At 71.2% G+C, this 230686-nt stretch carries 204 protein-coding genes and 4 tRNA genes (1 of these 208 cut by a window edge); 120 read left to right on the top strand and 88 right to left on the bottom strand.

Annotated elements, in window-relative coordinates; genetic code table 11:
* The 9 genes in view from cofE to H577_RS0103905 are tightly spaced (at most 54 nt apart) and all read right to left on the bottom strand, a layout consistent with a single transcriptional unit that may run on beyond the window.
* On the bottom strand, positions 1-576 hold the 5' portion of the coding sequence (gene cofE / locus H577_RS15030) for a coenzyme F420-0:L-glutamate ligase (RefSeq protein WP_051191708.1). 204 nt of this gene lie to the left of the window's left edge; only the first 576 of its 780 coding nucleotides appear in the window; its start codon is at positions 574-576; its stop codon lies beyond the left edge, outside the window.
* A gap of 2 nt (positions 577-578) precedes the next feature.
* Complete coding sequence (locus H577_RS0103940; RefSeq protein WP_029144850.1) at positions 579-1085, bottom strand: GNAT family N-acetyltransferase; 507 nt, start codon at positions 1083-1085, stop codon at positions 579-581.
* A 54-nt stretch (positions 1086-1139) separates the two neighbouring features.
* Positions 1140-2438: a S8 family serine peptidase gene (locus tag H577_RS15025; protein ID WP_051191706.1), complete on the bottom strand. Its 1299-nt coding sequence runs from the start codon at positions 2436-2438 to the stop codon at positions 1140-1142.
* Positions 2435-3751 (bottom strand): type VII secretion protein EccB, encoded by a 1317-nt coding sequence (gene eccB, locus H577_RS16880; RefSeq protein WP_029144849.1) that lies wholly within the window; start codon positions 3749-3751, stop codon positions 2435-2437. Before eccB ends, H577_RS15025 begins: the two co-directional genes overlap by 4 nt.
* A gap of 2 nt (positions 3752-3753) precedes the next feature.
* Entirely contained in the window at positions 3754-5094 is a 1341-nt protein-coding gene (locus tag H577_RS0103925; RefSeq protein ID WP_029144848.1) for an EsaB/YukD family protein, read from the bottom strand.
* 10 nt (positions 5095-5104) lie between these two features.
* Entirely contained in the window at positions 5105-5587 is a 483-nt protein-coding gene (locus H577_RS0103920) for a hypothetical protein (protein ID WP_029144847.1), read from the bottom strand.
* Positions 5584-6285, bottom strand: coding sequence for a hypothetical protein (locus H577_RS0103915; protein WP_029144846.1), 702 nt, complete (start codon positions 6283-6285; stop codon positions 5584-5586). The genes H577_RS0103920 and H577_RS0103915 overlap by 4 nt, the downstream gene beginning before the upstream one ends.
* Positions 6286-6303: 18 nt before the next feature.
* Positions 6304-6615: a hypothetical protein gene (locus H577_RS0103910; protein WP_029144845.1), complete on the bottom strand. Its 312-nt coding sequence runs from the start codon at positions 6613-6615 to the stop codon at positions 6304-6306.
* Positions 6616-6618: 3 nt separating this feature from the next.
* The gene (locus H577_RS0103905; RefSeq protein ID WP_029144844.1) at positions 6619-7362 is read right to left on the bottom strand and encodes a hypothetical protein; all 744 of its coding nucleotides are present in this window, start codon (positions 7360-7362) and stop codon (positions 6619-6621) included.
* Positions 7363-7542: 180 nt separating this feature from the next.
* On the opposite strand from H577_RS0103905, the gene H577_RS0103900 reads away from it, so the two are divergent.
* The 9 genes from H577_RS0103900 (at position 7543) to H577_RS0103860 (ending at position 18220) form a co-directional block, all read left to right on the top strand.
* Positions 7543-7851 carry a WXG100 family type VII secretion target gene (locus H577_RS0103900; protein WP_036283651.1) on the top strand — a complete coding sequence of 103 codons (309 nt, stop codon included), beginning with the start codon at positions 7543-7545 and terminating at the stop codon, positions 7849-7851.
* A gap of 37 nt (positions 7852-7888) precedes the next feature.
* Positions 7889-8176, top strand: a complete 288-nt coding sequence (locus tag H577_RS0103895) for a WXG100 family type VII secretion target (RefSeq protein ID WP_036283648.1) — start codon at positions 7889-7891, stop codon at positions 8174-8176.
* Positions 8177-8238: 62 nt separating this feature from the next.
* Positions 8239-8700, top strand: coding sequence for a hypothetical protein (locus H577_RS0103890; RefSeq protein ID WP_029144841.1), 462 nt, complete (start codon positions 8239-8241; stop codon positions 8698-8700).
* Positions 8697-10016 (top strand): S8 family peptidase, encoded by a 1320-nt coding sequence (locus H577_RS0103885; protein WP_029144840.1) that lies wholly within the window; start codon positions 8697-8699, stop codon positions 10014-10016. The genes H577_RS0103890 and H577_RS0103885 overlap by 4 nt, the downstream gene beginning before the upstream one ends.
* A complete protein-coding gene (locus H577_RS17550; RefSeq protein ID WP_029144839.1) occupies positions 10013-11326 on the top strand; it encodes a hypothetical protein in 1314 nt (437 codons plus the stop codon). The genes H577_RS0103885 and H577_RS17550 overlap by 4 nt, the downstream gene beginning before the upstream one ends.
* Before the next feature lie 20 nt (positions 11327-11346).
* The gene (locus tag H577_RS0103875) at positions 11347-12717 is read left to right on the top strand and encodes a hypothetical protein (RefSeq protein ID WP_029144838.1); all 1371 of its coding nucleotides are present in this window, start codon (positions 11347-11349) and stop codon (positions 12715-12717) included.
* Entirely contained in the window at positions 12714-13679 is a 966-nt protein-coding gene (locus H577_RS17545; protein WP_029144837.1) for an FHA domain-containing protein, read from the top strand. The genes H577_RS0103875 and H577_RS17545 overlap by 4 nt, the downstream gene beginning before the upstream one ends.
* Positions 13676-17638, top strand: a complete 3963-nt coding sequence (locus H577_RS0103865) for a type VII secretion protein EccC (protein WP_029144836.1) — start codon at positions 13676-13678, stop codon at positions 17636-17638. The genes H577_RS17545 and H577_RS0103865 overlap by 4 nt, the downstream gene beginning before the upstream one ends.
* Positions 17639-17659: 21 nt before the next feature.
* A complete protein-coding gene (locus tag H577_RS0103860; RefSeq protein WP_029144835.1) occupies positions 17660-18220 on the top strand; it encodes an acyl-CoA thioesterase in 561 nt (186 codons plus the stop codon).
* Positions 18221-18237: 17 nt separating this feature from the next.
* On the opposite strand, the gene H577_RS0103855 is transcribed toward H577_RS0103860, so the two are convergent.
* Positions 18238-19119 carry a LysR family transcriptional regulator gene (locus tag H577_RS0103855; RefSeq protein ID WP_029144834.1) on the bottom strand — a complete coding sequence of 294 codons (882 nt, stop codon included), beginning with the start codon at positions 19117-19119 and terminating at the stop codon, positions 18238-18240.
* Between the two features lie 116 nt (positions 19120-19235).
* On the opposite strand from H577_RS0103855, the gene H577_RS0103850 reads away from it, so the two are divergent.
* On the top strand, positions 19236-22958 hold the full coding sequence (locus H577_RS0103850; protein WP_029144833.1) for a proline dehydrogenase family protein: 3723 nt from the start codon (positions 19236-19238) through the stop codon (positions 22956-22958).
* 125 nt (positions 22959-23083) lie between these two features.
* Here H577_RS0103850 and H577_RS16870 read toward each other — a convergent pair whose 3' ends face one another.
* Positions 23084-24841, bottom strand: a complete 1758-nt coding sequence (locus H577_RS16870; RefSeq protein ID WP_051191705.1) for a DUF222 domain-containing protein — start codon at positions 24839-24841, stop codon at positions 23084-23086.
* A gap of 521 nt (positions 24842-25362) precedes the next feature.
* On the opposite strand from H577_RS16870, the gene ddaH reads away from it, so the two are divergent.
* Both ddaH and rocD read left to right on the top strand, forming a co-directional pair.
* Complete coding sequence (gene ddaH / locus H577_RS15005) at positions 25363-26316, top strand: dimethylargininase (protein WP_084515779.1); 954 nt, start codon at positions 25363-25365, stop codon at positions 26314-26316.
* Positions 26313-27536, top strand: coding sequence for an ornithine--oxo-acid transaminase (rocD, locus tag H577_RS0103835; protein ID WP_029144832.1), 1224 nt, complete (start codon positions 26313-26315; stop codon positions 27534-27536). Before ddaH ends, rocD begins: the two co-directional genes overlap by 4 nt.
* 14 nt (positions 27537-27550) lie before the next feature.
* Here rocD and H577_RS0103830 read toward each other — a convergent pair whose 3' ends face one another.
* The gene (locus tag H577_RS0103830; RefSeq protein WP_211217886.1) at positions 27551-29110 is read right to left on the bottom strand and encodes a molybdopterin-dependent oxidoreductase; all 1560 of its coding nucleotides are present in this window, start codon (positions 29108-29110) and stop codon (positions 27551-27553) included.
* Between the two features lie 107 nt (positions 29111-29217).
* Positions 29218-29943 (bottom strand): helix-turn-helix transcriptional regulator, encoded by a 726-nt coding sequence (locus tag H577_RS16865; protein WP_051191703.1) that lies wholly within the window; start codon positions 29941-29943, stop codon positions 29218-29220.
* 99 nt (positions 29944-30042) lie between these two features.
* Here H577_RS16865 and fepB point away from each other — a divergent pair, with 99 nt between their 5' ends.
* The 10 genes from fepB to H577_RS0103775 all read left to right on the top strand — a co-directional run bounded on the left by fepB (position 30043) and on the right by H577_RS0103775 (position 39235).
* Positions 30043-31047 (top strand): Fe2+-enterobactin ABC transporter substrate-binding protein, encoded by a 1005-nt coding sequence (gene fepB / locus H577_RS0103820; protein ID WP_029144830.1) that lies wholly within the window; start codon positions 30043-30045, stop codon positions 31045-31047.
* The gene (locus H577_RS0103815) at positions 31044-32084 is read left to right on the top strand and encodes a FecCD family ABC transporter permease (protein WP_051191701.1); all 1041 of its coding nucleotides are present in this window, start codon (positions 31044-31046) and stop codon (positions 32082-32084) included. Before fepB ends, H577_RS0103815 begins: the two co-directional genes overlap by 4 nt.
* Positions 32084-33124 carry a FecCD family ABC transporter permease gene (locus H577_RS0103810; protein ID WP_036283643.1) on the top strand — a complete coding sequence of 347 codons (1041 nt, stop codon included), beginning with the start codon at positions 32084-32086 and terminating at the stop codon, positions 33122-33124. The genes H577_RS0103815 and H577_RS0103810 overlap by 1 nt, the downstream gene beginning before the upstream one ends.
* Positions 33125-33173: 49 nt before the next feature.
* A complete protein-coding gene (locus H577_RS14995; protein WP_084515777.1) occupies positions 33174-34040 on the top strand; it encodes an ABC transporter ATP-binding protein in 867 nt (288 codons plus the stop codon).
* The gene (locus H577_RS0103800; protein WP_029144827.1) at positions 34037-35227 is read left to right on the top strand and encodes an enterochelin esterase domain-containing protein; all 1191 of its coding nucleotides are present in this window, start codon (positions 34037-34039) and stop codon (positions 35225-35227) included. The genes H577_RS14995 and H577_RS0103800 overlap by 4 nt, the downstream gene beginning before the upstream one ends.
* 75 nt (positions 35228-35302) lie before the next feature.
* Complete coding sequence (locus H577_RS14990) at positions 35303-35596, top strand: hypothetical protein (protein WP_084515776.1); 294 nt, start codon at positions 35303-35305, stop codon at positions 35594-35596.
* Complete coding sequence (locus tag H577_RS14985; RefSeq protein ID WP_211217885.1) at positions 35571-37052, top strand: sensor histidine kinase; 1482 nt, start codon at positions 35571-35573, stop codon at positions 37050-37052. The genes H577_RS14990 and H577_RS14985 overlap by 26 nt, the downstream gene beginning before the upstream one ends.
* Positions 37049-37714, top strand: coding sequence for a response regulator transcription factor (locus tag H577_RS0103785; protein ID WP_029144826.1), 666 nt, complete (start codon positions 37049-37051; stop codon positions 37712-37714). The genes H577_RS14985 and H577_RS0103785 overlap by 4 nt, the downstream gene beginning before the upstream one ends.
* A 76-nt stretch (positions 37715-37790) precedes the next feature.
* Positions 37791-38441, top strand: a complete 651-nt coding sequence (locus tag H577_RS0103780) for a DUF4956 domain-containing protein (RefSeq protein ID WP_029144825.1) — start codon at positions 37791-37793, stop codon at positions 38439-38441.
* Positions 38438-39235, top strand: a complete 798-nt coding sequence (locus H577_RS0103775) for a polyphosphate polymerase domain-containing protein (RefSeq protein ID WP_029144824.1) — start codon at positions 38438-38440, stop codon at positions 39233-39235. Before H577_RS0103780 ends, H577_RS0103775 begins: the two co-directional genes overlap by 4 nt.
* Positions 39236-39407: 172 nt before the next feature.
* On the opposite strand, the gene H577_RS0103770 is transcribed toward H577_RS0103775, so the two are convergent.
* From H577_RS0103770 to H577_RS0103735, 8 genes are read right to left on the bottom strand one after another with little or no spacing between them, the layout of a single operon-like run.
* Positions 39408-40835, bottom strand: a complete 1428-nt coding sequence (locus H577_RS0103770; RefSeq protein WP_029144823.1) for a rhamnulokinase — start codon at positions 40833-40835, stop codon at positions 39408-39410.
* Positions 40832-42868 carry a bifunctional rhamnulose-1-phosphate aldolase/short-chain dehydrogenase gene (locus H577_RS0103765; protein ID WP_029144822.1) on the bottom strand — a complete coding sequence of 679 codons (2037 nt, stop codon included), beginning with the start codon at positions 42866-42868 and terminating at the stop codon, positions 40832-40834. Before H577_RS0103765 ends, H577_RS0103770 begins: the two co-directional genes overlap by 4 nt.
* Before the next feature lie 5 nt (positions 42869-42873).
* On the bottom strand, positions 42874-44040 hold the full coding sequence (gene rhaI / locus H577_RS0103760) for an L-rhamnose isomerase (protein ID WP_029144821.1): 1167 nt from the start codon (positions 44038-44040) through the stop codon (positions 42874-42876).
* On the bottom strand, positions 44037-44387 hold the full coding sequence (locus tag H577_RS0103755) for an L-rhamnose mutarotase (RefSeq protein WP_029144820.1): 351 nt from the start codon (positions 44385-44387) through the stop codon (positions 44037-44039). Before H577_RS0103755 ends, rhaI begins: the two co-directional genes overlap by 4 nt.
* A 57-nt stretch (positions 44388-44444) precedes the next feature.
* Positions 44445-45485, bottom strand: a complete 1041-nt coding sequence (rhaS, locus tag H577_RS0103750; RefSeq protein ID WP_029144819.1) for a rhamnose ABC transporter substrate-binding protein — start codon at positions 45483-45485, stop codon at positions 44445-44447.
* Between the two features lie 58 nt (positions 45486-45543).
* Positions 45544-46578 (bottom strand): ABC transporter permease, encoded by a 1035-nt coding sequence (locus H577_RS0103745; protein ID WP_029144818.1) that lies wholly within the window; start codon positions 46576-46578, stop codon positions 45544-45546.
* Entirely contained in the window at positions 46575-47597 is a 1023-nt protein-coding gene (locus H577_RS0103740) for an ABC transporter permease (protein ID WP_029144817.1), read from the bottom strand. The genes H577_RS0103745 and H577_RS0103740 overlap by 4 nt, the downstream gene beginning before the upstream one ends.
* Positions 47594-49099, bottom strand: coding sequence for a sugar ABC transporter ATP-binding protein (locus tag H577_RS0103735; RefSeq protein WP_029144816.1), 1506 nt, complete (start codon positions 49097-49099; stop codon positions 47594-47596). The genes H577_RS0103740 and H577_RS0103735 overlap by 4 nt, the downstream gene beginning before the upstream one ends.
* A gap of 147 nt (positions 49100-49246) precedes the next feature.
* Here H577_RS0103735 and H577_RS0103730 point away from each other — a divergent pair, with 147 nt between their 5' ends.
* Entirely contained in the window at positions 49247-50257 is a 1011-nt protein-coding gene (locus H577_RS0103730; RefSeq protein ID WP_029144815.1) for a LacI family DNA-binding transcriptional regulator, read from the top strand.
* Complete coding sequence (locus H577_RS17540) at positions 50254-50403, top strand: hypothetical protein (protein ID WP_156876542.1); 150 nt, start codon at positions 50254-50256, stop codon at positions 50401-50403. The genes H577_RS0103730 and H577_RS17540 overlap by 4 nt, the downstream gene beginning before the upstream one ends.
* On the opposite strand, the gene H577_RS14980 is transcribed toward H577_RS17540, so the two are convergent.
* The 3 genes from H577_RS14980 to H577_RS0103710 are packed head-to-tail and all read right to left on the bottom strand — an operon-like array spanning position 50396 to position 53159.
* Positions 50396-51331 carry an alpha/beta hydrolase fold domain-containing protein gene (locus tag H577_RS14980; protein ID WP_051191699.1) on the bottom strand — a complete coding sequence of 312 codons (936 nt, stop codon included), beginning with the start codon at positions 51329-51331 and terminating at the stop codon, positions 50396-50398. The genes H577_RS17540 and H577_RS14980 overlap by 8 nt on opposite strands.
* Positions 51331-52701, bottom strand: coding sequence for an MFS transporter (locus tag H577_RS14975; RefSeq protein WP_084515839.1), 1371 nt, complete (start codon positions 52699-52701; stop codon positions 51331-51333). The genes H577_RS14980 and H577_RS14975 overlap by 1 nt, the downstream gene beginning before the upstream one ends.
* Positions 52702-52706: 5 nt before the next feature.
* Positions 52707-53159, bottom strand: a complete 453-nt coding sequence (locus tag H577_RS0103710) for a MarR family winged helix-turn-helix transcriptional regulator (RefSeq protein WP_029144814.1) — start codon at positions 53157-53159, stop codon at positions 52707-52709.
* Between the two features lie 331 nt (positions 53160-53490).
* Here H577_RS0103710 and H577_RS0103705 point away from each other — a divergent pair, with 331 nt between their 5' ends.
* Positions 53491-54339: an alpha/beta fold hydrolase gene (locus H577_RS0103705; RefSeq protein WP_029144813.1), complete on the top strand. Its 849-nt coding sequence runs from the start codon at positions 53491-53493 to the stop codon at positions 54337-54339.
* Between the two features lie 129 nt (positions 54340-54468).
* Here H577_RS0103705 and H577_RS0103700 read toward each other — a convergent pair whose 3' ends face one another.
* Entirely contained in the window at positions 54469-56127 is a 1659-nt protein-coding gene (locus H577_RS0103700; RefSeq protein ID WP_029144812.1) for a DEAD/DEAH box helicase, read from the bottom strand.
* A gap of 373 nt (positions 56128-56500) precedes the next feature.
* On the opposite strand from H577_RS0103700, the gene lplAB reads away from it, so the two are divergent.
* From lplAB to H577_RS0103685, 3 genes are all read left to right on the top strand, one after another.
* On the top strand, positions 56501-57550 hold the full coding sequence (gene lplAB / locus H577_RS0103695; protein WP_029144811.1) for a lipoate-protein ligase LplAB: 1050 nt from the start codon (positions 56501-56503) through the stop codon (positions 57548-57550).
* Positions 57551-57624: 74 nt separating this feature from the next.
* The gene (locus tag H577_RS0103690; protein ID WP_156876559.1) at positions 57625-58536 is read left to right on the top strand and encodes a DNA-methyltransferase; all 912 of its coding nucleotides are present in this window, start codon (positions 57625-57627) and stop codon (positions 58534-58536) included.
* A 9-nt stretch (positions 58537-58545) separates the two neighbouring features.
* Positions 58546-59532 (top strand): LLM class F420-dependent oxidoreductase, encoded by a 987-nt coding sequence (locus H577_RS0103685; RefSeq protein ID WP_029144809.1) that lies wholly within the window; start codon positions 58546-58548, stop codon positions 59530-59532.
* On the opposite strand, the gene H577_RS0103680 is transcribed toward H577_RS0103685, so the two are convergent.
* From H577_RS0103680 to galT, 4 genes are all read right to left on the bottom strand, one after another.
* Entirely contained in the window at positions 59513-61012 is a 1500-nt protein-coding gene (locus H577_RS0103680) for a carboxylesterase/lipase family protein (protein WP_029144808.1), read from the bottom strand. The two genes, H577_RS0103685 and H577_RS0103680, sit on opposite strands and share 20 nt — an antisense overlap.
* A complete protein-coding gene (locus tag H577_RS14970) occupies positions 61009-61749 on the bottom strand; it encodes a TetR/AcrR family transcriptional regulator (RefSeq protein ID WP_084515775.1) in 741 nt (246 codons plus the stop codon). The genes H577_RS0103680 and H577_RS14970 overlap by 4 nt, the downstream gene beginning before the upstream one ends.
* A 288-nt stretch (positions 61750-62037) precedes the next feature.
* Positions 62038-63237: a galactokinase gene (galK, locus tag H577_RS0103670; RefSeq protein WP_084515774.1), complete on the bottom strand. Its 1200-nt coding sequence runs from the start codon at positions 63235-63237 to the stop codon at positions 62038-62040.
* Positions 63234-64418, bottom strand: coding sequence for a galactose-1-phosphate uridylyltransferase (gene galT / locus H577_RS0103665; protein WP_029144806.1), 1185 nt, complete (start codon positions 64416-64418; stop codon positions 63234-63236). The genes galK and galT overlap by 4 nt, the downstream gene beginning before the upstream one ends.
* A 504-nt stretch (positions 64419-64922) precedes the next feature.
* Here galT and H577_RS0103660 point away from each other — a divergent pair.
* On the top strand, positions 64923-65897 hold the full coding sequence (locus tag H577_RS0103660) for a LacI family DNA-binding transcriptional regulator (protein WP_029144805.1): 975 nt from the start codon (positions 64923-64925) through the stop codon (positions 65895-65897).
* 266 nt (positions 65898-66163) lie between these two features.
* Here the strand turns inward: H577_RS0103660 and galE are convergent, their stop codons facing one another.
* Together galE and pgm are read right to left on the bottom strand one after the other, a co-directional pair.
* A complete protein-coding gene (gene galE / locus H577_RS0103655; protein WP_029144804.1) occupies positions 66164-67144 on the bottom strand; it encodes a UDP-glucose 4-epimerase GalE in 981 nt (326 codons plus the stop codon).
* Between the two features lie 347 nt (positions 67145-67491).
* Positions 67492-69132, bottom strand: coding sequence for a phosphoglucomutase (alpha-D-glucose-1,6-bisphosphate-dependent) (gene pgm, locus H577_RS0103650; protein ID WP_029144803.1), 1641 nt, complete (start codon positions 69130-69132; stop codon positions 67492-67494).
* Between the two features lie 85 nt (positions 69133-69217).
* On the opposite strand from pgm, the gene pheA reads away from it, so the two are divergent.
* Positions 69218-70180, top strand: a complete 963-nt coding sequence (gene pheA / locus H577_RS0103645; protein ID WP_029144802.1) for a prephenate dehydratase — start codon at positions 69218-69220, stop codon at positions 70178-70180.
* A gap of 43 nt (positions 70181-70223) precedes the next feature.
* On the opposite strand, the gene H577_RS0103640 is transcribed toward pheA, so the two are convergent.
* Together H577_RS0103640 and H577_RS0103635 are read right to left on the bottom strand one after the other, a co-directional pair.
* Positions 70224-71306, bottom strand: coding sequence for an LLM class flavin-dependent oxidoreductase (locus H577_RS0103640; RefSeq protein ID WP_051191773.1), 1083 nt, complete (start codon positions 71304-71306; stop codon positions 70224-70226).
* 50 nt (positions 71307-71356) lie between these two features.
* Complete coding sequence (locus H577_RS0103635) at positions 71357-72343, bottom strand: diacylglycerol/lipid kinase family protein (RefSeq protein ID WP_029144800.1); 987 nt, start codon at positions 72341-72343, stop codon at positions 71357-71359.
* Positions 72344-72397: 54 nt separating this feature from the next.
* On the opposite strand from H577_RS0103635, the gene serS reads away from it, so the two are divergent.
* The 3 genes from serS (at position 72398) to H577_RS0103620 (ending at position 74778) form a co-directional block, all read left to right on the top strand.
* Positions 72398-73663 carry a serine--tRNA ligase gene (gene serS, locus H577_RS0103630; RefSeq protein ID WP_029144799.1) on the top strand — a complete coding sequence of 422 codons (1266 nt, stop codon included), beginning with the start codon at positions 72398-72400 and terminating at the stop codon, positions 73661-73663.
* A complete protein-coding gene (locus tag H577_RS0103625) occupies positions 73660-74568 on the top strand; it encodes an HAD family hydrolase (RefSeq protein ID WP_029144798.1) in 909 nt (302 codons plus the stop codon). Before serS ends, H577_RS0103625 begins: the two co-directional genes overlap by 4 nt.
* A gap of 122 nt (positions 74569-74690) precedes the next feature.
* Positions 74691-74778 (top strand) — tRNA-Ser (locus H577_RS0103620).
* 23 nt (positions 74779-74801) lie between these two features.
* Here the strand turns inward: H577_RS0103620 and H577_RS0103615 are convergent.
* Complete coding sequence (locus H577_RS0103615) at positions 74802-75704, bottom strand: LysR family transcriptional regulator (RefSeq protein WP_029144797.1); 903 nt, start codon at positions 75702-75704, stop codon at positions 74802-74804.
* Between the two features lie 84 nt (positions 75705-75788).
* Between H577_RS0103615 and H577_RS0103610 the strand changes: the two genes are divergently transcribed.
* Together H577_RS0103610 and H577_RS14965 are read left to right on the top strand one after the other, a co-directional pair.
* Positions 75789-76742 carry an amidohydrolase family protein gene (locus H577_RS0103610; protein WP_029144796.1) on the top strand — a complete coding sequence of 318 codons (954 nt, stop codon included), beginning with the start codon at positions 75789-75791 and terminating at the stop codon, positions 76740-76742.
* Positions 76743-76778: 36 nt separating this feature from the next.
* Positions 76779-78260 carry an aldehyde dehydrogenase family protein gene (locus tag H577_RS14965; protein WP_036283633.1) on the top strand — a complete coding sequence of 494 codons (1482 nt, stop codon included), beginning with the start codon at positions 76779-76781 and terminating at the stop codon, positions 78258-78260.
* Here the strand turns inward: H577_RS14965 and H577_RS16860 are convergent.
* The 6 genes from H577_RS16860 to H577_RS0103575 all read right to left on the bottom strand — a co-directional run bounded on the left by H577_RS16860 (position 78229) and on the right by H577_RS0103575 (position 83166).
* The gene (locus H577_RS16860) at positions 78229-79113 is read right to left on the bottom strand and encodes an SDR family oxidoreductase (protein ID WP_029144795.1); all 885 of its coding nucleotides are present in this window, start codon (positions 79111-79113) and stop codon (positions 78229-78231) included. The genes H577_RS14965 and H577_RS16860 overlap by 32 nt on opposite strands.
* Positions 79110-80192: an amidohydrolase family protein gene (locus H577_RS0103595; RefSeq protein WP_211217884.1), complete on the bottom strand. Its 1083-nt coding sequence runs from the start codon at positions 80190-80192 to the stop codon at positions 79110-79112. The genes H577_RS16860 and H577_RS0103595 overlap by 4 nt, the downstream gene beginning before the upstream one ends.
* Before the next feature lie 2 nt (positions 80193-80194).
* The gene (locus tag H577_RS14955) at positions 80195-81067 is read right to left on the bottom strand and encodes an alpha/beta fold hydrolase (protein ID WP_051191695.1); all 873 of its coding nucleotides are present in this window, start codon (positions 81065-81067) and stop codon (positions 80195-80197) included.
* Positions 81068-81095: 28 nt separating this feature from the next.
* Positions 81096-81524, bottom strand: a complete 429-nt coding sequence (locus tag H577_RS0103585; RefSeq protein WP_029144793.1) for an HIT family protein — start codon at positions 81522-81524, stop codon at positions 81096-81098.
* A complete protein-coding gene (locus tag H577_RS0103580) occupies positions 81521-82393 on the bottom strand; it encodes an NmrA family NAD(P)-binding protein (protein ID WP_029144792.1) in 873 nt (290 codons plus the stop codon). Before H577_RS0103580 ends, H577_RS0103585 begins: the two co-directional genes overlap by 4 nt.
* Positions 82394-82479: 86 nt before the next feature.
* Positions 82480-83166: a GntR family transcriptional regulator gene (locus H577_RS0103575; RefSeq protein WP_029144791.1), complete on the bottom strand. Its 687-nt coding sequence runs from the start codon at positions 83164-83166 to the stop codon at positions 82480-82482.
* Positions 83167-83287: 121 nt separating this feature from the next.
* Between H577_RS0103575 and H577_RS14950 the strand changes: the two genes are divergently transcribed.
* Genes H577_RS14950 through H577_RS0103555 form a run of 4 tightly spaced genes read left to right on the top strand, consistent with a single transcriptional unit; the run spans position 83288 to position 88749 of the window.
* On the top strand, positions 83288-85630 hold the full coding sequence (locus tag H577_RS14950) for a transketolase-like TK C-terminal-containing protein (RefSeq protein WP_051191693.1): 2343 nt from the start codon (positions 83288-83290) through the stop codon (positions 85628-85630).
* Between the two features lie 35 nt (positions 85631-85665).
* A complete protein-coding gene (locus H577_RS14945; protein ID WP_051191692.1) occupies positions 85666-86277 on the top strand; it encodes a VOC family protein in 612 nt (203 codons plus the stop codon).
* Entirely contained in the window at positions 86274-87869 is a 1596-nt protein-coding gene (locus tag H577_RS0103560) for an FAD-dependent monooxygenase (protein WP_029144790.1), read from the top strand. Before H577_RS14945 ends, H577_RS0103560 begins: the two co-directional genes overlap by 4 nt.
* Before the next feature lie 19 nt (positions 87870-87888).
* Positions 87889-88749, top strand: a complete 861-nt coding sequence (locus H577_RS0103555) for a fumarylacetoacetate hydrolase family protein (protein WP_029144789.1) — start codon at positions 87889-87891, stop codon at positions 88747-88749.
* A 14-nt stretch (positions 88750-88763) separates the two neighbouring features.
* On the opposite strand, the gene H577_RS0103550 is transcribed toward H577_RS0103555, so the two are convergent.
* Positions 88764-91652, bottom strand: coding sequence for a helix-turn-helix transcriptional regulator (locus tag H577_RS0103550; protein WP_029144788.1), 2889 nt, complete (start codon positions 91650-91652; stop codon positions 88764-88766).
* A 47-nt stretch (positions 91653-91699) separates the two neighbouring features.
* On the bottom strand, positions 91700-91912 hold the full coding sequence (locus tag H577_RS17535) for a hypothetical protein (protein ID WP_029144787.1): 213 nt from the start codon (positions 91910-91912) through the stop codon (positions 91700-91702).
* Between the two features lie 191 nt (positions 91913-92103).
* Here H577_RS17535 and H577_RS0103540 point away from each other — a divergent pair.
* The 3 genes from H577_RS0103540 (at position 92104) to H577_RS0103530 (ending at position 92914) form a co-directional block, all read left to right on the top strand.
* Positions 92104-92192, top strand: a tRNA-Ser gene (locus H577_RS0103540).
* 222 nt (positions 92193-92414) lie between these two features.
* A complete protein-coding gene (locus H577_RS0103535) occupies positions 92415-92678 on the top strand; it encodes a ribbon-helix-helix protein, CopG family (protein ID WP_029144786.1) in 264 nt (87 codons plus the stop codon).
* Positions 92675-92914 (top strand): uracil-DNA glycosylase family protein, encoded by a 240-nt coding sequence (locus H577_RS0103530; RefSeq protein ID WP_029144785.1) that lies wholly within the window; start codon positions 92675-92677, stop codon positions 92912-92914. Before H577_RS0103535 ends, H577_RS0103530 begins: the two co-directional genes overlap by 4 nt.
* 255 nt (positions 92915-93169) lie before the next feature.
* Here the strand turns inward: H577_RS0103530 and H577_RS0103525 are convergent, their stop codons facing one another.
* Together H577_RS0103525 and H577_RS0103520 are read right to left on the bottom strand one after the other, a co-directional pair.
* Positions 93170-93613 (bottom strand): hypothetical protein, encoded by a 444-nt coding sequence (locus H577_RS0103525; protein ID WP_029144784.1) that lies wholly within the window; start codon positions 93611-93613, stop codon positions 93170-93172.
* Between the two features lie 96 nt (positions 93614-93709).
* Positions 93710-94672 (bottom strand): DUF2971 domain-containing protein, encoded by a 963-nt coding sequence (locus H577_RS0103520; protein WP_029144783.1) that lies wholly within the window; start codon positions 94670-94672, stop codon positions 93710-93712.
* Positions 94673-95068: 396 nt separating this feature from the next.
* Between H577_RS0103520 and H577_RS14940 the strand changes: the two genes are divergently transcribed.
* The 5 genes from H577_RS14940 (at position 95069) to H577_RS0103495 (ending at position 101098) form a co-directional block, all read left to right on the top strand.
* Positions 95069-96766 (top strand): DUF726 domain-containing protein, encoded by a 1698-nt coding sequence (locus H577_RS14940; RefSeq protein ID WP_084515770.1) that lies wholly within the window; start codon positions 95069-95071, stop codon positions 96764-96766.
* A 186-nt stretch (positions 96767-96952) separates the two neighbouring features.
* On the top strand, positions 96953-97204 hold the full coding sequence (locus tag H577_RS0103510) for an addiction module protein (protein ID WP_029144782.1): 252 nt from the start codon (positions 96953-96955) through the stop codon (positions 97202-97204).
* Positions 97201-97518, top strand: a complete 318-nt coding sequence (locus tag H577_RS0103505) for a type II toxin-antitoxin system RelE/ParE family toxin (protein WP_029144781.1) — start codon at positions 97201-97203, stop codon at positions 97516-97518. Before H577_RS0103510 ends, H577_RS0103505 begins: the two co-directional genes overlap by 4 nt.
* 273 nt (positions 97519-97791) lie before the next feature.
* The gene (helR, locus tag H577_RS0103500; protein ID WP_029144780.1) at positions 97792-99972 is read left to right on the top strand and encodes an RNA polymerase recycling motor ATPase HelR; all 2181 of its coding nucleotides are present in this window, start codon (positions 97792-97794) and stop codon (positions 99970-99972) included.
* An 85-nt stretch (positions 99973-100057) separates the two neighbouring features.
* Positions 100058-101098 carry an NAD(P)H-dependent flavin oxidoreductase gene (locus tag H577_RS0103495; protein WP_029144779.1) on the top strand — a complete coding sequence of 347 codons (1041 nt, stop codon included), beginning with the start codon at positions 100058-100060 and terminating at the stop codon, positions 101096-101098.
* 36 nt (positions 101099-101134) lie between these two features.
* Here the strand turns inward: H577_RS0103495 and H577_RS0103490 are convergent, their stop codons facing one another.
* Complete coding sequence (locus tag H577_RS0103490; protein ID WP_029144778.1) at positions 101135-101710, bottom strand: DnaJ family domain-containing protein; 576 nt, start codon at positions 101708-101710, stop codon at positions 101135-101137.
* Between the two features lie 230 nt (positions 101711-101940).
* Here H577_RS0103490 and H577_RS0103485 point away from each other — a divergent pair, with 230 nt between their 5' ends.
* The 5 genes from H577_RS0103485 (at position 101941) to H577_RS14930 (ending at position 110130) form a co-directional block, all read left to right on the top strand.
* Positions 101941-102876 (top strand): aldose 1-epimerase family protein, encoded by a 936-nt coding sequence (locus H577_RS0103485; RefSeq protein WP_029144777.1) that lies wholly within the window; start codon positions 101941-101943, stop codon positions 102874-102876.
* Positions 102876-103265 (top strand): DUF5684 domain-containing protein, encoded by a 390-nt coding sequence (locus tag H577_RS14935; protein ID WP_051191690.1) that lies wholly within the window; start codon positions 102876-102878, stop codon positions 103263-103265. Before H577_RS0103485 ends, H577_RS14935 begins: the two co-directional genes overlap by 1 nt.
* Before the next feature lie 74 nt (positions 103266-103339).
* Positions 103340-104026: an asparagine synthase gene (locus H577_RS0103475; protein ID WP_245570322.1), complete on the top strand. Its 687-nt coding sequence runs from the start codon at positions 103340-103342 to the stop codon at positions 104024-104026.
* 75 nt (positions 104027-104101) lie between these two features.
* A tRNA-Arg gene (locus tag H577_RS0103470) sits at positions 104102-104174 on the top strand.
* A gap of 163 nt (positions 104175-104337) precedes the next feature.
* Complete coding sequence (locus H577_RS14930) at positions 104338-110130, top strand: DUF7507 domain-containing protein (RefSeq protein WP_051191688.1); 5793 nt, start codon at positions 104338-104340, stop codon at positions 110128-110130.
* Between the two features lie 77 nt (positions 110131-110207).
* Here H577_RS14930 and H577_RS14925 read toward each other — a convergent pair whose 3' ends face one another.
* Positions 110208-112262, bottom strand: a complete 2055-nt coding sequence (locus H577_RS14925) for a prolyl oligopeptidase family serine peptidase (RefSeq protein ID WP_036283625.1) — start codon at positions 112260-112262, stop codon at positions 110208-110210.
* Between the two features lie 291 nt (positions 112263-112553).
* Between H577_RS14925 and H577_RS0103450 the strand changes: the two genes are divergently transcribed.
* From H577_RS0103450 to H577_RS0103430, 5 genes are all read left to right on the top strand, one after another.
* Positions 112554-113006, top strand: coding sequence for an Hsp20/alpha crystallin family protein (locus H577_RS0103450; RefSeq protein WP_029144775.1), 453 nt, complete (start codon positions 112554-112556; stop codon positions 113004-113006).
* A 225-nt stretch (positions 113007-113231) separates the two neighbouring features.
* Positions 113232-114731: an L-serine ammonia-lyase, iron-sulfur-dependent, subunit alpha gene (locus H577_RS0103445; RefSeq protein WP_029144774.1), complete on the top strand. Its 1500-nt coding sequence runs from the start codon at positions 113232-113234 to the stop codon at positions 114729-114731.
* 53 nt (positions 114732-114784) lie between these two features.
* Complete coding sequence (locus H577_RS0103440) at positions 114785-116092, top strand: MFS transporter (RefSeq protein ID WP_051191771.1); 1308 nt, start codon at positions 114785-114787, stop codon at positions 116090-116092.
* Positions 116089-118152: a glycoside hydrolase family 2 protein gene (locus H577_RS0103435; RefSeq protein WP_029144772.1), complete on the top strand. Its 2064-nt coding sequence runs from the start codon at positions 116089-116091 to the stop codon at positions 118150-118152. The genes H577_RS0103440 and H577_RS0103435 overlap by 4 nt, the downstream gene beginning before the upstream one ends.
* On the top strand, positions 118149-119177 hold the full coding sequence (locus H577_RS0103430; protein ID WP_029144771.1) for a DUF2804 domain-containing protein: 1029 nt from the start codon (positions 118149-118151) through the stop codon (positions 119175-119177). Before H577_RS0103435 ends, H577_RS0103430 begins: the two co-directional genes overlap by 4 nt.
* Before the next feature lie 9 nt (positions 119178-119186).
* Here the strand turns inward: H577_RS0103430 and H577_RS0103425 are convergent, their stop codons facing one another.
* Positions 119187-119618 carry a MarR family winged helix-turn-helix transcriptional regulator gene (locus H577_RS0103425; RefSeq protein ID WP_029144770.1) on the bottom strand — a complete coding sequence of 144 codons (432 nt, stop codon included), beginning with the start codon at positions 119616-119618 and terminating at the stop codon, positions 119187-119189.
* 35 nt (positions 119619-119653) lie between these two features.
* Between H577_RS0103425 and H577_RS0103420 the strand changes: the two genes are divergently transcribed.
* Positions 119654-121480, top strand: a complete 1827-nt coding sequence (locus H577_RS0103420; protein ID WP_036283621.1) for a DUF2207 domain-containing protein — start codon at positions 119654-119656, stop codon at positions 121478-121480.
* A 300-nt stretch (positions 121481-121780) separates the two neighbouring features.
* Here H577_RS0103420 and H577_RS0103415 read toward each other — a convergent pair whose 3' ends face one another.
* Entirely contained in the window at positions 121781-123142 is a 1362-nt protein-coding gene (locus tag H577_RS0103415) for a D-alanyl-D-alanine carboxypeptidase family protein (RefSeq protein ID WP_029144768.1), read from the bottom strand.
* Positions 123143-123303: 161 nt separating this feature from the next.
* On the bottom strand, positions 123304-123504 hold the full coding sequence (locus H577_RS0103410) for a hypothetical protein (RefSeq protein WP_029144767.1): 201 nt from the start codon (positions 123502-123504) through the stop codon (positions 123304-123306).
* Between the two features lie 365 nt (positions 123505-123869).
* On the opposite strand from H577_RS0103410, the gene H577_RS0103405 reads away from it, so the two are divergent.
* From H577_RS0103405 to H577_RS0103370, 8 genes are all read left to right on the top strand, one after another.
* Complete coding sequence (locus tag H577_RS0103405) at positions 123870-125111, top strand: extracellular solute-binding protein (protein WP_029144766.1); 1242 nt, start codon at positions 123870-123872, stop codon at positions 125109-125111.
* Between the two features lie 10 nt (positions 125112-125121).
* On the top strand, positions 125122-126087 hold the full coding sequence (locus tag H577_RS0103400) for a carbohydrate ABC transporter permease (protein WP_029144765.1): 966 nt from the start codon (positions 125122-125124) through the stop codon (positions 126085-126087).
* Positions 126084-126980, top strand: coding sequence for a carbohydrate ABC transporter permease (locus H577_RS0103395; RefSeq protein ID WP_029144764.1), 897 nt, complete (start codon positions 126084-126086; stop codon positions 126978-126980). The genes H577_RS0103400 and H577_RS0103395 overlap by 4 nt, the downstream gene beginning before the upstream one ends.
* Before the next feature lie 41 nt (positions 126981-127021).
* The gene (locus H577_RS0103390; protein ID WP_029144763.1) at positions 127022-127339 is read left to right on the top strand and encodes a cupin domain-containing protein; all 318 of its coding nucleotides are present in this window, start codon (positions 127022-127024) and stop codon (positions 127337-127339) included.
* Between the two features lie 52 nt (positions 127340-127391).
* Complete coding sequence (locus H577_RS0103385) at positions 127392-128423, top strand: Dyp-type peroxidase (RefSeq protein ID WP_029144762.1); 1032 nt, start codon at positions 127392-127394, stop codon at positions 128421-128423.
* A 1-nt stretch (position 128424) separates the two neighbouring features.
* Positions 128425-129216 carry a family 1 encapsulin nanocompartment shell protein gene (locus H577_RS0103380; RefSeq protein ID WP_029144761.1) on the top strand — a complete coding sequence of 264 codons (792 nt, stop codon included), beginning with the start codon at positions 128425-128427 and terminating at the stop codon, positions 129214-129216.
* Between the two features lie 101 nt (positions 129217-129317).
* Positions 129318-129563 carry a type II toxin-antitoxin system Phd/YefM family antitoxin gene (locus H577_RS0103375; RefSeq protein ID WP_029144760.1) on the top strand — a complete coding sequence of 82 codons (246 nt, stop codon included), beginning with the start codon at positions 129318-129320 and terminating at the stop codon, positions 129561-129563.
* Positions 129560-129952, top strand: coding sequence for a type II toxin-antitoxin system VapC family toxin (locus tag H577_RS0103370; RefSeq protein ID WP_029144759.1), 393 nt, complete (start codon positions 129560-129562; stop codon positions 129950-129952). Before H577_RS0103375 ends, H577_RS0103370 begins: the two co-directional genes overlap by 4 nt.
* A gap of 11 nt (positions 129953-129963) precedes the next feature.
* Here H577_RS0103370 and pgi read toward each other — a convergent pair whose 3' ends face one another.
* Both pgi and H577_RS0103360 read right to left on the bottom strand, forming a co-directional pair.
* A complete protein-coding gene (gene pgi, locus H577_RS0103365) occupies positions 129964-131643 on the bottom strand; it encodes a glucose-6-phosphate isomerase (protein ID WP_029144758.1) in 1680 nt (559 codons plus the stop codon).
* A 31-nt stretch (positions 131644-131674) separates the two neighbouring features.
* Complete coding sequence (locus H577_RS0103360) at positions 131675-132352, bottom strand: NADPH-dependent F420 reductase (RefSeq protein ID WP_281166846.1); 678 nt, start codon at positions 132350-132352, stop codon at positions 131675-131677.
* A gap of 64 nt (positions 132353-132416) precedes the next feature.
* On the opposite strand from H577_RS0103360, the gene H577_RS0103355 reads away from it, so the two are divergent.
* The 3 genes from H577_RS0103355 to H577_RS0103345 are packed head-to-tail and all read left to right on the top strand — an operon-like array spanning position 132417 to position 135751.
* Positions 132417-133250, top strand: coding sequence for an aldo/keto reductase (locus tag H577_RS0103355; RefSeq protein ID WP_029144756.1), 834 nt, complete (start codon positions 132417-132419; stop codon positions 133248-133250).
* A gap of 24 nt (positions 133251-133274) precedes the next feature.
* Positions 133275-133637 carry a hypothetical protein gene (locus H577_RS0103350; protein WP_029144755.1) on the top strand — a complete coding sequence of 121 codons (363 nt, stop codon included), beginning with the start codon at positions 133275-133277 and terminating at the stop codon, positions 133635-133637.
* A gap of 23 nt (positions 133638-133660) precedes the next feature.
* Positions 133661-135751 carry a S9 family peptidase gene (locus H577_RS0103345; RefSeq protein ID WP_029144754.1) on the top strand — a complete coding sequence of 697 codons (2091 nt, stop codon included), beginning with the start codon at positions 133661-133663 and terminating at the stop codon, positions 135749-135751.
* Between the two features lie 75 nt (positions 135752-135826).
* Here H577_RS0103345 and H577_RS0103340 read toward each other — a convergent pair whose 3' ends face one another.
* Complete coding sequence (locus H577_RS0103340) at positions 135827-136051, bottom strand: hypothetical protein (protein ID WP_029144753.1); 225 nt, start codon at positions 136049-136051, stop codon at positions 135827-135829.
* A gap of 92 nt (positions 136052-136143) precedes the next feature.
* Between H577_RS0103340 and H577_RS0103335 the strand changes: the two genes are divergently transcribed.
* Positions 136144-136968 carry a siderophore-interacting protein gene (locus H577_RS0103335; protein ID WP_029144752.1) on the top strand — a complete coding sequence of 275 codons (825 nt, stop codon included), beginning with the start codon at positions 136144-136146 and terminating at the stop codon, positions 136966-136968.
* Between the two features lie 69 nt (positions 136969-137037).
* Here H577_RS0103335 and H577_RS0103330 read toward each other — a convergent pair whose 3' ends face one another.
* Both H577_RS0103330 and H577_RS0103325 read right to left on the bottom strand, forming a co-directional pair.
* Entirely contained in the window at positions 137038-138051 is a 1014-nt protein-coding gene (locus tag H577_RS0103330; protein WP_084515767.1) for a DNA-3-methyladenine glycosylase family protein, read from the bottom strand.
* A gap of 70 nt (positions 138052-138121) precedes the next feature.
* Positions 138122-138856 (bottom strand): winged helix-turn-helix domain-containing protein, encoded by a 735-nt coding sequence (locus H577_RS0103325; protein WP_029144750.1) that lies wholly within the window; start codon positions 138854-138856, stop codon positions 138122-138124.
* A 500-nt stretch (positions 138857-139356) separates the two neighbouring features.
* Between H577_RS0103325 and H577_RS0103320 the strand changes: the two genes are divergently transcribed.
* Positions 139357-139668: a GNAT family N-acetyltransferase gene (locus H577_RS0103320; protein WP_029144749.1), complete on the top strand. Its 312-nt coding sequence runs from the start codon at positions 139357-139359 to the stop codon at positions 139666-139668.
* Here H577_RS0103320 and H577_RS0103315 read toward each other — a convergent pair.
* The gene (locus tag H577_RS0103315) at positions 139663-140418 is read right to left on the bottom strand and encodes an alpha/beta fold hydrolase (RefSeq protein WP_051191685.1); all 756 of its coding nucleotides are present in this window, start codon (positions 140416-140418) and stop codon (positions 139663-139665) included. The genes H577_RS0103320 and H577_RS0103315 overlap by 6 nt on opposite strands.
* A gap of 63 nt (positions 140419-140481) precedes the next feature.
* On the opposite strand from H577_RS0103315, the gene H577_RS0103310 reads away from it, so the two are divergent.
* Both H577_RS0103310 and H577_RS0103305 read left to right on the top strand, forming a co-directional pair.
* The gene (locus H577_RS0103310) at positions 140482-141633 is read left to right on the top strand and encodes an exonuclease SbcCD subunit D (RefSeq protein ID WP_029144747.1); all 1152 of its coding nucleotides are present in this window, start codon (positions 140482-140484) and stop codon (positions 141631-141633) included.
* Positions 141630-144833, top strand: coding sequence for an AAA family ATPase (locus tag H577_RS0103305; protein ID WP_029144746.1), 3204 nt, complete (start codon positions 141630-141632; stop codon positions 144831-144833). The genes H577_RS0103310 and H577_RS0103305 overlap by 4 nt, the downstream gene beginning before the upstream one ends.
* Positions 144834-144835: 2 nt before the next feature.
* Here the strand turns inward: H577_RS0103305 and H577_RS16855 are convergent, their stop codons facing one another.
* From H577_RS16855 to H577_RS0103285, 3 genes are all read right to left on the bottom strand, one after another.
* Positions 144836-145753, bottom strand: a complete 918-nt coding sequence (locus H577_RS16855) for a DUF4190 domain-containing protein (RefSeq protein WP_029144745.1) — start codon at positions 145751-145753, stop codon at positions 144836-144838.
* A gap of 65 nt (positions 145754-145818) precedes the next feature.
* A complete protein-coding gene (locus tag H577_RS0103290) occupies positions 145819-147279 on the bottom strand; it encodes a lipase maturation factor family protein (protein WP_029144744.1) in 1461 nt (486 codons plus the stop codon).
* A gap of 4 nt (positions 147280-147283) precedes the next feature.
* Complete coding sequence (locus H577_RS0103285; protein ID WP_029144743.1) at positions 147284-148744, bottom strand: phytoene desaturase family protein; 1461 nt, start codon at positions 148742-148744, stop codon at positions 147284-147286.
* A gap of 54 nt (positions 148745-148798) precedes the next feature.
* On the opposite strand from H577_RS0103285, the gene H577_RS0103280 reads away from it, so the two are divergent.
* Positions 148799-149416, top strand: coding sequence for a hypothetical protein (locus H577_RS0103280; RefSeq protein WP_156876540.1), 618 nt, complete (start codon positions 148799-148801; stop codon positions 149414-149416).
* Positions 149417-149496: 80 nt separating this feature from the next.
* On the opposite strand, the gene H577_RS0103275 is transcribed toward H577_RS0103280, so the two are convergent.
* Positions 149497-151554, bottom strand: coding sequence for an NAD(+) synthase (locus H577_RS0103275; protein WP_029144741.1), 2058 nt, complete (start codon positions 151552-151554; stop codon positions 149497-149499).
* Between the two features lie 68 nt (positions 151555-151622).
* Here H577_RS0103275 and H577_RS0103270 point away from each other — a divergent pair, with 68 nt between their 5' ends.
* From H577_RS0103270 to corA, 3 genes are all read left to right on the top strand, one after another.
* Positions 151623-155144 carry a TM0106 family RecB-like putative nuclease gene (locus H577_RS0103270; protein ID WP_029144740.1) on the top strand — a complete coding sequence of 1174 codons (3522 nt, stop codon included), beginning with the start codon at positions 151623-151625 and terminating at the stop codon, positions 155142-155144.
* Positions 155145-155441: 297 nt separating this feature from the next.
* A complete protein-coding gene (locus tag H577_RS0103265) occupies positions 155442-155744 on the top strand; it encodes a DUF3467 domain-containing protein (protein ID WP_029144739.1) in 303 nt (100 codons plus the stop codon).
* Between the two features lie 238 nt (positions 155745-155982).
* The gene (gene corA, locus H577_RS0103260) at positions 155983-156981 is read left to right on the top strand and encodes a magnesium/cobalt transporter CorA (RefSeq protein WP_029144738.1); all 999 of its coding nucleotides are present in this window, start codon (positions 155983-155985) and stop codon (positions 156979-156981) included.
* 29 nt (positions 156982-157010) lie between these two features.
* On the opposite strand, the gene upp is transcribed toward corA, so the two are convergent.
* Positions 157011-157643, bottom strand: coding sequence for a uracil phosphoribosyltransferase (gene upp / locus H577_RS0103255; protein WP_029144737.1), 633 nt, complete (start codon positions 157641-157643; stop codon positions 157011-157013).
* Between the two features lie 31 nt (positions 157644-157674).
* Between upp and tadA the strand changes: the two genes are divergently transcribed.
* On the top strand, positions 157675-158124 hold the full coding sequence (gene tadA / locus H577_RS0103250) for a tRNA adenosine(34) deaminase TadA (RefSeq protein WP_029144736.1): 450 nt from the start codon (positions 157675-157677) through the stop codon (positions 158122-158124).
* 21 nt (positions 158125-158145) lie between these two features.
* On the opposite strand, the gene H577_RS0103245 is transcribed toward tadA, so the two are convergent.
* Positions 158146-159111, bottom strand: a complete 966-nt coding sequence (locus H577_RS0103245) for a cation diffusion facilitator family transporter (RefSeq protein WP_029144735.1) — start codon at positions 159109-159111, stop codon at positions 158146-158148.
* 27 nt (positions 159112-159138) lie between these two features.
* Positions 159139-160251 carry an alpha/beta fold hydrolase gene (locus H577_RS0103240; protein ID WP_029144734.1) on the bottom strand — a complete coding sequence of 371 codons (1113 nt, stop codon included), beginning with the start codon at positions 160249-160251 and terminating at the stop codon, positions 159139-159141.
* A gap of 56 nt (positions 160252-160307) precedes the next feature.
* Here H577_RS0103240 and proC point away from each other — a divergent pair, with 56 nt between their 5' ends.
* The gene (gene proC / locus H577_RS0103235) at positions 160308-161138 is read left to right on the top strand and encodes a pyrroline-5-carboxylate reductase (protein WP_029144733.1); all 831 of its coding nucleotides are present in this window, start codon (positions 160308-160310) and stop codon (positions 161136-161138) included.
* A 17-nt stretch (positions 161139-161155) separates the two neighbouring features.
* On the opposite strand, the gene H577_RS0103230 is transcribed toward proC, so the two are convergent.
* The gene (locus tag H577_RS0103230; RefSeq protein ID WP_029144732.1) at positions 161156-161827 is read right to left on the bottom strand and encodes a potassium channel family protein; all 672 of its coding nucleotides are present in this window, start codon (positions 161825-161827) and stop codon (positions 161156-161158) included.
* Positions 161820-163223: a TrkH family potassium uptake protein gene (locus H577_RS0103225; protein ID WP_051191768.1), complete on the bottom strand. Its 1404-nt coding sequence runs from the start codon at positions 163221-163223 to the stop codon at positions 161820-161822. The genes H577_RS0103230 and H577_RS0103225 overlap by 8 nt, the downstream gene beginning before the upstream one ends.
* Before the next feature lie 94 nt (positions 163224-163317).
* Here H577_RS0103225 and H577_RS0103220 point away from each other — a divergent pair, with 94 nt between their 5' ends.
* From H577_RS0103220 to H577_RS0103190, 7 genes are all read left to right on the top strand, one after another.
* Positions 163318-163710: an ArsR/SmtB family transcription factor gene (locus H577_RS0103220; RefSeq protein ID WP_029144730.1), complete on the top strand. Its 393-nt coding sequence runs from the start codon at positions 163318-163320 to the stop codon at positions 163708-163710.
* Positions 163711-163716: 6 nt separating this feature from the next.
* Entirely contained in the window at positions 163717-164898 is a 1182-nt protein-coding gene (locus H577_RS14915; protein WP_084515765.1) for a glycosyltransferase family 4 protein, read from the top strand.
* A gap of 140 nt (positions 164899-165038) precedes the next feature.
* Positions 165039-165230 (top strand): helix-turn-helix domain-containing protein, encoded by a 192-nt coding sequence (locus H577_RS0103210; protein ID WP_029144729.1) that lies wholly within the window; start codon positions 165039-165041, stop codon positions 165228-165230.
* 83 nt (positions 165231-165313) lie between these two features.
* Positions 165314-165412, top strand: coding sequence for a 30S ribosomal protein bS22 (locus H577_RS17255; protein WP_003792170.1), 99 nt, complete (start codon positions 165314-165316; stop codon positions 165410-165412).
* Positions 165413-165536: 124 nt separating this feature from the next.
* Positions 165537-165830, top strand: a complete 294-nt coding sequence (locus H577_RS0103200) for a rhodanese-like domain-containing protein (protein WP_029144728.1) — start codon at positions 165537-165539, stop codon at positions 165828-165830.
* 45 nt (positions 165831-165875) lie between these two features.
* A complete protein-coding gene (locus tag H577_RS0103195) occupies positions 165876-166148 on the top strand; it encodes a glutaredoxin family protein (RefSeq protein ID WP_029144727.1) in 273 nt (90 codons plus the stop codon).
* Complete coding sequence (locus H577_RS0103190) at positions 166145-166441, top strand: Dabb family protein (RefSeq protein ID WP_029144726.1); 297 nt, start codon at positions 166145-166147, stop codon at positions 166439-166441. Before H577_RS0103195 ends, H577_RS0103190 begins: the two co-directional genes overlap by 4 nt.
* A 1-nt stretch (position 166442) precedes the next feature.
* Here H577_RS0103190 and H577_RS0103185 read toward each other — a convergent pair whose 3' ends face one another.
* From H577_RS0103185 to mgtA, 3 genes are all read right to left on the bottom strand, one after another.
* Positions 166443-166661 (bottom strand): YegP family protein, encoded by a 219-nt coding sequence (locus H577_RS0103185; RefSeq protein WP_245570321.1) that lies wholly within the window; start codon positions 166659-166661, stop codon positions 166443-166445.
* A 90-nt stretch (positions 166662-166751) separates the two neighbouring features.
* Positions 166752-168092, bottom strand: coding sequence for an aspartate--tRNA(Asn) ligase (gene aspS / locus H577_RS0103180; RefSeq protein ID WP_029144724.1), 1341 nt, complete (start codon positions 168090-168092; stop codon positions 166752-166754).
* Between the two features lie 264 nt (positions 168093-168356).
* Positions 168357-170942, bottom strand: coding sequence for a magnesium-translocating P-type ATPase (mgtA, locus tag H577_RS14910; RefSeq protein ID WP_211217883.1), 2586 nt, complete (start codon positions 170940-170942; stop codon positions 168357-168359).
* Between the two features lie 82 nt (positions 170943-171024).
* On the opposite strand from mgtA, the gene H577_RS0103170 reads away from it, so the two are divergent.
* From H577_RS0103170 to ccsB, 6 genes are read left to right on the top strand one after another with little or no spacing between them, the layout of a single operon-like run.
* Entirely contained in the window at positions 171025-172524 is a 1500-nt protein-coding gene (locus tag H577_RS0103170) for a pyridoxal phosphate-dependent decarboxylase family protein (RefSeq protein ID WP_029144723.1), read from the top strand.
* 10 nt (positions 172525-172534) lie between these two features.
* Positions 172535-173164, top strand: a complete 630-nt coding sequence (locus H577_RS0103165) for a histidine phosphatase family protein (RefSeq protein WP_029144722.1) — start codon at positions 172535-172537, stop codon at positions 173162-173164.
* Entirely contained in the window at positions 173161-173787 is a 627-nt protein-coding gene (locus H577_RS0103160) for a TlpA family protein disulfide reductase (RefSeq protein ID WP_029144721.1), read from the top strand. The genes H577_RS0103165 and H577_RS0103160 overlap by 4 nt, the downstream gene beginning before the upstream one ends.
* Entirely contained in the window at positions 173784-174521 is a 738-nt protein-coding gene (locus H577_RS0103155) for a cytochrome c biogenesis CcdA family protein (RefSeq protein ID WP_029144720.1), read from the top strand. Before H577_RS0103160 ends, H577_RS0103155 begins: the two co-directional genes overlap by 4 nt.
* Positions 174502-176241, top strand: a complete 1740-nt coding sequence (gene resB / locus H577_RS14905) for a cytochrome c biogenesis protein ResB (RefSeq protein WP_036283612.1) — start codon at positions 174502-174504, stop codon at positions 176239-176241. The genes H577_RS0103155 and resB overlap by 20 nt, the downstream gene beginning before the upstream one ends.
* 10 nt (positions 176242-176251) lie before the next feature.
* Positions 176252-177250, top strand: coding sequence for a c-type cytochrome biogenesis protein CcsB (ccsB, locus tag H577_RS0103145; RefSeq protein ID WP_029144719.1), 999 nt, complete (start codon positions 176252-176254; stop codon positions 177248-177250).
* Positions 177251-177266: 16 nt separating this feature from the next.
* Here the strand turns inward: ccsB and H577_RS0103140 are convergent, their stop codons facing one another.
* From H577_RS0103140 to H577_RS0103130, 3 genes are all read right to left on the bottom strand, one after another.
* On the bottom strand, positions 177267-177656 hold the full coding sequence (locus H577_RS0103140) for a type II toxin-antitoxin system VapC family toxin (protein WP_029144718.1): 390 nt from the start codon (positions 177654-177656) through the stop codon (positions 177267-177269).
* Positions 177653-177895 carry a FitA-like ribbon-helix-helix domain-containing protein gene (locus tag H577_RS0103135; protein WP_029144717.1) on the bottom strand — a complete coding sequence of 81 codons (243 nt, stop codon included), beginning with the start codon at positions 177893-177895 and terminating at the stop codon, positions 177653-177655. Before H577_RS0103135 ends, H577_RS0103140 begins: the two co-directional genes overlap by 4 nt.
* Positions 177896-178009: 114 nt before the next feature.
* Entirely contained in the window at positions 178010-179113 is a 1104-nt protein-coding gene (locus H577_RS0103130; protein ID WP_029144716.1) for a DUF4232 domain-containing protein, read from the bottom strand.
* A gap of 132 nt (positions 179114-179245) precedes the next feature.
* On the opposite strand from H577_RS0103130, the gene H577_RS17525 reads away from it, so the two are divergent.
* From H577_RS17525 to H577_RS14900, 4 genes are all read left to right on the top strand, one after another.
* Positions 179246-179473 (top strand): hypothetical protein, encoded by a 228-nt coding sequence (locus tag H577_RS17525; RefSeq protein ID WP_156876539.1) that lies wholly within the window; start codon positions 179246-179248, stop codon positions 179471-179473.
* Between the two features lie 5 nt (positions 179474-179478).
* On the top strand, positions 179479-180744 hold the full coding sequence (locus H577_RS0103120) for an MFS transporter (RefSeq protein WP_084515762.1): 1266 nt from the start codon (positions 179479-179481) through the stop codon (positions 180742-180744).
* A gap of 174 nt (positions 180745-180918) precedes the next feature.
* Positions 180919-183465, top strand: a complete 2547-nt coding sequence (locus tag H577_RS0103115) for a hypothetical protein (protein ID WP_029144714.1) — start codon at positions 180919-180921, stop codon at positions 183463-183465.
* Positions 183462-184103 (top strand): ABC transporter ATP-binding protein, encoded by a 642-nt coding sequence (locus tag H577_RS14900; RefSeq protein WP_051191683.1) that lies wholly within the window; start codon positions 183462-183464, stop codon positions 184101-184103. Before H577_RS0103115 ends, H577_RS14900 begins: the two co-directional genes overlap by 4 nt.
* Before the next feature lie 80 nt (positions 184104-184183).
* On the opposite strand, the gene H577_RS0103105 is transcribed toward H577_RS14900, so the two are convergent.
* Entirely contained in the window at positions 184184-185038 is an 855-nt protein-coding gene (locus H577_RS0103105; protein ID WP_156876538.1) for a hypothetical protein, read from the bottom strand.
* Positions 185039-185292: 254 nt separating this feature from the next.
* On the opposite strand from H577_RS0103105, the gene H577_RS14895 reads away from it, so the two are divergent.
* On the top strand, positions 185293-185790 hold the full coding sequence (locus H577_RS14895) for a sigma-70 family RNA polymerase sigma factor (RefSeq protein ID WP_084515761.1): 498 nt from the start codon (positions 185293-185295) through the stop codon (positions 185788-185790).
* Positions 185783-186799 (top strand): hypothetical protein, encoded by a 1017-nt coding sequence (locus tag H577_RS17520; protein ID WP_156876537.1) that lies wholly within the window; start codon positions 185783-185785, stop codon positions 186797-186799. Before H577_RS14895 ends, H577_RS17520 begins: the two co-directional genes overlap by 8 nt.
* A gap of 122 nt (positions 186800-186921) precedes the next feature.
* Here the strand turns inward: H577_RS17520 and H577_RS0103090 are convergent, their stop codons facing one another.
* Both H577_RS0103090 and H577_RS0103085 read right to left on the bottom strand, forming a co-directional pair.
* Positions 186922-189036: a YhgE/Pip family protein gene (locus H577_RS0103090; RefSeq protein ID WP_029144711.1), complete on the bottom strand. Its 2115-nt coding sequence runs from the start codon at positions 189034-189036 to the stop codon at positions 186922-186924.
* Positions 189033-192020 carry an MMPL family transporter gene (locus tag H577_RS0103085; RefSeq protein ID WP_029144710.1) on the bottom strand — a complete coding sequence of 996 codons (2988 nt, stop codon included), beginning with the start codon at positions 192018-192020 and terminating at the stop codon, positions 189033-189035. Before H577_RS0103085 ends, H577_RS0103090 begins: the two co-directional genes overlap by 4 nt.
* A 124-nt stretch (positions 192021-192144) precedes the next feature.
* On the opposite strand from H577_RS0103085, the gene H577_RS14890 reads away from it, so the two are divergent.
* A complete protein-coding gene (locus tag H577_RS14890) occupies positions 192145-192786 on the top strand; it encodes a TetR/AcrR family transcriptional regulator (RefSeq protein WP_084515760.1) in 642 nt (213 codons plus the stop codon).
* Here H577_RS14890 and H577_RS0103075 read toward each other — a convergent pair.
* The gene (locus H577_RS0103075; RefSeq protein WP_036283608.1) at positions 192783-193760 is read right to left on the bottom strand and encodes an o-succinylbenzoate synthase; all 978 of its coding nucleotides are present in this window, start codon (positions 193758-193760) and stop codon (positions 192783-192785) included. The two genes, H577_RS14890 and H577_RS0103075, sit on opposite strands and share 4 nt — an antisense overlap.
* Before the next feature lie 90 nt (positions 193761-193850).
* Between H577_RS0103075 and H577_RS0103070 the strand changes: the two genes are divergently transcribed.
* Both H577_RS0103070 and H577_RS0103065 read left to right on the top strand, forming a co-directional pair.
* Positions 193851-194186: a PadR family transcriptional regulator gene (locus H577_RS0103070; protein ID WP_029144708.1), complete on the top strand. Its 336-nt coding sequence runs from the start codon at positions 193851-193853 to the stop codon at positions 194184-194186.
* Between the two features lies 1 nt (position 194187).
* A complete protein-coding gene (locus H577_RS0103065; RefSeq protein WP_029144707.1) occupies positions 194188-195135 on the top strand; it encodes a permease prefix domain 1-containing protein in 948 nt (315 codons plus the stop codon).
* A 138-nt stretch (positions 195136-195273) separates the two neighbouring features.
* On the opposite strand, the gene H577_RS0103055 is transcribed toward H577_RS0103065, so the two are convergent.
* Entirely contained in the window at positions 195274-195675 is a 402-nt protein-coding gene (locus H577_RS0103055) for a hypothetical protein (protein WP_029144706.1), read from the bottom strand.
* Between the two features lie 215 nt (positions 195676-195890).
* Between H577_RS0103055 and H577_RS0103050 the strand changes: the two genes are divergently transcribed.
* Together H577_RS0103050 and H577_RS0103045 are read left to right on the top strand one after the other, a co-directional pair.
* The gene (locus tag H577_RS0103050) at positions 195891-196814 is read left to right on the top strand and encodes a 1,4-dihydroxy-2-naphthoyl-CoA synthase (protein WP_036283605.1); all 924 of its coding nucleotides are present in this window, start codon (positions 195891-195893) and stop codon (positions 196812-196814) included.
* 244 nt (positions 196815-197058) lie between these two features.
* Positions 197059-198216, top strand: coding sequence for an AMP-binding protein (locus H577_RS0103045; protein WP_029144704.1), 1158 nt, complete (start codon positions 197059-197061; stop codon positions 198214-198216).
* 54 nt (positions 198217-198270) lie between these two features.
* Here H577_RS0103045 and H577_RS0103040 read toward each other — a convergent pair whose 3' ends face one another.
* From H577_RS0103040 to H577_RS17250, 5 genes are read right to left on the bottom strand one after another with little or no spacing between them, the layout of a single operon-like run.
* Entirely contained in the window at positions 198271-199254 is a 984-nt protein-coding gene (locus H577_RS0103040; protein WP_029144703.1) for a hypothetical protein, read from the bottom strand.
* Positions 199230-199748 (bottom strand): RNA polymerase sigma factor, encoded by a 519-nt coding sequence (locus H577_RS14885; protein ID WP_051191679.1) that lies wholly within the window; start codon positions 199746-199748, stop codon positions 199230-199232. The genes H577_RS0103040 and H577_RS14885 overlap by 25 nt, the downstream gene beginning before the upstream one ends.
* 45 nt (positions 199749-199793) lie before the next feature.
* Positions 199794-202160 (bottom strand): MFS transporter, encoded by a 2367-nt coding sequence (locus tag H577_RS0103030; protein WP_156876535.1) that lies wholly within the window; start codon positions 202158-202160, stop codon positions 199794-199796.
* Positions 202157-202846, bottom strand: a complete 690-nt coding sequence (locus H577_RS0103025; protein WP_051191678.1) for an ABC transporter ATP-binding protein — start codon at positions 202844-202846, stop codon at positions 202157-202159. Before H577_RS0103025 ends, H577_RS0103030 begins: the two co-directional genes overlap by 4 nt.
* Before the next feature lie 7 nt (positions 202847-202853).
* Positions 202854-203219, bottom strand: a complete 366-nt coding sequence (locus H577_RS17250; RefSeq protein ID WP_084515758.1) for a peptidase inhibitor family I36 protein — start codon at positions 203217-203219, stop codon at positions 202854-202856.
* Positions 203220-203481: 262 nt separating this feature from the next.
* On the opposite strand from H577_RS17250, the gene H577_RS0103015 reads away from it, so the two are divergent.
* Positions 203482-204426, top strand: a complete 945-nt coding sequence (locus tag H577_RS0103015; RefSeq protein ID WP_029144700.1) for a 1,4-dihydroxy-2-naphthoate polyprenyltransferase — start codon at positions 203482-203484, stop codon at positions 204424-204426.
* 19 nt (positions 204427-204445) lie between these two features.
* Here H577_RS0103015 and H577_RS0103010 read toward each other — a convergent pair whose 3' ends face one another.
* Both H577_RS0103010 and H577_RS17245 read right to left on the bottom strand, forming a co-directional pair.
* A complete protein-coding gene (locus tag H577_RS0103010; RefSeq protein ID WP_029144699.1) occupies positions 204446-205042 on the bottom strand; it encodes a hypothetical protein in 597 nt (198 codons plus the stop codon).
* Positions 205043-205191: 149 nt separating this feature from the next.
* Positions 205192-205767 (bottom strand): RNA polymerase sigma factor, encoded by a 576-nt coding sequence (locus tag H577_RS17245; RefSeq protein WP_084515757.1) that lies wholly within the window; start codon positions 205765-205767, stop codon positions 205192-205194.
* 527 nt (positions 205768-206294) lie between these two features.
* Between H577_RS17245 and H577_RS0103005 the strand changes: the two genes are divergently transcribed.
* The gene (locus tag H577_RS0103005; protein WP_156876534.1) at positions 206295-206702 is read left to right on the top strand and encodes a hypothetical protein; all 408 of its coding nucleotides are present in this window, start codon (positions 206295-206297) and stop codon (positions 206700-206702) included.
* A gap of 67 nt (positions 206703-206769) precedes the next feature.
* On the opposite strand, the gene H577_RS0103000 is transcribed toward H577_RS0103005, so the two are convergent.
* On the bottom strand, positions 206770-207090 hold the full coding sequence (locus H577_RS0103000; protein WP_029144697.1) for a DUF4229 domain-containing protein: 321 nt from the start codon (positions 207088-207090) through the stop codon (positions 206770-206772).
* A 60-nt stretch (positions 207091-207150) separates the two neighbouring features.
* Here H577_RS0103000 and H577_RS0102995 point away from each other — a divergent pair, with 60 nt between their 5' ends.
* The 3 genes from H577_RS0102995 to H577_RS0102985 are packed head-to-tail and all read left to right on the top strand — an operon-like array spanning position 207151 to position 210259.
* Positions 207151-207531, top strand: coding sequence for a PLDc N-terminal domain-containing protein (locus H577_RS0102995; protein ID WP_029144696.1), 381 nt, complete (start codon positions 207151-207153; stop codon positions 207529-207531).
* A complete protein-coding gene (gene menD / locus H577_RS0102990; RefSeq protein WP_029144695.1) occupies positions 207521-209371 on the top strand; it encodes a 2-succinyl-5-enolpyruvyl-6-hydroxy-3-cyclohexene-1-carboxylate synthase in 1851 nt (616 codons plus the stop codon). The genes H577_RS0102995 and menD overlap by 11 nt, the downstream gene beginning before the upstream one ends.
* A gap of 24 nt (positions 209372-209395) precedes the next feature.
* Positions 209396-210259 (top strand): PPK2 family polyphosphate kinase, encoded by an 864-nt coding sequence (locus H577_RS0102985; protein ID WP_029144694.1) that lies wholly within the window; start codon positions 209396-209398, stop codon positions 210257-210259.
* Positions 210260-210503: 244 nt separating this feature from the next.
* On the opposite strand, the gene H577_RS0102980 is transcribed toward H577_RS0102985, so the two are convergent.
* Entirely contained in the window at positions 210504-211763 is a 1260-nt protein-coding gene (locus tag H577_RS0102980) for an isochorismate synthase (protein ID WP_029144693.1), read from the bottom strand.
* 357 nt (positions 211764-212120) lie between these two features.
* On the opposite strand from H577_RS0102980, the gene H577_RS0102975 reads away from it, so the two are divergent.
* From H577_RS0102975 to H577_RS0102950, 6 genes are all read left to right on the top strand, one after another.
* On the top strand, positions 212121-212678 hold the full coding sequence (locus H577_RS0102975; RefSeq protein WP_029144692.1) for a DUF402 domain-containing protein: 558 nt from the start codon (positions 212121-212123) through the stop codon (positions 212676-212678).
* 12 nt (positions 212679-212690) lie between these two features.
* Positions 212691-213425, top strand: a complete 735-nt coding sequence (locus H577_RS0102970) for a demethylmenaquinone methyltransferase (RefSeq protein ID WP_029144691.1) — start codon at positions 212691-212693, stop codon at positions 213423-213425.
* Positions 213426-213868: 443 nt separating this feature from the next.
* Positions 213869-214930: a polyprenyl synthetase family protein gene (locus H577_RS0102965; protein ID WP_029144690.1), complete on the top strand. Its 1062-nt coding sequence runs from the start codon at positions 213869-213871 to the stop codon at positions 214928-214930.
* A 56-nt stretch (positions 214931-214986) separates the two neighbouring features.
* Complete coding sequence (locus tag H577_RS0102960; RefSeq protein WP_029144689.1) at positions 214987-216360, top strand: FAD-dependent oxidoreductase; 1374 nt, start codon at positions 214987-214989, stop codon at positions 216358-216360.
* Between the two features lie 21 nt (positions 216361-216381).
* Positions 216382-217566, top strand: a complete 1185-nt coding sequence (locus H577_RS0102955; protein ID WP_036283601.1) for a multidrug effflux MFS transporter — start codon at positions 216382-216384, stop codon at positions 217564-217566.
* Positions 217567-217744: 178 nt separating this feature from the next.
* Complete coding sequence (locus tag H577_RS0102950; RefSeq protein ID WP_029144687.1) at positions 217745-218725, top strand: alpha/beta hydrolase; 981 nt, start codon at positions 217745-217747, stop codon at positions 218723-218725.
* Between the two features lie 552 nt (positions 218726-219277).
* Here H577_RS0102950 and H577_RS0102945 read toward each other — a convergent pair.
* Positions 219278-219766 carry a YajQ family cyclic di-GMP-binding protein gene (locus tag H577_RS0102945; protein ID WP_029144686.1) on the bottom strand — a complete coding sequence of 163 codons (489 nt, stop codon included), beginning with the start codon at positions 219764-219766 and terminating at the stop codon, positions 219278-219280.
* A 447-nt stretch (positions 219767-220213) separates the two neighbouring features.
* Here H577_RS0102945 and H577_RS0102940 point away from each other — a divergent pair, with 447 nt between their 5' ends.
* The 3 genes from H577_RS0102940 (at position 220214) to H577_RS0102930 (ending at position 224067) form a co-directional block, all read left to right on the top strand.
* On the top strand, positions 220214-221446 hold the full coding sequence (locus H577_RS0102940; RefSeq protein ID WP_036283599.1) for a sugar ABC transporter substrate-binding protein: 1233 nt from the start codon (positions 220214-220216) through the stop codon (positions 221444-221446).
* A gap of 73 nt (positions 221447-221519) precedes the next feature.
* Positions 221520-223130 (top strand): ABC transporter permease subunit, encoded by a 1611-nt coding sequence (locus H577_RS0102935; protein ID WP_029144684.1) that lies wholly within the window; start codon positions 221520-221522, stop codon positions 223128-223130.
* Between the two features lies 1 nt (position 223131).
* Positions 223132-224067, top strand: a complete 936-nt coding sequence (locus tag H577_RS0102930) for a sugar ABC transporter permease (RefSeq protein WP_029144683.1) — start codon at positions 223132-223134, stop codon at positions 224065-224067.
* Between the two features lie 146 nt (positions 224068-224213).
* Here the strand turns inward: H577_RS0102930 and H577_RS0102925 are convergent, their stop codons facing one another.
* Genes H577_RS0102925 through sfnG form a run of 3 tightly spaced genes read right to left on the bottom strand, consistent with a single transcriptional unit; the run spans position 224214 to position 227274 of the window.
* A complete protein-coding gene (locus H577_RS0102925; protein WP_029144682.1) occupies positions 224214-224732 on the bottom strand; it encodes a CoA-binding protein in 519 nt (172 codons plus the stop codon).
* Complete coding sequence (locus tag H577_RS0102920) at positions 224729-226099, bottom strand: O-acetylhomoserine aminocarboxypropyltransferase/cysteine synthase family protein (RefSeq protein WP_029144681.1); 1371 nt, start codon at positions 226097-226099, stop codon at positions 224729-224731. The genes H577_RS0102925 and H577_RS0102920 overlap by 4 nt, the downstream gene beginning before the upstream one ends.
* The gene (gene sfnG, locus H577_RS14875; RefSeq protein ID WP_036283731.1) at positions 226099-227274 is read right to left on the bottom strand and encodes a dimethylsulfone monooxygenase SfnG; all 1176 of its coding nucleotides are present in this window, start codon (positions 227272-227274) and stop codon (positions 226099-226101) included. The genes H577_RS0102920 and sfnG overlap by 1 nt, the downstream gene beginning before the upstream one ends.
* Positions 227275-227440: 166 nt before the next feature.
* Between sfnG and H577_RS14870 the strand changes: the two genes are divergently transcribed.
* The 3 genes from H577_RS14870 to H577_RS0102900 all read left to right on the top strand — a co-directional run bounded on the left by H577_RS14870 (position 227441) and on the right by H577_RS0102900 (position 230685).
* The gene (locus H577_RS14870) at positions 227441-229336 is read left to right on the top strand and encodes a glycoside hydrolase family 13 protein (protein WP_051191676.1); all 1896 of its coding nucleotides are present in this window, start codon (positions 227441-227443) and stop codon (positions 229334-229336) included.
* Positions 229333-230505, top strand: a complete 1173-nt coding sequence (locus tag H577_RS0102905; RefSeq protein WP_084515755.1) for a PfkB family carbohydrate kinase — start codon at positions 229333-229335, stop codon at positions 230503-230505. The genes H577_RS14870 and H577_RS0102905 overlap by 4 nt, the downstream gene beginning before the upstream one ends.
* 95 nt (positions 230506-230600) lie before the next feature.
* A tRNA-Tyr gene (locus tag H577_RS0102900) sits at positions 230601-230685 on the top strand.
* Position 230686 lies beyond the last annotated feature (1 nt).

Raw genomic sequence — 230686 nt, 5'->3', positions numbered from 1 at the left:
CAGATCGGCGGCGGCGGCCAGCTCGTCGGCCACGCACGGCAGCGTGACCGTCAGCGGCCGGCCCTCGGCATCCGTCGTCCCGCGCAGGTCGTCGAACACCTCGACGCCGCCCGCGCCGATGGCCGCATCAGTCTGGCCCTCGCGCCAGGCGCGGCCGAGCGTGTCCGAGACGATCACGCCCACCTGCACCCCGAGCAGTTCACGCAGACCCGTCGCCAGCGCGCGGGCCGAGGCATCCGGGTCTTGCGGCAGCAGCAACACGGTGCCCGGCGGCGTGTTCGACGCGTCGACACCCGCCGCGGCCGCGACGATGCCCAGCCGGTTCTCGACGATGCGTGTCGTGCGGCCGGTCTCAGAGGTGCGGGATGCCACCACCCGCACCGTCTCGGCGGTGATCGCCTCGTCGCGGTCGGCCGCCGGCACCGTGCGGCCCTCAGCCTTCGAGACGATCTTCGAGGTCACCACGAGGATGTCGCCGTCGACCAGTGCGCCGTCGGCGGCGTCGGCGATGATCTGCACGAGGTCGGCGCCGGCCGTGATCTCGGGGATGCCCGCCAGGGCCCAGATCTGCAGCACGGTCAGCGGACGAACCGCACCTCGGTGAGCTGCTCGCCCAAGAACGGCTCGGTGTGCCGGGCGCCGTCGAGGGCGAAGCCGTTGCGCTCGTAGAAGCGATGCGCGCGCGGGTTGTCTTCGGCGACCCACAGGTAGAGGGGCTCGCCCTCGTCGACGGCGGCGTCGAACAGCTGCTTGCCGATGCCGGTGCCGTGGTACTTCGCGAGCAGGTAGATGAAGTACAGCTCGCGGTTGCGGGGGGCGTCCTTGTCGCGGGCCGGACCCGACCCGACGAACCCGACGATCTCGCCGTCGACCAGTGCGGCGCTCATTCTGAACTCGGGGCCCTGCACGGCCCAGTGGGTCCACAGCTCGGCCAGCCGCTTCGGCGAGATGCGCTCGAGGGCGGCCTTGCTGATCAGGTGGTCGTAGGTCTCGTGCCAGCAGGTGGCGTGCACGCGACCGAGGGCTTCGGCGTCGACGTCGCGAACCGGACGGACGACGATGTCTGTCTGCAGCTGGGCGTTCATGGCCAGACTCTACGCGGCCCGGCCCGCCAGACGAAATCGGCCGGTCACGGTGTGCTACAGCGGGGTCTTCTCGTCGCCGTACAGGCCCTGGCCCTCGAGCGCGGGCGCCGTGGCGGCGTCGCCGCGGCGGCGCAGCACGCCGAGGCTCGCGGCCACACCGAGGGCGGCCGGCAGCAGCACGGCGAGAAGGGATGCCACGCCCCACGCCGGCGCGTTCGCGGCCGGGCGCTCGCCGACCACCACCGGTGCCGCACCGACCGCGGGTGAGGGGTTGCCGGCGTCAACGAACGGACTGCGGGGCCCGCGCACCCCCGGCCCGGGCACCAGCACCATCGCACTGTACGGCTGCACGACGCCCCACCCGGACGCATCGTCGCGGGCGTCCGGGTTCGCGCGCCGCGCGGTCGCCTCGAGCCGGTACGCCCACTGCGCCGGCGTCTCGTGCGGGTGGGCGGCGGCGACCAGTGCCGCCGCCGCCGACACGTACGCCGCCGCGTAGCTGGTGGCCGGCGCATCCGCCGCGAAGATGCAGTCGCCGCCGGACGGTACCACCGAGAGCACGTTCTGGCCGGGCGCGGCGAGGGTCACGTGCGGGCCGTGGATGCTGTCGTCGGTGACGACGCCGGCCGTCCCGGTCGCCGCCACCCCGACCGCCCCGGCGTCGCCGGCCGGGTACCGGGTGCCGTCGTGGTCGCCGGCGGCCACCGACTGGCTGCGGTCGCGGTTGCCGGCGCTGGCGACCACGAGGCTGCCGTGGCCCGTGGCGAACGCGACCGCCGCACGCAGGCGGGGGTCGGATGCCTCGGTGCTCAGCGACACGTTGATGATCTGTGCGCCGTGCGCGGCCGCATACCGGATGCCGGCGGCCAGCCGCCCGACGTCGGGGCCGTGCCCGGCCTTCACCGCCTGATCGTCGACGTTCGCGTACACCCGTACCGGCAGGATCTTCACACCCGGCGCCAGGCCCACCAGCCCCGACCCCGATGCCGGCCGGGCGGCGATCACCCCGGCGATCGCGGTGCCGTGCCCGTACGCGTCGGACCGGCCCGAGGCATCCGCGTGGTCGGGCACCAGGTTCGTGCCGGTCAGTACCGCACCCGACAGGTGCGCTCCGGTGGCAGAGACCCCCGAGTCCACGACCGCGACCGTCACGCCCGACCCGGTGGTGCGGGCCCACGCCTGCTCGGTCTGCAGCACCTGGAACGCCGGCGGCGCATCCGCGATCCGCGTCGAGGCCGTGCACTGCCCGGACTGTGCCGCGGCGGCCCCGGTCGCCGGCGCCGCCGTCAGTGCGAGCGCCAGACCCGCCACGGCGGCCATGCTCCGGGCGCGCAGCCGGGTGGACCGGCTCATCCGCCCACGGTCTTTCCGGCCGCTTCGGTCGACAGGGCAGGGCCGGCCGGCAGCAGGTCGATCCATCCCGCCTCGATCGTCCGCACGTCGTCGGAGCCGTACCCCAGCCGCGCCACGGTCTCGGCGTCGGCACCGGGCAGGGCGAACGCGGTGCCGGTGGCGTCGATCAGCGTGAGCATGCGGCTGCTGCCCGCACCCGCGCCCGCCTCGACGAGAGCGCCCGACCCGCCTTTCACCTGCACGCCGGCAGCTGCCTCCGCCGACGTCGGCTGTGCGGCCAGCACCGTCTGCGGTGCCTGACCGTCGTGGGTCAGCAGCGCACAGGCGCGCTGGTCGCCGGCCAGCGCGGTGAACCCCTGCTTCGGCCAGTCCGCCCCGCCGGCCGGTGTGCGCGCCGTGGGCAGGCCGCTGACCTGCGCCGCGCTCACCTCGGTGGGCGCGTGCACGCTCGGCCCGTCGCCGAGCTGGTACAGCTGCCACGCGAGCGGGCTCAGCGCCGCCAGTTCACCGGCGTCGGTGATCAGGAACCGCTCGTTCTCGGCGGTCTGGGCGATGTGCACCACCTCGCCGGAGGCGAGCCCCGACGTGCCCACCGGATGCCCGGTGCCGACGGTGATCGGCGCCAGCTCGGTGCCCGGGTCGAACAGGTTGATCCAGGATGCCGGAACGTTCCGCGGTGTCGACGAGGTGATGCCCGCCGCCCGCAGCACCGCATCGATGTGCGTGCCGTGCACCGGGTAGCGGGTGTGTCCGGCGACCACGAACAGGTCGTCGCCGGTGCGCACCAGCACGGCGGCGTCGGTGGCGGCGGCCGCGCCGGTCCCACCGATCCGGGTGGAGACGGCCGCGGCATCGGTCACGCACGCCGTCCAGCCGTCGCCGACCAGGGCCGACGCCGCCGGCAGTGCGTCCGGGGCGCCGACGATGCCCAGTGTCGACCCCAGCGGCACGCCGTCAAGCTGGGACTGGTCGGTCGAGATGACGGTGAAGTCCTTCGCGGGGATGAGCAGCCGTGCGCTCGCGGTGTTGACCACCGGGTGCAGGGTGCCGTCGACGGTGACGTACCGGGCGCCGGTGTCTTTGGCCAGCACGAGACGCCCGTTCTGCCACCCCTGGGGCAGACCCGGCTGGATGAAGCCCCAGAACGCGCCCACCGCGATCAGGGCGATCGACAGGGCGATCGCGGCGATGACCGCGCGCAGCGGCTTGGCCGGTTCGAGCTCTTTGCCGCCGGGCGCGCCGCTGACGAACGCGGTCAGCAGCCGGCGCTGCGAAAAGCTCTGCGCCTGGATCAGGTCGGCCTTGGTCGCCATCCCTAGACGAGCCCCGCCGCGATGACCCCGACCGGAAGCAGCGCCGCGAGGATGAGCAGGTCGACGGTGTCGGCGAGCCGGCTGAGCCGCATCCGCGCACCCGGGGCGATGAGCGTTGTGGCCACGATGCACACGGTGGCGGCGGCGGCCACCACCAGCGCCACCGGCTGCAGCGCCGGCTGTGCGACGGCGGTGACCACACCGCTCAGGCCCAGGCCCACGGTGGCCAGCACCATGATCGCCATGACATGGCTGCGCGCGTACACCGCGCGTGCCGGGAACATCGTGCCCACGAACGCCAGCGCGCACAGGGCGCTGCCGGCCGGTGACGACGCCGCCAGCAGGGGGGTGGCCACCAGCATGCCCACACCCAGCGCCAGGCGCGACACCAGCAAGGCCCGCGCAGCGGTCGCGGTGCGGGCCGCGACCTCGTCGCCGTCGATCGGCGGCGGGTCGGCGAACACCTCGGCGTCGCTGTGCGGCGAGATCACCCGGATGCGCGTGGAGCTGAGTGCGAGCCAGGGCAGGGCGTGCGAGGCGGTGGCGGCGACGGCCGTCATGAGGGCGTAGACCGCCACGGCGTGTGCGGGCACCAGCACGGTGATGCCGCCGGCCGCGCCGACCACCGCCCCGGCGATCAGCGGGCCGAGGGCCAGTTCGCGCCGGTCGGCCCAGACCCCCGCCAGCACGCCGCCGGCCACGAACGCGGCGGCACCGGTCGCCGCAACCGGCAGGCCCCACACCAGAGCGTTCGGCGCGGTGGCCAAGAACCCGGCGACGGCGGCGAAGACGGCCGCCGCGATGCCGAGAGCGTGCCCGGCCAACGACTGGCCGAGACGCCCGACGACGGCCGAGACCGCGATCAGCATGACCGCGCCGATGCCGGCGATCAGCGCACTCATGGGAGTGGACGGGCCGGCCGCGAGCAGCACGACGGCGCAGACGGTCAACAGGGTCAGACTCGCCGCGAGCGCCGTGCGCACCCCGTCCTGCGGGGTCCAGGGTCGGTGCTGTGCTTCGGTGGCGTCGATCACCGCCTCGACGAGGTCGTCGTACACGCGGGGCTGGGCGACCAGGCCGCCGCGGGCGAGCGTGAGCACCTCGCCGTCCTGCACCCCCTGCGCGACGGCGCCGGCACTGGCATCCAGCACCCGCCCGTCGGCACGGCGCAACTCATACCCGGTGTGCGTCATGGTGGGATCGAGCAGTCCCAGGTTGCGCGCGAACCCGGGCATCAGCTCGATGAGCGGAATCTGCGTGGGGATGCCGACGTCCAGACGGCGCCCCTCGCCGAGCACGGTGATGCGCATCAGTGCGCGGGTCGTGCTCACCGTCTGACTCACGGGTGTCAGTCTAACCAGCCGCCGTGCGGCCGCCGGGGGCGGGCGGAACCGGGACGACGAGCCGGTACAGCAGCGCCGAGATGAACAGCTGCAGCAGGCCGATCGCGAACACCGGAACGGCCAGGAACAGCCCCAGGGCGGTCGCGGTGGCGATGCAGACGATGACCACCACGAGTGCCCCCGCAGCGCCGACCGCCACCGCCACGAAGCCGAACAATCGCAGCGGCCCGCTCAGCTTCAGCGTGTCGGGGTAGTGCCGGCCGGCCTGGAACGCCAGCACCGCCAGCAGGGCGGCCAGCACCGTCAGCACTGACAGGGTCAGCGGGGATGCCAGCGTGCCCGGCGCCGTCGCGGCCCAGGAGTAGCCCACCGCCGCGAGCACCGCACACACCACGGCCAGCACCAGCAGCAGCACCCCGATCACCCGGGCGCGCCGGCGCACCGACTCGGGGGTGAACCGCGGTGCGTCCGGCGTCGACGCGGGCCCGCTCATTGCGTCGCGATCTTCGGCCAGACGCTGATGCCGGCCGAGGTGGCCGCCAGCGTCGTGCGGCAGGTGCCGGCCTGCGTGAGCAGCACCCCGACGCCGCTGCCGGCCGCGACCAGGAATGCCACGATGCCGATCCCGATCAGCACCGGGGCCGCGGGCAGGCCGACGATGGTGCCGGTCGCGACGGCGGCGCCGGCGATCGCGCCGATCAGCGTGATCAGCGCGACCGCGATGCCTGCCCAGAACGCCGCGATGCCGGTCGACAGTGAACTGAGCGCATTGGCGACGTTCGCGGCATAGTCCGACATGATCGACGTGTTCGCACGGCGCTGCGGTTCGAGCGATTGCTCGTACTGGTCGGCCGCGCGGCCCTTCCAACGGTCGTCGACCGACAGCGCCTGGTCGGTGATGGTGTCGTTGATGCGCGCCACCGACGCGCCGACGGTGTTCCAGCTCTTGCCGGTGTCGTTGAGCAGGAACGGGTTGCCGACATAGCTGAGCTTGTCGGTGAACCAGTCCCAGAACTCCTTGAGTCTGGAAAGCATCGCATCCCACGCCTCGTGGACCTTGTCGGCCACCCAGGACAGGAAGAACGGGATCTTGCTGAGTACGGAGTTGACCAGGCGGGTGATCTCGTCGATCTTGCTCTGGATCTTGTCCAGCAGGTCCCGGATCTTCTCGGCGATCTGTGTCGGATTCATCGCTCGTCCTTTCGCGTCCTATTCCGGCTGCCACATGTCGTACAGGTCACACCGGGTGATGTCCTCGTACTTCTCGAAGTCGGTGCGCACCGCGCGCAGCGCCGTGGCGCCTGCGCGGGTCTCGGTGGCACCGTGCCCCAGCAGGTCGATCACCTGCTGATGCAGCTGCGCGTACAGGTCGGCCACGTCCATCGCGGCGAACGAGAACGCGCCCCGGTAGACCTGGGTGTTGCGCAGGTCGGTCTGGGCCTGAGCCAGCGTGTCGCCGGCGGCATCCCAGATCGCGGCATCCTTGCTGAGCGCCTCGAACGATGCGGCGATGTCGGTCATCGGTCAGTCCTTTCCGGTCAGGAAGCGCAAGAACGCCTCCGGGTCGTCGGCGAACTCCTGATAGCGGGCCAGCGGGGTGCCGGCCAGCGCAGAAGCGGTGGATGATCCGGCCTGGGCGTGCGCGTCGGCCAGCTGCAGGTTCACCTCGCGGGTGATGGTCGCCGCGCTCGCGGTGCGCAGCCAGTCCTCGTCGAAGACGACCGAGGCCGGGTCGCCGTTCGCCGTGACCTGCACCTCGACCTCGCGCGTGCCGTGCACCGGGCCACCGGCGCTGCCGCGGGCGAACAGGGTCGAGAAGGTCTCGTCGATGTTCTCGGCGAGGTCGTCGAACACGTCGAGCACGTTCTGCAGCACCTGCGTCATCGCCACACCCTGATCGGGGTCGGCTTCGATCTGCTGCTGCAACCGGGCGGCGAAGCTGTCGTGCAGCGGCGGCGTCGGAGAGGGCCGGTACGTGCTCTCGCCGGCCGCATCCACGTGCTGCCCCCATTCCGCGGCCCGCGCGACGGCGAGGTCCTGGAAGGCCCGGACCACCGCCTGGCCCAGCACATCCGGATCGTACGCCGACCGCCAGGCATCCGTGATCTGCACGTGCGGCGGCCGTTCACCGTCCAGCTCGACGGTGATCGATCCCGACGCATCGGTGTGTGCGGTCGGCATCGGTCCTTCGGCGGCGCGTCGGAACAGCTGCGTCTGGACGTCGACTTCGTCGCGCAGCCGGTAGATCTGTTCGGTGTCCTCGGCCATCGGTGCACCCCTCCCTTGCTTACCTGCCCCACCGTACACAGCGACGCCGACCGGGCCACATGGGGAAATAGCCCCATGGCCGACGGTGGCGCCCGGTTGCGGCCGTGTGTTTACATGAGGGAGTCGTCCGGGCCAGACCGGTCCGGACGTTTCGAAGGATCACAGTCGAGGGGTGTGAGAATGACGATTTCCGCCGAAGAGGGGGCTCTGCTCAAGGGCGCCAAGGCCGTGGGCGACGCCAAGCAGGGCATCGACCGCCATGTCAAGACCGTGCGCGGTGAGATCGAGCAGGTGTCGGGGTACTGGACCGGCGCCGCCGCCGCTGCGTACACGCAGCTCATGGGCCGCTGGGACGAAGAGACCCGCAAGCTCAACAACGTGCTGATCACGCTCGAGGACGCGCTGAAGGGCACCCACCAGGACCAGAGCAACACCGAAGAGGAACACGGGCGCACCATCAGCGGCCTGACCTCGATGATGCAGCAGTAGTCCGGGCGCGAGACAGAGTCGTAAGAAAGGTATTCAGATGTCGTTTTCGGTGAACCCCGAGCAGGTCGTCACGCTGGCCGGCAACATCCGCAACGGAGCGCAGGGCATCGGGCAGGAGCTGGAGCAGCTCGACCGGGCCGTCGCCACCCTGCGCGGGTCGTGGGACGGTGCCGCACAGGAGGCTTACGGCGAGGCGCAGCGCAAGTGGCGCCAGTCGCTGTCGTCGATGAACCAGTTGCTGGAGCAGATCGCCCACAAGACCGAGGAGATGTCGCACGGCTACGTGCACAGCGACAAGAAGTCCTCGGGTCGTTTCCTGCAGTGAGCTGAACGCGGATGTCGTGGCCCGGACCCCGGGTCACGACTTCCGCATGCGAGGGGGTGCAGATGGGGATCCAGGCGCAGATCAGTGTGGACGGCGAGATCGTCGCCGTGCACACGACACAGATGTCCAAGCACGGTGACGCGATCCCGTCCGGCGAGGTGGCCAGTCGTGTGCTCGGCGACGACAGCGAGCACGCGACCGCGGCGTTCCTGCGTCGGCTGAGCACGGGGGCGACCGCGGTCGGCCAGCACGCCGACGTGGTGCGCGCCACGGTCAAGCAGAACGCACAGGCGCTGCGCAAGATCGTCGACGAGGCCGCCGAGCAGGAGGACCACTCGGTGGCCTGGGTGCGCCAGCACACCGGGCTGATCGATCAGACGGCGAAGACCACGACCGCCGCCGACGTGAACGCCAGCCGGCGCTTTCTTCAGCAGCAGCAGGAGCAGCAGCAGGCCGCGGCGGGCGCGGTGCCGCCGGCATCGACGCAGAGCGGGCCGGACGTCTCGTCGTCCGGAGACCTGTGAGCAGCCCGTCCCGCCGCAGCAGGGGCTGGGCGGCCGCCGCCGGGGTGGTGGCCGCGGTGCTGGCGTGCACGGGGGCGGCGCTTCCGGCGCAGGCCGCGCAGGGGCCGGGGTCGAGCTGGTGGTACGACGCGTTCGGCGTGCCCGAGGTACAGGCGCAGGGCTGGACGGGCGCCGGCGTGAAGGTCGCGGTGATCGACGGGCAGATCAATCCCGAGCTGCCGGTGCTGACCGGTGCGCACCTGACGGTCGACCCGAAGCCGCTGTGCACGGGCGGAACGGTCACCACGACCGCACCCGACCCGAGCAACGACGTCGCGCACGGCTCGGACATGGCCGCGCTGATCGTCGGCAACGGCAGCGGCCCGGCGCACGTGCGCGGCATCGCACCCGAAGCCGATCTGCTCTTCTACGGCTTCGGGTACGTTCCCAGCTCGGACGCCGGGCGGGACTGCATCGACAGCCCCGAGGACGGGATGTCGGTGTTCGGCCACGGCATCCAGCGCGCCATCGACGACGGTGCACGGGTGATCTCGATCTCGCAGGGCGCGGGGGTGATGACACAGAAGGATGCGCAGGTGGTCGCCGAGGCGATCGCCCACGGCGTCGTGATCGTCGCCGCGACCCCCAACAGCGTCGCCGACACCGGCCAGTGGCCGTGGATGTACAACGGTGTGGTCGCGGTGAACGCGTTCGACAAGCGCGGTTATCTGCAGGAGGATGCCCAGACCCCCGGAAAGAAGGCCGCCTGGCGCGAGACCACCGTGGTGGCGCCGGGCGTCGGCTTCCCCTCGGTGACGTGGGGGACGCCGGTCTCGGTCAGCGGGTCGAGCCTGGCCACCCCGCTGACCGCGGGCGTGCTGGCGCTGACGGCGCAGAAGTATCCGCACGCCACCGGCGACCAGCTGCTTCAGTCACTGATCCGCAACACCACGCCCGATGACCATGGGCTGGCGCATTCGGACGACGGCACCGGGTACGGGCCGGTCTCGCTGCGGCACATGCTGCGGGTCGACCCGACCTCGTACCCCGACGTCAACCCGCTGATGGACAAGTCGTCGAACGTGCCGAGCGCGCAGCTGGTGGCGCAGGTCGCCGGCGGCGCATCACCGACACCGACGGGCGTCGCCCCCACCGTCATCGTCGGCGACACCGCGACGCCGGCCGCCGGCCAGGCCGACTCGGCCACCCCGGCCGTGCCGGCCGTGCTCATGGTCGGTGGGGGCGTGGTGGTGGTCGCTGCGATCGTGGTGATCGTGGCCGTCACCGTGCGACGCAGGAAGGGCAACGGCCCACCGAACACAGGAGGTGCATCATGACCGGGGTGTGGGAACAGAGACTGCACAACATCGCCTTCGGCCAGGCGTTCGCCGTGCCTGCGGCGACCAGTGTCGCCGATTCGATGGATGAGCTCAAGCCGGTGCTCGACAAAGCGGCGAAGGACCCGGGTGTGTCGGGGGCGTCGGGGCTGGCGGCATCCGACAGCCTGGACGTCACCGCGCGCCGCGCTGCGGCCGTGTCGACCACGGCGCGGCAACTGCACACCGCCGCCGGGCAGGCCAACGCCGTGCGGCAACAGGCGCAGCGCGACCTCGAGGGCCTGGGGGCGGGCGCGCTCAGCCCGGCGGAGGAGCTCATGGTGCGCACGGCGGCCGCAGGGGCGACGATCACCTTCCCCGAGTTCTCGGTGATCGCCGGCGAGGGGGCCGTGCAGCTGGTCAACATGTTCCTCGGCTCGCGGCGTGAGGACGCGGCGAAGGCCGCCGTGAAACGGGCCAGCGATGCGTTGGACGCCATCGTCGTTCCGACGACGGTCAGCGTGACCGACCCCACCTCGCGCTCGCACACCGACCCCACGTCGCCGGCCGGACCCGCCTCCGGCCCGCCCAGCTTCGGCAACTACCCCGGCGCCGGTGCGCCGCCGGTCGCTCCGCCGCCCGGCGTGCACGTGCATCCGACCCCGCTTCCCGGTACCTCACCCGTTCCGGGTGGGCATCCGGGTGGTCCGATCGTGATTCCCCCGGGGCAGACACCGCCCTGGCAGGTCGGCGACGGCGGTCCGGGCTACCCGGGCTACCCGGGCTACCCGGGCGGCGGGCTGACCCCGAACGGGCCGAGCGACGGCGGCACCTCCTGGGGTGGCGTCGGCGGCACCGGCGGCACCGGCGGCCCCGGCTCGGTGCCCGGCGCCGGCGGCACCGGCGCGGGTGGCGGGGGCGGGATGCTCGGAACCGGGCTCGCCGGCGGCACCGTCGCCGCCGGTGGGGCGGCCGCGATCGGTGGTGCCCGGATGATGCGGGCCTCCGGCGTCGGCGGCGCTTCGGGCGTCGGCGGCATGGTGGGCGCCGGTGGCGCGGCTCCGGCCGGCGGTGTCGGTGCGCCACGGTCGGGCGGGCTGCTCGGCGGCACGCGCGCAGGTCGGGGCGCGGGCTCGTCCGCGTCGGCCGTGGGCGCCGGAGCGGGCGGGCGGCCGGGGATGACCGGTGCCGGCGGGGCGCCGCGCGCGGGCGGCCGTGACCGTGACAAGCAGAACGCCCAGGGCACGGACGGCCCGATCGCCCCGCACCTCGAGGACGACGAAGAGCTCGGTCCCCGGTCGGCGGCAGCCGGCGCGGGCGGACGCGACTGACGTTCCGGCAGGATGGGCTGGTGGACTCGGTCGAACAGGCAGCGCGCCGCCGCATCGTGATCTGCGACGGAGCGACCCGGTACGACATCGCCGCGCCCGTCGACCTGACGGTGGCCGCCGTGCTCGGCCGGATCGGCGTCGCCGACGGCGCGCGCACCCTCACCGTGCGCGACGGTGAGGGTCGCGAGGTGGACCGCGGACGTGCCCTGCGCGACTGTGCGGACGGCGACATCCTCGCCGTCGTCGACACCTCCGTGTCGCCCGTCGGGCCCCGGCGCTCCTCTCGCGATCCGGGCGCAGCGGCCGGTTCGGACGCGGCCGTGTGGACGGCGACCGGAGCGGTCGCGCTCGGCGCGCTCGCACTGGCGGCGGTGGCCACCGGGCTGACGGCGCCGTTGACCACGATCGTCGCAGCGGTCTTCGCCGCCACCGCGGTCGCGGGCGGTGTGGTCTGGGCCCGACGCGCGGGCACCGACCCGGCCTCAGGCATCGCCGGGGCCTTCGCCCCGCTCGCCCTCGCGTTCGCCGCCGGAGTGCTCGCCGCCCCGTCACTGCCGTGGGGCGGTGCGCACATCGCCGTGCTCTGCGCAGGAGCCGCCGTGGCGGTGCTGGCCGCGGCGCTCGCTGTCATCACCGCCGACCGGACCGCGGCCGCCGCGCTCGGCGCGGTCGCCGTGCTGACGGCGGGCGTCGTCGCGCTCTGGGCGCTCACCGTCGTGTTCGCCCTGCCCGCCGCCGCGGCGTGCGCCGTGACGCTCGGCGCGGCACCGGTGGTGCTGCGCGCGCTGCCGGCGACCGCGGTGAGCGCCCGACCGGGGATGTTCATCGACTTCGTGCGGTTCCAGACACTGCGCTGGACCGTGCGCGAGCCCGAGCCCGACCCCGCGCACGTGGTCACCGCCGACGCCGCCCGTGACGTGGTCACCCGGTCGATGGCGCTGTGGCGGGCGGGAGCCGCGGTCGTGGGCATCGCGGTCATGATCAGCGCGCCGGCGGCGCTGATCCCCTTGGCCGCCGCGCCGCTCGTCCGCGCCGGGCAGATCGCCCTCGCGGTCTGCGTGCTGGTCGCGCTGACGCTGCAGAGCCGGCGCGCGTCGGACGGGCTGCTGCGATGGATGCCGCGGGCCGCGGCGTTCGTCGTGGCGCTCGCACTGGCCGGCGCGGCGACCCGGGCCGTGGCCGCGACCGTGGTGCCGGTCACCGCCGGGGCGGTGCTCGCGGCGGCGGTCGCCGCGGCCGTGCTCATCGTTCCGGTCGCCCGCGGTGCGCGCTCGTTGCGCTGGTCGCGGCTGGGAGACGTGCTCGAGGCACTGGCCGTGGCGCTGGCGTTGCCCGCCGGCCTATTGGCGGCGGGGGTCGTCGATCTCGTGCGTGGAATGATGGCCTCATGACCGCCGGCCCCGCCACCGACGGCCGCACGACGGCCGTGCAGATCGCCCCCGCCGGCATCGCCGCGCGGCTGGCGGCACTGACCGTCGACCTCGCGGCCGTCGCGATCGTGGCATCCGTCGTGCTGCTGGCCACCCGATCACCGGTCTTCGCGGTCGTGGCCGTGGCCGAGGCGGTGCTGGCACTGTGGATCCTGCAGGCGCGCACCGGTGCGGGCCTGGGCGGCCTGCTCATGCGGCTGCGCACCGCACGCATGGACGCGCCCGCCTCGCCCGGCGGCGCCCGCACACTGGTGCGGGGCCTGTTCACCATGGCCGGCCTCGCGGTGTTCGGCGTCGGCGCCTGGCTGCTGGAGCTCACCGGTGTGCGCGAGCACAGCGGATGGCGCCGGTCGTGGGCCGATCGCGCCACCGGCACCGTCGTGGTGGCGCTACCTCACGCAACAGCCCAGCCTGCACCCGTCGCCCAGCCTGCCCCTGTCCCGCAACCTGTGCCCGTCCCGCAGCCCGTGCCTGTCCCGCAGCCTGTGCCTGTCGCGCAGCCCGTGCCCGAGGCATCCACGCCCCCCGCCGACGCGCCGCTGCGACGACGCACCCGCACCGCGGCACCGGAGGCGGCCGGCAGTGTGCTGCTGCTGCTGGACACGGGCCAGCGCGTGCAGGTGCCGGTGCCGGCGGCGGTGGTGCTCGGGCGCAACCCGGCCGCCGTGCAGCCCGGAGACCTCGTGGTCGAGGTCGACGACCCGGCCCGTACCGTGTCGAAGTCGCACAGTCGCCTCGAGCTGACCGCCGAGGGCACCTGGGTGATCGATCTGGACTCGATGAACGGCACCGACCTGCTGTTCGAAGACGGGGCCGCCCGCACCCTCCCCGCCGGGGTGCGCACGCTCGTCGAGGACGGCATGCGCGTGCGCATCGGCGACCGCACCATCACCCTGACCAGACTGGCCGGAGCACAAGCATGAGCGGCGGATCACGCCTCGCGCCCCCACGCAAGCCCGTCGACCGGATCGTCGTGCAGCCGCCGCCCGAACTGGTGCCCAGCGAGGGCGGGTCCGGCATCCTCACCTCGCTGCTGCCCCTGGTCGGCAGCCTGGGCGCCATCATCATGGTCACGATGACCAACGCCGGCCCCACCGGGTACCTCACCGGCGGCATGTTCCTGCTCTCGTCGCTCGGCTTCGTCGCGGTCAACGGCTGGCGGCAGCGCTCGCAGCACACCGCGCAGGTGCTGGCCAACCGTCGCGACTACCTGGCCTACCTCGCCCAGTTGCGCGAGAGCGTGCGCGTCGCCGCCCGACAGCAGCGTCGGCACGACAACTGGGATAACCCCGCCCCGGCCACACTGCCGTTCCTCGTCGAGGAGCGCACCCGGGTCTGGGAGCGGCGTCCGGCGGACGAACGATTCCTGCACGTGCGGGTGGGGGTGTCGGACCAGCCGCTCTCGCTCACCCTGGCCGCTCCCGAACTCCCCCCGCTGGCGCAGCTGGACCCGGTCGCCGCGTCGGCCGCGCACCGGCTCATGCTCACCCACGAGATGCAGCACGCGCTGCCGGTCGCGGTGGACGTGCGCGGGTACGCGCGCGTGGAGATCACCGGGCTGGATGCCGGCCGGGTGCGCTCGCTCGCCCGCTCGATGCTCGTGGGCATCGCCGCCCTGCACGACCCCGAAGACGTCGTGATCGCGGTGCTGTCGGCCGACGCCCACCTCGCCGAATGGGAATGGGTGAAATGGCTGCCGCACGCGCACTCGCAGCGCGTGCAGGACCGCCTGGGCGCCGCGCGCATGATCAGCGGGTCGCTGGACGCGCTCAAAGACATGCTGCCGTCGGGCCTGGCCGAACGCGGCCGGTTCCAGCGCGACGGCGTGCGCCCGTCGCCGCACGTGGTGCTGGTCGCCGACGGCGTCTCACTGCCGGTCGGCGACCCGCTGGTGGGCATCGAGGGCGTGCAGGGCGTCACCGTCATCGACCTGCCCGAACGGTGGGGCGAGCTCGAAGACCCGGCGATCTGCCGGCTGGCCGTGCCCGGCGACGACGGACAGGGCGAGATCCTCGACGTCACCGAGGCCACGCGCCCGTTCACCCCGGATGCCACCACCGTGGTGGAGGCCGAAGCCACGGCCCGTCGGCTCATGGCCCTGCGCCCGGTGCCGGTCGCCTCGGGCGGCGACGCGGCCACGACCACCGTCGGCCAGCGCGAACTGGTCGACCTGCTGGGCCTGCCCGACGTGCGCGACCTCGACCTGGACCGCACCTGGGCGCCGCGACTGGAACGCGACCGGCTGCGCGTGCCGATCGGCCAGGACACCACCGGCGCCCCACTCGTGCTCGACCTGAAAGAGGCGGCCCAGCAGGGCATGGGCCCGCACGGCGTGCTGATCGGTGCGACCGGGTCGGGCAAGTCCGAGGTGCTGCGCACCCTGGTGCTGGCCCTCGCACTGACCCATTCGCCCGAGCAGCTGAACTTCGTGCTCGTGGACTTCAAGGGCGGCGCCACGTTCGCCGGCATGGCCGGGATGCCCCACGTGTCGGCCGTGATCACGAACCTGGGCAGCGAGCTGGCGCTGGTCGACCGGTTCCAGGACGCGCTGCAGGGCGAGATCGTGCGGCGGCAGGAGCTGCTGCGGGCCGCCGGCAACTTCGCCAACGTCACCGACTATGAGAAGGCGCGCCGCGGCGGCCGCACCGACCTGGAGCCGCTGCCGGCGCTGCTGATCGTGGCCGACGAGTTCTCGGAGCTGCTGGCCGCCAAGCCGGAGTTCGTGGACAGCTTCATCAACATCGGCCGGGTCGGCCGGTCGCTGGCCGTCCACCTGCTGCTGGCGTCGCAGCGCCTCGAAGAGGGCAAGCTGCGGGGCCTGGACACCTACCTGTCGTACCGCGTCGGTCTGCGCACGTTCTCTGCCGCCGAATCGCGCACCGTGCTGGGCGTGCCCGACGCGTACACCCTGCCGCAGGAGCCGGGCGTCGGCTACCTCAAGTCGGGCACCGACGAGCTCGTGCAGTTCCGGGCCGCGTACGTCTCGGGGCCGCCCAAGGGCCGGCGCAGCGCAGCGGCCGGTGGCGGCGACGTGCGCGCCGACGCGGCCGAGATCGATGTGTTCACGGCCGCGAACCAGGCGTTGGACGTCGAGGTCGAGGCATCCGCCCCGCCCGTGCGCGAGCCGGTCGCGCGCGAGTCGCGGTCGACGTTCGAGCTGGCCGTCGACCGGATGGCCGGCCGCGGCCCGGCGGCGCACCAGGTGTGGCTGCCGCCGCTCGCCGAGCCGGCGACCCTCGACCAGCTCATGCCCGATCTCGCGCCCGATCCCGAGCTGGGGCTGGTGTCGCGGGCGTGGCGGGATGCCGGGGCCCTGACGGTGCCGCTGGGGATCGTCGACGTGCCGCTCGAGCAGCGCCGTGAGCAGCTCACGGTCTCGCTCGGCGGCGCGGCCGGGCATGTCGCGATCGTGGGCGGACCGCTCAGCGGAAAGTCGACCCTCGCGCGCACCCTGGTGTCGGCGCTGGCGCTGACCACCACGCCGCAGGAAGCACAGTTCTACGTGCTCGACTTCGGTGGCGGGGCGTTCGCGGGCATGCAGCAGCACCCGCACATCGCCGGCATCGCCACGCGCACCGACGAGGAATCGGTGCGACGCACGGTCGCCGAGATCGAGGGCATCCTCGACGCGCGTGAGGTGTACTTCCGCGAGCACGGCATCGACTCGATCGACACCTACCGGCAGCGGCGTGCGGCCGGCATCGTCGACGACGGCTACGGCGACGTGTTCTGCGTGATCGACGGGTGGGCGACGCTGCGCAGCGAGTACGAGATGCTCGAACCGCGGGTGCAGACCATCGCCGCCCGGGGCCTGGGCTTCGGCATCCACGTCGTGGTCACCGCCAACCGGTGGTTGGAGATCCGTGCCAGTCTGAAGGACCTCATCCAGACCCGACTCGAGCTGCGGCTGGGAGATCCCACCGACTCCGAGATCGACCGCAAACAGGCGGCGAACGTGCCCAGCGGCATGCCCGGACGCGGGCTCAGCCGGGCGCGGCTGCAGATGCTGGGGGCCCTGCCCCGCGTCGACGGCGATCAGGACCCGGGGCGCCTGGCGGACGGCGTGGACGACATGATCGCCCGGATGCGCCAGGCGTGGCACGGCCCTGCCGGGCCCAAACTGAGGCTGCTGCCGCGGATGCTCACCCTCGACGAGGCGCGCGCGCAGGCCGGCGACGGCTTCGGGCAGCTGCTGCTGGGCGTCGAAGAGGCGCACCTGCGCCCGTTCGGCATCGACCCGCTCAACGAGGCGCACGCGTACCTGTACGGCGACGCGGGCATGGGCAAGACGGCGTTCCTGCGCGGCATCGTGCGCGAGATCACCCGCCGCTACGGCCCCACCCAGGTGAAGATCTTCCTCGTGGACTACCGTCGGTCGCTGCTGGGCGAGGTGCCGGCGGACTACCTGGGGGCGTATCTGACCTCGCACGACATGGCGATGGCGGGCATGCAGGAGCTGGCCGAGTTCTTCAGCGGGCGCATCCCGGGGCCCGACGTGACCGCCGAACAGTTGCGCAACCGCAGCTGGTGGAGCGGGGCCGAAGGCTACATCCTCGTCGACGACTACGACCTGGTGGCCACCAGTCAGGGCAACCCGCTCGCGGTGCTGCAGCCGCTGCTCGCGCAGGCCTCGGACCTCGGCCTGCACGTCATCCTCACCCGGCGCACCGGCGGTGCCGGGCGCGCGGCCTACGACCCGATCATCCAGCGGTTCACCGACCTCGGCGTCACCGGCATCCTGCTGGGCGGCAACCCCGAAGAAGGCGCGCTGATCGGTCGCCTCAAGCCCGTGCCGTCGGCACCGGGCCGTGCCCAGGTGGTCAGCCGCAGCATGGGCACGTTCTCGGCACAGCTGGTGTTCGCCCCGCCCACTGCCGAGTGAGGCCGGGTAGCATCGGCGCTCGTGAACGTGATCTGGCGGACCCTCCTCATCCACCTGCAGGCCCGACGTCGGATGCGGCGCGGGCAGACCCTTCCGATGACCGGTGTCGGCACGATCCGGCTGACCACGCTGCCCAGCGACATCGACATCCTGCGCCACATGAACAACGGACGCTACCTGTCGCTGTTCGACCTCGGGCGGTGGGACCTGCTCGTGCGCACCGGGCTGTGGGACGCGATGCGCCGCAACGGCTGGTACGCGGTCGTGGCCGCCGAGACCATCACGTTCCGCAAGTCCCTGCAGCTCTGGCAGCGCTTCGACGTCGAATCCCGCTTTCTCGGTCATGACGACCGGGCCGTCTACATGGAACACCGCGCGGTCGTGGACGGCGAGATCTACGCCCGGGCCATCATCCGCGCCCGGATGATGCGCCGCTCGGGCGGCACCCTGCCGCACGAGGAACTGTTCGCCGCCACCGGCCGGCCGCAGCAGGTGCCCGACGTCGAGCCGTGGGTGCACGACTGGGCCGAGGCATCCCGACTGCCGTCGACCGGTCGGGCAGCTCCCAGCGTCTGGCGGTAGCGCTCGGCGGGCCGGGCTCAGCGCGCGGCGAACGCGTCGTGCAGCGCCGTGCGCACGGCCAGGATGCCACTGCGCCCGGCGGTCGCGCGGCGTGCGGCTGTGAACAGCTCACGCGAGGGCGCCTGCGGCAGCTCGACCAGGCGCGCGGTCGGCGCCGTCCCGCTCCACACCAGGTCGGGCAGCAGCCCCACCGCGTGACCTGCGGTGATCAACCGCACCTGCGCGGTCAGGTCGGCGATCTCGAACCGCACGTCGGGCTCGAACCCGGCCGCCCGGCACTGCTCGGCGGCCCACCGCCTCGCCGCCGTGCCGCGCGGCTCCATCACCCACGCCCGATCGCGCAGCGCCGCCAGCTCGCCCGCGGGATCCTGTGGCGGCAGCGCCAGCCGGATCGGATCGCGCCCGAGCGAGACCCGGTCCAGGTCGGGCCGGTGCTCGCGTGACGAGCCCGGGTACTGCTCGGCGATCACCAGGTCGAACCGGCGGGCCGACAGCTCGAACAGCCCCTCTTCGGGCGGCACGTCGGCCACCTCGACCCGCAGGTCGGGCTCGCGCTGCGCGAGCAGGGTCAGCGCCGGGGCGAGGATCGCCTGCGCCGCCGTCTGCATCACCGCCACCCGCACCGGCGCCGCGCCCGGCCGCAGCCGCTCCAGCTCGCCCCGCGCCTGCTCGTCCAGCTGCAGCATCCGTTCCGCGTGCGCGGCCAGCAGCCGGCCGTGGTCGGTCAGCCGCACCCCGCGCCCGTCCGGTTCGAGCAGCGTCACGCCGGCATCGCGCTCGAGCAGCGCCAACTGCTGCGAGATCGTCGACGGGCTGTACGACAGGGCCTCGGCCACCGCCGCCAGGGTGCCGCGCAGCGCGAGTTCGTGCAGCATCCGCAACCTGCGCAGCTCGAACACCGCACCTCCCGGGATCATCCCAGCAATCATTGGGAAAATCGAAGTCAATCGATCATAGATCATCGCTTTTCATGATGAGTGGGATGCCGCATCCTGGAAGCGTGGAGGACAAGCAGATGGCCCAGACCGACGACGCCCTGACGACGCCGCAGCTCGCCGACGATGCGGTCGCGCTCGCCCGGCGGTGGGTGGACGAGTCCGCGAAGGCGGTCGTCGATCCGGCCGCGCAGCGACTGGCCGGCGTGCTGCAGGACGAGAACGGCCTGCCGTTCACCATCGGCTTCGTCGACGGGGTGATGCGTCCCGAGTCGCTGTCGGCGGCGGCATCCAATCTGCACCGCGTGGCCCCGCTGGTGCCGCGCTTTCTGCCGTGGTACCTGCGCACCGCGGTGCGCATCGGCGGCGCCGTCGCGCCGGTGCTGCCCTACCCGGTGGTGCCCATCGCCCGACGCGTGCTGCGCGGCATGGTCGGTCATCTCATCGTCGATGCGCGGCCCGAGAAGCTCGGCGCCGCCATCGAGAAGCTGCGTGGCACCGGCCACCGGCTGAACCTCAACCTGCTCGGCGAGGCGGTGCTCGGCGAGGCCGAGGCGAAACGCCGACTCGACGGCATCCACGACCTCATCCGCCGCCCCGACGTCGACTACGTCTCGGTGAAGGTGTCGGCGATCGTCAGCCACCTGTCGATGTGGGCATTCGAGCAGGTCGTCGACACGGTCGTCGAGCGGCTGAAGCCGCTGTATGTCACCGCCGCTGGCAACGGCACCTTCATCAACCTCGACATGGAGGAGTACCGCGACCTCGACCTGACCATCGCGGTGTTCACCCGGATCCTCGCCGACCCGCGGCTGAAGGACCTCGAGGCCGGTATCGTGCTGCAGGCGTATCTGCCCGACGCGCTACCGGCGCTCGACCGGCTCACCGACTGGGCCGGTCAGCGGGTCGACGCCGGTGGTGCCCGCATCAAGGTGCGTCTGGTCAAGGGCGCCAACCTTGCCATGGAGCATGTGGATGCGGTCATGCACGGCTGGCCGCAGGCGCCGTACCGCAGCAAGGTCGACAGCGACGCGAACTACCTGCGCTGCCTCGACGCCGCGTTCGACCCCGCCCGCACCCGGGCTGTGCGCATGGGCGTGGCCGGCCACAACCTGTTCGACATCGCCTATGCGTGGCTGCTGGCCGGGCAGCGTGGCGTGCGCGACGACATCGAGTTCGAGATGCTGCTGGGCATGGCCCAGGGGCAGGTCGAGGCGGTCTCGCGCGAGGTCGGCGCGGTGCTGCTGTATGTGCCGGTCGTCAAGCCCAGCGAGTTCGACGTCGCCATCAGCTACCTGGTGCGGCGACTGGAAGAGAACGCGTCGACCGAGAACTTCCTGTCGGCCGCGTTCGAGCTGCACGAGGACGCGTCGCTGTTCGACCGCGAGCGCGGTCGGTTCGTCGCCTCGATCGAGCGCGCCGCCGACCCCGCGTTGCACACCGGCCCGTTCCGCACCCAGGACCGTGCCGCCGAGGTTCCGGTCGTCGACGAGGGCCGCATCCGCCGCGATGCGCCGGCCGGCGACGAACAGGGGCTCACCCAGGCCGTGCTCGGCGCCGAAGAAGTGCTCTTCGGCGGCGAAGGATTCGTCGAGACCGCGGTCTTCTCGCCGCGCGAGTCGGGCACCCGTGCGGTGGGCGCTCCCGGGTTCCGCAACACGCCCGACTCCGACCCGGCGCTGCCGGCGAACCGGGTGTGGGCCGACGAGATCATCGCCCGCATCGAGACCTCGACCGCGGGCGACGACACCCTGGCCGGCGCCCGGGTGACCGATGCGAACGCGCTCGTGGGCATCGTCGCGCAGGTGAAGGATGCCGCAGCCGCCTGGGGCGGGATGCCGGCGGCCGAGCGCTCGGCGGTGCTGCAGGCCGCCGCGAGGGCGCTCGAGGCGCGACGCGGGGAACTCATCGAGGTCGCGGCATCCGAGACCGGAAAGGTGTTCAGCGAGGGCGATGTCGAGGTCAGTGAGGCCGTCGACTTCGCGAACTACTATGCGGCGACGGCGCGCGAGCTCGACGGGGTCGCCGGCGCGGTGTTCGTGCCGGCGCAGGTGACCGTGGTGACCCCGCCCTGGAACTTTCCGGTGGCGATCCCGACCGGTGGCGTGCTGGCGGCGCTGGCCGCCGGCTCGGGCGTGGTGTTCAAGCCCGCGCCGCAGGCCCGCCGCTGCGCGGCCGTCATCAGTGAGGCGCTGTGGGAGGCCGGTGTGCCGCGCGAACTGCTCGCGCTGGTGGACATCGACGAGGGCGACCTCGGCCGGCAGCTGATCACCCACCCGGACGTGGACCGGGTGATCCTCACCGGGTCGTGGGAGACGGCGGCACTGTTCCGGTCGTGGCGGCCCGACCTGCCGCTGCTGGCCGAGACCAGCGGCAAGAACGCCATGATCGTGATGCCGTCCGCCGACCTCGACCTGGCGGCATCCGATCTGGTCAAGAGCGCCTTCGGGCACGCCGGGCAGAAGTGCTCGGCGGCGTCGCTGGCGATCCTCGTCGGCCCGGTCGGGCGCAGCGAGAGGTTCCGCCGGCAGCTCATCGACTCGGTGCGGTCGCTGCGGGTCGGGCCGCCCAGCGACGCGACCAGCGAGGTCGGCCCGGTGATCGAGAAGCCGCACGGCAAGCTGGAATGGGCGCTGACCACGCTCGAGGCGGGCGAGCAGTGGCTGGTCAAGCCCGAGCCGCTGGACGTCGGGCCCGAGACCGCCGGCCGGTTCTGGACGCCGGGCGTGCGCGTGGGCGTCGTGCCGGGGTCGCGGTTCCACCGTGAGGAGTTCTTCGGGCCGGTCATGGGCGTGATGCACGCCGCCACCCTGGCCGAGGCCATCGAGATCCAGAACGGCGTGGCCTATGGGTTGACCGCGGGGCTGTACACACAGAACCCCGACGACCTGGCGGTCTGGCTCGACCGGGTCGAGGCGGGGAACCTGTACGTGAACCGCGGCATCACCGGTGCGATCGTGCAGCGGCAGCCGTTCGGCGGGTGGAAGCGCTCGTCGGTGGGCGCCGGCACGAAGGCGGGCGGCCCGAACTACCTGATCGGGCTGGGCTCGTGGCGTGCGACGGCGGGGTCGGGGGCATCCACCACCCTGCATCTGCGCGGTCTGGATACGCGCATCACCGATGTGATCGAGGCGGCGCAGCCGGCGCTGGACTATCCGGCGTTCGAGTGGCTGCGCCGGGGTGCGCTGTCGGACGCGATCGCGTGGGAGCGCGAGTTCGGGCAGGTGCGCGACGTGTCGCACCTGGGTGTCGAGCGCAACCTGTTCCGGTACCGGCCGCTGCCGGTGGCGGTGCGGGCGCTGCCCGACGCGTCGCTGCAGGAGGTGCTGCGCGTGGCGATCGCGGGCGTGCGCGCCGGCGCGACGTTCACACTGTCGCTGTCGACCGGGGTGCCGGCGCAGGTGCGGCGGGTGCTGGCCGACCAGCAGGTCGCGGTGTTCGTCGAGAACGACGCACAGTTCCTGGAGCGGATCGGCGCCGGCCCCGGGTCGGTCGATGCGATGACGGATGCCGCCGGCCCCGGCGTCGGCCCTGGCTTGGGCGGTGCGGGCTCGGACGGTGCGGGTTCAGGTGGTGCGGGGCGGCCGCCGCGGGTGCGGCTGATCGGCCGGCCCGAGACGGTGGCGGCGGCGCATCGCGCGCTCGCCGAGGCCGTGGGCGGCGACCCCGACCTGGCGGTCTACGACAACGAGGTGACCACGGCGGGGCGGCTCGAGCTGCTGCCGTTCCTGCACGAGCAGGCGATCGCGATCACCGCGCACCGCTTCGGCAACCCGGATGACTGGTCGGAGAACGTGATCTGACGCGGTCGCGGCGTGTGAACACCCCCGCGTGACCGCGGGGCGGGTTCGCCGTCCATGCCCGGCATGGCGGACCGCACGAGGGCCGCGTGCGCGGCGGCGTGGACCGCACCAGGAGGGCGGCGAGATCAGAACGGCGCGGGGTCATCCGCGGGGTCGTAAGCCGGCCACGCGTGCATCTGCGCGTCTGGATGTGCGTGCGGATGCGGGTCGGGATCCAGCCACGGCGCGGGCACGAATCTGACGGAGCCGGGTGGTCTTGTCACGTGGTGCCGTCCGGTCGGCGCGACCCAGATCAGCACCCCGCCGGGGAGCTGCTGGACCGTCCAGTCGGTGTTGTGCTTGAGCGTGTGGTGGCGCTTGCACAGGTGTTCCAGGTTGCACAGGCAGGTCGGTCCACCTTCGGCGTACGCGACGGTGTGGTCGATGTCGCACTTCTGGGCGGGGCGCCGGCATCCCGGGAACCGGCATCGTTCATCGCGCACCCGCAGAAACCGGCGTTGTGCCGCGGTCGGATCGTGCTTGTCGATGCAGATCGGTACGCCCGTGTCGGGATCGACGAACACGCGCATCCAGTGCGGGGCGATCGCGGCGTAGTGTGCGGCGGTCGCCGTCTCGATCGGACCGACCCCGTCGACCGCGGCGCCGCCGACGGTCTGCCCGGTCAGGGCGGTGGCGGGGATCGTGATCTGGACGGTCGGAGTGATCCCGTTGAGCGTGTCTTTGCGATCATCGGTCGTGCCGTGCCCGTGGCTGGCCGTGGTCAACACGAGGTCACAGAGCACGTCGGTCATGAGCTGATCCCGGGTCCGCTCGTCGAACACCGGCTCCTCATCGTCCGCCACCGCGGGCGCGCCGTCGGGCACTGCTGCACCGGTGGAGCCACGTCCACAGCCCGCCGCGGGACCACCGACCGGCCCTGTCGCATCGATCGGCACTGTCGTGTCCACCGGGTCCGCCGGGTCCGTCGCATCGCCCGGCGCCGTCGCATCGCCCGGCGCCGTCGCATCGACCGGACCTGCTGCGTCGGCCGGCTCCGTCGCATGGGCCGGCGCTGGCGCATCGGCCGGCGTCGCGTCGCCGGGTCCGGTCGCCTCGGTGCTGGTCGTCTCGCTCGCGCCGGGCCCAACGACCTGTGCGGAGCCGTGGCCGGGTGCGGCGGTGTCACCGGGCTCGCCGGACGCGCCGTTCGCACGGCGGAATTGCCACTCGGACTTGTCGGCCGCGTTCTGTGCGAGCAGCTCACCGGCCATGTCGCTCGCCCGGTTGTACATGCCGACGAGCTGGTCGGTGGGTCCGTCGATCGTCAACCGGGACAGTCCCGCCCGCAGGTGCCGCAGCGTGACCTTGCGGGCCGTCGCCGCTTCTTTCACGCGTCGCTCGGTGCCCTCGGGGTCGAGCCGCTGCACCAGCCCCGCCACCGCGTGCTTCAATTGTGCCGGGGTCATCTCCCGGGCCATGTCGCGGGCAACATCCTGGAACTCGGCCTGCACGATCGGGTCGTCGATTTCGGCGCCGGCGTCGGCGATGATCGAGCCGTGCGCGGGGGAGAGTGACCCGTCGCTGACGTCGCACAGAGTGTCGAAGAACTCGTTCACGAGCAGGCGTGCCTGACCGGCTTTACGCGCAACCTGCCATTCGCTCATATGCAGCGTCGCCGCGATCTCGGCATACACCTCACGCTGGGCCAACTGCGGGTCGCGGGATGCGGTGCCCAGGCTGCGGCGGTGGGCGCGCTCCATTTCGCGACGCTGCACCAGCGTCTCGACCTTGTCGAAGGCGACCATCTGCGCCGCGAATGCACGGCACTCCGCCGCCCGTGATTGCGTGAGGCTGTCGAGCAGTTCATCCAGCTCGGCGACCGACGGCGACATCGCGATGGTCATATCGGTCACCTCCAAGGATGTTCGAATGCTTGATGATTCAACTCTAGCAGAGATGTTCGATTCCGCAACCCCTAATCTCAGAAGATGGATTTCTTCGGTCTCGGCCCATGCGAGGCGCGGGCCGGCCCAGCTCACGCACGAGCTCGGCCAGATCGTCACACCTCGGCGCATGCGACCCGGGCGCGACAGCGTCGGCGGATGTCTCTCAGTACGTGCGCTCGGACATGTCTATGCATATGCGGACCGGTGAGCGTCAGCGCAGACTTCCGTCACGGCGACGTCGGAGCCCAGAGTCATCGCCTGATCTCGCGCCGACCGACCACCGACCACCGACGACCGGCGACAGACGACCACCCGACGGCACCGCCGCGGGCCCAGCTGAGCGCGGCCTGGCCGCGGCGGCTGCGGCGCGGTGAGAGAATGGACCCGGCGTGCCCGTGTCGCATCTTCCCCACCGTGCTGGGTCGAACTTCCGCCGGGCCTGAGGACGGCGTCCGCCATCACGTTCAGTGAGGAGCAGAATGTCCCTTTCCGAGACGGCCACCAGCCAGGCTGTGGCATCCGATCGCATCGCGCAGCACCGTCGCTACCTGATGTGCAAGCCGACCTATTTCACGGTCAGCTACGAGATCAACCCGTGGATGCACAAGGCCGTGCCCACCGACACCGCCAAGGCCGTGCGACAGTGGCAGACGCTGTACGACACGTACCTGTCGCTCGGCCACGAGGTCGAGCTGATCGACCCGGTCGAGGGCCTGCCCGACATGGTCTACACCGCCAACGGCGGCTTCATCATCGACGGCAAGGCCCTCGGCGTGCGCTTCAACGTGGGCGAGCGCCGCGGCGAGGAGCGCCCGTTCATGGACTGGTTCGCCGCCCACGGCTACGAGGTCGTCGAACCGGTCGCCGTGCAGGAAGGGGAGGGCGACATCCTGCTCGTCGGCGACACCATCCTCGCCGGCCACGGATTCCGCTCGTCGATCGACTCGCACGCCGAGATCGCCCGCGTGTTCGACCGCGAGGTCGTCTCGCTGCGCCTGGTGAACCCCAGCTTCTACCACCTCGACACCGCCATCACCGTGCTCGACCCGGTGCAGGGTCCGGGCGGCGTCGAGCACGCCAACATCGCCTACCTGCCCAGCGCCTTCGACGACGACAGCCGCCGCGTGCTCGAGCAGCGCTACCCCGACGCCATCCGCGTGCCCGAGGCCGACGGCCAGGCGTTCGGCCTGAACGCGGCCAGCGACGGCCGCAACGTCTTCATCTCGCCGCGCGCCACCGGCTACGACGCGCTGCTGCGCGATCGCGGCTACAACCCGGTGCATGTCGACCTGTCCGAGCTGCTGCTCGGCGGCGGCGGCATCAAGTGCTGCACGCTCGAGCTGCGCCCGGCACCCGGCGCAGCATCCGACTCGACGGCCGGATCGACGGCCGGCTCGGCACCCGACTCTGCACCCGACGGAGGAACCCGATGAGCACCGCCCCCACCCTCGACACCAAGGCCGTCCGCATCATCCGCGGCGAAGACGAGCACCTCGCCCACAACTACCACCCCTTGCCGGTGGTCGTGGCCACCGGCGAGGGCGTCTGGGTCACCGACGTCGAAGGCAAGCGCTACCTCGACCTGCTCTCGGCCTACTCCGCGCTGAACTTCGGGCACCGGCATCCGGCCCTCGTCGCCGCCGCCACCGAGCAGCTCGGCCGGCTCACCCTCACCAGCCGCGCGTTCCACAACGACCGGCTCGGTGCATTCGCCACGGCCCTGGCCGAGTTGTGCGGCAAAGACCTCGTGCTGCCGATGAACACCGGCGCCGAGGCGGTCGAGACCGGCATCAAGGTCGCGCGGGCGTGGGCGTACCGGGTCAAGGGCGTGGCGCCGGATGCCGCGACCGTCGTGGTCGCGAACGGAAACTTCCACGGCCGCACCACGACCATCGTCGGGTTCAGCGACGACGAGACCGCCCGCGACGGGTTCGGGCCGTTCACGCCCGGTTTCGTGCAGGTGCCGTACGGGGATGCCTCGGCCATCGACGCCGCGATCGACGAGAACACCGCCGCCGTGCTGATCGAGCCGATCCAGGGCGAGGCCGGCGTCATCATCCCGCCGGAGGGGTATCTGCGCGAGGTGCGCGAGATCTGCACGCGCCGCAACGTGCTGTTCATCGCCGACGAGATCCAGTCCGGCCTCGGCCGCGTCGGCACCACCTTCGCCTGCGACCGTGAGGACGTCGTGCCCGACGTCTACCTGCTCGGCAAGGCGCTGGGCGGCGGCATCGTGCCGGTCTCGGCGGTCGTCGCCGACCGCGACGTGCTCGGCGTCATCCGCCCCGGCGAGCACGGCTCGACGTTCGGCGGCAACCCGCTGGCCGCCGCCGTCGGCCTGCAGGTGGTCGAGATGCTCGCCTCGGGCGAGTTCCAGCAGCGCGCCGCCGCACTCGGCGAGCACCTCGCGGCAGGGCTCGGCGAGCTGATCGGCCACGGCGTCACCGCGGTGCGCGTCGCCGGGCTGTGGGCCGGGGTCGACATCGACCCGGCCGTCGGCACCGGCCGCGAGGTCGCCGAACGGCTGCTGTCGCGCGGCGTGCTCGTCAAAGACACCCACGGCCAGACCGTCCGCATCGCGCCGCCGCTGGTGATCCGCGCCACCGAGCTGGACTGGGCCATCGAGCAGCTCACGGTCGTGCTCGCCGGCTGAGACCCGGGTCGGGATCAGGTCACGTGCACCGTGACCTGATCCCACCCGGTCGCTCCGTCCGGTGCGGGCGGCGCCTGCTGCGCGGTCTGCACCTGACCGGTGCGACTGATCGCCCGGCACCGGATGTCGTGGTCGCCCGGGGCGGCGCGCCACGGCAGGTGCCACTGCACCCAGGTGTCGGCCGAGATCGCGGGCGCCAGCTGCGCGCGCTGCCAGGGTGCGCCATCCACCGACACCTCCACCGCCGACACCCCGACATGCTGCTGCCAGGCGACCCCGGCGATCACGGTGTCGCCGGCCGGCACGCTCGACCCGCGCCGGGGCACGTCGATGCGCGATGCGAGCTTGATCGGACCGCGCGGCGCCCAGCCCTGCGTCGTCCAGAACGCCGTCGCCGCATCGAACCGGGTGACCTCGAGGTCGACCACCCACTTCGTCGCCGACACGTAGCCGTACAGCCCCGGCACCACCATCCGCACCGGAAAGCCGTGCGCCATCGGCAGCGGCTCACCGTTCATGCCGATCGCCAGGATCGCGTCGCGGTCGTCGGTGAGCGCGTCCAGCGGGGTGGATGCGGTGAACCCGTCGACCGATCGGGACAGCACCATGTCGGCGTCGGCGTGCGGCCGGGCGCGGGCGAGCAGCTCGCGGATCGGGTGCCCGAGCCACTTCGCGTTGCCGATCAGGTCGCCGCCCACCTCGTTCGACACGCACGTGAGCGTCGCGTAGCTTTCCCGCATCGGCAGCTTCAGCAGCTCGTCCCAGCTGAGGGTGAACGGATGCTCGACCATGCCGTGCACGCGCAGTGACCATTTGGCGGGGTCGATCTGCGGCACCAGCAGTGCGGTGTCGATGCGGTAGAACCGGTCGTTCGGGGTGACCAGCGGGGCGAGCCCGGCGATGCGCAGCTCGGCGCCGTCGGGGATGGCGGGCGCCGGAGCCACCGGGGCCGGCAGGCGCAGCGCCGAGCGGACGGCGCCGGCCGCACGCGACCCGGCCTGCAGCAGCGTGCCGCCGACCGCGGCGGCCACGCCCACCAGGGCGGCGGCACCGGTCCACGCGAAGAACCGGCGCCTGTCGGGGTCGCGCGGTGCGTCGGTCCGGCCGGGGCCGATGGGGTCCGGCGCGGGTTCCGGCGCGAGCGACTTCGCGCGACGGACCAGGGAACCGATCGCGAGCGCAGCAGCCAGACCGGCGACGATCGACGGAGCGGGCGCGAGACCCCCGGCATCCGGCCGCGTCACCGCGGCCACCACGCCGATCACACCCAGTGCGCCGCACAGCAGCGCGCCGACGCGGCGGAACCGGGCCTCGAGCACGCCCAGAACGGCCGCGACCACGAGCAGCACGACGGCGATGGCGACCAGCAGGGCGGTCTTGTCGGCGGTGCCGAACAGGCTGATCGCGGACTCTTTCGCCCAGCCCGGTGCGATGTCGATGAGCACGGCGCCGATCGCGGCGAACGGGCTCGACGCCGGAGCGAACGCCGCGGCCGTCAGCTCGCCGAGCCCCGCGCCGAGCACGACCGCGGCGACTCCGGCCGCGGCGGCGCGCAGCGTGGTGGAGGCGTTCACGGGGCGAGCCTACGTCGGGCGCGGCGGGTGCGGGTCGTGAGGCGGTGACGATTCGGAGACAGCGCGTCGAAGGTGCATCCCGCGCGTGTTCGACGTGCGCCTCGCGCTCAGGGGGGCGGGGCAAGGGTTCCGGGCGTCACGCCGTGCCGGCGGCGGAACGCGGCGACGAACGCGCTCGTGCTGAGGTACCCGGCCGCGCGGGCGGCGGCGGCCACGGAGTGACCGGCCTGAAGCAGCCGCCGCGCGTGCGCCAGCCGCACCTCGGCGCGCCAGGCGCCGAAGCTCAGCCCGGTGTCGCGACGGAAGTGCCGCTGCACGGTGCGGCCGCTCATGTGAGCGCGACGAGCCAGCTCATCCAGCGGCGCCGGGTGCGCGGGGGCGTCGACGATCGCCTGCGCCAGCGCGCGCACCCGGGCGTCCCGGGGCAGCGGCACCGCGCTCGCGTCGTCGCTGCGCAGCAGGCGGGATGCCGCATCCCGTGCGCACGCGACCGCCTGCGGCGTCGCGAGCCCGGGCTGCAGCAGCACGCGGGCACAGGCCTCGAGTGCGGGCGTCCGTGCGACCAGCTGCGCGTTCGCCCCGCCGCCGAGCCCGGCGGGGAACAGCAGCGGGAACACGATCGAGTCCGGTCGCGGCACCACACGGTGCTGCAGTCCGGCCGGGATCCGCAGCGTCGTGGCGGTGTCGATGCGCCAGCGACGACCGGACGCCTCGATCGTGCAGGCGCCCGCCACCACCCAGGTCAGCTCGTCGGCGTCGTGCACATGGGTGACGGCATCGACCAGCCGCACGTCCGACAGCGGCACGTGCGCGGGGTGGGGGGCTGAGGTCATCTCGGTGTCCGGTTCGCGATATCGACTGTCCGATTCTAGCGATGAGTTGAGGATAGGCATACCTAACCTGGAAGGGACGTCCCCACAGCAAGGAGTCCCATGCATACGCGTCTGAGAACCCTCGTCGCCGCGAGCGCCGCCGCGCTCGCCCTGGTCCTGGGCGGCTGCGCCGCCGCATCCGCGCCCGCCACGACCGACCCGGCCTCCACCGGCTCGGGCACCGCTGACGCGGGGTGGCCGCGCACCATCGCGCACGAGGCCGGAACCACCGAGATCCCGGCGAAGCCTGCGAACATCGTGTCGACCTCGATCACGCTGACCGGAACGCTGCTGGCCATCGACGCGCCGGTGACCGCCACCGCCACGACCACGCCGAGCGACATCACCGACACGCAGGGCTTCTTCAGCCAGTGGGCCGACGTCGCCCACGACCGCGGCGTGACCTCGCTCTACCCCAACCTCGAGTTCGACGAAGAGGCGATCATCGCCGCCGCGCCCGACCTGATCGTCGTCTCGTCCACCGGGGCGGATGCGACCGCCGATCAGTACGAGAAGCTGTCGAAGATCGCCCCCACCATCGTGCTGAACTACGGCGACGAGAGCTGGCAGCAGCTGGCCGAGACCCTGGGCGAGGCGACCGGGCACGAGCAGGATGCCGCAGACCTCGTCGCCGGCTTCGACAAGCGCGTCGCCGACGTGGCCGCGAAGATCACCGTGCCCGGCGGCACCGCCAACGCCGTGGTGTGGAACGGCACCTCGGGTCAGACCGCGTTCGCCAAGCCCGGCGGTGCGCACGCCGAACTGCTGACGGCCCTCGGCTTCGACATCGTCGGTGCTCCCGACGGCGCCGACCTCAGTGAGAAGAAGCGCGACGACTTCGCGTTCCTGTCGATCGAGAACGCCACCACCGCCCTGACCGGATCGGTCGTGTTCGTCATCAGCGGCGACGAGAAGACCGCGGCCGACCTGGCGAAGACCCCCGTGCTGGCCAATGCGCCCGCGGTGAAGGCCGGGCAGATCCACCCGCTCGGACCGACCTCGTTCCGCATCGACTACTACAGCGCCTCGCAGATCGTCGACACCGTCGAGTCCGACTTCACGTGATCTCGATCGCCGCCGCCGGGCCGGTCGCCCGCAGCACCGCGCGCGGCCGGGTGCTCATCGCGATCACGGGGCTCGCGCTGCTGGCCGCGTGCGCGGTGCTCAGCCTGCTGGTCGGGTCCCGTGACATCCCGCCGGCTCTCGTGTGGCAGGCGCTGGTGGCACCGGATGCCACCGACACCGCGCACCTGGTCGTCACCGAGCTGCGCGTGCCGCGCACCGTGCTGGCCGTCACAGTCGGCGCCGCGCTCGGGGTGGCCGGGTGCATCATGCAGGCCCTCACCCGCAACCCGCTCGCCGAGCCGGGCATCCTGGGCGTGAACGCCGGTGCCGCCGCCGCGGCCGCCACCGGCATCGCCGCCACCGGCGGGCTGTGGGGCACCACCGGCTCGTTCCTGTTCTCGTTCGGGGGCGCGGCCGCGGCATCCGTCATCGTCGCCGCCCTCGGCGGCGTCTTCGGCCGCGGCGCCGACCCGGTCCGCCTCACCCTGGCCGGCGCCGCGTTGGCGGTCACGCTCGGCGCGTACACCAACGCGCTGCTGCTGAACTATCCCGGCGTGTTCGACACGTTCCGGCACTGGGCCGTCGGCTCGGTGCAGGGACGTGGACCCGACCTGATCGCCCCCGCGCTGGCCCTGACCGTGCCGGCGATCCTGGTGGCGGTCGCCCTCGGGCGCTCGTTCAACGCGGTCGCCCTCGGCCGCGACACCGCGACGGCGCTCGGGGCGGCCCCGCAGCGCGTGCTGGTGGCCGGGGCGGTGCTGGTGGTGCTGCTGGCCGGCACGGCCACCGCGGTGGCGGGGCCGATCGGTTTCGTCGGCCTGGTCGCGCCGCTGGGCGTGCGGCTGCTGGTCGGCCCCGACTACCGCCGCATCCTGCCGCTGTCGGCCCTGGCCGCCGCGATCCTCGTGCTCGGCGCCGACGTGATCGGCCGTGTGCTGCTGCCGCCCGACGAGCTCGAGACCTCGATCGTGACCGCCCTGATCGGGGCGCCGGTGTTCATCCTGCTCGCCCGCCGACGCCGGCTGATGAGGCTGTGATGGCGACCGTCGAGCACGATGCGCACGTGTGGCGCAGCCGCGGCGGCCGGGTGTCGCTGCGCTGGCGGCGGCGCCCGGCGATCACCTGCGGCATCCTGACCCTGCTGCTGGTGCCGCTGGGGATCGCCGTGCTGCTGACCGGCACGTTCGACATCGCCCCGGCCGATCTGTGGGCGGCGGCCACCGGGCACGCCGAGCCCGCCGTCGAACGGGTGATCGGCATGATCCGGATGCCACGGCTCGTCGCCGGTGTCGCCGTCGGAGCGGCGCTCGGGGTCAGCGGAGCGGTGTTCCAGTCCGTCACACGCAATCCGCTCGGCTCGCCTGATGTCATCGGCTTCATCACCGGGGCGGCCACCGGTGCCATCGTCGCGATCCTCGTGTTCGACGCACCGCCTCTCGCGGTGGCGCTGGCCGCAGTCGCCGGCGGTGCGCTCACCGCCGTCACCGTCGGGATGCTGAGTCTGCGCGGCGGCGTCGGTGGCGGCTACCGCATCGTGCTGGTGGGCATCGGCACCGGCGCGCTGCTGGCGGCGGTCAACGACCTGCTCATGACGCACAGCCAGCGCGACGAGGCGATCGCCGCGCAGATCTGGCTGGTCGGCACGCTCAACGCCCGCGGCTGGCCCGAGGTTCTGCCCACGGTGCTCGCCGTCGTGGTGCTGGTTCCGGTGTTGCTGGTTGCCCGGCGTGCGCTGGCGGTGCTCGAGCTCGGTGACGACCAGGCCCGGCAGGTGGGGGTGCAGGTCGGGGCGCTGCGGCTGACGACCCTGTCGGTCGCGGTCGCGCTGGCCGCGTTCGCGACCGCCACCGCCGGGCCGATCGCGTTCGTCGCGCTGGCCGCCCCCCAGCTGGTCACCCGCATCGGCCGGTCCACGTCGGTGGCGATCGCCGGGTCGGCCGCGATGGGCGCGGTGCTGCTGGTGGCCGCCGACCTGATCTCACAACACCTGCCGTTGGACCTGTCGGCACCGGTGGGACTGGTCACCGGTGTGCTCGGCGGGGTGTACCTGTTGTGGCTGCTCGGGCGCGGGCGCTGAGGGGGAAGGGGACGACGTGACCGACCGGACCGGGGGAGAGAAGACGGCGATGGACGGAACGGACGCACGACTGAGTGCGCACGGGGTCCGGCTGGCGTACGACGGGCGGACCGTGGTGCCCGACCTGGATCTGGCGATCCCCGACGGCGGATTCACCGTGATCGCGGGACCCAACGCCTGCGGCAAGTCGACCCTGCTGCGGGCGCTGGCACGTCTGCTGACACCGCAGGCCGGGCAGGTGCGGCTCGACGGCACACCGATCGGTGACCTGCGCAGCCGTGAGGTGGCCCGGCGGCTGGCGCTGCTGCCGCAGCAGGTGGCCACGCCCGACGGCATCGCAGTCACCGACCTGGTCGCCCGCGGGCGCTTTCCGCACCAGCGGCTGCTGCGGCAGTGGACGAGTGCCGACGCCGACGCCGTCGACGAGGCGTTGCGGGTCACCGGCGTGGCAGACCTCGCCGGCCGGCACGTCGACGAGCTGTCGGGCGGGCAGCGGCAGCGCGTGCTGCTGGCGATGACGCTCGCGCAGGGCACCGGCATCCTGTTGCTGGACGAACCCACCACGTTCCTCGACATGGCCCACCAGGTCGAGGTGCTCGAGCTGTGCCGGCGTCTGCACGCGGCCGGGCGCACCATCGTCGCGGTGCTGCACGACATCAACCAGGCGTGCCGCTACGCCACGCACCTGGTCGCGATGCGCGAGGGGGCGATCGTCGCGCAGGGCGATCCGGCCGGTCTCGTCGACGCGGCGCTGATCGAGCGGGTCTTCGGGCTGCGCGCCCGGGTGCTGCCCGATCCGGTGACCGGCACCCCGATGGTCGTGCCGCTGGCCGGGTGGGCGGTGTCCGACACGGCGACCGAGGCGGTCGACCCGGATGCCGCGTGGCCGGGCCCGATCGCGGACGGTGCGGCATGAGCGTCGCCGAAGCCGACCCGGTGCGGGGCGTGCCGCGCGCGGACGGCGGGGGACCGGTGCGTGCGGACAGTGACGCGCACCGGCGGCTGCGCCGCGGCATCCGCCCCGAACAGATCAGCGCGACCTGGCCGGTGATCGGCGATGCGGTCGTGCACGACGGGCGTATGCTGCACCCGGTCACGTTCGCGGCCGACGCCGAGCCGGGGCACGAGGTCATGGTGCACCTGAACGGGGTCACCGACGGGCACCGCGACGACATCCGGCCCGCGCTGCTCGAACCGGTCGGCGGCGGCGTGCATGCGCTGACCTACCTGCTGCCGCCGGAGCTGTGCGTGAGCTACCGGTTCGCCGCCGCCGTGCACCTGCCGCGCGACGCCGGACGCACCCGCGACGGGTGGCTGCGGATCCATTCACTCGGCCGGCCCGATCCGCGCAACCCCGACACGCTGCCCAACCCGCTGGGCACCACCTCGTCGGTGCTGACGATGCCGAAAGCCCCGCAGCATCCGGCGTTCGCACCGGACCCGGTCGACCCGCCGCCGGTCACGACGGTGTGCGCCGGCGAGGTGCCGCTGACCGTCGTGCACGGTGACCTGCCCGAGGTGCTCGTGCTGTTCGACGGGCAGTGGTGGGAGCAGCTGGGCATCGCCGCGGCGCTCGCCCGGCGGCGACGGTGGCCGACGACGGTGCTCGTGCCGGCGGGATCGCGCGAGCGCCGGTCGCGGCTGCTGCCGCATCCGGACCGGCTGCTGCCGTACCTGCGCGAGAAGATCGTCCCCGCCGTCGGCGAGGTGATCGGCCGGTGGGATGCCGCGGCCACCGTCGTGGCCGGGCAGAGCTACGGCGGGCTCGCGGCCGCGCTGGCCGTGTGCCTGGCGCCCGAGATCGCACAGACCGCGATCGTGCAGTCCGGATCGTTCCACTTCCGCGCCGACGACGTGCGGACCCGGCCCGACGCCGCACAGACCGGCGACCTGGTCGCGGCGCTCGCGTCGGCGCGGGTGGGCGGCCGGTTCGTGGTGCAGGCCGGCACCGAAGAGCACGGCATGATCGCCGGCGCTGAGGCGTTCGCCGCCGCTGCGACCTCGGCCGGCGCCGAGGTCGACACCCGGTGGTACACCGGCGGCCACGACTACGCCTGGTGGCGCACCGGCCTGTTCGACGCGCTCGACGCGCTCGGGTTGTAGGGGCGGTCGCGGACCGGTGTGAGACTTTCCTTACTCTGTGCGGCCGCGGCGAGCCGCTCGGGCAGACTGGAGCGCATGGCGCGGTGGGCGTGGGCGGCGGTCCCGGCGGCCGTGGCGGTGGCCGCGGGCGCCTGGGCGGTGGTCGATCTCGCCCTGTCGACGGCCCCGCCGCGACTCGGGCCGGAGGTCGTCGTGACGCTCGCACCCGCACCCACATCGACGCACACACCGACGCCGCAGCCCCCGGCATCCCCGTCGCCCACGCCCGGTGCGGGGCCGTCCGGCGGCGCCGTCGTCGTGCCCCCGGCCCCGCCGCCGCCGGCCGGGGACGACGATGACGATGATGACGACGACGATGATGACGACTGAACGCCGCGGGATCAGCGCGCGCACGCGCATCCTCGGCTGGATCCTGCTTCTGGTCGCCGTCGCCGTGGCGGTCATCGTGCTGGCCACCGGGCGCGCGCTGTTCGCGCGCATCGACGCCGCCGCATCCGCCGAGCTCGGCCATGAGGCCGACAAGTTCCGGGCGTTCGCACTCGGAACCGACCCCGCCACCTCACGCCCGTTCGCCTCGGTCGACGAGCTGCTCGCGGGCTATCTCGCGCACAGCGTGCCCGAGCAGGCCGAGACGTTCTTCAGCGTCGTCGACGCGCGGGCACACTTGCGCAGCCGCGAGGACCCGCCGGCCCGGCTCGACCGCGACGCGGCGTTCGTGGCGATGGCCGCGCGTGTCGTCGCGCCCACCGCGGGGCGCATCGACACCACGGCCGGGCCCGCCGAGTACGCCGTCATCCCGGTGGCCGCCGCCGGCGCAGCGACCCCGGCCGGCAGGCTCGTGGTGGTCGAGTTCCTCGCGCCGGCCTACGACGAGGCCTGGTCGACGATCCGGACCATGGTCGTGATCTCGGCCAGCGCCCTGGCCGTCGCCGCCGTCGCCGGATGGATCGTCGCCGGGCGGGTGCTCGCCCCGATCCGGGCGGTGCGCGAGACGGCCGCCCGCATCGGCGAGACCGACCTCGGCCGGCGCATCGCGGTGTCGGGCACCGACGACGTCGCGCAGCTGGCGGCCACGTTCAACCGCATGCTCGACCGGCTCGAGGCGGCGTTCGACGGGCAGCGCCGCTTTCTCGACGACGCCGGGCACGAGCTGCGCACGCCGATCACCATCATCCGGGGCCATCTCGACACCATGGGCGACGACCCCGACGAGCGGGCGCAGACGCTGCACCTGGTGGGCGACGAATTGGAACGGATGTCGCGGCTGGTCGACGACCTGATCATGCTCGCCCGCAGTGAGCGGCCCGGGTTCCTGCTGCGGGAGCCCACCGACCTGGCCGACCTGGTCGTCGAAACCCTCGCGAAGGCCACCGCGCTCGGCGACCGCCGCTGGTCGATCGACGCCGTGCCCATCGGTCCCGACGCGATCGCACTCGTGGACGGGCAGCGGCTCACCCAGGCGCTCGTGCAGTTGGCCGCCAACGCCGTCGCCCACACCGACCCCGGCGACGCGATCGCGCTCGGCGGCGCGGTGGCCGACGGGCGCATCCGGCTGTGGGTGAACGACACCGGATGCGGCATCCCGCCCGACGAGCAGCAGCACATCTTCGAGCGGTTCCATCGGGGTCCGGACACCGGCCACGGCCACGGCAGCGGGCTCGGCCTGGCGATCGTCGCCCGCATCGCCGAGGCCCACGGCGGCACCGTGCAGGTGCGGTCCGCACCCGGGGAGGGCGCCGCCTTCACGATCGACCTGCCGTACCGTGCACCCGTCCGAACACCCGCCCCGGCGCCCGCCCTGACACGTGCCCAGGAGGAGACGTGAACAGCATCCTCATCGCCGAAGACGAGCAGCGCATCGCCGCGTTCATCGGCAAGGGGCTCGCGGCCGAGGGATTCCGCACCGAGGTCGTCGCCGACGGACGGTCGGCCGTCGAGTACGCCCGCAGCGGGCAGTTCGACCTGCTCGTGCTCGACATCGGGCTGCCGAAGCTCGACGGGTTCAGCGTGCTGCGGGTGCTGCGCACCGAGCGCATCGAGATCCCGGTGATCATCCTCACCGCCCGCGACGCCATCGAAGACACCGTCGCCGGGCTCAAGGGCGGCGCCGACGACTACATGCGCAAGCCGTTCGCGATCGAAGAGCTGATCGCCCGCATCCGGCTGCGGCTGCGCAGCGAGGCCTCGGGCGAGGCGAGCGTGCTGCGGGTGGGCGAGCTGACGCTGGACGTGCGCACCCGGCGCGCATCGCGCGGCGAGACCGCCGTCGAGCTGACCGCGCGGGAGTTCACGCTGCTCGAGACGTTCATGCGGCATCCCGACGAGGTGCTGACCCGGCAGCAGCTGCTCAGCCGGGTGTGGGGGTTCGACTTCGATCCCGGCTCGAACGTCGTCGACGTGTACGTCGGGTACCTGCGCACCAAGCTCGGCGGCGAGCAGATCGAGACCGTGCGGGGCGCCGGCTACCGGCTGCGCGCGAAGGTATGAACCCTCTCATGTGCGGCTCATGATCGCCTTACCGTGACCGGGGAGTGTGGCAGACAGCATCCCGAACGGAGTGAACATGTCTGTCGACCTTCTCATCACCCTGGCCACCGACCTCGTCGCGATCACCGTGCTCGCGTACGGCCTGTACTTCCGCCGGCACCAGCGTCGTGACCTGCTGCTGGCCTACATCGCCCTGAACGTCGGGGTGCTGGCGGTCACGCTGGCGCTGGCGTCGGTGCAGGTGGGCATCGGGCTCGGCATGGGACTGTTCGGCATCCTGTCGATCATCCGGTTGCGCAGCGACCAGATCACGCAGCAGGAGATCGCGTACTACTTCACCTCGCTCGCCCTGGGCCTTTTGGCCGGGCTGCGACCGGCGCCGGTGTGGATCGTGCCGGCGCTGTCGGGACTGCTGCTGGTGGTGATGCTCGTGGTCGACAGTCCGCTGCTCGCGCCGCGCACCCACCGCCACACGCTCACACTCGACCGGGCGATCACCGATCCTGCGGCGCTGCGGGCCGCGCTGTCGGACGTGCTGGCCGCCGTGGTGACCCGCGTGGAGGTGCTCGACGTCGACCTGGTGCGCGACGTCACGGTGGTGGACGTGCGATACCGGAGGCCGCGGGCCCGGGCCGTGGCATCCGTACCGGCGAAGCGGATGCCGCAGCCCGCACGGACGCCCGCGCCGGCCGACCTGCCGCCGGCGCGCGAGCGGGTGTCGGCATGAGCGCCCCGGACGCACGGTTCGCGCGGCTGCCGGCGATCTCGCTAGACGAGCTGAACGCCTCGGCGCGGCTGATGACCCGGGTCGACCGCAAGTACTTCGTGCCGCGGGCGGTGCTGGCACAGGTGCTGGCCGGGGAGGACGGGTACCGGGCGCTCGAGATCGACGGCGTGCGGGCGTTCCGGTACCGCACGGTGTACTTCGACTCGCCGCGGTTCGCGTTCTACCGGCAGCACGTGCAGGGGCGCCGGCATCGGTACAAGGTGCGCACCCGCACCTACTGCGACTCGGGCGACTGCCTGCTCGAGGTGAAGGCGAAGGGCTACCGCGGGCAGACCGTCAAGCAGCGCATCGCGCACGACCCGCGGCATCCCGCCGCGCTCGATGCGGAGGCCCGGGCGTACATCGCCGGGATCGTCGGGACGGATGCCGCAGCGCGGCCGGTCGGCGCGGACTCGGCCCAGCGGCCGCTGCGGGCGGAGGCGGCCCAGCTGCGCCCCGTGCTCGAGACCGTCTATCACCGCACCACGCTCGTGCACGACGAGAGCAGGGTGACGCTGGACGTCGACCTCGAGGCCGTCGCCGGCTCGGCGCGGGTGCAGGGGCCCGGCGACGTGCTCGTCGAGACGAAGTCTGCCGGCGGCGCCGGACCGCTCGATCGTGCGCTGCTGCGGGCCGGGGTGCGGCCGCACACGGTGAGCAAGTACTGCTGCGCCGCTGCGCTGCTCTACCCGCACCTGCCGCACAACCCGTGGACGCGCACGCTGCGCCGCTACTTCACGGTCGCGTGCCAGTGAGGTGCAACTCGCGTGCGGCGCGGCGCGGATGGCCGGACCGTGTCCCACAAGGTGCGGGCTGGTGCCGCGGCATCCCGCATCTTCTGCGACAGACGCCCGAGCCGTGTCCCACAACGTGCGACCCCGGATCGCGGCATCCCGCGTGTTGTGAGACACGCCTTCGGGGCCTGTCTCACAACGGGCGACGGGGTTCGTAGCGGACGAGCCGCTCGGACCGGGCGACCACGGCGCGCAGGGCGTCGAGGCCGCCGGAGAGGATGCCGAGGGTGCGCGCCTGTACGAGCAGATTGCCGATCGCGGTCGCCTCGACGGGCCCGGCCACGACGGGACGGCCGGAGCGGTCCGCGGTGGACTGGCACAGCATCCGGTTCTGACTGCCGCCGCCCACCAGGTGGATGACCGCGACCTCGTGGTCGGCGACCTCGCAGGCGCGCTGCACGGTGTCGGCGAACGCCTGCGCGAGGCTCTCGACGATGCTGCGCACGGTCTCGGCGCGTCCCGCCGGCGCGGTCTCGCCGTGCTCGGCGCACCACGCGCGGATGCGACCGGGGATGTCTCCCGGCGGCAGGAACCGCTCATCGTCGACATCGAAGATCGCCACCGTGGCCGGATCGACGGCGGCTGCGGCATCCAGCAGTTCCGGCAGCAGCGCCGAGCGCTGCTCGGCGGTCGCCGCGGGCTCCCAGTGACGCAGGCTCTCGGACAGCAGCCACAGCCCCATCACGTTGTGCAGGAACCGGATGCGACCGTCGACGCCGCCCTCGTTCGTGAAGCCGGCGAGCCGGGCTTGCTCGGTGATGATCGGCCGCTCCAGTTCGAGGCCCACGAGCCCCCACGTGCCGCAGGAGATGTAGGCGGTGTCGGGTCGCGTGCTGGGCACGCCGACGACCGCCGAGGCGGTGTCGTGCGATCCGACCGCGATCAGCTCCAGCGGGCGGCCGACGACCTCGGCGGCGGGCCCGGTCACCGGGCCCAGCCGGGTGCCCGGATCGACGAGGGGAGGAAGGATGCGGTCGGGCACGCCCACGATCGCCGCGAGCTCGTGGTCCCACTCGCGGGTGCGCGCGTCGAGCAGACCCGTGGTCGAGGCGTTGGTCCGCTCGGCCACGGCGGTGCCGGTGAGCCAGTATCCGAGCAGGTCCGGGATCAGCAGCATCCGGTCGGCGATCTCGAGAAGGTCGCGGTCGGCGGCGAGCTGGAACACCGTGTTGAACGGCAGATGCTGCACCCCGTTGCGGGCGTAGAGCTCTGCGGCGCCGATTCGGGCGTGCACGGATGCCACACCGTGCGCCGTGCGTTCGTCGCGGTAGTGATACGGGGTCCCGAGCAGGCGATCGCGACGCAGCAGCCCGTAGTCGACGGCCCAGGAGTCGATGCCGACACCGGCGATCTCGCCCGGGGCCTGCCGCTGGGCCGCAGCGAGACCCTCGATGACGGCGCGGTACAGCTCCAGGACGTTCCAGTGAAGGCCGTCGGGCGTGCGCACCGGCTCGTTGGGGAACCGGGCGATGTGGCGGGTGTGCAGCACGCCGTCGGCGAATCGGCCGACGATCACGCGCCCGCTCGTGGCGCCGAGGTCGACCGCGGCGACGGCGCTCATCGCAGGAATGCGGCCGCGACGCCGGAGTCGACGGGCACGTGCAGGCCTGTGGTGCGCGAGAGCTCGGGCCCAGTGAGCACGTACACGGCGTCGGCGACGTTCTCGGGCACGACCTCGCGCCCGAGGATCGTGCGGTTCGCGTAGAACTGGCCCAGGTCCTCCTCCTTGATCCCGTAGGTCGCGGCGCGCTGTGCGCCCCATCCGCCGGCGAAGATGCCCGAGCCGCGTACGACGCCGTCGGGGTTGATGCCGTTCACGCGCACGCCGTGCTCGCCGAGTTCGACCGCCAGCAGCCGCACCTGGTGTGCCTGGTCGGCCTTGGTCGCCGAGTAGGCGATGTTGTTCGGGCCGGCGAACACGCTGTTCTTCGACGAGATGTAGATGATGTCGCCGCCCATGCCCTGCTCGATGAGCGGCTTCGCCGCCGCGCGCGATACGAGGAACGAGCCTTTCGCCATGACATCGTGCTGCAGGTCCCAGTCCTTCTCAGTGGTCTGAAGCAGCGGCTTCGACAGCGAGAGGCCGGCGTTGTTGACGACCAGGTCGATGCCGCCGAAGGCGAGCAGCGCGGCATCGATCGCCGCCTGCACCGCGTCGGCGTCGGCGACGTTCGCGGCGACGCCGATCGCGACATCCGTCGATCCCAGCTCGGCCGCGGTCGCCTGCGCCTTGGCGAGATCGAGGTCGGCGACCACCACGCATGCGCCCTCGGCCGCCAACCGCGCAGCTGTCGCCTTGCCGATGCCCGACGCGGCGCCGGTGACGAACGCGATGCGTCCCTGGTGGCTCTTCGGCTTCGGCATCCGCTGCAGCTTGGCCTCTTCGAGCGCCCAGTACTCGATGCGGAACTTCTCCGACTCCGGGATCGGGCTGTAGCTCGACAGGGCTTCGGCGCCGCGCATCACGTTGATGGCGTTCACGTAGAACTCGCCCGCGACCCGCGCGGTCTGCTTGTTCGCGCCGTACGAGAACATGCCGACGCCCGGCACCAGCACGATCAGCGGATCGGCGCCACGCATGGCCGGCGACGAGGCGTCGGCGTGGCGCTGGTAGTAGGCGGCGTAGTCGGCGCGGTACTGCTCGTGCAGTTCCTTGAGACGGGCGATGGATGCCTCGACCGACGCGTCGGCCGGCAGGTCGAGCAGCATCGGGGTGACCTTGGTCCGCAGGAAGTGGTCGGGGCAGCTCGTTCCGAGCTCGGCCAGTGCCGGCGCCTTCTCTGATGCCAGGAAGTCCAGCACCGCCGGCGCGTCGGTGTAGTGGCCGACCATCGGTTTGTCGGTCGAGGCGAGCCCGCGGATCGTGGCGGCAAGAGCGGCGGCCTTCGCGTGCCGCTCGGTCTCGGGCAGCGCCTCGAAGCCCGGGCGGATCGGGCCGAAGGGCGCAGCATCGCCGTGCTCGTCGATGTAGGCCTGCGCGGTGGCGATGATCCAGAGCGAGTTGTGCTCGGCCTCCTCGGAGGTGTCACCCCATGCGGTGATGCCGTGCCCGCCGAGGATGCAGCCGACCGCGGCGGGGTTCGCCCGCTTGATCGCGGCGATGTCCAGGCCCAGCTGGAAGCCCGGGCGCCGCCACGGCACCCACACCACCTTGTCGCCGAAGATCTTTGTGGTGAGCTCTTCGCCGTCGGCGGCCGTGGCGATCGCGATGCCGGAATCGGGATGCAGGTGGTCCACGTGTGCGGCATCCACCAGCCCGTGCATGGCGGTGTCGATCGACGGTGCCGCCCCGCCCTTGCCATGCAGGCAGTAGTCGAAGGCTGCGACCATCTCATCCTCGCGGTCGACGCCGGGGTAGACGTCGACGAGCGCGCGGAGGCGATCGAGGCGCAGGACGGCGAGACCCTCGGGCTTCAGGGTGCCCAGGTCGCCGCCCGATCCCTTCACCCAGAGCAGTTCGACCTGCTCGCCGGTGACGGGGTCGGTCTCGGTGCCCTTGGCCGAGGTGTTGCCCCCGGCGTAGTTCGTGTTGGCCGGGTCGGCGCCCAGCCGGTTGCTGCGCGCGATCAGGTCGGCGACGGTCGGGTTGGTCATCGTCGTCACGCTCCCCACCCGGCCTGCACGCCGCCGACGCGGTCGGCCTCGATCTGCTCCTGGTAGCCGGATGCCGCGTATGCGGCCATCGGGTCGGCGGGGAGCCCGCGGGACTCGCGCCAGGTTGCGAGGGCGGGGCGCACGTCGGTGTAGAACGCGTCCATGTAGATCTGGTTCGCGGTCAGCACGTCGTTCGCCGCCTGCGCCGCGGCCAGCGCCTGCCGGTCGATGAGCAGGGCACGGGCGGTCATCTCCTGCACGTTGAGCACGGAGCGGATCTGCCCGGGGATCTTCTTCTCGATGTTGTGGCACTGGTCGAGCATGAACGCCACGTCGGGGTTGTTCAGCCCGCCACCGCGGATCACCTGGTCGAGGATGCGGAACAGCTGGAACGGGTCGGCGGCGCCCACGATCAGGTCGTCATCGGCGTAGAAGCGCGAGTTGAAGTCGAACGAGCCGAGCTTGCCCAGGCGCAGCAGCTGCATGACGATGAACTCGATGTTGGTGCCGGGGGCGTGGTGCCCGGTGTCGAGGCACACCATCGCCTTGTCGCCCAGGGCGCTGACCTGCGCGTACGACGTTCCCCAGTCGGGAACATCGGTGTGGTAGAACGCCGGCTCGAAGAACTTGTACTCGAGCACGAGGCGCTGGTCGTCACCCAGGCGCGCGTAGATCTCGGCCAGGGATTCGTGCAGCCGGTCCTGACGGGCCCGCATGTCGTCCTGCCCCGGATAGTTCGTGCCGTCGGCCAGCCAGATCTTCAGGTCACGGCTGCCGGTGGCATCCATCACGTCGATGCACGCGAGGTGGTGATCGATGGCCTTGCGGCGCACCGCGTCGTCGGCCGAGGTGAGCGAGCCGAACTTGTAGTCGTCGTCCTGGAAGGCGTTGGAGTTGATGGTGCCCAGGCGCACGCCGAGGTCTTCGGCGTGCCGGCGCAACAGGCCGAAGTCGTCGACGAGGTCCCATGGAATGTGCAGCGCGACGGTGGGTGCCAGCCCGGTGAGGGCGTGGACCTGAGCGGCATCCGCCACCTTCTCGAACGGGTCGCGCGGCGTGCCGGGCGTCGTGAAGACCTTGAACCGGGTGCCGGAGTTGCCGAACGCCCAGCTGGGCAGTTCGATCGCCTGCTTCTCGAGCGTGGCGAGGATCTCGGAAGAGAGAGTGGTCATGATGTGCCTTCGTTCGTGGCGGTGAGTTGGTCGTGCAGGTTGAAGACCTCGGTCAGACAAATCGCGTTCTGGTCGGGGCGTCCCTGCAGGCCCTCGAAGAAGCGGGCCATGTCGGCCTCCCACCGCGTGGCGACGGGGGATGCCGCGAGGTACGCCTGCGCGGCCGCATCGTCGTCGACCTCGTAGTAGCCGACGAGGCGTCCGCCATCGGCGAGGAAGAGGGAGTAGTTGCGCCGGCCCGCCGCCGCGATCTCGGCCAGCATCTCGGGCCAGACGGCGCGGTGCCGGGCCAGGTATTCGTCGAGCAGCTCGGGTTTGATGCGCAGCTCGAAGCAGACGCGGGTCATGGCGAGGGCCTTTCCGGTGACGTGCCCGGCCGGCCGGAACCGGCCGGGCACCGTCGGCTAGAAGTCGAACTTGTCGATGTTGTCCTTGTCGAAGACGAACGGGTCACCCAGCAGCACGGTGCCGTTCGCGCCGACCGTGTACTTGCCGAGCTTTCCGGCGGTGAAGGTGTCGCCTTCCTTGCCGGTGATCTCGCCGGTGATCAGTGCCTTCGCCGCGAACGCCGAGAGGTATCCGAGGTCTTCGGGGTTCCACAGCGCGAACGCGGTGACGGTGCCGTCCTTGACGTACTCGCGCATCTGGTTCGGTGTTCCCAGGCCGGTGAGTGCGACCTTGCCCTTGTACGACGAGGTCGACAGGTAGCGCGCGGCCGCGGCGATGCCGACGGTGGTCGGCGAGATGATGCCCTTGAGCTTCGGGTGCGACTGCAGCAGCGCGGCGGTCTTGTCGAACGATGTCTGGTCGTCATCGTTGCCGTAGACGACGTCGACGAGAGAGATGTTCGGGTGATCCGACTTCAGAAGCGCCTTCATCTTGTCGATCCAGGCGTTCTGGTTCGTCGCATTGGCGGCGGCCGACAGGATCGCGATCTCGCCCGAGTCGCCGATCTGATCGGCGATCAGGTCGACCTGTGCCTTCGCGATGCCGTCGGCGCTGGCCTGGTTGACGAAGAGGTCACGGCACGACGCATCCGTGTCCGAGTCGAAGGTGACGACCTTGACCCCGTTGTCACGCGCCTGGTTCAGGGCATCACAGATGGCCTTCGGGTCGTTCGCCGAGACGACGAGCGCGCCGACGCCCTGCTGCGTCGCGGTATTGATATAGCTGACCTGTGCGTCAGGGGATGCCTGTGCGGGGCCGACCTGGTTGAACGTGCCCTTGAACTCTTCGACCGCGGCCTTGCCGCCCTTGGCGGAGGTGTCGAAGTAGGGGTTTCCGAGGTTCTTCGGCAGGAACGTGACGGCGAGGTTGTCCGAGCCGCCTCCGGCGCCTCCCGTGGGGGCCGAAGCCGGGCCGGTGTCGGCGCAGCCGGTGAGCGCCAGCGCGGCGGTCACCGCGATCGCGGCGAGGGCCGCGACACGCTTGCGTGCAAACGTCATTGTTCATTTCCTTTCATCGGGATGCCGCGACGCTCGTCGTCGGCGGTGGGACGGCCTGTCATGCTGCTGTGGATGCCGTCACGTGGGGGCGCCGTCGCTTCTTCTGTGCCCATGCCAGCACGCTCGCAGCGACGACGGAGACCACCAGCAGGATGCCGGTGATGATGTTGATGACGTCGGAGGTGACGTTGGCCAGACGCAGGGCGCTCGACAACGCACCGATGAGCAGGACCGCCGCGACGACGCCGTAGAGCTTGCCGCGCCCGCCGAAGACCGACACACCGCCCAGAACGACGGCGGCGATGACCTGCAGTTCGAGTCCGGTGGCGTTGTCACCGCGGGCACTGCCGAAGCGCAGTGTGTAGAAGATCCCGGCGAAGGCCGAGACGACGCCGGTCAAGATGAACAGGATGAGCTTCGTGCGCTCGACGTTCACCCCTGAGAAGCGTGCCGCGTCCTTGGAGAGGCCGACGGCGTAGATGCCACGGCCGAACGGTGTGAAGTGCAACAGCACCGCGAAGACGACGAGCAGGATCAAGAATGGGATCATCACATACGGAATGGTGGTGCCCGAGATCCGTGCCTGGGCAAGCGCGGTCCACTGATCGGGGAAGTCGGTGACGGCGGTCGTGCCCAATGTGCCCACGGCGACGCCGCGGAACAGCGCCAGTGTGCCGATCGTGACCGCCAGCGACGGCAGCCCCACGACCGTCACGAGGAGGCCGTTGACGGCTCCGCCGAGAACGCCGACCAGCAGGGCCATGATCGCGGCGATGCCGAACGGCCAGTGTGCCTGTACGAGCGCGCCGGTGACCACGCTGGACAGGCCGACCATGCTGCCGACCGACAGATCGATCTCGCCCGTGATCATGACGAGGGTCATCGGCAGGGCGATCAGGAGGATGGGCGTGACGTCCAGCAACAGGTAGGTCAGCGTGATCGGCTGGCTGAAGCCGCGCACGGTGACCGAAGCCACCACCGCGACGATGACGAGCAGGGCGACGATCGCGGACTCGCGGGTGGCGACCACTCGACGCCACAGCGGATGCGTGAAGTCGCGGACGGCGCGCAACGGTGCGGTCGTGGTGGTCATGAGTCGTCCCTTGCTTCGATGAGGCGGCGTTTCTGCCGCACGGCCAACACACGGTCCAGCACGATGGCGCCGATGATGAGCACGCCGACCACGGCGCCCTGCCAGAAGTCGGGGATGCCGAGCACCGGCAAGGCGCGGTTGATGGTCATCAGCAGGACGGCGCCCAACGCCGCGCCCCACACCGTGCCGACCCCGCCCATGATCGCGACGCCGCCGATGACGGCAGCTCCCACCGCCTGCAACTCCCACCCGCTTCCGGCCTGGGAATCGACGGTGCCGTAGCGAGCGGCGTAGAAGACACCGGCCAGACCCGCGAGAGCGCCGGACAGGACGAAGGCGAACAGGACGCGGCGGGTGACGCGCAGGCCGTACAGGTGAGCGGCGGCCGGATCGGAGCCGATCGCATAGTGTTCGCGCCCGCTGCGGGCGTTGCGCATGTACCAGCCGGCGGCGATGAGAACGACGACCGCCACGATCGTCAAGATCGGAATCGACAGCAGCTGCCCGGTCCCCAGCGAGAGGAACGAAGACGGCAGATCGGACGCGTTGACGCGATTGCTGCCGGCCCAGACCACGTCGATGCCGCGGAAGGCATAGAGGGTGCCCAGGGTGATCACCATCGAGGGGACGTTCGCGAACGCGACCAGAGCGCCGTTGATCAGACCCAGCACCGCGCCGAGTGCGACGGCCGCGACGACCACCAGAACGATGGGGATGCCGTGGACGTCGCTGAAGAGCCGGCCGGTGAGGTAGGCGGTCAGCCCGACCACCGAGCCGACCGACAGGTCGACGTTGCGGGTGATGATCACGATGGCCTGGCCGACGGCGACCAACAGCAGAATGGACGGGGTCAGCAGAAGGTCACGCCAGCCGTCGTGACTGAACAAGAAGGCCTGGTTCTTCACGGTGGCAGCGATGACCACGAGAACGACCGCGAGAAGAATGCCGAGTTCTCGGGCGCGGCCGAGTGCGCTGAGCGTCTTGGTCACAGAAGAGGTGCGGATCGCAATCGTGGTCACTTCTGCTGCTCCGTAGCGTGAGTGGCGGCGTACATGACGTTTTCCGACGTGGCCTGTTCGCGGGGGATGTCGGCGGTGATGCGGCCTTCACGCATGACCAGGATGCGGTCGGCCATTCCGAGGACCTCGGGAAGTTCCGACGAGATCATCAGCACGGCCATGCCTTGGCCGGCAAGCTGCGACAGCAGCCTGTGCACCTCCGACTTCGTCCCGACGTCGATGCCGCGGGTGGGCTCGTCGATGATGAGGACGCGGGGCCCCGTGGCGAGCCACTTGGCGAGGACGACCTTCTGCTGATTGCCGCCGGAGAGTGTTGCGGCCACAGTGTCGAGTGCATGCGTCTTCACCTCCAGCCGGCTGGCCCATTCCTTCGCCGCGCGATTCTCCATGGCAGCGGTGATGATCCCGAACCGGGCCAGTCGACGTCGAATCGCGAGGGTGATGTTGTGCGCGACGCTGGACTCGGTGACCAGCCCCTGCTTTCGGCGGTCTTCGGGTACAAGCGCGATTCCCGCCCGCATCGCTGCCGCCGGATCGCCGGCGGGGACGTTCTTTCCCGAGACTCGGACCATGCCCTCGTCGTAGGGGTCGACACCGAACACAGCGCGGACGACCTCGCTGCGGCCTGCGCCGACCAGGCCCGACAAGCCGACGATCTCACCGGATCGAACGGTGAAGCCGATGTCGTGGAACACGCCGGCGCGGCTGAGTCCGTCGACTTCGAGCAGGGCCTCTCCGATGCGTGCGGGCTGCTTGGGGAACAGCTCGGTGATCGTTCGCCCCACCATCTGGCGTACGAGCTCATCGGGTTCGGTGTCGGCGATCGCACTTGTGCCGACGTAGGCGCCGTCGCGCATCACGGTGACGGTGTCGCAGAGTGAGAACACCTCGTCGAATCGGTGCGAGATGAAGATGAGGGCCCGTCCCTCATCGCGCAGACTGCGCGCGATCGCGAACAGCCGATCCACTTCCTTGCCGGACAGTGCGGCCGTCGGCTCGTCCATGATCAACAGCGACGCGTCCAGCGACACGGCCTTGGCGATCTCGATGACCTGTTGGTCGGCGATCGAGAGGCCTTCAGCAGGTCGGTCCGGGTCGATGACCACATCAAGGCGGGTGAACAGTCGCTCGACCTCACGCCGCATGGCCTTCCGGTCGATGCGCCCGAACCGATTCACGGGCTGGCGGCCCATGAAGATGTTCTCCGTGACCGAGAGATCCGGAAAGAGCGTCGGCTCTTGGTAGATGACCGCGACCCCGGCGGCCTTGGACTGCGCCGTCGAGGTGAAGTCGACGTCCTCGCCCTGGAACCGGAAGGTGCCGCCGTCACGCTGGTACAGGCCGGCGACGATCTTCACGAGCGTCGACTTGCCTGCACCGTTCTCGCCGACGAGCGCGTGGATGGATCCGCCGTTCACGCTGATCGTTCCTGCGCGCAGCGCCACCACGGCGCCGAACGACTTCTGCACGTCGTGCAGTTCCAGCACCGGCGTCGTGCCCATACCTGCCCCCCCCTCGTCGAGAAATGAATCGATTCATATTGACCGCTCGCCAGCGTATGGGCTCCATCGAGTGCCTGTCAAGCGGGAGGGCAGAGTCGTGATTGATCCGTTTCATAGCTCCGCGATAAGGTCGTCACGGGAGGCGACGTGGCAGTGAGTGTGCGTGATGTGGCGGAGGCGGCAGGCGTGTCGGTGGGCACCGTGTCGAACGTGCTGAACCGCCCCGACAAGGTCTCTGCACCGACGGTCGAACGGGTGCAGCGTGCTATCGAACGGCTGGGCTTCGTGCGCAATGACGCGGCGCGTCAGCTGCGCGTCGGCCGCAGTCGAGCACTCGGCCTCGTCGTACTCGACATCCGCAACCCGTTCTTCACCGATGTCATCCGGGGCGCCGAAGACCGTGCCGCCGAGCATGACCTCTCGGTCTTCGTCGCGAACAGCGATGAGAAGATCGAACGGGAGCGGTCAGCCCTCGACCTCTTCGAACAGCAGCGTGTCTCGGGGGTGCTGATCACACCGATCGCCGAGGATCTGCCGCGGCTGCGTCGAATACGGGATCGCGGTACCCCGATCGTGCTCGTCGACCGCGAGTCGCATGAGCACGGCTTTCCCTCGGTCGCCGTCGACGACGTCGAGGGCGGACGCGTCGCCGCCGACCACCTGCTCGCTCTCGGGCGTCGACACCTCGCGCTGGTGGGTGGACCGACGTCGCTGCGCCAGGTCGCCGACCGCCTCGATGGTGCGCAGCAGTCCGTGGCCGCTGTGCCCGACGCCGCACTGGAGTTCATCGGCACCCGCGGGCTCACGGTCGAAGAGGGCCGGCGCGCCGGCGAGCGGATCGCCCTCCGGAAGCGGTCAGCGCGTCCCGACGCGGTGTTCGCCGCGAACGATCTGATCGCCCTCGGGCTGCTGCAGGGTTTGGTCATGACCGGTGACATCCGCGTTCCGGACGACATCGCCCTCATCGGTTACGACGACATCGACTTCGCCGCGGCGGCGGTCGTGCCCCTCAGTTCCGTTCGTCAACCGGCCGAGCTGATCGGGTCGACCGCGGTCGACCTGCTGCTCTCGGCGGCCGCCGGCGAAGACCTCGACACGCATGTGCTCTTCCGCCCTGAGCTTGTCGTGCGGGCTTCGACGGGCAGCCGGCCGGCATGACCTCCGGCCTGCTCGCACGCGACAGCTTCACGGGCTCGATGACACGACGTGCCCGCGAACGGGCGGGGAACGAGGAGGCCACCCCCGCCGACCCGATCCGCCGGCGGCGTGAGGCGGGACGCCACCTGGCGCAGCGCCTCAGCTGAACCCGTCGATCCACTCCCGGATGCGCGTCAGGCTGCGCCGTGCCGACGCCGCCTCGGGGTGGTTGAGGTGGCCGTGGGTCGCGCTGCGCTCGGCGAACAGCTCGACGCGCACGCCGGCGCTGCGCAGCTGCTGCGCGAACCGGTCGCCGCTTGAGCGCAGGTCGTCGATCATCGCGACCAGGATGTAGGTCGGCGGCAGTCCGTGCAGGTCGGTCGCCACCCCGGCGAACGCGTACGGGTCGCGCAGCCCGCGCCGTCCGGCGTAGTGCTTCGCGAGCGCGTGCACCAGCCCGGGGCGGAACCGCAGCCGCGCCGGCATCTTCGCCATCAGCTTCAGGGTCTCGGGCGTGTTCGGCGGCAGGTCGGGGTGCAGCATCGGGTAGGCGAGCACGAGGGATGCCGGGAGCCGGGCGCCCTCGTCGCGCAGCCGCAGCGCCAGCCCGGCCACGATGGCCCCGCCGGCGCTCGCCCCGCCCAGGTGCATGGCCGCGGCATCCGTCCCGAACAGCTCCCGCGCGTGCGAGGTGGCGTGGTCCCACGCGGCGCGCACATCGTCGCCCGGCACCGGATACCGCACACCCCGCAGCGCCTTGCGGTAATCGACCGCCAGGGTCGGAATCCCGGCAGCCGCGAACTCGAGGCCCACCCAGTTCGACTCGGGCATGTCGAGTGTGCCGCCCACGAACGCCCCGCCGTGCACCCAGACGAACGCGGCGGTGGCCGTGGCATCCGGCACCCGGTACAGCCGCGCCGGCACCGGGCCGTGCGGGCCGGTCACCGCGACATCTTCGACCTGCACAGCCGCCAGGTGCGGGAACCGCCGCTGCAGCGACGCGGTGTCGACATCGGGCCGCGGGTCGGCCGGTTCGCCCGAGCGTGCGAACCGCCACGCCAGCACCCCGACGATCAGGTCGGACAGTGTCGGCATCAGCCGGCAGACCCGTCCGCCCGCGGCGCCACGCCCCGGGTGTCGAGCTCGTCGGAAGGCAGCTTGATCGGCGTGGTCTGGGCCAGTGGGTCGCTGAACTCCTCGGGGATCTTCGGCTGCACCACCTGGATCGGCCGGGTCTCGTCGATCGACAGCGCGAACCGGTGCGTCTCGCTGCGATGCAGCCGGCCCGAGGTGATGATCCAGGTCGCGCCGATCGCGCAGGCGATGAGCCCCGCCGCCGCACCCAGCTGGATCGCGGTACGCGGACCGAACGCCGTCGCCACCCATCCCACGATCGGCGCGCCGACCGGCGTGGAGCCCATGATCACCGCCATGTACAGCGCCAGCACCCGGCCGCGCAACTGCGCGTCGGTCGTCGTCTGCACGTACCCGTTCGCCGTCGTCAGCATCGACACCGTGCTGAACCCGACGAAGATCACCACCACCCCGTACATCCAGTACACCGGCATCAGCGACGAGACCAGCGACGCGATGCCGAAGCCGCCCGTGGCGAAGATCACCACCCGCATCCGCGCCCGGTCGCGCCGCGCCGCCATCAGGGCGCCGGCCAGCGACCCGATCGCCAGCAGCGAGCTGAGCGCCCCGTACCCGTCGGCCTTCATGCCGAACTCCAGCGCCATGGTCGACGCGAAGATCGGAAAGTTCATGCCGAATGCGCCGATCAGGAACACCATCACGAACAGCACCAGCAGGTCTTTGCGGCGCGCCACATACCGGAACCCGTCGGCCAGGCGCGTGGCATCCGTCGCCTTCACGCGCGGCTCGAGCTCGTTCAGCCGCATGATCGACAGGGCCACGAGCATCGCGAGGAATGTGGCCGCGTTGATCAGGAACATCCATCCCGAACCGACCAGCACGATCATGACACCGCCGACGGCGGGGCCGATCAGGCGGGCGGTGTTGAAGGATGCCGAGTTCAGCGCGACCGCGTTGGCGGCGTTCTCGCGTGAGACGACGTCCGAGACGAACGCCTGACGGGCGGGGGAGTCGAAGGCGTTGGCGACGCCGAACAGGCCCGCGAACAGCCACATCATCGGCAGTGTCATGACGTGGGTGAGCAGCAGGATGCCGACCGTGATGGCGAGCAGTCCGAGCGCCGACTGCGTGCACATCAGCAGCTTGCGCCGGTCGAAGTGGTCGGCGACCCATCCGGTGACGCTGACCAGCACCAGCGGCGGGCCGAACTGCAGCGCCATCGTGACACCCATCGCGGTGGCGTCGTTGTGGGTCAGCTCGGTGAGCACCACCCAGTCCTGGGCGGTGGACTGCATCCAGCCGCCGATGTTCGAGATCAGGGCGCCGATGAACCAGACCCGGTAGTTGAACAGGCCGAGGGAGCGGAACATCGCCTTCATCGCGCCGCCACCTCGCTCATGATCGCGGCGGCCTTCGCCAGGGTGCGGCGCTGCGCGGGTGCCAGCCCGGCGACCACGTGCGCCAGCCACAGGTCGCGCCGGCGCACCGTCTCGGCGACGAGCGCACGGCCCGCGTCGGTGATCTCGATGTTGACCTTGCGCCGGTCGACCTCGTCGGGGGTGCGGGTGACCCAGCCGAGCTCTTCGAGGCAGTTGACGGTGCGGTTCATCGACGGCGCGGTGACCCGCTCACGTTCGGCGAGCTCGCCGAGGGTGTGCGGCCCGTGGGATCTGAGGGTCGCCAGCACGGCGAACTGCGCGTCGGTCATCGTGTCGAGGGCGCGCTCGGAGCGCAGCCGCCGGCTGAGGCGGAACGTGGCCATCCTCAGATCGCGGGCGGTTTCGGCATCCTCTTCGGGGATCTCGTCGGTCTCACGCGCATCACTCATACGGATGTTTAGCTTAGCTTATTAGTCTTGCTAAGTAAATTTGGGGTTCGTCCGGCGGGCTGATGTCGGGCTGTGTCGGCGGCCGTCGGCGGTGTCGGGGGGGTCTCGGGCGGTGCCGGGCGGTGCCGGCCGGTGTGCACAACTGCGGGGATTTTCGGCGACACGCCGGGTGGGATGCCGCGGGGCCCGGCGTGTCGGTCAGAATCCCCGCCGTTGTGTACGGCCGGGGACGGTTGCGCACGACCGGGGCCGGCTCGGCCGGCGGGGCACGGCGTGGTCGGCCCGGCATCCTCGACCCGTGGCCGGGGCGGGCGGCCGATAGGCTCGGACCATGGCCGAGTTCACCGACGCACACGGCATCGCGATCGTCTACGACGTGCATCCGGCGAAGACCACGCCGCGGGCGGTCGTCCAGCTGCTGCACGGTGTCGGCGAGCACGCCGGCCGCTACGGCGCCCTGATCGACGCGCTCACCGCCGACGGGTACACGGTGTACGCCGACGACCACCGCGGGCACGGCCGCACCGGCATGCGCCAGCACGGCGACCCGGCCCGACTGGGGCACCTCGGCCCGGGCGGACACCGGGCGGCGGTCGACGCGTGCTGGATGTTCACGCAGCTGATCCGCGACGAGAACCCCGACCTGCCGCTGGTCGCCCTCGGCCACTCGTGGGGGTCGTTCCTCACCCAGATCCTCGTGAACGAGCACCCCGACGCGTTCGACGCGGTCATCCTGTCGGGCTCGGCCCTGCGCGTGCCCGGAGCGCTGAACGCGGGTGATCTGAACGCGAACTGGAAGACGAAGGATGCCACCGGCCTGGAGTGGCTGTCGACCGATCCGCGGGTGGCCCAGGAGTTCCTGGACGACCCGCTCACCACGTCGGTGCCGCTGCTGCGGCTGTTCGGGCCGCTCGACGCCGCGCGCCTGTTCGGCCGCCCGCGCAAGGACCTCGGCCGCGACATCCCGCTGCTGCTCATCGTCGGGCGCGACGACCCGGTCGGTGGGCCGCGCAGCGTGCACCGGCTCGCCGACGCCTACCGCACCCGGTCGGGCCTGACCGATGTGACGACGCTCGTCTACCCCGACGCCCGGCACGAGCTGTTCAACGAGCTCGTGCAGGCCGAGGTGCGCGCCGACGTGCTCGCCTGGCTCGACAACCGCTTCCCGGTGCGCGAGTAGCCCGCGCGAGGAGCCGGCTGTGCGCTCAGCGGCCGACGGGGTGTGACGCGCGACGCGAGCCGTGACGGATGCTGCCGATGGTCGCCCCGATCGTGGGGACGCCCGACGCCGTCCGTCCCGGCGGTGCGCTCAGCGGCCGCCGGGGTGTGACGCGCGACGCGAGCCGTGACGGATGCTGCCGACGGTCGCCCCGATCGTGGGGGCACCCGACGCCGTCCGTCCCTGCTGTGCGCCGGTCGCCCGCGCGGTGGTACGGCCACCCGAGCCGTGCCCGGTGCGTGCCGCACCGCCGCGCTCGCCGGCACCCGTGCCGCGGCCGGCGGTAGAACGCCCGCCCGCGTCACGACCTGCGCCGGATCGGCCGGTGCCGCGGGCCGCCGCCTCGCGGGCCGCCGACTCGCCGGAGCCGGAGCCGGAGCCGGAGCCGCGCCGGCGGCGGCGCCCCGACCCGGACTCGGTGGTCGAGGACTGCTCGGCCGCGGGGCGCCGCGGGGCACCGCCGCGCGCGGAACCGCGCGACGATCCGCCGCTGCGCGACGAGCCGCGGGACGAGCCGCGTCCTGCGCCCTGGGCCGACCCCTGCGCCGCAGCGGCAGCGGTCGGGGCGACATGCGCGGCGGGCTCGCCGACAAGCGCAGAGACGGTGGCATCCTGCGCCGTCACCTGTTCGAAGGGCGCCTTCAACTTCGCGGCGCGCAGCAGATCGACCACGTCCCGGCGCTGCTCGGCCAGGGCCACCGTCACCACGACGCCTTCCGCCCCGGCCCGGGCGGTGCGGCCCGACCGGTGCAGGTACGCCTTGTGCTCGACGGGCGGGTCCACGTGCACCACGAGCTCGACGTCGTCGACGTGCACACCGCGGGCTGCGACATCCGTCGCCACCAGCACCCGCACCCCGCCGGCGGCGGGGTCGGCGCCGAACGCGGCCAGGTTGCGCTCGCGTGCGTTCTGCGACAGGTTGCCGTGCAGGTCGACAGCGGGGATGCCCGACGCCGTCAGCTGCTTGGCCAGGCGCTTGGCCTGGTGCTTGGTGCGGGTGAACAGGATGCGGCGACCGCGCCCCGACGCCAGGTGGCGCACCAGCGCCGTCTTGGCGTCGCCGTCGGGCACGGTGAACACCCGGTGGGTCATGACGCCCTGCGGCACCGACGCGTCGTCGACCGAGTGCGACACCGCGTCGTGCAGGAACCGCGCGACGAGCTTGTCGACGCCGCGGTCGAGGGTCGCGCTGAACAGCAGCCGCTGCCCATCGGCCGGCGTCGCGGCGAGGATCCGCGTCACGCCCGGCAGAAAGCCCAGGTCGGCCATGTGGTCGGCCTCGTCGAGCACGGTGATCTCCACGGCACCGAGGTCGACGACGCCCTGCTTCTTCAGGTCTTCGAGGCGCCCGGGGCAGGCCACGACGATGTCGACGCCGCGGCCCAGCGCCTGCTCCTGCGGCTTCTGGCTGACGCCGCCGAACACGGTCGTGACGGTCAGGCCCACGGCATCCGCCAACGGCCGCACCGTCGCGGCGATCTGGGTGGCCAGCTCGCGGGTCGGGGCCAGCACCAGCCCACGCGGCCGGCGGGAGCGGGTGACGGTGCCCGATGAGGCGAGCCGGGCCACCAGCGGCAGCGCGAACGCGATCGTCTTGCCGCTGCCTGTGCGGCCGCGGCCGAGCACGTCACGGCCGGCGAGCGAGTCGGGCAGCGTGTCTCGCTGGATCGGGAAGGCCTCGGTCTTGCCGTCTGCGGACAGGACGTCGGCGAGGGTCTCGGGCACGCCGAGGGAAAGGAAGGAAGGCATGTGTGCTTTCGGGAAGGCGCACGCGGGCGAGGATGCCGAACGGGCGCGGGTGGCGACGACGCGGATTCGCGTATCGGTTCGCCGTTCGAGAAAGAGCGCACACGCTCGGCCCGGGCTCGAGTCTCGAGGGTGGGGAGGTGTGCAAGCGTAATCGACGACGCAACGGCGAGAAGACGCCGTGGGCACAGTCTATCGGTGCGCACTGGGTGTACGCCGAATCGGGGCCTCCGCCGAATCGGGCGGTGCCGAATCGAGGCACAAGCCGAATCGGGGCACAAGCCGAATCGGGGCACACGCCGAATCGGGCGGGTGCCGAATCGGACGGGTCGGCGCCCCGGCGCCCGGTCTCGTCGTCGAAAGATAGCCTGGACGCATGCACGGTGAGTACAAGGTTCCCGGTGGCAAGCTCGTCGTCGTCGACCTCGAGGTGCGCGACGGGCGCATCGCCGATTTCCACCTCGCGGGCGATTTCTTCCTCGAACCCGACGACGCGCTGGCCGACATCGACGCCGCCGTCAACGGGCTGCCCGACACCGCCGACGCCGCGACGATCGCCGGCGCCGTGCGCGCCGCGCTTCCCGCCGGCGCGGTGCTGCTCGGGTTCACGCCCGAGGCGGTGGGCACCGCCGTGCGCCGGGCCCTGGTCGTCGCACCCGGGTGGACCGACTTCGACTGGGAGGTCGTGCACGATGGCCCGGTCTCGCCGCGCATGAACCTCGCGCTCGACGAGGTGCTCACCATGCGCGTGGGCGACGGGCGTCGCAACCCGACGCTGCGGATGTGGGAGTGGAACGAGTCGGCCGTGGTCATCGGCTCGTTCCAGTCGTTGCGCAACGAGGTCGATCCCGAGGGCGCGCGCCGGCACGGGTACGACGTCGTGCGGCGCATCTCGGGCGGCGGCGCGATGATGATGGGCGCGAACTCGATCGTGACGTACTCGCTGTACGTGCCGGCATCCCTCGTCGCCGGCATGACCTTCGCCGATTCGTACGCGTTCCTCGACGACTGGGTGCTGCACGCGCTGCGCTCGCTCGGCATCGATGCGGTCTACCAGCCGCTGAACGACATCGCGGGCCCGAGCGGCAAGATCGGCGGCGCCGCCCAGAAGCGGCTCGCCGGCGGCGGCGTGCTGCACCACGCCACGCTCAGCTACGACATGGACGGTCAGGTGATGACCGAGGTGCTGCGCATCGGCCGCGAGAAGCTCAGCGACAAGGGCACCGTCTCGGCCGCCAAGCGCGTCGACCCGTTGCGCAGCCAGACCGGGCTGCCGCGCGAGGCCATCATCGAGCGGTTCATCGACACCTTCTCGACCCTGTACGGCGCGAGCACCGGGCACATCACCGACGAGGAGTACGCCGAGGCCGAAGACCTGGTGCGCACGAAGTTCGCCACCGACGCCTGGCTGCACCGGGTGCCGTGACCGATGTGGATGCCGCGGGCCCGGCCCCCGCGGCCGGCACCGTCGAGATCCACCACGGCGACAACCTGACCGTGATGCGGCAGATGCCCGACGGGGCGTTCACCCTCGTCTACCTGGATCCGCCGTTCAACACCGGCCGCGTGCGGCATCGGGCGGTCGCCACCGCGCGAGCCGTGGCGCCGGCGTGCACAACTCCTCCAGAATCGACGCCCGACGCCGCGACAGGCCCCGAAACGGACGCATCCGCACCGGATCGGAGGAGTTCTGCACGCCACCCCGCCGAGCCGGCCCGGCATCGCGGCTTCCACGGCCGCGAGTACGAGCGGCTGCGCGGCGACCTGCGCGCCTACGACGACCGGTTCGACGACTACTGGGGGTTCCTCGAGCCGCGGCTGCGCGAGGCCTGGCGGCTGCTGGCCGACGACGGCACGCTGTACCTGCACCTCGACTTCCGCGAGGCGCACTACGCCAAGGTGCTGCTGGACGCGCTGTTCGGCCGCGACCGGTTCCTCAACGAGATCGTGTGGGCCTACGACTACGGCGCCAAGACCCGACGTCGCTGGCCCACCAAGCACGACACGATCCTCGTGTACGTCAAGGACCCTGCGCGGTACTGGTTCGACTCCGACGCCGTCGACCGCGAGCCCTACATGGCGCCGGGCCTGGTCACGCCCGAAAAGGCCGCGCGCGGCAAACTGCCCACCGACGTGTGGTGGCACACCATCGTGCCCACGACCGGCCGTGAGAAGACCGGCTATCCGACGCAGAAGCCCGAGGGGGTGCTGCGCCGCATCGTGGCCGCGTCGAGCCGGGCCGGCGACCGCGTGCTCGACCCGTTCGCCGGCAGCGGCACCACCGGCGCGGTCGCGGCATCCCTCGGCCGGCACGCCGTGCTCATCGACGACAATCCCGACGCGATCGCCGTGATGCGGGGGCGGATGCCGCAGGCCTCGGTGCGCGAGCCGGCCGGACCGGTGGGGTCGTAGGCTGACCCCATGCGATTCGGAACCTTCCTTCCTCAGGGCTGGCGCTTCGATTTGGTCGACATCGACCCGGCAGAGCACTGGAGCACCATGCGCGGCCTCGCACAGCAGGCCGATGCCGGGCCGTGGGAGTCGCTGTGGGTGTACGACCACTTCCACACCACGCCGGTGCCGAGCGAGGAGGCCACGCACGAGGCGTGGACGCTGATGGCGGGGTTCGCGGCATCCACCTCCCGCATCCGGCTCGGCCAGATGTGCACGTGCATGGGATACCGCAACCCGGCGTACCTGGCGAAGGTCGCCGCGACCGTCGACCACATCTCGGGCGGCCGCGTCGAGATGGGCATCGGCGGCGGCTGGTACGAGCACGAGTGGCGGGCGTACGGCTACGGGTTCCCCGAGGTGCCGCAGCGGCTGCGCAAGCTGCGCGAGGGCGTCGAGATCATGCGCCAGGCGTGGACGACCGGCACCGCGACGCTCGATGGGCGCGAGTACCAGGTCGACGGCGCGATCGTGCGCCCGCTGCCGGTGCAACCCGGTGGCATCCCGATGTGGGTCGCCGGCGGCGGCGAGAAGGTCACGCTGAAGATCGCCGCGCAGTACGCCTCGTACACGAACTTCGCCGGCACGCTCGAAGAGTTCGGCCGCAAGGATGCCGCGCTGCGCGGCCACTGCGCGGCGCTCGGCCGCGATCAGACCGAGATCGTGCGGTCGACCAACTTCAACACGATCGTCGCGCCGACCGAGGCCGAGGCGCGCGATCGCCTGGCCGCCGTGAAGGCCCGGCTGCTGCCGCACGTCGGCCCGGAGCGCGCCGATGCGATCGAGCGCGACTATCTGGCCTCGGATGCGTTCGGCACCCCCGAGCAGGTCGTCGAGAACCTCTCGCGCCGCATCGAGCACGGGCTGGGCTACAGCATCCACTACTTCCCGGAGCTGGCGTACGAGACCAGCGGCTGGGAGCTGTTCGCCCGCGAGGTCATCCCCGCGCTGGCCTGATGCCGGCCTGGACCAGTGCGGCGACCGACGCGTAGCCGTCGCGGTCCATGTCGGCGTCCGACGGCGCGACGCCGAAGAGGCGGGTGGCGCCGGGATGCCGCGACCACGGCGTCCACCCCGGATCGTGCTCGCGCACGAACCCGACGGCGGTGCCGTGCACGATGTCGGCGAGCGCCTGCGGCGGGCGCGGGCCGCACAGGTGCGCGATGCCGTCGGGGCTGTCCAGGCAGTCCCACCAGAACGGCACGTCGACGCAGTGGCACGCCCAGCCGATCGACGGCGACACCCACGTGAACCGGTACGCCCAGGTGGGTGCCTGCGCCCGCGCCGTCGCCACCCGCACGATCGGGGCGCGGAACATCGTGTCGGTCACGTACCGGCCGACCGCAGCGGCGGTGCCGCGGCGTCGCCGCGCGCGGTTCGCGGCCAGGTAGGTCCGCATCGCCGGGCCGCGCAGGCCCAGCCGGCGCAGCGCCATCCCGGCCGGGACGAACCGCAGTTTCGCGCGCAGCGGGTCGGTGGCCATCGTGAACTCGTCGTCGGTCGCGCCGAGCACCAGGGGCTTGTCCGCTCCGATGCCGTGCCCGATCGCCTCGAGGGTGGGCTCGGTCAGCAGGTCGCCGTCGAGCATCGGTCCCAGCGGCAGCCCGGCGCCGAGCAGGTCGGTGATGCCCGCGAGGGCGTCATCCGACTCGGGTGCGGCCGCCTGCTCTTGCAGGCGGTGCAGCGTCGCCTCGTCCAGCGACGCGAACCCCTCGCGGGTGGCGGGCACGCCGCCGAGCCGGGCGAGCTTGGCCGACACGGTCGCGGCACGCTCGAGTGAGACGTTCGCCACGGCCGGTGACATCGCCCAGACCGCGTGGAACAGGTGCTGGGCCTGTGGCATCCCGAGCAGTGTCAGCACCGCGCCGCCCCCGGCCGACTGCCCGGCGATGGTGACACGCGCCGGGTCGCCGCCGAATGCGGCGATGTTGCGCTGCACCCATTCCAGCGCGGCGAGCCAGTCGCGCACCCCGCGGTTCGCGGGCGCGCCCGGGATGTGTCCGAACCCGTCGAAGCCGAGCCGGTACGAGACGGTGACGGTCACGACGCCGTCACGGGTGAACGCGCGACCGTCGTACCACGGGCTCGCCGGCGATCCTGCGGTGAACCCGCCACCGTGGATCCACACCAGCACCGGCAGGCCGGCGGCGCCCGGGTCGGGGGTGAACACGTTCACGTTCAGCGTGCTCGCGCCCGGCACGCTCGGCTCGGGGATCAGGGTGATGCCCGGCTCACCGCGCTGCGGCGTGGCACCGTACTCCACCGCGTCGCGCACACCGTCCCACGGCTCGGCCGGCACCGGTGCCGCGAACCGCCGCTCGCCGACCGGCGGCTGGGCGAACGGGATGCCCAGGAACGCCGCCGAGCCGCTGCGCCACACGCCGCGCACCCGGCCCGTGTCGGTCGTGACGATCGGGGCGCCACTGTCGCCGGTCATGCCTGCGCCTGTGCCTGCGCCTGCGCCTGTGCCGGGGCGGCCGGCTGTGCCGGCGTCTGCGCCTGCGTCTGCGCTTGCGTCTGCGTGTGCGTCGGGGCGGCCTGCGGGGCGGCCGGCTGTGTCGACAGCGCGTCGAACAGGGCGTCGACCACGGCGGCCATGTCGACGTCGGACTCGTGCATCCACTGCACCTGCAGCCCGTCGGCGACCGCCTGGAACACCCGGGCGAACACGGCCGGGTCGATGTCGTCGCGCAGCGTGCCGTCTGCCTGCGCTGCGGCGAGGGCATGCTCGAAGCTCGAGCGCAGTCCGCGGCCGCGATCGATGAAGAAGTCGTGGGCGGGATGCTCGGGGTCGGCCGCATCGACGGCCAGTCGTGAGAACAACTGCACCAGCCCGGGCACCTCGCTGTTGTGCCGGATGACGCCGAGGTACCCCTTCCGCAGCTCGTCGAAGGTCATCGGCCGTTCGCCCAGCGACGCCGGGCCCGGGGTGTCGAACTCGGCCACGTCGACCTCGTCGCGCTTGCGCAGGATCGCGGTGAACAGCTCTTCCTTCGAATCGAAGTAGTGCAGCAGGCCGGCCTGGCTGAGTCCCACTGCCGCGGCGAGTTGCTTCACCGACGCGCCAGCGACCCCCTCGCGGGCGATCACGTCGAGCGCGCGGGTGAGGATCTGTTCCCGCTTGGCGATCCCCTTCGCGTAGGAACCGCGGCGACGGTCTTCGGTGACAGGCATACCCACACGATAAACCGACGATGCGGGAGATCTCCCGGCCCTTCGGCACCGGCCGGGCCTCTCCCGCCCGGTTTGGGGTGGGCTCACCCGGATGGCGCCCACTCTCCCACCCGGTTCGGCTCGGGCCCACCCGGATGGCGCCCACTCTCCCACCCGGCTCGGCTCGGGCCCACCGGCCGGGCCCGGTGGCACCGGCCGGCCCTCCCACCCGGTTTGGGGCGGATTTGTGCGTTTGGGGCGGATCTGTGCAGGCGAATCCGCACAGATCCGCCCCAAACCCGGTGCGCGCTACTCGTCGCGGCGGGCGCCGTCGGACGGGACGACGGTGAACACGTGCGCCGGCGCGAATCCGGCCTCGTCGAAGGTGGATGCCACGGCCAGCTCGACCTCGTCGACCCGGTCCCGCGGGGTCAGCGCGATGGCCGCCCCGCCGAATCCGCCGCCGGTCATGCGGGCGCCGATCGCGCCGGCCGCGCGCGCGGCCTCGACGGCCATGTCGAGCTCGGGCGTCGAGATCTCGAAGTCGTCGCGCATCGAGGCGTGCGAGGCGTCCAGCAGCGGGCCGATCGCGGTCGGCCCCTGTTCGCGCAGCGTGCGCACCGTGTCGAGCACCCGCTGGTCCTCGGTGACGATGTGCCGCACACGGCGGAAGGTCGTGGCATCCATCGCCCGCTCGGCTCTGGCCAGATCATCGACGGTCAGATCGCGCAGCGCCGCGACGCCCATGGCGGCCGCGCCGCGCTCGCAGGCCTCGCGCCGGTCGCGGTAGCCGCCGGTGGCGTGCGCGTGCGACACCCGGGTGTCGATCACGACGAGCACAAGGTCCGCGGCGTCCAGGCCCAGGTCGACGACCTCGGTGTGCAGCGACCGGCAGTCGATCAGGATCGCGGCGTCCGGGCGGCCGAGCATCGACGCCATCTGGTCCATGATCCCGGTCGGCGCGCCGACCGCCTCGTTTTCGGCGCGTCGCCCGATGCGCGCCAGGGCGACGGGGTCGAGCCCCCGTCCCCACACGTCGTTGAGGGCGGATGCCACGGCCCCCTCGATCGCGGCGGACGACGACAGGCCCGCCCCGACCGGCACGTCCGAGGCGATTGCGATGTCGACGCCCGTTGCCGGTGTGGTCCGGCCCCCGGCGGTCGCGGCCTGGCGCAGGGCCCACGCCACGCCGAGCGGGTACGCGGCCCACTGCGCCACGACCGGCGAGCCGACGCTCGGGAACAGCCGGTCGAGCACGTCCAGCGGCACGTCGACCGGGGCCTCGGCGAGGGTGGATGCCACCCGGATACGGTCGTCGTCGCGTATTCCGACCACGGCATACGTCCGGTGATCGATCGCGAACGGCAGCACGAAGCCGTCGTTGTAGTCGGTGTGCTCGCCGATGAGGTTTACCCGACCCGGCGCCGACCACAGCCCGGCAGGCGGATGATCAGAGAGGGCCGTGAACAGCGCGCGGGCGGCGGCTGCGGCATCCGTCGCCTGCGTCACAGGATCACCCCGGCGATCGCCTCTCGCAGCCGTTCGGCGGCGGTCTCGGGCGGGATGTCGGCGATCCACGCACCCATCGCGGCTTCGGAGCCGGCGAGGTACTTGAGTTTGTCGGCGGCGCGGCGCGGACTGGTCAGCTCGAGGTGCAGTCGCACGGTGTCGCGCCCGACGTGCACCGGCGCCTGATGCCAGGCGGCGATGTACGGGGTCGGGGTGTCGTAGAGCGCGTCGACGCCACGCAGCAGCCGCAGGTAGAGCGGGGCGAGTTCGTCACGCTCGGCGGCGCTGGTCTCGGCGAAGTCGGCGACGTGCCGGTGGGGGAGCAGGTGCACTTCGAGCGGCCAGCGCGCGGCGAACGGCACGAACGCCGTCCAGTGCTCGCCCGCGAGCACGACCCGCTCGTCGGCGCGCTCGAACTCGAGGATGCGCCCGAACAGATCGGGTGCGGTGTGGTCGACGGCGTCGAGGGTGCGCTGCGTGCGCGGGGTGACGTAGGGGTAGGCGTAGATCTGGCCGTGCGGGTGGCCGAGGGTAACACCGATGGCCTCGCCGCGGTTCTCGAACGGGAAGACCTGCTCGACGCCGGGCAGTGCGCCCAGGGCCGCGGTGCGGTCGGCCCAGGCCTCGATGACGGTGCGGGCGCGCGTGACGGACTGGGTGCCGAACGAGCCCTGCGTGTCGGGGCTGAAGCACACCACCTCGCAGCGGCCGACGCCGGTGCGCACCCGGCCGACGCCGAGCGCGGCGAGGTCGTCGAGCCCGCGCGGCGGGTTGGATGCGGCCGGAGCGCCGTCCTGGGCGTCGCCGGACGGTTCGGCCAGCGCGGGCCCGAACGACGGCGAACGGTTCTCGAACACCGCGACGTCATAGCGGTCCGGGATCTCGCTCGGGTTCGCCGGCGTCTGCGGCGCGAGCGGGTCGAGTTCGGCCGGCGGCAGGAACGCGCGGTTCTGCCGTGCCGCGGCGACCGAGATCCAGTCGCCGGTGAGCACGTCCTGGCGCATCTGCGCCGTCTCGGGGCGCGGGTCGAGCATCCGGGTGTCGACGGCGCGGTCGGGGCCGAGCGTGGTGTCGGGGTCGTCGTAGTAGATGAGCTCGCGGCCGTCTGCCAGCCGGGTGGTGCGCTTCACCACGCCCGCGCCGAGGGGCACGGCAGCCACTGCCGTGCCGTTGACATGCATGTTCACGTCAACACGGTACCAACGCCGCCGTGTTATCGTCAACATGCCGGCGTTTGGCGGAGGTGCACACTCGGGCCGGCTCGGGACTCGGGCTGGCTCGGACTTGAGCCGGGGCGGGACTCGGGTCGGCACGGGACTCGGGTCGGATCGGGACTCGGGCCGGCTCGGGACTCGGGCCGGCGCGGGACCCTAGCCGGCACGGGACTCGAGCCGACGTGGGACTCGGGCCGGCTCGGGACTCAAGCCGGAGCGGGACTCGGACCCGCGCCGGAGTCGGAGTGGAACCCAGGGCGGCACCGGATGCAGGCCGGGACAGCGAACCGGCGGCCCCGCAAGCCGGCCCGCACGACAGGCAGGCCGGTACGGACATCGGAGGTGGGCATGGTCGACCGCGATATCGCCGCGCTGCTGCGGCTGGAGCAGGAGCACGCCGCGCGGGAAGACGCCGCCGCGGGGCAGGATCCCGTCGTGCGGTCGCAGTCGGCCGCGGGGCACCGGGTGTCGATGGCGGATGTCGCGGCCCGCGCGGGCGTGTCGGGGCAGACGGTGTCGCGGGTGCTCAACGGCAGTCCGCGGGTCGATCCCGGCACCCGGGCCCGGGTCGAGGCGGCCATGGCGGAGCTCGGCTACCGGCCGCACCGCGCTGCGCGGGCGCTGCGCACCGGCCGCACCCAGACGATCGGACTGGTGGCGGCGACCCTGGCCACTGTGGGCAATTCGCGGATGCTGCAGGCCGTGGCCGACGCGGCGGCCACGCGCGGGTACGCCGTGACCGTGGTGACCCTGGGCGGCTCGGGCGACATCGCCGGGGCGTTCGCCCGGCTGCGCGAACAGGGCGTGGACGGTGCGATCGTGCTCAACGAGGCCACCGATCTGGCCCGCCAGGCCGCGCCGCCGCCGGAGCTGCGACTCGTGGTGGTCGATTCGCCCGTCGATCCGCGGTTCGGCATCGTGCAGGTCGACCACGCGGCCGGTGCCCGCGCCGCCGTGGCGCACCTGCTCGCGCTCGGCCACCGCACCGTGCACCACGTCGCCGGCCCCGTCGGGTCGTTCGCCGCGGCCGAGCGGGAACGCGGCTGGCGCGAGGTGCTGGGCCAGGCGGGTGCCGCGGTGCCCGAGCCGCAGCGCGGCGACTGGTCCGCGGCATCCGGACACGCCGCCGGGCTGCGTCTGGCGACCGATACCGACGTCACCGCGGTGTTCGCGGCCAACGACCAGATGGCGCTCGGCGTGCTGCGGGCGCTGGCCGAAGCGGGGCGCGATGTGCCGGGTGCGGTGAGCGTTGTCGGGTTCGACGACGTGACGGATGCCGCGGACTATCGCCCGCCGCTGACCACGGTGCGACAGGACTTCGACGCTCTCGGCGCCCGCGCCGTCGCGCTGCTCGTGGCGGGCATCGAGTCCGGCACCGCGGTCGCGGCCGAGACGATCCCCGCCGAGCTGGTCGTTCGGGCCAGCACCGGGCCCGCACCGCGCTGAGTCGCCGGCCGGCTGAACACGCGACCATCCCGGCCGGGCCCGCGTACACAACGGCGGAGATTCTGCGAGACACGCCGGTCGCACCGCCTGGCTGACGGCGTGTCGCCGAAGATCCCCGCAGTTGTGCACGGATGCCGGTGCACGGATGCGGGTGCACAGTTGCCGCGGCCACCGCCGCGGGCCTCAGTCGCCGGCCGCACGGCGAAACGGGTGCCGCGGCTCCTGCGGTCCCGGGTGAACGGATACCGTGCGCCGCCGCCCGGGTCTCAGCCCTCGGCAGCCCTCCGGGCCTCCCACCCCGAGCGGACCATCTCGTCGACGGTGTACCGGTTCGCCCAGTCCAGGTCGCGGGCGGCGAGCTCGCCGGTGGCGACGATCCGGTCGGGGTCGCCGGGCCGGCGCGGCGCGATCTCGGGGGTGAAGTCGACACCGGTGACGCGCGCCATGGCGTCCATGATCTGCCGCACGCTCAACCCGTTCTGCGAGCCGAGGTTGTACGCCGGCTCCAGCGGCTCGCCCGCGGCCAGCCGCTGCGCGGCCACGACGTGCGCCGCGGCGATGTCGGCCACATGCACGTAGTCGCGCACGTTCGTGCCGTCCTCGGTGGCGTAGTCGTCGCCGAAGATCTTCGGCGTGCGCCCGGCCAGCAGCGCCTCGAACACCAGCGGGAACAGGTTGTGCGGGCTGGTGTCGTAGACGCGGGGGTCGCCCGACCCGACGACGTTGAAGTACCGCAGCGAGGTGTGGCGCAGCGGATGCGGCGACCCCGCGGTCGCGACGCCCTGGTCGGCGATCAGCCACTCGCCGATGAGCTTCGACTCGCCGTAGGGCGAGGTCGGCCGCTTCGGGGTGTCTTCGACCACGAGCGGCACATCGGGCATGCCGTACACCGCCGCCGACGACGAGAACACGAGGTTCGTCGCACCCGCGGCATCCATCGCCTCGAGCACCACCCGGGTGCCCTCGACGTTCTGCGCGTAGGTGTGCAGCGGCCGCTGCACCGACACGCCCGCGTACTTGAAGCCGGCGACGTGGATGACGCCGGTGACGGCATGCTCGCGCAGCGTGCGTTCGACCAGCTCGCGGTCGAGGATCGACCCCCGCACGAACGGCACCCCCTCGGGCACGAACGAGGCGTGCCCGCTGGAGAGGTCGTCGAGCACCACCGGCTGAAGGCCCGCGGCGGCCAGCGCCCGGACGATGTGCGCGCCGATGTACCCGGCTCCGCCGGTCACAAGCCAGGTCATGTCACTCCTCGGTGGGTCACAGCGGCGGGCGTCGGCGCGAAGCGCACGCGGTCGGGCAGCAGCTGCTCGGTTCGATCACGGTCACTTCATTCTGCCCGGTGCGGACGACCGGCGCGGGCGCGCAGGGCATGCGCGGGTGCGGAGCTCGCGAGGGCCTGCGCGCCGGCGTGGCTCAGTCCGCGCGCCGGCGTGTCTCAGAAGGTGTGGGTTGTCGTGTCCGAGTGTCGCAGGTTCTGGGACATGCCTCGCGGGCGTGTCTCAGAAGGTGCGGGCTGGAGGCGTCACATGTCGCATCTTCTGGGACACACCCGCCGTCGTGCGCCCAACCCGCGGCCGGGCTGCGCGGATCACCCGCCGAGCGCGGCGGCCACGACGGCGCGGGCTTCGTCTTGCACCTGCCGCAGGTGCTCGGGCCCGCGCAGCGATTCGGCGTAGAGCTTGTAGACGTCTTCGGTGCCCGACGGGCGGGCGGCGAACCAGGCGTGCTCGGTCTGCACCTTCAGCCCGCCGATCGCGGCGCCGTTGCCGGGCGCGTGCGACAGCTTGGCGGTGATCGGCTCGCCCGCCAGCTCGGTCGCGGTCACGTCCTCGGGGGCAAGTCGAGCCAGCGCGGCCTTCTGCTCGGGCGTGGCCGCGGCATCCACCCGCTGATACGCCGACGCGCCGAACTCGGCCTCGAGTTCCGCATACCGCTGCGACGGCGTTTTGCCGGTGACGGCGAGAATCTCGGATGCCAGCAGGCACAGCAGGATGCCGTCCTTGTCGGTCGTCCACACGGTGCCGTCGGTGCGCAGGAACGACGCGCCGGCCGACTCCTCGCCGCCGAACGCGACCGAGCCGTCCAGCAGTCCCGGCACGAACCACTTGAACCCGACCGGCACCTCCAGCAGCCGCCGATCGAGCGACGCGGCCACCTTGTCGATGATCATCGACGACACCAGGGTCTTGCCGACCGCCGCATCCTTCGGCCACTGGGGGCGATGCGAGAACAGGTAGTCGATCGCCACCGCGAGGTAGTGGTTCGGGTTCATCAGGCCGGCATCGGGGGTGACGATGCCGTGCCGGTCGGCGTCGGCGTCGTTGCCGGTGAGGATGTCGAACTCCGAGCGCCGGGCCACCAGCGCCGCCATCGCCGACGGCGAGGACGGGTCCATCCGGATCTTCTCGTCCCAGTCCAGCGTCATGAACCGCCAGGTCGGGTCGACGTCGGGGTTGACCACGGTCAGGTCGAGCTCGTACATCTCGGCGATCAGCGCCCAGTAGTCCACCGACGCACCGCCCAGCGGATCAGCGCCGATGCGCACTCCGGCGCTCCGGATGGCGTCGACGTCGATGATGTTCCGCAGATCCTCGACGTAGTGCTGCCGGAAGTCGTACCGCGCCAGCGTGCCCGCGTCGATGTCGGCGAACCGGGTGCGGCGCACCTCCTCGAGCCCGCCGGCGATCAGCGCGTTCGCGCGCTCGGCGATCCAGCCGGTCGCGTCGGTGTCGGCCGGCCCGCCCGAGGGCGGGTTGTACTTGAAGCCGCCGTCGGCGGGCGGGTTGTGGCTGGGGGTCACGACGATGCCGTCCGCGCGGGCGGGGTCTGCGGCATCCCGCCCCCGGTTGAAGGTGAGGATGGCGTGGCTGAGCGCCGGGGTCGGCACCCACGAGTCGCGCGAGTCGATGCGCACGTCCACGCCGTTCGCGACGAGCACCTCGATCGCGGATCTCTCGGCCGGGCGCGACAGTCCGTGCGTGTCGCGGCCGAGGAACAGGGGGCCGGCGATGCCCTGCGCGGTGCGGTAGTCGACGATCGCCTGGGTGGTGGCGAGGATGTGGTCCTCGTTGAAGCTGCGCGACAGGCTCGAGCCGCGGTGGCCGCTGGTGCCGAACACCACCCGCTGGCCGGGCTGCGCGACGTCCGGCCGCAGGTCGTAGTAGGCGTTGATGACCTCGTCGATGTCGATCAGGTCGGATTCGGCGGCGGGGGTTCCTGCACGGCTCATCACCCCAGTCTGCCTTCTTCGGCTCACGGATGGGACTGTGAGATCCGTTCGGTTTCGGTGTGCGTCACTGATCTAGGCTGAGCGGGTGACCGAGTCCGCTCCCGCACCGCCCGAACGCCGCACGTACAGCTATCTGGGACCGGCCGGCACCTTCACCGAGGCGGCCTTGGCGCAGGTGCCCGAGGCACGCGGGCAGATCTGGCGCCCGGTGCGCAACGTGCCCGAGGCGCTCGCCGACGTGGTCGAGGGGCGGGCGGATGCCGCGATGATCGCGATCGAGAACTCGGTCGACGGCGGGGTCAGCACCACGCAGGACGCGCTGGCCACGATCCCGGGGCTGCGCATCGTCGGCGAATACCTGGTGCCCGTGCGGTTCGTGCTGGTGGGCCGGCCCGGCGTCCGGCTCGAGGACGTGTCGCTGGTGGCCGCGCACCCGGTCGCGTACGGGCAATGCCTGCAGTGGCTCGGTGCGAACCTTCCCGCGCACGCGCACCTGCCGGCATCCAGCAATGTGGCCGCGGCCGTCGAGATGCTCGACGGCACCACCGCCGCCGACGCGGCGATCGCCCCGCCGGCGATCCTCGACCACCATGACCTGCAGCTGCTCGCCGAAGACATCGGTGACAATCCGAACGCGGTGACCCGGTTCGTGCTGGTCGCACGCACGGTCGCGCCGCCGCCGCCGACCGGGGCCGACAAGACCTCGCTCATCGTCGAGCTGCCCGACGACCACCCCGGCGCCCTGCTCGACATGCTCGAGCAGTTCGCGACCCGCGGCATCAACCTGTCGCTGCTGGCGTCGCGGCCGATCGGCGACGAGCTGGGCCGGTACCGGTTCGTGGTCGACGCCGACGGGCACGTGTTCGACGAGCGGATGGCCGACGCGCTGCTCGGGCTGCGCCGGTTCAGCCCGAAGGTCGTGTTCCTGGGCTCGTACCCGCGGGCCGACCGCGCCATCGTGCACTACCCCGACCGCTATGCCGACGAGGTGTTCGTCGAGGCGCGCGACTGGCTGCGCGGCCTCATCTCGGGCGAACCCGGGGAGTAAGGCGCACTCCTACGACCTGCGGGGGCAGCCGACGCTTCGGCCCCTATCCCAGGGCTCCGGCCAGCAGCTCGAGGGTCTGCACCCGGCCGGGTGAGGCATCCATCGGCTCGCCCTCGTACGCGCCGGCGATCGGCGAGATCATCACCTCGTCGACGCCCCACGTCGCGGCGAAATCGCGCAGCGACGCCGCGACCTCGTCGCCGGTGCCGACGAACCACTTCGCACGCATCGACTGCATGATCGAGTCGGCCATCGCGTCCATCGGCGCGGCCTGCGCCTGCTCGACGGTCTCGAGCGGCTGCAGCGGCTTGTTCGTGCGCAGCCGGGCCATGCTGCGCAGCTGCGGCAGCGCCCGCGCCTCGGCCTCGTCACGCGCCGGCGCGGCGACGGCGTTCGCGGTGAGGAACGTACGGGGTTCGGGATGCCGCGGGCTCGGCCGGTACTGGTCGCGGTAGAGCGCCAGCGCCCGCTCGAGCCCGGTGCCCGAGAAGTGGTTCGCGAACACGTAGGGCAGGCCCTGGGCTGCCGCCAGCTGTGCGGAGTAGTCGCTCGAACCGAGCAGCCAGATCTCGGGAGCCGTGGTCGCCGCCGGCGTCGCGTGGATGTCGTAGGTGCCGCCGCTGGTGAACTGCACCGTGGCCCCTTCGGGGTCGACCAGCCGGGCGATGTCGCGCACATGGTCGGGGAAGCGCTCCACATCGCTCGTGGTCCCCGACATGCGCAGCAGCTGGGTGATGACCGGATCGCTTCCCGGCGCCCGCCCGATGCCGAGGTCGATGCGGCCGGGTGCGAGCGCCTCGAGCGCGGCGAACTGCTCGGCGACGACGAGCGGCGAGTGGTTGGGCAGCATCACGCCGCCCGAACCCACCCGGATGCGCGACGTGCGTGCCGCGGCCGCGGCGGCCAGCACCGGCGGCGTGGTCGATGCCACCGCCGGCATGTTGTGGTGCTCGGCGAACCAGTACCGGCGCAGGCCCAGCACGTCGGCGCGGGCGACGAGGTCGAGGGATGCCGCGACCGCCTGCGCACTGGTCTGCCCGGTGCGCACCGGCACGAGGTCGAGGACCGACAGGGCGGGGCCGGACAGGGTGGGGCCGGACAGGGTGGGGCCGGATGCAATGCTCATCGTCAGGAGCAACCCGCCGGGCCGCTGCGCCATTCCCTGGGCGTGCCCCCTCACCCCCGATGCCCGCGCGGCACCGCGACCAGCAGCGCCCCGGGCAGCACCCGGCACCGGATGCGGGAGGCCTCGCCGAACTCGTCGCCGTCCAGCTCCACCGGCTGCGGCACCTCGACGCCCGCCTCGAGCGCCGGCCCCTGCAGGTAGCGCACCGAGGTGTCTCGCCGCCGCTGCACGATCCGACGCCCGGCGCGGGTGCGGCGCAGCACGGAGTTGTCCCACCACACCTTGCGCCACACGCCCAGCCAGCCGAACCAGCCGTTCGGCTGGATCAGCGCGACATCCAGCAGTCCGTCCGCCACGGAGGCATCCGGAACCAGCTCGATACCCGCCGGCAGTGCCCCGCAGTTGGCGAACAGCATGCTGTGTACGCGCGTGGTGTGCAGCCGATGCCCTTCCAGCTCGTACACGACTCGGAACGGGCGCGCCCCCGGCAGCGAGCGGGCGGCGCCGTCGACGTAGGCGACCCAGCCCACCGACCGCTTCAGTTGCGAGCGGGTGTTCGCGATCATGGCGGCATCCAGCCCGATGCCGGCCATCACGACGAACGCGTGCTCGGCGGTCGTGCCGTCGGCGCGGGTGAGCCGCGCCATGCCGATGTCGATCTCCCGCACCTCACCGTCGAACGCCGCCCGGATCGCCGCCTCGGGGTCGGTCAGCGGTAGTTCCAGGTTGCGGGCGAGCAGGTTTCCGGTACCGCTCGGCACGATCGTCAGCGGCACCCGGCTGTCGACGAGCGCCTCGGCGACCGCACGTACGGTGCCGTCGCCGCCGGCCACGAGCACGGCGTCGACCCCTTCGCGCAGAGCGCGGGCCGTGACATCCTGCCCCAGATCTTCGGGGGTCGTCTCGTAGAACAGGGGATGCCGCCACCCCGACCGCTTCGAGGCCTTCTCGACCCGCTGCCGAAGCCGGCGCCGGTCGACCTTCGTGGGGTTGTAGACGAGCGCGGCCCGGCGCGCCGAGCCGTCCTCGTCCGTCATGGCCCCACGATACCGGCCGAGAGAGTGCCGGATGCCGCTGGCTAGACTTGTCGGATGATCGATCCCGTTCTGCTGCGCGAGAATCCCGAGCTGGTCAAGCAGTCTCAGACCAAGCGCGGCGAGCCGGTCGAGGTGGTCGACGAGGCGTTGGCGGCGGATGCTGCGCGCCGTGCCGCGATCACGACGTTCGAGCAGCTGCGCGCCGAGCAGAACGCGCACGGCAAGAAGGTCGCCGCCGCCCCCAAGGACGAGAAGGCGGCCCTGGTCGCCCAGGCGAAGGACCTGAGCGAACGGGTGAAGCAGGCCCAACTGGCGGTGGCCGAGGCCGAGCAGCACGCGCATGAGGTGCTGTCGCGCATCGAGAACATCGTGATCGACGAGGTGCCCGCCGGGGGTGAAGAGAACTTCGTCACGCTGCGCACCCACGGCGAGGTGCCCACGTTCGATTTCGCGCCGCGTGACCATCTCGAACTGGGTGAACTGCTCGACGCGATCGACATGGACCGGGGCACCAAGGTGTCGGGCAGCCGGTTCTACTTCCTCAAGGGCGTCGGCGCGCGGCTGGAGTACGCGCTGATGTCGCTGGCTCTGAACCGGGCGATCGAGGCCGGCTTCACGCCGATGATCCCGCCGACGCTGGTGCGGCCCGAGGTGATGGCCGGCACCGGGTTCCTGGGGCAGCACTCCGACGAGGTGTACCGGCTCGAGAAGCAGGACCTGTACCTGGTGGGCACCAGCGAGGTGCCGCTCGCCGGATACCACATGGGCGAGATCCTCGACCTTGCCGGCGGGCCGATGCGGTACGCGGGCTGGTCGACCTGTTACCGCAGCGAGGCCGGGTCGTACGGCAAGGACACCCGCGGCATCATTCGGGTGCACCAGTTCAACAAGCTCGAGATGTTCGTGTACACCACGCCCGACGACGCCGAGGCCGAGCACCTGCGCCTGGTGGGCATGCAGGAGCGGATGCTGCAGGACCTCGGTCTGACCTACCGCGTGATCGATGTCGCCGCGGGCGACCTCGGCTCGTCGGCGGCGCGCAAATACGACATCGAGGCGTGGGTGCCCACGCAGGGCACGTACCGCGAGCTCACGTCGACCTCGAACTGTACGACGTTCCAGGCGCGGCGGCTCGATGTCCGGTACCGCCCCGACGGCAAGAAGACGCAGCACGTGGCGACCTTGAACGGCACGCTGGCGACCACCCGGTGGCTGGTCGCGCTGCTCGAGACGCATCAGCGCGCGGACGGGTCGGTGACCGTGCCCGAGGTGCTGCGCCCGTACCTGGGCGGGCTCGCCGTGCTGGAGCCTGTGGCGTGAACCCGGCGCGACTGCCCGAGACTGGGAGCATCGAGGTCGACGACGCCGCCGAGACGGCGCTGCTGGTCGAGCAGGCGGCGCGGGATGCTGAGAACCCCGCGGTCGTCTCGGCCCGGCTGCTGATCGCGCTCGACATCGACGGCACGGTGATCCTCGAGGACGAGTCGCTGAGCCCGGGAGTAGTGGATGCCGTGGCCCACGCGCAGCGCGCGGGGCACGAGGTGATGCTCGCGACCGGGCGCAGCTGGGAGGGCACCCGCGGCATCCTGCGCGTGCTGGGGCTCGCCCCGGAGTACGTGGTGTGCTCGAACGGTGCGGTGATCATGCGCCGGGTGGATGCCGACGAGTTGCGGTACGAACGGTTCCACACCGAGACCTTCGACCCGAGCGAGGTGCTGCGTCTGATCCACGACAACGTGACCGAGGCGCACTACATGGTGGAGCTGGCCGACGGCACCCGGCTGTACACCGAGCCGATGGACGACTGGAACCTGGTGAACGCGCGGCGGGTGCCATTCGCCGAGCTCGCCGCCCAGCCGGTGTCGCGTGTGGTGGTCGTCTCGCCCGGCCAGACCGAGCAGGACTTCGTCGACCTCGTGCACCGGATCGGTTTGAACCAGGTGTCGTACGCGATCGGATGGACCGCCTGGCTCGACATCGCGCCGATGGGGGTCGACAAGGCCAGTGCGCTCGAGCACGTGCGCGGCTGGCTCGGCATCGACCCGGCCCATGTGCTGGTGATCGGCGACGGGCGCAACGACGTGGGCATGTTCCGGTGGGCGCTCGAGCACGGCGGCCGTGCGGTCGCGATGGCGCAGGGCCCGCAAGAGGTGCGGGATGCCGCGGGCGAGACCACCCTGTCGGTGACAGACGGCGGCGTCGCCGCGATCCTCCGGGGCCTGTAGCCCCGGGCGCGACCCGGTCGCCGCGGGCCCCAGTCGGTCGCCGCGTGAGCGCAGCGGGCGCCCGGCCGGAGGCATCCCGTCGTTCCGAATGGATAGACTCGAGCACTGACGGTTCGCCGTCGGGAGGGTTGTCCGAGCGGCCGAAGGATCTGGTCTTGAAAACCAGTGGGCAGCAATGCCCCGTGGGTTCGAATCCCACACCCTCCGCCACCCGCTTCCGATGCAGACGCCCACTACTCGCCCGTGGCGGCTGCGGCGACCCGGGCGATCAGGGCCCGCATCCAGCGGTGTGCGGGGTCGTCTTCCAGACGCGGATGCCACAGCATCCCGTAGGCGATGCCGGTGATCGCCGATGGCAGCTCGACGATGCGCAGCGCCGCGTCGAGGTGTCGTTCGGCGAACCGGCGGGGCAGCACCGCGATGAGCTCGGTGCCGCGGACGGCCGCGACGGCCGCGGTGAAGTACGGCACTCGCACCTCGGCGGTCGCGTGGATGCCGAGCCGCTCGAGCTGGTCCATGACGATCGTCTGCTGCGGGAACATGCCCGCCACGGTCGCGTGTGGATAACGGCCGAGATCGTCGACCGTGAGCCGGGGGCCCGACAACGGATGCGAACTCGCCAGCACGCCGACGAAGTCCTCGGCGAACAACGGCTGACGACGCAGATTCGGGGGAGCCGCCAGCGGTGTGAGCACGAGGTCGAGGCGCCCCTGATCGAGATCGGTGAAGGTCGTGGGCGTCATCGGGGTGACGATCAGCGACATCTGCGGCGCCTCCCGCGTGAATGCGGGGAACAGGTCGTCGCCGAGGATCGCCAGGGGGTAGTCCGACGCTGCGACGCGCATCACATCGTTCGCCGTCGCAGGATCGAACGACGTCCCTTCGAACAGCGTGCGGATCGCGGGGAGCAGGGTCGCAAGCTCGTCCTGCAGCATCCTGGCCCGCGGCGTCAGTTCGTAACCGCCCGGCGTGCGCACGAGCAGTTCGTCGTCGCAGGCGACGCGCAGCCGGGCGAGGGCGCGGCTCATCGCGGACTGCGTGAGGTTCGCACGCGCGGCGGCGCGCGAGACGTGCCGCTCGCGCAGCAGCAGTTCCAGCGGCCTGAGCAGATTCAGATCGACGTTGTCGATATGCATGGCACTCATAGTAGGGCCGCACCTGAATGCATTGGACACCTACGCGCACTGCTGCGAGTCTGGCACCACCGACCAGGGGGAGTCATGAAGATCATCGCGCTCGAAGAGCACATGTTCCCGCGAGACATCCTGCACGCCGAAGGCCTGTCGTTCAGCCCCCGGGCACGCGCGAAACTGCCCGACCTCGATGAGGTGGGCGACGCCCGTCTGCGGATCATGGATGCCGCGGGGATCGACGTCCAGGTGCTCTCTGCGCTCGGCTGGATCGTGCAAGAGCTCGAGCCGGCGAGGTCGGTCGCGATCAGTTGCGCGCTCAACGACCGCCTGGCGGACGCCGTCGCGGCGCATCCCGACCGCTTTCGGGCGTTCGCGTCGCTGCCGATGACCGACCCGGCACGGGCCGCCGACGAGCTGACCCGTTGTGTGAAGGAGCGGGGCTTCGTCGGCGCGATGATCCACGGGCAGACCAACGGGGTGTTCCTCGACGACCCGTCGGTGCGGCCGGTGCTGACCACTGCGGCCCGCCTCGGCGTGCCGATCTACCTGCATCCCGCCCCGCCGCCGCCCGCGCTGCGGCAGATCTACTATTCGGGGCTCGAGCCGGCCGCCGCCGAGTGCCTCTCCACCTCGGGATGGGGATGGCATTCCGAGACCGGAATGCATGTGCTGCGCATGGTCGTCGCCGGTGTCTTCGAGGAGCTTCCCGACCTGACGATCATCGTCGGGCACATGGGCGAGGGCCTGCCGTTCCACATCGACCGCATCGAGGACATGCTCGGCCCGGTGGTGCGGGGCCACGCGCTCACGGTCGCCGAGACGCTGCGTCGCAACGTCGCCCTGACCACCTCGGGCTACGTGTCCGATGCGCCCCTGCGGTGCGCGATCGAGACCTTCGGGGTGGATCGCCTGATGTTCTCGGTCGACCACCCGTTCGCCGACAGTGCGCGGGCGACGGCCCACCTGCGGTCGGCGCCGGTCTCGGACGAGGATAGGCAGAAGATCGCGCACCGCAACGCCGAGGCCCTGCTCGGCCTGTGAACCCCGCGGCACACGCTCGCGCGAGATGGAGGAGAGATGTCGATCATCGCACCGGCGGAAACCGCGACCGAGACGTCGCATTTCATCGACGGATGCTGGACCGCTCGCGGCGGGCCGACCTTCGCGGTGCGCAATCCGCTCGACGACTCGCTCGTCGCCGAAGCGGCAGCGGGCGGTCGGGCGGATGCCGAGGCGGCGGTGGCCGCGGCCGCCGCCGCATTCCCTGCCTGGGCAGCCATGCCCCCGGGCGAGCGTCAGCGGCTGTTCCTGAAGGCGGCCGACATCGTGGACGCCCGTGAGGACGAGATCGTGCGGCTCATGGCGCGGGAGGGCGGGTCGAGCCGCGCGTTCGCCGCGTTCCAGATCCGGCTGTCCGCGGCGATGCTGCGACAGGCGGCCGGCTGGGGCTACCTGCCCGCCGGTGATGTGCTGCGCAGCGACGTCGCCGGCCGCACCGCCACGGTGACGCGCAAACCGCTGGGCGTGGTCGCCGGCTTCACCCCGTGGAACGGCGCCTTCTACCTCGCTTGGCGCACGTTCCTGCTCCCGATGGCGTTCGGCAACACCACGGTGATCAAGCCGTCGGAAGAGGCGCCGCTGTCGGCGGGGCTGATCCACGCCGAGATCCTGGAGCAGGCGGGCTTTCCGGCGGGGTCGTTCAATGTCGTCACCCACGCGCCGGGCGCGGCGGCCGAGATCGCCGATGTGTTCTTCGCGAGCCCGGCCGTGCGATGCATCGACTTCACCGGCTCGGATCGCACGGCGCGCATCCTCGGTGAGCGTGCCGGCCGGGCACTGAAGCGCATGGTGCTCGAGCTGGGCGGGTTCAACCCGGTGCTCGTGCTCGACGAGGCCGACATCGAGGAGGCGGTGAAGGCCGTCACCTTCGGCGCGTTCCTGCACCAGGGGCAGGTCTGCATGAACAGCCGCAAGGTGTACATCGCGCGGGATCGCCACGACGAGTTCGTGGCCGGCCTTCGCGCCCGGGTCGAGGCACTGAAGGTCGGCGACCCGACCGATCCCGAGGTGATCATCGGGCCGCTCATCAACGATCGGGCCGTCGCGCAGATCGACGAGCGGGTGCGCGATGCCGTGGACCGCGGGGCGACGCTCGTCACCGGCGGCACGCACGAGGGGCGGCTGTACCGGCCGACGATCCTCACCCACGTGCCGCCGGAGGCGATCTGCACGACCGGCTGCGACGAGACGTTCGGGCCGTTGCTGGTGATCGAGGCGTTCGACGACGTCGAGACCGCCATCGCCGACGCGCAGTCCACGCCGTACGGGCTCAGCGCGGCGATCATGACCGGCGACCGCGGGCGGGGGCTCGACATCGCCGAGCGCTTCGACGCCGGCATCGTGCACGTCAACGCACCCACGATGGCCAGCGAGGCCGCCCTGCCGGTGGGCGGCGTCAAGGACAGCGGATGGGGACGCTCCGGGCACTACGCGATCGAGGACTTCACCGAGGTGCGCCTCACGACCGTCAGTCGCGATCCCGGCCGCTACCCGTTCTGAGCCATTCCCGCCGCACGAACTGCGCGAACGAGGTGGGCTCGCGGCCGAGCAGCCAGGTCAGCACGTTCGGATTGCCGACGAAGTCGTGCGCGCTGTATCGGGCGCTGATCGAGCGCAGCACCGCCAGTTCGTGCGTCGCGGTCGCCGGGTCGCGGTCGCCGAGCCAGGCGGTCGCATACGTGTCGGCGTCGATCTCGCGCACCGCGATCGGACGGCCCAGCACCTGCGCGATGACCTCGCCCAGCTCGTGGGCGGTGAACCGTCCCGGCGCGACCAGCTCGTACGTGGCGGCCGCGTGACGCGCACTGTCGACCAGCGCCATGACCGCGACATCCGTCACGTCGTCGAGGTCGACCAGCGACTGCCGGCGCGTGAGCGACCACGACAGTTCGAACGCGCCGCGCTCGAACGCCGGCTGCAGCTTGAGCGGCAGCATGTAGTTCGACGGCTGCAGGATGGTGAACTCCAGGTCGGATGCGAGCAGATGCTCCTCGATGTCGCGTTTGATCTCGTGCTGCACCAGGTCGGTGACGATGGAGTGCAGCACCGAGCTGAACACGAAGTGCTCGACGCCGGCCTCGACCGCCGCGTCGATCAGGCCGAGTCCCATGGCGCGCTCGCCGGGGCTCAGTGTGGCGCCCACGTGGTACACCTTCGACACGCCCCGCACCGCTGCGCGCTGCACCCCGGGCTCGGCCAGGTCGCCGACGAGCACGTCGGTCACCCCCCGTGCGCGCAGAAAGGCGGCGGATGCCTCGGATCGCACCACGGCGCGCACCGGCAGCCCGGCGCTCAGCAGCTTGGGAATCAGCAGCCGGCCCTGGTTGCCGTTCGCGGCCGTGACGAGTATCACGGTGCCCCCGAGACGCGCTCGCCGGCGATCCAGACGCCCCGGATGCGCCGGGTCGCCGCGATGTCGGCGGTCGGGTCCTCCTGCAGCAGCACCAGGTCGGCGCGCAGTCCGGGGGCGATCCGGCCGCGGTCGGCGAGCCCGAAGTGCGCCGCCGCCGTGCTCGTCGCCGCGCGCAGCACCTCGACGGTGCTCAGCCCGGCGTCCACCAGCAGTGCCAGCTCGTCGTGCAGGCTTGCACCGAAGGGCGGGGATGCCGGGGCCGCCGGCGTCTGGTTGGCATCGGTGCCCGCAAGCACCGGCACGCCGGCCTCGTGCAGCGCCCGCACCGAGTCGCGGGCCGGCTCGTAGCGCGGGCCCGGACCCGCTCCGGCGAGCCGATCGACGATGCCGCGCATCATCGTCAGCGTGGGCACGACGATCGTTCCGGCGGCGGCGAGTTCCGCAGCCCGGGCGGTGCCGATGGGGCGGTCGAGGGGAGCGTGGGTGAGCACGTCGACGCCGGCCCGCTGCGCCATGTCGACGGCGTCCGACCGCGACGCGTGTGCGACGACGGCCTTCCCCCGCGCGTGCGCGGCCGCGACGATGGCGTCGACCGTCTGCTGGTCGAAGCCGGGCAGGTCGATGACGACCTTGAGGTAGTCGGCGCCCTGCGCGATGCGGCGAGCCACGGCGGCCTCGACCTCGTCGGGGCCGGCGACGAGGGACTCCCGCGCGGCCGGGACGTCCTTCAACCGCTGGGCGTGGGCGCTGGCCGGCGAGCTCATCGCCATCATGGCGCTGCGGATGTCGGTGGTGCCGGGCAGCCCGCGCAGCGCCGCCACGAGGTCGGGCGGCGAGCTCATGTCGAGCGCCGTCGTCACGCCGTGCCGCGCCAGCGCGGCGAGCGTCTCGGGGCCGTACAGGTGCACGTGGCAGTCGATCAGGCCTGGGATCAGGTATCCCCCGTCGACGACCTCGGTGCCGGATGCTGCGGAGGCCGAGGCATCCGGTGCGATCAGCCCGCCCTCGACGGCGACGTCGGTCGGGTCGCCGAAACCGTCGCCGTCGAAGACGCGCACCCCGCGCAGCAGCACGGCCACGATCACACCCGGGCGGCCGCGACCGCCATCGCGAAGTCGAGCTCCGCCTGCTGGAACCGTTCGGCGGGCACATGGAAGTCGATGCAGTGGCCGCTCCCCGGCTCGAGCGCGGAATCGACCGACGCCGCCGAGCCGAACCCGGCGCGGAACTCGTCGATCTCGTTCTGATCGGTCACCCACAGGTGGTCGAACTCGCCCTGCCGGTGGAACACCGGCACCGTCACCCGACCGCACACCTCGGCGCGGCGCGCGATCCAGCCGCCGGTGATGTCGAGCAGCTCGGCCTTCGGCACCAGTGTGTTCGACGGGTGGCTGGCGGCGGGCATGTCGTCGGTGAAGGTGCCCTCGGGCCCGAACATCACCTGGTCCTTCATGGGCACCGGCAGCTCGATCATCGGGATCGGCGGCAGCGACTCCCAGGCGGCACGGGACTCCTGCGGCACCCGCACGAGGCATCCCGAGATCGCCAGCCCCCGCAGCGGCCACGACGGCTGCGTCGCGGCGATCGCCGTCGCGACGGCGGCGCCGATGGAGTGGGCGATGAGCACGATGCCCGCGGTGCCGTCGCCGTACTGCTCCCAGATCTCGCCGATCGCGTCCGAGAGGACGTCGGCGTTGGCGAGGATGATCGAGTCCTCCGCCTCCAGCGGCGAGGAGTCGACGTAGTTGGGCCGGTCGAGAGCGATGATCGGGATGCCTCGCGCCGCGGCGCGATCAAGCAGCGAATACCCCGGGATGTCGAAGTACTCGGAGGTGTAGGTGCCGCCGTGCAGCGCGATGACGAGCGGGGCGCCGTCGGCGGCCTCGCCGAGGGCGGCGCTGCGGCCGCTGTAGACGCGGCCGTCGGAGGTGGTGAAGCGGAACGGAGTGGACATCGTCGTCCTTTCGGGTCGGGTGGCGGATTCAGGCAGGAGCGGGGGCGGCCAGGGCGCGGCGCACGTCGGCGGCCACCGCGAGCGAGGCGGCGCGGTCGCGGTGATCGGCGCGCAGGGCGAGGATGCCGGCGCTGCGGTGCTCGGTGGCGAGGTCGGCCGGGCGCGCGGTGACGAGGAAGTGGAAGTGCGGGTAGTTCTCGCCGAAGCTCATGAAGTACGCGCCGGTGGCGTCGGTGCCGGCGACGATCGCGGCGACGAGCCGCTGTGACACCCGGCCGAACCCCGCGAGCTCGTCGGCGGTCAGGGCCTCCCAGCCCTCGGCGTGCCGGCGCAGCCGCAGGATGAACCAGCCGGGCACGTCGTAGCCGTCGGCGACCTCGCACGACCAGACGTCGTCGCGATACACGACCGCCTCGTCGTCGGCGGCCTCGAGGTCGCAGGGCAGGCAGGCGCTCATGAGGCGGCCTCCGCCGGGGCGAGCACCTCGTCGAGGAACGCCTCGATGGTCCGCGGAGCCCGCCCGGTGACCTGCTCGACGGTGTCGGTGACGAACGCGGATTCGCCGGCGCGGAACAGCGCGTACATCTCCTCGAAGTGCTCGGCCTCCCACTCCTCGGTGCCGCGGGCGACGAGCGAGGCACGCACGTCGGCGGGCGTGACCTGGGCGAGTCCGGCCGGCCGTCCGGTGCGCGCGGCGACCAGGTCGGCGATCTCGGCGTACGTGACGGCGCGGGGTCCCGTCAACACCAGCGTCTGCCCGTCCCAGTCGTGGCGCAGGATCGTCGCCGCGGCGACGGCGCCGACATCGCGGGCGTCGATCAGGCTGATGCCGGCGTCGCCGAGCGGGTTCATGATCGTGCCGGTGGCGTTCAGGCCGGGCAGCATGAGGCGTTCCACGAGCACCTGTAGGAACGAGTTGGGGCGCAGGATGACGAAGGGCTGCCCGCTTTCCTGCAGGATGCGCTCCACCTCCCAGTGCTGGCGGCAGGCGTGCGGCCCGTCGGGGGTGATCGCCGAGCTGGTGCCCGACAGCTTCACGATGCGGATGCCGGTGCGACGCAGCGCGCGGATCACGCCGAGCTGGGCGTCGCCCATCGAGAACCCGTGCGGCGAGAGCAGGAACACGGTGTCGACGCCGTCCGCGGCGGCTGCGAGGGCGGCCGGGTCGGTCATGTCGCCGGCGTGCACGTCGACGTCGTCGCCGAGCAGTGCGTGGGCCCGGTCGGCGTCGCGGACCATGACGCGCGGATGCTCGCCCTGCACCTGCAGTTCACGCACCACGTGCGGGCCCACGTTGCCGGTGGCGCCCAGAATCAATGCGGGCATCGACGTCCTCTCGCTATTCGCTACGATATATCCTGCATGCTAGGCGTGCCGCGGAGCGAGCGCAAGAGGCATCCCCTGAAGGCCCGTCAGCGATGCTCGAGCGCCGCGATGTGCGACAGGATGCGCTCCTCGTTCGCCCGCAGGTGCTGCCGCAGCGCCTGCGCCATGCCGTCGGGGTCTTCGACCAGGGCGGCCTCGCGCAGCACCCGGTGCGTCTCGTAGCGGCGGGCGCGTTCGGCCTCGGTGATCTGGGTGGGGTCGAAGACGAGGTGCGTGTACCGTTCGGCTGCCATCCAAAGCGTCTCGAGCACCCGCTCGTCCCAGTCGTTGGCGGCCGGATGCACGAGCGCGGCGTGGAAGTCGTAGTGCGCCTGCCAGGCGATGTCGGGGTCGGGGTGGCGGCTGCCCTCGAGCAGTTCGTCCAGCCGCGCGATCTGGGCGGGCGTCCGCCTTCCCGCCGAGGCGCCGGCCAACGGCAACTCGACGACGTAGCGCAGCCGGTAGATCGCCTGCAGGTCGGCGCTCGTCAGGGGCGCGACGCTGGCGCTGCGGGCCTGACGCAGGATGATGAGTCCCTGCGACTCGAGCCGGCGCAGCGCCTCGCGGATCGGGATGTGGCTGACGCCGAGTTGCGCGGCAAGGTCACGGATCGAGAAGTTCGCGCCGGGCGCGAGCGCACCGGTGAGCACGGCGCGCCGGATCTCGGCCGTCACCAGGTCGACGGCGGAGGCGTTCGCGGCCGCGACCGACCGCACCTGACCGTCCACCGTCATCCTGGCCCCCTCGCTCGTGTCCGCAGAACATCGTCCCACGGGCCGGGCTCGACTCTTGCACATCGCCCCGGTGCGCCGCTAGCGTATATGGTATATCCTCGTGGGGACGAAGGAGTCGGAAATGGATGCCGTGGCGAGCCGCACGCCGATCTCGGCCGAGCAGCGCACGCTCGAGGCCATCGAGCGCAAGGTGCTGTGGCTGTCCACCGCGATCATCGATGCCGCCAACGGCCCACTGCGCAAGGACCCGGACGGGCTCAAGGTCGGCGGCCACCAGGCGTCCAGCGCCTCGATCGCCACCATCATGACCGCGCTCTGGTTCACCACCCTCACCGCCGACGACCGGGTCTCGGTCAAGCCGCACGCCTCGCCCGTGCTGCACGCGATCTCCCACCTGCTCGGCGAGTTGACGCCGGATCAGCTCGGCACGCTGCGCGCGTTCCACGGCCTGCAGAGCTATCCGAGCCGCTCGAAGGACCCCGACACCGTCGACTACTCCACCGGATCGGTCGGCATCGGCGCCACCGCCCCGGTGTGGGGCGCCATCGCGCGCCGGTACGCCGCCGACACCGCCGGCGCCCCCCGCAGCCGCGGCCGGCAGTACAGCCTGGTCGGCGATGCCGAGCTCGACGAGGGCGCCGTGTGGGAGGCCGTGCTCGACCAGACCGTGAGCGACCTCGGCGAGATCGTGTGGATCGTCGACTTCAACCGCCAGTCGCTCGACCGGGTCGTGCCCAACATCTCGGCCACCCGGCTGCAGGGGATGTTCGCCGCCGCCGGATGGCAGGTCATCACGCTCAAGTACGGGCACCTGCTCAACGAGCTGTTCCGACGTCCCGGGGGCGAGCACCTCAAGGCTCGCATCGACGGGATGTCGAACCCGGAATACCAGCGGCTGCTGCGCTGCTCGGCCGCCGAGCTGCGCGACCGACTCCCGGGCGCCGACGAGAGCGCCGCGGCGATCCGGTCGCTGCTGGACGACCTCGACGACACCACCGTGACCCGCGTCATCCGGGGCCTTGCCGGGCACGACATCCCGAGCCTGGTCGACGCGTTCGGGCAGATCGACGACACCCGGCCCACCGTGATCTTCGCCTACACCATCAAGGGCAACGGGCTGCCCAACGCCGGCCACCCGCAGAACCACTCCAATCTGCTCACCCCCGCGCAGCTGGCCGAGGTCGCCGCCGCGCTCGGCGAGAGCGTCGACGACCCCTGGCGACCCTTCCCGGCCGGCTCCGACGAGGCCCGGCTGTGCGCGCTGACGGCCGCCCGGCTGCGGCGCGACCCGGTGCCGGATGCCGCGCCTCCGGCGGTGCCGGCGGACTTCGGCCGCGAGGTCAAGGGCCACAGCTCCACCCAGCAGGCGCTGGGGCGACTGCTGCTGGATCTCACCCGGCTCGCGCCCGACGCCGCCCGGCGGGTCGTGACCGTCGCGCCGGACGTGGCATCCTCCACCAATCTCGGCGGCTGGGTCAACAAGGTCGGCGTCTGGTCGTCGGCCGAGCGGCGGGACTGGTTCGCCGACGACGCCGAGACCATCCTGCACTGGAGCGAGGGCCCGAACGGGCAGCACATCGAACTCGGCATCGCCGAGGTGAACCTGGTGTCGCTGCTCGGCGAGCTCGGCGCCACCTGGAGCCGGTGGGGCGAGCCGCTGCTGCCGATCGGCACGCTCTACGACCCGTTCGTCACCCGGGCGCTCGAGCCCTGGTCGTTCGGGGTCTACGCGGGAGGCCAGTCGATCCTCATCGGCACGCCGTCGGGCGTCACCCTCGCCGCCGAGGGCGGTGCGCACCAGTCGATCATCACGCCGTCGATCGGCATCGAGCAGCCGGGCGTCGTGGGGTTCGAGCCCGCGTTCGTGCAGGACTTCGAGTGGTGCATGCTCGACGCGCTGTCGCGCCTGGGCCGGCCTGACGGATCGTCCAGCTACTTGCGCCTCACGTCCCGGGTCATCGACCAGACCCTTGCGGCGGTGCCCGCCGATCCGGCGGCCCGTGAGCGCCGGCGTCGGCAGGTCGTCGCCGGCGGCTATGTGCTGCGCCGCGTCGCAGAGCCGCAGGTGACGCTGGTCGGCATGGGCGCGCTGATGCCCGAGGTGCTCGCCGCGGCCGACCGGCTCGCCGGACTCGGCGTCGCCGCCGACGTGGTCTGCGTCACCAGCGCCGACCGGCTGTACCGGGCCGTGCGCGCCCGCGGCGGGCACGGCGACGGCGACCCGTGGATCCTCGACCAGCTGCTCCCCGCCGAACGGGCGAGGCCGTTGATCACCGTGCTCGACGGACACCCGCACACGCTCGCATTCCTCGCCGCCGTGCGCGGTGTGCGCAGCGTCAACCTCGGGGTCACCGAGTTCGGGCAGACCGGTACGCTCCAGGAGCTGTACCGGCTGCACGGCATCGGCCCCGACGCCCAGGTCGCGGCGGCGCTCGACCTCGTCGACGCGTCACCCGCACACTGAGAACCCATCCCACCGAGTCTCGAAGGAGAGAGAACATGCCCGACAACCAGGCGACGCATTGGCCGGCGAACCCGCCGAAGCTGCACCACACCACGTTCACGACGCTGCGGATGAAGCAGATGGTGGAGTGGTACGGATTGGTGTGCGGACTGCGGCCGGTGTTCCAGAGCGATGAGGCGTCGTGGCTGACCAACGACGAGGCCAACCACCGGATCGCGCTGCTGTCCCCTCCCGGTCTGAAGCACCCGACCGACAAGGGACACGAGACCGGCATCCACCACACCGCGTTCGAGTTCGGCACGTTCGACATGTGGCTGAACAACTACATCCGGCTGCGCAACCACGACATCCTGCCGTGGCTGACCTTGGATCATGGGATCACGATGTCGGTGTACTACCAGGACCCGGACGGGAACGGTGTGGAGATCCAGGTGGACGGGTTCGGCGACTGGGCCGATTCGAGCGAGTGGATCGCGAACTCGCTGGATTTCGCCCGCAACCCGATCGGCACGTATTTCGATCCCGAGAAGCTGGTCGCCGCACGTGAGGCGGGGTTGTCGTTCCAGGAGATCCACGAGCGCGCCCGGGCGGGGGAGTACCTGCCCGAGCACATCCCCGAAGACATCTTCCTGCCCGAGGTGTGGTGACCGGCCCCGACGTCCCGGTCGTCGTGGTGGGCGGCGGCCCGGTCGGACTGACCACCGCGCTCGAGCTCGCCCACCACGGCGTCGCGTCGCTGATCGTCGAACCGCGTGAGAGCGTCGAACACTCCCGGCCGCGTGCGAAGACGACCTCGGCGCGCACCATGGAGCTGTTCCGACGCATCGGCGCGGCCGACGAGATCCGCCGCCGCGCCCCGCTGCCGGTCTCGTGGTCGCAGGACGTGCGGTTCTGCACCACCGCCGCCGGCACCGAGATCACCCGGTTCACCGGGGTGCTCGGGCTCGAGCTGGTCGGCTCCGACCTCACCGCCGAGGCGGCGCAGCAGGTGACCCAGCCCGTCGTCGAAGAGGCGCTGCGTGCGCTGATCGGGCGGCAGCCGCTGGTGACGACCCGCTTCGGCAGCCGCGTCACCGCCGTGGACCTGTCGGGCCCGCGCCCCCGGGTGACGACGACGGATGCTGCGGGTGAGGCATCCGTCGTCACCGCCGACTACGTGGTGGGCGCCGACGGATCGCACAGCGTGGTGCGCGCCGCGCTCGGCGCCCGCTACGTCGGTGCCGCCGGAGGGCGCCCGAACGTCAACATCACGTTCCGCTCGCGCCGGCTCGCCGAACTGGTGCCGCCCGCGATCCACCACTGGGTGCTGAACCCGGCCGCTCCCGGCGTGGTCGGGCCGCTCGATCTCGACGGCACCTGGTGGGCCATCGCCACCGGCACCGAGTCGATCGCCGACGAGGCCGAGGCGGCCGCCCTGGTGCGGGGACTGGTCGGCGCCGACGTCGACGTCGAGGTGCTCGCCACCGACCCGTGGCAGGCGCGGCTGCTGCTGGCCGACTCGTACGGGTCGGGCCGCGCGTACCTGGTCGGCGACGCCGCGCACCAGAACCCGCCGTGGGGCGGGCACGGCTTCAACACCGGGGTCGGTGATGCCGTCAACCTCGCGTTCAAGCTCGCCGCCGTGCTGCACGGCTGGGCGCCCGCCGCTCTGCTCGACAGCTACGAGGACGAGCGCCGGCCGATCGCGCAGCAGACCATCGATCTGGCGGCGACGAACATGCGCAACCTCTCCATCGACCTCACCTCGCCCGCGCTGATGGCCGACGGTCCCGAGGGAGAGGCGGCCCGCGCGGCCGCCGCGCAGACGATCCAGGCCACCAAGCGCGACGAGTTCCACGCACTCGGCCTGGTGCTCGGCTACGGGTACGGGCCGGATGCCGCGGCCCAGGCCCCCAGCACCCGCGAGTACGTGCCGATCGCCGCGCCCGGCAACCGCCTGCCGCACGATCGCAACGCCGCCGGCGACTCGCTGTTCGACCTGCTCGGACCCGAGTTCACGGTGCTTGGCCCCGCGGGGCCCGAGTGGGCGCAGGCGGCGCAGGCCCGCGGCATCCCGTTGCGTGTCGTCGACCCGGTCGTGCACGGCTTCGCGCCCGTCGCGGGGGATCGCCTCGTGCTGGTGCGCCCCGATCAGCACATCGCGTGGATCGGCGGCGCCGCCGACGACGCGGGCACTGCCCTGGATGCCGCGGTCCGCGGCTTCCCTTCCATTCCGTCACGCGCCGCCGCGGCGTCGTGACCCCTCAGAAAGGACGATCATGCGCATCGGGAATCTCGCCGGACGCCTCGTACTGGTGGCCGAGGACCGGGCTCTGGACGTGGCCGGCGCCAGCGCCGGACGGTTCGACCCGGACCCGGCGGCCGTCTACGGCGTCTGGGACGACTTCGCCGCCTGGGCGGCCACGGTCGACGTGGCCGGGCACCCGGAGGCCGTCGCGTTCGCACCCGCCGACCTGGGCGCCCCGTCGCCGCGGCCGCCGCAGGTGATCGGCGTCGGGCTGAACTACGCCGACCACGCCGCCGAGTCGGGGCTGCCGCTGCCCGAGGTGCCGGTCGTGTTCACCAAGTTCCCGTCGTCGGTGGCCGGTCCCGACGTCGACGTGCTGCTGCCCGGCGACACCGTCGACTGGGAGGCCGAACTGGTGGTCGTGATCGGCCGGGGCGGCCGCGACATCCCGCGCGCCGAGGTGCGCTCGCGGATCGCCGGGTACACCGTCGGGCAGGATCTCTCCGAGCGCACCGTGCAGTGGCAGGGCACGCCGGCGCAGTTCAGCATGGGCAAGTCGTACCAGAACTTCGCCCCCACCGGGCCCGTGCTCGTCACCCTCGACGAGTTCGCCGACCCCGATCGACTGGCGGTCTCGACGACCATCACCGCGGCCGACGGCACCCGCACCCGGGTGCAGGACGGGTCGACCGACCAGCTGATCTTCGACGTCACCGACCTGGTGGCGCGGCTGTCGCAGACGCTCGAGCTGCTGCCCGGCGACCTGGTGTTCACCGGCACCCCGCCCGGAGTCGGCATGGGGATGGATCCGAAGCGCTACCTGCGGGACGGCGAGACGCTGACCACCGAGATCGAGGGGATCGGCACGATCGTGCAGCGCTTCCACGCCTGACGGCCGCGGCGGCGTCACCCCTTTCGGGCGGCGAGCACGGCGGCTTCGGTGCGGCTGGCAACGCCGAGCTTGCGCAGGATGGCGGAGACGTGCACGCTCGCCGTCTTGACGCTGATGAACAGGCGCTGGGCGATCTGACCGTTGCTCAGCCCCTCGGCGAGCAGCTCGAGCACCTGTCGTTCGCGTGCGGTGAGCTCTGCCAATGCGGTGCAGCGATCGTCGTCGTCCTCGGCGAGCCCGGACGCCGCTCCGAACTGTGCGACGTCGCGTCGCAGCGGCTCGTGCGCGAGGGCGTCGGCGTGTGCGCGGGCCTGCGCGAGCACGGATGCCGCTTCGGCTCGCCGTCCCGCGACCACCAGGCTGCGTGCGTGCTCGAGCCGGGTGGTCACCCGGAAGGTCGCCGGCATGTCGGGGTCATCGGCGCTCTCGACCGCGCGGGCGAGCGCATCCGGATCCGGGGCGAGGAAGGCGGCGAGAACGCGCTGCCAGGTGGCTGGGCGCAGAGCATCCGGGATCGCGTTCCAGGCCTCGTCCACGCGGGAGACAAGGTCTCGGACGTCGTCGCCGCGGGCGCGCAGCGTGGCGACCACCGGTCCGGCGTCCAGCAGCAGGCGACTGATGTGCGCGGTGCGTTCCCCGTCGTCGTCGATCGCCTCACCGAGCACCGCGCGCGCGGCATCCAGGTCCCCCGACGCCTGCGCGATCGCCAGCCGCGCGTGGACACCGTAGAACCAGACCTGCCGCTCGACGGTGGCCGCCTCGGCGATCGCGGACTGCTGCTGCCGCAGCAGTGCCGCCGCCGCCTCGGGCCTCCCGTGCCAGCAGAGGGCACGGGCGCGGGAGGTCGTGGTGTACATGCGGAACATCGGGAAGGTGCGCAGCTCGAGGTCGCGCGCGAGCAGCTCGTCGACGCGGGCGATCTCGCCGAGCTCGAGCAGCGGCTGCACCATGTTCTGGGTCAGCAGCGACCCCGTCGTGCGCGCCTGCCCGACTGCGCGGGCGCGCGCGAGTCCTTCTTCTGCCACGGCCAAGGCCTCGTGGTAGCGGCCGAGCACGGTGAGCAGGTCGGAGTAGTTGACGTCGTAGCGCAACTGCGCCTGGGACTCGTGCGCGTGCTGCCGCGCCGCAGCGTAGTCTTCGAGGCCGCCGGCGACGTCGCCTGCGTGCGTGCGGGACGCGCCGCGCACGTTGAGCGACACCGAAACCTGCAGGCTCGAACCCGCACGCTCGGCGAACTCCCGCGCCCGGGTGGCCATGTCGATCGCTTCGGCGGCGCGACCGGCGACCATGTGCCGGGCGGCGAGCTGGCTCATCACGCCGGCGCTGAGGTTCGGGTCGTCGACGTGCCCGGTGTCGATGACGGCGAGCGCGTCGACCAGCAGTTCGGTGGCGCCGGAACGCCCGACGTTGATCAGGTACACGGCCTTGTCGCGCAGCAGCCGCGCGTGCAGCGCGGGGTCGACCTCGGTGTGCGCCGCCTCGGCGAGGGCGCGGTCGACCACTCCCAGGGCGCGTTCGCTCTCGCCGGCGTTGCGCAGGATCGACGCGATGCGCAGCATGAGGGTGATCCGGTCCAGGCCGGCGGCGGCCTCGGCGTCGTCGACCTGGTCCCACAGCTCGAGCACCATGCGGCCGAAGCGGGCGGCCGTCGAGAACGCGTAGCGGTCCTTCGCCGAGAACATGGCGGCCAGGGCGGCGACCAGGGCGCGCCGCCGTTCGTGCGCGTGCCGCCAGTGGTGCGCGAGGGCGGCGTGCAGGTCGCGGCGGGGATCTGCGTCCATGAGCGACTGCAGGTGCTCGGCGTAGGCGCGATGGAGCGCCGCGTGCTCGCCCGGCAGCAGTTCGGCGTGCACGGCCTCGCGCAGCAGCGCGTGCCGGAACGTGTAGCGGTCGTCGTCGACGATGAGGATGCCGGTGCCCACCGCCTCGCGGATGGCCGCGTTGAGCCGGTCGTCGTCGAACCCGGTCAGGGCCGCGAGCGTGTCGTGCTCGAGGGGTGCGTCGGACGCGGAGATGACGCGGACCGCGGTCGCGGCATCCTCCCACAACTGCCCGTAGCGTGCCAGCAGCACGTCACGCAGGGTGTCGGGCAGCGGACCGTCGGCGCAGCAGGCGAGCTCCTCGACGAAGAAGGGGATGCCTTCGGCCCGTTCGTCGAGCCGATCGACGGCCTCGATGTCGTCGGCGCCACCCAGCTGGGCGACGAGCGCACGCACCGCGGCTCGGTCGAGCCGGTGGAGTGTGATGCGCTCGAGCAGGTGGGCGCGCTCGGCCTCGCCGATGAACAGCCGCACCGGATCGGCGCGTCGGCCCTCGTCGCTGCGCCAGCCGAGCACGACGAGCAGCCGCCCGCGGATCACCACGCGCAGCAGGAACGACAGCAGGGTGAGCGTGCCCTCGTCGGCCCAGTGCAGGTCTTCGATCACGAGCACGAGCGGGCGATGCTCGGCGAGCGACTCGACCGCCGTGACGAACGCCTCGCGCAGGAGCTCGGGGGTCGGCCGCGCGTCCGGCGGGGGAGGGGAGGCGGCGATCTCGGGCGATTCGGCGAGCTCGGGCATCAGCAGCAGCAGCGCGGGGCGGCCCGGGCCGGCGGCGCGCCAGAGCTCTTCGGTGCCGCGCTGGGCCGCGATGGCGCGCAGCAGCCCGAGCACCGCGCCGTAGGGCGCCGGCGTGCCGCCGAGGTCGACGGCGCGGCCGGCGGCGACATCGGCGCGGTCGGCGACGGATGCGGTGAACTCGCGGATGAGGCGCGACTTGCCCATTCCGGCCTCGCCGGCGACCACCACGGCCGTCGGTTGGCCGCCCCGGGCGCGCTCGAACAGCGCGTCGAGGCGCGCGAGCTCTTCGTCACGCCCGACCATGCGGGCGGCCGTGGCCGACGATGTCGCGGTGAAGGCCATGCCTTCATGGTGCCGGCCACCTCCGACATCGAGGCTCGGCGCCCGCATCACCGGGCGCGGGCGGCCACCGGATGCTGCTGCCGCACGTCGCGGTGCGCGGGGCGGACGAGGCGGTCGAACCACCGGATCCATCGCGGACGCGGAAGGCGGATGACCTGGTCGGGGTGCTCCCGCACGAAGCGGGCGCGTTCGGCGTTGCGGGCGCGCTCTTCGAGCTCCTGGGTGATGGTGTCGTAGCCGAGCGAGGGGTGCAGGGTCATGATCTTCTCCTTCGATGCACCACATACGCTCCGCTCTAAGGCACCCGGGGCACATCGGGCGGATGCCCTATCTTCGGTGTGCTCCGGGTAGGGCATCGGGTCGATCCCGGAGCGGATCTGCACGGTCACCGGCGCTTGTGGGACCGGTTATCATGGACAGACGCATGCGCGCCCACGGGTGCCGCACGCAAGGAGACGTCGCATAGTCAGGCCTAGTGCACCACCCTGCTAAGGTGGAGTCCCCTCACGGGGACCGAGGGTTCAAATCCCTCCGTCTCCGCCGAAAACCCCTGATCAGTGTCAAATCGGGTCGTCAGATGGCTGAATCGTATAGAATCCGCGCAAGATTCGTTCCGCCGTTCGCCCCAGATTCGCTCATTGACACCTACCCGAGCCGCTTGCCCTCGCGGCGGCCCGCGGCCGCGGCCACGGCGCGGACCGAGTCACCTACTCACCGCGCCAGGGTCTAGGGCGAGTCCCATTTTCGTATTACGATGCGGTCATGAGCAACGGCGAGACGATCAACGGTGTACCGGTCACCGATGAGCAGATTACGGCATGGGCAAACGAGGCCGAGGCCGGCTACGACATCGACGCTCTCAAGCGCCGCGGGCGCGGACGGCCGGGGCGGGGCGCCGAGCCGGCCCAGGTCGTGGCGCTCCGTCTGACCGTCGACGAGCTCGCCGCCTTGGACGCGCGTGCCGCCCGAGAACACAAGTCGCGATCAGAGCTGATCCGCGAGGCGATCGCCGCGTACGCCGCGTGAACATCCACGACGCCGCACTCAAACACGGCATCGCGCCCGACGACATCCGGCAGGCGGCATCCTGGCCCGTCTGGATTGAAGACCTCGACGACGACTCCCCGGCCCGCCAACTGCGACTCGGCTTCGACACCCAAGGACGCCTCCTCGAGACCGTGGTCCTTGTCTTCGACAGTGGCAACGAGCTCGTGATCCACGCCATGAAGGCGCGCCCGAAGATGATTGACCTCCTACCCTGACGTCCGCACGCGACGACATCGCACCGCCTCCCACGGGGCGGGTGGAACGCCACGGTCCCTCAACCGCGCAGTGCCCGAGTGGAGATTCTCTTGCGCGTATGGAACGCTCGCCGGACGCTCGCGTGCATCTCGAACGGGTCGGGTGTGCGGCGGGCGAAGATCGCACCGTGTGGTCGCGGCTTCACTGTGGTCACCCGGATGAGCGTGGCGGCCACGCTGGGCGCCGACCCACGAGGGTGAGCCGGCGCCAGCGTGTCAGGCGGCTTCTGCGTCCTCCACAGGAGTGGTGAACTTCGAGTCGAGGAACGCCTTGAAGACCGCAAGCAAGTCCTCGTGCGCCTCGAAGGCACGGAGGGTGGCCTCAATAATGGTCTGCCGACTCCGCTCGAGTCCCGATTCCTTGCGCAGGTCGAGCTTGCGCGTCTTGATCAGCCCGCCGTCGACGCTACGGACCGCGCGCTCCATCTGCGCGAAACTCAGCACCGCGGTGTCGTAGAAGCGACCGGACGACATCAGCAGCGTGGACCGAGCCCAGCCGGCGGGGACCAGGACGAGCACTTTGCCGTTCGCGACCGGAAGGGTGAACTCTTCCGCGTCCCACTCGCACGTGTCCGCGTTCCAGACCTGGCGCTTCACCGTCTGCGGCCTCTGGCCGTTCGAAAAGCCGATGAACCGCTGGAATCCCTCCGTCTCCACCATTGTCCTGAGTCGCGAGCCGGATTCACTCGCCGCGGACTGTCGGCTGGTGTGGCCTCCGCGCGGGGAGGCCACACCGGTGCTGCACGCGTCTGCTTGTCACGCGCGCAGGTATCGGATTGTCGATCCGTTCACGGCTGCGTCCAACCCGTTCGCGCGCAGCAATGAAGTGACGCCTACGATTCTTTGGCGCTCACTCTCGCCGTCGGGTGGACCGACGCGCACCTCGTTGATCGGGAGGGCCGCGTTCGAATCGGTGAGCCCTCCGAGACCCATCAGGTCCCAGCTGAAGTTCGGGTAGTGATTGATCTCGAGGTACGGGACAACGCCCCGAGCGGAGCCGCGGTGTCTTGGATCTGCACCTTCAGGTAGGTAGGAGATCAGACGCACTTCCTTCTCCTCCGCATATGCCGAGTCCTTCATCGATGCCGCTAGAGCCGCGAGCAGACCACGGATCAGTAAGTTCGCGGCCGCTGCATTCGGTGAGTCCAGCACGGGTTGGATCTGGCCTCCGGTGATGTTGGAGAGGACCCGGCGGATCCGCTCGTCTTGCTCGGCCGGTTCGTATGCAACAGTCACCCATTGCGGCAGAAACATGAACCCTGCCATCGGCGGCGGACTTGCTGGAATCAGCTCAGCGTGCGGGTCGATGCTCACTGCGACTCCCGAGGTGGCGCCGTAGTTCCGCCATTGGTTCAGCACACGGTAGTCGGTGGAAGCGCAAACGACGTAGGCAGGGCTCGCCAGGATCGTGCTAACGAAGTCGTCGTTGAGAATCTCGGTGAGCTGCAGGTGTAGCTGAAGGTGCTTCGGAAGCTCGTCGCCGAATCGCTCGTACCACTGGATGATCCGACTGGCGCCGATGATCAGCTCCTCGGGGTCGTTGAGCATCGTGGCTGCCGTCGCCCACAGCTGCTTCTTCTCGATCATGCTGACAAGCGCCCACGAGTCTGTGAAGTGCCAGATCGGTCCGTGATAGTGCTCGCTGAAGGGCAGCGGACCGAAGGCACCACGATGGATCGGCGCGGGCTCATCTTTCGCATCGAGCGGATCGGCCGTCATGGGTTCAGGTTAGGCGAGAACGAAGCTCTCGGGGTATTGCCGACCGATCGGGCTAAGCACGCACGACCCGACCATCACCCGGCGAGCCTCACCCCCACCGGATGTCCGAAGAGCCAGTGAACCTGAACGACTCCGAACCGCGTTGAACGTCATCCGACGCGACCTCGAACCGCGCCGATTCAACGTGAACCCGTAGGACGCACTCGGGCGTGCACCCACATCCGGAGTTCACATCCCTACGTCTCCGCCGAGCTTCTTCCGCGAGATTCCGCGTAGTGTCGACGGCCTCGGGCGCCCTCCAGCACCCGAATCGGGCCGATCTGGACGACTTCGCGTCGCCGCACCCGGGTTCTGGACCGGTCGGGACACGGCTACTGGATATGGGACGATCTATCCATGTCGGGTTCACTCCACGTCCACGTCGTTGAAGAAGCGCGTCTGAGGGTCGAGGTCGTCTCTGATCAAGGCGTGGCTCTTTCCCTCGTCGGTGAGTTCGAGGCGCTGGAGCCGGTGGTCGAGGTGGGTAGCGTTCTGGAGGCCAATCCCGCGCTGCGGAGCAACATGTGGTCATACGCCAAGACCTGGTATGTCGCGAACACGCTGTCGAGTGCGGATGCATTGAGGATTCAGGACCCCGCAGCGCAGAAGGCTTCATTGAAGCTCGTAGACGAGACCCGCCGACTCGCGCAGAAGCGCGCAGAGGGTTACGCGAAGACTGCGCAGTGGATCGCGGACGTGGCAGACGATGTGTCGCACGTCGAGGTCGAGACGGCGTGGTGCTCGTCCTGCTTCTTCAAGACAGAGCACCGGAAATCGAACCGTCCGGCCGGACAGCTTCCCGTGTACGTCTGCCAGGGATGCGGATCACCCACCTTGCCGTGCGTGGCAGTCGGATGCGAACACATGGCAGTTCGCCACCGTGGCGCGATCCGAGTCCCGCAGTTCTGTGCCGAGCACCGACACGCCATTTCGGGCTTCGAGAAGGCGCAGGGCACGTTCGGCGGGCTCTACGACTACGAGGAATACCTCCGGTACGAGAAACCAGACCTGGACAAGGTTGCCAAGATCACTGTAGGAAGCGCAGTTGCTGTCGGTCTGGCCGTGCCCCTCGCGCTGCTTGCTGCACCTGCGATCGGGGGAGCGATCGGGTCGCTTGGAATGTTCGGAGGTCTGTCCGGCGCCGCTGCCACATCGCACGGACTCGCCCTGCTCGGCGGCGGAAGCCTTGCCATGGGTGGCCTCGGGATGGCAGGCGGCACAGCCGTCGTCACAGCGGTCGGTGCGGCCGTCGGTGGCGCGCTTGGCGCATCCGTCGCTAATGCCTACCTCAGGGAAGACAAGTCCTTCAGGATTGAGCTTCTCCGCCCTGGGAACGGTGGTGTGCCCGTCCTGGTCGCCAATGGATTCCTCAGCGACGCCGCGGGTGAGAAGTGGGGCGGCTGGAAGACGATCGTCAACGACCGCTTCCCCGACTCGCCGGTTTACCGTGTGTTCTGGGGCGCCAAGGAACTTCGCGACTTCGGCGTTCTGGGGGCAGGGGCGATCGGCAAGGCCGGCGCCACCGCTGGAGCGAAGGTCGCAGCAGCGACTGCCACGAAGGCGGGAGCGAAGGTCCTCGGGAACATCATCGGCCCAGCGATGATCGCCACTGATCTGGCGAAGAACCCGTGGCACGTGGCGAAGAGCCGTGCAGACAAGACAGGCGTCCTTCTTGGGGACCTGTTGGCGCGTACCGAGGCCGATTCGTATGTGCTCATCGGCCATAGCCTGGGCGCACGAGTGATGGTGGTCGCCGCCCAGGCGCTGGGAAGTAAGCAGGATGGTCCAAGGCTCCAGTCTGTCCACCTGCTCGGTGCGGCGATCGGTGCGAAGAGCAACTGGGACGGCCTCACCGCCGCCGTTGAGGATATGGTCTACTGCTATCACTCGACCACCGACAACGTGCTCAAGTACGTCTACAAAACCGCGCAGGCAGGCGAGACCGCAGCGGGGCTCGCTGGATTCACGCCGACCTCAACCAAACTGCAGAACGTAGACGTCACGGCTCACGTGCAGACTCACTTCGACTATCAGGACAACGTGCAGCTCCTATAGCGGGCCCGGTGCAGGAGACTTCCGCGCTAGCCGCTACCCTGACGCAGTCTGGCACGTTGTCCGCTACTGGCTCCCCGGCCGGGTGTCGGGTGGCACCGGCTGGGCACCGCCACCGGCCACGCGCTCAAAGAAGCTGAGGCACGTCGATCGGTGGCCGATGTCATCCCGCCGTCTTACACTCAAGACATGGCACTCAAAGCTGACGAGGTGTATCAGGCGGGTCTGGAACTCGACCTGGATGAGCGCACGGTGGTCGCGCACCGCCTCCTCGCCAGCCTGCACCCGGCAGGTGACGCGTCACAATCGGAGATCGACGATGCCTGGCACGACGAGATCGGATCTCGTGTCGACGAGATCCTGAACGGCCGCGTCGAACTGAGCACCTTCGAGCAGACGCGCGCCAAGGCCCGCATGCTCTTGGACGACCTGCGGAAGTGATCCTTCGGCCGCAGGTCCATCCAGAGGCGGAGGCAGAGTTCCTCGACGCCGCCCGCTACTACGAGACAACTCAGGCCGGTCTCGGCGATGAGTTCGACACCGAGGTCACCAAGGCCGTCGATTATATCCAGTGGAATCCCGAAGCCTGGCCTACGTTCCCGGGGTGGGATCGACTCCCGGTCGTTCGGAGTCGTAAGGTCGATGTGTTTCCCTACCGGGTTGTCTACTTCGTCCGCGACGATGTGCTCCTCATCGTCGCGTTCGCGCATCAGAGCCGCCATCCCGGCTATTGGAAGAACCGCGTCGACCCCTGATCGCTGCCGAGGCAGTCCCCTGCGGGATCCGCGAGCGCCGGTGCAACGACGAACTGCCGTTCATGGTGTGTGCCGGCTGCATCGAGAACGTTCAACTCGATCGTCCTACCGCCACCTGGTCCAGCGGTACGAGAAACCGACCCGCATCATCCCGGCTTCCGGTGACCGTCTGCCCCTTCCAGTGTAGTGACAGGGGAGGGGCTTGCCGCAAGGCCCCCGTGCGGGTGCAGAATCGACCTCTGCCCGCCACCCGCCCACCGGTTCTGGAGCCTCATGCCCGCGACATCCGTCGACGTCTTCGCCCTGCCCGCACGCCTGTCGGCGAGAGCCGACCCCGCCCTCATCGACGGCGACCGCCGCCGGTTCGCCGCCATCGCCGCACGCCTGGGCGACGAGATCACCGAGGTGCAGCGGCGCCTGGCCGACCGCCTCGCCGCGCCCGCCGGTCGCGGCGGACAGTACGCGATCGAACGCGACGCCGAGGTGCGCCGGTTGCAGTCGCGGCTGCGGCTGCTGCGCCGCTTTCACCTCGACATCTGCCTGGGCCGTATGGACCCGGATGCCGCCGGCCCGGTCTACATCGGACGCATCGGTCTGGCCGATGCCTCCGGCGACCGCTTGCTCGTCGACTGGCGCGCCCCCGCCGCGGCGCCGTTCTTCGCCGCCACCGCCGCCGACCCGATGGGCCTGGTCAGTCGGCGCCGGTACCGCTGGACCGCCGGGCGTATCACCGACTATTGGGACGAGGTGTTCGACCCCGACACCGCCGCGAGCCTCGGCCGCACCGCCGCGTTCGACGACCAGTCGGCGTTCATCGCGAGCCTCGGGTCGAGCCGCACCGAGCGCATGCGCGACGTGCTCGCCACGATCCAGTCCGACCAGGATGCGATCATCCGCGCCGACTCGCGCGGCGCACTCGTGGTCGACGGCGGCCCGGGCACAGGAAAGACCGTCGTCGCCCTGCACCGGGCGGCGTACCTGCTCTACTCCGACGCGCGCCTGTCGGGCTCGGGCGGCGGCGTCCTCTTCGTCGGCCCCCACCAGCCGTACCTCGCCTACGTCTCGGACGTGCTGCCGAGCCTGGGCGAAGACGGCGTGCAGCTGTGCACCCTCACCGACCTGGTGCGCGAGGGGGCGGATGCCGTACCCGAGACCGATCCGAAGGTCGCGGCGTTGAAGGCCGATGCACGCTGGGTCGAGGCCGTCGAACGCGCAGTGCGGTTCTACGAGGAGCCCCCGACCGCCGCGTTGAAGGTCGACACCCCGTGGGGTGAACTGTCGGTGAGCGTCCAGGACTGGGCCGATGCGTTCGACGCCCCCGAGCCGGGGCTCAGCCACAACGACGCCCGCGATCAGGTGTGGCAGACGCTCGTGGCGGGCCTGTACGACCGGCTCGGCGACCCCGAGGTCCCGGGCCGGCAGTTCCTGCAGGCGCTACGGCAGTGTGAGCCGCTCGCGGCGGCCTTCCAACGCGGATGGCCGCTGGTAGAGGCATCCGTCGTCGTCACCGACCTGTTCACGGTGCCGGCGTTCCTGCGCCGCTGTGCGCCGTGGCTGACCGCCGAGGAGGCGGCGTTGCTGCAGCGGCCCGCCGACGCGCCGTTCACGCTCGACGACCTGCCGCTGCTGGATGCCGCGCGCCTGCGGCTCGGCGACCCGCGGGCCAGTCGCGTGCGGCGGCGCCGCGAGGCCGAGCTGGCCGCGCAGCGCGCATACCGCGACGACGTCGCCGAGTACCTCATCTCGTCGGCCGACGACGGCGAAGACCTCGTGTCGATGCTGCGCGGGGGCGACCTGCAGACCTCGCTCGAGGACGAGTCGGGGCTGGCGCGCCTCGACCCCGACCTGCTCGCGGGACCGTTCGCGCACATCGTCGTCGACGAGGCGCAAGAGCTCACCGACGCCCAGTGGCAGATGCTGCTGCGGCGGTGCCCGTCGCGCTCGTTCACGGTCGTCGGCGACCGCGCGCAGGCCCGGCGCGGCTTCGCCGAGACGTGGACCGCGCGGCTGCAGCGGGTGGGTCTGCGCGAGGTGCGGCAGATGTCGCTGACGGTCAACTACCGCACCCCCCACGAGGTGATGGATGCCGCGGCCCCGGTCATCCGCGCGGTGCTGCCCGACGCGAACGTGCCGACGTCGGTGCGGTCCACCGGCATCCCGGTGCGGCACGCCACCGCATCCGAACGCGACGCGATCCTCGCCGAGTGGCTCGACACGCACGCCGAAGGCATCGCGTGCGTCGTGGGCGGTTCCGGCTTCGCCGATGCGGAGGGCGTCGGCTTCGCCGGGTCGGACCGGGTGCGTTCGCTCAGCCCCGAGCACGTGAAGGGGCTGGAGTTCGACCTCGTGCTCATCCATGAGCCGGGCGCCTTCGGTGAGGGCGTCACCGGTGCCGTCGACCGCTATGTGGCGATGACCCGAGCCACCGGGCAGCTGATCGTGCTGACCGACTGACCGGTCGCGCTGACCGACTGACCGGTCGCCCTGGCCGACTGACCGGTCGTGCGGACCGACGGGGCGACGGGGGTAGCGTCGGGGCATGGCTCTTCGTGACGTGCTCGGCATCCGGCATCCGATCGTGCTCGGGCCGTTCGGCGGACTCTCGTCGGTGGCGCTGACCGCCGCGGTGAGCGAGGCGGGCGGGCTCGGCTCCTATGGCCTGTACGGGTACGCGCCAGGCCGCATCCGCGACACCGTCGCCGAGCTGCGGGCCGCGACGGACCGGCCGTTCGCGGTGAATTTGTGGCTGCCCACCGGCGACGAGGTCACGCCCGACGAGGTCGACCTGACTGCCGCGATCGCCGCCGTCGCGCCGATCTTCGCCGAGCTCGGCCTCGAGGTCCCCGCGATACCGGACCGGTTCCTGCCGCCGTTCGACGACCAGCTCGAGGCGGTGCTCGACGCCGCGCCGGCGGTGCTGAGCCTCGTCTACGGCGCGCCGTCGCGGGAGCTCGTCGACGCCGCACACGGCCGCGGCATCCGTGTCATCGGCACCGCGACGACGGTCGCCGAGGCGCAGGCGTTGGATGCCTCGGGCGTCGACGCGATCGTCGCCAGCGGCGCCGAGGCGGCCGGGCACCGGGTGTCGTTCCTGGCACCCGCGGAACGGTCGTTGGTCGGCACCTTCGCGCTGGTGCCGCAGGTGGTGGACGCGGTCTCGGTGCCGGTGATCGCCGCCGGCGGCATCGCCGACCGGCGGGGTGTGGCGGCCGCGTCGGCGCTCGGCGCGTCCGGCGTGCAGGTGGGCACGGCGTTCCTGCGCACCACCCAGTCCGCGGCGCCCGCGTCGCACCGGCAGGCGATCGCCGATGCGGCGGACACGAGCACCGTGCTCACGCGGGCGATGAGCGGACGGCTCAGCCGTGGCATCCCGAACCGCGCCGTGCGCGAGATCGAGCAGGCCGGCGCGATCGCCCCGTTCCCGGCGCAGAACTGGCTGACCGGCCGGTTCCGGGCCGCGGCGGGTCCCCTCGACCGCGGTGAGTTCCTGTCGCTGTGGGCCGGGCAGGCCGCGGCGCTGTGCACCCGCACCGACGCCGCCGAGGTGTTCGCCGAGCTGGTCGCCGGTCTCCCGGGCTGAGGGCGGTCCACCTCCCGCACGACGCAGCGGGGCCGCTCAGCGCCGGCGGAACATCCCGCGCCGCCGCGGCTGCCCGGGGGACTCGCGCGCCGGGTCGCGCACCGCATCCTCCCGCGCCTGGCGGCGCCGCCGCCACGCGGCCACCTCGGCCTCGACGTCGCGGGTCGGCGTGACCACTGGCGGACCGCCGAGCAGCTGCCGCCGCGCCTCGATGACCCGGCGGTTGAAGTCCTCGAGGTGCTCGCGCACGTCCTCCTCGCGCCGCAGCGCGTCGAGCGTGGCGGCCATCTGCTCGTGCTCGACCCGCAGCATGAGCGCGGGCGGCCCGAGTCCGGTGAGCCGTTCGGTCTCGATCTTGCGCCGGATCCACCAGTCCGGGTCGTGCGCGGCGCCCAGGCCCTCCAGCGGCTTGCCGGCCCCGGGCAGATCGTCGAACTCGCCGCGCCGGATCGCCTGCTGGATCGCGGTCTCGACGTACGCCCATCGCTCGGTCTCGGTCATCGGGCGAGGGGCGGATGCCTCGGCCGGTTCGTCGCCGTAGAGTTCCGGATGCTCGCGCCGCTCACGTTCGTACCGGTAGCGCGCGGCGGCCTCGCGCGGATCGTCGGTCATGCGGCACCTCCCGGATCCCCACGGTCGCTGTGTCGTCTGCGTACGACCGGGACCGACTTCGAGCCTACGTCGTGCCGCGCCTACCGCACCCGACCCAGACCACCCGGGCAGACCACCCCGACGCAGACCGCCCGGCGCAGACCACCCGGGCCCCGACCGCACCCACGGGTAGAATCACCGCTCGTGGCCGCTCGGCCTGGCGCATCCCGACACCCTCACGAAGGCACTCCATGGCACGCACCCCTCAGTCCGGAACCCAGCACGCCCTGCGGGCGGGAGACTACGAGGCGGTGATCGCGAGCGTCGGCGCGACGCTGCGCAGCCTGACCTTCGGCGGCCGCGACCTGATCCTGCCGTTCGACGCCGACCAGGTGCGTCCGCACCACCGCGGGGCGACCCTCGCGCCCTGGCCGAACCGCATCGTCGACGGCCGCTACACGTTCGCCGGCACGCACCACCAGTTGCCGCTGACCGAGCCCGCCCGCGGCCATGCGATGCACGGCCTGGTGTCGTGGCTCGAGTTCGTGCCCGTCGACAAGGGCGCCAGCCACGTCACCCTCGAGGGCGTGATCGAACCGCAGACCGGCTACCCGTGGCGCGTGACCGTGCGTACCACGTTCGCGCTCACGTCGCTGGGCATCACCCAGTCGGTGACGGCGGTGAACGACTCTGCCGAGCCGGCTCCGTGGGGCGCTGCGGCCCACCCGTACCTGCTGGCCGGATCGGGCCGGCTCGACGACTGGACGCTCGAGGTGCCCGCCGCGCAGGTGCTGCAGGTGACCGACGACCGGCTCGTGCCCGCCGGCCTTGCGCCGGTCGACACCGACCCGACGCGCTTCGACTTCCGCATCGCGCGCCCGATCGGCCACGCCCGCATCGACCACGCCTTCACGGCGCTGACCGCCGACGACGACGGCGCCGTGATCGCACGGCTCACGGATGCCACCGGCTCGGGCGTCGAGATGCAGTGGGACGCCGCGTGCGGGTGGGTGCAGGTGTACACCTTCGACCAGCCGGGCGGCGGCCGCGACGCGGTGGCGGTGGAGCCGATGACCTGCGCGCCGGATGCGTTCAACGTCGACCGCTACCCCTACGATACGGGGATGATCACATTGCACCCCGGCGAGTCCTCGACCGCCCACTGGCGCATCGGAGCGCTCGCATGATGCCCGCCGCCCTCACCGACGACACCGCGAACCAGTTCTGGGCCCAGCTGTTCGGGCCCGGCACCTCGATCGTGGGGATCGTGCTGTACGTGCTCGCCGTCGTGGCCCTGTGGCGGGTGTTCACCAAGGCCGGGTGGCCCGGCATCCTCGCGATCATCCCGATCGTGAACGTGTTCATCCTCGTGAAGATCGCCGGCTTCTCGGCCTGGATGACGTTGCTGCTGATCATCCCGATCGTCAACATCGTCTTCTCGATCATCGTGGCCATCCGAGTCGGCCGCGGCTTCGGCAAGGGCGGGGTCTTCTCGTTCTTCCTGCTGTGGCTGCTGTCGATCATCGGCCTGTACATCATCGGATTCGGCAGCGCCCGCTACACCAAACCGGCCTGAGCACGGCGACTCCCGCGCGGGCCGGGCGACGGTTATCTTTGAACCAGAAGCCCGGCCCGAGCGCAGGAGAACCAGTGGCAGCCACGACACGTGACGGCGCGCGTCGTCGCGTCGTGTTCTGGCGGCGCCCCGGCCGTACCCGCGTGGCCGACATGGTGGCCGAGGGCGTCTACGTCGCCTCGGCCGCGACCCGGCTCGCGCTGAAGAACCGCATCCTGGTCGAGACGATCGCCGGCGGCGAGGACTTCGACGTCGACAGGTTCGTGCCCGAGGCGCGCGACACGCTGCTGAACCTGGCCGACGAGGCCGAGCAGGACGCCCGCCGCATGGAGGCCGCCAAGCGCCGCGCGAGCCGTCGGTACAGCGACTCGTACGGCACGCACGATTACCGCAGCCGTGACGTGCGCAATCTGCGCAAGCGACAGCGGCAGTCCGAACGGGTCGCGAAAGAGCTGCGCGAGCGCGCCGAGAACCCCGAAGAGCTGCGCGCGCTCGTCGAAGCCGCCCGCGAGGCCGCATGGTCGGATGTCGAGCGCAACATCCAGAGCACCCTGAGCATCGAGGCCGCCCGGCCCGACCTCGAGCCCGACTACGCAAAGCTGCGCGAGGCGCGCATGCAGTCGCTGCGCCTGGTCGACCTGCCGCGCCTGGCCGCGCATCGCCGCCGCAACGTGCAGGGGGCGGCGGGCGACCTGCACGACGTGACGGCGACGGATGCCGCGCCCCGAGCCGGCGACGTCGACCTCTCCGAGCTGGAGTAGCGGCCGACGAAGCCCGATTCGCGGTCACGTCATCCGTCGGATAAGATGGATCCCTGTGCGCAGCGATGTGCACGAGCGCTCGTAGCTCAATGGATAGAGCATCTGACTACGGATCAGAAGGTTGGGGGTTCGAGTCCCTTCGAGCGCGCACTGTGTTGAGACAGTAGAAGCCCCGGTCAGCCTCGGAGAACGAGGCGGCCGGGGCTTCGTCGTCGGTACAGAGGACTTTGCCAGGACTCTCCCAGCCGATATCGTCGTTGGGGAGCGCGCCCGAGTCTGCCTTCAGGCGCGCCCTGACGCCGGGGGGAACCATGCAGACCGACACCTTGCACGCCGATCGCACCGCACGCCGGTCGTGGCGAACGTGGGCTGCGGGTCTGGTCGTCGCCGCGCTCGCGGTCATCGGGCTGAGCGTCCCCACCGCTGCGCAGGCAGCGACGGATGCGACCTGTGACTTCGCCGACCCCGGCACCGGCACCTACGCCTCGACGCTGTGCTGGTTCGACATGTCGGGCTACGACCCGGCTCAGGCCGGTTCCGCCGGCGGGCAGCAGATGAGCGTGACGCTCCCCGGGGGCTACACGCTCACCTATACGCTCAAAGTCACCGGCATCGCCGTCGCACCTGTCGCGTTTCCGACCTGGACGGGGTCGTATCTGGGCAACCGTGGCCACTACACCGGCGTCGCAGGAAAGCCCGCGCTGTACCACACCGTCGGAGGCGGTGTCACGACCGCCTCGCTCAGTGACCTCACGATGCACACGGCGGACGGGGGGATCGTCACCGGCTACGCGCTCGTCGGTGCCGACGCCGAGGCCACCGATCGCGGCGAATACCTCGACTGGTCGTCGAACAAACCCCTCGAACTGATCAGCACGCTCGGGAACGCGTGCGGCGGCGGGCTCGGCCCGTTGCCGTCGACCAACGCGAGGTGCACCGGGTCGAACACGGGCTCGTCTCCCAAGACCGGCACGGCCCTCCTCGCCGCCGACAACCCGTCCACCTTCACCCTGTCGATGACCGGCAATGGAAAGGAAGGCATCGCCTTCGGCGTGCTCATCTCGAAGATCACGCTGAACAAGACCGTGGTGAACGGGTACCCCGGCGACGCGTTCGGGATCGCGGTCACCGACTCGGCCGACAACCACATCGGCAGCGCCACCACCGACGGCAGCGGGCACGCGAGCACCGGGGCGCTCACGGTCCTCACCGGTGCGAACGGCGAGGACTACACGCTGTCCGAGTCGATCACGTCGGGATCGGCCGACAACTACGTGCCCAGTTGGGAGTGCACGCGCAACGGCACACCGGACGGCACGATCGCCCGCGCCGCGGGCACCTCCGCCACCACGAGCGTCGGCATCGGCGACGACCTGGTCTGCACCATCACGAACACCGCCAAGCCGTCATCGCTCGGCCTGGTGAAGAAGGCCGGCACCCCCACCGACGTCAACGGCAACGGCATCACCGACGCGGGCGACACCATCGCGTACACGTTCACCGTGACCAACACCGGCCAGGTGCCCGTGCACGGCGTCGCGGTGGCAGACCCGAAGGTCGGCACGGTCACCTGCCCGACGACGACGCTCGCCCCCGGGGCATCCACCACCTGCACCGCCCCCGCCTACACGGTGACCGACGACGACGTCACCGCCGCGTCGGTGAAGAACACCGCCACGGCCACCGCGACGCCCGACGGCACCACCGCGACGGTCACCTCGCCGCCCTCGAGCACCGAGACCCCGGTCGAGAAGGCGAACCCGGCGATCACCATCGTGAAGTCGGCGGACGTGACGGCACTCGTCGTCGGCGCCAACGTGCAGTACACGTTCGTCGTGACCAACACCGGGAACGTGCCGCTGACGGATGTCTTTGTCGCCGACGACTTCCACGGCACCGGGTCTCCCACACCCGACGTGTCGGCCTGTCACTGGGATGAGTTGCAGCCCGGCCAGCAGCAGACCTGCCGCGCCGCCGACACGTACACGATCACGCAGGACGACGTCAACGCCGGCAAGATCGACAACACCGCGACCGCGACCGGCACGCCCCCGAACTCCGACCCCATCACCTCTGATCCGTCGTCGGTGAGGGTTCCGTTCCAGCAAGACCCGAAGCTCGCACTCGAGAAGACGGTCTCTCCGGCTGTCGCCGACGAGGCCGGCGACGAGCTGACCTACACGTTCACCCTGACCAACACCGGCAACGTCACTCTGCACTCTCCGGCTGTGAACGAGACCGAGTTCACAGGCGCCGGCACCGCGCCGCAGGTCGACTGCTCGCAGGCTGCGGCATCCCTCGCCCCCGGACAGAAGACCACCTGCACCGCGGTGTACCGGGTCACCCAGGCCGACATCGACAAGGGCGACGCCGTCACCAACACGGCGACGGCCACGGCCCTCGGCCCCGATGACCAGACGGTGACCTCCGATCCCGACGACGCCTCGTTCACCGTCACGCAGACCGCGGGCATCGCCCTCGGGAAGACGGCGGACCCGACCACCGTGACTGCCGCCGACCAGCACGTGACCTACACGTTCCGCGTGCACAACACCGGCAACGTGACCCTTCACGACATCACCATCGACGAGACATCCTTCACCGGAACCGGAACCGCACCCGTCGCGACCTGCCCGGCCGTGCCCGACGGGCTGGCACCCGGTTCCACCCTCGACTGCACGGCCACCTACACCGTGACCCAGGTCGACGTCGACCGCGGCTCGATCCTGAACACCGCGACCGCCACCGGTACTCCGCCGGCCGGGAATGCGGTCACCTCCGAGCCCGCGCAGGCGACGGTGACGGCCACGGCGCACCCCGCGCTCACACTCACCAAGACGCCCGACACCCACACCGTCGCCTACGTCGGTGACGTCGTCACCTACACCCTCACCGCGCGCAACACCGGCAACGTCACGCTCGCCGGTGTGCACATCGACGAGGGTGCGTTCACCGGCGCCGGCGATCTGTCGGCCCTGGTCTGCGACGCCGAGCAGCCGGTCACCCTCGCGCCCGGCGAGGCGCAGGCCTGCACCGCCACCTACACCGTGCAGCAGGCAGACCTGGATGCCGCCGGCTTCGACAACGACGCGACCGCGAGCGGCACCGCCCCCGGCGGCGGCACCGTCGACGCCCCCAAGGCGACCGCGCACGTGACCGCCGAGACCACCGCGGAGCTGAGCCTGACCAAGTCGGCCGCCCCCTCGGGCACCGCCGATTTCCGGGTGGGGCAGCAGGTCACCTATTCGTTCCTGGTCAGCAACACCGGCACCGCCACCGTCCACGGCATCTCGATCCGCGACGACAGCTTCACCGGGCACGGCACCTTGCCCGCGGCATCCTGCCCCCAGACCACGCTGGCCCCCGGTGACGACGTCACCTGCACGTCGGTGTACACCATCACCCAGGACGACGTCGACGCCGGCGGCATCGTCAACACGGCGACCGCACACGGCACCGACCCGCGTGACGGCGATGTCGTCTCGAACGAGTCCACGGTGACCCTCAGCGGCGAGCGCAGCCCCGCGCTCTCGCTGGTCAAGTCGGCCTCGCCGACGACCGTCGACGCCGCCGGCGACACGGTGACCTACACGTTCCGCGTGCTCAACACCGGCAACGTCACGCTCACCGACGCCGCCGTCTCGGAGGTCTCGTTCACCGGCAGCGGGCAGCTGTCCCAGATCGCCTGCCCGTCCGGCATCGCCCGGCTGGCGCCGGGGGCCGGGGTCGACTGCACCGCCACCTACACGGTGACCCAGGCCGACATCGACGCCGGCGAGGTGCGCAACACCGCGACCGCGACCGCGACCGACCCGGCCGGTGACGATGTCGACGCCGAGCCTGCCAGCGCCCGCGTGGGCGTGAACCAGGCCCCCGCGCTCACCCTCGTCAAGTCGGCGTCGCCGTCCGATGCCGCGAACTTCACCGTCGGCCAGGTCGTGACCTATTCGTTCGCCGTGCACAACACCGGCAACGTCACACTGCACGGCGTGACCGTGGATGACACGGACTTCACCGGCAGCGGAACCCTGGCAGCACCGACCTGTCCGCAGACCACGTTGGCGCCGGGCGCGTCGACGACCTGCACCTCGTCGTACACGATCACCCAGGACGACGTGGACGCCGGGCGGATCGTGAACGAGGCCGTCGCGAACGCGGTCGACCCGGCCGACGGCCCTGTGCACTCCGACCCGTCATCGGTCACCCTGTCCGGCACACAGGCGCCGGCGCTGTCGCTGGTGAAGACCGCCGGCCCGGCGACCGTGGGCGCGGCCGGTGACACCGTCACCTACACGTTCCACGTGACCAACACCGGCAACGTCACCGTGCGTTCGGTCGGCATCGGCGAGGTGTCGTTCACCGGCAGCGGCGCCGTCTCGGCGGTCGACTGCCCGGCCGCGGCCGCACGGCTGGCGCCCGGCGACGCGGTGGACTGCACGGCGACCTATACCGTGTCGCAGGCCGACATCGACCGGGGTGACGTGCAGAACTCGGCCGAGGCATCCGGTCTCGCCCCCGACGGCACGACCGTGACCTCACCGGTGGCGCAGGCGCGGGTGACCGCCACGCAGGCGCCGGCGCTGTCGCTGGTCAAGTCGGCCGATCCGTCCGATGCCGCCCACTTCACCGTGGGGCAGAAGATCACGTACTCGTTCGTGGTCACCAACACCGGCAACGTGACGATGCGCGAGATCACCGTCGACGACACCGACTTCTCGGGCAGCGGCACCCCCACCGCGATCGAGTGCCCGTCCACCGAGCTCGCCCCGGGAGCGCAGACGACCTGCACCTCGGAGTACACGCTGACCCAGGACGACCTCGACGCGGGGCACGTGTCGAACTCGGCCACCGCGACCGGCCAGCCGCCCAGCGGTGACCGCGTGCCCTCGCCGCCGTCGCAGGTGGTGGTCCCGGCGGCGCAGCAGCCGGCGATCGGCCTGGTCAAGACCGCGTCGCGCGCCACCGTGGATGCCGCGGGCGATACCGTCGCGTACACGTTCCGCGTGACCAACACCGGCAACGTGACGGTGCGCTCGGTCGCCATCGACGAGACCGCGTTCACCGGCACCGGGTCGCTGTCGGCGATCGACTGCCCGGCGGGCGCCGCGCACCTGGTCCCGGGCGCGTTCGTGGACTGCACGGCCACCTACCGGGTGACCCAGGCCGACATCGACCGAGGCGACGTGCAGAACACCGCCGCGGCATCCGCCCTGGCCCCCGACGGTGCGACGGTCACCTCGCCCGAGGCGAGCGCCCGGGTCACGGCCACATCGGCGCCGGCGCTGACCGTGGTCAAGTCGGCCGACCCGGCGGATGCCGCCCACTTCACCGTGAGACAGAAGATCACGTACTCGTTCGTGGTCACCAACACCGGCAACGTCACGCTGCACGATGTCGCGATCGACGACATGGAGTTCAGCGGCAGCGGCGCGCCCAGCGCGATCGTGTGCCCGCAGACCGAGCTGGCACCGGGCGCGCAGACGACCTGCACGGCCGAGTACACGCTCACCCAGGCCGATGTCGACGCCGGGCTGCTGAGCAACACGGCGACCGCGTCGGGCACGCCGCCGACCGGTGACCGGGTGGTCTCGCCGCCGTCGCGCGTGGTCATCCCGAGCGACCCGCAGCCCGCGCTGAGCCTGGTGAAGACCGCGGACGCCCATGCGGCCCACGCCGCCGGCGACCGTGTCGTGTACACGTTCGAGGTGACCAACACCGGCACCGTGACCGTGCACGATGTCACCATCGACGAGGTGGCGTTCAGCGGCACCGGGTCGCTGTCGCAGATCGACTGCCCCGACGAGGCGGCGAGCCTCGCCCCGGGGGCGCGGATCAGCTGCACGGCCACCTACACGGTGACCGCCGCCGACCTGGCCACGAGTGCGCTGACCAACACCGCGACCGCGACCGGCACCGACCCGTCCGGTGACACCGTGACCTCGCCGCAGGCGCACGCGAGCGTGACGATGGCGCCGCCGGCCGAGCCCGACCTGCCACGCACCGGCGGCGACCTGTGGCCGTCGCTGCTGATCGCCGCCGGCGGCCTGCTGTTGCTGCTCATCGGCGGCGGGATCGTGCTGATCACCCGCGGCCGCCGGGCCTGACCGGCCACCGGGCCTGACCGGCCACCGGCCCGCCGACACCTCACGTCGGCGGACCGGTGGGGGACGCGCCCGCCGGGTCAGACGCCGGCTGGCCGGCGCACCAGCACGTCGTGCAGGAACGCGTGGATCGTCGCCTGCAGCGCGGCCTTGGCGGCGTTGTCGATGGATGCCGCGTGCCCGCCCTCGTCCTGCTCGAGGTAGTGGACCTCGGCGTCGGTCTCGTCGGCCAGGCGCGCGGCCATCTTGCGCGCCTGCACCGGTCCGACCCGGTCGTCGCTGGTGGCCGCGTAGATCAGGCTCGGCGGGCAGGCGCGGGCCGGGTCGATCAGGTGGTACGGCGAGAACGTGCGGATGAACTCCCAGTCCGCCGGGTCGTCGGGGTCGCCGTACTCGGCGATCCAGCTCGCCCCGGCTGACAGCCGGGTGTACCGCCGCATGTCCAAAAGCGGCACCCCGCACACCACGGCCCCGAAATCGTCCGGGTGCTGCGTGAGCATGTTGCCGACCAGCAATCCGCCGTTGCTGCCGCCGTGGCATCCGATGCGCTCGGGCGTCGTCACGCCGCGGGCGACGAGGTCGCGCGCCACCGCGACGAAGTCCTGGTAGGCGCGGTGACGGTTCTCGCGCAGCGCCGCCAGGTGCCAGGCCGGCCCGAACTCGCCGCCGCCGCGGATGTTCGCCACCACGTAGACGTTCCCCGGCTCGAGCCACGCCGGGCCGACCAGCGTCGCATACTCGGGCAGCCGCGACACCTCGAAGCCGCCGTACCCGCTCAGGGTCACCGCGCGTACGCCGTAGGATTCGACCGGTCCCACCTGGAAGTACGGGATGCGGGTGCCGTCCGCTGATGTCGCCCAGTGCTGCGTGGTGGCCAGGCCCGTCGCGTCGAACACCTCGGGCGCGCGGTCGACGACGCGCGGCGCCGGGGCGGCGGCATCCGTCACCAGCAGCGTCTGCGGCGTGAGGAACCCGCGCGCGAGCAGCCACAGCTCGTCGTCCTCGTCGGCGTCGGCGGTGGCGACGTCGACGGCGAGGATGTCGGAGGTGTCGATGCCGGTGTGAAGCTCGGTCGCCGCCCACGAGGCCGGATCGAGCGACAGGATGCGGCTGCGCACGTTCTCGAGCACGGTCAGCACCAGACGCGTGCGCGTCCACGTCCACTCCTCGAGCACCGCGGTCGCGGTCGGGGTGAACACCGGCACGAGCTCGTCGCCGTCGCCGTCGAGCACGGTGCGCAGCGGGCCGACCAGCAGGGTGCCGCCCGGGTGCGTCGCTCCGGCGACGGTCCACTCGGTGGTGGTGCGCACCGCGATCAGGTCGCCGTGCACGTTCGTGTACGCGTCCTGCGGCACCCGAAGCCGCGCCGGCGCGGGGGCGGCCGCCGAGTGCGGCCACACGAGGTGCTCCTCGTGGAAGAAGTCGTGCGCGATCGCGGCCAGCGCGGTGTGGTGCCCGTCGGTGTGGTCGGCGCCCACGAAGACGGCGACGTCGGATGCCGCGGCCTCGGCCACCACGGGGGCGTCGGCCAGCGGCGTGCCCCGCCGCCAGACCCGCGCGCTGCGGGGATACCCCGACTCGGTGCGTGCACCGCCGGCGAGCGCGGATGCCACCAGCAGCGTGTCGGCGTCGAGCCACGCGCTGTGCGACTTGTCGGCGTCGATTGCGAACGGGTCGGCGTCGACGAACCGGGCGGCGGCCAGGTCGAACTCGCGCACGACGTGGGCGTCGCCGCCGTCGGGGCTCAGCTGCACCAGCGCGCGGTCGAGGCCGCGCGGGGCGTGCACGGCACCCGCGAACGCCCACGGCGTGCCCTCGTCGCGCCCGAGCGCGTCGATGTCCAGCAGCACCTGCCACTGCGGGTCACCCGCCGTGAACGAGGCGTGCGAGGCGCGGCGCCACAGCCCGCGCGGGTTGGTGGCATCCCGCCACAGGTCGTACATCCAGTCGCCGCGCCGGGTGGGGACCACCAGCCGGTCGGGATCGTCGAGGATCGAGCGCAGCCGCTCGGCGAGTGCCGGGGCGGCGAACGCGGCCTCGGTCTCGGCGGTGCGCTCGCGCGCCCAGGCGAGCGCCTTCGGGTCGCGGATGTGCTCCAGCCACAGGTACGGGTCGTCGTCGATCGGATCTGTCACCCGCCCAGCCTGCCACGTCGATGCGCTCGCGGCGGCGCGGGCGTGAGGCGATCCTGCCTCCCGGGTGGACGACCTCGGTTCGCAGATGTCGTGGCGCGGGTGCGGGGCGGCGCCCATTCGCGCACGCGTTCGGCCGGTGTTGCTCATCTGCCGGCGTTGCTCAAAGGATGCTGAGACCATTAGCACTCTCACATCGAGAGTGCTAGTCTGATCGTAGTTGAGTCGGGTTGACTCAAGTCGGGATGTGGGTCGGATGAGGTTCCGACCGCGCATGAGGAAGAAGGAGAAGGTATGGCCACGTACGACCCGCTCCGTGACCTGGAGCGCTTCGCGAACACGTTCTTCGAGACCGGCCGCCGCGGCCCGCGGCAGATGCCGATGGATCTGTACAAGGACGGCGACCACTACGTGCTGACCGCCGACCTGCCCGGCATCGACCCCGGTTCGGTCGACGTCGATGTCGACGGGCAGCTGCTCACGATCCGCGCCGAGCGCACGCTGACCGCCGGTGAGGGCGTCAAGTGGATCACGCGCGAGCGTGAGGCCGGCTCGTTCCTGCGCCAGCTGAGCCTCGGGCAGGGCATCGACACCGAGCGCATCGCCGCGACCTACCGCAACGGTGTGCTGAGCGTGACGATCCCGGTCAGCGAGAAGGCCAAGCCGCGCAAGGTCGAGATCTCGACCGAGACGGACTCGCCGGTGATCCAGGCGCACGAGACCGAGAAGCACGCCGTCGAGAGCTGAGCAGGCTCGGCCGGGCCGCGCGCGTCCGGATCCGCGACTTTGCGGCTCCGGCCGCGCGGCACCGGCGCGGTTTCGCGCGTCCGGGCTTCCGCTGTGCGCGGCACCGCTCCGGTTCCGAACGTTCGGGCTGTGCGCGACACCGGCCCGGCCCGCGTGTCCGCGGCTCCGACCGCGGCCGTCGTGCCGCGCGACCCCCTGCCCCTTGCCAGGCCGTAGCCTGGAGGGGTGAGCGCATATGTTTCGGCGTTCGAGCTGTTCTCCATCGGCGTGGGCCCCTCGAGCTCCCATACGGTCGGCCCCATGCGCGCCGCCCGCGACTTCGCCACCCGTCTGACCGCGACGGGCGTCCTGCCGCGCGTCGCGCGGGTGACCTGCATCCTGTTCGGCTCGCTGGGTGCGACCGGGCTCGGCCACGGCACCCCCGACGCGGTCGTCGCGGGCCTGCGCGGCGACGAGCCCGACACGGTCGACCCCGCCCGGGTGCGTGCCGCGTGGGTGGACTGGCCCGACGGCGGCACCCTGCTGATCGACGGCACCCACCCGGTGCCGTTCGCGAAGGACGACATCTCGTTCGCGCCCCGCACCCGGCTGCCCGCGCATCCCAACGCGATGACCCTGACCGCGTACGACGCCGACGCGACCCCGCTCTCCGAAGAGACCTACTACTCCATCGGCGGCGGGTTCATCCGCCGCGAGGGCGAACCCACCGCCGTGTCGAAGCATCCTTTCCCCCTGGCCTTCGACACGGCGGCCGAACTGCTCGCCCTGTGCGACGAGCGCGGGCTGACGATCGCCGAGGCCGCCCGGCTGAACGAAGAGAGCCTGCGCGACGAGGCAGAGGTCGCGGCCGGTCTCGACGCGATCTGGGACGCCATGGCCGGTTGTGTCGACGCCGGACTGCAGGCCGACGGCATCCTCCCCGGCGTGCTCAAGGTCAAGCGCCGTGCCGGCGCCATCCGTGAGCAGCTGGAACGCACCGAGGCCGAGAACGGCCGCGAGATCCCGGGCGAATGGCTCGGCGCGTTCGCGCTCGCCGTCAACGAAGAGAACGCCGCGGGCGGCCGCGTGGTCACCGCCCCCACCAACGGCGCCGCGGGCATCGTCCCCGCCGTCGCCATGTACTGGTGGCGGTTCCTCGCCGATTCCGGGCTCGGCATCGGCAACGCCGTCACCCCGCACGGCGAACTGGTCGGCAGCGCCCTGCTCGGCTTCGGGGCGCAGCGACCGGATGCCACGGCCTCCGCGGCCGCTGCCGACGACGCCGACGTGGCCGAGGCGAACCGCCGCCGCGGCATCCGTCGCTATCTGCTCACCGCCACCGCGTTGGGGTCGCTGTTCAAGGCGAATGCGTCGATCTCGGGTGCCGAGGGCGGGTGTCAGGCCGAGGTCGGATCGGCCTGCGCCATGGCCGCCGGCGGCCTGACCGCGGTGATGGGCGGCACCAACCGGCAGATCGAGAACGCCGCCGAGATCGCCATGGAGCACCACCTGGGACTCACCTGCGACCCGGTGGCCGGGCTCGTGCAGATCCCGTGCATCGAGCGCAACGCGATCGCCGCCTCGACCGCCGTCACCGCCGCGCGCCTCGCGCTGCGCGGCGACGGCTCGCACTACGTGCCGCTGGACACCGTCGTCGAGACCATGCGCCAGACCGGCATCGACATGTCGACGAAGTACAAGGAGACCAGCGAAGGCGGACTTGCCGTCAACGTCATCGAGTGCTGAGGGCTAGGATCGGCACAAAGCCGAACACCGGTCACGTTTCAGCAAGGATGCCGATGCCCCCCGACACCGTGACGCGCCCGCGCGTGCCCGTTCCCGCTCGCACCTGGTGGGTGGTGGTCGTCGTCGGACTGGTGGGCCAGCTTGCCTGGACCGTCGAGAACATGTACCTGAACGTGTTCGTGTACGACACCATCTCGACCGACCCCACCGTGATCGCGGTGCTCGTGGCATCCTCTGCCGTCGCCGCCACGCTCGCGACGATGCTCATCGGTGCGGCCTCCGACCGGGTGCGTCGACGCAAGCCGTTCATCGCGGTCGGATACGTGCTCTGGGGTGCCACCACCGCGATGTTCGGGCTGGTGCAGCCCGCCGGTGGGGCGGATGCCGCGCAGGCCGTCGGTCTCGCCGTGGTGGCCATCGTCGTGCTCGACTGCGTGATGTCGTTCTTCGGCTCGGGCGCCAACGACGCCGCGTTCAACGCGTGGGTCACCGAGTCGACCGTGCCCGCCAACCGTGGCCGGGTCGACGGAGTGCTCGCGATCATGCCGCTGATGGGCATGCTCATCGTCTTCGGCGCGCTCGACCCGCTCACCCGCGACGGGCAGTGGCCGTTGTTCTTCGGCATCGTCGGCGCCGTCACCGCCGTGGTCGGCGTGGTCGCGTTCTTTCTGGTGCGCGAGCCCGCACAGACGCGCACCCCGCCCGACGGGTATCTCGCGGCCGTGCTGAACGGGCTGCGGCCGAGCACGATGCGCGCGAACCCGCGCCTGTACATCCTGCTGATCGCGTGGGCGGTCGTCGGCACGAGCACGCAGGTGTTCATCCCGTACCTGATCATCTACATCCAGCGGTATCTGCGCATCGAGGGGTACGCCATCGTGCTGGCGAGCGTGCTGATCCTCGCCGCCGTCATGAGCGTGCTCGGCGGGCGCGTCATCGACCGGATCGGCAAGACCCGCGCCATCCTGCCGGCCGTGGCGATCATGGTCGTGGGGCTGGTCGGCATGTTCTTCGTACGTGGCATGGGCGAGGTCATCGTGTTCGGCACGGTGATGATGGGCGGGTTCATGCTCTCGGTCGCCGCCCTGTCGGCGAGCGTGCGCGACGTCACCCCGGTCGACCGGGTGGGCATGGTGCAGGGGCTGCGGATGATCGCGATGGTGCTCGTGCCGATGGTCGCCGGGCCGTTCATCGGCGCCTCGGTGATCGTGGGCGCGGACGAGACCTACACCGACCTGGGCGTGGTCAAGCAGGTGCCGACGCCGTGGATCTTCTTGGCTGCGGCGGTGGTGGCGGTGCTCGTCGTGATCCCCGTGCTGGCGCTGCGCCGCGCGCCCGAACCCGAGGTCGTGACGGCGTGAGCCTGGTCACGCCGTGGGGCGAGGCGATGGATGCCACGGCCCCGCTGCCCGAGTATCCCCGGCCGCAGCTGGTGCGGAACAGATGGCAGAACCTCAACGGTGTCTGGGACTACGCCATCACGCCGTTCGATGCGGGCGCACTCGGTCATGATGACCGGCCGGCCGGCGACGATCCGTTCGCAGCGGCTGCGGATCCGCTCGGGACCGGCGATGATCCGCTCGCGGCCGGCGATGATCCGCTCGCGGTGGCCGACCCGACCCACCCCCCGCACACGTGGGACGGCGAGATCGTCGTGCCGTTCTCGCCCGAGACGGCGCTGTCGGGGGTCGGGCGTACGCTCCAGAGCCATGAGACGCTGTGGTATCGCCGCTCGTTCACCGCCGACCCGGGTGAAGGCGAGCGCGTCATCCTGCATCTGGGTGCCGTCGATCAGTCGTGCCGGATCGCCGTCGACGGCGTCGAGGTGGCCTCCCACACCGGCGGCTACCTGCCCGTCGTCGTCGACATCACGGCGGCGCTCGCCGGGCGTGCCGGGGATGGTGAGCACACCGGGAACGAGCGTGTCGAGCAGGCCGAACAGGAGCAGGCCGAGCAGGAGCGTGCGACGCAGGCCGAGCACAAGCGTACCGGGCAGGCCGAACAGGAGCGGGCCGAGCAGGCCGAGCGCGGCCGCACCGAGCCCGCCGACCGAGGTGCGCATGAGATCGTCGTGGCGGTGCGCGATGTGACGGATGCCTCGTGGCCGGCCCGTGGCAAACAGTCCACGCGCCGCGGGGGCATCTGGTACACGCCGCAGTCCGGCATCTGGCAGACGGTGTGGCTCGAGATCCTGCCCCGTGTCGCGGTCGACCGGCTCTCGCTCACCCCGTATCTCGGACAGAGCGAGAGCCAGGGCGAGATCGAGATCGAGATCGAGATCGGCAGCGACCACGCCGAGCCCGGCACCGAGGCATCCGTCGTCGTCCGGGCCGAGGGGCAGGTCGTGGCATCGGTCGCCGTGCCGGTCGGCACCCCCGCGCGGGTGGCCCTCGGAGCCGATGTCCGGCCGTGGTCGCCCGAAGACCCGTTCCTGTACGACGTCGAGGTGGCCCTGGGTGACGACGTGGTCACCTCGTACGTCGGCATGCGTTCGCTGGGCGTCGGGCGCGACGGGCGGGGGGTGCCGCGGCTGCTGCTGAACGGACGGCCCTATCTGCCGGTGGGTCTGCTCGACCAGGGGTACTGGCCCGATGGCGGATACACCGCGCCGTCGGACGCGGCCCTGGAATACGACATCCGACTCGCCAAGCGCCTGGGCTACACGATGCTGCGCAAGCACATCAAGGTGGAGCCGCTGCGCTGGTACCACCACTGCGACCGGCTCGGCATGCTCGTCTGGCAAGACGCCGTCAACGGCGGCGAGAGGTACCGGCCGTGGGTGATCACCGCCCCGGCGTTCGGTGCGCCCGCGCTCGACGACGCCCGCCATGCCGCGTTCGGCCGGTCCGATCCGCGCGGCCGCGCCCGGTTCGAACGGGAACTGGCCGAGCTCGTCGGCCACCTGCGCTCGGTGCCGAGCGTTGCGCTGTGGGTGCCGTTCAACGAGGGGTGGGGACAGTTCGACGCGGCACGCATCGCCCACCTGGTGCGGCGCCTGGACCCGACCCGTCCGGTCGACCACGCCAGCGGCTGGCACGACCAGGGCGCCGGCGACCTGCGCAGCCTGCACGTCTACTTCCGGCCGGTGCGCGCGCCGCGCCGCCGCGACGACCGTGTGCTGGCGATCACCGAGTACGGCGGCTACAGCCTTGCCGTGCCCGCACACACCTGGGGCTCGCGCACGTTCGGGTACCGCCGCTACCGCAGCCGGCGGCGCCTGCAAGACGCGATCGTGCGGCTGCACGAGCGTGAGATCGCCCCGGCGGTGCGCCGCGGTGTGGCCGCGCTGGTGTACACCCAGCTGTCGGACGTCGAAGACGAGGTGAACGGACTGGTCACCTACGACCGGCGCTTCGTCAAGGTCGACGTCGACGTGATCCGTGCGATGAACGATCGGCTGCGCGAGGAGGCGAACGCATGACCGCCCGTGAACTGACCGACCCGGTGTCTCTGGTCACACCCGACGGCCGGCCCAACCCCGACGCGGTGGGGTGGGCGCGGCATCCGCTCGTCGACACCTCCGGCATCGGCCGCAGGCCCCGGCGACGGTGGGGGCGCACCAAGCGGTGGGAGTACTGGAACGTGCTCACGCCCACGCACATCCTCGCGCTGACCGTCTCGTCGATCGACTACGCCGCGGTGCACGAGGTCTGGGTGTTCGAGCGGGCGACACGGCGGGAACGGCACGCCAACGCGACGGTGCTGCCGGCGCGCGGCGTGCAACTGCCGCCGCGGTTGGACGCCGGCCGCGCCCGGGCCCGGGCGAAGGGCCTTGAGATCGACATCGAGCCGATCGGGGCGCTGCAGGATGCCGCGGCCCGCCGCGTGCGGTTGCGTGCGGCGATCGCGGGGGCGGCCTTCGACGTGACGGTCACCCGCCCGGCCGGGCACGAATGCCTGGCCGTCGTCGTGCCGTTCGGCCCCACCCGGTTCCAGTACACGGTGAAGGACGTGGCCCTGCCCGCCGCCGGCACGCTCACGCTCGACGGCGTCACCTGCGAGGTGCCGGCCGGCTCGAGCTGGGCGGTGCTCGACCATGGCCGCGGGTGGTGGCCGTACGACGTGCGGTGGAACTGGGGTGCCGGTTCGGGCGTGTGCGACGGGCGCACGATCGGCGTGCAGGTGGGCGGTCGGTGGACGGACGGCACCGGGCAGACCGAGAACGGCCTGGTCGTGGACGGACGGCTGCACAAGATCCACGACGACCTGCGGTGGGAGTACGACCGCACCGACTGGCTGCGGCCGTGGCGCGTCAGCGGCGGCGGGTTGGAGGCATCCTTCACCCCCTTCTACGACAAACGGTCGGCGACGAACCTGGGCGTGATCTCATCGCGCACCGACCAGTGCTTCGGCACCTGGGCGGGCACGTGGCGCACCGCCGACGGCGAGCAGATCGCATTCGAGGGCATCGAGGGCTGGGCCGAAGACGTGCACAACCGCTGGTGAGCCCGCCGATCAGTCGCGGCCGCGCAGCTTCTCGGTGAGCTGTATGAGCCGGGCCAGTTCGTCGTCGTCCAGTCGCGACATCTGCTCGGCGATCGAGCGGGCATGCGCGGCGGCGAGCGCGCGGAACCGGGCGGCGCCCTCGTCGGTGGCGCGCACCAGCGCACCGCGGCCGTCGTGCGGGTCGGGGCATTTGGCGAGCAGACCGTCGGCGACCATCCGGTCGACCAGGCGTGACACGCTCGGCTGACTGATGAGCATGTTCGCGGTGACGTCGCGCAGTCGGGCGGTCGCGTCGGGGGCGCGGGTGACGGTGAGCAGCACGTCGTACTCCGCCTGGCTGAGCGGCGAGCAGACGAAGTCGCCGCCGATCTTCTCGAAGATCTCGTGCTGAGCGCGGAACAGGCTCTCCCAGGCGGCCACGGCGAGGCGGCGGTCGGTCATCGCTCCAGCGTATCCGGCCGCATAGGCTGGCGGGCATGAGCAGGATCGTGCGTACCCTCGTGCTCGCGGCCGTGGCCGTGGCATCCGTGCTGACGGCGGTGCCCGCCGCCGCCGCCGTCGAGACCGCGCCGGTGCGGCACGCGGTCGGTGTGGTCGGTGCGGGCGTGGACGACTTCTCGTTCCGCAGCATGCACGCCGACTACACGATCGGGCGCGAGAAAGACGGCACCAGCACGCTGCGGGTGGTCGAGACCTTCGTCGCGGTGTTTCCCGGCAGCGATCAGAACCACGGCATGCGGCGCAGCATCCCGGATTCGTACAACGGGCAGCCGCTGGACCCCCACCTGGTCTCGGTGACCGACGGGCAGGGGCACCCGCGTGCGGCGGAGGTGGACGACGATGACGGGGCGTTCACGATCACATCGCGCGCGGACGGGTTCGTGCACGGCGAACAGACGTACGTGTTCACCTACACGCTGCGGCATGTGACGTGGACCTTCGGTGACACCGACGCCGACGAGTTCTACTGGGACGTGAACGGGGTGGACTGGGCTCAGCGCTTCGACGACGTGAGCGCGACGCTGCACGTGCCGGCCGAGTTGGCGGCTTCGATGACGGGCGGTCAGGCGTGCTATGCGGGCCGGCAGGGGGTGGCCGTGCGCTGCGAGATCTCGACACAGCCCGGTGCCGACGGCGCGGTGAGGGTCGAGGCGTCGGCGGGGGCGTTGTCGCCGGGTGAGACCATGACGATCGCGGTGGGGTTCAGGCAGGGCACGTTCGTGCCGTTCGACGCGTCGTTCCTGGCGTCGCCGTGGGGGTGGTCGCAGGGCGTCGCCGGGCTGGGGGTGCTCGGGGCGATCGTGTGGGCGGTGGTGGTGCGGGTGCGGCGGTTGCGCGATGTGCCGGGGCGGCCGACGATCGTCGCCGAGTACACGCCACCGGCCGAACTCGACGCACTGCGGGCGGCGGTGCTGCTCGGCAAGGTCGACAAGGCGATTCCGGCCGAGGTGCTCGAGCAGGCGGTGGCCGGCAGCATCCGCATCGTCGAGGGCAAGCGGCGCCGGTTCGGCGGCGTGCAGCTGATCGCGAAGCTGGTGGACCCGGAACGGGCCGACGAAGACGGGCGGATGCTGCTGCGCGGACTGTTCGGCAAGAAACTGACACCGGGCACGCGTTTCGAGTTCGGGCGCGACAGCACGCGGTTCGCGAAGGAGGGGCAGCGGATCCTGCGGTGGGCGAAGGCGAGCCTGAACAAGATCGGCGTGTACCGGCGTGTGCCGAAGCGGGTGCGGCGGGTTCCGATCTGGCTGTCGTTCGGGTTCTTCGCGCTCACCGTGGCGTTCGGATGCGTCGCCCTGGCCGCGAACGTGCACCCCGCGGTGCCGGCCGTGCTGATGGCGGTCGGCGCCGCCGGGTGCGTCGTGACGCTGATGCTGTGCGTGCGCCGGCCGCTCACCGGGCGGGGCGCGGAGCTGCGCGACCATCTGAAGGGGCTGGAGCTGTTCATCGACTGGGCCGAGGCGGACCGGATCCGGATGCTGCAGTCGCCCTCCGGCGCGGAACGGGTGCCGGTGGACACGGGGAACCACGAGCAGATGCTGAAGCTGTACGAGGCGCTGCTGCCGTATGCGGTGGTGTTCGGGCAGGAGAAGAAGTGGGCGGCGCAGCTCGCCTCGATGTACCCGGAGGGGACGACCCCGTACTGGTACAGCGGCACACACGGGTTCAGCGCCGCGGCGTTCGCGGCCGGGATCGGGTCGTTGTCGGCTGCGGCGGTGAGTTCGTCGTCGACGTCGGGTGGCTCCAGTGGCGGCGGGTTCGCCGGCGGTGGCGGTGGCGGTGGCGGAGGCGGCGGGGTCTGAGCCCGGCCCGATGCGCGCAGGTCCGACGCGGGTGCGGCACCGGCCCGGCCCCGGCACCAGTCCGGCCCGGCCACGCCACGGGCCACGCCCGGCGCGGCCGGCCACGGCCGCGGGCAAGAGTAAGGCCCGGTCAGAGAGGCTTACTGACCGGGCCCTTTCCCTTGCACCAAGAGTGTCCTGCAATCACATGCCGGCAGCTGCCACAGCAAAACAACCACCGTGCGTCGAGTATATAACGACGAGGTAACGACCGCCACCGTTCGGCGTTATCTTTCTGTGATTCTCACCGGATCCATCGCCTCAGGCGAAAGGCGCGAGTTCGAACGGATGCGTCAGGCGCCACCAGGCGGTCGGCTGCGCGATCGTCCCGGCGATCCGGATCGGGGCCGTGGCGGTCTGCGGACCGGCGGTCACGGTCAGCGTGCCGATCACCTCACCGTCGGCATACCGGGCCGGCGTCGTCGTCGTCGTCATCGACACGCTCACCGGCGTGTCCGACCAGGTCAGCACCGAGGCATCCTCGCCCACCACCGCCTGCGCACTGCCACCCCACGGCGTCGTGAACGTGCCCAGCACGTCGCCGGCGTGGGCCGCGTCGACCGTGTGGAACCCGGCCTGGATGCCCTCCAGCGTCTCGAGCGTGTCGGAGTCGACTTCGCCGCGGGAGTCACCGCCGAGGATCACCCCGGTCACGGCCACCGGTTCGTCCACGCCGACCTCGAGCGACGCCGTGTACAGCAGCGCATAGGTGCCCCCGCCGAGGTTGCCGGTCTTCAACCCGGTGACCCCGTCGCGACCGAGCAGTCCGTTCGTGTTGTACACCGCCCCGGCTCCCGGCAGCGTGGCGGCGGGTGTGGCGGCGATGGCGGCGATCGCCGGATTCGCCGCCGCGACCCCGCCGAGCGTGAGCAGGTCGTGCGGCGTGCTCGTGTTGCGGTGGCTGACGCCGGTCGGTTCGACGATCGTCGTGTCGGTCATCCCGTGTGCCGACAGCCAGCGCCGTGCAGCGACCAGGAACGCGCCCTGCGACCCGTATGCCCACCGTGCCATCGCCTCGGCGTAGTTGCACGCCGACGGGATCAGCATCGCCGACAGTGCGTCGCGCTCAGACATCGACACCCCCGTGGGCATCGGTGCGATGGTGGCATTCATCACGTAGTACTTGTCGTACAGGTCGTGGTCGGCCTTGCTGAACGTGATCCGTGGGCCGGCGTCATCCGGCCCCTTCAGCGGCCGGGCCTCGAGCACCACGAGCGCGGTGATCAGCTTGGTGATGCTGCCGATCACGCGTGCCCCGCCCGACCCGCGCGTTGTGGCCAGCGGGGTGGATGCCGCGGCGAAATACCCATCGGCACCCGTGAGACCGATCGCGGCCGTGCCCGACGTGGCCAGCGGCACCTCGGCGACCGGTGAGACCGGTGCCGCGGGGGTGCGCAGCGCCGCCGACGGGGCGGCCACCGAGGCGGTCAACGCCCAGGCGGTGTAGCCGCCGCCCGCGGCCAGCAGCACCGCGACCACGACCAGCGCGACGATCCGACGCCGCCGCCGCGCCCGTCGCGTGCGCGGATCGTCCCCGGCACCGCCGTCCGGCTCGCCGCGGCCGGCGCGCAACAGTTCGGCGAAGTCGGCGAACTCGTCGTCGTCGGCGCGGTCGGTCACCATGTCGTCCGTCGACGGTCTGCCGTCACCGGCGAGTGCAGGCGCATCGTTCCCCTTCGAAAAGCCCCTGACAGATGTATATCAGGCATCGCCGACACGCACCCGTCGCACGGCAGAGGGGCCGGGTCGCGGCATCCCGCAGACCCGGCCCCTCGACCGCGGCGTCACTCGTCGTCGCGCAGCTTCTCTTTCATGTCGTTCTTCGCGTGCACGGCGTCGCGCTCGGCCTCGGCCCGCTTCACGTCGGCGTCGGCCTTGACCTCGTCGACCTTGTCGCCGACCCGGTCCTTCGCGTCTTCCCACGCGCCCTTCGCCTTGCGGCCGAGCGTTTCGGCCGCGTCCTTCGCGTCGTCTGCGATACCCATGGGCATCTCCCTTCGTCGGCCGCACACGTTACGGCAGCCCGGCGCGGGTGTCCCGGGGGTTGCCACCGCCGCCCCGATCCGCTAGCGGCGCATCCCGGATCGGGTGTGGGGTTGCGGATCCGCCCGCGGTCCCCTAGTTTGTGAGGCGTCCTTCCAAAACACGGAGCACGAACCGCGGCATCCGTCGATCACCGCTCGGTAACGATCGGATGTCGCGGGCTTGACGGGGAGGGGGACTCCCGGTCATGATTCATCTGATGACTTTTGACGATCTTTACGTCCCTGTTTAGATCAGGATTAGTCATCCAGGACAGAGCCGTCCCGACACGCGGAGGCGGCGGAACCCTTCGGAAATGAGGATCTCGATGAAGAAGTCTCTGCGGTGGGTCGCCGTTGCCGCGACGGCAGCGGCCGCGACCGCCACGCTCGCCGGCTGCGGTTTCGGCGGCAACAAGACCGATGCCGGTGGCGACAGCCAGACGCTCGAGCTCATGGTCGCCAGCTACTCCGACAACACCAAGGCGGAGTGGCAGCAGATCATCAAGGACTTCGAGGCCCAGAACAAGGGCATCACGGTCAACCTCGATGTCGAGAGCTGGAACGACATCAACAACGTCATCAAGACGCGCATCCAGGCCGGCAAGCAGCCCGACATCCTGAACATCGATGCGTTCGCCGGGTTCGCCTCGGACGACCTGCTCTACCCGGCCAAGGACGTCGTCTCGGCCAAGACGCTCGACGACTTCCAGCCGTCGTTCGTGCAGAACGCGTCGATCGACGGCACCCAGTGGGGTCTGCCGTTCATCGCCTCGGCCCGCGCGCTGTTCTACAACAAGGACCTGTTCGAGAAGGCCGGCGTCACCGAGCCGCCCAAGACCTGGGCCGACATGGAGGCCGCCGCCGCCAAGCTGAAGGCGGCCGGGGTCACCCCGTACGGCATGCCGCTGGGCGCCGAAGAGGCGCAGGCCGAGACCGCCATCTGGTTCTACGGCGGGGGCGGCGGCTACGGCGACGCGCAGAAGCTGACGATCGACAGCCCTGAGAACGTCGCGGCCGCCACCGAGATGCAGAAGTTCATCAAGGAAGGCTGGACCGAGGCCAACCCCGGTTCGACCGACCGCACGCCGCTGCTGAACGTGTTCATCCAGGGCAAGATCGGCATGCAGGTGGGCCTGCCGCCGATCGTCGGCCAGATCAAGGACAAGAACCCCGACCTGAACTACGCGATCGCGCCGATCGCCACCAAGGACGGGTCGCCGTTCACGCTCGGTGTCGCCGACCACCTGATGGCGTTCAAGAACAAGGTCGACAAGAAGGAGTCCATCAAGAAGTTCCTGGACTACTTCTACTCGCCCGAGGTCTACACGAAGTGGGTCGGTGCCGAGGGCTTCTTGCCCACCACCAAGTCGGGCGCCGAGGCGATGGCATCGGACGAGACCATCAAGCCGTTCCTCGACCTGCTGCCCAGCGCCAAGTTCTACCCGTCGACGAACCCGAACTGGTCGGCCGCACAGGGTGCCATCCAGGCGCAGATCGGTCAGCTCGGCCAGGGTGCGAACCCCGCCGATCTGCTGAAGTCGATCCAGGCCAAGGCCGAGGGTCAGTGATCCGACCCCGATGAGTCAGCTCACCACCACCGCCACGGCGGGTCCGGCCACCGGCCGGGCCCGCCGTGGCGGCACCCCTGGTCCCCGCACCGCATCCGGCGGTGCCGCCGACCTGTGGCACGCGGTGCCGTGGACGGCGCCGGCGCTGATCCTGATCTTCGGGATCGTGCTGTTCCCCGCCGGATACATGGTCTACAACTCGACGCGCAAGATCTCGGTCGCCGGCGTCGACCACGGATCGGTCGGGTTCGCCAACTACCTCGCGGTGCTGGCGCGGCCCGAACTGCCCGGCATCCTGCTGAACTCGCTGGTATGGGTCGCCGCGGTGGTGGTGCTGACCGTGGTGATCTCGCTGGCGCTGGCCCAGTTCCTGAACAAGAACTTCCCGGGCCGGCGCTGGGTGCGCATGGCCATCATCATCCCGTGGGCCTCCAGCGTGGTGATGACGACCACGGTGTTCGTGTACGGGCTCGATCCGTACTACGGCATCATCAACCGCTTCCTCGTCGACGTGCACATCCTCGCCCAGCCGTTCGGCTTCACCAAGGAGCCGCTGCCGGCGTTCATCTCGTCCATCGCGATCGCGGTGTTCGTGTCGCTGCCGTTCACCACCTACACCCTGCTGGCCGGCCACGCCGGCATCCCCGGCGACATGCTCGAGGCCGCCAAGATGGACGGCGCGGGCGCTGCCCGCACCTATTTCGGCGTCATCCTGCCGAACCTGCGCAACGCGATCGCGCTGGCGAGCCTGATCAACATCATCAACGTGTTCAACTCGCTGCCGATCCTGAAGCTGATGACCGGCTCGATCCCCGGCTACAAAGCCGACACCACCACGACCTACATGTTCAAGCTGCTGCAGAACGAACAGCGCATCGACCTGTCCAGCGCGTTGGGTGTGATCAACTTCCTGATCGTGCTGATCGTGGTCGCCCTGTACCTGTGGATCGTCAAGCCGATGAAGGACGTGTCATGACCGATTCGGCCACCGCAGCCCTCATCACCACGCCGCGCACCCGCCGCCGCGCGCGGGGCGTGGATGCCTCACCCGCCCGCCTCGCCGGACGCACGATCGCCGGCGTGGTGATCGCGGTCGTCTTCCTGATCCCGTACCTGATCATGCTCATCGGCTCGTTCAAGAGCCGCAACAACATCCTCGCCGTCCCGCCGACGTACCTGCCGACCTCGTGGCATCCCGAGAACTACATCACCATGTGGTCGACGCCCGAGACGCCGCTGCCCGAGAACATGATCTCGACGATCGTGATCTCGGTGTTCGCCACGGTGCTCGTGCTGCTGGTGTGCGTGCCCGCCGCGTACTACACCGCACGGTTCCGGTTCCCCGGGCGCGGGGTGTTCCTGTTCCTGGTGATCGTCACGCAGATGCTGCAGCCGACGGTGCTGGCCACCGGTCTGTTCAAAGAGATGGTGGCCCTGGGCATCAACGACACCTGGACCGCGATGATCCTGGTCAACGCCGCCTTCAACCTGGCGTTCGCGATCTGGATCATGCACAACTTCTTCGCGAGCGTGCCCAAAGAGGTCGACGAGGCCGCCCAGCTGGACGGTGCCGGCAAATGGACGGTGCTGTTCCGGGTGCAGTTGCCGCTGGTCTGGCCGGGCATCGTCACCGCGATCGTCTACACGTTCGTCGCATCGTGGAACGAGTTCGCGGCATCCCTGGTCATCCTCTCCACCGACGCGAACCAGCCGCTGTCGGTGGCGTTGACCAAGTTCGTGGGCCAGTACGACGCCGCCTGGCAGTACGTGTTCGGCGTGTCGATCGTGGCCATCGTGCCCGTGGTCATCCTGTTCATGGTCATCGAGAAGCGTCTGGTCGGGGGTCTGACCGCCGGTTCGGTCAAGTGACCGGCGGCCCCGACCGGGCGTCGGCGGGCCAGGATGGTCGTATGGGAATGACGACGATCGACAACGTGGACGCCCTGGTCGCGGTCGAGCCGGGCCGGCGCACCTCACAGGTGGCGCTGTCGGGTGAGGGGGCTCGGGTGGTGGTGTTCGCGTTCGACGCGGGCGCCGAGCTGACCGAGCACACCGCGCCCGGTCCGATCGTGGTGCAGGCGCTGAGCGGATGCCTCGCCTTCAGCGCCGAGGGACGCACGCACGAACTGCGACCGGGGTCGCTGCTGCACCTGGACGCACGGATCCCGCACTCGGTGCGCGCACTGGAGCCGTCGAAGATGCTGCTGACCCTGATCCGCACCCAGTGACCGGCCGGCGACGGGATTGCCCGATGTCGGCTCGGCGTGATGGGATCAAGACATGGTGACGCAACAGGTGGTGGCGCCTCCGGCGCGGGCCGCCGTGTTCCTCGTGCTCACCGTCGCCCCCGGCGGTGAAGGCACGGTGCGCGATGCGCTCACCGAGGTGTCGGGCCTGGTGCGCGCGGTGTCGTTCCGTCGCCCCGAAGACGAGCTCAACTGCGTCATCGGCATCGGGGCGGATGCCTGGGACCGGCTGTTCCAGCTGCCGAAACCCGCCGGCCTGCACCCGTTCGTGCCGCTGCAGGGTGCCCGCCATGCGGCGCCTGCCACGCCGGGCGACCTGCTCGTGCACCTGCGCGCCCGCGCGCTCGATCTGTGCTTCGAGTTCGCGCGGCTGCTGACGGACCGGCTCGGCGACGCGGTGCGGGTGGTCGACGAGGTGCACGGCTTCCGCTATTTCGACGAGCGCGACCTGCTCGGGTTCGTGGACGGCACCGAGAACCCCGAGGGGGCGGATGCCACCGCCGCCGTGCTGATCGGCGACGAGGACCCCGCCTATGCCGGCGGCAGCTACGTCATCGTGCAGAAGTACCTGCACGACCTCGACACCTGGAACGCGCTGCCGGTCGAAGAGCAGGAGCGCGTCATCGGGCGCCACAAGCTCGACGACGTCGAGCTGCCCGACGCGGTCAAGCCGGCGAACTCGCACGTCGCGCTGAACACCATCGAAGACCCCGACGGCACCGAGCGCGACATCCTGCGCGACAACATGGCGTTCGGCAGCATCGCCGCAGGGGAGTTCGGCACCTACTTCATCGGCTACGCCGGCGACGTCGGGGTGACCGAGCAGATGCTGCGCAACATGTTCCTCGGCACGGCCGAGGCATCCCACGACCGCATCCTGGACTTCTCGACCGCGGTCACCGGCGGACTGTTCTTCGTGCCGACCGTGGCGTTCCTCGACGACCCGCCGGTCGCCGACCCCGCGAGCGTGAGCGCACCGGCGACGGCCGCACCCGCCGCATCCGCCCCCGCCGATGGCAGTCTGGGTATCGGCGGACTGAAGACCCGGCTCACGGAAGGGGCCTGACATGGACAATCTGCATCGCGAACTCGCACCGATCTCGGCTGCGGCCTGGGACCAGATCGCCGAAGAGGCCGGCCGCACGTTCCGCGTGCGCATCGCGGGGCGACGCGTGGTCGACGTGCCGGATGCCGCCGGCACGGGGCTGTCGGCGGTCGGCACCGGTCACGTGGTGGCCGTGGATTCGCCGGCATCGGGGGTGAACGCCAGACGCCGCCAGGTGCAGCCGCTGGTGGAGCTGCGGGCGCCGTTCACCGTCACCCGGGCCGCGATCGACGACGTGGAGCGCGGCGCCGAGGACTCGGACTGGCAGCCGGTGAAGGACGCCGCCGAACAGCTGGCCACCGCCGAGGATCGCATCGTGTTCGCCGGCGCCGCGGGCATGACCGGTATCGCTCCGGCCAGCTCCAACCCCGCGGTGCCGCTGCCCGACGATGTGCGCGAGCTGCCGACATCCGTCGCCCGCGCGCTGACGGCGCTGCGCATGGCCGGAGTGGAAGGCCCGTACGCGCTGCTGCTGTCGAGCGAGCTGTACACGGCCGCGGCCGAATCGGTCGACCAGGGCTATCCGGTGATCAGCCACATCGAGCGGATCATGGGCGACGGGCAGATCGTGTTCGCCCCGGCGCTGGACGGCGCACTGCTGGTCACGCTGCGGGGCGGCGACTACACCCTGCAGTTGGGCCAGGACGTGTCGATCGGCTACCTCTCGCACGACGCCGACACCGTCACGCTGTACCTGCAGGAATCGCTGGCGTTCCTGGTCAACACCTCCGAGGCGAGCGTCGTCATCCGCTGAGGCGCGGCGGTGGGATACCACCGTCGCAGGCCATGCCCGTCGCCGGCTGATCTTTTCGGCTGGGCCGCCGGTCTGTGCTACAGGCGTGCTACGGTGTTCGCATGCGAACGATCAGCCAACGTGAACTGCGCAACAACTCGGGTGAGATCATGCGTCAGGTGCGCGGGGGTGTCTCGTTCCGCGTCACCAGCAACGGCGAAGAGATCGCGGTGCTCTCGCCGGCCGAGCGCAGTGTGCTCGACGAGATGACGATTCGGCGGGGGACCCAGAACATGGAGTTCCCGGCCGGCATCACCGTATCGGAGTCGACAGAGGATGTCTTGCGAGAGTTGCGGGGTGACCGGTGATCGTCGTCGACACGTCCGCGCTCGCGAAACTGCTTGTCGCTGAGGAGTACTCGTCTGACCTGCGCGTGGCGTTGTCGTCGGCGTCTTCGGCGGGTCAGGAGTGCGTGGTGTCGACGATTGCGACCGTTGAGCTGCGGCGGGTTGCGATCCGTCTTGAGGCAGATCCGCGGCGCGCCGAGCCGATTCTCAGCGCGTTCCGTACCGTTCGCCTGACCGAGGCGGTGCTGCAGCTCGCCGGTCGCTTCCCGTACCGGCACCTCGCAACGCTCGATGCCCTGCACCTGGCGACCGCCCTTGTGGTCGAGGCGCAGACCATCATGACCTACGATGACCGGCTCGCCGATGCGGCTCGCAGCGAAGGTTTCGAGGTGCTCAGCCCGGGTCGCTGAGAGGGATGCCGCTACCGCCGGTGCGCCCGGTAGTACTCCAGCAGGCCCCGGGTCGACGCGTCCTGCGCGGCGACGGCATCCGCATCGCCCTCGATGGCCGGCGCGATCTGCAGGGCGAGCTGCTTGCCCAACTCGACGCCCCACTGGTCGAACGAGTTGATGCCCCACACCGTGCCCTCCGTGAACGTGATGTGCTCGTACAGGGCGATGAGCTGGCCGAGCACGGCCGGTGTGAGCGCCGGGGCGAAGATCGACGTCGTGGGCCGGTTGCCGGTGAACGTGCGTGCCGCCACGAGCCGGCCGGTGGTGCCCTCGGCCTCGACCTCGGCGGCGGTCTTGCCGAACGCGAGCGCCTTGGTCTGGGCGAGGAAGTTCGCCAGGAACAGCCCGTGCACGTCGCGGTCGCCGTCGGCCAGCGGATAGGCGGGGTTCGCGAACGCGATGAAATCGGCGGGGATCAGCCGGGTGCCCTGGTGGATCAGCTGGTAGAACGCGTGCTGCCCGTTCGTGCCCGGCTCGCCCCAGAACACCTCGCCGGTGTCGGTCGTCACCGGGCTACCGTCCCACCGCACGCCCTTGCCGTTGGACTCCATCGTCAGCTGCTGCAGGTACGCGGGAAACCGGTGCAGCAGCTGCGCGTACGGCAGCACCGCATGGGTCTGGGCGTCGAGGAAGTTCGTGTACCAGACGTTCAGCAGCCCCATCAGCACCGGCACATTGCGATGCAGCGGGGTGGATGCCGCGTGCACGTCGCTCGCGTGGAACCCGGCCAGCAGCTCCTCGAACACGTCGGGCCCGAGCGCCAGCTCGAGCGACAGGCCGATGGCAGAGTCGACGGAGTAGCGGCCGCCGACCCAGTCCCAGAACCCGAACGCGTTGTCGGGATCGATGCCGAACTCGGCGACCTTGTCGAGGGCGGTCGACACCGCCACGAAGTGGTGGGCGACGGCATCCTTTCGCGCCTGGCCGCTGTCGTCGATGGCGCCGGCGTCCTGCAGCCGGCGCCACAGCCAGTCGCGGGCGAGACGGGCGTTGGTGAGCGTCTCGAGGGTGGTGAAGGTCTTGGATGCCACGATGAACAGCGTCGTGGCCGGGTCGAGGTCGGCGGTGCTCTGGGCCAGGTCGGTCGGGTCGATGTTCGAGATGAATCGGGCCTCGATGCCGGCGTCCGCATAGGGCCGCAGTGCCTCGTAGACCATGACCGGGCCGAGGTCGGAGCCGCCGATGCCGATGTTGACGACGTGCGTGACCTTCTTGCCGGTGACGCCGCGCCAGTCGCCCGAACGCACCCGGCGCGCGAACGCGGCCATGCGGTCGAGCACGTGCTGCACGTCGCGGTCGACCTGCTGCCCGTCGACCACGAGCGGCGGCTGCGCACCGGCGGGGCGGCGCAGCGCGGTGTGGAGGACCGCGCGATCCTCGGTGGTGTTGATGTGCACACCCGCGAGCATGTCGGCGAACCGCTCTGCGACGTGCGTCTGTTCGGCCAGGCGCACCAGCGAGGCGAGGATCTCGTCGGTGACGAGGTTCTTCGACAGGTCGACGTGCAGGTCGGCGGCGTCGAGGGTCATGCGCTCGGCACGGTCGGGGTCGGCGGCGAACCAGCCGCGCAGGTCGGGATCGAACCCGGCCTTGTGCTGGAGCAGCTCGGCCCAGGCGGAGGTGGTCGTGGGATCGATGGGAGCACTCACGGTGCCACCGTAGCGCGTCGCAGCGCGCGCGTCAGCGGGTGGCGCGGGCGAGGTTGGCGCGCAGCTCGTCGGCGTTCTGGCGGACCACGTACGCGGGCTGGTCGCGCTCGACGCGCCAGCTCTCGCCGAGCGGTCCGACATCGACGGTGTCGTAGCCGAAGTCGTCGTACAGCGCGGTGACGAACGCGGTCGCCTCGGGGTGGTCGCTCGCGGTGGCCAGCGCCCGGCGGTCCGGCGTGCCGGCAGGGGAGCCGTCGGTGACGATCTGCTCGGCCACGATGTGGTTGAACGCCTTGGCGACCTTCGAGTCGGGCAGGTGCTCCTGCATCAGTTGCGAGGTGGTGGCACGCTTCTCGTCGAGGGCCGCGATGCGACCGTCGCGCTGCGGATAGTAGTTGCAGGTGTCGAGCACGATCTTTCCGGCCAGCGGGGCGGCGGGGATGTCGGGCAGCGCCTTCAGCGGAACGGTGACGATCGCCCAGTCCGCGGCATCCGCCGCCTCTGACGCCGTCGCGGCGCGCGCCTTGCCGTCCAGCGACGCGATCAGATCGGTCAGCGTCTCGGGCCCGCGCGAGTTGGCGATCACGACGTCGTACCCGCGGGCGACGAGCCCGTGTGCGAGGGCCGTGCCGATGTGCCCGGCTCCGATGATTCCGACAGTGCTCATACGAGGGTCAACGCCGGATGCGGCGGGGCATTCCCGCGACACGCTCCCATGGCGCGATCGGGCCGGCGCGCCTCAGACGCAGACCATATCGGTGCAGGATGGAGACATGACATCGATTCCGACAGTCACCCTGAACGACGGCACCTCTTTTCCGCAACTGGGGCTGGGCACCTACGAACTGCGCGGCGCAGCGGGGGTGGACGCCGTCGTCGGCGCGATCGCGTTGGGGTATCGCCTGATCGACACGGCGGTCAACTACGAGAACGAGACCGAGATCGGTGAGGCGGTGCGCCGCAGCGGCGTCGACCGCGACGAGCTGACCATCGCGACCAAGCTCCCCGGCCGCGACCACGGCTTCGACGAGACGCTGGCGAGCGCCCGCGGATCGCTCGACCGGCTCGGGCTCGACCGCATCGACCTGTACCTGATCCACTGGCCCAACCCGAGCGTCGACAAGTCCCTGGACAGCTGGCGTGCGATGATCCGGCTGCGCGAGGAGGGACTGGTCCGCTCGATCGGCGTCTCGAACTTCACCGAGCAGATGCTCTCCCGGCTGATCGACGAGACCGGTGTGACACCGGCGGTCAACCAGGTCGAGTTGCACCCCTACTTCCCGCAGTCCGCGCTGCGCGCGTTCCACACCGCACACGGCATCCGCACCGAGAGCTGGAGCCCGCTGGCCAAGCGCAGCGAGCTGCTCGCCGAGCAGACGGTGACCGATGTCGCCGCCGCGCACGGCGTCACCGAATCGCAGGCGGTGCTGCGCTGGCACGTGCAGCTGGGCTCGACGCCGATCCCGAAGTCGGCCCACACCGGTCGGCAGCGCGAGAACGCCGACGTGTTCGGGTTCGCGCTGACCGACGACGAGGTCGCCGCGATCTCGGCCCTCGAGCGCGGCCGGCTGTGGGACGGCGACCCGAACACCCACGAGGAGATGTAGACCGGCGGCCGGTAGGGTCACAGGATGGCTGCACCCACGGAGTGGATCGAGCATCGTCGGCACGACGGCGAGCGGGTGGGATGGATCCGGCCGGCGGATGACGGCTTCGTCGTGATCGACCTGCCCGGGCGCGAGCGCACCGGGCCGGTCGACTGGCTGCACGCCGAGGAGGTGCTCGACGAGCTCGGCATCGGATACCTGGCCGATCCATACGAGCTGCTGCTCGACGACGGCCGCTGGCTGCGTGTGCGCATCACCGAGGCATCCCCCGAGCGGATTCGCGTCAAGCGCGACGATTGGGGTGCGATCGACGTGCCGTTGATCGAGTACGTGCTGCCGTTCCCGATGCCCTCCCGGCTGCGCCGCATCGGGTCCACCACCGGGTGACCCGCCCGGCGTAGCGTGGAGCAATGCGCACAACGCCGTTCCATTCCCTCGACGACTACGTCGCCCTGCCCCGCACCGAATCCCTCGCCCTCTCGCCCGACGGTCGCCGCGCCGTGGTGGTCGTCGCGACGCTGAACCAGGACGGCACCGGCCACGACCGGGCCCTGTGGGAAGTGCCCGCCGACGGCGGCGAAGGGCGCGTGCGGCGGCTGACCCGCTCCGCCAAGGGAGAGTCGGCGCCGGTGTACACGAAGGACGGCGACCTGCTGTTCCTGTCGGCGCGGCCCGACGGCACGGCAGCCGACGACGACCCGGCCCAGCTCTGGCTGCTGCCGGCCGGCGGCGGAGACGCCCGCCCGGTCACTCGGCTGGCGGGCGGTGTCTCGTCGATCGAGGCGGTGGCCGAGGCATCCGACGTCGTCATCATCTCGGCGCCGCTGCTGCCGTCCGCCGACACGATCGACGACGACGCGCGCCTGCGCGCCGACCGCAAAGAGCACAGGGTCGCCGCGATCCTGCACGAGCGCTACCCGGTGCGGTACTGGGACCACGATCTCGGCCCGGACGAGCCGCACCTGTTCGCGCTGCGCCTCGGCGAGCTGACCGAGCCTGTCGGCGCGCCTCGCGACGACCAGACGGACGCGGACGCGAAGGATGCCGCGCCCGCCCCGTACCCGGCATTCCTGCCGCGCCCCGTCGACCTCACGCCCCACCCTGGTACCTCGGCCGCCACGGTCGGCGTCGCGATCACCCCCGACGGGTCCACCGTCGTCGCAGCGATGCAGGAGCGCGAGGGCCGCGACGAGCGGGCCCGGCTGGTCGCGATCGACGTCGCCACCGGCGCGCACACGGTGCTGCGCGACGAACCCGGCGTCGACAACGAGTTCCCCGTGATCGGGCACGACGGCGTCTGGATGGCATGGCTGCGGGCGGTCAAGAGCACCGCCGCGGCCCCGACCGATCAGGAGCTGTGGCTCGGCCGCCTCGACGGCGCTGCGATCACCGAGGAGCGGCGCCTCGCGAGCGACTGGGACCGCTGGCCGACCGGCATCGCCTTCACCCCCGGCGACGACGCCCTCATCGTCACCGCCGACCAGGACGGGCGCGGTCCGGTGTTCCGGATCGGGCGCGATGACACCGTGAGCCAGCTGACCGGCGACGACTTCACCTATTCGGGCATCGCGGTCGACCGCACCACCGGCGACGTCGTCGCCCTGCGCGCGAACTGGATGACCCCGCCGCACCCGGTGCGGATCGCCGGCGACGAGGTCGCCGTGCTGCCGGCCCCGGCTCCGCTGCCCGACGTGCCGGCGACGATGACCGAGGTGGATGCCGTGGCTGAGGACGGCGCGCGGGTGCGGGGCTGGCTGCTGCTACCCGAGGACGCCTCGGCGCAGAACCCGGCGCCGCTGCTGCTGTGGATCCATGGTGGGCCGCTGAACAGCTGGAACGCCTGGAGTTGGCGGTGGAACCCGCAGTTGGCCGTCGCCCGCGGCTACGCCGTGCTGCTGCCCGACCCGGCGCTGTCGACCGGATACGGCCTCGAGTTCATCGCCCGCGGCTGGAACAGCTGGGGCGGCAAGCCGTACACCGACCTGATGGCGATCACCGACGCCGTCGTGGCGCGCGACGACATCGACCAGACCCGCACCGCCGCGATGGGCGGATCGTTCGGCGGGTACATGGCGAACTGGGTCGCCGGGCACACCGACCGGTTCCGCGCCATCGTCACGCACGCGAGCCTCTGGGCGCTCGACCAGTTCGCCGGCACCACCGACCACTCCGGGTACTGGCAGCGCATCTTCACGCCCGAGGCGATGGTGGGCAACTCGCCGCATCGGTTCGTGCGCGACATCCGCACGCCGATGCTCGTGGTGCACGGCGACCGCGACTACCGGGTGCCCATCGGCGAAGGCCTGCGGCTGTGGTCGGATCTCAACGAGCATTTCGCCGCGGAAGACGGCACGTCACCGCACAAGTTCCTGTACTTCCCCGACGAGAACCACTGGGTGCTGAAGCCCCAGCACGCCGTCGTCTGGTATCAGACCGTGTTCGCGTTCCTCGACCAGCACGTTCGGGGCGGGGAGTGGGTCCGGCCCGACCGAGTGGGGTGAGGTCACACCGCACGGGTAAGGGCGGTTCGGCCGTCTGAGGCGGGTCGCACCGCGCGTACGAAACCGGACGTCGCGCTACAGCCGGGCGCCGTCGTCGTCCTCGTCGTGCAGGTGCGGGGTCTTGCCGCGCCAGGACTCGTACGCCATGATCCACCCGATCGACACGAGCGCCGCCAGCAGCAGGCCGAGCCAGACGCTGCCGAGCACCATGCCGACCAGCGCGCCCAGGATCAGCAGCACGACCGTGCCGACCATCCAGCCCACGCGGCCGCGCGGCCACCCCGAACCCGTCGATGTCATGGCTCCAGGGTAGCGCCGGGTCTCCCTGGACCGAGGGTACTCGTGTCGGTTAGGCTAACCTAAGTCATCCACCCGGCCGGAAGGGAGCGCCGATGGTGCGCACGAACATGACCGCCACGCGCGTGAAGCCCACGACGCCGCATCTGCTCACTCTGCACGTGCTGGGCAGCGAGCAGCTCTCGCCCGGTTTCATGCGGGTGAGAGTCGGGTCCGGTGACATCGCCGACTTCGTGCCGATGGGGTACGACCAGTGGTTCCGCATGTTCCTGCCCACCGGTGGCGACGGGTCGCTGGCGAAGCTGCCGAACAAGCTCGACACCGTCGCCTACCTGCGCTACCTGACGATCGCCAAGACCGAGCGGCCGGTGATGCGCAACTACACCGTCGCCGGCTACCGTGACGACGGCGCCGACGGGCCCGAACTCGACATCGACTTCGTGCTGCACGGCGACGCCGGCCACGCCGGACCCGCCGCTGACTGGGCCCGCACCTGCCGCGCGGGCGACGCGGTCGCCCTGATCGACGAAGGCATCTCGTACCACCCGCCCGCCGACTGCGGGCAGCGCACGGTGGTCGTCGCCGACGAGAGCGGGCTGCCCGCGGCCGCATCGGTGCTCGCTTCGCTGCCGCGCACGGCCACCGGGTACGCCGTGCTCGAGGTGCCGGATGCCGCCGACCGTCGCCCGATCGACGCCCCCGACGACGTCCAGGTGTGCTGGGTCACCCGCACCGACCCGCAGGCGGTACCGGGTGCCGCCGCGCTGGCCGCGGCATCCGACCTCGCGCATCCCGACGCGCCGTTCTACGCCTGGGTCGTCGGCGAGCAGGCGCTGGCCACCGGGCTGCGCCGGCACTGGGTGCAGTCGGGTGTGCCGAAGGGCCACATCACGTTCTGCGGGTACTGGCGCCACCGCTGACACGGCGTCGCCCCGGCACCGCTGACACGGGCACCGCCCCGGTTCGTCCCGGTGTCGCGCGGTCCGGCCTCAGCGGTCGCGGTGGTCTTCGGGATGCAGCCGCGGCCCGCGCCGCGGCTCGTGCACGCCGCTCGCGCGGATCAGCCGGATCACCCGCTGCCGGTGCCCCGGCCACGCCGACAGCAGCCGCAGCATCCCCGCATCGTCGGTGCGACGCCCGGTGAGCGCGTACCCGACCTCGTGCGCCAGATGGTAGTCACCGACGCTCACCGCGTCGGCGTCGCCGAACGCGCGGATGCGCACCTCGGCGGCGGTCCAGGCGCCGATGCCGCGGATCGCGGTCAGCGGCGTGTCGCGGGCGTCGCCGGATGCCGCCTCCGTCGCCCGTTCCAGCGACCCGGCCCGGCGCGCCGCCTCGACGATGGTGCGGGACTGCGGTGGCTCGACGCCGGCACGATGCCACGCCCACGACGGGATCGCCCGCCAGCCCTCGGCCGTCGGCGGGGCGAACAGCGGTACCGGGGCAGGTCCCGGGGCGCGCTCGCCGAACCAGGTGACCAGTCGTCGCCACGCACCGAACGCCTGCAGCCCGGTGACCTTCTGCTCGAGCACACAGATCGCGATCGCGTCGAACAACAGATCGGTGCGGCCCAGGCGCAGCCCCGGATTGCGACGATGCGCGTCGGCGACCAGCGGGTGCCGCGCCGGGTCGAACCCGTCGAGCGCATCGTGTGCGCCGCACAGCGCGGGCAGCTGCTCGAGAGCCCAGCCGGCGCCCGGCCCCCAGGCGGCGGCGCGCACCAGCCCCGGTGAGGTCTCGCGCAGCGCCAACGTGGCGACGCCCTGCGGCGTGCGTGCGGCGCGCCAGAGCACCCCGCCGGTCACTGTCATCGTGGGATCGCGCGGGCCCCGGCGGTGGAACCCCACCGTGGCGAGCAGGTCGAGCGGCTGCCGCGGCCGGTACTCGGTCTGAAGCGGCCGGCCGGCATCCGGCATCGGGCTGCGCACATCGGCGCTCGGGCGCCCCACCCGCGTGCTCGGGTCGCGCGCAGGCGCGGGTGCGGCGTCGACCCCGGGGAGCATGGCACCCACCCTACGCGTCGGCCGCGACATCCTGCGTGACGACCGTACGGCCACGCCGGGGCGAGGCGCGTCAGAAGCGGTCGGGCGACGGGGTGCCGTGGCCGTAGCGGATCGCGACGTCCGCGTGCCGGTCGAAGCGGTAGCCGACACCGCGCACCGTGCGCACGACATCCTCGTACCGGCCGAGCTTGGCGCGCAGCCGCCGCACGTGCACGTCGATGGTGCGCTCGCCGGGGGCGTCCTTGTCGGTGGCCTGCCACAGTGACGAGACCAGCTCGGCGCGCTCGATGGTGCGGCCCTCGCGCAGCACCAGGTACTGCAGCAGCTCGAACTCCTTGAAGGTGAGGGCGGCCGAATCGCCGTCGATCACGACGCGCTTGCGCGAGATGTCGACCACGACGCCGCCGGTCGACGGCTCGTCGTCGATCTCGGGCTCGGGCTTGGTGCGCGCCACGGCGCTCGGCTCGTGCAGCGCCAGCCGCACCACGTCGACGTCGCGCCCGCCCGCGCCCACCGGGGCGAGGGCGACGGTCGCATAGGTCTCGGCCTCGGGTGCCACCTCGGCGAGGGTGCGGCGCAGCGCGTCGACGATCGTGCCGAGCGAGACACCGGATGCCGCGGCCTTCGCCTCGTCGAAGCCGACGTACAGGGCGAAGCCGCGGGGCGTGGTACCGGCGGGCAGGTGGCGCTGCGGCGCAGCGGCGGCGGGGGTGCGGGTCGGGCGGTCCGACACCAGGCGCAGGGCGGGGCGGGAGGCGGTGGTCGAGGTGGTGGTGGGGCGCTCGAGGAGGGCGGTGTTCGACATGGGTTGACGTCCTTGGAAAGGACCCGGACCGTTAGGGGTTTCCGGGTACGACTGTGCAGCGGTACGACCCGAGGACGGGCCGGGAGCGAGGCATCCTTGCGCAGAGTGCGCCGAGGTGCTCGGGGGCGCCGGTGACGCAGCCTTCGAGGTGTGAAGGGGGCGCAACGCGGGCCCGGCGGGGGTTACCGGTTCAGCGGCACATTCGACAACACATGACAACGCGGCCCGGCATCATGATGCCGGCAGTTCCGTTCGCCTCCCGGGCGGACAGAGAATGCGCGTTGTGAGTCATGTGGCCGATTATGACCGAATGCGTCCCCATGAGTCAAATCGCACGGATGCCACGGCCGTTGTGCGTCGGAATGTGACAGATTGCTCAACCAGGCCGCGTGACACGCGGTTTCCGCACAGTTGAGACGCCGTCTCGGCTCTGGGTCTCGGCTCTGGGGGTGTGGGCGCGGGACGGCGCCGCCGTGCCGGGGCGGGGTTACCCTGACCTCGTGAGTGAGCTACGATTCGCGCACGATGCCGAGCAGTCCCGGTACACCCTGCATCGCGGCGACGACCTGGTCAGCGTGCTGGACTACCGCGACGACGGGTGCACCGTCGCCCTGACCCGGGCCTATACGGTGCCGCCGTTCCGCGGACACGGCTATGCCGGTGAGCTGGTCGACCGGGCCGTCGCCGACCTCGAAGCGCATGGCGACCGCGACGTGCTGCCGGTGTGCTGGTACGTCGCCGAGTGGTTCGACGCGCATCCCGACCGCCGCGGCATCCTGCACCGGCGCCGGCAGGAGCGCCCGGCCTCATAGCGCGAACGACAGGATGAGCTCGGCCGCAGGCCGCGGGTCGCGGATCATCGTCTCGTGCCCGTGCGCCGGCACCTGGTCGAGGCGGGCGTTCGGGATGCTGCGGGCCACGCGCGAGCACCAGTCGGCCGGGCACACCCTGTCGTTCGCGCCGCGCAGCACCAGGGTCGGCACCCGCACCCGCGGGTAGGCGTCTTCGGGGCGGTGCACGAGCATCGCATGCATCTTGCGGCGCAGGTGCGGGCCGGCCCGCAGGTACTCGCGTGCGCCGCGCAGCAGCACCAGCGGGCTCTCGACGGCCAGGTCGGCCGCCATACGCAGCAGCTGTCGGATCGCGCTGCGGGCAGTGGCATCCACCGTCGGCGCCGCCAGCACCAGGCGTTCCACCAGGGCCGGATGCCGCACGGCGGTCTCGAGCACGACCTGGCTGCCCATCGAGTGACCGATCAGCACCACCGGTCGCCGCACCCGTTCGCGCAGGAACGCGGCGAGCAGGTCGGCGGTGCGCTCCATGGTCAGGGTGCGCGCCGGCTCGGGCGCCTCGCCGTAGCCGGGCTGGTCGATCGCGATCACCCGGCCGTGGGCGGCCAGCAGCGGGACGAGATCGCCGAACACACTGCGTCCCATGCCGATGCCGTGCACGAGCACGAACACCCGGTCGCCGGCGCCCTGCTCTTCGACGACGATCGACGCGCCGGCATGCGCGAACCGGTACGGGCGAGCGCCGCCGCCACCGCCCAGTTCGTCCGCCATGGCAACGAGACTAACCCGGCCCGTCGCCCCGGCGATGTCGGAGGGCGCGCCTACCGTGGAACCATGCGGATCCTGCACACCTCGGACTGGCACATCGGGCGCACCTTCCACGGCACGCCGACGCTGTCGGCGCTGCGCGGCGTACTCGACGCGCTCGTCGCCGAGGTCCGTGCGCGCGACGTCGACGTGGTGATCGTCGCCGGTGACGTGTTCGACTCGGCGACGCCGGCCGCCGACTGCTACACCCTGCTCAGCGACACCCTCGCCGCGCTGCGCGAGGCCGGGGCGAGCGTCGTGGTCACCAGCGGCAACCACGACTCGGCGGCGCGCCTGGGCTTTCAGGCGAGACTGCTGCGCGAGGGCATCCATGTGCTCACCGACCCCGCCCAGATCGCCACCCCGGTGACCGTCGCCGACGCCGACGGCCCGGTGCACGTCTACGGCATCCCGTACCTCGAGCCCGCCCTGGTGCGCCGGCTGTGGCCCGGCGTACGCACGCAGGCGCAGGCGCTCGCGCATGCCATGGACCTGGTGCGGACCGATGCCGCCGTCCGCGGCGGGCGGTACGTGGTGGCCGCGCACTGCTTCGCCGCCGGGGTCGAGCCGACGCCACACCTGGAGCGCGACATCCAGCAAGGCGGGCTCGACGTCGTGCCGCTGGCGGTGTTCGACGGGCCCGACTACGCGGCGCTCGGGCACATCCACGGGCGTCAGGTGCTCTCGGAGCGCGTCCGCTATGCGGGGGCGCCGCTGCACTACAGCTTCGGTGAGCGCGACAAGCCGCGCGGGGCGTGGCTGGTGCAGCTGGATGCCGCGGGCCAGGTCGCCACCGAATGGGTGGGTCTGCCGGTGCCGCGGCCGCTGACCGTGCTCACCGGCACCCTCGACGAGCTGCTCGGCGACGAGCGGTTCGCGTTCGCCGAAGACCACTGGGTGAGCGCGCGCTACACCGACACCGCGGCGCAGGTCGACCCGATGCGGCGGCTGCAGGCCCGGTTCGCGCACTGCGCCGAGGTGCGGTACACGCCCGCGCAGGTCGCCACAGCCGACGAGCGCACGTTCGCGGCCCGGGTCGAGGCGGCGCGCGGCAGCGACGTCGAGCTGGTCGACGCGTTCCTCGCCCACGTGCGCGGCGGCCAGTCCGCCGACGACGACGAGGCCGAGCTCATCCGCGAGGTGCTGGGCGAACGGGTCGCCGCAGAGGCGAGCGCATGAAGCTGCATCGCCTTGAGCTCGAGGGCTTCGGCCCGTTCCTGACCCGTCAGATCGTCGACTTCGACGCGTTCGACGCCGACGGCATCTTCCTGATCGGCGGACGCACCGGGGCGGGCAAGTCGAGCATCCTCGACGGCGTGGGTTTCGCGCTCTACGGGGCGGTGCCGCGGTATGACGGCGCGACCACGGTCGGTGGGCTGCGGCTGCGCAGCGACCACTGCCGCAGCCAGGACCGCACCGAAGTGCGACTGGAGTTCACGGTGGGCGACCGGCGCTGGCGGGTCACCCGCTCGCCCGAGTACGTGCGGCCGAAGGCGCGCGGCACCGGCACGACCAAAGAGGCGCACCGGGCCCTGGTCGAAGAGCTGGTCGACGGCGTGTGGGTCGGCCGGGCCGCGAAGCCGCGTGAGGCCGGTGAACTGCTCGGCGAGATCCTCGGGCTGAACCGTGAGCAGTTCCAGCAGGTGATCCTGCTCGCCCAGAACAGGTTCGCGCAGTTTCTGCTCGCCCCGGGCGGCGAGCGGCAGGCACTGCTGCGCACCCTGTTCGGCACGCGCCGCTACCAGGATTACGAGGCCGCGCTCGAGCAGCGCCGCAAAGACGCCGAGTCGGCCGTGGCCGACCGGCTGCGCCGGGTCGAGGCGACGCTCGACGAGGGCGAGCGGATGGTCGCCGAGCACGGGTTCGGTGCCGGTGCCGCGACGTCCGGCACCGGTGCAGCGACGTCCGGTGCCGGTGTAGGCCGCGGGGATGCCGACCCTGCGGGCGCCGCAGGTGCCGGTCGTGATGCCGCAGGTGCCGGGACGGACGACAGGACCGGTGCGGACGGCGGTGCTGGGGCGGACGGCGGTACCGAGGCGGGCGACAGAACCGGGGCGGACGGCGGAACCGGGGCCGACGGCGGTGGCCCCCGATCGGTGCCGGAGCGCATCGACGCGCTGGAGCGTGCTCTCGAGCGGGGCCGGTACCGGCTCGAGGTGCTCGAGACGGCGGCGGATGCGGCCGCGGCCGACCGTGACGCGGCGCACACCGCCCACGAGCGCCTGAGCCGCCTGCACGAGCGGGCGGCCGCGCGCGACGCATCCCGCGCGGCGCTGGCCGTGCTGCAGCAGCGCGCCGACGAGGTCGCCGCGCTGCGGCGCAGCCGCGACGACGCCCGCGCGGCCGAGGCGCTGCGTGCACCGCTCGAGACGGCGGCCGCGGCCGAGGCCGAGGCCGCCCGTCACGAACACCGGGTGGCCGACGCACGCGCGGCGTGGACCGCGCTCGGCGGCGACGGCACCGACCCCGCCGACACCCTGACCGCGGTGGTCGACGAACTCACCGGCGCACTCGCGGTGTGGCGCACCGCACTCGAGCACGAACGCACACTCTCCGACCTGCGCGCCGCACTCCACACGCGCGGCACCGAGGCCGACGCCGCCCGCGCCCGCATCGCCGAGCTGGAACAGGCCCGCGCCGCCCTGCCCGACCGTCGCACCGCGCTCGACGAGGCGCTGCGCGATGCGGCCGCTCTCGCCGCCACAGGTGACGACGCCCGCCAGGCCGCCGTCGACGCTGCCGCCCGGCGCGACGCCGCCGTGGCCGAGCACGACCTGCGCGAGAGCGTGCACCAGGCCGAGCGGGCACAGGTCGAGGCCGAACAGGCCGCCAACGACGCCGCGGCCGCGCACACCGCGCTGCTGCGGCGCCGGGTCGACGAGCGTGCCGGAGACCTGGCCGCCACCCTGGTCGACGGCGAGCCCTGCCCGGTCTGCGGCGCCGCCGAGCACCCGCATCCCGCCCCGCGCGGTGACGCACCGGTCACCGACGACGAGCTGTCCGCGGCCGAACAGGCACGGGATGCCGCGCTGCAGCGCGCCCGTGCCGCCGCCGAGCACACCTCCGCCGCCCGTGCCGCCTGTGCCGACGCCGCCGCCCGCGCGGGCGGGCTCGACGTCGCCGCCGCCGAGGCCGCCCACGCCGACGCGGCACGCCGGCTGGCCGCCGCCGAGCAGGCCGCGCAGGATCGCGCGCGCCTTCACGACGAACGCGACGCCCTCGACGCCGAAGACACCCGCACCGCCGACGAACTGGCCGAGACGCACACCGTGCTGTCGGCGCTCGAGCACGAGCTCGCCGCCCTCACCGAACGTGCCCAGGCCGCCACGGCCGCCGTCGACGCCGCGCGTGGCGGGTTCGCCGGCGTCGCAGAGCGCATCGCCGACGCCGAGGCGCGACGGTCGGCCGCGGTCACGCTGCGTGACGCGCTCGCCGCCCATGCCACCGCCGTGGCCGCCGCCGCCGTGGCGGTGGCCGACCGCGACCGCCGGGTCGAGGCATCCGATTTCGTCGACGTCGACGCGGTCGCCGCGGCCCTGCGCGATGCGGCCGAGCGTACCCGGCTCGACGACGAGATCGACGAGTACGAGACCGCGCTGCACACCGAGCGCGGACGATTGATGCAGCTCGAGATGGAACTGGCCGGCACCGACGACCCGCTGCCCGACCTGCAGACCTCGGCGACCGCCTACGCCGATGCGCGCGAGAAGGCCGAGGCCGCCGCCGGCGCCAAGACCGCCGCCGACCAGGCGGTGCGCGCCATCGGCAAGACCGTCGCCCGCGCCCGCACCGCACATGCCGAGATCGCCGAGCTCGAGGCCCGGCACCGGGTCGTGGCCGGCGTCGCGCACGCCGTGGCCGGGCGCAACGACCGCAAGATGGACCTCGAGACGTTCGTGCTCGCCGCCGAACTCGAGCAGATCGTCGCCGCCGCCAACCTGCGCCTCGACGAGATGTCGTCGGGCCGCTACCGGCTGCGCCACACCGACGCGCTGGCCGCGCGCAACGCCGCCAGCGGCCTGGGGCTCGAGATCGTCGACGCCTACACCGGGCAGGCGCGCCCGGCGCAGTCGCTGTCGGGCGGCGAGACGTTCCTCGCCTCACTCGCCCTCGCACTCGGGCTCGCCCAGGTGGTCACCGACCGGGCCGGTGGCATCCGCCTCGACACCCTGTTCATCGACGAGGGCTTCGGCTCATTGGACCCCGAGACGCTCGAGTTGGCCATGCGCACCCTCGACGGGCTGCGCCAGGGCGGTCGCACCGTCGGCGTGATCAGCCACGTCGAGGCGATGAAAGAACAGATCCCCGCGCAGCTGGTGGTCGTCGCGTCCGGGCACGGGCCGAGCACCGTGCATCAGCAGGTGCTCGACCCGGCCTGACCTCACTCGGCGAGGTACTTCTTCGCGGAGTCCAGGATGCCGCGCATCAACTGCTTGGCCTGCTCGGTGCTGAGGGTGCCGCCGCTGGCATCGGCGGCGGACTGGGCCTGCTGATCGATCGCGTCGTCGCCCGAGATCTGCGACAGGGTGAGCATGCTCTTGCCGAGGGCGACCAGCACGTCGTCCGAGTAGACGGCGTCGATCTGCTCGTCGGTCATGTTCGGGGCGACCTCGGCGAAGACCGCGCGGATCTTCGGCCGCACGTCGTCGAGGTAGGCGGCCTCGTCGTAGCTGCCGGTGGCGCCGTCGTCGGCGCCCTCGTCGGTGGCCTCGTCCGACGGCGTGGCGCCCTCGGTGCTCGAGATCGACGGGGCCGAGTCGGAGTCGGGGATGGAGCTCGTGGCCGCGACGGCGACCCAGAAGATCGAGGCGACGATCGACACGGCCGCCAGGGCGCCGCCGATCACCGAGACGATCAGGGCCGCGATGCCGAAGCCCTTGCCGCCCTGCTTCTTGCTGGCCAGCACCACGATCGACAGCACGAAGGCGACCACCAGCAGTACGATCCCCACGATGGCGAACGGCAGACCGATGAACGGCACCAGCGCGACCAGCGCCGCGATGACGCCGACGACGGCGAGCACCAGCGAGACGATCGCCAGCACCTTCGGCCGGCGGTCGGGCTGGCCCGGCTGCGGCGCGGACGGCCCCTGCGTGTACGGACCCCCGCCCTGCGGCGGCTGCCCGTACGGCGCGGTCTGCTCGGCGGGCTGCGCGTAGGGCGCGGCGGCCGGCGCGGGCTGCCCGTACGGCGCGGTCTGCTCGGCGGGCTGGCCGTATCCAGCGGTGCCGTACGGCGCGGTCGGCGGTGCCGGGGGCACCTGCTGCGGATCGTTCGACGGGTCGTGCGGAGTGGTCACAGGGTCCTCCCAGGACGGTGGCGGTCTCGACCGAGCCTAACAACCCTTGGTGAAAGCTGGATAGATCATATGAGCGCGCCCAGCGACACCGGCGCCACCAGCACGTGCCGCCGGTCCCGTTCCCACCGCCGCCCGCTGCGGCGCAACTGTGCACGCGTGGCGAACCGGTAGCGGTACGAGATCACTCGCACGTAGCGGGGCCGGCGCCCGTCGAACGGGTCGTCGTCCAGCAGCCGCAGCGTCGCGGCATCCGCCTCCAGCAGTCGCACCAGCAGCATCCGGAACCAGTCGTCCAGTGACCGCCCGAGCGGCAGAAACCACATCAGCCAGTCCAACCGCAGGTGGTACGGGGCGTACTGACGGGGGATGCGGCGCACCGGACCCGGCTTGCCTTTGAACACGTACTCGGTCCAGGTCGCGGCATCCGGGTTCTCGTCTTCGGTGCCCTCGATGACGTACTCGATGCGCTTTTTCGTGACGGTGCCGAACGCACCGTACGCATTGGCCAGCTGCCACGTGTTGAAGCTCGCGTTCATCAGCTGTCGCCGGGCGAACAGGTTGCGCAGCGGCCACCAGCTGAGCACGACGAACAGCACCGTCACCGCCGAGGTCACCACGATCCACCAGACCGGCAGCGTGCCCGACCCCCGCCCGGTCGGGATGCCGTACCCCGAGAACGCGATCACGATCGTCGCCCAGTTCAGCCAGGCGAAGTTGCCGGTCAGCACCAGCCACAGCTGGGTGGCGATGACGACGGATGCCGCGACCGCGCCGACGATCGCCGGCACCGGCCCCGGCACCCACAGCCCGAGGATCGGTGCGAACACGAAGAACGGCACGACCAGCTGTGCGACATGATTGCCGAGCACCTCGAGCCGGTGGAACCACGCCGGCAGCAGATGCGCCTGGCGGCTGAGCGGTCCCGGCATCGGCTGGGTCTCGTGGTGGTACATCAGGGCGGTCAGGTCACGCCATTCCCGTCCGCCGCGGATCTTGATCATCCCGGCCCCGAACTCCAGCCGGAACAGCAGCCACCAGAACAGCACGATCACCGCGGTCGCCGGCGGCTGGTCGGATGAGCCGAGGAACGCGGCGAGGAACCCCGCCTCGAGCAGCAGCATCTCCCACCCGAACCCGTAGAAGGTCTGCCCGATCGAGGTGATCGACATGTAACCCAGCCACAGTGCGAGAAAGCACAGCGCCGGCACCCACGGCGGCCCCAGTTGCGGCACGCCGGCCACCAGCAGCACGGCCACGACGATCCCGCCGACGCACAGGGCCCGCAGCCGCCGGTCGGTGTAGCGCACCCAACGGAACAGCGTGGGCCGCAGCATCCACCGCGCCCCGGCCTGCGTGCGTGCCCGCGCCCAATCCAGCAGCCGCGGCGCCGGCAGCAGGCCGTGTTCGCCCAGCAGTGCGGGGAACTGGTTCAGCGTCGAGGTGAACGCGACCACGAACAGGGCGGCGATGCCGCGCTGCAGCACCTCGCGGGCGAACCCGAAGTCGACGGCGGCGAAACCCTGCATGCGATCACCCGAACAGGTCCGCGAGCCCGGCGGGGGTGCCCGCGTCGCGCAGCGCCAGCCGTGCGGCACGCCAGCCGGCCATGCCGTGCACGCCCGGGCCGGGCGGTGTCGACGCCGACGCCAGGTAGACGCCGCGCATCGGGGTGCGCCACGGGGTGCGCGAGAGCACCGGACGGCGAAACGCCTGCGCCATCGTGAACGACCCGCCGAGGATGTCGCCGCCGATGTCGGCGGGGTTGTACGCGTGGCGGGATGCCGCGGTCATCGCCCGTGAATCGACGATGCGGTCGCGGAACCCGGGCGCGAACCGCTCGATCTGCCGGGTGATCGCCTCGGTGGCGTCGAACGTGGACCCGGACGGGACGTGCATGTACGCCCACAGCGTCTGCCCGCCCGCCGGTGCCCGGGTGTCGTCGAGCACGCCCGGCTGCACGGTCAGCACGTACGGCCGGTCGGGCACGCGCCCGGCGGCGACGGCGTTCTCACCCGCCTCGATCTCGGCGCGGCTGCCGCCGATGTGCACGGTGGGCGCCGCGGTCACGTCGGGGTGCGTCCACGGCACCGGGCCGTCCAGGGCGAAGTCGACCTTGGCGGCCGCCGGCCCGTACCGGTAGCGACGGATCGCGCGGGCGAAGCCTGCGGGCACGTCGGGCAGGGTCAGCACGAGCCGGGGCGCGGCGTCCAGCAGCAGCAGGTCGCCGGCTGCGGCATCCCCCCAATCCAGCGCCGACAGGTCGTCGATCCGGTGCCCGAGCTCGATCGTGCCGCCGTGCGCGGCCAGGTCGGCGATCAACGCGTGGGCGATCGCGTCCGCACCGCCGCGCGGGAACGCCCAGCCGGTGGAGTGGGCATGGGCCACGAGGTACAACGCCGACGCGGTGGCCGCCGCCGACGGCAGGGCCGTGTTCGCGTGTGCGACGACCCCGGTCAGCAGTGCCGCACCCTCGTCGGTGCGCAGGGCCGGCAGCATCCCGCGCCCGGCACGGGTGCCCAGCTGCAGCATGCGCAGGCCGAACCGGGCGGCGGTGATCGGATGCCGCGGCACGCGCAGCAGCTGGTCGCCGGTGAACTCGACCACCTGGGCCAGGTGCCGGTTCAGCGGCCGGACGATGCGCCGCCAGGCCGGTCCGTCCGCGCCGAGCCCTGCGACGGTGCGGTCGAGGTCGCGCCAGGCGATCGCGGCCCGGCCGCCGTCGAGCGGATGCGCGAACGAGGCGTCGGGGACGATCCAGTCGATGCGGTCGAGCCCGAACGCGCGGAAGAACGGCGAGCTGAGCGCCGCCGGGTGCACCGCCGAGCAGACGTCGTGCCGGTAGCCGGGCAGGGTCAGCTCGGCCGTGCGCACGCCCCCGCCGGGGGTGTCGGATGCCTCCACCACGCGCACCGCGTATCCGGCGCGCGCGAGAGCCACGGCCGCGGCCAGCCCGTTCGGCCCGCTGCCGACGATCGTCGCCCGACGTGCCATGGGTCCAGTCTCGCACCGTCGATCGCATGGCGGGATGACATGATGGAGGCACACGTGAATGAGGGGGAGGCCGCGATGGAGATCACCAAGCTCGACGCCCCGGAGGGCATCACCGCGCTGCTGGGCTGGGCTCCGGGCACGACGCCCGCCGAACGCATCCGTCGGCTGGCCAAAGAGATCCTCGCCGACCGGCTGCAGATCGACGCCGCGTTCGTGAACGTCGACCGTGAGGCGCCGAAGGAGTTCGGCCACCACACCCGGCCGGTGCCGACCGTCGACGGCCGCGAGGTGCCGGTCGCGGTGCGCACCGCCGACTTCCGCGCCGCGTCGGTGGTGGCCGTGTCCGAACCGCACCTGCTGGTCGGACTCGACATCCGCGACCACCAGCCCGACGAGGGGATGCTGCACGAGATCCGTGCGCACTCGCACCTGTGGGGCGAGAGCCTGTGGGAAGAGGCGACCACCGATCAGCTGCTGCTGCACTGGTCGCGGGTGCAGGCGGTGCGCCAGGCCGACCCGCGCGGCGTGAGCGTCCGGCCCGAGCAGGTGCGACTGGATCCGCCGTTCGCGAAGGCCTGGACCCCCGACCGGCACGACGCCTACAAGCTCGTCGACCTGTCGCGCAACGGTTTCATCATCACGCTCGCGTACGGCCAGCCCGCCACCGAGTGAGCGCGCCCGCTCGGTGATGCCGCCGGTCGTTCCGCCGGCGCGCGCAGCGCGCGAGTCGAAAGGCCCGCCGCCCCGTCCGCTCAGTCCACCAGGTCGGGGAGGGCCGCCTTCAGTTCCGCCAGCCATACCCGGGCGTTGCCGTCCGAGGGCGCGCGCCAGTCGCCGCGCGGCGACAGCGACCCGGCCGGCGACACCTTCGGCCCGTTCGGGATCGCGGTGCGCTTGAACTGCGCGAACGCGAAGAACCGCTGCAGGAACACCTGCAGCCATTTCACGATCGTGGGCAGGTCGTAACCGTACCGGTCCTCGGGCGGAAAGCCGGGCGGCCAGGCCCCGGCATCCGGATCCTCCCAGGCCCGCTGCGCGAGGAACGCGATCTTCGACGGGCGGGCCCCGTAGCGCAGCGTGTGGAACAGGGCGAAATCGTGCAGCGCGTACGGGCCGATGCGGTCCTCGGTGGACTGCATCCGTCCGTCCTGACCCGCCGGCACCAGCTCGGGGCTGATCTCGGTGTCGAGCACCGACTGCAGCACGGCCGAGGCCGTGGCACCCACCCACCCCTCGTCGGCGCCGGTGGCGATCACCCACCGGATGAGGTGCTGGATGAGCGTCTTGGGCACACCCGCGTTCACCGCGTAGTGGCTCATCTGGTCGCCGACGCCGTAGGTCGACCAGCCCAGCGCGATCTCGGACAGGTCGGAGGTGCCCACCACGAACCCGCCACGCTGGTTGGCCAGCCGGAACAGGTAGTCGGTGCGCAGCCCCGCCTGCACGTTCTCGAAGGTGACATCGTGCACCGGCTTGCCCGACGCGAACGGGTGGCCCATCTTCGTGAGCAACTCCATCGCCGCCGGGCGGATGTCGATGGTCTGGATCGTCGCCCCCACTGCCTCGGCCAGCGCGATCGCGTTCGACTTCGTGTGCTCGCCGGTGGCGAAGCCGGGCATCGTGAAGGTGAGGATGTCGCTGCGCGGCCGGCCCATCCGGTCCATCGCGCGGGCGATCACCAGCAGCGCATGGGTGGAATCCAGCCCGCCCGACACGCCCAGCACCGGCTTGGGCCGACCGATCGCCTCCATCCGCTGGATCAGCCCTTCCACCTGGATGTGGAACGCCTCGTAACAGTCCTGGGCCAGTCGCGCCGCGTCGTCGGGCACGAACGGAAACCGGTCGAGCCGGCGCCGCAGGCCGATGTCGATCGCCGGCGGGTCGAGGCGGGTGTGGATGACGGTGAACCCGGCGTCGGCGGCCGAGCGGTTGTCGTCGAACGTGCCCTGGCGCAGTCGGTCTTGCCGCAGTCGGTCGAGGTCGACGTCGGCCACGCTGCGGCGCGGCCCGTCGGGGAACCGTTCGGTCTCGGCCAGCAGGTCGCCGGCCTCGAAGATCATGGTCTGCCCGTCCCACGACACGTCGTTGGTGGACTCGCCCATTCCCGCGGCGGCATATGCATATGCGGCCAGGCAGCGCAGCGACTGTGAACGGCACAGCGTCGCGCGGTCTTCGGCGCGGGCGATGGTGATGGGGCTGCCCGACAGGTTCACCAGCACGCTCGCGCCGGCCAGGGCCGCGTGCGACGACGGCGGCACCGGCACCCAGACGTCTTCGCACACTTCGGCGTGCACCACCAGGCCGGGCACGTCGTCGACGGCGAACAGCAGGCGCGTGCCGAACGGGGCGGTGCGCCCCGCGACGCGGATCGGCTCGGCGGCATCCGGACCCGGCGCGAACCAGCGCCGCTCGTAGAACTCGCGGTAGGTGGGCAGGTGCGCTTTCGGGGTCACACCGAGCACCTCGCCGCGGTGGATCACCACGGCGCAGTTGTAAAGTCTGCTGCCGTGCCGCAGCGGGGCGCCCACCACGAGCATCGGCAGCAGGTCGGCGGAGGCGGCGACGATGCGATCGAGCGCGGCGTGCACCGCATCCAGCACCGCATCGGCCAGGACGAGGTCTTCGATGGAGTAGCCGGTCAGACACAGCTCGGGGAACACGGCCACCGCGACCGCGTCGTCGTGGCATTCGCGGGCGGCCGCGAGCACGGCCTCGGCGTTGGTCTGCGGGTCGGCGAGGGCGACCGGCACCGTGCAGGCGGCGACGCGCGCGAACCCGTGCCGGTACGCGCTGGCGAAGGGCAGGCTCATGCCCCCAGTCTGGCACCCGGCCGGGCGATGTCGCAGGCGGCGGATAGTGTCGAGGCGAAAGGGGACCGATGCGGTACATCGACGAGGAACGGCGGATCGTGTGGAGTGCCAGCGATCTGAAGGCGGCCGCCGAATGCGAGTTCGCCTGGCTGCGCGCCATCGACGCGAAGGCCGGCCGGGTGCCGCCGGTGCCCGAGCCCGCCGACGCCACCCTCGAGCGCGCGGCGCGACTGGGCACCGAGCACGAGCGGCGGGTGCTCGATGCCTACCGGGCGGCATTCGGTGACGCGGTCGTCGAGATCACCGAGACCCGGTCGTCCGACGACGCCGGAATGACCGATGCCGTCGTCGCCACGCTGGCCGCTCTGCGCGACGAGACCACCCGGGTCGTGTACCAGGCCACCTTCGCGACCGGCGAGTTCGTCGGGTTCGCCGACTTCCTGGTGCGCGGCGACGACGGACGCTGGGTCGTGCAGGACTCCAAACTCGCCCGGCATGCGCGCGTCACCGCGCTCATGCAGTTGGCGGCATATGTCGACCAGCTCGACGCGAACGGCATCCCGCGAGCAGACCGCGTCGAGCTGCTGCTCGGCGACGGCACCACGAGCGTGCACGCCGTCGACGACCTCATGCCGGTGTTCCGACTGCGCCGCGAGCGGCTGCGCGCACTGATCGCCGACCGGCGGCCGGGCGATCCGGCCCACCCCGCGATCGCGTGGGGTGACGACCGCGGCGAGCTCGGGGTGCTCGCATGCGGGCGTTGCCCGACCTGCGACCTCGAGGTCATCGCGCACCGCGACCTGTTGCTGGTGGCCGGCATGCGCCCGGTGCAGCGCGAGCGGCTGCGCGCGGCCGGGGTCACCACCATCGACGAGCTGGCCGCGGCATCCACCCCGCCGCAGCGGATGAGCGATGAGACCTTCACCATGCTGCGCACCCAGGCGCGTGTGCAGTTGGCGAGCCCCGCCGGCGTGCCCGATCCTGAGCCCGAGTCCGGACCCGGCGCCCGGGCGGGGTCGCCGGCGGTGCCCGGCTACGAGGTGGTGTTCCCCAAGGCGCTCGGCGCCCTGCCGCGCCCGGACGACGGCGACATCTTCTTCGACTTCGAGGGCGACCCGCTGTACACCGAGGGCGACGCCCGCGACTGGGGCATCGACTACCTGTTCGGCTGGGTCGACATGCGCGAGGACTACTCCGCACTGTGGGCGCACACCTTCGCCGACGAGCGGGTCGCGCTCGAGCGGTTCCTCGACATCGTGGCCGAGCTGCGCCGCCGGCATCCCGGCATGCACATCTACCACTACGCCCCGTACGAGCCCACGCACCTGCTCGCCATGGCGGCACGGCACGGCGTGCGCGAGGCCGACGTCGACACGCTGCTGCGCGACGGCGTGTTCGTCGACCTGTATCCGATCGTGCGGCGGGCGCTGCGGGTGGGCTCGCGGTCGTACTCGATCAAGAAGCTCGAGCCGCTGTACATGGGCGACCAGGTACGCACCAGCGACGTGCAGCGCGGTGACGACTCCATCGTCAAGTACGTGCAGGCCCGGGCGCTGCGCGATGCGGGGCAGGATGCCGCGGCCCAGGCCGTGTTCGCCGACCTCGCCGACTACAACCGGTACGACTGCGTCTCGACCCGGCGGCTGCGCGACTGGCTGGTCGAGCGGGCCCGGGAGTCGGGCTTGGTGCCTTCGCGCGACGTCGAGCCGGTCGAGATCGCGTACGCCCCGTCCCCGCGGGCGGAGCGCCTGCGCGTGCTGGCCGCCGACGCCGAGGCGTCCGCCGCCCCGGCCGACGACGTCGAGGCACTGCGGCTGGGGGCGGCCGCGATCGACTACTACCCGCGCGAGGCGAAGGCGTTCTGGGCGTTGCACTTCCTGCGGCTGCGCGAGCCGGTCTCGGTGTGGGAAGACACCCGCGACGTCGTCGTGATCGACCCCGATCGCAGCGGCGCCAACGAGGAGTGGGCGCCCGGGCCGCGCGCGGTGCGCCGGGTGCTGCGGCTGCGCGGCGAGCTCGCCCCCGGCACCCGCCTGACCGTGGGCTCGCGTCCGTTCCTGCTGTACGAGACTCCGGCGCCGTACCCGGCCGCGACCATGCCCCGCTGGGTGCACGTCGCACACGAGGCCGAGGTGCTCGAGGTGCTCGACGACGGCGCCGTGGTGGCCGAGACGGCGGTCGACGGGCAGACCTGGGCCGAACTGCCCGTCGCGGTCACCCCGGCCGCACCGCCGCGGGCGGGCAACCAGCAGACGGCGATCGACGAGTGGGCCGATGCCGTGGCGGGCGCCGCCGGGGGATTCCCGGCCGATCCGGCCACCGACATCCTGCGCCGTCGGCCCCCGCGGGTGCGCGGGGTGCCGCTGGCCGATCGCCCGCGCGGCGACGACCGCATCGCCCAGATCACCGCGGCACTGCGCGACCTCGACCGCAGCTACCTGGCCGTGCAGGGGCCGCCGGGCACCGGCAAGACGCATGTCGGCTCGCACGTGATCGCCGCGCTGGTGCGCGAGCATCGTTACAAGGTCGGCGTGGTCGCGCAGTCGCATGCCGTCGTCGAGCACATGCTCGACCGGGTGGTGGATGCCGGTGTGCCGGCCGCCCAGGTCGGCAAGGCGCGCAAGGCGGGTGCCGACGGTGACGTGTCGTTCACCGTGTTCCCCAAGAACGGGCTGGCGCGCTTCGCCGAAGAGCACGCCGACACCGGTTTCGTGGTCGGGGGCACGGCCTGGGATTTCAGCCACACCGGCCGGGTGCCGCGCCGGTCGCTCGACCTGCTGGTCATCGACGAGGCCGGGCAGTTCTCGCTGGCCTCGACGATCGCGGTGGCCGCCGCATCCGACCGCCTGCTGTTGCTGGGCGACCCGCAGCAGCTGCCGCAGGTCAGCCAGGGCACCCACCCCGAGCCGGTCGACGTGTCGGCGCTGGGGTGGGTGATGGACGGCGCCGCGGTCATCCCGCCGGCGTACGGCGTGTTCCTCGACCGCACCTGGCGGATGCATCCGCAGGTCGCCGCCGCGGTGTCACGGTTGTCGTACGCGGGCGAGCTCGCCTCGCACCCCTGCACGGCGCTGCGGTCGGTCGATGGCGTCGCCCCCGGTGTGCACCCGGTGCCGGTGCGCCATCACGGCAACGCCACCCAGTCGCCCGAAGAAGCGGCCGAGGTGGTGCGCCTCGTGCGCGACCTGCTCGGCCGGTCGTTCACCGACGTCGCCGATGAGCGCGCCCTGCCGCCGCGCCCGATCGACCAGTCCGACATCATCGTGGTGACGCCCTACAACGCGCAGCAGGTCATGGTCGAGCAGGCGCTCGCCGCGAGCGGCTTCGACCGGGTGCCGGTCGGCACGGTCGACCGGTTCCAGGGTCAGGAGGCCGCCGTCTCGATCGTGTCGCTCGCGGCCTCGTCGGGGCGCGACGCCCCGCGCGGGCTGGAGTTCCTGCTGCTGCAGAACCGGCTCAACGTCGCGATCTCGCGCGCGAAGGTGGCCGCCTACCTGGTGCACAGCCCGGGCCTGCTCGATGACCTGCCGCGCACCCCCGACGGCGTCGCCCGGCTCAGCGCGTTCGCGCGGCTGGTCGGGGTGGAGTAGGCGCGCGGCTGGTCGGGGTGGAGTAGGCGCGCGGCTGGTCGGGGTGGAACAGGCGCGCGGGCGGCCCCGCCCCGGGCTCCGGCTCAGGCTCGTGCCCGGGCACGCCTCGCGCCCGGGCACGCCTCAAACGCAGCACCGTCCCGGACGACACCGGGGCGCCTCCGCCGGGCAGTACCCCCTGCAGGTGCCGCCTCACTCGGGCGTGTCTCAGAACGTGCGGGTTCCTGGGCGCCGAGGTCGCATGTTGTGGGACACGCTCGACGGGGTGTCTGTGAACATGCGCCCTAGACTCGACCCATGAGCGAGGACCTGCCCCAGCAGTTCGAGATCGACTTGCCGCCCGAGATCATCGCCGGCAACTACGCCGACTTCGCCAACGTGTGGCACACGCCGACGGTCTTCGTGATGGACTTCGTGACGCTCGCGCAGCCGCCCCGCGAAGACACCAACGCCGAAACCGGTGAGCGGGTCGCGGTCGTGCCGGCGCGCGTGGTCAGTCGCATCCGCATCCCTCCCGAGCAGGTGTTCGAGCTGGCCAAGGCGCTCACCCAGCAGCTGGAGTTCTGGGAGCAGGAGACCGGCCGACGCTCGCCGTCCTGATGCGTCGGGGGTAGACTCTCCCCTCGGGCCACGATGTGCGGGGCCCATGCCCTGTGCGGCATGAAGCGGAAGGGGGTGGCGGCGATGGCCGATCATAGTCCCAGCGCCGTCGACGGTGCCTTCCGCGTGCACACCTGCTGACTTCTGCGTCGGCGGGCTGCGGCCGGGCGCTGTCACGGCGCTTGCCCCAGCCCCACGTCCTCTGCGCGCGAACGCGCGCCGACGCAAGGAGCCGCGCATGCTCATCGACAACGGAATCTACGTCGAGGGGGAGCGGGTCGACACCCCCACCAGCCTCGAGGAGACCTACGACCTGCTCGCCGACCACGGCGGCCTGGCCTGGATCGGCCTGTACCGACCGACCGCGGCAGAACTGGCATCCCTCGCCAGCGAATTCACGCTTCACCCTCTCGCCGTCGAAGACGCCTTCCGCGGGCACCAGCGCTCGAAGGTGGAACGCTACGGCGACACCCTGTTCGTGGTGCTGCGCCCCGCGCGCTACGTCGACGAGAGAGAAGAGGTCGAGTTCGGCGAACTGCACCTGTTCGTCGGCCCCGACTTCGTCATCACGATCCGGCACGCCGAGTCACCCGACCTGGCACGGGTCCGCCGCCGGCTCGAGTCGCAGAGCCCACTGCTGGCCCTGGGCCCCGAGGCGATCCTGTACGCGATCCTCGACCGTGTGGTCGACGAGTACCAGCCCGTGGTGCGCGGGCTCGAGAACGACATCGACGAGATCGAGCAGCAGCTGTTCGGAGACGGCGACGACGACGCGCTCGCCCGCCGCATCTACGACCTGTCGCGCGAGGTCGGCGACTTCCAGCGGGCCGTGAAGCCCCTGGCCGGCATGCTCGAGTGGCTGCGGCGCGGCTACGACAAGTACCGGGTCGACGTCGAGGTGCAGCGCTCGCTGCGCGACGTGCTCGACCACGTCATCCGCATCGACGAGCGGGTCGCGGAGTTCCGGTCGCTGCTCGACAAGGCGCTCACCGTGCATTCCGCCCTGGTCGCCCGCCGCCAGACCGAGGCTGCGCTGCACCAGAACGACGAGATCAAGAAGATCTCGTCGTGGGCGGCGATCATCTTCGCCCCCACCCTGGTCGGCACCGTCTACGGCATGAACTTCGACGCCATGCCCGAACTGCATTGGGCGTGGGGCTACCCCTTCGCGCTCGCGCTGATGCTCGGCTTCGCCGGCACGCTGTACGCGATCTTCAAGCGCAAGCGCTGGTTGTGACGAGGATGCCGCGGGCCGCGGCCGCCAGGTCACACCGTGCCGTACAGGCGGTCGCCGGCGTCCCCGAGGCCGGGCACGATGTAGCCATGCTCGTTGAGGCCGTCGTCGCGGGCGCCCAGCACCAGGGTGACGTCGCGGTCGCCGACCTGCTCGTCGATCTTGGCGATGCCCTCGGGGGTGCCCAGCAGGCAGATCGCGGTGATGTCCTGCGCGCCCCGGGCGAACAGGAAGTCGATCGCGGCGCCCAGTGACCCGCCGGTGGCCAGCATCGGGTCGAGCACGAAGCACTGCCGGTCGCTCAGGTCGGTGGGAAGCCGCTCGGCGTACGTGGTCGGCTGCAGCGTCTGTTCGTCGCGCACCATGCCGAGAAACCCCACCTCGGCGGTGGGCAGCAGCTTGACCATGCCCTCCAGCATCCCGAGCCCGGCACGCAGGATCGGCACCACCAGCGGCCGCGGCTCGTCGATGCGCACCCCGGTGGTCGTGGTGACCGGGGTGCGGATCTGCACCGGTGCGACCCGCACGCTGCGGGTGGCCTCGTAGGCCAGCAGGGTGACGAGCTCTTCGGTGAGCTGCCGGAACACCGGCGACGGGGTGCGCTCGTCACGCAGCACCGTCAGCTTGTGGGTGATCAGGGGGTGGTCGGCGATGTGCACGCGCATGAGACCAGCGTAGGGCCCGTATCCTGCAGAGATGATCTTCGACGAGGCGATGGACCGCGCCCTCGCGCTGGCCGCCCGGGCCGGTGCTGCCGGTGACGTGCCGGTGGGTGCGGTGGTGGTGGATGCCGCGGGCCGGATCGTCGGCGAAGGATCCAATGCGCGCGAGGCCACCGGCGACCCCACCGCGCACGCCGAGGTCGTCGCACTGCGGCAGGCCGCGGCATCCGCAGGCACCTGGAACCTGCACGACCACACCCTCGTCGTCACGCTGGAGCCGTGCCTGATGTGTGCCGGGGCGATGCTGCAGGCGCACCTGGGACGCGTGGTGTTCGGCGCGTGGGACGACAAGGCCGGCGCCGCCGGATCGATGTACGACGTGTTGCGCGACCGGCGGCTGCCGGTGCGTGCCGAGGTGATCGGCGGGGTGCGAGCGGATGCCGCAGCCGCACTGCTGCGCGACTTCTTCGACGCGCGGCGGTGATGCATCCGGCGGTCAGCCGGATCATTCCTCGGACTTCAGCACGAACGCGTCGGTCGGCGGGGCGGGATCGAGCCCGGGCCGGTACACGTCGGGTTCGAGATACACCACGCGCGCGGCGGGCACGGCGGCGCGGATGCGCTTCTCGATCTCGTCGATGTCGCCGGCCACCGCCGACAGCGGCTTGTCCGCCGCGAAGCCGAGCTTCGCAGCCACCAGCAGCTCGTCGGGGCCGAGGTACAGCGTGCGCAGGTGGATGACCTTCTCGACCTCGGGCCCGTCCTCGACCGCGCGCACGATGGCGTCGAGGTCGCGGCCGTTCGCACCCTCGCCCACCAGCAGGCTCTTGGTCTCGATGCCGAGGGTGATCGCCACCACGATCAGCAGCGTGCCGATCATCAGCGTGCCGATCGCGTCGAACACGGGGTTGTGGGTCAGCCATGACAGCCCGACGCCCAGCAACGCGAAGACCAGGCCGGTCAGCGCCGCGATGTCTTCGAGCAGCACCACCGGCAGCTCGGGTGCCTTCGCATGCCGGATGAACGCGAACCACGACTCGCCGGACTGCTTGTGCGGGCGCGACTCGCCGACGGCGGTGCGCAGCGAGAACGACTCCAGGCAGATCGCCACCACCAGCACGAGCACCGCCACCCACACGTTGTCGAGCTCGTGGGGGTGGGTGAGCTTGTCGACGCCCTCGTAGATCGAGAACAGCCCGCCGACCGAGAACAGGATGATCGCCACGACGAACGCGTACACGTAGCGTTCCCGGCCGTAGCCGAAGGGATGCTCGCGGTCGGCCGACTTCTTGGCCTTGCGGCCGCCCAGCAGCAGCAGCAACTGGTTGCCGCTGTCGGCGACCGAGTGGATCGCCTCGGCCAGCATCGACGCCGACCCGGTGAACAGCCAGGCGAGCAGCTTCGCCACCGCGATGCCCATGTTCGCCAGGAACGCCGCGATGATGGCTTTGCCGCCGCCGGTAGCACTCATGCGAACGAGTCTACGGATGGGTCCGGCTCAGTCCTCGGACTTGAGGATGATCGCCTCGGTCGGCGGCTGCGGGCCGGTGGGCGAGCCGATGTAGCCGATCGTCTGCAGCAGCGCGCGACGGAACACGCCCGGCCGTTCCAGGTGCGGGGCGTGCCCCACGCCCTCGATCTCGAGCTCGGTGACGGCGCCCCCGGCGGCGCGGTAGGCGTCGAGCACGTCGCGGGTCTGGCTGACCATGGGCTGCGGCGGGGCGACATCCTCGCCTGGCCAGCCGGGGATGACGCCGGCCTTGCCCAGCTGGTTCAGGTCGAACGCCGACGCGTCCGACACGATCGCGTCGGCGGTGCCGTGCACCCACAGGATCGGCGGCTTGGGGTCGATCTCGACGATGCCCGACACGTCGAAGTACCGCGGCACCATGGTGTTGAGCACGCCGCGGGCACCGGGCGCGAATCCCGGCCAGTTCTGGCTGGGCGTGCCATCGCCCGGGTAGTTGTCCTCGCCGGTGACCGTCGAGAGCATCGATTCCACCCAGACGTCTTCGTTGGCGGTCACGTAGTCGGCCGACACGTACGACGAGCGGAACACGCTGCGCGGCGACGTGGGTGCCTCATCCGAGGCATCCTTCGCCGCCAACCGGGCGACGAAGTCGGGGTTCGCGCCGCCGCCACCGGTGCCGGCGTCGTCGTCGGTGAGCCGGGACCCGTCCCGGCGGGTGCCGCCGAATCCGTAGGGCGAGACCGGCGCCTGCAGGGTGAGGCTGCGCACCGGGTGATCGAGCGCGTACTGCATGACCACGCCGCCGCCCATCGACCAGCCCACCAGGTGCACCGCACCCAGGCCGAGCGCCTGCAGCGTCGCGTGCAGGTCGTCGCTGAAGTCGCGCACCCCGCGGGTCGCGTCCACCGGCAGCGCCTCGGTGCCGCCGAAGCCGCGCAGGTCGACGGCGATGGGCCGGATGTCACCGGGCAGGTCTTCGATGATCTCCTGCCAGAACAGCGACGACGACACGTTTCCGTGCACGAAGACGACCGTGCGCTCGGCCGGGGTGGCCGGGTCGTCGGCGGTGCGCTCCAGGATGTTCACCCGCAGCCTTGACGTGGAGACGATGCGTGCGGCGATGCCGTCGAACACGGTCATGGATCGGCCTCCTCAGCGCTGACCATTCGACTATAACCGCGCCCGACGGCCGTAGGATGAGCCGCATGCTCCCTCCCATCGCGATCCTCGGCGCCGGTTCCATGGGCGGTGCCATCCTGCACGGCCTGGTCGGCTCCGGGCAGGCCACGGGGCTGACCGTCACCAACCGCACCGCGGCGAAGGCCGCCGGCCTGCGCGCGGTGCGCGGCGTGCGCAGCGTCGCCCTGGACGAGGAGCCGTCGGGCAACCGGGATGCCGCGGCTGCGGCATCCATCGTCATCGTCGGGGTGAAACCGGCCATGGTGCCGGACCTGGTGCGCGAGATCGCGCCGGTGCTGCGCGAGGACGCGATCGTGGTGAGCATCGCCGCGGGCGTGCCGATCGCGACGTTCGAGCGGATCCTGCCCGCCGGGGCGGCCGTGCTGCGGGCGATGCCGAACACGCCGGCACTGGTCGGCGAGGCGGTGACCGGCCTGGCCGCCGGCAGCGCGGTGACGGCCGAGCAGACGGCGGTGGTGCGCGAGTTGTTCGCCACGTGCGGCACCGTGATCGAGGTGCCCGAGCAGCAGATCGACGCGCTGTCGACGATCTCGGGGTCGGGGCCGGCCTACGTGTTCCTGTTCATCGAAGAGCTCACCAAGGCCGCGATCGGCAAGGGCTTCACCGCCGCGCAGGCGCGCACCATGGCCGAGGGCACGTTCATCGGGGCGACCGCGCTGCTGAAGGCATCCGGCGACGACCCGGCCGAGCTGCGCCGCAGGGTGACGAGCCCTGCCGGCACCACCGAGCGGGCGGTCGCCGTGTTGCAGGACGCGCACCTGGACGAGTTGTTCGCGCGGGCGACCGATGCGGCCCTTGCCCGTGCCCGCGAACTCGCCGCCGGCTGAGACCGCCCCGCCGCGGGTCAGCGCTCGAGCGAGGCGAAGCGTTCGATGTCGGAGTTCGTGCCCGACACGATGATCAGGTCGTGGTTGGTGACGACCGTGTCGGCCTCGGCATAACGGAACGGCTTGCCGGGGCTTTTGACCCCCACGACGGTGACGTTGAACTTGGTCCGCACCCCGGACTGGTTCAGGCCGATGCCGCGGATGAACTTCGGCGGGTACATCTTGGCGAGCACGAAGTCGTCGTCGAACCGGATGAAGTCGAGCATGCGACCGCTGACCAGGTGCGCGACCCGTTCGCCGGCCTCACGCTCGGGGTAGACGACGTGGTTGGCACCCACCCGGGCGAGGATCTTGCCGTGCGACTGCGACACCGCCTTCGCCCAGATCTGCGGCACCTTCAGGTCGACCAGGTTCGCGGTGATCAATACCGACGACTCGATCGACGACCCGGTGGCCACCACCGCCACCTGAAAGTCCTGGGCGCCGATCTGGCGCAGCGCATCGATGTTGCGCGCGTCGGCCTGTACGGCGTGGGTGACCCGGTCGCTCCACTTCTGCACGAGCTCGAGGTTCGCGTCGATGGCCAGCACGTCGCGTTCGAGGCGGTCCAGCTCGCCGGCGCACGCGGCGCCGAACCGACCCAGCCCGATCACCAGGACCGGCGCGTCGCCGCGGATCTGCTCAACCAACGATCGGCCTTTCGACGGGCAGCGAGTACAGCTGCGAACGGCTCGTCGCGGCGACCGCCGCGGCGAGTGTCACTGTACCAATCCGGCCCATGAGCATCGTGACCACGAGCACGTACTTGGCCGGGTCGGGGGCGGCGTCCGTCACCCCCGACGAGAGGCCCACGGTGGCGAACGCCGAGATCACGTCGAACAGCACATCGCCCACCGGCGCCTTGGTGATCTGGGCGACCGTGATCGTCGAGACCGCCACGATGGTCGCCCCCCACGCGACGACGGCCAGCGCGACCCGTTGCACGTCGCTGGGGATGCGGCGGCCGAAGGCCTGCACGGACGGACGGCCCTTCGCCTCGGACCACACCGCCAGCGCCAGCACGGCCAGCGTGGTCACCTTGATGCCGCCGGCCGTGGATGCCGACCCGCCGCCGACGAACATGAGCATCGACCCGGCGATCAGCGACGAACCGTGCAACTGGCTGGTGTCGATGGTCGAGAATCCCGCCGAACGGGTCATGCCCGACAGGAAGAAGGACTGGAAGACGGTGTCCCAGGCGTTGCGGTCGCCGAAGGTGGCCGGATTGTCGAACTCGAGCACCAGGAACACCACGCCGCCCACGAAGAACAGCAGCACGGTGGTGATGATCGTCAGCTTCGCGTGCAGCGACCATGCCCGCACGTGCCACCGCTGCCGCCACAGCGTGTAGATCACCGGAAACCCGATCGAGCCGAGGAACACCGCCAGCATCATCACGCCGAGGAAGAAGTAGTCGTGCAGGAAGGGCTCAAGACCCCCCGGGTTCGGGGTGAACCCGGTGTTCGTGAACGCCATCGCCGAGTAGTACGGCGCCTCCCACAGCGCCCGCAGCGGCGGCACTCCCGCCACCAGCAGCGACGGGAACATCAGCACGGCGATGACCGCCTCGATGATCAGCGTCGACAACGCGACGGTCGCCAGCAGCGAGCCCACCTCGCCCAGTCGCACCGTCTGCCCCTCGTTGACCGGACCGCCGTGCGCGCGCAGCGGGTTGGTGTCGCTGGCGGCGATGAGTTTGGCGCGCAGGCCCAGGCGTTTCGAGATCACCAGGCCCAGGATCGACGCGAAGGTCAGCACGCCCATCGCGCCCACGTTCACGCCGATGAAGATCACGGTCAACCCGAACGGCGACCAGTGCGTACCCATGTCGAGGGTGGTCAGGCCCGTCACGCAGATGGTCGACACCGCGGTGAACAGGGCGTCGGCGAACGGGGTGTGCGTGCCCGATGCGCTCGCGATCGGCAGCGCCAGCAGGGTCGTGAACAACGCGATCAGGCACAGGAACACCAGCACCGCGAAGCGGGCCGGCGACGCCGTGGTGACCTCGCGCCCCAGGTCGCGTGCCCGGTCGCCGATCGCACGCAACGTGCGCGAGAGCCGGTGCGCTCTCGGCGGCTCGGGGGCATGTGTCGACACCTGTGTCATGGTACTCAGCCGGGCACCCGGCTAACCTAAGGGCATGGCGGACATCTTCGACGTGATCGCTGACGGCACCCGTCGCGACATCCTGCGCCTGCTGCTGGACCGCTCCGCCGGCGGGCACGAGGGCACGAGCGTGTCGCAGATCGTCGCCGATCTGGGGGTCAGTCAGCCCACCGTGTCGAAGCATCTCAAGGTGCTGCGCGAGGCCGACCTGGTGGCGGTGCGCGAAGAGGGGCAGCACCGCTACTACCGGCTGCAGGCCGAGCCTCTGGACGAGGTCGACGAATGGATCGTGCCGTTCCTCGAGCACACCACGCCGCCGGTCGACCTGCCCGACACCGCCGCGCACGCCGCCGAGGTGGTGGGCCGGGCTGCGGCATCCGCCAAGCATGTTCTGGAGAGCGCGCTCAAGAAGCTCCCCGGCCGCTGATCCGCGATGACCGGGCCGGGACGACGCGGCGAGCCCGCCGTGATGCTGCTGTGCGACTATTCGCTGCGCTACCTCGGTGGGGCGCAGACCGCGTTCGTGCGCCAGGCGCGGAGCCTGGCCGCACAGGGCTGGACGGTCGTCGTGGTCGCCCCCGACGCCGACGTGCTGGGCGGTACGCCGCACATCGTGCCGGTCGCGCCGGCCGTGCGCGGCACGCTGCCGGGGCTCGACCTGCCGATCCTCGGACCGGTCACCCGTCTGACCGCACTGCTGGACGCTCTCATCGACCGGCACGGGGTGCAGGCGCTCATCGTGCATTCCGAGTTCGCGCTCGCCGCGGCGGCGTTGGCGGCCGGGGCCGATCGGGGCGTGCCGGTGCTGCACACCGTGCACACGTTCTTCTGGCGCGCACCGCGCATGCTGTCGCCGCTCGCGCCCGCCGTCGGGTGGTTCCATCGCGGGTTGACCGGCATCCCGGCCGCTGCACGCTACCGCGGCAGCACCCCGATCAACAACGCGCTGCGCGGCATGACGCTGCGGGTGGCGTTGCGTGCCGATGCGGTGTTGTCGCCGTCGGCGCACCAGGCGCAGGCGCTGCGGCAGGCCGGGGTGGAGCACGCACGTGCGTTCTCGAACGTGTCCGAGCCGCTGGCGCCGGCGCCCCCGCCGCCGGACGATGAACCGCTGAGCCTGCTGTGGGCGGCACGGTTCGCTCCCGAGAAGCGCCTCGATGTCGCGCTGGACGCGGTGCGCCTGGTCGGCCAGACCCTTGGCGCCGGACGGGTGCATCTGCACGTGGCCGGCGGCGAGGCCCGGCCGCTGCCCGACGTGACCTTCCACGGCCGGGTGCCCGGTGACGAGGTGGCGCGGCTGGTGGCCGCGTCGCATGCCGTGCTGATCACGTCGCTGGGGTTCGACAACCAGCCGATGATCGCGCTCGAGGCGTTCACGCGGGCACGGCCGGTGCTTGTCACCGACCCGGTGCTGCGCGACGAGTTCGGTGCCGCCGCGGTGGGCACGCCGGCTCCGGATGCCGCGGGCCTGGCGGCATCCCTCGTCCAGGCGGTGCGGGACCGCGACCTGCTGCGCCGTGCCGGGCAGGCCGCGTTGGAGTACGCGCAGCAGCGGCAGCCCGACCGGCACGCCGCCGCGCTCCAGGTGGTCATCAGGGCGGCACGGCAGCGCTGAGCGCGGCGCCGGACGGGTGCTCGGGATCGGTGGCGCCCGACGGGCCGCACGTGCCCCATGGGTTTACACAGGCCGCTCTGACACCATAGAGTGTGCTCAGCAACGCTGGGGAGCGGACTGAGCTGGGGAGAGGGAAGAAGATGGCCGAGTTGCCTGATGTGCGGTTTCTCACGGTCGCCGAGGTCGCAGAGCTGATGCGGGTCTCGAAGATGACCGTGTACCGCCTTGTGCACGCGGGCGAGCTGCCGGCTGTGCGTTTCGGGCGCAGCTATCGGGTGCCGGAGTCCGCGGTCGCCGAGGCCCTGCACCGGCCGATCGCCGACGTCGGCTAAACTGATCCGAGGCATTTTTTCGGATCTGCCCGTTCCCGGACGCGGACACCTGCGTCCAGACCCCTGACATAGTGAGGTTTTCCGTGGGTTCTGTCATCAAGAAGCGCCGTAAGCGCATGGCGAAGAAGAAGCACCGCAAGCTGCTTCGCAAGACCCGCCACCAGCGTCGCAACAAGAAGTAAGCGGCCCGACACCGAGCGCCTGTCCATCCGGACGGGCGCTTCGTGTACCCGGCGCGAAGCCGCGTCATCCCGGCGCGAAGCCGCGTCATCCCGGCGCGAAGCCGCGTCATCCCGGAAGGACGACATGAAGACGATCACCGTGCAGCAGCTGCGTGAGAGCGCCGGCGTCCCGCTCGTGGACGTGCGCGAGGCCGACGAGTACGCCGCCGGTCATGTGCCCGGTGCGGTCAATCTGCCGATGTCGACCCTCGGCGACCACCTCGACGAGCTGCCCGACGAACCGTTCCACGTCATCTGTCAGGCCGGCGGACGCTCGGCCCGGGTGGTGCAGGCGCTCCAGGCGCGCGGCCACGACGCGACGAACGTCGAGGGCGGAACGGGCGAGTGGATCGCCGCCGGCTACGAGATCGAGCGCTGACCGCGGCGGGCGGGCCGCGGCATCCGTCGCCGTAGGATGGAGCACGTGACCACGCTCACCCTCATCGACAAGCCCGGCTGTCATCTGTGCGATGTCGCCCACGGGGTGATCGAGCAGGTGCTCGACGAGCTGCCCGACGAGGTCGCCGCCGGCGTGGAGCTCGAGCGACTGTCGATCGCCGACGATGCGGCGCTGTATGCGCAGTGGTGGGAGAAGATCCCGGTGGTGCTCATCGATGGGCGGCTGCACGCACACTGGCGCGTCGCGCCCGACCGGCTGCGCGACGCGTTGCAGGATGCCGTGGCGGTGCCGCGATGACGCTGCGACACGTCGTCGCGTGGAAGCTGGCGGCGCCGGATGCCGCGACCCGCGCGGCGCAGGCCGGCGAGATCGCCGAGCGGCTGAACGCCCTGGTCGGCGTGGTGCCGACGATCGGTGCGCTGCACGCCGGGGCGAACGTGGTCGAGGGCAACTGGGATGTCGCCCTGGTCGCCGACTTCGCCGACCGTGCGGCGCTGGACGCGTATGCCGTGCACCCCGAGCACCGGAAGGTGGTCGCGTTCGTGCGCAGCGTCGTCAGCGACCGTGTCGCGGTCGACTACGAGGTGTGAGCTACCTCTCGATCTCGGTGACGCCGGCGTCGGGCGCGTTCTTGCGCACCGAGTCGATGCCCTTCATGGCCGACGCCTTGGACGAGTAGCCCTGGCTGGTCGCGATGACCTGCCCGTTGGACGCCTTCAGGTTGAAGCGCCAGTCGCCACCCTTGTCGGTCCACAGTTCGAACGTGCCGGCCATGAGCGGCCCCTCTCCGTCGAGTGCGGCGGGTCCCACACCCGCCGAGCATCACGGTAGCGGTCGCGGCGCCCCGGCGGAAGGGACTTACGGCGCGCGCCGCGCGCGAGAGGCCTGTGTCAGACCGACTTACGGCGCCAGGCGTGTCGGGCCGCGGAACAGGAACGTGACCTCGCGGATCGAGGATTCGCCCAGCAGCAGCATGAGCACGCGGGCCAAGCCCATGCCGAACCCGCCGTGCGGGGGAACTCCGTAGCGGAAGAAGTCGAGGTAGTGCTCCAGCCCCTCGAGCTTCAGTCCCTTCTCGAGCGCCTGCCGTTCGAGCACGTCGATGCGGTGCTCGCGCTGCGCGCCGGTGGTGATCTCGACGCCCTTGAACAGCAGATCGTAGCTGCGGGTGAGTCCGGTGGCCTCGTCGCGCATGTGGTAGAACGGCCGGATCTCGGGGTGGTAGTCGGTGATGAACACGAACTCGTGCCCGTACGTCTCGGCCACGTGCGCCGAGATCTGGCGCTCGCTCTCAGGGTCGAGGTCGCCGTCGGTGCGGGGGTTCTCGTAGCCGCGGGCGGCGACGATCTCGCGGGCTTCTGCCAGCGGGATGCGGGGGAACGGCAGCGCCGGCACGACGACGTCGATGCCGAACAGCTCGGCGATCTCGTCGCCGTGCGCGTTTTTGACCGCTCGGATCGCCGTCTGCAGCAGCTCCTCCTGCATGCGGGCGACGTCCTCGTGCGAGTCGATCCAACTGAGCTCGGCGTCGACGCTGGTGAACTCGGTGGCGTGGCGGCTGGTGAAGCTGGGGTCGGCGCGGAACACGTCGCCGATCTCGAACACCTTGCCGAACCCGGCCGCCTGCGCCATCTGCTTGTAGTGCTGCGGGCTCTGCGCCAGGTAGGCGGTCTGCTCGCCGAAGTAGTCGAGGCTGAACAGCTCGGCGTTCGACTCCGACGGGCTCGACATCAGCTTGGGGGTGTGGATCTCGATGTAGCCACGGTCGACCCAGTACTGCCGCATCGCGTGCTCGAGCGTGGTCGAGACGCGGAAGATGAGGTTGTTGCGGCGCTGCCGCAGGTCGAGGAAGCGCCAGTCCATGCGCTTGTCGAGGCTCGAATCGGCCGCGATCGGCGTCTCGGGCAGGGCCGGCGCGGCGACCTCGATCGAGGCGATCTTGATCTCGATGCCGCCGAGCTTGACCCGCTCGTCGTGCTTCAGGTCGCCGGTGACGGTCAGGAACGTGCCGTGGGCGAGGTTCGAGATGGTGTCGGTGAGCGCGAGGGCTGCGGCATCCTGATCCGCCTTCTCGGGGTCGGGCCGGGTCGCCGGGTTCACCAGCTGCACCGCGCCGGTCTCGTCGCGCAGGATGACGAACTGCACCTTCTTCTGGTCGCGGACGGTCTCGACCCACCCGGAGACGAGGACGGGGCCGTCGGTGCGGGCGGCGAGCTGGTCGACGAGGATGCGTTCGGTCACAAGCGTCAAGTCTACGGGGCGGGATGCCACGGCCCGGGCGGCGGGTCGAGCCACACCCGTGATGGTGCGACGTCGCCCGCGGCGCCTGGGCCGGTGGCATCCGTTCGTGTCGTTCGGTCGACGCGTCGTGTCGTTCGGTCGACGCGAATGGCTGCTGCAGCGCACCGAAGGCCACCATTCGTGTCGACCGAAGCGCCGGTCGTGTCGACCGAAGCGCCCGCCACGCCGTCCGCGAGGTCGGCGGGGGCTCCGGTCCTCGCAGCGTCACGGGTGCGGGCGAGCGGATGCCACATCCTTGCCCGGGCGCACCGGGTGCGCGTGCGCGGGCACGCGCCAGAACACCACCTTGGTCAGCTCGGTCGCCGCACAGTAAGCGATGGCGATCAGCACCACCAGCGCGACCAGGCTCGCCGGCGGCACGGTCAGCCGCAGCGGTCCGCCCACCGGGGTGAGCACGATCGCGAAGGTCACGATCACCACGAGCACGCTCAGCAGCGTGAGCGTGCCGCCCGGCCGGCTGCGCCACGACGGGCCCCGGGTGCGCAGCACGAACAGCACGAACACCTCGGTCAGCACCGACCCGAGGAACCACGCGCTCTGGAACTCGTGCTCGCCGGCGCCGAATCCCGCCCGCAGCACGATGAACGTGACGATGTCGAACACACTGCTGACCAGGCCGAACACGATCATGTAGTTGCGGATCAGCCGCATGTTCCACCGCTGAGGGCGGGCCAGCTGCCGGGCGTCGACGTTGTCGGTCGCGATCGCGGTGGCGGGCAGGTCGGTCAGCAGGTTGATCATCAGGATCTGGGCGGCCAGCAGCGGCAGGAACGGCAGCACGATCGACGCGATCGCCATCGAGATCATGTTGCCGAAGTTCGCGCTCGTGGTCATGAAGATGTACTTCATGGTGTTCGCGAACGTGCGCCGGCCCTGGCGCATCCCGTCCAGCAGCGACCGCAGGTCGTTGGCGAGCATGACGATCGCGGCCGATTCGGCGGCGACGTCCGCCGCGCCGGTCACCGAGATGCCCACGTCGGCGGCCTTGAGCGCCGGGGCGTCGTTGATGCCGTCGCCCAGGTAGCCGACGGTCTCGCCGGCCCGGCTGAGCGCGCGGATGATCCGCTCCTTGTGGTGCGGGCTCGTCTCGCAGAAGATGTGGGCGGATGCCGCGGCCCGCGCGAACGCGTCATCGTCCAGGGCGTCGATCTGCCCGCCGGTGAGGATCGCGCTCGGGTCCAGGCCCAGCTCGCCCGCGATGTGCGCGGCGACCGGGCGGGCGTCGCCGGTGATCATCCGCACCGCGACTCCCGCGGCGGCGAAATCGGGGATGGTGGCCGCCGCCTCGGGCTTGACCGGGTCGGCGAAGGTCAGCAGCCCGATCAGGGTCAGCCCGGACTCGTCGGCGGGTGTGCACGTGCCGGCCATCAGCGGCCGGGTCGCCACCGCCAGCACGCGCATGCCCTGCGCGCCGAGGGCATCGACGACCTGCTCGACGCCTGGTCGGGCGTCGCCGATCGGGGTCTGCGCGCCGTCGGCGGCGCGGGCGTGCGTGCACACGTCGAGCACCGGCCCGACGGCGCCCTTCGTGACGAGCACCCGCCCGTCCGGCGAGTCCACGAGCACCGAGAGCCGCTTGCGGTCGAAGTCGTAGGGCAGCTCGCCGAGGGCCGATGCCTCGGCCGGATCGATGCCCGCGGCCTTCGCGGCCGCGATGATCGCGGCATCCATCGGGTTGCTCAGCCCCTGCTGCAGGCCGGCGTTCCACGAGGCAGTGCGCAGCACCGCCGGCGAGGGCGTGCCGTCGATCGCGAGCGAGCCCGACAGCCGGATGTGCCCCTGGGTCATGGTGCCGGTCTTGTCGGTGCACAGCACCGTCATCGCGCCGAAGTCCTCGATCGCGTTCAGCCGCTTGACGATTACCCGGTGCCGGGCGATGGTGCGGGCGCCCTGGGCGAGGCTGATGCCGACGATCGCCGGCAGCAGCTGCGGCGTGAGGCCGACCGCCAGTGACAGCGAGAACAACGCGGAATCGACGATCGGGCGGGGCACGACGAGGTTGAACGCGAAGATCGCGACCACCAGCACGACCATCACCCGGGTCAGCAGCAGCCCGAACCGGGTCATGCCGCGCTCGAACCCGGTCGGCCGCGGCTTGGCACGCATCGACTGCATGACCCGGCCGAACTCGGTGTCACGACCGGTCGCCACCACCAGTGCGGTGCCCGAGCCGCTCGCGATGTGTGTGCCGCTGTACAGCACGTTGCTGCGGGCGGCCAGCGGCGCGCCGGCAGGCGAGACGCCGGGCGCTTTGGGCACCGGGAACGTCTCGCCGGTGAGCGTGGACTGGTCGGCCTCGAGCCCGGTGGCGGTGAGCACCACGGCATCGGCGGGCAGGATGTCGCCGCCGGCCACGACGATCACATCACCCGGCACGACCTCGTCGAAGGGCACCTCGGTGCGGGCGCCGCCGCGCAGCGCGGTGGCGGTCAGGCGCACCGTGCCGAGCAGTTCGTCCATCGCGCCGGCGGCGCCGCGCTCCTGCACGAAGTCGAGCAGCCCCGACAGCAGCACGATGACGAGGATGATGATCGCGTCGGTCCCGTCGCCGAGCACGCCCGAGAGCACGGTCGCTGCGACCAGGATGAGGATGATCGGGCTGGTGAACTGGTGCGCGAGCATCCGCCACGATCCGGTGCGGCGCCGGGTCGACACCGCGCGGGCGCGGGTGGTGGGCAGCGCCGCCTGCGCGGCCGCGGCGCTCAGCCCGCCGGGGCCGGACGAGAGGGATACCGCCAGGTCGTCGACCGGGGTCGACCAGTACGTCGACAGATACGCAGCGGTGGGCACGGTGCCATTCTGCGCCGTCATCCGTCATCCGTCATCCGTGCGTGGCGGGCGGGGCAGGAGCCGCCGGTCATAGGCTGGCGGCGTGACCTTCGATGATGCAGCGATCCTCGCCGAGCTCGACGCCCTGCGTGCCGCCGACGCACCCACCCACGGCGGCCGAGTGCTCTCGTACGTGTACGACGCCGGCCGGCCCGACCTCGACGAGCTGGCCGCGCAGGCGGCGCGGCGCATGCAGGCGGTGAACGGTCTGGATCCCACCACGTTCACGTCGGTCGCCGCCCTCGAACGCGACGTGCTCGCGTTCGCCTGTGAGATCCTCGGTGCGGGCACGGATGCCGCAGGCACGGTCACCAGCGGCGGCACCGAGTCGTGCCTGCTCGCGGTGAAGACCGCGCGGGATCTGTGGCGCACGGGCGGAGGCCGCGGCATCCCCCGCCTTCTCGCCCCGGTGACCGCGCACGCCGCCTTCCGCAAGGCGGCCGAGCTGTTCGACCTGACCTTCGATGGCGTGCCGGTCGACCCCGCGACCGGCACGCTCGACGCGTCGGCGATCACCGACCGGCTGGGGCCCGACGTGGCGCTGGTGGTGGTGTCGGCGCCGTCGTATCCGTTCGCGGCGATGGACCCGATCGCCGAGGTCGCCGCCGCATGCGCAGACGCGGGCGTCTCGTGCCATGTCGATGCGTGCATCGGCGGCTGGGTGCTGCCCTTCTGGCCCGACCCGGTCGCCGCGTGGAACCTGCGGGTACCGGGTGTGACCAGCCTGTCGGCCGACCTGCACAAGTACGGGTACGCGCCCAAGGGGGTGAGCGTGCTGCTGCACGCCACCCGTGACCGGCACCGTGCACAATACTTCGCCACCACCGACTGGCCGGGCTACCCGGTGGTCAATCCCACGCTGCTCGGCTCGAAGTCGGCCGCCGCGCTCGCCGCCGCGTGGGCGATCATCCGCGCCCTGGGCGCCGACGGCTTCCGCGACCTGGCCGCGCAGGCCGCCCGCGCCACGCATGCGCTGCGCGACGTGGTCGGCGGCATCGAGGGGCTGCGCGTGGTCGGCGAACCCGCCGGTCCGCTGTTCGCGGTCGCGACCGACCAGACCGTGCCCGCCGCCCGGCGCGTCGACCCGCACCATTGGGCCGATCGGGTGCGCGAGGCGGGGTGGATGCTGCAGCAGCAGCCGGGTCTCGTGCAGCCGGGCGGCATCCGCCTGCCGCACACCGCGCACCTGACCGTCACGCCGGTGACCGAGGCGGGTCTCGGCGAGCTGGTGCCGGCACTCGTCGCCGCGGCCGACGCGGTGCGGGGCGTGCCGCCGGTGGACCCGGCGTCGCTGCTGGCCGGGCTGCCCGGGTCGCTGCCGGAGCGACTCGACTCCGACACCGCCGGCGCGCTGCTGGCCGGCATCGGCCTGGGCGGGGTGGACGCGGCCGGTGTCGACGGCGGCGGTGGCGGCGGCGCCCTGCCCGAGCGGATGGCGCCGTTCCTGGCCCTGATCGAGGCGCTGCCGCATCCGCTCACCGAGCGCCTGCTGGTCGAGCTGCTGGCCCAGCTCTCAGCGCGCTCTGAAGCGGGCGCGCCGTAGACTGGGGCGCGTGCCCGCCGATCGCCTTCATCTCGTGCGCCACGGGGAGGTCCACAACCCCCGCCGCGTGCTCTACGGGCGACTGCCGAACTACCGGCTCAGCGCCGCCGGGCGCCAGATGGCCCGGCAGGCCGCCCAGTACGTGCACGGCCTGCACCGCCCGGTCACCGCGTTGATCAGCTCGCCGCTGCAGCGCACCCGCGAGTCGGCCGAGCCGTTCACCGAGCTGTTCGGCATCGAACCGGTGATCGACGAGCGCGTCATCGAGCCCACCAACGTGTTCGAGGGCCGGCGGATGCGGCGGGCCCTGGCCAACCCGCTCAACTGGCGCCACCTGCGCAGCCCCGCCACCCCCAGCTGGGGCGAACCGTACGCGCAGGTCATCGCCCGCATGGAGGCGGCGATGGCGGATGCCTGGACCCGGGCCGAGACCGGAGACGTCGTGATCGTCTCGCACCAGCTGCCGATCTGGGTGACGCACCTGCACGTCGCGGGCCTGCCGGCCCGGCACGACCCCCGCCGGCGCCGCTGCGCGCTGTCGAGCGTGACGAGCTTCGAGCGGCTCGACGACGGCTGGGTCGAGGTCGCATACGCCGAGCCCGCCACCGTCGCGGGAACTGTCGATGTGGGGGCCGTGTGAACAACCGGTGGACCGGGCGCACCCGGTGGGCGAAGGCTGCGGCATCCGTCGTCGCCGCTCTCATGCTCGCGGCGGGGTTGACCGCCTGCAGCGGCGCGGGTGACGACCTGGCCGCGCAGTACCGCGAAGGATCCGACAAGGGCTACATCGCGGGCGATTTCGCGGTCAAGGAGTACCACGGCGACGACCGTCCGGCCGCGGTGCGGTTCGCCGGCACGCTCGATGACGGCACGGCCGTGTCGAACAAGACCTACGCCGGCAAGGTCACCGTCGTGAACTTCTGGTACGCCGAGTGCGCGCCGTGCCGCCAAGAGGCGCCGGTGCTCGAGAAGGTGTACGCGCAGTATCAGGGGCAGGATGTCGCGTTCCTCGGTGTGAACACGTACAACCAGGCCGCGACCGCGCAGAGCTTCGCGAAGGAGTTCGGCATCACCTACCCGAGCGTGATCGACGTCGACACCAAGTCGGTCACCGCCGCGTTCGCCGGCATCGTGCCGCTGAGCTCGACCCCTTCGACGGTCGTGCTCGGCGCCGACGGCCGCCCCACCGCCCGCATCATCGGCGCGTTGCCGGATGCCTCGATCCTGGCGTCGCTGGTCAAGACCGCGCTGGACGAGTCGTGACCGACCTGGTCGCCGGCGGGGCGCTCTGGGTGGCGATCCCGATCGCGGTGCTGGCGGGCCTGGTGTCGTTCCTGTCGCCGTGCGTGTTGCCGCTCGTGCCGGGTTACCTGGGTTTCATCGGGGGAGCGGTGGCACCGCGGCGCAGCCAGGCCACCGGCCGCGGCCGGCTGGTGCTGGGCGTGCTGCTGTTCATCGCCGGGTTCACCGTCGTGTTCATGGCCGTGAACATCTTCAGCGGTTCGCTCGGCCTGTTCCTGCTGCGCTACAAAGACGTCATCACCCGGGTGATGGGTGTGGTGATCATCCTGCTCGGGCTGGTGTTCGTGGGTCTGTTCGGGTTCGCGCAGCGCACGTTCAAACCCGAGGTGCGCGGCAACCTGGGCCTTGTCGGCGCGCCGCTGCTGGGCCTGGCGCTCGGTGTCGGGTGGGCGCCGTGCATCGGCCCGACCCTGGCGGTCATCATCAACATGTCGCTGGGCGGGGCGTCGGCCTCGCGCGGCGCCGTGCTGGGTCTGGCGTACTCGCTGGGCCTGGGCATCCCGTTCCTGCTCATCGCGCTCGGCTTCGGCTGGGCGACCCGTTCGGTGGCGTTCCTGCGCCGCCACATCCGTGCCGTCAACCTCATCGGCGGCGCGGTGCTGATCATCCTCGGTGTGCTCATGGTCACCGGGGTGTGGGGAGTGCTCATGGCTTCGCTTCAGGGGGTGATCGGCAGTGTCACGCCCGCGATCTGACGCGCCGCAGGCGACGGATGCCGCCACCGACCCGCTGCGTCCGGCCGACCACGTCGACGGACGGCAGACCGACGTCGTCTCGCCCCGGCTGGGCGTCATCGGCTGGCTGCGCTGGGGCTGGCGGCAACTGACGAGCATGCGCACCGCACTGGTGCTGCTGCTGCTGCTGGCGATCGCGGCGGTGCCCGGTTCGATCGTGCCGCAGCGCAGCGCCGACCCGAACGGCGTCACCAAGTACTTCCAAGACAACCCCGACCTCGCCCCGATCCTCGACAAGCTGCAGCTGTTCGACGTGTACACGTCGGCGTGGTTCTCGGCGATCTACATCCTGCTGTTCATCTCGTTGATCGGCTGCGTGATCCCACGCGTCAAGCACCACCTCAAGGCGTTGCGCGCCCGGCCGCCGCGCACCCCGGCCAGGCTGGCGCGCCTGGCCGACCACCGCACCTCGATCGTCGAACTGGCACCCGGCGTCGACCCGCAGGCCGAGGCATCCCGTGCCGTCGACCTCGCCGCCGCGCAGCTGAAAGCCGGCGGGTACCGCGTGCAGCGTTACGACGGCCGCGGCTCGTTCTCGGTGTCGGCCGAGCGTGGATACCTGCGCGAGACCGGCAACCTGCTGTTCCACATCGCGCTGCTGGGCGTGCTGATCGCCGTCGGCATCGGCGGCGGCTACACCTACACCGGGCAGCGGGTGATCGTCGAGGGCACCACGTTCGTCAACTCGGTGGGCACCGACTACTCGTCGTTCAACCCCGGACGGTTCGTCGACCCCGACGCGCTCACCCCGTACACGATGCGCCTGGACCGGTTCGACGTGACCTACCAGCCGTTCGGCGGCGAGTCGGCCGGGCAGGCGGGCGACTTCGTCGCGCACCTGACCACCACGCTTCCCGGGCACAAGCCCGTCGACGACCAGATCCGGGTGAACCATCCGCTGAACATCGCCGGCGACCGGGTGTACCTGATGGGCAACGGGTACGCGCCGACGGTGACGGTGCGCGACCCGTCCGGAAAGGTCGTCTTCCACGACAGCATCCCGTTCCTGCCGCAGGACGACAACCTCACCTCGCTCGGTGTGATCAAGGTGCCCGACGGGCTCGCGAAACAGGTCGGCATGGTGTCGTTCTTCTACCCGACGCAGACCGCGAACGCGTCGGGGGCGTTCACGTCGGTGTACCCGGCGCTGCTGAACCCGGTGCTGACCATGAACGTGTACGAGGGCGACCTGGGCATCGACAACGGCGTGCCGCGGTCGGTGTACGAGCTCGACACGTCGGGCATGACGCAGCTGACCGGCGGCGCCACCGGCGTGAAGTCCATCGAGCTGGCGCCCGGCCACACCGCCGAGCTGCCCGACGGGCTCGGCACCATCACGTTCGACGACGCGTCGCCGGCGGGGGCGACGGATGCCTCGCAGTCGGTCAAGCGGTTCGCGTCGCTGTCGATCCACCGTGACGTGGCCGCACCCTGGGTGCTCGGTTTCGCTCTGCTGGCGCTGGGCAGCCTCATGCTCGCGCTGTTCGTGCCACGCCGGCGCATGTGGGTGAAGGCGACGCCGCAGGGTGCCACGTTGACGCTCGAGTACGCGGGCCTTGCCCGCGGTGAGGATCCCACCCTCGCGGCCGCGGTCGAGGCGCTGGAACGCAAGCACGGCGAGGCGTTCGAGCACGCCGGCGGCCACGCGGCCGGCGATCTGGCCGCGTCGCCCCGAGCGTAGACTGAACGCCATGCCCTCCCTCGACGACGTCTCGCTGCTGCTGGTCTGGACGGCTGTGGCGATCTATGCCCTCGCCTTCATCGCGTACACCATCGACCTGGCCCGGCGCTCGGCGCAGACGCTGGACGAGAAGGATGCCGCGGCGGTGCGCGAGCGCGAACTCGTGGCTGCGGGGGGCGGCTCGGTGGCCCCGGTCGGGCCCACCTCGCTGGCGGTCGCACCGTCACAGCGCGTGCGGCCGGTGTTCGCGCGCATCGGCACGTCGCTGACCTGGCTGGGTTTCCTTTTCCACGTCGGCGGCGACGTCACCCGTGGCATCGCGGCCGGTCGGGTGCCGTGGGCGAACATGTACGAGTTCGCGCTGACGGGCACCATGCTCGTGGTGGCGGTGTACCTGGCGGTGCTGTTCCGCTACGACCTGCGGTTCCTCGGGGCGCTGATCACCGGGCTGGTGGTGCTGCTGCTGGGCGGGTCGGTGTTCGCGTTCTATGTGCAGGTGGCGCCGCTGTCAGACCCGCTGAAGTCCCCGTGGCTGGTGATCCACGTGTTCGTGGCATCCTTGTCGACCGCGTTCTTCGCGCTCACGTTCGGGCTGTCGGTGCTGCAGCTGATGCAGACCCGGCGCGAGCGCAAGCTCGCCGCCGCCGACGGCGCGCCGGTGCGCGCCTGGGGCTTCTTGCGCACCCTGCCGAGCTCTGAGACGCTCGAGTCGCTCGCCTACCGGTTCGCGATCGTCGGCTTCATCTTCTGGACGTTCACGCTCATCGCCGGCTCGATCTGGGCCAACGACGCGTGGGGCCGGTTCTGGGGCTTCGACACCAAAGAGGTGTGGACGTTCGTCATCTGGGTGCTCTACGCCGGCTACATCCACGCGCGGGCGACCCGCGGCTGGCGCGGCACCCGTTCGGCGTGGCTGTCGATCATCGGCTTCGCCGCGGTGCTGTTCAACTTCGCCGTCGTCAACGTCTTCTTCAAGGGCCTGCACGCCTACAGCGGCCTGACCAACTGACCCGCCCGCGGCGCGGTCACCGCACCTGCACCTCGGCGAATGCTCCCGCCGCTCGGGCGAGCCGCACGTCGCGGGTGAGCAGGGGGCAGCCGAGCGCCTCGGCGAGGGCGACGTACGCCGCGTCGTAGGCGGTGATGGTGTGCCGCATCGCGAACACCCGTGCCCGCAGCGCGGGCGCCGAGTTCCAGCGTCGGATCGGCAGGGCGTCGAAGTCGGCCAACGCCTCCACCGCCCGTGTCGTGCTGATCTCGTCTCGGCGCACCAGCCCGCGCAACGCCGAGGGCACCTCATAATCGAGCAGCGTCGGCGCGTGCAGGTCGCCATCGGCAAGCACGGTGCGAACCTCGTGCGATCCGGGTGCGCCGGTGAGCGCGTCGACCACCGCCGAGCAGTCCGCGACGATCACCGGCGGGATGCCTCCGCCTGCGCACGCTCGGATTCGAGCGCGGCTCGTGCCGGCGCCGTGGCGCGTTCCGCGCGGGCGGCCGCGCGCGCGAGCACCTCGGCGACGCTGGGCTGGGCTGCTTCTCGGCGCAGCACCTCGAGCAAGAACGCGTTGAGCGACGACCCTTGGGCGGCCGCGCGTGACTTGAGTGTGCGCCGTGTCTCGTCGGGCACGTCACGAATCTGCAGAAGTCCAGACATACGCTCAGTATAGAGCTATATGCACTGTGTATGCTTTCTGGCCGCGCTGCAACAGCCATGTCCGCCGCAGCCGACGATCGGGCGCGCACGGCCCGCTTCAGAGCCTGGCTCGGCTCAGCCGGCGGCGGGGGTGCCGGTCTGCCACGCGGTGACCTGCAGGGTGGTGCCCGGGATGATGTCGAGGTCGACGTCCCAGCGTGAGCGGTTCAGCCCCGCCCAGGGCGCGACCCAGAGGGCGCGGGCGACCAGTTGGCCGTGCATCGAGTTCGCATCCCACGCGATGGCGGCGCGGGCGGTCTGGCCCGGTGCGAGCGTGATCCGGCTCGGGCCCGGGTCGGTGGCCATGAACGAGCTGCCGTGGCGCACGGTCAGTGCCAGCAGGTGGCCGTTCTGATCGCCGAAGGCGACATCGGGGTACCCCGTGAGTGTGCAGGGGTGGTCGGCCACGTTGACCAGTTGCAGCGGCTGCACGCGGTGGCCGGTGGCGGCGTCCGACGCCGGCGCCATGAGGGTCATGTCGGTGACCGCGCACGCACCGGCCGGGGCCGGGTCGGCGGATGCCGCGACCTGCGGTACCGGTTCACCCGTGGCATCCGGGTCGGGAGCAAGGGCCCCACTCGGGTCAGCCTGCGCCTGCTGCTGGGCGCGAGCCTGCTGCAGCGCGGTCTGGGCGGCGGCGTCGGCCGCCTGTGACGACAACGGAAGGGCGATCGCGGCGAGCACGGCCACGGTCGACGCGGTGACGGTCGCAACGCGCGGTGACGACGTGGTCGCGCCACCCCGCACGATGAGCGCGGGGATCCAGCCGACGACCAGGCCCCAGAACACGGCGAGGGATGCGGCGCCCAGCAGCGACAGGGCACCCCGAACGCCCGAGCGCGCAACGGTGGTGACGAACTCGCCGGCATCGAGCACGCCGCCGACGGTGAAGCCGGTGAGTACAGCGGCGAGCCACCCGGAGGCGAACGACACGCGGCCGTCGCGGGCCAGCCAGCCGCAGAGCATGGTGTAGGCGGCTGCGACGAGCACCACCGCGATCACGTGCACCGTGACCGCCCATCCGACGGGGACGCCGAAGAATCCGCCGCGCATGGGGGAGGGGATCATCCGCCCGAGCGTCGCCGCCTGCCCGCCGGCGAACTGCAGCAGGTAGGGGCCGAGTCCGCACAGCAGCCACAGGGCCGCGAGCACCGCCGCGGCGGCCAGTCGTCGGGTCACAGCTCTCCTTCGCCAGGTCGGATGGGCTGGGCAGCGCATCCCGTACGAGGCTATCGATGAATCCGCCGCGCCCTGCGCGAACTCATTTGTAAGGATCTGGCCGCGCCGAGAGATAGACATGATGACGTGCAAGTGAGACAGCTCGACACGCCACCGGAGGAGAGCAGGAAGGAAAGGATCGGGATGCTCGGTTCTGAGACTCGACGCGGTTCACGCTGGCGACGCTGCGGCTTCTCCGCATCAGACAGCGAGGCTGAAAGAGAGATTCATGACCGGCTCGATGCGCACATTCTGGACCTGCTGCGTGACCGCGAACTCCTCGGGACTGGCGCCGGGCTGACCGTGCGTACCCACGGCTGACTCGCATGTCGACTGAGTCTGGCGTGGAAGAGTCCGTCCCCCTCTCGCAGAATCGCGGGTTTCGCCTGCTCATGGGTGGACAACTTGCGAGTTCGCTGGGCGAAGGTGTGGCTGCCATCGTCCTGCCGCTTCTGCTGCTCGAGATCACCGGATCATCCGCGGCAGCCGGCGGCGTGTCGGCGATGGCGATGGCGATCACCCTCATCCTCGGGCTCGCCGCCGGCGTCTTCGCCGACCGCTGGCCACGCCGGCTCACCCTTGTCGTCGCGGCGCTGACCGCGTGTGCGGCCTGGGGCGTGTGCGCGCTGCTCCTGCAGATCGGTGCGCCGTCGCTCGGTGCGTTGGTCGCAGCCGCAGGCATCTCGGCGTTGGCGATGACGTTCTTTCAGCCGGCACAGAATGGCGCCGTGCGTCATCTCGTCCCCACCGCGCAGCTGCCTCAGGCCATTGCGATCGACCAGGCCCGCGAAACGACGGCGAGCTTGCTGGGAGCGCCCCTCGGCGGTGCGCTTCTCGTCCTGGGGCCTGCGGCGGCGATCGCCGCAGACTCCGCCGGCTTTCTCATCGCGGCTCTGTGCATCGTGGCGATCAGCACCTCACTCGGACCCGATCGGGTAACAGCGACCGGCGATCGAGCGTCGCAGCAGACGGTCATCGTCTTCCTACGCGGACTTCTCGCGGATGCTTTGGAAGGCGTGCGGCACCTGTGGAGTACGACCGCGGTGCGCACCTGCTTCTTCGCCGCGTGTGTGCTGAACGTGCCGTTCGTCGGCATCCAGGTGGGTCTCGTGCTCGGCCTGCGCGAGGCGGGTACGCCGGTGTACTTGATCGGGCTGGCCGAGACGATGAGCGGGCTGGGAGCAATCGCCGGTGCGGCGCTGGTCGGACCGCTCGGGCGGCGTCTCTCGCTTGGTCGCCAGATCGTCGTCACAGCCTGGGCCATCGGAGCGGGAGGTGCGCTCATCGCGCTGGTCTTCCCGCACATCTGGCTCGTACTGCCCGCGTGTTTCCTCAACACGCTGTTCGTTCCCGCGCTTAACGGCACACTGATGGGTCATGTCTTCGGATCGGCGTCCGAAGACCTGGCCGGCCGACTCGGCGCGGCAGCCCAGGTAGTGTCCGGGCTACTGATACCGCTCGCGCCGCTGCTCGCGGGACTGCTCATCCAGGTCGCATCCGGGCAGGTCGCATTGGCCGTCTTTGCGGTGGCGCTCGTGGCTCTCGCCGGCGTGCTCACGGCAAGTCCCGGCATCCGCCGCCTGGTCGCGTAGATAGACAAGGTGAGGAAGGACACCATCATGAAGAGTCGTCAGCCGCACGCCGTTCCCTGCTCGGGCTGAGGGGTGCACCGGGTTGTTCGCCTACTGCGACGTCCGTCGGTCGTCGCGGCGATCGCGTGCGGCGTCCTGGCTGTTCTGCTGTCATCACTCGGAACGTCCGCGCAGGTGCGCCTCGCTGACGACATCGCGGGAACCGCCCGTGGGGCATTCGACATTCTCGTCAGGCCGATGGGTGCGGATGACGAGGGGCTGTCCGACACCCACGGTGTGATCGAGCCGAACTACCTGTCGTTCACAGGCAAAGGCGGCATCACGCTGGCGCAACTGGCGCACGTGCGTTCTGTCGCCGGCGTCGCGGTGGCCGCACCGGTGTCAGTGGTGGGCCAGGTGACGACGGCGGTGATGACGCCCGGGGTGACCCTTCCGAACACACCCGGCGGCGGCATCTTCGAGGTCACGCTCACGCAGAGCCTCGATGATGGAATCCGGCAACGCACAGTGTCCACGCAGACGTTTCGGGTGGGAACGCCCAGTGCGCCGGACGGGCAGGCGGTGTCCACCGCACCGGGCGGCGCCGCCGGAGCCCTGCCCGCCGGAGGGTGGGGTGCGCTGGGGTCGCCGCTGCCTCCGGTGACGTCATCCGTGGTCGCCGTGGACCCTCTCGCCGAGGAGCAGCTCGTCGGGCACCCGGTCGAGGCGCTCGACCAGCTTGCGCGGGTTCGAGACGGCGCCACGACGTCGTTCACGGCGAAGGCTCTGGCTGAGGTCGTGACGCGACTGTCGCAGAAGGGGGACCTCACCCACACCGATGAGGTCTCGCCCGGGGTTCCCTTGGGCTCGACGATGCCGGTGGCGCCGGTGGTCATCACCACGTCCGACCCTGCGCGTACGACGCTGACGGCAAGTGCGCGCCTGGTCGACAGGGGTGCCGTCGTCGACCGCTTGTTGTCGGATCCAGACCCGGTGGCCGCCCTGCAGAAGTGGAAGCCCCCCGCCACATCAGCGACGAACCCATTGCGCATGACCGTGCCGGCTGGTGAGCAGGCGCTTGCAGGCAGGTCGATCACTGTCGACCTCGCACAGACAGGTGCGGAGTTCGCCGGTGGCGCAACGGTGAGCCGGCTGAGCGGCGTGCTCGTCGGGCGACCGGCATATCGCGATACTGCGCCCCGCAGCGGTCCACCGCACCTTCGGATCGTTCCACGCTCCGCCGTCCCCATGAACGGTCCGGTCTCGGATGAGATCATCTTGCCGGGCACGAGCGTCGGCAGCGTCGCCGTCGACGGGGAGGAGATGAGCTATCGCCGCACGACTCCCGTACACGCACGCGACGAGGTGGCGCTGTATCCGGTGCGGACGTTCGACCCGACGCAGCTGGTGCCCACCTCGCCGGCAGCGGGGCGGGTGAGCCTCGGAATCTACGATGTGCCGCTGCCGTCCGTCGTCCGGTCCACGCTGGCAAAGCCCGGTACCTCCCTGTTGCCGACGCTCAACCCGGCGGGCCTGGTCGTGCGACCGCCGGCAGCGATCGCCGACATTCGCGACGCGCCCTTGATGCGCGGTGGTGCACCGGTCGATGCGATCCGGGTGCGTGTCGCCGGAATCGACAGGTACGATTCCCAGGCATTGCGGCGAGTGGAGGACGTGGCATCGAGAATCGCTGACATGGGGCTGCACGTGGACGTGGTGATCGGCTCCAGTCCCCAAGAAGTCGACATCGATGTTCCGGCGTACGTCGCCGCCAGAGGCGCGGTCGTGCCGTTGGGAGTCGTCGCACAGCAATGGACGACGATGGGAGCGGCCACCACCGTCACCGCGAGCTTGAGCCTGACGACGATGCTGCTGGTGGGGATCGGTGGAGGCGCGGCGGTGGCGGCCGCGATTGCAGCGCAAGTACTTGAGAGCGCGTCCACACGCCGTGATGCCGCCCTGCTTCGCGCGATGGGATGGTCACGTGCGAGCGTGCGGCGCCGAATCCTCGCGGCGCCACTGGTGGTTTCGGTCGCGACACTGTGCGTGTTCGCGTCAGCGTGGTGGATGTCGGCATGGAGTGTGACGATGGGCCTTGCCGGGACACTCGTGTGTCTGCTCGTCCCGCTCACGGCCGTGCTGGCTGCTCGGGCTGCGACCGCAGGGGATGTGACGGGAGCTGCCAAGACCGGCGCGGCCGCCGGTCTGCGGACCGGGCGCCGGATGGCGTCGAGTCGCACCGCAGTGGCGTTGCGGTCGGCGTTGGCTGCCCGCACCGAAGTCATGGCGATCGCTGCGTTCGTTGCATTGACAGTGGCGGCCACGGGCGTCGTTGTGGCGGTCTTCGCCGCGCGCATCGCCGCCGCAGGGCCCACCCTTCTCGCGCACGCCGCCGTTGCAGCGCTGACATCCCGCCACCTCACGCTGTTGGTGGTGGTACTCGTCACCTGTGCGGGGTTCGCAACACTGTTGTGGAGGCACCTGCTGATGGGCAGACAGCGAGAAGACCGGGTCTTGCGAGTCGTGGGCTGGTCGGGACGAGACAGGCGTGACCTTCAGCTGCGCCTGCTCATGCTGATCGCAACGGGACCGGTGCTGGTGGGTGCGTGTCTGGCGTTCGCCATCGCTCACGCCGGAAGGGTGGGGATGCCTTGGCTCGCGGTGGTCGCGGGGATCGGGGGAGGACTGCTGGTGATGGCTCTCATGAGCATGCAATCCGTTGAGCGGAAAGGTCACGCGTGACTGGCGCGCTGCTGCAGCTGGAAGAAGCTCAGGTGGACCGGGGCGGGGTGTCGGTGTTCGATGCGCTGACGATCACCGTTGGGCCGGGCGACATCGTGGTGTTGCGCGGCCGGTCCGGATCAGGCAAGTCGACGGCGCTGTCGATGGCGATGGGTCTGCATCCCCCCGCTCGTGGAACAGTGCGATGGCAGGGTGAGGACATCTACCGGCTCGACGACGACGACCGCGCCGCGCTCCGTCGCGGTTGCTTCGGCATCGTGCTGCAAGACGGGGGGCTGTTGCACGGACTGACCGCGCTCGAGAACGTGCTCGTTCCGGTGCTGCGCAGGCATGCAACGAAGACCGACCGGGCTCGCGCCGGTGACATGCTGCGCCGCGTCGGGCTTCAGGATGTCGCCGGGCACACACCCGATCGGCTCTCCGGCGGAGAGGTGCAGCGAGTGGCGGTCGCACGGGCCCTGTTCTGTGAACCCCAGTTGCTGATCATGGATGAGCCGACGGCAAGCCTCGACCGGGTCGCTGCCGCAGACGTGATCGCGTTGCTCACCGAGTCTGCATCTATGGGACGGGGCGTGTTCGTCGCCACGCACGATGCCGCGGTGATCGCTGCCGCGACGGTGGTGCACGACATCGAGTGATTCCGTTCTGAAACGCGCGGGACGGCAGATCCGCGCGTGCCGCGCGACTGCAACCGAAACCGACGGGACCGTGCGGCGGCTCAGGCTGTGGCCGGCGCGATGCTCGCAAGCACCTTGTCGGACTGGTCGTTCCACCACTGCTCGATGGCGTTCATGGCCGAGGTCGGCAACAGGCCCGATGCGGTGTTCATGCCACCGAGGGGCTTCCCCGACGGCTCGAGAGGCCGGATGCTGTCGATGAGGTACACCTTGTTGCCACGCTGGTACACCATGGCGACGGCATCCCCCTTCTCGTCGAGGAGGGTGCGTTCGGTGCCGACGAAGTCATCGTCAGTCGTGCGGCAGTCGCCGAGCACCTGGGTGAGGGGGCGGGTGTCGGCAGAACCGACGTCGGGGAATCGCCACACCGACATCCGATACATGAACGTGTGCCCACGCGATCCGGAGTAACCGACGGATGCCACCGCATAGTACGTGTCGGCACCGGCGCCGAACATCGCTTCGTTGACGACATCAGACGGCGACCACAGCATGATGTCGAGGCTGTCTTGCAGTGAGCTTGCCAGTGCACGGCAGGGGCGGGGCAGAGTGCCCAAACCGACCGGGGTCGGCGAGCACGGCCCACCGCCCCGGCCGATCAAGATCTCGATCTGCAGATAGTCGTCGAGCACATCGGCCACCGGCAGGCTCTTGTTGAGCTGCTGCGACTGCAATCCCGGGGTGTTCGCGACTGCTGCCAGGCAGGGCTTCGAGGCATCGGGCGCGGCCGGCCGGCTCGGCGTGGCAGTTGCCACGGGGGTTTGCGGCGGTGCAGTCGTGATCGGGTCGCACGCCGTCAGAGCGCCCCACGACAAGACGGCGACGGCGGCGCAGGCGCAGACCGTGAGCAACCGTCTGCTATCGGCTCGCCGGTGGGTTTTCTTCTTGCGGATCACTCGTCCTCTTCCCCGATCGTGAGAGGGATGCTGTCGTCATGTTCATCGTCGGGGAGCGGTGGAACCTGACATGCGTCATGGTCACGATCGGCTAACGGCCGGCCGTGCGCACGCTCCGGTGCTCGGCCACGCCGGCGCCTGTCAGGATGGATGGTGTCGGCGATGCCGGCGGGAGAAGTCTCATGTAAGGTTCTTCTGCTCTGCGGCGATAACCCTGGTGGGGCCGGTGCGCAGGGAGCGCAAGGAGGTGCGAACTGATCGAGCAGGACTTCGTCGACCTCTACAACGCGCACTTCGGGACCGTGTTGCGCTTCGTGGAACGCAGGGCAGGGGGCGGTGGTGATGCCGAAGACATCACTGTGGAGACGTTCGCGGCGGCCTGGGGCGCCGGATCTCACGTCGAGGTGACGCTGCCGTGGCTGTTCACGGTGGCGAGAAACAAGATCAAGGACTACTACCGGGCAAACGCGCGCCGGCGCGAAGCAGAGGGACGCGTGATGAGCGATGCCATCGTCGCTGACGAAGACCTGGCCCAGATCGAACGGCTCGCCGTGCGCGAGGCGGTGGCGTCGTTGACGCCGCGCGAGCGGGACGTCGTGGAACTGACCTATTGGGATGACCTGTCTGCGGAGCAGGTGGCCGAAGTGCTCGGCTGCAAGGTCGGGGCTGTGTGGACCGCGTTGAGTAGGGGACGGGCGAGCTTGCGCGGGTTGCTAAGGCAGACGGAGGGGGTAGGTGAGATCGGTGGATGACGAGACGCTGGAGCGCATGATCAAGGCAGCCGACCCAGCACGCACGCCCGTCGACGCGCCTCTGACGCTGAGGCAGATCCAACTTCGCGACAGCATCGTCGCCGGCACGTATGTCGCGCATCGCCCAGCGACCCGAAAGGATCGCTTCCGTTGGTGGAAGACAGCCTTGCCGGTCGCGGTCTTGGCGGCGTGCCTTGTTGCCGTCGTGGTGCTTTCCGTTGGAAGTATCCGCCCACAGTCGGCACTCGCACTTACACCACCGGCACTGCACTTCGTCCCGACCGGTCAGACTTCGCAGCAACTCTTGCAGATGCTGGAGCGCCACGCATCCGGTGCCCCAGCCGGCCCAGCGCGACCGGAGCGAGGATCGAGGACGGTTGGCTGGTACGCGCAGATCACCCAAGATGAGACAGCTGGGACCACGGCGGTGATCGCGCCGCAGGTGACCACGATCGCTTGGGCGTCCGACCAATCGGGCAGCATCCGGACTGTTGCAGGAAAGCCCTACTGGGCTGACGAGTCGGGCTCAGCTATCCCGCATGCGGCAGCTCCTGCGGAAGGGGCGCTGATCTCAGAGATGACCTTCGGTCCAGGCGAGTACGAACCGTCGGTGCGTGACGAACCGGGAACGTCATCGAAGGCCCTGGCCGATTTTCTCGAGAGTGCCGGCTTGACCAGCGACGGCGACGCTGCGGACATGCTCGATGCCATTGGCAATGCGTTCAGTAGCTGGACGCTCACGACTGAGCAGCAGTTGACGTTGATCAAGATGCTGCTAGCAAGACCTGATGCTGAAATCCTCGGTGCGGCGACCGACCGAGCGGGACGGGCGGTGATCGGGATCGCCGCCGACTCCCATCGGTTCCCCGGCACGCAGAAGGTGCTTCTTGTGTCGGGCGACACGGGCCGCATCGTAGGCCTAGAGACGGTGGCAACGAGCCCATCAGAGGCGGTGCCCGCTGGAGCTGTCATCTCTTATTCGCTTTGGGACACACCCAGTGAGCCGTGAATGGAGCAACGGAATGATCAAGAGAGTACTCGCAGGCGTGTAGACAATGCCACTGACGCAACGTCTTGCGACACATCTGGTTGCGCGCGACGGCGTCCTGGCGTGAGTTCCCAAACCCCATGTCAGGCGGCGACGGGCACCTCGCTCAACAATGCCTTGACGCCGGTGGTGCGCCGTCGCATGACCGCGACCACAGTCGCACCGAAACCAAGCAGCGACCACACCGCGAGCCCGGCGAGCCCGGCGCCCAACCCGCCCGATGTGGTCAGTGAGGCCAGCCCTGCGGTGAGCGCGGGCGCGGTCGGCAGCCAGCTCGAGATCGCCACCAGCAGCCCGGGCACCGTCGACACGACGCCGGTCGCCACCGCGAGCACTCCCACAAGTGCCGCAACCCACCGCCCGGCACCGCCGAGCACCGCCACCAGCGCCTGATTCACCGCGGCGAACGCGATCCCGGCGACCACGCACACCGTCGCGAACACCGACCAGGTGCCCCAGTCGTAGGATGCCGCCACCTGCACGATTCCGGCCACCAGAAGCCCCTGCGCGGCGCCGAGTGCCGCCGCCGGCGCCAGTGCACGCAGGGCCAGCAGGGCCGATGGGCGGCGTGATGTCAGAGCCCGGCGCGATACTGCCTGGAACGCCACGAACGAACCCAGCCCCCCGAACCACAGCGCGAGCATCGCCAGAAGAGGAATCGCCGAGGTCCCGAACATGTTCTCACCCAGGCCCTCGGCCGCCACCGGGTCGGCCACCACTGAGGCCAGGCTCTTGGCCTGCTCGTCACTGAACGACGGCAGCGCGTCGGCGGCTTTGTGCAGCCCCGACGAGATCTCGTCGGCGCCGTCGGCGAGCGCACCGATGCCGTCACCGAGCGCGGTCGCACCCTCGGCCGACTGGGCGGCACCCGCCGCCCAGGTGCGTGCCCCGTCCGCCCACTGCGAGGCGCCGTCGGCAGCCTGCGCGGCACCGTCGGCCAGCGACCCGGCGCCGGTGGCCAGCGAACGCACGCCGGCCGCGGCATCCGTCGCCCCTGTCGCGAGCCCGTCCATTCCGCCCGCAACCTGGGTCATGCCCCCCGAGATCTGCGCCAGGCCCTCGGCGACCTGCGGCAGCTTGCTCAGCCCGTCGACGCCCTGTGCGATCTGGTCGGCGTTGTCGATCACCCCGGTCACGTGCGGCAGCGCCTCACGGGCGCTCGCAGCGACCTCGGTCAGGCCCGCGCACAGCTGGGCCGACCCGCCCTGGGCTGCACACTGCGCCGCCAGCTCGTCGAGACGGTCGACCGCCCCGGTGACCGACTGCGAGATCTGCGCGCTGTTGTCGGCGAGCTGGTGCGCGGCGTCGATCAGTTCTTGCGGAATCTGCGGTGCCTGTGCCAGCCCGTCGGCGATGGTCGAGAGGTGGGCCGACAGCTCACGCGTCGACCCGGCGAGGGTGCGCGCCCCGCCCGCCCAGGTGCCCAGCCCCTCAGCGGCCGAGCGTGCACCTGCCGCCCAGGTCTTCGCCCCCGAGGCCAACTGAGAGGCTCCGCCCGCGATGCCGTCGGCGCCGTCGGCCAGGCTGCCGGCACCATTCGCGAGCTGGTGCACGCCGTCGGCCAAGCTGTGTGCACCCTCGGCGCTCGTGCGCGCCCCGTCGGCCCACTGCGCCGCGCCGTCGGCGGCGGTGCCCAGCTGGTCGCCGAGCGTAGTGAAGCTCAGGAACACGTTCTGAAGCGTCGACGACGACAACGTGGAACCGATGGTGGATGCCGCAGCCTGGGTCACCTGTGCGGTGATGGCGTCATCGATCACGCGCGCGTCGGGCGCGGTCTCGACACGGATCGTCGCCTGCCGGGCGTCGTCACCGTCGCCGGCGAGTTCTTTGCCGGGCGAGACCGCCGCGGCCGAGAAGTTCTCGGGAATGGTCACCACGGCCTGATAGGTGCCGTCCTTGAGCCCCGCCTTGGCCTCGGCGGCGTTCGAGATCGTCCAGTCCAGGTTGCTGGGCACCGCGTCGGAGCCTGTGACCAGTCCTGCCGTCAGCTGGCGGCCCAGGGGGACCAGCTGGCCGTCGACGGTCACGGGGGAGTCCTCGTTCACCACCGCGGCGTGCATGGCGTCGAGCCGCTCGGTCGGGTTGTACAGGGCGGCCACCAACACCCCGCCGATCAGCACCGGCAGCAGCAGCACCCCAAGAAGGGTCAGCCACGTCACCGGCCGGCGGGCGCGGGCGCGTTCGATGTGCAGTCTCATGCGGTCACCTCAGAAGACGAAGGGGCGGGCGTCGATGTGCCCGGGGTGTCGGGTGCGGCACCGGTGGCGCCGGCGGAGCGCGTGGTCACACCCGGCGCGGCGGCGCCTGGCGTGGCGCGCGACGAGTGGGGTGCGCCGACGCGGACGGTGTCGACCGCGGTGCGTGCGGCATCGGCGAGGATCGCGTGACCGACTGTGGCATCGGTCACCGTCGCGACCACCACCAGGTCGCCGGTGACGGATGCCGCGTCGCGCAGCGCCGCCGTCACCTGGTCGCGCACACCCGGTGCCGCTGCGGCGTCGAGCCCGTCGATCACGAGGATGCGGGTGCGACGGCGCAGCGCCCGCCGTACCTCGGCGGCGGGGTCGGGGGCGCCGTGCAACAGCGCGACGCCCGCGTGGGCGCGCACCCACACCGCCCGCTCGGGCAGCAGGTGCCCGGCGACCTTCAACCGGCCTGCGGTCGGGGCGACACGGCCCGCGAGCGTCAACGCCACCGCCCGGGTCGCGCGCGGGTCGGGCCCGGTCAGCAGCAGCGACCCGCCCACCTCGACGCGCGTCGCGACGCCCTCGTACAGCACGAACCCGTCGTCGTCGCGCAGCCCCAGGTCGTCGGCCACGATCGCCGCCCGTGTGTGCGGCTCGGGCCACTCGGCCAGCGAGATCTCACGTTCGACCGCCTCGCCCTCGATGTCGAAGTGCGGCAGCACACGGCCGAGCCGTCGTGGCATCCACCACGCCTTCTCGCCCAGCAGCGCCATCACCGCCGGCACGAACGTCATGCGCACCAGGAACGCGTCGATCGCGATGCCCGCAGCCAGCCCCAACGCGATCGGTTTGAGGTTCGTGTCGCCCTCGGGCACGAACGCCGCGAACACCGCGAACATGATGACCGCGGCAGCGGTGACGACGCGGGCGGATGCCGTGAAGCCGGTGCGCACGGCATCCTGCGCCACCTGCCGGTCGGTGCGCCCGCCCTGGCGCCGCCGACCGTGCACGAAGTCTTCGCGCATGCGCGACACCAGGAACACCTCGTAGTCCATCGCCAGCCCGAACAGCACACCCATCAGCACGATCGGCATGAAGCTGATGATCGGCCCGACCTTGGTCACGTGCAGCAGGTCGGCGCCGAACCCGTGCACGAACACGAGCGAGACCACACCGAACGCCGCCGCCACCGAGAGCAGGTACCCCGCGGTGGCCTTCAACGGCACCCAGATCGAACGGAACACGATCGCCAGCAGCACGAGCGACAGGCCGACCACGAAGACGCCGAACGGCAGCAGCGCCGCACCGAGCCGGTCGGAGATGTCGATTGCCACCGCGGTGAATCCGGTCACCTTCACGTCGACGCCGTACTCGTCGAGGATGCGGTCGTGCTGCGCGCGCAGTTCGCGCACCAGGTCGGCGGTGGCCGGGTCATCGGGCGCGGTGGTCGGGATGATCTGCACGATGCCGGTATCGGCGGTCTCGTTCGGGGTGGCCAGGGCCACCGTCTTGACCCCGGGCAGCTTCTCGACGTCAGCGGCGATGTCGTGCATGAGCGTGAGCGGGTCGTTGCTCGTGACGATCGTGCCGGTCATGATGAGCGGGCCGTTGAAGCCGGGCCCGAAGTGCTCGCTCACCAGGTCGTACGCCTGACGGGCCTGGGTGTCTTTGGGCAGCATGCCGGCGTTCGGCAGCGCCAGCGCCAGGCTGGTCGCCGGGACCGCGAGCAGACCCAGGCTCAGCACCACGGCGATCGTCGTGACGATCGGGTGCCGGGTGACCAGCGCCACCCACCGCGCCGCGAAACCCTTCTTTCCCCCGGTCACCTGCCGCTCGGTGCCGGCCGAGGCGTGCACAGGCTCCCTGCCCGTGTGCCGCGCGGTGCCGGTCGAGACGTTCTCAGGCTCCCTGCCCGTCTGCCGAGCGCGGCGCGCCGAAACGCCCGTGCGGGGCGACCGCGGCCGGCGGCGCCGCCACCCGATCACGCGGCCGGTGGCGAAGCCGAGGAACGCCGGAGTCAACGTCAGCGCCACCATCACCGCGATCGCGACCGCGACGGCGGCGGCGATGCCCATGGTGGTCAGAAACGGGATGTTCGCGAACGCCAGGCCGATCAGCGCGATCAGCACCGTGACGCCGGCGAACACCACCGCCGAGCCCGCGGTTCCGGTCGCGCGCGACGCCGACTCCTCCGGGTCCATGCCCGATCTGACCTGGTCTTGGTGCCGCGAGATGATGAACAGCGCATAGTCGATGCCGACCGCCAGGCCCAGCATCAGCGCCAGCAGCGGGGTGGTCGACGAGATGGTCGCGAACGCGGTGGACACGAAGATCAGCGCCATCGACAGCCCGACGCCCACCAGCGCCGTGATCAGCGGCATCCCGGCCACCAAGAACGACCGGAACGTGACGATCAGCACCAGCAGCGCGATCACCAGACCCACCGCCTCGATGAGCGACACGGTGGGCAGCGATGTCGCGAACATGTCGCCGCCGAGGGCGACCTGGCTGCCGGCGGGCAGTTCGTCGCGCAGGCCGTCGACGACGTGTTCGAGATCGGTCGTCGTCTGCTCGGGGATGTCGGTGACCTGCCCCTCGAACTGCATCTGGATGATCGCGGCGGTGCCGTCATCCGAGACCAGTCCGTCGACCTGGTCTGAGAACGGGTCGTTCACGGCGAGCACGCCGGGCAGCTTCTCGATCTGGTCGATCGTGTGGTGGATGTCGTCGACGAAGGGTGCGGCATCCACCCGCTCGCCGGCGGGGGCGACCACGACGGCCTGCGCACTGGTGCCCGACACCTGCGGAAAGGTGCGGCCCAGCTGCTCGAGCCCAGCCTGCGACTCGGTGCCCGGGATCGAGAACGTGTTGTCGGTGCCGTGCGCGAACAGCGCGACGCCGCCGCCGGCGAGCCCGAGCAACAGCAGCCAGCTGACGAGCACGCGCCACGGGTGACGGTACGACCAACGCCCGAGCGCGGCGAGAAGAGTGGACACGGGTCCTCCGGGGGAATCCGATGCAGTCATGTATTCGATACAGAAATGTATCGAATACACAGGTGTATCGTAATCGCACGGCCCCGGCGTTTGCTGGGCGCCGGTTGTGAATCGGGAGGACGCCGTGGCCGACACCGCGACAGGCACGCGCAGCCGAGAGAACACCCGCGCGCGGCTGCTCGACGCCGCCTTCGACGTGTTCGCCGACGTCGGGCTCGACGCGGCCTCGGTCGAGGCGGTGTGTGAGCGGGCGGGGTTCACCCGCGGAGCGTTCTATTCGAACTTCGAGTCCAAAGACGAGCTGTTCCTCGAGCTGATGACGACCGTGGCCGACCGCAAGCTCGCCGCGATCACCGAGCGGGTCAAGCGCATCACCGACGGCGACGTCGAGAAGGGCAGCCCCGGCGAGGTCGTGCAAGGCCTGGTCGACGCGTCACTGGACAGCCGGCAGGGCGTGCTGCTGATGAGCGAGATCCGCATCCGCGCGATGCGCGATGCGCGCATGGCGCACGCCTACATCGAGTGGGGCGACGGGATGCGGCGGCGCGTCGCCGATCTGATCGACGGCCTGGTGGCCACTTATCGCCTGACCCTGCGGATGCCGTCGACGATGTTCGCGCAGACCATGCTCGAGCTGTGGGAGATCGCCTCGGTCGAGGCCGTCATCGCCCGGCTCGACGACGACGCGACGCGAGAACTCATCAGCGCACGCACCCAGGCGCTGGCCGCCGCCGTGGTCGAGGGATTCTGCACCCCCGGTCGTTAGCCGGCGACCAGCTGGAAGCACCGCTGGAGCCGGGCCATCCACCAGGCCGCACGGTCGCCGGGCGCGGCGAGCTCGGCCAGGCGCGAGGCATCCGGGCTCACCCGCCCGACCGGCAGCAAGCCCTGGTCGGCACGCAGCGGCGGGTCGGCGACATCCGCCGTGAACAGGGACGCGGTGCCCAGCCCGCAGTCGTGGTCGAGTTCGGGCAGCGCCGCAGCCAGTGCCACGCCCATCGCGAGCCCGACCGACGTGTCGAGGGCGCTCGAGACCACGGCGGGCAGCCCCGCCTCGGCGACGATCTCGAGGGCGCGCCGCACGCCGCCAAGCGGCTGGGCCTTCACGACGAGGATGTCGGCCGCGCCCGCGCGGGCCACTGCGAGCGGATCGTCGGCCTTGCGCACGCTCTCGTCGGCGGCGATCGGGATGTCCCACCGGCGCAGCCGCTGCCGCAGCTCGACCAGTTCGTCGACGGTGGCGCACGGCTGCTCGACGTATTCGAGGTCGGTGTCGGCGAGGGCGTGGATCGCCCGCTCGGCCTCGTCGACGTTCCACCCGCCGTTGGCGTCGACGCGCACGCGCCCGGCGGGCCCCATCGCGGCGCGCACCGCGTGCACACGGGCGACGTCGTCGGCGAGGGTCTGCCCGGCCTCGGCGACCTTGACCTTGGCGGTGCGGCAGCCGTCGAAGCGCGCCAGCACCTCGGCCACCTGCGCGGCGGGCACCGCGGGCACGGTCGCGTTGACCGGCACCTCGTCGCGCACCGGCACCGGTTGCGGGTTCCAGCCGTAGTCGATCGCGGCGGCCAGCCAGGTCGCCGCCTCGGCGTCGTCGTACTCGACGAACGGCGAGAACTCGGTCCAGCCCTCGGGCCCGCGCAGCAACAGCGCCTCGCGCACCGTCACCCCGCGAAAACGTGTGGCCATCGGCAGGGCCACCACATGCGCCGACTCTCGCAGCTCGTCCAGCTCAGGCATCCTCACCCCACCATCCTCGCGCCTGCGCGTCGTCGGCGGTGGAAAGTGGAGGTTGCACGATAGTGTGTGTCACACGCTATAGTGTGGGATGTGAGCGAGAACGAGAGCCTCGAGACGCACCTGCAAGAGCTGCGGCGCGGCACCGTCGTGCTCGCCTGCCTGCGCCTGCTCGTCGAGCCCGGTTACGGTTACGGGCTGCTGCAGCAGCTCGAGCGTCACGGGTTTCCGACCGACGCGAACACCCTCTACCCGCTGCTGCGTCGCCTTGAGAAGCAGGGGTACCTGCGCAGCGAGTGGAACACCGACGAGGCCCGACCGCGCAAGTTCTACCGCACCAGCGCCGCCGGTCGCGAACTCGCCGACGCCCTGACGACCGACTTCCGTGCGATCGCCGACGCGGTCGCCGAACTCCCCGTGGAGGACTGACATGGATGCCGCAACCCTCACCGACCGTTATGTGGCCGCTGCGATGCGCACGGTGCCCGAGAAACAGCGCGGCGACCTCGCCGCCGAGCTCGCGGCATCCATCGCCGATCAGGTCGAGGCACGCACCGACGCCGGCGAGCCCGCCGACGCCGCCGAGCGGGCCGTGCTCACCGAGCTGGGCGACCCGGAGCGGCTGGCCGCCGGCTACACCGGCCGGCAGCTGCACCTGATCGGCCCGCGCTACTACCTCGACTGGTGGCGGCTGCTGAAGCTGCTGCTGTGGATCGTGATCCCGTGCGTGGGTGCCGGCGTCGCGCTGGGCAAGGTGCTGTCGGGCGCGCCGGTCGGCGACGTCATCGCGTCGGTCTGGGTCGCGATGCTCACCGCCGGGCTGCACGTCGCGTTCTGGACGACGCTGGTGTTCGTGGTGCTCGAGCGCACCGGGCACGAGACGATGGATGCCACACCCTGGACGCCCGACAAGCTGCCCGAGCCCAAGCAGACCGGGGCGACGTTCGGCGACATGGTCGCCACCATCGTGATGCTGCTGATCTTCGCGGGCGTCATCCTGTGGGACCTGAAATTCGGGTTCGTCCCGGGCCATCGGGTCTCGCTGATCGACCCGGCGCTGTGGCCGATCGCCATCGGCATCCTGTTCGCGCTCATGGCGCTGCAGGCGGCGCTCGTGGTCGCGGTGCATGTGCGCGGCCGCTGGACGATGCGCTTCGCCGCGTACCACACGGTGCTCGCGCTCGCCGTGGTCGGTGTGCTCGTCTACGAGAACGGCCACATCCTCAACCCGGCGTTCTTCGAGGTCGTCGCGGCAGACGACGCCGCGAACGTGCAGCGCATCCTCACCGTGATCTTCTGGTTCTGCGTGGCCGGCATCGCCGTCTGGGGCATCATCGACGCGTTCGTCAAGGCCCGCCGCTCGCGCGCCGTGGGCTGAACCCGTGCTGCTCGAGATCCCCGTGCGCCTCGGCGTCCGGCTGCGGCCCGAACACGTCCGCTACGGCGACCTGCGCGACGCGGGACGATGAGGTCGTGAAGCGCCGGCTCGCCTGGCGCGACGCGCGCAACGGCTGAGTCAGTCCACGCGCCGGCCGCACATGCCGCACACACCGGTGGGCGGGACCTCGACGAAGCAGTCCGGGCACACCGCCGCGACCCGCTCGGGCACCGTCGGCTTGGGCGTGCGGGGCGTGCGCGACGCAGACGTGCGGGCGCCCTTGCGGGCGGGGCCGGATGCCACCGGTTCGGGTTTCTGCGCGGTCTTGGGCACGTGCACCGCGCAGTACAACCGCACCGTGCCGGCCGGGTCGTGCGGGTGGCGGTGCTTGACCGCCCACAGCTCGGTGCGCGGCAGCGGGGTGGACCCCACCCCGCACGTGGTGCAGCGGGCCGCCTCGCCCGGCATGACGGCATCCGCGATCATCGGCGTCTCGAAGGGGATCGCCTCCCGCCAGTCCGACGTCCTGGTGATCCTCATGCCCGCCTCCCGCGGCGCCGCGGCGGCGCCGGTTCCAGTGTCCCACGGTAAGGGGACGCGCCGATCGCCGAGGCAGCGGTGGCCGGGGATGCGCGGGCGTGCTCACCGAAGACCTGAACCCGGCGCGGTGACCCGTGGCATCCGCATCGTGCACCCGTTCACCGCGTGAACCTCTCGCCGGTCGCCGCGGGCGTCGGCGCAATAGGCTGGTGCCTGTGAAACGCGCATCCGTATCCGAGCTGTTCGACCCCGACGAATGGATGCCCGCGCCCGGTGCCGACGGCGGCGCGGCCGCGTACACCGACATCACCGCGCACGTCTCGCGCGACGGCCGCATCGCCCGCATCGCGTTCGACCGACCCGAGGTGCGCAACGCGTTCCGGCCGCACACCGTCGACGAGCTGTACACCGCGCTCGACATCGCCCGGCAGGACCCGCGCATCGGCGTGGTGCTGCTGACCGGCAACGGGCCGAGCCCGAAGGACGGCGGCTGGGCGTTCTGCTCGGGCGGCGACCAGCGCATCCGCGGCCGCGACGGCTACAAGTACTCCGATGACGAGGCGTCGGTGCACGACCAGGCGCGGGCCGGGCGGCTGCACATCCTCGAGGTGCAGCGGCTGATCCGGTTCATGCCGAAGGTCGTCATCGCGGTCGTGCCCGGGTGGGCCGCCGGCGGGGGACACTCGCTGCACGTGGTGTGCGACCTGACCGTCGCGTCGGCCGAGCACGGCCGATTCAAGCAGACCGACGCCGACGTCGGCTCGTTCGACGCCGGGTACGGCTCGGCCTATTTCGCCCGGCAGATCGGGCAGAAGCTCGCGCGCGAGGTGTTCTTCCTCGCCGAGGAGTACTCGGCGCAGCGCGCGTACGAGATGGGCGCGGTCAACCGCGTCGTGCCGCATGCCGACCTCGAGCGCGAGGCGATCGCCATGGCCCGCACCGTCCTCACCAAGTCGCCGACCGCGATCCGGATGCTGAAGTTCGCGTTCAACGCCGTCGACGATGGCCTGGTCGGCCAGCAGGTGTTCGCCGGCGAGGCCACCCGCCTGGCATACGGCACCGACGAGGCCGTGGAGGGCCGCGACGCCTTCTTGCAGAAGCGCGACCCGGACTGGTCGCCCTACCCCTGGCACTTCTGATGGCCCGTGCCGTTCTGATGGCCCGTACCGCCGGCCTGCCGTGTCGTACTCCCCAGAGCCGGGGCGTACGGCCTCTGATGCGACCCCAGCGGGCTGCAGCCGTCACAGCCCTCCGCAGTCCGGGCCGTCGACAGGCTGAAACCGCCGAATCGTCGCGCCGGGGCAGTCGCAGTGCCCTCTCAGCCTGTCGGCGGCCCGCTCCGGCCGGCAGACCCGGCTGCCCCGGTCCCGGGCAGGCCCGACGATGAGGCTCGCACCCATCGCCGACGGTGCCGTCGAGGTCCGCGAGGCGCTGCGGGGTGTGCTCGACGGCACCGGCCCGGCGCTGGGCCTCGGCATGACGGCGTCGCCGGCCGGCCACAGGCCGGTCGAGGTGCCCGACGGCACGGCCGTGGTGATCACCACGTCGGGTTCCACCGGCATCCCCAAAGCGGTGGTGATCGGCCGCGACGCCCTGGCCGCCAGTGCCGACGCGACCGCGGCCCGCATCGGCAGCGGCACCTGGCTGCTCGCGCTGCCGGCCGGATACGTCGCCGGCCTGCAGGTGCTCTACCGCTCGCTGCGCGCGGGGCGCGAGCCGGTGCTGCTGCACGGCCGGTTCGATCCGGTGACGTTCGCCGCCGCCGCGTTGGGCATGTCGACCGCACCGGCGTACACCTCGCTCGTGCCGGCACAGCTGGCGCGCCTGGTGGATGCCGCCAAGACCGACCGTGCGGTGGCTGCGGCGCTGCGCAGCTTCACCGCCATCCTCGTCGGCGGGCAGGCGCTGCCACCGGCGCTGCTCGAGCGGGCGACCGAACTCGGTGCACGCATCGTGCGCACGTACGGATCCACCGAGACGTGCGGCGGCTGCGTGTACGACGGTGTGCCGCTCGACGGGGTACGCGTGGACGCCTCCGGCGGGGAGGTGCGGCTGGCCGGGCCCGTGCTGGCCGACGGCTACCTCGGCGAGCCCGAGCGCACCGACCGGGCGTTCGTGTGCGACGCCGACGGCACCCGCTGGTACCGCACCGGCGACGCCGGCATCGTCGACGACGGCGTGCTGCGCATCCACGGGCGCATCGACAACGTCATCGTGTCGGGCGGCATCAATGTCTCGCTCGATCGGGTGGAGCGGGTCGTCCGGGATGTCGCGGGCCTGGCCGGTGCGGTCGTCGTCGGCGTTCCCGACAAGACGTGGGGTGAGGCATCCGTCATCGTCGCCCCGCGCGGCGACGCGCTGCGGCGCAGCGAGGCCGCCCAGCTGGAGCACGCGCGCAGTGCGGTTGCGGCGCAGATCGGGCCGCACGCGCGCCCAGTCCGGCTCGTGCTGGTCGACGAGCTGGCCACGCTGCACAGCGGAAAACCCGACCGCGAGGCCATCCGTCGCGCCGTGCTCGCCCTGCATCGCCCCGACGCCTGAGGCGGCACCGGCCGAGCGACAGCCGTCAGCGCCGCCAGATCGGCTCGCCGGCGTTCAGGGCGCCACCGAGGGTGCGGTGTCGGCGACGCGCGTGCTGACCGCCGTCAGCCCGACGACCTCATTGACGCCGAAGCCGAGGAGGGCGACCGTGTGCAGCTGACGCTGGCCGAGCACGAGCCCGGTCTCGGGGTCGATGATGATCTCTTGCCGCAGTCCGCCTCGCAACGGCTCGGTTCGGCCGATCGCGATGCCTGTGCGTCCGTCGAGGTTGGCGACGCCGGCGGTACTCGTGACCCCGGGAATCAGGGAGAGCGCATCGTACAATCGCGCCCGTACCGGCGCCGGGACGAGCCCGGACGCCAGCAGGTCGCAGATGCGGACGAAGTTGTCCTCGTCGCGGGAGGACGAGCCACCGCTGTAGTGCTCATCGAAGTAGTCCAGCACCTGTCGCCCGGTTCCACGGGGGATGTCGGCTGGGTCGACCGACAGCCAGGGTGAGCCGTAGAACGAGCCGTCTTTGGCTCGCCGGGTCTCGTGCGTGCCCGCCGACGGTGCGCCGCCCCAGTCACGCACGAGTACCCAGTCCGCCCCGCGATCCTGTGGCGCGTACACATCGATCATCTGAACGGCACCGAGCGCACCCGACGTGCCCGATCCCGCGTCTTCGCGCATCCATTGGGCACGGGTAGACGATTCGAGGTATTGCCCCGGCCGCGGCGTCGGGTCGCTGAAGCGAATCGTGGCCGTGGCGGCATCGCGCAGCACGCTGACGGCCTGGGCGGATTGTGCATGCAGGTTGACGCTACCGACCACGATGAGGAGGGTGATCACCGCGGCCGCCGCGAGCAGGCTGTTCCTGCCCAGTCGACGTTTCGGCAGAGGCGCCTGCGCGACTCGCGGCAACTCGCTCTCGAACGCGGCGAGTTCCTGCAAGGCGCGATCCGTGAGGGGAGCGTCGCGGTGGCTCGTTCCCGGTTTCGCCTGCCGCAGCGAGGCGCTGAGATCTTGAGTGTTCACGGCGCGGCCACCGCCCCGCATGCTGCCACCCCTGGGTCGGGGTCTTCGTTCAGGCGCTCGATCATCGATCGCAGTGCGCGACGAGCTCTCATGACACGCACACGCACGGCACCGACTCGGCATTTCAGTATGGCGGCTGCCTCAGCCATCGTGAGTTCGTCCCAATAGATCATCGTGAGCAGTTCTTGTTGCGCCGTCGGCAGAAGCGTGAGAGCTTCTCGCACCATCTCGACGGCGTCGGATGCCTCTGGTTCTGTCTCGTGCCACTCCGTTGCGAGTCGGTCGTGCAATGCGCGGGATCGGGTCCGTCGCCGGTATTCGTTGCCGACGAGGTTACGGACGACGCCATAGAGCCAGGGGAGGGTCAGGTCGCCGCCGGATGCGTGGCGTTGGAACACGATGCGGAACGTCTCTGACGCGACGTCCTCGGCATCCTGGAGAGAGCCCAGGCGGTGTTCCGCGATCGTCACGACGAGCCGGTAGTGATCCCGATAGAACTGCGCGAAGTCCGTCACCCGACCACCTCCTCTTGGATGATGTTTCCAGATCGGGCGACATCGTTACAGGTCCAGTCGTTCCACCGTGCGCAACCGACGGGTCGTGGTCAGCGTCGCCGGAACGACGGTGACCACGAGCATGCCGAGCAGCACCGTGATGAAGCTCCAGGGAGTGGTCGTGGTCTGCACCCCGATCGCTGACAGCAGCATCACGGCGCCCAGCACACCGCCCATCATCCCGAACAGGAGCGCAACCAGCACGATTCCCACCAGCTGGGTTGTGACGAGTCTGATCAACCATGTCCGGGGCAGCCCGAGGCTGCGCAGGCTCGCCAGATGCGGTCGCATTCGCCTGCCCAGCCCCGAGCTGTAGGAGAGAAGGGCGAGTGCCGCGAGGCTTGCGGCCGCGAGCGCCGTCAACAACGTGGCGAGGGGCACTGTATACAGGTCGGGAGCATGATAGACCTCGAGCGACCGAGGGTCGATTCCGAGGGTCTCGGCCGCCTCGTCCGTCGCTGCGATCACGCTGTCTGCCACGTTCGTGAACACGAACGCGGGGTCGGAGCCACTGATCCCGCGGTCTTCGGCGGCTGACTGCAGCATGAACCCGTCGATCGTGCGATAGCTCGGGTCGAGATCGTCCATGACGGTGCTGGTGAGCGGGACAGTCGTGCCGTTCGCTGCCTCAAAGTCCACCGAACCGCTGTCGGGTGTCTTGGTACGCACCGTGCCTCCGGCGCGGAGCACAGCGGATTCTTGCTTGCTCAACCGCCGCCCGATGAGGCGTTCCACGGCTGCTGGGTCCGAGACCAAGAGCGTGGCGCCGTCCCAATACGTCGTGTGCCCGTCGCTGATGACCACCCTGACCGGTTCGGCGAGGCCGAGCCGCTTCTGCACGGCGGCGACGGCGGCGGCATCCGTGTGCGCATCACCGGTCGCCGGGCGGAATTGGATCTGATGGGGCGCGACGGTCGACTCAGAAGCAGCGTTGGCGTCATCGACGACACTCTGCACCATGGTCGATGTCGCGGCACCGACCACGACGGTGGCGGCGATCAGTGTCGCGGCAAGGCTTCCCGCCCGCCGATCCACGAGCAAACGCCGAACACCGAGGTCGACCGGTCCGCCCCCGTGTGCGTGACGGAAGAGCAGGGGCCAGATGACCGGAATCAGAAGCACGACTCCGATGCCTGCGACAAGCATGCCGGCGACCCGGCCGTCGAACGAGGGTGATTGCCGGGTCACTGACACGCCCAGGATGACCATTGCGATCGATAGCAGCGTGAACACGATCGGACTGCGTCGTTGCCGCGTGGACCGCGGTGCACTCTTGTTCGAACCGACCAGCGCCAGGGCGCCGATGACACCCACCAGTGACGTGATGACGATCACCAGGCACGACATCGGAAGCGCCTGGACGTCGCCGGGCCGGGACGTTGCGAGGGCATCGATGAGCGGTCGCACGATCAGGTATCCCACGGTGATACCGGCGAGTGTGCCTGTCGCCGCACCCGCGCCCGTGGTGAGGGCAGCTGCGGAAAACACTGCTGCCCGCGTCGAAGACATCGGCACCCCGACAAGCAGCAGCTTCGTGCGGATGCGCCGTATGAACAGGCCGAGGTAGACACCGGTCGCCGCGCATGCCGTCAGGGGTCCGCCGACGGCGATCATCCACTCATCAGGACCGAGATTCGCGGATTGCGGCTGTGAGGGCTCTCGCGTCCAGAGTTCGCTTCGGAGTTGATCCGACGGCTCTTTCACAACCTCGGCGAGTGCCGCAAGGATGTCGTCGCCGTCATCGCCGTTCCAGAGGATGTCCCGGGTGGCGACGGGTTGAAAGGAATCGCCTGCCCAGCTTTGACTCAGTCGGTGCCATGTTCCGGGCGCCGCCAGGATGAAGTGCGCGTCGCGCGAGAAGTTGTCGACTGCGAAGCCGACGACGTCGACCTGTGCACCGCCTGGCCGAATGATGACCGAGTGGTCGGACCGAGTCGGGATCGTCTGCGACACGACGACTTCACCGGCTTTGGTGGGCCACCGCCCGCTGAGCAAGGTGATTCGCTGTGGAAAGGGCTGACGAGGCCAGTCATACTCCTGGAACAGAAGATTCGCACTCTGGCCGGGAACCTGAAGATCGAACGACCGAAAGCCGATTGCCGTGTCGGAGGCGCCGTGCGCCGCCAGCGCGGCGGTGATCGCGCGATCCTCGCTCGGCGGGTGTGGACCGACTGCGTTCTGCGACTCGATCGCATACTGGAATCGCCCGACCGTCTGGTCTGCGATCTGCGAGGGCGAGGTCCGCAACGACTGCAGCGCGACGAGCAGGGCGACCGCGATCGCGGCGGCGACGAGCGCGATGATCCCGGCCGCGCGCAATGGACGGGATCGGGCCAGAAACCGGGTCAGGTCCCTGCGAACCGATGTGTTCATGCCATCACTCGCGTGCGGTGTTCGACGATGCGACCGTCGCTCATCCGATACATGTCGTCGGCCGCCGCGAGACTGCGTTCATCGTGGCTCGCGATCAGAATCGCGCGACCGTCATCGGCGAGGCTTCTCAAGAGCGCGAAGATCTGCTCGGAGTTCTCGCTGTCCAATGCGCCGGTCGGTTCGTCGGCGACGAGGATCTCGCGGTCTCCGGCGAGCGCTCGAGCGATTCCCACCCGTTGACGTTGGCCACCCGACAGCTCACTCGGCCGCCGCTTGCCGAGTCCTTCCAACCCGACGCGCGCCAGCCAGGCGGCAGCCTGCGCGCGCGCCGCGTCGGCTGCCAGCCCACGGGCGCGAAGTGGCAGGGTGATGTTCTCCAGTGCAGTGAACTCGGGGATGAGGTTGCTTTCTTGGAAGACGACGCCCACGTGGTGAAGGCGCACGCGCGCGCGGGCCTCCTCGCTCGCCGTCGTGATGTCCGTTTCCGCGACACGGACTCGACCTGAGTCCAGGGTTTGCAGCCCCGCGGCGACGCCGAGGAGCGTGGACTTGCCCGAGCCGCTGGCACCGAAGACGGTGGCGACGGTGCCAGCGGTCACCGAGAGAGAGATCTGGTCCAGAGCGACGATGCGCTCCGACTTCGATTCGAAGACGACGACCGCGTCGTCGATCTGGACTGTCGTCATCGTGCGCTCAGCACCCTCCGTTTGTCTTCCACGACGAGGCGGTGTCTCGGGTGAAGATGTCGAGGGCAGAATTCTGAGACTGCTTGCTCATCGTGTGGCACGTACCGCTGCCGTTGAGGCCCTCATACCAGGCAGCGTTGGTGGAGGTCGAGTTGGCCCAGCTCGCCATCTTGTCGTTGTTGGCGGACGAAATGTTCGCCAGGCTCACGCCTGCGGCTCGCCAACCGAGCTGACCCACGAAGTCGTAGTAGTCGTACAGACAGACCTTTCCGCCGGTGCAGTCCGCGGGGTAGGCATACGCCGCAGACGTGCCAATAGCGGAGATCGTGAGGGCGGCTCCCACCAGTGCGGCCGCAATCGAACGCTTGCTCATGTTCACTCCATACTTTGTGCCAGCCCAAGCGGTTGGACTCTTGCGGGTGGATCACCGAGACCGGATGATCCTCTTGGCTGGATAGTTGGTGATTACGCCAGGGAGGTTACGGCCCGATCGAACAACTGTGATTCCCGAAAATCTCTGCTCCGGATGTAACCCCTGGGGCGGTTCCGGAAAGAGGCGCAGCCGGCGCCTGAGGCGGCACCGCACGACTGTCCGCACCGGGCGCGCTGGGCGGCGCGCCCTACAATGGCCACTCGTGGCATCCTCCTCACGCAGCAAGCGCAAGACCCGCGGCAACCCCGCCAAGACCCCGACGCGGCACATCCCGCGGCCGACCGTCGGTGACTGGATCAACGCCGCGCGGCTGCGCACGCTGCCGCTGGCGATCACCCCGGTGCTGATCGGCACGGGCGCCGCGCACATCATCGACGTGCGCTTCCACTGGCTGCTCGCGCTGGGCTGCCTGCTCATCGCGGTGTTCCTGCAGATCGGCGTGAACTTCGCCAACGACTATTCCGACGGCGTGCGCGGCACCGACGACGTGCGCGTCGGACCCGCCCGCCTCACCGCATCGCGTGCGGTGACACCACGCACCGTGCTGGTGGTCGCGCTGTCGTTCTTCGCCCTGGCGGGCCTCGTGGGCCTGGCTCTGGTCATCCGCACCGGGCAGTGGTGGATGCTGGTGGTCGGGGTCGCATGCATCCTCGCCGCCTGGTACTACACCGGTGGCAAACGTCCGTACGGCTACCACGCACTCGGCGAGGTGTTCGTGTTCGTGTTCTTCGGGCCTGTCGCGACCGTGGGCACCACGTGGATCCAGGTGCAGGCCGCCCCGCAAGAGGCGTGGCTGGGCGGCATCGCCGCGGGTCTGCTCGCGGTCGCCGTGCTCGTCGCGAACAACCTGCGCGATATCGACCAGGATCGCGCCGCCGGCAAGAAGACCCTGTCGGTGGTGATCGGCCGCCGCGGGTCGCAGATCCTGTTCACCGCGTGCATCGTGCTGGCATTCGGGCTCGCCGCCTGGCTCGCGCTGTTCTACCCGATCGCCTGGCTCGTGCAACTCGCGCTGCTCGGTGGCATCCCGGCCCTGCTCATCGTGTGGATGTACCGTGACCCGCGCGAACTGGTGGTCGCGCTCGGGGTCACCTCGCTCACCTCGGTGGGGTACGGTGCGCTGCTGATGTGGGCCTACATCGGCTGACGAGTGCTCTGACGACGGGTCACCGGCGGTAGCGGGTGTACCCGCGTCTGCTCGCCTCACGTGACAGACCGGCCGCGGACAGCGCGCGGTGCAGGTCGTGGCCGATCTCGGGCAGGTCTGCGCGCTGACCGGGCAGGGGGCGGGCGATCCCGACCAGGAGTGAGCAACGTGGGCCCGGCCCGTCGACGACGATGCGGGAGTACTCGGTGCCGGTGCACCACAGCAGGCCGGTGATCTCACGCAGCGGGAACCGATGGGATTCGACGCCGGCCGTGATCGTCAGCGCGTCGGCGTCGTAGCTGAGGGCGACCGGCACGGTGCGCGCCCGGAACGGTGCTTTGGTCAGCAGCACGAGCGGCAGGCACAGACAGAGCGCCGCGGCGACGATGAGCACCCGCGCTGCCCTGGCCGACTCGGGGGTGAGCATGATCGCGAGGACGCTCACCAACGCGCCCGCGCCGATCGTCACGGTTGCGATCGTCGCCCCGAACATCCACAGTCGGGCCCGCACGGCAGTGAACGACAGCGACGCGCGGCCGTCGCGCGGTACCCACTGCGGTGCCGGCAGCGGCTGTGTACGGAGGCGGGCGATGCGAGAAGTGACGATGCGAGTCATCTTACGAGGCGGCGGGATCGTACACCGTGACCGTCCACTGAGCGATCGGCCGAGCCCGCGGCATCCATCGACCAGGTGCCGTGCGCCGACATCGGCGATGAGTGCTCACTGGGCTGGGTCACGTTCCGTAGGCGATCCCTGCGCGGACTTCAGGTCGCCGTTACGGCATGCCTGGCCCGCGCAGAAACGGGGTTAGGAGAGGGTTTGTGGACTGGTTCCAGAATTGACAACTCCTTGCGCAGCTTTGATCGAGCACGACTTGCGCATTTCCAGACGGCGGCAACAGAGATTCCCAACTGGTCAGCAATATCCTGCGCGTCCATCGATTCCCAATAGGTGAGTGAAAGAACCTCACGTTCGCGATCGTTCAAATGACTGATCGCGTTGTGGAGAGCGAGACTGTCCAGCGAGTCTTCTGGTGTTGTCGGTGGGACCGTGAGGGCTGCGGTGCACGCCATGGCTCGTGCTCGTCTTCTTTGGCGCGTCCAATAGTTGTAGATCTTCTGCTGGGCCGTCTTGTAGAGCCACGCAGCGGCGTCAGGTGCGTCTGTGTCAAGCTTTTGCCACGCAACCTCGAATGCATCAGCAGCGACTTGTTCTGCATCTTCGGCTGCAGCAATACGGCGTTCGACATATCTGACGAGGTGTGCATAATGCTCGTCGAAGAACCCGCTGAACCACGCGATGCGCGCGCGTCGTGCTGCTGATGAGGTTGTGTCCTCCATGGCTTCCCATCTGGTACCCCCTGCAGAGATACTCTACGGTGAACCGGATTCCTGACATCGAGATCTGTGAGGTGTGCCGTGGGGCGTTGAGGCCGTTGACGGCCGGGCAGCGCGGTGCGGGGCCGGTTTGTCAGGATCGCTGCTGTGCGTAGACATCCCAGACAAGTGATCGCATCGGACGGCAAAACCGTCCCGTTCGCCGTGGTTGTGGTTCGCGCGGCCTTGCTATGAAGCAAAAGGACTCAAGGGAGAGGAAGAAGGATCATGAAGAGCAGACGCCAACCCACCCGGCGCGGCCTGAGCATTGCCGTGACACCTCACCGGATTCCGAGCGTCTCGACCTGGGGCTACATGTACACGGAGTCCTCGAGTTGAAGCGACGAACTGTGGGGAGCAGCGGCCGCCTCGGCGTGGCCGCTGCTCCGGCCGTTGTCGCATTGATCGGGATCGGGATGCTCACGATGACGGGATGCACTGCCTCGAGCACTGATCCACACCGGAGTACACCAGTCGAGAGCACAAAGACCGTGACGGCACCGGTGCCGGCGGCGGCACTCGACCGTGCTCGAGATGCGCTCGAACAGGCACAGGCGGACCCCCATGGTGACCTCGTCGCCACGGGACCCGCGCGTCCAACGCAGGTGGCGTCCGATGCAGGCGTCCAAACGATGATCGTCCGCGACCAACTCGACATGCACGTACCCGCCGGTGTGATCACCCTCACGCTCTACTGCTCTGGTGAGGGCACCGTGACGGGGACGCTGGAGGTCGATGACGACGCCCGTGTGGGGAACGAACTCATCTGTGGCGCCGACGGCGCCTCGTCTGACGACATCACCATGAAGCGGGCGCAGACGGGACGCGAAATGACGATCCGAGTCGTTCCGGTCGGCGATACGAAGGCGGCGGTCTCGTACATCGTGACCGTCCACTGAGCGATCGACCGAGCCCGCGGCATCCATCGACCAGGTGCCGTGCGCCGACAACGGCCGACCTGCGGCGTCAGCGCCCTGCGGAGTGGTTTTCGGGCCCGTCGCCGTCGTCCGGCTGCAGGGCGGCGTTCGCGACGTCCTCGACTTCGGCGTCCTGCTCGGCCGCCGTCGTGCGCTGACGGCGTGCGCGGCGGGCCGCGAGCCCCGACGAGACGTCGTCGAGCGGCCGGCGCAGAAAGATGATCGACAGTGACAGCCCGATCAACGCGGCGAAGATCAGCGCCAGCCAATACATCTCGCGGAAGATCGGGAACAGCAGCATGATCCCCAGCGGCACCAGGAACGCGAGCAGGCGCAGCACCGAGTACACGACGACGGATCGGGTCTTCACACGTTCGAGTCTACGCAGGCTCACAGGCCGCGCCCGCGCCCCGCGGCTTAGGATGAGGGCATGGCACGCCTGCTGTTGATCCTCGCCTTCGTGGCGGTGATCTTCTGGGTGTTCAGCGTGGTCGACGTCGCGGTGCAGCCCGCCGAGCGGCACCGTGGTGTCGGCAGACCGATGTGGATCGTGATCGTGGTCGTCTTTCCGGTGATCGGCGGCGTGCTGTGGTTCGTGGTGGGGCGCACCGCCGCCCGCGCGCGCCCGGTCGTGGCCCCCGACGACGACCCCGAGTTCCTGCGGCGGCTCGGCACGCACCCCGTGTCCGGGCGCCGCGAGCCCGAGTCCCGTGCCGACCTGCAGGAGCGGCTGCGGCTGCTCGAGCAAGAGCTCAAGGGCCTGGACTCCGACGACGACGACCCGCCCGCGGGCCCGGGTCGTGCCCGCTGACCGAGCGCCGGCGACGGATGCCGCGGCCGCTCTGCTGGCCCGGTTGGTCGCTCGCGGGCTGCGCCACATCGTCCTGAGCCCCGGCTCACGCTCGCAGGCGCTCGCCCTGGTCGCCGCCGAACTGGAGCGCCGCAACCTGGTGCAGCTGCACGTTCGCATCGACGAGCGCGTCGCCGGGTTCACCGCGCTCGGCATCGGGCGCGAATCCGGCATGCCGGCGGCCGTGGTGTGCACGTCGGGCACCGCCACCGCGAACCTGCTGCCGGCCGTCATGGAGGCCGACCACGCGGGCGTGCCGCTGCTGCTGCTGACCGCCGACCGTCCCCCCGAACTGCGCGGTATCGGCGCGAATCAGACCACCCGTCAGCCCGGCATGTTCGCCGCCCATGTGCGCTGGTGGCACGATCTGCCGGTTCCGGATGCCACCGCCTGGGCGGCCGGACAGGCTGAGGAGGTGCGGGCCTGCGCCGACCGGGCGCTCGATGCCGCGCTCGGCGCCGCCCCCGGCGCCCTGCGCGGACCCGTGCACCTGAACCTGCCGTACCGCGAACCGCTCTCGGGGCGGATCGACCTCGAGGTCGCGATACGGGAACAGCGGGCCGATACGCCGCCGCGTGTCGACGCGGAGGCTGACGACGGCAGGGGGCACATCGACGCGGAGGCTGACGACCGTATGCGGCGTGTCGAGGCGGAGGCTGTCGACGGTATGGGGCGTGTCGACGCGGAGGCTGTCGACGGTATGGGGCGTGTCGACGCGGAGGCTGTCGACCGCAGGGGGCGCATCGACGCGGAGGCCGGGGCGCCGCTCATGCTGCGGCCGGGCCCGCGCACCGTCGTGGTGGCGGGAGCCGACGCCGGCGAGCACGCCGAGCGGCTCGCCCACGAAGCCGGATGGCCGCTGATCGCCGAGATCGTCAGCGGCGCCCGCTACGGCCGCCACCTCGTGCACGGCTATCGCGCCCTGCTGCGCGACCCGACCTTGGGCGGCCGCATCCAACGCGCGATCGTGTTCGGACACCCCACCCTGTCGCGCGAGGTGACTGCACTGCTGTCACGCCGCGACATCGAGGTGATCGCCGTCGACGGGCCGGGGGAACGGCTCGATCTCAACGGCGCGACCCGGGCCGTGGCATCCGTCGCCGCACCCGAACCCGACGGCGACCGTGACTGGCTGGGGGAGTGGATGCGGGCATCCCGCGCGCAGGCGGTCGACCTGGCACCGCCCGCCCCCGACGCCGCAGGCCTGGCTTCGACGGTTCCCCGCGAACGACTGGGTGCCATCGCCGCCGAGGTCGACGCGCTGCACACCCCGCTCACACGCGAGCTGCTCGTCGACGCGGTGTGGCGGGCGAGCTGGCCGCACGACCGGCTGGTGTTCGGCTCATCGCGACTGGTGCGCGTGGCTGACGGCATCCTGCCCGGAAAGAAGGTGCCGGTGCACGCCAACCGCGGGCTCGCCGGCATCGACGGCACCGTCGCCACCGCGATCGGTGTGGCCGCGGCCAGCCCCGACGCCGGCATCACGCGCGTGCTGCTGGGCGATCTGGCGCTGCTGCACGACGTCGGCGCGCTGCTGCTGCCCGACGACGAGCAGGCCCCGCGCGTGCAGATCGTCGTCGGCAACGACGGCGGCGGCACCATCTTCGACGGGCTCGAGGTCGCCTCGACCGCCGACCCCGCCGCGCTGCGGCGGGTGATGTACACGCCGCAGTCGGTGCGCATCGCCGAGCTCGCGGCCGGCTACGGGTGGCAGTACGTGCGTGCCACCACCCGCGCCGAGCTCGATCAGGCACTGACGGCCGGTCACCGCGCGATCATCGAAGTGCCGCTGGACCGCTGAGCGCGGCCCCGCGAAGATGGGTCCATGCCCTCGAACAACCACAAGCACTGGAACGGTGACGTCGCGAGCCTGCTTCGCGTCGGGCCCGGGTTCCGTCTCGATCGGGTCGACGCCGAGGCCACGCCCGGTTATGGCCGACGCAAGCGCGATTCGATCGACGACCTCGTCGCCGGCGCCGACCAGCTGAGCGAGCTGCAGGAACGGCTGTTCGCCGCCAGTCGCGCGCAGGCGACGGATGCCTCGGTGCTGCTCGTGCTGCAGGCGATGGACACCGCGGGCAAAGGCGGCATCATCCGTCACGTGGTCGGGTCGGTCGACCCACAGGGCGTGCACCTGGCGGCGTTCAAGAAGCCCACCGACGAAGAGCTGGCCCACGACTTTCTGTGGCGGGTCCAGGCGCGGGTGCCCGAGCCGGGCATGATCGGGGTGTTCGACCGTTCGCACTACGAAGACGTGCTGATCGGCAAGGTGCGGCAGCTGGCGCCGGCCGACGAGATCGAGCGACGGTACGGGGCGATCAACGACTTCGAGAGCCAGCTCGCCGAGGCCGGCACACGCCTGGTCAAGGTCATGCTGCACGTTTCGTACGACGAGCAGCGTGATCGGCTCATGGAGCGGCTGGACCGCCCCGACAAGCACTGGAAGTACAACCCCGGCGACGTCGACGAGCGTCTGCTGTGGCCGCAGTACATGGACGCGTACCAGACCGTGTTCGAGCGCACGTCGACGCCGCACGCGCCGTGGTACGTGGTGCCCGCCAACCGCAAGTGGTACGCGCGGCTGGCCGTGCAGGCGCTGCTGCTGAACGCCCTGCTCGACATCGATCCGCGCTGGCCCGCCGCGACCTACGACGTCGCCGCCGAGCGCGAGCGGCTGCTCGCGACCTGATCCGGCCCGGCGGCCGCGGGCCGGACCCGGGCCCACGACCACCCGCCTCCCGCTTCTCGGCGGCGAGAGTGCTTCTGACGGACGAGATCCGGGGTAGTACCCGCATCCTCGTCCGTCAGAAGCACCTTCGCGGGATAGCGGCCACCGCGCGCCGGCCGCTCCGCCCGTGCCCCCGCCCACCCGCGTGCCGCGAGCCGCGCCGCTCGCGAGGCGCCGCGAGCCGTTCGCCGCGCCGCGCGGGTCCTCAGGCGAGCGCATCGACGATGGGCCGGAACTTCACCCGGGTCTCGAGCAGCTCCGCCCCGGGGTCGCTGCCGGCGACGATGCCCGCCCCGGCGTATGCCGTCACCGGAATGAGCCCGCCGACGGCCTCCGACCCGAACTGGGCGCCGCGCAGCGCGATCGCCCATTCGCCGTCGCCGTTCGCATCGATCCAACCGACCGGTCCGGCGTACCGGCCACGGTCGAACGGCTCGAGCCGCCGGATCACCTCGATCGCGGCATCCGTCGGGGTTCCTGCGACCGCGGCGGTGGGATGCAGCGCCTGGATCAGATCGAGCGACGTCGATCCGTCGGTGAGCGTGCCGGCGACATCCGTCGCCAGATGCCAGACGTTGGGCAGTTCGAGGGTGAACGGATGCTCGCTGGTGCGCAGCGACGTCGTGTGTGGCGCGAGCGCCTCGGTCACCGAGTGCACCGCGTACCCGTGCTCGTCCAGGTCTTTCGCGCTGGATGCCAGTGCCGCCGCGGCCGCGACATCCTCCGCCGCATCGGCTCCGCGCGGACGCGTGCCCGCGAGCACCCGCGCGGTCACCTGCCCGGCGTCGACGGTGACGAGCGTCTCGGGGCTCGCGCCGATCATGCCGTCGACGGCATACGCCCAGGTGTCGGGGTATCCGGTCGCCAGCTCGTGCACCAGCCGGCGCAGGTCGGCACCTTCCGGCACCGTGCCGACCAGGTCGCGCGCGACCACGACCTTGCCCACTTCACCGTCCGCGATCGCGGCCAGTGCGCCGCGCACGGCCGTCTGGTATCCGTCGGCGTCGAGGGCCCCCGGACCCACGGTGGCCGACCAGTAGTGCCCGTACGCGATCGGCGCGGGTGCGGCATCCGGCCCGTCGTCGAAGCGGATGCGGGTGACCCACGCCCGCCCGCCGCGGCGGCCCACGATCAGCTCGGGCACGACGATCGTGCTGGGCGCTGCCGACCGCCCGTCGAAGGTGAGGGCGCCGAACCCGATCAGCCCGGTGCCCGGGACGTGTACCTCGTCGTCGATCAGCGCGTTTGCGCACAGGCGGGTCCAGGCTCGGGCGAGGGCATGCGTGCGTGGCTCGTGATCCGAGGCGCCGGCGTCGAGCCGCACGGCCACGCCCGAACCGACCATGCCCTCGCCGCGGCGCAGCCAGACCACGGGCGCGTCGGGGTCCGCGTACTCGAGAAGCTCCCCGCCCGGGTCGACCTCGCGCGTGTGCACATGCAGGCGGTGGAGGGCGGGAGCGGTCACGTCTCAAGCCTACGATCCGTCGCCCGTCAGCCTCTCCGCGCAGTACGTCCTAACGGCCCGGCGGCGCGCCGCGCTCGCCGCCGTCTCCGCGCAATGCGTGCGCTCGGTCCGTCGCGCTCGCGCCCCGCACGGCCCGGCGGCCCGCCGCGCTCGCGCCCCCGCTCGGCCGGCCCCCGCTCCCCGCGCCTGATCGGCCCGCCGGCGTCGGCCCGTGCGCACGGGCCGCGACGGCGGTGGTGTGTCCACAACGTGCGATGTGCCGAACGCGCATCACCCCGGCCTGACATCGACGTGCTCCGATCGAATCGGCGTTCCCTCGCGGACGTCCCACGATTCGGTGCGCCGTAGACTCGGCACGTGAACGCGCTGCGACGACCGGCCCCGGGCAGCAGGCTCTTGTTCCGCTGGCGCAAGTGGGACGGGTCGCCGCACTGGGTGCACGACTGCATCTATCTCGGGTCGGACCGGTTCGGCGACTGGGTCGGGCAGCCGCTGGGATGGCATAGCCGCCGCCCGGGACGGGAGTTCACCGCCGAGGCGCCGAACGCCACGCTGCTGCCGCCCGACGGCACGTGGGCGGCCACCTATTACGGCGGCAACCATCCGCGGCACGTGCGCATCTACATCGACGTCGCGTGGGACGCGCAGTGGCAGGGCGACGAGCCCACCGCGATCGACATGGACCTCGACGTGGTGAGGGCCGACGACGAGCGCGGCATCTTCATCGACGATGAGGACGAGTGGGCCGAGCACCGCGTCACCTACGGCTATCCGCTCGATGTCGTCGTGCAACTCGAACAGGTCGCCGTCGATCTGAAGGCGCGGGTGCAGGCAGGCGACCCGCCGTTCGACGATGCCACCGCACAGCACTGGCTCGATCGCCTCGCCCAGCTTGCGCCGGACGGCGCCGCCTAGACTCGACGGGTGATGACCGCGCCCGAGCACGAACCGAACCGCGCCGACCTCGACAAGGACCCGCAGCGCGTCAGTGGCATGTTCGACCAGGTCGCCGGCGGGTACGACCGCACCAACACCGTGCTCAGCCTCGGCAACGACCGGCTCTGGCGCATCGCCGTCACCCGGGCGGTCGCACCGCGCCCCGGTCAGCGCATCCTCGACCTCGCCGCCGGCACCGGCGCCAGCTCGGTCTCGCTGGCCCGCAGCGGCGCCGACGTGGTCGCCGCCGACTTCTCCCCGGGCATGATCGCCGAAGGCCGTCGCCGGCACGCCGAGATCCCGAACCTCACCTTCGCGCAGGCGGATGCCACGAACCTGCCCTTCGACGACGACTCGTTCGACGCGGTGACCATCTCATTCGGACTGCGCAACGTGGTCGAGCCGCGCACCGCCCTGGCTGAGATGCTGCGGGTGACCAAGCCGGGCGGCCGGCTGGTGGTGTGCGAGTTCTCGCACCCGCGGTCGGTGGTGTTCGGCGGACTGTACCGCTTCTACAACAGCCGCATCCTGCCGCTGGCAGCCCGGGTGGTCAGCACGAACGCCGACGCGTACGACTACCTGAACGAGTCCATCCGGGACTGGCCCGATCAGCGCACCCTCGCGGGCTGGATCCGCGCCGCGGGCTGGACCGACGTGGCCTACCGCGACCTCACGTTCGGCGTCGTCGCGCTGCATCGCGCGCGCAAGCCTGCTCTCACGCGCTGACGAGGCATCCGCCCGCCGCCCGGCCCCGCCGCCCTGCGCTTCCCGGGCCGCGCCGCCCTGCGCGCTTCCCGCGCCGCGCCCCTGCCGCGCCGCTCTGCGCGCTTCCCGGGCCGCACCGCCCTGCGCACTTCCCGGGCCGCGTGCTTCCGCCGCGTCGCCCCGCCGCGGGCTTTCAGAGTTCGGAGGATGCCGCCGACTTCGGACGATTCCGCCGCCATCGTCCGAGGTTCGTGCGATCGTCCGAAGTCTGTGAACGGCGCGCTCCCGAACGAGGCACCCCGCGACGAGCCACCCCGCGCGGAGGCACCCCGCGACGAGCCACCCCGTGCGGAGGCGCCCCGCACCCGCGCCCGCCCGGGCGGGAACGCGGCGGGTGTGCCGCGCGATGTAAACCGGGCGTGACCGAGAGGGGGTACACCGCGCGGCCGGGTAGGCTTGTGCGCGTGACTGAGAGCCCATCCGTGCCGGGCTCGCGTGCGGCGGGCCGACTCGGCCTCTCCGAGCGGGTCTTCGCCGGCGCCAGGTCCCGCAAGCTCATGCGCACGGTCGAAGCCGGCCTCGGGCAGGTCGAGGAATGCCTGGCGGCCGAGCTGCGCATGGCCGACCCCCTCGTCGACGCCACCACCCGGTACCTGTACGAGGCCGGCGGCAAGCGGGTGCGGCCCATGCTGGTGCTGCTGACCAGCCAGCTCGGCGGCGGCGTCAGCCGGCCGGTCGTCGAGGCGGCCACGGCGCTCGAGCTCACCCACCTGGGCTCGCTCTACCACGACGACGTGATGGATGACGCGGACGTGCGCCGCGGCGTACCCGCCGCGCACTCGGTGTGGGGCAACAACATCGCCATCCTCACCGGCGACCTGCTGTTCTCGCGCGCCAGCCAGATCATGGCCCGCCACGGCGAGCGCGCCATCCGGCTGCAGGCCGACACCTTCGAGCGGCTCGTGCTCGGTCAGATGCACGAGACCATCGGCGTCCGAGCCGGCGATGACCCGGTGCAGTTCTACCTGCAAGTGCTGTCGGACAAGACCGGGTCGCTGATCGCCGCCTCGGCCCAGGCCGGCGTCATCTTCAGCGGCGGGCCCGAAGAGTACGTTGAGGCCCTGCGCACGTTCGGCGAGAAGGCCGGTGTCGCCTTCCAGCTGCTCGACGATGTGATCGACCTGTCCGACGACCCCGGCGAGACCGGCAAGGTGCCCGGCACCGACCTGCGCGCCGGGGTGCCGACCATGCCCTACCTGCTGCTCGGTCACCGGGGTGACACGGCCTCGGCCGAGCTGCGCACGCGCATCGACGCGGGGGTGGCCGACATCGCGGCGGGGGCCGACCCGGCGATCCTCGATGACGCGCTGGCCGCGCTGCGCGACCATGACGCGACCGCTCAGACCCGGGACCTGGCCCGCGACTGGTCGGACCAGGCGATCGCCGCACTCACACCGCTGCCCGACGGACCGGTCCGTGAGGCGCTCACCCGCTTCGCCGAGGCCGTCGCCGACCGCAGCAGCTGAACGACCGCACGCGGCCGCGCACCGCGGCCGGATCAGCCACAGATCAGAAGGACCCCATGACCAAGCTCAGGCTTGCCATCATCGGCGCCGGCCCCGCCGGCATCTACGCCGCCGACAACCTGCTCAAGGCCGAACGACGCTTCGACGTCTCGATCGACCTGTTCGAGAAGCTGCCGGCCCCGTACGGGCTGGTGCGCTACGGCGTCGCGCCCGACCACCCGCGCATCAAGGGCATCATCACCGCTCTGCGCGACGTGCTCGACCGCGGCGACATCCGCCTGTTCGGCAACGTCGAGTACGGCACCGACCTGACCCTCGACGACCTGCGCGAGCACTACAACGCGGTCATCTTCGCCACCGGCGCGGTGCGCGACACCGCGCTCGAGATCCCCGGCATCGACGCGCTCGGCTCGTACGGCGCCGGCGACTTCGTCAGCTGGTACGACGGGCATCCCGATGTGCCGCGCGAATGGCCGTTGGATGCAGCATCCGTCGCGGTCATCGGCAACGGCAACGTCGCACTCGATGTCGCGCGCATGCTCGCCAAGCACGTCGAAGACCTGCTGCCGACCGAGATCCCGCAGAACGTGCACGACGGCCTCGCCGCCTCGCAGGTCACCGATGTGCACATCTTCGGCCGCCGCGGACCCGCACAGGTGCGGTTCACGCCCCTCGAACTGCGCGAGCTCGGCGAACTGCGCGATGTCGACATGGTGCTGTACGACGAGGACTTCGACTACGACGAGGCATCCCGCCAGGCCATCGCCACCAACAAGCAGGTCATGGTGATCGACCGCATCCTGCAGTCCTGGCGGCAGCGCCCGAGTGCGAACGGCGCTGGGGGCGAGGCATCCCGTCGCCTGCATCTGCACTTCTACGCGAAACCCGTCCAGGTGCGAACGGATGCCGCGGGCCGGGTCGCCGCGTTCGTGTACGAGCGCACGCGACCCGACGGGCAGGGCGGTGTGGTGGGCACCGGCGAGCTGCGCGAGGTCGCGGTGCAGGGGCTGTACCGCGCCATCGGCTACTTCGGGACGCCGCTGCCGGGCATCCCGTTCGACAAGCGGCACGGCGTCATCCCCAATCGCGAGGGGCAGGTGCTGCACAAGGAGTCCAACGAGCAGGTGCCCGGCGTGTACGCCACCGGATGGGTCAAGCGCGGGCCGGTGGGCCTGATCGGTCACACCAAGTCCGATGCGATGGAGACGGTGCGGCACCTGATCAACGACCAGGCATCGTGGTGGGACCCGGCGCATCCCGAAGAAGAGGCGATCCCCGCCCTGCTGGCCGCGCGCGGCGTGGCGTGGACCGACCTGGACGGCTGGCACCGCCTGGACGCGCACGAGATCGCCCTGGGCGCACCGCACGACCGGGCACGCGTCAAGGTCGTGCCGCGTGACGAGATGGTGCGCGTGTCACGGGGCGAGTGATCGGATGCCGCAGGTGACGCGGTGACGCGGCGGCTCACCGGCGGGCTGCTGACGGCGCTCGGGTTCCTGTCCACCGTCGGCCCGTTCGCCGCCGACATGTACCTGGCGTCGTTCACCGACATCGCCCGTGACCTGGGCGGCCCCGCCTCGTCGGTGCAGCTGACCCTGACCGCGTTCCTGCTCGGCATCGGCACCGGCCAGCTCGTGCTCGGGCCGGCGTCCGACCGGTTCGGGCGCCGCCCGGTGCTGGTGGCCGCACTCGCCGTGTTCGCGGCATCCAGCATCGCCATGGTGTTCTCGCCGACCCTCGCGGTGTTCATCGCGTTGCGGGCGGTGCAGGGTCTGTCGGGTGCGGCGGGCGTGGTCGTCTCGCGTGCGATCGCGGTCGACCTCAGCGAGGGCGAGACCGCCGTGCGGGCGCTGAGCCTGATGGCGACCGTGGTCGGGCTCGGGCCGTTGCTGGCGCCGCCGGTGGGCGGGGCGGTCGCCGAGGTGTGGGGGTGGCGGGCGGTGCTGGCGGTGCTCGCCGCGATCGCGACCGCGATGTTCCTGCTGGCGGCGCTGGCGGTGCCCGAGTCGCTGCCGCGTACACAGCGTCACTCCGGCGGTGTCGGATCGATGTTCGCGCGGTTCGGCACGCTGCTGGCCGACCGTCGCTACACCGGGTACCTGGTCGCGTTCGCGTGCGCGTTCGGCGCGATGATGTCGTACATCTCGGCGTCGCCGTTCGTCGGGCAGCGTGTGCTGCACATGAGCCCCGTGGAGTACTCGTTGGGGTTCGCCGCCGGCGCGGCCGCGTTGATCTCGGCGAACCTCGTCAACGCGCGCGTCGCCGGGCGGGTCGGCCCGCGACGGATGCTCGTGCTCGGCGTCGTGACGACACTCGTGGCCGGCGTCGCACTGGCCGTGCTGGCGTCGACGGGCACGCTGTCGATCGCCACGTTCATCGTCTGCGCGTTCACGCTCACGGCCGGGACCGGCTTCACCATGTCGAACGCGTCGGCACTGGCGTTGGCCCGCGCCGACGCGGCCCGCGGTTCGGGGGCGGCACTGCTGGGAGCGTCGCAGTTCTTCGTCGGCGGTCTTGCCTCGCCGCTGGTCGGGCTGTGGGGCGAGCACACGGCGGTGCCGATGGCGGTGATCGCGCTGGTGTTCGCCGTCGCCGCCTGTACGGCCGCGGCAGCGGCGGGGCGTTCCCGGCGCTGAGGCGCGGGCCGTGGCAGCGGCGGGGCGTTCCCGGCGCTGAGGCGCGGGCCGCGGCGGGCGATCGGTCCCGCGGCGCGGGCTGCGGCACCGCCCCCAGCGGGCGACCGGCCACTCGGACCGCGGCGTGCAGCCCGGCGGTCGACCGGCTGGCCCACCCCGCACCCCGTACCCTGGGGTCATGCAGGACTGGCACCACGACATCCTCGGGGTTCCGTTCGCACAGCTGACCCTGCCTGTGGGGCACGACGCGGCCGGACCCGTCGTGGCGACTCTGGTGCGCAGCATCCCGCGCCCGGCCCCACGTGTGTTCGGTCCGTTCGCCGACGTCGACGTGTTGAGCGTGCACGGCTGGTCCGACTACTTCTTCCAGGTCGAGCAGGCGCGGTTCTGGACTGATCGGGGCGCGCGGTTCTTCGCACTCGACCTGCGCAAGTACGGCCGCAGCCTGCGGCCGGGTCAGACGCCGGGCGACATCGCCCGGCTCGACGAGTACGACGCCGACATCGAGGCGGCTCTGGCCGCGATGGGACACGGCGAGTCGCAGCGGCCGCGGCGGCGGCTCGTGCTGCTCGGGCACTCGACCGGGGGACTGGTCTTCACGCTGTGGGCCGCGCGGCATCCGGGCCGGGCGCACGCGCTGGTGCTGAACAGCCCGTGGCTCGAGTTGCAGACCGGGCCGATCGGGCGGGCGGCGATCACGCCGCTCGCCGAGGCGCGCGCCCGGCTCGACCCGAAGGGGCTGCACCCGCCGGTCGACTTCGGCTATTACACGCGGGCGCAGCGTGAGATCGGCGCGCTCGACGTGCCCGGGTATCGGCTGGACTGGCGGCCCGAGCGCGGGTTCCGCGTGCATGCGGCGTGGTTCGCGGCGATCCTCGAGGGGCACCGGCGCATCGCGGCGGGGGTGGATGTCTCGTGTCCGGCGCTCGTGCTGTTGTCGGCACGTTCGGTGCCGCCGCTGGTGTGGTCCGAGCAGATGACGTCGTCGGACTCGGTACTGGTGGTCGACGACATCGCCCGGGCGGCGACCCGGATCGGGCGGTTGGTCACGGTTGCGCGCATCGAGGGCGCGATCCATGACGTGTTCTTGTCGCGGCCGGCACCGCGGGCAGCGGCGTTCGCCATCACCGAGAAGTGGCTGCGCGGATTCGGCCGCTGATCAGGGGTGGCTCCCACAGCGCCGGATGAGGTGGCATCGCCTCGTCGCCACAGCACGGCGAGGCGATGCACCGGCGGGTGCGCCGCGCGTGGCGCTCGACACAAGCGTGCGCGGTGAACTACGGTTGAGGTGGTTGACACGTGTCTGCGGCACTCGAGTCCCCAGCTCGAGCAGCGCCTGTTCCCCAGACGGGACTGTCGCGACGACACAGCGACCGCTGTGGGTGCCACGAGTCTTCGATCCCCAAGACGACCACTCGCGGCACCCACCTTCTGTTCGCATTCGCGCACCGCGGTATCCGGTTCCCGGCCCCTCCCCGACTCCCCAGTCGTCGGACGGCTTCGGTCACCGCGCGGGTCACGCCCCAGTGCTTCAGATGTCCTCACGCTACCCGCGCAGGACCGATTTTGTCCACCGAATGGGGGACAAGAGGGCGATCTTCAGCGAATCTTGAGCATCGCCGGGCGGGCTCGGTCGGCTCGGCCCAGAACAGGGCGCGGGTGCCGGGTCCGCCGATCGCAACATCCGCGGGTCGGCGACCGGCGGGCGTGGTCAGCGGTAGTTGACGAATTGCAGATCGACGTCGAGGTCGGCGGCCTTGAGCAGGCGCTGCACCTCCTGCAGGTCGTCGCGGCTCTTGGACTGCACCCGCAGCTCGTCGCCCTGGATCTGCGCCTTCACCGACCGCGGCCCCTCGTCGCGGATGATCTTGCTGATCTTCTTGGCGTTCTCGGACGAGATGCCGTCCTTCAGGCTCGAGGTGATGCGTACCTCTTTGCCGCCCTGCACGGGCTCGCCCACATCGAGGCTCTTCAGCGAGATGCCGCGCTTGATCAGCTTCGACTCGAAGACGTCGAGCACGGCCTTCGCGCGCTCCTCGGTCGATGCCTTGATCAGGATCTGCTCGCCGCTCCACTCGATCGTGGCGCCGGTGCCTTTGAAGTCGTAGCGCTGCTCGACCTCTTTGCGCGCCTGGTTCAGTGCGTTGTCCGCCTCCTGATGATCGACCTTGGAGACGATGTCGAAGGATGAGTCAGCCATGCCGCGAGTCTATCTGCTGGGCCGGCCCGAGCCCTCTTGCCCTGGGTTGCCGCCCGCTGCAGGAGATTCCGCCCGCTGCAGGAGAAACCGGCGCGGATTCTCCTGCTCTGGCCGGATTCTCCTGATCTCCCGCGCGACCGATCTCACGCGCGACTGATCTCGCGCGCGACGAGGGGATGCCGGTTCGGCGACTAGGCGCCGGCATGCGGCCACGGATGCCACCGGCACGGCGCCGCGAGAGTGCAAACGCTTCCAGCATCCCGATGCCGGAGCCCGGGCGAAGATCACGAGATGATATCGGCGCTCGGTTCGGTGTCGCGGGGGATTGCGCTCCGGGGTTCGCTCGGTCAGAATGTAAGCGCTTGCACACCGACACCACCGCGTCGTGCACAGCACATCGCTCGCGCGACGACCGTCGCACAACGAACGTCAGAGAGGCACACACCGATGAAGGTGAACAAGAAGGCCGCCGCGGCCGCCGCGGCGCTGATCGCCACCAGCATGCTGGCCCTGGCCGGCTGCTCGGGGCAGGCCGCCGAGGCGCCCAAGAAGACCAGCGCCGGCTCGCTGACCGTCTGGGTCGACGCCGACCGGGCGCGCGCCCTGAAGGACGTCGCCGCCCAGTTCGAGAAGGACAAGGGCGTCGAGGTCAAGCTCGTCGTCAAGGACTACGGCAAGATCCAGCAGGACTTCACCGCGCAGGTGCCCACCGGCAAGGGTCCCGACCTGACGATCGGCGGTCACGACTGGACCGGCGGCTTCGTGCAGGACGGCGTCATCGCCCCGGTCGAGCTCGGCGACAAGGCATCCCAGTTCGAGAAGGTCGCCGTCCAGGCCGTCACCTACGAGGGCAAGACCTACGGCCTGCCCTACGCCATCGAGAACATCGCGATCCTGCGCAACACCAAGCTCGCCGACGCCACGCCCGCAACCTTCGACGAGATGATCGCCAAGGGCAAGGCCGCCGGCACCAAGTACCCGTTCCTGGTCGGCCTCGACCCGCAGGCCGCCGACCCGTACCACCTGTACCCGTTCCAGACCTCGTTCGGCAACTCGGTGTTCGCGCAGAACGCCGACGGCTCGTACGACGCCTCGAAGCTGACCATCGGGGATGCCGCCGGCCAGTCGTTCGCGAAGTGGCTCGGCTCGCAGGGCGCCAAGGGCACCAAGGTGATCAACATCAACCTGTCGGGCGACATCGCCAAAGAGGCGTTCCTCGCCGGTGAGTCGCCGTACTTCCTGACCGGGCCGTGGAACGTCGGTGACGCGCAGGCCAAGGGCATCGACGTGTCGGTCGACCCGATCCCGTCGGCGGGCGGCAAGCAGGCCGCGCCGTTCGCGGGCGTGCAGACCTTCTTCCTGTCGGCGAAGTCAACCAACGCGCTGGCCGCGACCGACTTCCTCGTCAACTACATCGCCACCGAGCCGGTGCAGACCGCCCTGTACAAGGCCGGTGGCCGGCCGCCCGCGCTGACCAGCGCCTACCAGGCGGCCCAGTCCGACCCGATCATCGCCGGCTTCGGCAAGGTCGGCGAGAACGCCGTGCCGATGCCGTCCATCCCGCAGATGGGTGCGGTGTGGGACGACTGGGGCAAGACCGAGGCGGCGATCATCAAGGGCGCCGATCCGGTGTCCAGCTGGGACAAGATGACCGCGAACATCCAGGCCAAGCTGAAGTGACCGGGATGCGGGGCGGCACCGTGCGCGGTGTCGCCCCGCATCGTACGCTCGCACCGATACCGAGGAGTCGACGATGACAGGTCCCACGCTCGAGGACGAGCGCGAGGCGACGGATGCCGCGACCGCGCGCCGCCGCAGACGTGCGGCCGCGTTCGCCGAGGCCGCCTCGGCGGGCTGGAAGGTCTGGCTCGTCAAGATCGTGCTGCTCGGCCTGATCGACGCGCTCGCGATCTACGCGATGCTCGTGCTCATCGCGAACGGGCAGTGGCTGCCTCCGGTGGTGATCGCGGTGGTGACGGTCCTGGTCAACGTCGTCTACCTCAAGCCCGGACTGCTGCCGGCGAAGTACCTGACCCCGGGCCTGATCTTCCTGTTCGTCTTCCAGATCTTCGTCGTCCTGTACACCGTCTACATCGCTTTCACCAACTACGGGTCGGGGCACATCTCCACCAAGGACGATGCCGTCTCGTCGCTGCTGCAACAGTCGCAGACCCGCGTTGAGGACTCGCCGACCTTCCCCATCACCGTGCTCGAGCGTGACGGGTCGTTCTATCTGCTGACCGCCGACCCCGACACCGGCCGGTTCGAGGTCGGCGGCCAGGACCGGCCCCTCGAGCCCGTCGAGGGCGCGGATGCGTCGGGCGCCCCCGGCTACACCGCCCTCGACTTCGCCCAGATCGTGCAGCACCAGGACGCCATCGGTGCGCTCTCGGTGCCGTTGACCGACGATCCCAATGACGGGTTCCTCAAGACCACCGACGGGTCGAACGCGTACCTGTTCACGTCGACGCTGAAATGGGATGCCTCAGCCGACACCATGACCGATACCAAGACCGGCGTCGTGTACCGCGACACCGGCCAGGGTGCGTTCACCGCCGCCGACGGCAGCACGCTGCTGCCCGGCTGGCAGGTGTGGGTGGGGGCCGACAACTTCGTGCGGGCGTTCACCGACTCGTCCATCCGCGGGCCGTTCTTCGCCGTGCTGATCTGGACGTTCGTGTTCGCCGTGCTGTCGGTGGCGACCACGTTCATCCTCGGCCTGTTCCTGGCGATCGTGTTCAACGACCCCCGGATGCGCAGCAAGAAGTTCTACCGGGTCATCATGATCCTGCCGTACGCGTTCCCGGGGTTCTTGTCGGCGCTGGTGTGGGCGGGCATGTTCAACCAGGACTTCGGGTTCATCAACCAGGTGCTGTTCGGCGGCGCGTCGGTGCCGTGGCTGCAGGATCCGTGGCTGGCCAAGCTCGCGATCCTCATCGTGAACCTGTGGCTCGGCTTCCCCTACATGTTCCTGGTGTGCACCGGCGCCATCCAGTCCATCCCCGACGACATCCAGGAGGCCGGCCGGGTCGACGGGGCCAGCGTCTGGCAGATCTTCCGGCACATCAAGTTCCCGCTGCTGCTGGTGTCGGTGGCGCCGCTGTTGATCTCGTCGTTCGCGTTCAACTTCAACAACTTCAACCTGATCTACATGCTCACCGGCGGCGGCCCGCGGCTGGCCGACGCGAGCATCAACGTCGGGCAGACCGACATCCTGATCTCGATGGTCTACAAGGTCGCGTTCGTCGGCGCCAACCGCGACTACGGCCTGGCCAGTGCGTTCTCGATCATCATCTTCGTGCTGGTCGCGCTGATCTCGTACCTGAGCTTCAGGCAGACCAAGGTCCTCGAGGAGCTGAACTGACATGTCCGCCCTGCCCGCGCCCCCGCTGACCGACGGCACCGCCGCCGTCGTCACCGACAACCGTCCCGCCCCCGCGCCGCGCCGCCCGTTCGGCCGTTGGTTCCGCGAGACCGGATGGCGGCACCTGGTCGGCCTCGTCATGCTCGTGTTCGCGGCCTTCCCCCTGGTGTACGTGCTGTCGGCGTCGCTGAACCCCGGCGGCACGCTGCTGACCGCCAACGGCCTGTTCCAGAGCTTCGACCTCGGCAGCTACGTCGCCCTGTTCCAAGACCCGACCCGCCCGTACGGCGCCTGGTTCGTCAACACGATCGTCATCGGGCTGGCCACCTCGGTCGGTACCGTCATCCTGTGCGCGCTCGCCGCCTACGCGTTCTCGCGCATGCGGTTCACCGGGCGCCGGTTCGGCCTGCTCACGCTGTTGCTGGTGCAGATGTTCCCGCAGCTGCTCGCGTTCGTGGCGATCTTCCTGCTCATGTCGGCGATCGGCGACATCTTTCCGGTGCTCGGCCTGAACTCGCAGATCGGGCTGATCATGGTGTACCTGGGCGGCGCGCTGGGGGTGAACACGTTCCTCATGTACGGGTTCTTCAACACCGTGCCCGCCTCGATCGACGAGGCCGCCAAGATCGACGGCGCCGGGCACGCCCGCATCTTCTTCACGATCATCCTGCGGCTGGTGGCCCCGATCCTCGCCGTCATCGGACTGTTGGCGTTCATCGGCACCACGAGCGACTTCGTGATCGCCTCGGTGATCCTGGTCGACCCCGACAAGCAGACCCTTGCGGTGGGGCTGTACCAGTTCGTGTCGCAAGAGACCGCCCGCAACTGGAGCGTGTTCGCCGCCGGGGCGGTGCTCGCCGCGATCCTGCCGATGGCGCTGTTTTTGGCCCTGCAGCGCTACATCGTCAGCGGTCTGACGGCCGGCAGCGTCAAGTAGACACCCGATGCCGCGGGCCGGCGCGGGCCCGTTTGCAGGAGAATCCGCCCGCTGCAGGAGAAAACGGCGCGGATTCTCCTGCTCCGGCCGGATTCTCCTGTTCTCACGGGGGACGAGGGGCCGAGGCCTGGGTTCAGGCGAGTGGCTCAGGCGAGCACTTGCCGCTTGCTCGAGATCACTCCGGTGTCGAACCCGGCCAGGTGCAGCCCGCCGTGGAAGCGGGCGTGTTCGATCTTGACGCAGCGGTCCATCACGACGTTCATGCCGGCCGCCTCGGCCGCGGCCGCGACGCCTTCGTGCCATGAGCCCAGTTGCAGCCAGATCGTCTGGGCTCCGGCATCCCGCGCCGCCTCGAACACCTCGGGCAGGTCGTCGTGCCGGCGGAACACGTCGACGAGGTCGGGCCGCTCGGGCAGGTCGGCCAACGACGGGTAGGTCGGGCGGCCCAGGATGCTCGTGACCACCGGGTTGACGAAGTAGACCCGGTACCGGGTCGAGGCGAGCAGGTAGGTCGCGACGAAGTAGCTCGCCCGGCTGGGCTTGTCGGATGCTCCGACGATCGCGACGACGGTCGTGTCGCGCAGGATCGCCAGCCGCTGCGCGGCCGAGGGGCCCGTCCAGGTTCGTTCGGACGGAGTGCGCTCGCCCGGCGTCGCGGCGCTCACGCGACGACCCCCTGCTCGCGGGCCGACGGCAGCACGCACGCGTCACCGTAGGTCGGGGCGGCGAAGTCAGGGCCGGATGCCTCGACCTGGCTCGCGGTGAGGGCCTGGTCGAGGTCCCAGATGATGTCGTCGACGTCCTCGAGGCCGACCGAGATGCGGATGAGGTCCTCGGGGATCCCAGCGGCGACGAGCCGGCCGGGCGACAACTGCCGGTGGGTGGTCGAGGCCGGGTGCAGCACCAGGGTGCGGGTATCGCCGATGTTGGCCAGGTGCGAGGCGAGCTGCAGCGCCTCGATGAACCGGGCTCCCGCATCCCGGCCCCCGGCGACGCCGAAGCTGAACACCGAGCCGACGCCGCGCGGCAGCAGCCGGCGGGCGTCCTCGTGCTGCGGGTGCGACGGCAGCCCGGCGTAGTTCACATACCCCACGCGCGGGTCGGCGGCGAGCCACTCGGCGACGGCCTGCGCGTTGGCCACGTGCGCGTCCATCCGTTGCGGCAGCGTCTCCACCCCCTGCAGCAGGGTGAACGCCGACTGCGCCGAGAGCGACGGCCCGATGTCGCGCAGCTGCTCGGAGCGGAGCTTGGTGAGAAAGCCGTACTCGCCGAAGTTGTGCCACCACGAGATGCCGCCGTAGCTGGGCACCGGCTCGGTCATGGTCGGGAACCGGCCGTTGCCCCAGTCGAACGTGCCGGCCTCGACGACGACGCCGCCGAGGGTCGTGCCGTGCCCGCCGAGGAACTTCGTGGCGGAGTGGATGACGATGTCGGCGCCGTGCTCGATGGGGCGCAGCAGGTAGGGCGGGGTGAGGGTCGAGTCGACCACGAGCGGGATGCCGTGGGCGTGCGCGACGGCGGCCAGCCCCGCGAGGTCGGCGATGTCGCCGGAGGGGTTCGCCACGACCTCGGTGTAGACCGCCTTGGTGTTCTCGCGCAGTGCCGCCGCGAAGTCGGCCGGGTCGTCGGTGTCGACGAAGGTGGTGTCCACGCCGAAGCGCCGCAGCGTGACGTCGAGCTGGGTGATGGTGCCGCCGTACAGCTTCGACGAGGCGACGATGTGGTCGCCCGCCTGGGCGAGGGCGGCGAAGGTGAGGAACTCGGCGGCCATGCCGGATGCGGTGGCCACCGCGCCGATGCCGCCCTCGAGCGACGCCATCCGCTCCTCGAACGCGGCGACGGTGGGGTTGCCGATGCGCGAGTAGATGTTGCCGTACTTCTGCAGCGCGAACAGGTTCGCGGCATCCTCGGTGTCGGTGAACACGAACGAGGTGGACTGGTAGATGGGCACGGCGCGGGCGCCGTGCTCGGCGTCGGGCGTGCCGCCGGCGTGCAGCGCACGGGTGCGGAACCCGAAGGTGCGGTCGGCCATCAGGCCGCACCGGCGAGGTTCGTCCGCGGCAGCAGGTCGGTGTTCAGTTCAGTGCCGTTCCTGCGGGCGAGGTCGGCCTCGAGTTCGCGCACGATCGGCAGCACGTCGCGGCCGAACGCCTCGACCTCCTCCTGGAAGTGCAGGTAGCCGGTGAGCAAGAGGTTCACGCCGATCCTCTTGTACTCGACGATGCGCTCGGCGATCTGCTCGGGCGTGCCGATGAGTTTGGTGCGGAAGCCGTCGTTGTACTGCACGAGGTCTTCGAAGCTCGAGTCCTCCCACATCCCCTTGCCGTCCGTGGTGGACTGCCCGGCCTCCTTGACCGCGGCGGCGAAGCCCTCGACGGCAGGCCGGTGCGCCTTGGCGATGATCTCGCGCAGCGTGTCGTGCGCCTCCTTCTCGGTGTCGCGGGCGATGACGAAGCCGTTCAGGCCGAAGCGCGGCGGCAGTGGCGCCCGCCGACCGCGCTCGGCCGCGGCGAGCACGCCGGCGATGTTGTCCTTGAAGCCGTCGATGTCGCGGCCGTTCGAGAAGTACCAGTCCGCGACCCGGCCGGCGGCGGCCTGCGCGGCGGTGGAGTTGCCGCCGAAGAAGATCTCGGGGTGCGGCCGGCCGGGCACGTCGACCGGCGGCGGGTTCAACGTGAAGTCGGTGATGTCGTAGTACGCGCCCGACTGCGAATAGCCCTGCTGGGTCCACAGGCCCCGCAGCACGTCGATGAACTCCTCGGTGCGCACGTACCGCTCGTCGTGCTCGAGCCAGGGCAGACCGAACCCGGTGAACTCGTTCTTGAGCCAGCCCGAGACGATGTTCACCGCGGCGCGGCCGCCCGAGAGGTGGTCGGCGGTGATGATGAACTTCGCGAGCACGCCGGGATGCCACATGCCCGGGTGGACGGCCGCGATGACCTTGAGGCGCTCGGTCGCCGCCAGCAGGGCGAGCGAGAACGACGTGGCCTCGTGCTGCTTGTCGGCGCCGTAGCTGGCGGCGTAGCGGGTCTGGGTCAGCGCGTACTCGAAGCCGGCGTCCTCGGCGATGCGGGCCAGTTTCTTGTTGTACTCGAACTCCCAGTTCGTGCGCTGCTCGATCGTCGAGACGACGAGCCCGCCCGAGACGTTCGGCACCCAGTAGGCGAACTTCAGGGGGGTCTCGAGGTCGATGCGGTGGTCGGTCATGGCGGTGGCTCCTTCTGCGACCGGGTGCGCGAGCGGTGTCGTCGACGCGGTCGTCACGATCGTCGGGTCGGGTGCGATTGTGGCCACCGCAGTGCCGAATCGGCAAACATGTCGTCATAGAAGCGAACACTGCGTCATCTGCACCGCGTGATCGAGAATGGGTGCCATGCACCTGACCCCGCATCACGACGGTTCCTCGTTGCACGTGTCGACCATGGACCCCGCGCTCGGTGACGAGGTCGTCGTGCGGCTGCGGGTGCCCGCTTCGGCAGAGCCGGTCGCCCGAGTGCTGGTGCGATCGAATCCGGATCACGAGCCGCTGTGGGTCGAGGCATCCTGCGACGGCGAAGCCGACGGATGGCAGTGGTGGTCGGCGGTGATCACCGTCGCCAACCCACGGCACGGCTACCGCTGGAACCTCGTGCACGCCGACGGCGGCACGTCGACGCTGAGCCAGGCCGGCCACACCCGTCTCGAGGCACTGGATGCCACGGACTTCGCGCTGGTCGCCGGCAACCCGCCGCCTGCCTGGCTGGACGATGCGGTGATGTACCAGATCTTCCCCGACCGTTTCGCCCGGTCGGCCGGGGCCTGCTCCCGCCCGGTGCCGGACTGGGCGATCCCGGCGGACTGGGACGATCCGGTCGAGGCCACCCAGCCCGGGCGCAGCCATCAGTTCTACGGCGGCGACCTCGACGGCATCGTCGACCGGCTGGGGCACATCGCCCGCCTCGGGGCGACGGTGGTCTACCACACGCCGATCTTTCCCGGCCGGTCGAACCACCGCTACGACGCGTCGAGCTTCGACCGGGTCGACGAGGTGCTCGGCGGCGACGAGGCGTACCTGCGGTTGATCCAGGCGGTGCACGCGCGCGGCATGCGGATCATGGGCGATCTGACCAGCAACCACTCCGGTGACGGGCACGAGTGGTTCCGCGCCGCGTACGGGCACCCCGGGGCGCCCGAGAGCGCGTTCTACTACTTCCGCGACGCCGAGCTGACCGAGTACGAGTCGTGGCTGGGCGTGCCGAGCCTTCCCAAGTTCAACTGGAACTCCGCCGAGCTGCGCCGCCGGTTCATCGAGGGGCCCGATTCGGTGGTCGCCAGATGGCTGGCCGAGCCCTACCGCACCGACGGCTGGCGCATCGACGTGGCGAACATGACCGGGCGGTTGGGTGCCGAGGACCTGAACGCCGTGGTCCGTGGCATCCTGCGCCGCACCATGGTCGACACGAACCCCGACACGCTGCTGCTGGCCGAGTCGACGAACGATGCGGCGAGCGACCTGACCGGCGACGCGTGGCATGGCGCGATGACCTACCCGGCGTTCACCCGCGGGGTGTGGGCGTGGCTGTGCGAGGCGCCCGAGGGGGCGTGGTTCTTCGGCATCCCGACCGGGATGCCGCGGTACAGCGCGCGCGAGTTCGTGGAGCAGCTGCAGCGGTTCACCTGCCAGCTGCCGTGGCGGGTGCGGCTCGGCTGCATGCAGCCGCTGGACACGCACGACACCGCACGGTTCGCCACCTGGGCGGCGCCCGGGACGGTGCCGCTCGCGGTGGGGCTGTCGATGACGTTGCCGGGGCTGCCGGTGGTGTTCGCCGGCGACGAGTTCGGGCTGACCGGGGTCGACGGCGAGATGAGCCGCACACCGATCCCGTGGGAGCGCATCGACGAGCCCGAGATCGCGGAGCGGATCGGGCTGTACCGCGACCTGATCGGGCTGCGGCGGCGGTTCCAGGCGCTGCGCACCGGTGGGCTGCGGTGGCTGCACGTGGACGACGAGACGGTCGTGTTCGTGCGCGAGAGCGCCACCGACAGCGTGCTCGTGCTGGCCTCGCGCGGCGACGTCGACGTGGAGCTGCCGACGCCCGCGGTGATCGGCGGGGCGGCGGCCGAGGCGGTGTTCGGCGACGCGACGCTCGGGGTGGCGCGGGACGGATCGGTGGTGCTGTCTGCCGAAGGGCCGGTGTTCGCGGCATGGGCGCTGCCCGGTGTGGTCGCGCCTGCGGCGACCGCGGTGGCGCGGGCGCTGCCGCAGGGCGGGATGGGGCAGGTCGGATGACGGAAGTCGAGCCGGTGGGCGCCGCTGTGGCCGGTGCGGGGCGGGCTGACCCGGGCCGTTCGGGGACGGTCGGTGCCGGCGCGGGTGTGGGACGGGCTGACCCGGACCGGTCGCGGACGGTCGGCGGTGCCGGCGCGGGCGGGGCCGGCGTGGTCGTGATCGGCGATGCGCTGATCGACGAGTTGCACGGCGACGGGTCGATCGTCGAACTGGTCGGCGGCGCGGCGCTGAACGTGGCGGTGGGGCTGGTGCGGCTGGGTGTTCCGGCGACGCTGATCGCAATGGTCGGCGACGACGAGGCGGGCCGGCACATCCGGGCATACCTGCACGACTACGGGGTGCGGCTGTTGGCCACGCGCGGGCCGCACGGGTCGTCGCGGGCGGTGTCGACGCGGGTGGGCGGCGAACCCGAGTACGTGTTCAACCAGGCTGGGCAGGCCCGCGCGGTGGTCTTCGGCGAGGCGGAGCGGGCGGCGATCGCTGCGGCCGCGGTCACCGTGGTGAGCTGCTTTCCGTTCGACGATGCGGCGCAGGTGGCCGCACTGACCGAGGCGGTGGGGGAGCGGCCGGTGGTGATCGACCCGAACCCGCGGGCCGGCATGCTGCACGACCGCGGGGCGTTCGTGCGCGGCTTCGAGTCGCTGGTGCCCCGGTGCACGCTCGTGAAGGTCGGCGAGGATGACGCGCGGCTGCTGTACGGGATGCCGGTGGACGAACTGGCCGGCCGGCTCGAGGCGCTGGGGGCCGGGGCCGTGCTGGCGACGGCGGGAGCGGACGGCGCGCGGTTGCGGGCCGGCGCGGTCGAGGTGGCGTCACCGGTGGCCGCGCTGCCCGGTCGGGTCGTCGACACCATGGGTGCCGGCGACGCCGTGCTCGCCTCGATCGTCGCATCGCTCGTGCATGGGGGCGCGGTGGGCGCGGCGGGCGTGGATGCCTCGGCCTGGGCGGGTGCGGAGGCCGCGGCATCGGTGGGCTCTGATGCGGCGGCCCCGGTGGGCACTGATGCGGCGGCACCGGTGGACTCTGATGCGGTGGGTTCAGCGGGGGCATGGCAGACCGCGCTGGATCGGGCCATGGCGGTGGCCGCAGCGACGGTGCGTTTTCGGGGTGCGCTGCTGCGGCATCCCGAGTCGCTGCGCGGCATGGACCTCGACAGCCTCGGCACCTGATCCGGGCCCGCAGCGGTTCATCGCATGCCCACCGATCCGGTAGTATTGATGATCGCGCCTCCGGTCGACTGGACAAGCCGGGCGGGTGCGCACCCGGCGAGTTACCCAAGCGGCCAAAGGGATCTGACTGTAAATCAGCTGTCATCGACTTCGGGGGTTCGAATCCCTCACTCGCCACCAT

Origin of the sequence: Microbacterium luticocti DSM 19459 (genome assembly GCF_000422405.1) — a bacterium.
In the GTDB taxonomy this organism is placed as follows: domain Bacteria; phylum Actinomycetota; class Actinomycetes; order Actinomycetales; family Microbacteriaceae; genus Microbacterium; species Microbacterium luticocti.
Note: the sequence above shows the minus strand (reverse complement) of the source record. Positions and strands in the feature narration are given on the sequence as shown.

Excerpts from the sequence above, each read along its gene's own strand:
- H577_RS0103940 (WP_029144850.1), bottom strand. The coding sequence starts at position 1,085 with ATGAACGCCCAGCTGCAGACAGACATCGTCGTCCGTCCGGTTCGCGAC.
- H577_RS15025 (WP_051191706.1), bottom strand. The coding sequence starts at position 2,438 with ATGAGCCGGTCCACCCGGCTGCGCGCCCGGAGCATGGCCGCCGTGGCG.
- eccB (WP_029144849.1), bottom strand. The coding sequence starts at position 3,751 with ATGGCGACCAAGGCCGACCTGATCCAGGCGCAGAGCTTTTCGCAGCGC.
- H577_RS0103920 (WP_029144847.1), bottom strand. The coding sequence starts at position 5,587 with ATGAGCGGGCCCGCGTCGACGCCGGACGCACCGCGGTTCACCCCCGAG.
- H577_RS0103915 (WP_029144846.1), bottom strand. The coding sequence starts at position 6,285 with ATGAATCCGACACAGATCGCCGAGAAGATCCGGGACCTGCTGGACAAG.
- H577_RS0103910 (WP_029144845.1), bottom strand. The coding sequence starts at position 6,615 with ATGACCGACATCGCCGCATCGTTCGAGGCGCTCAGCAAGGATGCCGCG.
- H577_RS0103905 (WP_029144844.1), bottom strand. The coding sequence starts at position 7,362 with ATGGCCGAGGACACCGAACAGATCTACCGGCTGCGCGACGAAGTCGAC.
- H577_RS0103900 (WP_036283651.1), top strand. The coding sequence starts at position 7,543 with ATGACGATTTCCGCCGAAGAGGGGGCTCTGCTCAAGGGCGCCAAGGCC.
- H577_RS0103895 (WP_036283648.1), top strand. The coding sequence starts at position 7,889 with ATGTCGTTTTCGGTGAACCCCGAGCAGGTCGTCACGCTGGCCGGCAAC.
- H577_RS0103890 (WP_029144841.1), top strand. The coding sequence starts at position 8,239 with ATGGGGATCCAGGCGCAGATCAGTGTGGACGGCGAGATCGTCGCCGTG.
- H577_RS17550 (WP_029144839.1), top strand. The coding sequence starts at position 10,013 with ATGACCGGGGTGTGGGAACAGAGACTGCACAACATCGCCTTCGGCCAG.
- H577_RS17545 (WP_029144837.1), top strand. The coding sequence starts at position 12,714 with ATGACCGCCGGCCCCGCCACCGACGGCCGCACGACGGCCGTGCAGATC.
- H577_RS0103865 (WP_029144836.1), top strand. The coding sequence starts at position 13,676 with ATGAGCGGCGGATCACGCCTCGCGCCCCCACGCAAGCCCGTCGACCGG.
- H577_RS0103850 (WP_029144833.1), top strand. The coding sequence starts at position 19,236 with ATGGCCCAGACCGACGACGCCCTGACGACGCCGCAGCTCGCCGACGAT.
- H577_RS16870 (WP_051191705.1), bottom strand. The coding sequence starts at position 24,841 with ATGACCATCGCGATGTCGCCGTCGGTCGCCGAGCTGGATGAACTGCTC.
- ddaH (WP_084515779.1), top strand. The coding sequence starts at position 25,363 with ATGTCCCTTTCCGAGACGGCCACCAGCCAGGCTGTGGCATCCGATCGC.
- rocD (WP_029144832.1), top strand. The coding sequence starts at position 26,313 with ATGAGCACCGCCCCCACCCTCGACACCAAGGCCGTCCGCATCATCCGC.
- H577_RS16865 (WP_051191703.1), bottom strand. The coding sequence starts at position 29,943 with ATGACCTCAGCCCCCCACCCCGCGCACGTGCCGCTGTCGGACGTGCGG.
- fepB (WP_029144830.1), top strand. The coding sequence starts at position 30,043 with ATGCATACGCGTCTGAGAACCCTCGTCGCCGCGAGCGCCGCCGCGCTC.
- H577_RS0103810 (WP_036283643.1), top strand. The coding sequence starts at position 32,084 with ATGGCGACCGTCGAGCACGATGCGCACGTGTGGCGCAGCCGCGGCGGC.
- H577_RS14995 (WP_084515777.1), top strand. The coding sequence starts at position 33,174 with ATGGACGGAACGGACGCACGACTGAGTGCGCACGGGGTCCGGCTGGCG.
- H577_RS0103800 (WP_029144827.1), top strand. The coding sequence starts at position 34,037 with ATGAGCGTCGCCGAAGCCGACCCGGTGCGGGGCGTGCCGCGCGCGGAC.
- H577_RS14990 (WP_084515776.1), top strand. The coding sequence starts at position 35,303 with ATGGCGCGGTGGGCGTGGGCGGCGGTCCCGGCGGCCGTGGCGGTGGCC.
- H577_RS14985 (WP_211217885.1), top strand. The coding sequence starts at position 35,571 with ATGACGACGACGATGATGACGACTGAACGCCGCGGGATCAGCGCGCGC.
- H577_RS0103780 (WP_029144825.1), top strand. The coding sequence starts at position 37,791 with ATGTCTGTCGACCTTCTCATCACCCTGGCCACCGACCTCGTCGCGATC.
- H577_RS0103775 (WP_029144824.1), top strand. The coding sequence starts at position 38,438 with ATGAGCGCCCCGGACGCACGGTTCGCGCGGCTGCCGGCGATCTCGCTA.
- H577_RS0103770 (WP_029144823.1), bottom strand. The coding sequence starts at position 40,835 with ATGAGCGCCGTCGCCGCGGTCGACCTCGGCGCCACGAGCGGGCGCGTG.
- H577_RS0103765 (WP_029144822.1), bottom strand. The coding sequence starts at position 42,868 with ATGACCAACCCGACCGTCGCCGACCTGATCGCGCGCAGCAACCGGCTG.
- rhaI (WP_029144821.1), bottom strand. The coding sequence starts at position 44,040 with ATGACCACTCTCTCTTCCGAGATCCTCGCCACGCTCGAGAAGCAGGCG.
- H577_RS0103755 (WP_029144820.1), bottom strand. The coding sequence starts at position 44,387 with ATGACCCGCGTCTGCTTCGAGCTGCGCATCAAACCCGAGCTGCTCGAC.
- rhaS (WP_029144819.1), bottom strand. The coding sequence starts at position 45,485 with ATGACGTTTGCACGCAAGCGTGTCGCGGCCCTCGCCGCGATCGCGGTG.
- H577_RS0103745 (WP_029144818.1), bottom strand. The coding sequence starts at position 46,578 with ATGACCACCACGACCGCACCGTTGCGCGCCGTCCGCGACTTCACGCAT.
- H577_RS0103735 (WP_029144816.1), bottom strand. The coding sequence starts at position 49,099 with ATGGGCACGACGCCGGTGCTGGAACTGCACGACGTGCAGAAGTCGTTC.
- H577_RS17540 (WP_156876542.1), top strand. The coding sequence starts at position 50,254 with ATGACCTCCGGCCTGCTCGCACGCGACAGCTTCACGGGCTCGATGACA.
- H577_RS14980 (WP_051191699.1), bottom strand. The coding sequence starts at position 51,331 with ATGCCGACACTGTCCGACCTGATCGTCGGGGTGCTGGCGTGGCGGTTC.
- H577_RS14975 (WP_084515839.1), bottom strand. The coding sequence starts at position 52,701 with ATGTTCCGCTCCCTCGGCCTGTTCAACTACCGGGTCTGGTTCATCGGC.
- H577_RS0103710 (WP_029144814.1), bottom strand. The coding sequence starts at position 53,159 with ATGAGTGATGCGCGTGAGACCGACGAGATCCCCGAAGAGGATGCCGAA.
- H577_RS0103705 (WP_029144813.1), top strand. The coding sequence starts at position 53,491 with ATGGCCGAGTTCACCGACGCACACGGCATCGCGATCGTCTACGACGTG.
- H577_RS0103700 (WP_029144812.1), bottom strand. The coding sequence starts at position 56,127 with ATGCCTTCCTTCCTTTCCCTCGGCGTGCCCGAGACCCTCGCCGACGTC.
- lplAB (WP_029144811.1), top strand. The coding sequence starts at position 56,501 with ATGCACGGTGAGTACAAGGTTCCCGGTGGCAAGCTCGTCGTCGTCGAC.
- H577_RS0103690 (WP_156876559.1), top strand. The coding sequence starts at position 57,625 with ATGCGGCAGATGCCCGACGGGGCGTTCACCCTCGTCTACCTGGATCCG.
- H577_RS0103685 (WP_029144809.1), top strand. The coding sequence starts at position 58,546 with ATGCGATTCGGAACCTTCCTTCCTCAGGGCTGGCGCTTCGATTTGGTC.
- H577_RS0103680 (WP_029144808.1), bottom strand. The coding sequence starts at position 61,012 with ATGACCGGCGACAGTGGCGCCCCGATCGTCACGACCGACACGGGCCGG.
- H577_RS14970 (WP_084515775.1), bottom strand. The coding sequence starts at position 61,749 with ATGCCTGTCACCGAAGACCGTCGCCGCGGTTCCTACGCGAAGGGGATC.
- galT (WP_029144806.1), bottom strand. The coding sequence starts at position 64,418 with ATGCATGTCAACGGCACGGCAGTGGCTGCCGTGCCCCTCGGCGCGGGC.
- H577_RS0103660 (WP_029144805.1), top strand. The coding sequence starts at position 64,923 with ATGGCGGATGTCGCGGCCCGCGCGGGCGTGTCGGGGCAGACGGTGTCG.
- galE (WP_029144804.1), bottom strand. The coding sequence starts at position 67,144 with ATGACCTGGCTTGTGACCGGCGGAGCCGGGTACATCGGCGCGCACATC.
- pgm (WP_029144803.1), bottom strand. The coding sequence starts at position 69,132 with ATGAGCCGTGCAGGAACCCCCGCCGCCGAATCCGACCTGATCGACATC.
- H577_RS0103640 (WP_051191773.1), bottom strand. The coding sequence starts at position 71,306 with ATGAGCATTGCATCCGGCCCCACCCTGTCCGGCCCCACCCTGTCCGGC.
- H577_RS0103635 (WP_029144800.1), bottom strand. The coding sequence starts at position 72,343 with ATGACGGACGAGGACGGCTCGGCGCGCCGGGCCGCGCTCGTCTACAAC.
- serS (WP_029144799.1), top strand. The coding sequence starts at position 72,398 with ATGATCGATCCCGTTCTGCTGCGCGAGAATCCCGAGCTGGTCAAGCAG.
- H577_RS0103615 (WP_029144797.1), bottom strand. The coding sequence starts at position 75,704 with ATGCATATCGACAACGTCGATCTGAATCTGCTCAGGCCGCTGGAACTG.
- H577_RS0103610 (WP_029144796.1), top strand. The coding sequence starts at position 75,789 with ATGAAGATCATCGCGCTCGAAGAGCACATGTTCCCGCGAGACATCCTG.
- H577_RS14965 (WP_036283633.1), top strand. The coding sequence starts at position 76,779 with ATGTCGATCATCGCACCGGCGGAAACCGCGACCGAGACGTCGCATTTC.
- H577_RS14955 (WP_051191695.1), bottom strand. The coding sequence starts at position 81,067 with ATGTCCACTCCGTTCCGCTTCACCACCTCCGACGGCCGCGTCTACAGC.
- H577_RS0103585 (WP_029144793.1), bottom strand. The coding sequence starts at position 81,524 with ATGAGCGCCTGCCTGCCCTGCGACCTCGAGGCCGCCGACGACGAGGCG.
- H577_RS0103580 (WP_029144792.1), bottom strand. The coding sequence starts at position 82,393 with ATGCCCGCATTGATTCTGGGCGCCACCGGCAACGTGGGCCCGCACGTG.
- H577_RS0103575 (WP_029144791.1), bottom strand. The coding sequence starts at position 83,166 with ATGACGGTGGACGGTCAGGTGCGGTCGGTCGCGGCCGCGAACGCCTCC.
- H577_RS14950 (WP_051191693.1), top strand. The coding sequence starts at position 83,288 with ATGGATGCCGTGGCGAGCCGCACGCCGATCTCGGCCGAGCAGCGCACG.
- H577_RS14945 (WP_051191692.1), top strand. The coding sequence starts at position 85,666 with ATGCCCGACAACCAGGCGACGCATTGGCCGGCGAACCCGCCGAAGCTG.
- H577_RS0103555 (WP_029144789.1), top strand. The coding sequence starts at position 87,889 with ATGCGCATCGGGAATCTCGCCGGACGCCTCGTACTGGTGGCCGAGGAC.
- H577_RS0103550 (WP_029144788.1), bottom strand. The coding sequence starts at position 91,652 with ATGGCCTTCACCGCGACATCGTCGGCCACGGCCGCCCGCATGGTCGGG.
- H577_RS17535 (WP_029144787.1), bottom strand. The coding sequence starts at position 91,912 with ATGACCCTGCACCCCTCGCTCGGCTACGACACCATCACCCAGGAGCTC.
- H577_RS0103535 (WP_029144786.1), top strand. The coding sequence starts at position 92,415 with ATGAGCAACGGCGAGACGATCAACGGTGTACCGGTCACCGATGAGCAG.
- H577_RS0103525 (WP_029144784.1), bottom strand. The coding sequence starts at position 93,613 with ATGGTGGAGACGGAGGGATTCCAGCGGTTCATCGGCTTTTCGAACGGC.
- H577_RS0103520 (WP_029144783.1), bottom strand. The coding sequence starts at position 94,672 with ATGACGGCCGATCCGCTCGATGCGAAAGATGAGCCCGCGCCGATCCAT.
- H577_RS14940 (WP_084515770.1), top strand. The coding sequence starts at position 95,069 with ATGTCGGGTTCACTCCACGTCCACGTCGTTGAAGAAGCGCGTCTGAGG.
- H577_RS0103510 (WP_029144782.1), top strand. The coding sequence starts at position 96,953 with ATGGCACTCAAAGCTGACGAGGTGTATCAGGCGGGTCTGGAACTCGAC.
- helR (WP_029144780.1), top strand. The coding sequence starts at position 97,792 with ATGCCCGCGACATCCGTCGACGTCTTCGCCCTGCCCGCACGCCTGTCG.
- H577_RS0103495 (WP_029144779.1), top strand. The coding sequence starts at position 100,058 with ATGGCTCTTCGTGACGTGCTCGGCATCCGGCATCCGATCGTGCTCGGG.
- H577_RS0103490 (WP_029144778.1), bottom strand. The coding sequence starts at position 101,710 with ATGACCGACGATCCGCGCGAGGCCGCCGCGCGCTACCGGTACGAACGT.
- H577_RS0103485 (WP_029144777.1), top strand. The coding sequence starts at position 101,941 with ATGGCACGCACCCCTCAGTCCGGAACCCAGCACGCCCTGCGGGCGGGA.
- H577_RS14935 (WP_051191690.1), top strand. The coding sequence starts at position 102,876 with ATGCCCGCCGCCCTCACCGACGACACCGCGAACCAGTTCTGGGCCCAG.
- H577_RS14930 (WP_051191688.1), top strand. The coding sequence starts at position 104,338 with ATGCAGACCGACACCTTGCACGCCGATCGCACCGCACGCCGGTCGTGG.
- H577_RS0103450 (WP_029144775.1), top strand. The coding sequence starts at position 112,554 with ATGGCCACGTACGACCCGCTCCGTGACCTGGAGCGCTTCGCGAACACG.
- H577_RS0103440 (WP_051191771.1), top strand. The coding sequence starts at position 114,785 with ATGCCCCCCGACACCGTGACGCGCCCGCGCGTGCCCGTTCCCGCTCGC.
- H577_RS0103430 (WP_029144771.1), top strand. The coding sequence starts at position 118,149 with ATGACCGCCCGTGAACTGACCGACCCGGTGTCTCTGGTCACACCCGAC.
- H577_RS0103425 (WP_029144770.1), bottom strand. The coding sequence starts at position 119,618 with ATGACCGACCGCCGCCTCGCCGTGGCCGCCTGGGAGAGCCTGTTCCGC.
- H577_RS0103420 (WP_036283621.1), top strand. The coding sequence starts at position 119,654 with ATGAGCAGGATCGTGCGTACCCTCGTGCTCGCGGCCGTGGCCGTGGCA.
- H577_RS0103415 (WP_029144768.1), bottom strand. The coding sequence starts at position 123,142 with ATGGTGACCGACCGCGCCGACGACGACGAGTTCGCCGACTTCGCCGAA.
- H577_RS0103410 (WP_029144767.1), bottom strand. The coding sequence starts at position 123,504 with ATGGGTATCGCAGACGACGCGAAGGACGCGGCCGAAACGCTCGGCCGC.
- H577_RS0103405 (WP_029144766.1), top strand. The coding sequence starts at position 123,870 with ATGAAGAAGTCTCTGCGGTGGGTCGCCGTTGCCGCGACGGCAGCGGCC.
- H577_RS0103400 (WP_029144765.1), top strand. The coding sequence starts at position 125,122 with ATGAGTCAGCTCACCACCACCGCCACGGCGGGTCCGGCCACCGGCCGG.
- H577_RS0103395 (WP_029144764.1), top strand. The coding sequence starts at position 126,084 with ATGACCGATTCGGCCACCGCAGCCCTCATCACCACGCCGCGCACCCGC.
- H577_RS0103390 (WP_029144763.1), top strand. The coding sequence starts at position 127,022 with ATGGGAATGACGACGATCGACAACGTGGACGCCCTGGTCGCGGTCGAG.
- H577_RS0103385 (WP_029144762.1), top strand. The coding sequence starts at position 127,392 with ATGGTGACGCAACAGGTGGTGGCGCCTCCGGCGCGGGCCGCCGTGTTC.
- H577_RS0103380 (WP_029144761.1), top strand. The coding sequence starts at position 128,425 with ATGGACAATCTGCATCGCGAACTCGCACCGATCTCGGCTGCGGCCTGG.
- H577_RS0103375 (WP_029144760.1), top strand. The coding sequence starts at position 129,318 with ATGCGAACGATCAGCCAACGTGAACTGCGCAACAACTCGGGTGAGATC.
- H577_RS0103355 (WP_029144756.1), top strand. The coding sequence starts at position 132,417 with ATGACATCGATTCCGACAGTCACCCTGAACGACGGCACCTCTTTTCCG.
- H577_RS0103350 (WP_029144755.1), top strand. The coding sequence starts at position 133,275 with ATGGCTGCACCCACGGAGTGGATCGAGCATCGTCGGCACGACGGCGAG.
- H577_RS0103345 (WP_029144754.1), top strand. The coding sequence starts at position 133,661 with ATGCGCACAACGCCGTTCCATTCCCTCGACGACTACGTCGCCCTGCCC.
- H577_RS0103340 (WP_029144753.1), bottom strand. The coding sequence starts at position 136,051 with ATGACATCGACGGGTTCGGGGTGGCCGCGCGGCCGCGTGGGCTGGATG.
- H577_RS0103335 (WP_029144752.1), top strand. The coding sequence starts at position 136,144 with ATGGTGCGCACGAACATGACCGCCACGCGCGTGAAGCCCACGACGCCG.
- H577_RS0103330 (WP_084515767.1), bottom strand. The coding sequence starts at position 138,051 with ATGCTCCCCGGGGTCGACGCCGCACCCGCGCCTGCGCGCGACCCGAGC.
- H577_RS0103325 (WP_029144750.1), bottom strand. The coding sequence starts at position 138,856 with ATGTCGAACACCGCCCTCCTCGAGCGCCCCACCACCACCTCGACCACC.
- H577_RS0103315 (WP_051191685.1), bottom strand. The coding sequence starts at position 140,418 with ATGGCGGACGAACTGGGCGGTGGCGGCGGCGCTCGCCCGTACCGGTTC.
- H577_RS0103310 (WP_029144747.1), top strand. The coding sequence starts at position 140,482 with ATGCGGATCCTGCACACCTCGGACTGGCACATCGGGCGCACCTTCCAC.
- H577_RS0103305 (WP_029144746.1), top strand. The coding sequence starts at position 141,630 with ATGAAGCTGCATCGCCTTGAGCTCGAGGGCTTCGGCCCGTTCCTGACC.
- H577_RS0103290 (WP_029144744.1), bottom strand. The coding sequence starts at position 147,279 with ATGCAGGGTTTCGCCGCCGTCGACTTCGGGTTCGCCCGCGAGGTGCTG.
- H577_RS0103285 (WP_029144743.1), bottom strand. The coding sequence starts at position 148,744 with ATGGCACGTCGGGCGACGATCGTCGGCAGCGGGCCGAACGGGCTGGCC.
- H577_RS0103275 (WP_029144741.1), bottom strand. The coding sequence starts at position 151,554 with ATGAGCCTGCCCTTCGCCAGCGCGTACCGGCACGGGTTCGCGCGCGTC.
- H577_RS0103270 (WP_029144740.1), top strand. The coding sequence starts at position 151,623 with ATGCGGTACATCGACGAGGAACGGCGGATCGTGTGGAGTGCCAGCGAT.
- H577_RS0103265 (WP_029144739.1), top strand. The coding sequence starts at position 155,442 with ATGAGCGAGGACCTGCCCCAGCAGTTCGAGATCGACTTGCCGCCCGAG.
- corA (WP_029144738.1), top strand. The coding sequence starts at position 155,983 with ATGCTCATCGACAACGGAATCTACGTCGAGGGGGAGCGGGTCGACACC.
- upp (WP_029144737.1), bottom strand. The coding sequence starts at position 157,643 with ATGCGCGTGCACATCGCCGACCACCCCCTGATCACCCACAAGCTGACG.
- tadA (WP_029144736.1), top strand. The coding sequence starts at position 157,675 with ATGATCTTCGACGAGGCGATGGACCGCGCCCTCGCGCTGGCCGCCCGG.
- H577_RS0103245 (WP_029144735.1), bottom strand. The coding sequence starts at position 159,111 with ATGAGTGCTACCGGCGGCGGCAAAGCCATCATCGCGGCGTTCCTGGCG.
- H577_RS0103240 (WP_029144734.1), bottom strand. The coding sequence starts at position 160,251 with ATGACCGTGTTCGACGGCATCGCCGCACGCATCGTCTCCACGTCAAGG.
- proC (WP_029144733.1), top strand. The coding sequence starts at position 160,308 with ATGAGCCGCATGCTCCCTCCCATCGCGATCCTCGGCGCCGGTTCCATG.
- H577_RS0103220 (WP_029144730.1), top strand. The coding sequence starts at position 163,318 with ATGGCGGACATCTTCGACGTGATCGCTGACGGCACCCGTCGCGACATC.
- H577_RS14915 (WP_084515765.1), top strand. The coding sequence starts at position 163,717 with ATGACCGGGCCGGGACGACGCGGCGAGCCCGCCGTGATGCTGCTGTGC.
- H577_RS0103210 (WP_029144729.1), top strand. The coding sequence starts at position 165,039 with ATGGCCGAGTTGCCTGATGTGCGGTTTCTCACGGTCGCCGAGGTCGCA.
- H577_RS0103200 (WP_029144728.1), top strand. The coding sequence starts at position 165,537 with ATGAAGACGATCACCGTGCAGCAGCTGCGTGAGAGCGCCGGCGTCCCG.
- H577_RS0103190 (WP_029144726.1), top strand. The coding sequence starts at position 166,145 with ATGACGCTGCGACACGTCGTCGCGTGGAAGCTGGCGGCGCCGGATGCC.
- ccsB (WP_029144719.1), top strand. The coding sequence starts at position 176,252 with ATGCCCTCCCTCGACGACGTCTCGCTGCTGCTGGTCTGGACGGCTGTG.
- H577_RS0103135 (WP_029144717.1), bottom strand. The coding sequence starts at position 177,895 with ATGTCTGGACTTCTGCAGATTCGTGACGTGCCCGACGAGACACGGCGC.
- H577_RS0103120 (WP_084515762.1), top strand. The coding sequence starts at position 179,479 with ATGTCGACTGAGTCTGGCGTGGAAGAGTCCGTCCCCCTCTCGCAGAAT.
- H577_RS0103090 (WP_029144711.1), bottom strand. The coding sequence starts at position 189,036 with ATGAGACTGCACATCGAACGCGCCCGCGCCCGCCGGCCGGTGACGTGG.
- H577_RS0103075 (WP_036283608.1), bottom strand. The coding sequence starts at position 193,760 with ATGCCTGAGCTGGACGAGCTGCGAGAGTCGGCGCATGTGGTGGCCCTG.
- H577_RS0103065 (WP_029144707.1), top strand. The coding sequence starts at position 194,188 with ATGGATGCCGCAACCCTCACCGACCGTTATGTGGCCGCTGCGATGCGC.
- H577_RS0103055 (WP_029144706.1), bottom strand. The coding sequence starts at position 195,675 with ATGAGGATCACCAGGACGTCGGACTGGCGGGAGGCGATCCCCTTCGAG.
- H577_RS0103045 (WP_029144704.1), top strand. The coding sequence starts at position 197,059 with ATGAGGCTCGCACCCATCGCCGACGGTGCCGTCGAGGTCCGCGAGGCG.
- H577_RS0103040 (WP_029144703.1), bottom strand. The coding sequence starts at position 199,254 with ATGCGGGGCGGTGGCCGCGCCGTGAACACTCAAGATCTCAGCGCCTCG.
- H577_RS0103030 (WP_156876535.1), bottom strand. The coding sequence starts at position 202,160 with ATGAACACATCGGTTCGCAGGGACCTGACCCGGTTTCTGGCCCGATCC.
- H577_RS0103025 (WP_051191678.1), bottom strand. The coding sequence starts at position 202,846 with ATGACGACAGTCCAGATCGACGACGCGGTCGTCGTCTTCGAATCGAAG.
- H577_RS17250 (WP_084515758.1), bottom strand. The coding sequence starts at position 203,219 with ATGAGCAAGCGTTCGATTGCGGCCGCACTGGTGGGAGCCGCCCTCACG.
- H577_RS0103010 (WP_029144699.1), bottom strand. The coding sequence starts at position 205,042 with ATGACTCGCATCGTCACTTCTCGCATCGCCCGCCTCCGTACACAGCCG.
- H577_RS17245 (WP_084515757.1), bottom strand. The coding sequence starts at position 205,767 with ATGGAGGACACAACCTCATCAGCAGCACGACGCGCGCGCATCGCGTGG.
- H577_RS0102995 (WP_029144696.1), top strand. The coding sequence starts at position 207,151 with ATGGCACGCCTGCTGTTGATCCTCGCCTTCGTGGCGGTGATCTTCTGG.
- H577_RS0102985 (WP_029144694.1), top strand. The coding sequence starts at position 209,396 with ATGCCCTCGAACAACCACAAGCACTGGAACGGTGACGTCGCGAGCCTG.
- H577_RS0102970 (WP_029144691.1), top strand. The coding sequence starts at position 212,691 with ATGACCGCGCCCGAGCACGAACCGAACCGCGCCGACCTCGACAAGGAC.
- H577_RS0102960 (WP_029144689.1), top strand. The coding sequence starts at position 214,987 with ATGACCAAGCTCAGGCTTGCCATCATCGGCGCCGGCCCCGCCGGCATC.
- H577_RS0102950 (WP_029144687.1), top strand. The coding sequence starts at position 217,745 with ATGCAGGACTGGCACCACGACATCCTCGGGGTTCCGTTCGCACAGCTG.
- H577_RS0102945 (WP_029144686.1), bottom strand. The coding sequence starts at position 219,766 with ATGGCTGACTCATCCTTCGACATCGTCTCCAAGGTCGATCATCAGGAG.
- H577_RS0102940 (WP_036283599.1), top strand. The coding sequence starts at position 220,214 with ATGAAGGTGAACAAGAAGGCCGCCGCGGCCGCCGCGGCGCTGATCGCC.
- H577_RS0102935 (WP_029144684.1), top strand. The coding sequence starts at position 221,520 with ATGACAGGTCCCACGCTCGAGGACGAGCGCGAGGCGACGGATGCCGCG.
- H577_RS0102930 (WP_029144683.1), top strand. The coding sequence starts at position 223,132 with ATGTCCGCCCTGCCCGCGCCCCCGCTGACCGACGGCACCGCCGCCGTC.
- H577_RS0102920 (WP_029144681.1), bottom strand. The coding sequence starts at position 226,099 with ATGGCCGACCGCACCTTCGGGTTCCGCACCCGTGCGCTGCACGCCGGC.
- sfnG (WP_036283731.1), bottom strand. The coding sequence starts at position 227,274 with ATGACCGACCACCGCATCGACCTCGAGACCCCCCTGAAGTTCGCCTAC.
- H577_RS14870 (WP_051191676.1), top strand. The coding sequence starts at position 227,441 with ATGCACCTGACCCCGCATCACGACGGTTCCTCGTTGCACGTGTCGACC.
- H577_RS0102905 (WP_084515755.1), top strand. The coding sequence starts at position 229,333 with ATGACGGAAGTCGAGCCGGTGGGCGCCGCTGTGGCCGGTGCGGGGCGG.